The sequence below is a fragment of the Bacillus sp. 2175 genome, assembly GCF_057812155.1.
In genome coordinates this window covers 1,833,601-2,064,286 of record NZ_CM173819.1, presented here as the reverse complement: position 1 = coordinate 2,064,286, position 230,686 = coordinate 1,833,601, and the positions used below count along the sequence as shown (strand labels likewise).

221 protein-coding genes, 8 pseudogenes and 4 other annotated features (1 of these 233 cut by a window edge) are annotated in these 230,686 nt (G+C 33.5%); of the genes and pseudogenes, 60 read left to right on the top strand and 169 right to left on the bottom strand.

Features of this window, described 5'->3' with window-relative positions; genetic code table 11:
- The 5 genes from ACXKY9_RS11030 to ACXKY9_RS11010 all read right to left on the bottom strand — a co-directional run.
- Positions 1-123, bottom strand: partial view of a YqaE/Pmp3 family membrane protein gene (locus ACXKY9_RS11030; protein WP_000990215.1) — the 5' portion only. 90 nt of this gene lie to the left of the window's left edge; the window shows 123 of its 213 coding nt (coding positions 1-123); its start codon is at positions 121-123; the stop codon falls past the left edge of the window.
- Positions 124-237: 114 nt separating this feature from the next.
- Positions 238-912: a DUF6944 family repetitive protein gene (locus ACXKY9_RS11025; RefSeq protein ID WP_001070034.1), complete on the bottom strand. Its 675-nt coding sequence runs from the start codon at positions 910-912 to the stop codon at positions 238-240.
- A 139-nt stretch (positions 913-1,051) separates the two neighbouring features.
- Positions 1,052-1,759, bottom strand: a complete 708-nt coding sequence (locus ACXKY9_RS11020; RefSeq protein WP_000823066.1) for an SDR family oxidoreductase — start codon at positions 1,757-1,759, stop codon at positions 1,052-1,054.
- Positions 1,760-1,900: 141 nt separating this feature from the next.
- Positions 1,901-2,101, bottom strand: coding sequence for a hypothetical protein (locus tag ACXKY9_RS11015; RefSeq protein ID WP_000915150.1), 201 nt, complete (start codon positions 2,099-2,101; stop codon positions 1,901-1,903).
- Positions 2,102-2,145: 44 nt separating this feature from the next.
- On the bottom strand, positions 2,146-2,481 hold the full coding sequence (locus ACXKY9_RS11010) for a hypothetical protein (protein WP_000651907.1): 336 nt from the start codon (positions 2,479-2,481) through the stop codon (positions 2,146-2,148).
- 207 nt (positions 2,482-2,688) lie between these two features.
- Between ACXKY9_RS11010 and gerPF the strand changes: the two genes are divergently transcribed.
- Positions 2,689-2,904, top strand: a complete 216-nt coding sequence (gene gerPF / locus ACXKY9_RS11005; RefSeq protein ID WP_001141569.1) for a spore germination protein GerPF — start codon at positions 2,689-2,691, stop codon at positions 2,902-2,904.
- Between the two features lie 208 nt (positions 2,905-3,112).
- Here gerPF and ACXKY9_RS11000 read toward each other — a convergent pair whose 3' ends face one another.
- The 8 genes from ACXKY9_RS11000 to ACXKY9_RS10965 all read right to left on the bottom strand — a co-directional run bounded on the left by ACXKY9_RS11000 (position 3,113) and on the right by ACXKY9_RS10965 (position 10,348).
- Positions 3,113-3,448, bottom strand: a complete 336-nt coding sequence (locus ACXKY9_RS11000) for a YolD-like family protein (RefSeq protein ID WP_002100962.1) — start codon at positions 3,446-3,448, stop codon at positions 3,113-3,115.
- A gap of 448 nt (positions 3,449-3,896) precedes the next feature.
- Positions 3,897-4,649, bottom strand: coding sequence for an IS21-like element IS232 family helper ATPase IstB (gene istB, locus ACXKY9_RS10995; RefSeq protein WP_000798699.1), 753 nt, complete (start codon positions 4,647-4,649; stop codon positions 3,897-3,899).
- Complete coding sequence (gene istA / locus ACXKY9_RS10990) at positions 4,639-5,934, bottom strand: IS21-like element IS232 family transposase (protein WP_000275580.1); 1,296 nt, start codon at positions 5,932-5,934, stop codon at positions 4,639-4,641. The genes istB (ACXKY9_RS10995) and istA (ACXKY9_RS10990) overlap by 11 nt, the downstream gene beginning before the upstream one ends.
- A gap of 192 nt (positions 5,935-6,126) precedes the next feature.
- A complete protein-coding gene (locus ACXKY9_RS10985; protein ID WP_000050516.1) occupies positions 6,127-6,357 on the bottom strand; it encodes a KH domain-containing protein in 231 nt (76 codons plus the stop codon).
- 249 nt (positions 6,358-6,606) lie between these two features.
- Complete coding sequence (locus tag ACXKY9_RS10980; RefSeq protein ID WP_000864279.1) at positions 6,607-6,825, bottom strand: hypothetical protein; 219 nt, start codon at positions 6,823-6,825, stop codon at positions 6,607-6,609.
- 404 nt (positions 6,826-7,229) lie between these two features.
- Positions 7,230-8,081, bottom strand: a complete 852-nt coding sequence (locus ACXKY9_RS10975) for a peptidylprolyl isomerase PrsA (RefSeq protein WP_000727342.1) — start codon at positions 8,079-8,081, stop codon at positions 7,230-7,232.
- Positions 8,082-8,273: 192 nt separating this feature from the next.
- Entirely contained in the window at positions 8,274-9,278 is a 1,005-nt protein-coding gene (locus tag ACXKY9_RS10970; RefSeq protein ID WP_000540658.1) for a glycoside hydrolase family 25 protein, read from the bottom strand.
- A 479-nt stretch (positions 9,279-9,757) separates the two neighbouring features.
- Positions 9,758-10,348 (bottom strand): hypothetical protein, encoded by a 591-nt coding sequence (locus tag ACXKY9_RS10965; RefSeq protein ID WP_000398986.1) that lies wholly within the window; start codon positions 10,346-10,348, stop codon positions 9,758-9,760.
- Positions 10,349-10,585: 237 nt separating this feature from the next.
- Between ACXKY9_RS10965 and ACXKY9_RS10960 the strand changes: the two genes are divergently transcribed.
- Positions 10,586-10,780, top strand: a complete 195-nt coding sequence (locus tag ACXKY9_RS10960; RefSeq protein ID WP_000412556.1) for a hypothetical protein — start codon at positions 10,586-10,588, stop codon at positions 10,778-10,780.
- A 686-nt stretch (positions 10,781-11,466) separates the two neighbouring features.
- Here ACXKY9_RS10960 and ACXKY9_RS10955 read toward each other — a convergent pair.
- The 3 genes from ACXKY9_RS10955 to ACXKY9_RS10945 form a co-directional block, all read right to left on the bottom strand.
- Positions 11,467-12,003 (bottom strand): C1q-like domain-containing protein, encoded by a 537-nt coding sequence (locus ACXKY9_RS10955; RefSeq protein WP_002100961.1) that lies wholly within the window; start codon positions 12,001-12,003, stop codon positions 11,467-11,469.
- Positions 12,004-12,140: 137 nt separating this feature from the next.
- Positions 12,141-12,386 carry a DUF3947 family protein gene (locus ACXKY9_RS10950; RefSeq protein WP_000500112.1) on the bottom strand — a complete coding sequence of 82 codons (246 nt, stop codon included), beginning with the start codon at positions 12,384-12,386 and terminating at the stop codon, positions 12,141-12,143.
- A gap of 143 nt (positions 12,387-12,529) precedes the next feature.
- Entirely contained in the window at positions 12,530-12,805 is a 276-nt protein-coding gene (locus ACXKY9_RS10945) for a hypothetical protein (protein WP_000355687.1), read from the bottom strand.
- Between the two features lie 208 nt (positions 12,806-13,013).
- Here ACXKY9_RS10945 and ACXKY9_RS10940 point away from each other — a divergent pair.
- The 3 genes and pseudogenes from ACXKY9_RS10940 to ACXKY9_RS10930 form a co-directional block, all read left to right on the top strand.
- Positions 13,014-13,163: pseudogene (locus ACXKY9_RS10940) on the top strand (GNAT family N-acetyltransferase); the annotation flags it as partial.
- Positions 13,164-13,428: 265 nt separating this feature from the next.
- Positions 13,429-13,743 carry a thioredoxin family protein gene (locus tag ACXKY9_RS10935; protein ID WP_000658787.1) on the top strand — a complete coding sequence of 105 codons (315 nt, stop codon included), beginning with the start codon at positions 13,429-13,431 and terminating at the stop codon, positions 13,741-13,743.
- Positions 13,744-14,096: 353 nt separating this feature from the next.
- On the top strand, positions 14,097-14,978 hold the full coding sequence (locus tag ACXKY9_RS10930) for a cation diffusion facilitator family transporter (protein WP_000380380.1): 882 nt from the start codon (positions 14,097-14,099) through the stop codon (positions 14,976-14,978).
- Here ACXKY9_RS10930 and ACXKY9_RS10925 read toward each other — a convergent pair.
- The 5 genes from ACXKY9_RS10925 to ACXKY9_RS10905 all read right to left on the bottom strand — a co-directional run bounded on the left by ACXKY9_RS10925 (position 14,968) and on the right by ACXKY9_RS10905 (position 17,712).
- On the bottom strand, positions 14,968-15,603 hold the full coding sequence (locus tag ACXKY9_RS10925; RefSeq protein ID WP_000833370.1) for a phosphatase PAP2 family protein: 636 nt from the start codon (positions 15,601-15,603) through the stop codon (positions 14,968-14,970). The two genes, ACXKY9_RS10930 and ACXKY9_RS10925, sit on opposite strands and share 11 nt — an antisense overlap.
- 78 nt (positions 15,604-15,681) lie before the next feature.
- Positions 15,682-16,437 (bottom strand): sporulation protein, encoded by a 756-nt coding sequence (locus ACXKY9_RS10920; protein WP_000486631.1) that lies wholly within the window; start codon positions 16,435-16,437, stop codon positions 15,682-15,684.
- Entirely contained in the window at positions 16,419-17,240 is an 822-nt protein-coding gene (locus ACXKY9_RS10915) for a serine/threonine protein kinase (protein WP_000872051.1), read from the bottom strand. Before ACXKY9_RS10915 ends, ACXKY9_RS10920 begins: the two co-directional genes overlap by 19 nt.
- Complete coding sequence (locus ACXKY9_RS10910; RefSeq protein WP_000473371.1) at positions 17,240-17,422, bottom strand: hypothetical protein; 183 nt, start codon at positions 17,420-17,422, stop codon at positions 17,240-17,242. The genes ACXKY9_RS10915 and ACXKY9_RS10910 overlap by 1 nt, the downstream gene beginning before the upstream one ends.
- A gap of 110 nt (positions 17,423-17,532) precedes the next feature.
- Entirely contained in the window at positions 17,533-17,712 is a 180-nt protein-coding gene (locus ACXKY9_RS10905; protein WP_000658451.1) for a YozD family protein, read from the bottom strand.
- Between the two features lie 149 nt (positions 17,713-17,861).
- Between ACXKY9_RS10905 and ACXKY9_RS10900 the strand changes: the two genes are divergently transcribed.
- Entirely contained in the window at positions 17,862-18,017 is a 156-nt protein-coding gene (locus tag ACXKY9_RS10900) for a DUF3930 family protein (protein ID WP_000431487.1), read from the top strand.
- Positions 18,018-18,021: 4 nt separating this feature from the next.
- On the opposite strand, the gene ACXKY9_RS10895 is transcribed toward ACXKY9_RS10900, so the two are convergent.
- The 10 genes from ACXKY9_RS10895 to ACXKY9_RS10850 form a co-directional block, all read right to left on the bottom strand.
- Positions 18,022-18,684 carry a hypothetical protein gene (locus ACXKY9_RS10895; protein ID WP_000101499.1) on the bottom strand — a complete coding sequence of 221 codons (663 nt, stop codon included), beginning with the start codon at positions 18,682-18,684 and terminating at the stop codon, positions 18,022-18,024.
- A 250-nt stretch (positions 18,685-18,934) separates the two neighbouring features.
- Entirely contained in the window at positions 18,935-19,150 is a 216-nt protein-coding gene (locus ACXKY9_RS10890) for a YozE family protein (protein WP_000750717.1), read from the bottom strand.
- 72 nt (positions 19,151-19,222) lie between these two features.
- On the bottom strand, positions 19,223-19,495 hold the full coding sequence (locus ACXKY9_RS10885; RefSeq protein ID WP_000995763.1) for a YokU family protein: 273 nt from the start codon (positions 19,493-19,495) through the stop codon (positions 19,223-19,225).
- Entirely contained in the window at positions 19,492-20,913 is a 1,422-nt protein-coding gene (gene kamA / locus ACXKY9_RS10880) for a lysine 2,3-aminomutase (RefSeq protein ID WP_000902143.1), read from the bottom strand. The genes ACXKY9_RS10885 and kamA overlap by 4 nt, the downstream gene beginning before the upstream one ends.
- 210 nt (positions 20,914-21,123) lie before the next feature.
- The gene (rocR, locus tag ACXKY9_RS10875) at positions 21,124-22,509 is read right to left on the bottom strand and encodes an arginine utilization transcriptional regulator RocR (RefSeq protein WP_021727614.1); all 1,386 of its coding nucleotides are present in this window, start codon (positions 22,507-22,509) and stop codon (positions 21,124-21,126) included.
- 164 nt (positions 22,510-22,673) lie between these two features.
- Positions 22,674-23,573, bottom strand: a complete 900-nt coding sequence (ablB, locus tag ACXKY9_RS10870) for a putative beta-lysine N-acetyltransferase (RefSeq protein WP_000878608.1) — start codon at positions 23,571-23,573, stop codon at positions 22,674-22,676.
- A complete protein-coding gene (locus ACXKY9_RS10865) occupies positions 23,570-24,838 on the bottom strand; it encodes a peptidase (RefSeq protein WP_000436691.1) in 1,269 nt (422 codons plus the stop codon). The genes ablB and ACXKY9_RS10865 overlap by 4 nt, the downstream gene beginning before the upstream one ends.
- A gap of 15 nt (positions 24,839-24,853) precedes the next feature.
- Positions 24,854-25,516: a CoA transferase subunit B gene (locus tag ACXKY9_RS10860; RefSeq protein ID WP_000525278.1), complete on the bottom strand. Its 663-nt coding sequence runs from the start codon at positions 25,514-25,516 to the stop codon at positions 24,854-24,856.
- Positions 25,501-26,199 (bottom strand): acetate CoA-transferase subunit alpha, encoded by a 699-nt coding sequence (gene atoD / locus ACXKY9_RS10855; RefSeq protein WP_000208102.1) that lies wholly within the window; start codon positions 26,197-26,199, stop codon positions 25,501-25,503. Before atoD ends, ACXKY9_RS10860 begins: the two co-directional genes overlap by 16 nt.
- Positions 26,196-27,506: an aspartate aminotransferase family protein gene (locus ACXKY9_RS10850; protein WP_001205882.1), complete on the bottom strand. Its 1,311-nt coding sequence runs from the start codon at positions 27,504-27,506 to the stop codon at positions 26,196-26,198. The genes atoD and ACXKY9_RS10850 overlap by 4 nt, the downstream gene beginning before the upstream one ends.
- Positions 27,507-28,455: 949 nt before the next feature.
- On the opposite strand from ACXKY9_RS10850, the gene ACXKY9_RS10845 reads away from it, so the two are divergent.
- Positions 28,456-29,205, top strand: a complete 750-nt coding sequence (locus ACXKY9_RS10845) for a DUF4397 domain-containing protein (protein ID WP_000083283.1) — start codon at positions 28,456-28,458, stop codon at positions 29,203-29,205.
- A 33-nt stretch (positions 29,206-29,238) separates the two neighbouring features.
- On the opposite strand, the gene ACXKY9_RS10840 is transcribed toward ACXKY9_RS10845, so the two are convergent.
- Positions 29,239-30,372: a BA2291 family sporulation histidine kinase gene (locus ACXKY9_RS10840; RefSeq protein WP_000425086.1), complete on the bottom strand. Its 1,134-nt coding sequence runs from the start codon at positions 30,370-30,372 to the stop codon at positions 29,239-29,241.
- A gap of 235 nt (positions 30,373-30,607) precedes the next feature.
- Between ACXKY9_RS10840 and ACXKY9_RS10835 the strand changes: the two genes are divergently transcribed.
- A complete protein-coding gene (locus ACXKY9_RS10835) occupies positions 30,608-31,000 on the top strand; it encodes a YueI family protein (protein ID WP_000247557.1) in 393 nt (130 codons plus the stop codon).
- Positions 31,001-31,102: 102 nt separating this feature from the next.
- On the opposite strand, the gene ACXKY9_RS10830 is transcribed toward ACXKY9_RS10835, so the two are convergent.
- Together ACXKY9_RS10830 and ACXKY9_RS10825 are read right to left on the bottom strand one after the other, a co-directional pair.
- A complete protein-coding gene (locus ACXKY9_RS10830) occupies positions 31,103-32,527 on the bottom strand; it encodes an aldehyde dehydrogenase family protein (RefSeq protein ID WP_000716458.1) in 1,425 nt (474 codons plus the stop codon).
- A 132-nt stretch (positions 32,528-32,659) separates the two neighbouring features.
- Entirely contained in the window at positions 32,660-34,015 is a 1,356-nt protein-coding gene (locus ACXKY9_RS10825; RefSeq protein ID WP_001987328.1) for a hemolysin family protein, read from the bottom strand.
- Between the two features lie 354 nt (positions 34,016-34,369).
- Between ACXKY9_RS10825 and racA the strand changes: the two genes are divergently transcribed.
- A complete protein-coding gene (gene racA / locus ACXKY9_RS10820; protein WP_000456021.1) occupies positions 34,370-34,912 on the top strand; it encodes a chromosome-anchoring protein RacA in 543 nt (180 codons plus the stop codon).
- Positions 34,913-35,008: 96 nt separating this feature from the next.
- On the opposite strand, the gene ACXKY9_RS10815 is transcribed toward racA, so the two are convergent.
- The 12 genes from ACXKY9_RS10815 to ACXKY9_RS10760 form a co-directional block, all read right to left on the bottom strand.
- Positions 35,009-35,605, bottom strand: a complete 597-nt coding sequence (locus ACXKY9_RS10815) for a hypothetical protein (RefSeq protein WP_000487794.1) — start codon at positions 35,603-35,605, stop codon at positions 35,009-35,011.
- A 276-nt stretch (positions 35,606-35,881) separates the two neighbouring features.
- A complete protein-coding gene (locus ACXKY9_RS10810) occupies positions 35,882-37,732 on the bottom strand; it encodes a hypothetical protein (protein ID WP_001178736.1) in 1,851 nt (616 codons plus the stop codon).
- Positions 37,722-39,539, bottom strand: a complete 1,818-nt coding sequence (locus tag ACXKY9_RS10805; RefSeq protein ID WP_000766196.1) for a DUF8727 domain-containing protein — start codon at positions 39,537-39,539, stop codon at positions 37,722-37,724. The genes ACXKY9_RS10810 and ACXKY9_RS10805 overlap by 11 nt, the downstream gene beginning before the upstream one ends.
- A 105-nt stretch (positions 39,540-39,644) precedes the next feature.
- Positions 39,645-39,905, bottom strand: a complete 261-nt coding sequence (locus tag ACXKY9_RS10800; protein ID WP_000391445.1) for a hypothetical protein — start codon at positions 39,903-39,905, stop codon at positions 39,645-39,647.
- A 77-nt stretch (positions 39,906-39,982) separates the two neighbouring features.
- Entirely contained in the window at positions 39,983-41,410 is a 1,428-nt protein-coding gene (locus ACXKY9_RS10795) for a basic amino acid/polyamine antiporter (RefSeq protein WP_000129449.1), read from the bottom strand.
- A 213-nt stretch (positions 41,411-41,623) separates the two neighbouring features.
- Complete coding sequence (locus tag ACXKY9_RS10790) at positions 41,624-43,135, bottom strand: ABC transporter permease/substrate-binding protein (protein WP_000181014.1); 1,512 nt, start codon at positions 43,133-43,135, stop codon at positions 41,624-41,626.
- Positions 43,136-43,138: 3 nt separating this feature from the next.
- Positions 43,139-44,086, bottom strand: coding sequence for an ABC transporter ATP-binding protein (locus ACXKY9_RS10785; RefSeq protein ID WP_000614077.1), 948 nt, complete (start codon positions 44,084-44,086; stop codon positions 43,139-43,141).
- A gap of 100 nt (positions 44,087-44,186) precedes the next feature.
- The gene (locus ACXKY9_RS10780; RefSeq protein WP_001045713.1) at positions 44,187-44,744 is read right to left on the bottom strand and encodes a YdcF family protein; all 558 of its coding nucleotides are present in this window, start codon (positions 44,742-44,744) and stop codon (positions 44,187-44,189) included.
- 63 nt (positions 44,745-44,807) lie between these two features.
- Positions 44,808-46,037: an MFS transporter gene (locus ACXKY9_RS10775; RefSeq protein ID WP_000097164.1), complete on the bottom strand. Its 1,230-nt coding sequence runs from the start codon at positions 46,035-46,037 to the stop codon at positions 44,808-44,810.
- 1 nt (position 46,038) lies between these two features.
- Positions 46,039-46,575, bottom strand: coding sequence for an NADPH-dependent FMN reductase (locus tag ACXKY9_RS10770; protein ID WP_000780355.1), 537 nt, complete (start codon positions 46,573-46,575; stop codon positions 46,039-46,041).
- Positions 46,576-46,719: 144 nt separating this feature from the next.
- Positions 46,720-47,874, bottom strand: a complete 1,155-nt coding sequence (locus tag ACXKY9_RS10765) for a CgeB family protein (protein ID WP_000422324.1) — start codon at positions 47,872-47,874, stop codon at positions 46,720-46,722.
- A 34-nt stretch (positions 47,875-47,908) separates the two neighbouring features.
- A complete protein-coding gene (locus ACXKY9_RS10760) occupies positions 47,909-49,129 on the bottom strand; it encodes a glycosyltransferase (protein WP_000526236.1) in 1,221 nt (406 codons plus the stop codon).
- Between the two features lie 139 nt (positions 49,130-49,268).
- Here ACXKY9_RS10760 and ACXKY9_RS10755 point away from each other — a divergent pair, with 139 nt between their 5' ends.
- Positions 49,269-50,033 carry a DUF2711 family protein gene (locus ACXKY9_RS10755; RefSeq protein WP_002100954.1) on the top strand — a complete coding sequence of 255 codons (765 nt, stop codon included), beginning with the start codon at positions 49,269-49,271 and terminating at the stop codon, positions 50,031-50,033.
- Positions 50,034-50,101: 68 nt separating this feature from the next.
- Here ACXKY9_RS10755 and gnd read toward each other — a convergent pair whose 3' ends face one another.
- Genes gnd through gntK form a run of 3 tightly spaced genes read right to left on the bottom strand, consistent with a single transcriptional unit; the run spans position 50,102 to position 53,919 of the window.
- Complete coding sequence (gene gnd, locus ACXKY9_RS10750; RefSeq protein ID WP_000765995.1) at positions 50,102-50,998, bottom strand: phosphogluconate dehydrogenase (NAD(+)-dependent, decarboxylating); 897 nt, start codon at positions 50,996-50,998, stop codon at positions 50,102-50,104.
- An 18-nt stretch (positions 50,999-51,016) separates the two neighbouring features.
- On the bottom strand, positions 51,017-52,366 hold the full coding sequence (locus tag ACXKY9_RS10745) for a GntP family permease (protein ID WP_000260202.1): 1,350 nt from the start codon (positions 52,364-52,366) through the stop codon (positions 51,017-51,019).
- A 14-nt stretch (positions 52,367-52,380) separates the two neighbouring features.
- Complete coding sequence (gene gntK, locus ACXKY9_RS10740; protein WP_000450004.1) at positions 52,381-53,919, bottom strand: gluconokinase; 1,539 nt, start codon at positions 53,917-53,919, stop codon at positions 52,381-52,383.
- Positions 53,920-54,481: 562 nt separating this feature from the next.
- Between gntK and ACXKY9_RS10735 the strand changes: the two genes are divergently transcribed.
- Both ACXKY9_RS10735 and ACXKY9_RS10730 read left to right on the top strand, forming a co-directional pair.
- Entirely contained in the window at positions 54,482-55,384 is a 903-nt protein-coding gene (locus tag ACXKY9_RS10735) for an ABC transporter permease subunit (RefSeq protein ID WP_000932682.1), read from the top strand.
- Positions 55,381-56,400 carry an ABC transporter permease gene (locus tag ACXKY9_RS10730; protein ID WP_000836565.1) on the top strand — a complete coding sequence of 340 codons (1,020 nt, stop codon included), beginning with the start codon at positions 55,381-55,383 and terminating at the stop codon, positions 56,398-56,400. The genes ACXKY9_RS10735 and ACXKY9_RS10730 overlap by 4 nt, the downstream gene beginning before the upstream one ends.
- Positions 56,401-56,550: 150 nt before the next feature.
- On the opposite strand, the gene adhP is transcribed toward ACXKY9_RS10730, so the two are convergent.
- From adhP to ACXKY9_RS10695, 7 genes are all read right to left on the bottom strand, one after another.
- Positions 56,551-57,588 carry an alcohol dehydrogenase AdhP gene (gene adhP / locus ACXKY9_RS10725; RefSeq protein WP_000649109.1) on the bottom strand — a complete coding sequence of 346 codons (1,038 nt, stop codon included), beginning with the start codon at positions 57,586-57,588 and terminating at the stop codon, positions 56,551-56,553.
- Positions 57,589-57,881: 293 nt separating this feature from the next.
- Positions 57,882-58,739 (bottom strand): PhzF family phenazine biosynthesis protein, encoded by an 858-nt coding sequence (locus ACXKY9_RS10720; protein ID WP_000704316.1) that lies wholly within the window; start codon positions 58,737-58,739, stop codon positions 57,882-57,884.
- Between the two features lie 164 nt (positions 58,740-58,903).
- Positions 58,904-59,758, bottom strand: coding sequence for a MurR/RpiR family transcriptional regulator (locus ACXKY9_RS10715; RefSeq protein ID WP_001119646.1), 855 nt, complete (start codon positions 59,756-59,758; stop codon positions 58,904-58,906).
- A gap of 204 nt (positions 59,759-59,962) precedes the next feature.
- On the bottom strand, positions 59,963-60,604 hold the full coding sequence (gene casR, locus ACXKY9_RS10710) for a two-component system response regulator CasR (RefSeq protein ID WP_000694629.1): 642 nt from the start codon (positions 60,602-60,604) through the stop codon (positions 59,963-59,965).
- A 14-nt stretch (positions 60,605-60,618) separates the two neighbouring features.
- Complete coding sequence (casK, locus tag ACXKY9_RS10705; RefSeq protein ID WP_001008466.1) at positions 60,619-61,737, bottom strand: two-component system sensor histidine kinase CasK; 1,119 nt, start codon at positions 61,735-61,737, stop codon at positions 60,619-60,621.
- A 157-nt stretch (positions 61,738-61,894) separates the two neighbouring features.
- Positions 61,895-62,788 carry a mechanosensitive ion channel family protein gene (locus ACXKY9_RS10700; protein ID WP_000055415.1) on the bottom strand — a complete coding sequence of 298 codons (894 nt, stop codon included), beginning with the start codon at positions 62,786-62,788 and terminating at the stop codon, positions 61,895-61,897.
- Positions 62,789-63,088: 300 nt separating this feature from the next.
- Complete coding sequence (locus tag ACXKY9_RS10695; protein WP_001245065.1) at positions 63,089-63,526, bottom strand: Hsp20/alpha crystallin family protein; 438 nt, start codon at positions 63,524-63,526, stop codon at positions 63,089-63,091.
- Positions 63,527-63,752: 226 nt separating this feature from the next.
- On the opposite strand from ACXKY9_RS10695, the pseudogene ACXKY9_RS10690 reads away from it, so the two are divergent.
- Positions 63,753-63,848 (top strand): annotated as a pseudogene (locus ACXKY9_RS10690) (DNA mismatch repair protein MutT); the annotation flags it as partial.
- A 29-nt stretch (positions 63,849-63,877) separates the two neighbouring features.
- Here ACXKY9_RS10690 and ACXKY9_RS10685 read toward each other — a convergent pair.
- The 10 genes and pseudogenes from ACXKY9_RS10685 to asnB all read right to left on the bottom strand — a co-directional run bounded on the left by ACXKY9_RS10685 (position 63,878) and on the right by asnB (position 72,540).
- Complete coding sequence (locus tag ACXKY9_RS10685) at positions 63,878-64,426, bottom strand: cysteine hydrolase family protein (protein WP_000816762.1); 549 nt, start codon at positions 64,424-64,426, stop codon at positions 63,878-63,880.
- A gap of 250 nt (positions 64,427-64,676) precedes the next feature.
- A complete protein-coding gene (locus tag ACXKY9_RS10680; protein WP_000136533.1) occupies positions 64,677-64,883 on the bottom strand; it encodes a hypothetical protein in 207 nt (68 codons plus the stop codon).
- Positions 64,884-65,008: 125 nt separating this feature from the next.
- Complete coding sequence (locus tag ACXKY9_RS10675; protein ID WP_000713496.1) at positions 65,009-65,497, bottom strand: putative periplasmic lipoprotein; 489 nt, start codon at positions 65,495-65,497, stop codon at positions 65,009-65,011.
- Positions 65,498-65,755: 258 nt separating this feature from the next.
- Positions 65,756-66,403: a nitroreductase family protein gene (locus tag ACXKY9_RS10670; RefSeq protein ID WP_001105310.1), complete on the bottom strand. Its 648-nt coding sequence runs from the start codon at positions 66,401-66,403 to the stop codon at positions 65,756-65,758.
- Positions 66,404-66,501: 98 nt separating this feature from the next.
- On the bottom strand, positions 66,502-67,377 hold the full coding sequence (gene dat / locus ACXKY9_RS10665; protein WP_000648368.1) for a D-amino-acid transaminase: 876 nt from the start codon (positions 67,375-67,377) through the stop codon (positions 66,502-66,504).
- A gap of 131 nt (positions 67,378-67,508) precedes the next feature.
- Positions 67,509-68,471, bottom strand: a complete 963-nt coding sequence (locus ACXKY9_RS10660; RefSeq protein WP_176887164.1) for an ABC transporter substrate-binding protein — start codon at positions 68,469-68,471, stop codon at positions 67,509-67,511.
- Positions 68,472-68,710: 239 nt separating this feature from the next.
- Positions 68,711-69,702: pseudogene (locus ACXKY9_RS10655) on the bottom strand (N-acetylmuramoyl-L-alanine amidase).
- A gap of 102 nt (positions 69,703-69,804) precedes the next feature.
- Complete coding sequence (locus ACXKY9_RS10650) at positions 69,805-70,134, bottom strand: hypothetical protein (RefSeq protein WP_000200461.1); 330 nt, start codon at positions 70,132-70,134, stop codon at positions 69,805-69,807.
- A 51-nt stretch (positions 70,135-70,185) separates the two neighbouring features.
- Positions 70,186-70,545 (bottom strand): GNAT family N-acetyltransferase, encoded by a 360-nt coding sequence (locus tag ACXKY9_RS10645; protein ID WP_000627522.1) that lies wholly within the window; start codon positions 70,543-70,545, stop codon positions 70,186-70,188.
- A 93-nt stretch (positions 70,546-70,638) separates the two neighbouring features.
- Positions 70,639-72,540 carry an asparagine synthase (glutamine-hydrolyzing) gene (gene asnB / locus ACXKY9_RS10640; protein ID WP_000333816.1) on the bottom strand — a complete coding sequence of 634 codons (1,902 nt, stop codon included), beginning with the start codon at positions 72,538-72,540 and terminating at the stop codon, positions 70,639-70,641.
- A 217-nt stretch (positions 72,541-72,757) separates the two neighbouring features.
- On the opposite strand from asnB, the gene ACXKY9_RS10635 reads away from it, so the two are divergent.
- A complete protein-coding gene (locus ACXKY9_RS10635) occupies positions 72,758-73,222 on the top strand; it encodes an Hsp20/alpha crystallin family protein (protein WP_001288085.1) in 465 nt (154 codons plus the stop codon).
- Between the two features lie 34 nt (positions 73,223-73,256).
- Here the strand turns inward: ACXKY9_RS10635 and ACXKY9_RS10630 are convergent, their stop codons facing one another.
- The gene (locus ACXKY9_RS10630; protein WP_000833335.1) at positions 73,257-73,844 is read right to left on the bottom strand and encodes an SCO family protein; all 588 of its coding nucleotides are present in this window, start codon (positions 73,842-73,844) and stop codon (positions 73,257-73,259) included.
- Between the two features lie 335 nt (positions 73,845-74,179).
- On the opposite strand from ACXKY9_RS10630, the gene ACXKY9_RS10625 reads away from it, so the two are divergent.
- Positions 74,180-75,154, top strand: coding sequence for an MBL fold metallo-hydrolase (locus tag ACXKY9_RS10625; RefSeq protein WP_001129627.1), 975 nt, complete (start codon positions 74,180-74,182; stop codon positions 75,152-75,154).
- A 329-nt stretch (positions 75,155-75,483) separates the two neighbouring features.
- Here ACXKY9_RS10625 and ACXKY9_RS10620 read toward each other — a convergent pair whose 3' ends face one another.
- The 4 genes from ACXKY9_RS10620 to ACXKY9_RS10605 form a co-directional block, all read right to left on the bottom strand.
- Positions 75,484-76,326: a DegV family protein gene (locus ACXKY9_RS10620; protein ID WP_001169470.1), complete on the bottom strand. Its 843-nt coding sequence runs from the start codon at positions 76,324-76,326 to the stop codon at positions 75,484-75,486.
- 154 nt (positions 76,327-76,480) lie between these two features.
- A complete protein-coding gene (locus ACXKY9_RS10615; protein WP_000629013.1) occupies positions 76,481-76,732 on the bottom strand; it encodes a DUF2535 family protein in 252 nt (83 codons plus the stop codon).
- A 329-nt stretch (positions 76,733-77,061) separates the two neighbouring features.
- Positions 77,062-77,802, bottom strand: a complete 741-nt coding sequence (gene tatC / locus ACXKY9_RS10610) for a twin-arginine translocase subunit TatC (protein WP_000390120.1) — start codon at positions 77,800-77,802, stop codon at positions 77,062-77,064.
- 42 nt (positions 77,803-77,844) lie between these two features.
- Positions 77,845-78,030 (bottom strand): twin-arginine translocase TatA/TatE family subunit, encoded by a 186-nt coding sequence (locus ACXKY9_RS10605; protein ID WP_000492443.1) that lies wholly within the window; start codon positions 78,028-78,030, stop codon positions 77,845-77,847.
- 213 nt (positions 78,031-78,243) lie between these two features.
- On the opposite strand from ACXKY9_RS10605, the gene trhA reads away from it, so the two are divergent.
- Entirely contained in the window at positions 78,244-78,900 is a 657-nt protein-coding gene (trhA, locus tag ACXKY9_RS10600; RefSeq protein WP_000136889.1) for a PAQR family membrane homeostasis protein TrhA, read from the top strand.
- Between the two features lie 41 nt (positions 78,901-78,941).
- Here the strand turns inward: trhA and ACXKY9_RS10595 are convergent, their stop codons facing one another.
- From ACXKY9_RS10595 to ACXKY9_RS10575, 5 genes are all read right to left on the bottom strand, one after another.
- Positions 78,942-79,661 (bottom strand): lysophospholipid acyltransferase family protein, encoded by a 720-nt coding sequence (locus tag ACXKY9_RS10595; protein ID WP_000616577.1) that lies wholly within the window; start codon positions 79,659-79,661, stop codon positions 78,942-78,944.
- Positions 79,662-79,771: 110 nt separating this feature from the next.
- Positions 79,772-80,407: an FMN-dependent NADH-azoreductase gene (locus ACXKY9_RS10590; protein ID WP_000170025.1), complete on the bottom strand. Its 636-nt coding sequence runs from the start codon at positions 80,405-80,407 to the stop codon at positions 79,772-79,774.
- A 241-nt stretch (positions 80,408-80,648) separates the two neighbouring features.
- The gene (gene pbpC, locus ACXKY9_RS10585) at positions 80,649-82,634 is read right to left on the bottom strand and encodes a penicillin-binding protein 3 (protein WP_001227250.1); all 1,986 of its coding nucleotides are present in this window, start codon (positions 82,632-82,634) and stop codon (positions 80,649-80,651) included.
- Between the two features lie 155 nt (positions 82,635-82,789).
- Positions 82,790-83,278 (bottom strand): dihydrofolate reductase, encoded by a 489-nt coding sequence (locus ACXKY9_RS10580; protein WP_000637207.1) that lies wholly within the window; start codon positions 83,276-83,278, stop codon positions 82,790-82,792.
- A 19-nt stretch (positions 83,279-83,297) separates the two neighbouring features.
- The gene (locus ACXKY9_RS10575; protein ID WP_000679609.1) at positions 83,298-84,254 is read right to left on the bottom strand and encodes a thymidylate synthase; all 957 of its coding nucleotides are present in this window, start codon (positions 84,252-84,254) and stop codon (positions 83,298-83,300) included.
- Positions 84,255-84,452: 198 nt separating this feature from the next.
- Here ACXKY9_RS10575 and ACXKY9_RS10570 point away from each other — a divergent pair, with 198 nt between their 5' ends.
- A complete protein-coding gene (locus ACXKY9_RS10570; protein ID WP_000034353.1) occupies positions 84,453-85,910 on the top strand; it encodes a serine hydrolase in 1,458 nt (485 codons plus the stop codon).
- Between the two features lie 50 nt (positions 85,911-85,960).
- Here the strand turns inward: ACXKY9_RS10570 and ACXKY9_RS10565 are convergent, their stop codons facing one another.
- The 6 genes from ACXKY9_RS10565 to ACXKY9_RS10540 all read right to left on the bottom strand — a co-directional run bounded on the left by ACXKY9_RS10565 (position 85,961) and on the right by ACXKY9_RS10540 (position 90,807).
- Complete coding sequence (locus tag ACXKY9_RS10565; RefSeq protein ID WP_000692082.1) at positions 85,961-86,893, bottom strand: aminoglycoside phosphotransferase family protein; 933 nt, start codon at positions 86,891-86,893, stop codon at positions 85,961-85,963.
- A gap of 11 nt (positions 86,894-86,904) precedes the next feature.
- Positions 86,905-87,291 carry a VOC family protein gene (locus ACXKY9_RS10560; protein WP_001094662.1) on the bottom strand — a complete coding sequence of 129 codons (387 nt, stop codon included), beginning with the start codon at positions 87,289-87,291 and terminating at the stop codon, positions 86,905-86,907.
- Position 87,292: 1 nt separating this feature from the next.
- The gene (locus ACXKY9_RS10555; RefSeq protein ID WP_015382298.1) at positions 87,293-87,928 is read right to left on the bottom strand and encodes an HAD family hydrolase; all 636 of its coding nucleotides are present in this window, start codon (positions 87,926-87,928) and stop codon (positions 87,293-87,295) included.
- Between the two features lie 106 nt (positions 87,929-88,034).
- Positions 88,035-88,622 (bottom strand): YpjP family protein, encoded by a 588-nt coding sequence (locus ACXKY9_RS10550; protein WP_001134420.1) that lies wholly within the window; start codon positions 88,620-88,622, stop codon positions 88,035-88,037.
- A gap of 267 nt (positions 88,623-88,889) precedes the next feature.
- Positions 88,890-90,104, bottom strand: coding sequence for an ABC transporter permease (locus ACXKY9_RS10545; protein WP_000595447.1), 1,215 nt, complete (start codon positions 90,102-90,104; stop codon positions 88,890-88,892).
- On the bottom strand, positions 90,097-90,807 hold the full coding sequence (locus tag ACXKY9_RS10540) for an ABC transporter ATP-binding protein (protein WP_000921902.1): 711 nt from the start codon (positions 90,805-90,807) through the stop codon (positions 90,097-90,099). The genes ACXKY9_RS10545 and ACXKY9_RS10540 overlap by 8 nt, the downstream gene beginning before the upstream one ends.
- A 153-nt stretch (positions 90,808-90,960) precedes the next feature.
- On the opposite strand from ACXKY9_RS10540, the gene ACXKY9_RS10535 reads away from it, so the two are divergent.
- On the top strand, positions 90,961-91,392 hold the full coding sequence (locus tag ACXKY9_RS10535; RefSeq protein WP_000009776.1) for a GNAT family N-acetyltransferase: 432 nt from the start codon (positions 90,961-90,963) through the stop codon (positions 91,390-91,392).
- A gap of 29 nt (positions 91,393-91,421) precedes the next feature.
- Positions 91,422-91,949, top strand: coding sequence for an HAD-IIIA family hydrolase (locus ACXKY9_RS10530; RefSeq protein ID WP_000181777.1), 528 nt, complete (start codon positions 91,422-91,424; stop codon positions 91,947-91,949).
- 241 nt (positions 91,950-92,190) lie between these two features.
- Here the strand turns inward: ACXKY9_RS10530 and ACXKY9_RS10525 are convergent, their stop codons facing one another.
- The 8 genes and pseudogenes from ACXKY9_RS10525 to ACXKY9_RS10490 form a co-directional block, all read right to left on the bottom strand.
- The gene (locus ACXKY9_RS10525) at positions 92,191-92,409 is read right to left on the bottom strand and encodes a helix-turn-helix domain-containing protein (RefSeq protein WP_000152534.1); all 219 of its coding nucleotides are present in this window, start codon (positions 92,407-92,409) and stop codon (positions 92,191-92,193) included.
- 10 nt (positions 92,410-92,419) lie between these two features.
- Complete coding sequence (locus ACXKY9_RS10520) at positions 92,420-92,905, bottom strand: DUF2975 domain-containing protein (protein ID WP_001050143.1); 486 nt, start codon at positions 92,903-92,905, stop codon at positions 92,420-92,422.
- Between the two features lie 175 nt (positions 92,906-93,080).
- On the bottom strand, positions 93,081-93,521 hold the full coding sequence (locus ACXKY9_RS10515; RefSeq protein WP_001223866.1) for a GNAT family N-acetyltransferase: 441 nt from the start codon (positions 93,519-93,521) through the stop codon (positions 93,081-93,083).
- Positions 93,518-93,991, bottom strand: coding sequence for an SAM-dependent methyltransferase (locus ACXKY9_RS10510; RefSeq protein ID WP_000493254.1), 474 nt, complete (start codon positions 93,989-93,991; stop codon positions 93,518-93,520). The genes ACXKY9_RS10515 and ACXKY9_RS10510 overlap by 4 nt, the downstream gene beginning before the upstream one ends.
- Before the next feature lie 88 nt (positions 93,992-94,079).
- A complete protein-coding gene (locus tag ACXKY9_RS10505; protein ID WP_000848570.1) occupies positions 94,080-94,775 on the bottom strand; it encodes an aspartate/glutamate racemase family protein in 696 nt (231 codons plus the stop codon).
- Between the two features lie 170 nt (positions 94,776-94,945).
- Complete coding sequence (locus tag ACXKY9_RS10500; RefSeq protein ID WP_001158668.1) at positions 94,946-96,148, bottom strand: iron-containing alcohol dehydrogenase; 1,203 nt, start codon at positions 96,146-96,148, stop codon at positions 94,946-94,948.
- Between the two features lie 79 nt (positions 96,149-96,227).
- Positions 96,228-97,628: a GntP family permease gene (locus ACXKY9_RS10495; RefSeq protein ID WP_000496034.1), complete on the bottom strand. Its 1,401-nt coding sequence runs from the start codon at positions 97,626-97,628 to the stop codon at positions 96,228-96,230.
- A 243-nt stretch (positions 97,629-97,871) separates the two neighbouring features.
- Positions 97,872-98,537 (bottom strand): annotated as a pseudogene (locus ACXKY9_RS10490) (HAD family hydrolase).
- Positions 98,538-98,727: 190 nt separating this feature from the next.
- On the opposite strand from ACXKY9_RS10490, the gene ACXKY9_RS10485 reads away from it, so the two are divergent.
- On the top strand, positions 98,728-99,525 hold the full coding sequence (locus ACXKY9_RS10485; RefSeq protein ID WP_000028915.1) for a lipid II flippase Amj family protein: 798 nt from the start codon (positions 98,728-98,730) through the stop codon (positions 99,523-99,525).
- 24 nt (positions 99,526-99,549) lie between these two features.
- Positions 99,550-100,125 (top strand): nucleotidyltransferase family protein, encoded by a 576-nt coding sequence (locus tag ACXKY9_RS10480; RefSeq protein WP_000695354.1) that lies wholly within the window; start codon positions 99,550-99,552, stop codon positions 100,123-100,125.
- A 36-nt stretch (positions 100,126-100,161) separates the two neighbouring features.
- On the opposite strand, the gene ACXKY9_RS10475 is transcribed toward ACXKY9_RS10480, so the two are convergent.
- The 3 genes from ACXKY9_RS10475 to aspS all read right to left on the bottom strand — a co-directional run bounded on the left by ACXKY9_RS10475 (position 100,162) and on the right by aspS (position 104,326).
- Complete coding sequence (locus ACXKY9_RS10475; RefSeq protein ID WP_002100944.1) at positions 100,162-101,037, bottom strand: alpha/beta fold hydrolase; 876 nt, start codon at positions 101,035-101,037, stop codon at positions 100,162-100,164.
- A gap of 77 nt (positions 101,038-101,114) precedes the next feature.
- A complete protein-coding gene (locus ACXKY9_RS10470; protein WP_000814539.1) occupies positions 101,115-102,455 on the bottom strand; it encodes a sodium-dependent transporter in 1,341 nt (446 codons plus the stop codon).
- A gap of 116 nt (positions 102,456-102,571) precedes the next feature.
- Positions 102,572-102,820, bottom strand: a binding site (T-box leader).
- 207 nt (positions 102,821-103,027) lie between these two features.
- Complete coding sequence (gene aspS, locus ACXKY9_RS10465) at positions 103,028-104,326, bottom strand: aspartate--tRNA(Asn) ligase (protein WP_000377332.1); 1,299 nt, start codon at positions 104,324-104,326, stop codon at positions 103,028-103,030.
- A 105-nt stretch (positions 104,327-104,431) separates the two neighbouring features.
- Positions 104,432-104,645: a binding site (T-box leader), on the bottom strand.
- Positions 104,646-104,867: 222 nt separating this feature from the next.
- On the opposite strand from aspS, the gene ACXKY9_RS10460 reads away from it, so the two are divergent.
- On the top strand, positions 104,868-105,347 hold the full coding sequence (locus ACXKY9_RS10460) for a hypothetical protein (RefSeq protein WP_001167912.1): 480 nt from the start codon (positions 104,868-104,870) through the stop codon (positions 105,345-105,347).
- Between the two features lie 142 nt (positions 105,348-105,489).
- Positions 105,490-106,835 (top strand): IS3-like element ISBth10 family transposase gene (locus ACXKY9_RS10455; protein WP_087942842.1). Its coding sequence is split into 2 segments (ribosomal slippage): positions 105,490-105,931 and positions 105,931-106,835, totalling 1,347 coding nucleotides; the frame shifts between segments, so codons are not numbered across the junction.
- Positions 106,836-106,891: 56 nt separating this feature from the next.
- Here the strand turns inward: ACXKY9_RS10455 and ACXKY9_RS10450 are convergent.
- The gene (locus ACXKY9_RS10450; RefSeq protein WP_000482274.1) at positions 106,892-108,403 is read right to left on the bottom strand and encodes a M36 family metallopeptidase; all 1,512 of its coding nucleotides are present in this window, start codon (positions 108,401-108,403) and stop codon (positions 106,892-106,894) included.
- Between the two features lie 330 nt (positions 108,404-108,733).
- Between ACXKY9_RS10450 and ACXKY9_RS10445 the strand changes: the two genes are divergently transcribed.
- Together ACXKY9_RS10445 and ACXKY9_RS10440 are read left to right on the top strand one after the other, a co-directional pair.
- Entirely contained in the window at positions 108,734-109,318 is a 585-nt protein-coding gene (locus ACXKY9_RS10445; protein WP_000045222.1) for a TetR/AcrR family transcriptional regulator, read from the top strand.
- Between the two features lies 1 nt (position 109,319).
- Positions 109,320-110,405, top strand: coding sequence for a DUF418 domain-containing protein (locus ACXKY9_RS10440; protein ID WP_001093123.1), 1,086 nt, complete (start codon positions 109,320-109,322; stop codon positions 110,403-110,405).
- Between the two features lie 50 nt (positions 110,406-110,455).
- On the opposite strand, the gene ileS is transcribed toward ACXKY9_RS10440, so the two are convergent.
- The 10 genes and pseudogenes from ileS to ACXKY9_RS10390 form a co-directional block, all read right to left on the bottom strand.
- On the bottom strand, positions 110,456-113,557 hold the full coding sequence (gene ileS, locus ACXKY9_RS10435; RefSeq protein ID WP_000754899.1) for an isoleucine--tRNA ligase: 3,102 nt from the start codon (positions 113,555-113,557) through the stop codon (positions 110,456-110,458).
- 54 nt (positions 113,558-113,611) lie between these two features.
- Positions 113,612-113,852, bottom strand: a binding site (T-box leader).
- Positions 113,853-113,944: 92 nt separating this feature from the next.
- On the bottom strand, positions 113,945-118,147 hold the full coding sequence (locus ACXKY9_RS10430) for a bacteriocin-processing peptidase family protein (RefSeq protein ID WP_000883846.1): 4,203 nt from the start codon (positions 118,145-118,147) through the stop codon (positions 113,945-113,947).
- A gap of 337 nt (positions 118,148-118,484) precedes the next feature.
- Positions 118,485-118,970, bottom strand: a pseudogene (locus ACXKY9_RS10425) (class I SAM-dependent methyltransferase); the annotation flags it as partial.
- A 117-nt stretch (positions 118,971-119,087) separates the two neighbouring features.
- Complete coding sequence (locus ACXKY9_RS10420) at positions 119,088-119,306, bottom strand: hypothetical protein (RefSeq protein ID WP_000498601.1); 219 nt, start codon at positions 119,304-119,306, stop codon at positions 119,088-119,090.
- Positions 119,307-119,335: 29 nt separating this feature from the next.
- The gene (locus tag ACXKY9_RS10415; protein WP_000621475.1) at positions 119,336-119,665 is read right to left on the bottom strand and encodes a DUF2085 domain-containing protein; all 330 of its coding nucleotides are present in this window, start codon (positions 119,663-119,665) and stop codon (positions 119,336-119,338) included.
- 112 nt (positions 119,666-119,777) lie between these two features.
- Positions 119,778-121,466, bottom strand: coding sequence for an arginine--tRNA ligase (gene argS / locus ACXKY9_RS10410; protein ID WP_000384921.1), 1,689 nt, complete (start codon positions 121,464-121,466; stop codon positions 119,778-119,780).
- A gap of 45 nt (positions 121,467-121,511) precedes the next feature.
- Positions 121,512-121,726, bottom strand: a binding site (T-box leader).
- 40 nt (positions 121,727-121,766) lie between these two features.
- Positions 121,767-122,543 (bottom strand): class I SAM-dependent methyltransferase, encoded by a 777-nt coding sequence (locus ACXKY9_RS10405; protein WP_000637451.1) that lies wholly within the window; start codon positions 122,541-122,543, stop codon positions 121,767-121,769.
- A 49-nt stretch (positions 122,544-122,592) separates the two neighbouring features.
- Positions 122,593-123,027 carry a BrxA/BrxB family bacilliredoxin gene (locus tag ACXKY9_RS10400; protein WP_000063706.1) on the bottom strand — a complete coding sequence of 145 codons (435 nt, stop codon included), beginning with the start codon at positions 123,025-123,027 and terminating at the stop codon, positions 122,593-122,595.
- A gap of 83 nt (positions 123,028-123,110) precedes the next feature.
- Positions 123,111-123,494, bottom strand: a complete 384-nt coding sequence (locus tag ACXKY9_RS10395; protein WP_000634884.1) for a thiol-disulfide oxidoreductase DCC family protein — start codon at positions 123,492-123,494, stop codon at positions 123,111-123,113.
- 3 nt (positions 123,495-123,497) lie between these two features.
- Positions 123,498-124,625, bottom strand: coding sequence for a conserved virulence factor C family protein (locus ACXKY9_RS10390; RefSeq protein WP_000692580.1), 1,128 nt, complete (start codon positions 124,623-124,625; stop codon positions 123,498-123,500).
- A gap of 417 nt (positions 124,626-125,042) precedes the next feature.
- Here ACXKY9_RS10390 and ACXKY9_RS10385 point away from each other — a divergent pair, with 417 nt between their 5' ends.
- Complete coding sequence (locus ACXKY9_RS10385; protein ID WP_000714949.1) at positions 125,043-125,603, top strand: AAA family ATPase; 561 nt, start codon at positions 125,043-125,045, stop codon at positions 125,601-125,603.
- A 336-nt stretch (positions 125,604-125,939) separates the two neighbouring features.
- Here ACXKY9_RS10385 and ACXKY9_RS10380 read toward each other — a convergent pair whose 3' ends face one another.
- Together ACXKY9_RS10380 and ACXKY9_RS10375 are read right to left on the bottom strand one after the other, a co-directional pair.
- Entirely contained in the window at positions 125,940-126,272 is a 333-nt protein-coding gene (locus ACXKY9_RS10380) for a single-stranded DNA-binding protein (RefSeq protein WP_001082769.1), read from the bottom strand.
- A gap of 340 nt (positions 126,273-126,612) precedes the next feature.
- Complete coding sequence (locus ACXKY9_RS10375) at positions 126,613-127,704, bottom strand: hypothetical protein (RefSeq protein ID WP_001259000.1); 1,092 nt, start codon at positions 127,702-127,704, stop codon at positions 126,613-126,615.
- Positions 127,705-128,360: 656 nt separating this feature from the next.
- On the opposite strand from ACXKY9_RS10375, the pseudogene ACXKY9_RS10370 reads away from it, so the two are divergent.
- Positions 128,361-128,816 (top strand): annotated as a pseudogene (locus ACXKY9_RS10370) (transposase); the annotation flags it as partial.
- A gap of 163 nt (positions 128,817-128,979) precedes the next feature.
- On the opposite strand, the gene ACXKY9_RS10365 reads toward ACXKY9_RS10370, so the two are convergent.
- On the bottom strand, positions 128,980-129,489 hold the full coding sequence (locus ACXKY9_RS10365; protein WP_001089284.1) for a hypothetical protein: 510 nt from the start codon (positions 129,487-129,489) through the stop codon (positions 128,980-128,982).
- 313 nt (positions 129,490-129,802) lie between these two features.
- Here ACXKY9_RS10365 and ACXKY9_RS10360 point away from each other — a divergent pair, with 313 nt between their 5' ends.
- On the top strand, positions 129,803-130,039 hold the full coding sequence (locus ACXKY9_RS10360; RefSeq protein WP_000021280.1) for a helix-turn-helix domain-containing protein: 237 nt from the start codon (positions 129,803-129,805) through the stop codon (positions 130,037-130,039).
- Between the two features lie 158 nt (positions 130,040-130,197).
- Here ACXKY9_RS10360 and ACXKY9_RS10355 read toward each other — a convergent pair whose 3' ends face one another.
- From ACXKY9_RS10355 to ACXKY9_RS10315, 9 genes are all read right to left on the bottom strand, one after another.
- On the bottom strand, positions 130,198-134,259 hold the full coding sequence (locus ACXKY9_RS10355) for an AAA family ATPase (protein ID WP_000734833.1): 4,062 nt from the start codon (positions 134,257-134,259) through the stop codon (positions 130,198-130,200).
- A gap of 222 nt (positions 134,260-134,481) precedes the next feature.
- Entirely contained in the window at positions 134,482-135,435 is a 954-nt protein-coding gene (locus ACXKY9_RS10350) for a DUF4238 domain-containing protein (protein WP_000239530.1), read from the bottom strand.
- A gap of 291 nt (positions 135,436-135,726) precedes the next feature.
- Positions 135,727-136,824 (bottom strand): hypothetical protein, encoded by a 1,098-nt coding sequence (locus ACXKY9_RS10345; protein ID WP_000829601.1) that lies wholly within the window; start codon positions 136,822-136,824, stop codon positions 135,727-135,729.
- 823 nt (positions 136,825-137,647) lie between these two features.
- Positions 137,648-138,385, bottom strand: coding sequence for a hypothetical protein (locus ACXKY9_RS10340; RefSeq protein WP_000451337.1), 738 nt, complete (start codon positions 138,383-138,385; stop codon positions 137,648-137,650).
- Positions 138,386-138,908: 523 nt separating this feature from the next.
- Positions 138,909-142,388 carry an HD domain-containing protein gene (locus ACXKY9_RS10335; protein ID WP_001009203.1) on the bottom strand — a complete coding sequence of 1,160 codons (3,480 nt, stop codon included), beginning with the start codon at positions 142,386-142,388 and terminating at the stop codon, positions 138,909-138,911.
- Between the two features lie 377 nt (positions 142,389-142,765).
- Positions 142,766-143,494 (bottom strand): coiled-coil domain-containing protein, encoded by a 729-nt coding sequence (locus tag ACXKY9_RS10330; protein ID WP_000520934.1) that lies wholly within the window; start codon positions 143,492-143,494, stop codon positions 142,766-142,768.
- A gap of 1 nt (position 143,495) precedes the next feature.
- Positions 143,496-145,205: a tyrosine-type recombinase/integrase gene (locus ACXKY9_RS10325; protein WP_001289510.1), complete on the bottom strand. Its 1,710-nt coding sequence runs from the start codon at positions 145,203-145,205 to the stop codon at positions 143,496-143,498.
- Positions 145,198-147,942, bottom strand: a complete 2,745-nt coding sequence (locus tag ACXKY9_RS10320; protein WP_000249670.1) for a hypothetical protein — start codon at positions 147,940-147,942, stop codon at positions 145,198-145,200. The genes ACXKY9_RS10325 and ACXKY9_RS10320 overlap by 8 nt, the downstream gene beginning before the upstream one ends.
- The gene (locus ACXKY9_RS10315) at positions 147,923-148,546 is read right to left on the bottom strand and encodes a hypothetical protein (protein ID WP_000266759.1); all 624 of its coding nucleotides are present in this window, start codon (positions 148,544-148,546) and stop codon (positions 147,923-147,925) included. The genes ACXKY9_RS10320 and ACXKY9_RS10315 overlap by 20 nt, the downstream gene beginning before the upstream one ends.
- Before the next feature lie 141 nt (positions 148,547-148,687).
- On the opposite strand from ACXKY9_RS10315, the gene istA (ACXKY9_RS10310) reads away from it, so the two are divergent.
- Positions 148,688-149,983, top strand: coding sequence for an IS21-like element IS232 family transposase (istA, locus tag ACXKY9_RS10310; RefSeq protein ID WP_000275580.1), 1,296 nt, complete (start codon positions 148,688-148,690; stop codon positions 149,981-149,983).
- Positions 149,973-150,725 (top strand): IS21-like element IS232 family helper ATPase IstB, encoded by a 753-nt coding sequence (gene istB / locus ACXKY9_RS10305; protein WP_000798699.1) that lies wholly within the window; start codon positions 149,973-149,975, stop codon positions 150,723-150,725. The genes istA (ACXKY9_RS10310) and istB (ACXKY9_RS10305) overlap by 11 nt, the downstream gene beginning before the upstream one ends.
- Positions 150,726-150,773: 48 nt before the next feature.
- Here the strand turns inward: istB (ACXKY9_RS10305) and ACXKY9_RS10300 are convergent, their stop codons facing one another.
- Positions 150,774-151,469 carry a hypothetical protein gene (locus ACXKY9_RS10300; protein ID WP_001259440.1) on the bottom strand — a complete coding sequence of 232 codons (696 nt, stop codon included), beginning with the start codon at positions 151,467-151,469 and terminating at the stop codon, positions 150,774-150,776.
- A 254-nt stretch (positions 151,470-151,723) separates the two neighbouring features.
- Between ACXKY9_RS10300 and ACXKY9_RS10295 the strand changes: the two genes are divergently transcribed.
- The 3 genes from ACXKY9_RS10295 (at position 151,724) to ACXKY9_RS10285 (ending at position 155,469) form a co-directional block, all read left to right on the top strand.
- A complete protein-coding gene (locus tag ACXKY9_RS10295; RefSeq protein ID WP_001053969.1) occupies positions 151,724-153,160 on the top strand; it encodes an IS4-like element IS231C family transposase in 1,437 nt (478 codons plus the stop codon).
- A 319-nt stretch (positions 153,161-153,479) separates the two neighbouring features.
- On the top strand, positions 153,480-153,890 hold the full coding sequence (locus tag ACXKY9_RS10290; RefSeq protein WP_000364215.1) for a DUF1878 family protein: 411 nt from the start codon (positions 153,480-153,482) through the stop codon (positions 153,888-153,890).
- Positions 153,891-154,038: 148 nt separating this feature from the next.
- A complete protein-coding gene (locus ACXKY9_RS10285) occupies positions 154,039-155,469 on the top strand; it encodes an IS4 family transposase (RefSeq protein WP_000116992.1) in 1,431 nt (476 codons plus the stop codon).
- A 356-nt stretch (positions 155,470-155,825) separates the two neighbouring features.
- Here ACXKY9_RS10285 and ACXKY9_RS10280 read toward each other — a convergent pair whose 3' ends face one another.
- From ACXKY9_RS10280 to ACXKY9_RS10265, 4 genes are all read right to left on the bottom strand, one after another.
- Positions 155,826-156,080, bottom strand: a complete 255-nt coding sequence (locus ACXKY9_RS10280; protein WP_000975140.1) for a DUF4318 domain-containing protein — start codon at positions 156,078-156,080, stop codon at positions 155,826-155,828.
- A 105-nt stretch (positions 156,081-156,185) separates the two neighbouring features.
- The gene (locus ACXKY9_RS10275; protein ID WP_001260655.1) at positions 156,186-156,917 is read right to left on the bottom strand and encodes a Bax inhibitor-1/YccA family protein; all 732 of its coding nucleotides are present in this window, start codon (positions 156,915-156,917) and stop codon (positions 156,186-156,188) included.
- Between the two features lie 75 nt (positions 156,918-156,992).
- Complete coding sequence (locus ACXKY9_RS10270; protein WP_000783186.1) at positions 156,993-158,888, bottom strand: ABC-F family ATP-binding cassette domain-containing protein; 1,896 nt, start codon at positions 158,886-158,888, stop codon at positions 156,993-156,995.
- Positions 158,885-159,532 carry an HD domain-containing protein gene (locus ACXKY9_RS10265; RefSeq protein WP_000165969.1) on the bottom strand — a complete coding sequence of 216 codons (648 nt, stop codon included), beginning with the start codon at positions 159,530-159,532 and terminating at the stop codon, positions 158,885-158,887. The genes ACXKY9_RS10270 and ACXKY9_RS10265 overlap by 4 nt, the downstream gene beginning before the upstream one ends.
- Before the next feature lie 109 nt (positions 159,533-159,641).
- On the opposite strand from ACXKY9_RS10265, the gene ACXKY9_RS10260 reads away from it, so the two are divergent.
- Complete coding sequence (locus tag ACXKY9_RS10260; RefSeq protein ID WP_000499723.1) at positions 159,642-160,406, top strand: hypothetical protein; 765 nt, start codon at positions 159,642-159,644, stop codon at positions 160,404-160,406.
- A gap of 296 nt (positions 160,407-160,702) precedes the next feature.
- Here the strand turns inward: ACXKY9_RS10260 and ACXKY9_RS10255 are convergent, their stop codons facing one another.
- Together ACXKY9_RS10255 and ACXKY9_RS10250 are read right to left on the bottom strand one after the other, a co-directional pair.
- Positions 160,703-160,828 carry a hypothetical protein gene (locus ACXKY9_RS10255; RefSeq protein ID WP_000709202.1) on the bottom strand — a complete coding sequence of 42 codons (126 nt, stop codon included), beginning with the start codon at positions 160,826-160,828 and terminating at the stop codon, positions 160,703-160,705.
- Positions 160,825-161,898: a response regulator aspartate phosphatase gene (locus tag ACXKY9_RS10250; RefSeq protein WP_000109863.1), complete on the bottom strand. Its 1,074-nt coding sequence runs from the start codon at positions 161,896-161,898 to the stop codon at positions 160,825-160,827. Before ACXKY9_RS10250 ends, ACXKY9_RS10255 begins: the two co-directional genes overlap by 4 nt.
- Positions 161,899-162,278: 380 nt before the next feature.
- Here ACXKY9_RS10250 and ACXKY9_RS10245 point away from each other — a divergent pair, with 380 nt between their 5' ends.
- Genes ACXKY9_RS10245 through ACXKY9_RS10235 form a run of 3 tightly spaced genes read left to right on the top strand, consistent with a single transcriptional unit; the run spans position 162,279 to position 165,779 of the window.
- Positions 162,279-163,376, top strand: a complete 1,098-nt coding sequence (locus ACXKY9_RS10245) for a phage lytic cycle repressor MrpR family protein (protein ID WP_000477499.1) — start codon at positions 162,279-162,281, stop codon at positions 163,374-163,376.
- Positions 163,373-165,382, top strand: coding sequence for a tyrosine-type recombinase/integrase (locus tag ACXKY9_RS10240; protein WP_001028065.1), 2,010 nt, complete (start codon positions 163,373-163,375; stop codon positions 165,380-165,382). Before ACXKY9_RS10245 ends, ACXKY9_RS10240 begins: the two co-directional genes overlap by 4 nt.
- Positions 165,375-165,779, top strand: a complete 405-nt coding sequence (locus tag ACXKY9_RS10235; RefSeq protein ID WP_000247457.1) for a DUF6262 family protein — start codon at positions 165,375-165,377, stop codon at positions 165,777-165,779. The genes ACXKY9_RS10240 and ACXKY9_RS10235 overlap by 8 nt, the downstream gene beginning before the upstream one ends.
- 68 nt (positions 165,780-165,847) lie before the next feature.
- On the opposite strand, the gene ACXKY9_RS10230 is transcribed toward ACXKY9_RS10235, so the two are convergent.
- The 3 genes from ACXKY9_RS10230 to ACXKY9_RS10220 form a co-directional block, all read right to left on the bottom strand.
- Positions 165,848-166,639 carry a sulfotransferase family 2 domain-containing protein gene (locus tag ACXKY9_RS10230; RefSeq protein ID WP_000349585.1) on the bottom strand — a complete coding sequence of 264 codons (792 nt, stop codon included), beginning with the start codon at positions 166,637-166,639 and terminating at the stop codon, positions 165,848-165,850.
- A gap of 40 nt (positions 166,640-166,679) precedes the next feature.
- Complete coding sequence (locus tag ACXKY9_RS10225) at positions 166,680-167,453, bottom strand: sulfite exporter TauE/SafE family protein (RefSeq protein ID WP_000027993.1); 774 nt, start codon at positions 167,451-167,453, stop codon at positions 166,680-166,682.
- 88 nt (positions 167,454-167,541) lie between these two features.
- On the bottom strand, positions 167,542-168,330 hold the full coding sequence (locus ACXKY9_RS10220) for a sulfotransferase family 2 domain-containing protein (RefSeq protein WP_000794364.1): 789 nt from the start codon (positions 168,328-168,330) through the stop codon (positions 167,542-167,544).
- A 296-nt stretch (positions 168,331-168,626) separates the two neighbouring features.
- Between ACXKY9_RS10220 and ACXKY9_RS10215 the strand changes: the two genes are divergently transcribed.
- Positions 168,627-168,935 (top strand): YolD-like family protein, encoded by a 309-nt coding sequence (locus tag ACXKY9_RS10215; RefSeq protein WP_003284113.1) that lies wholly within the window; start codon positions 168,627-168,629, stop codon positions 168,933-168,935.
- Positions 168,936-169,196: 261 nt separating this feature from the next.
- Here ACXKY9_RS10215 and ACXKY9_RS10210 read toward each other — a convergent pair whose 3' ends face one another.
- Positions 169,197-169,697: an HNH endonuclease gene (locus ACXKY9_RS10210; RefSeq protein ID WP_002196434.1), complete on the bottom strand. Its 501-nt coding sequence runs from the start codon at positions 169,695-169,697 to the stop codon at positions 169,197-169,199.
- A 122-nt stretch (positions 169,698-169,819) separates the two neighbouring features.
- On the opposite strand from ACXKY9_RS10210, the gene ACXKY9_RS10205 reads away from it, so the two are divergent.
- Entirely contained in the window at positions 169,820-170,059 is a 240-nt protein-coding gene (locus ACXKY9_RS10205; protein WP_000071989.1) for a hypothetical protein, read from the top strand.
- A 220-nt stretch (positions 170,060-170,279) separates the two neighbouring features.
- Here the strand turns inward: ACXKY9_RS10205 and ACXKY9_RS10200 are convergent, their stop codons facing one another.
- On the bottom strand, positions 170,280-170,555 hold the full coding sequence (locus tag ACXKY9_RS10200; protein ID WP_000427801.1) for a stage V sporulation protein S: 276 nt from the start codon (positions 170,553-170,555) through the stop codon (positions 170,280-170,282).
- A 610-nt stretch (positions 170,556-171,165) separates the two neighbouring features.
- Here ACXKY9_RS10200 and ACXKY9_RS10195 point away from each other — a divergent pair.
- On the top strand, positions 171,166-171,714 hold the full coding sequence (locus ACXKY9_RS10195; RefSeq protein WP_000536153.1) for a hypothetical protein: 549 nt from the start codon (positions 171,166-171,168) through the stop codon (positions 171,712-171,714).
- Positions 171,715-171,866: 152 nt separating this feature from the next.
- Here the strand turns inward: ACXKY9_RS10195 and ACXKY9_RS10190 are convergent, their stop codons facing one another.
- On the bottom strand, positions 171,867-173,468 hold the full coding sequence (locus ACXKY9_RS10190; RefSeq protein WP_001238710.1) for a lipase family alpha/beta hydrolase: 1,602 nt from the start codon (positions 173,466-173,468) through the stop codon (positions 171,867-171,869).
- A 531-nt stretch (positions 173,469-173,999) separates the two neighbouring features.
- Between ACXKY9_RS10190 and ACXKY9_RS10185 the strand changes: the two genes are divergently transcribed.
- Positions 174,000-174,839 carry an arylamine N-acetyltransferase family protein gene (locus tag ACXKY9_RS10185; protein ID WP_000988430.1) on the top strand — a complete coding sequence of 280 codons (840 nt, stop codon included), beginning with the start codon at positions 174,000-174,002 and terminating at the stop codon, positions 174,837-174,839.
- A 96-nt stretch (positions 174,840-174,935) separates the two neighbouring features.
- On the opposite strand, the gene ACXKY9_RS10180 is transcribed toward ACXKY9_RS10185, so the two are convergent.
- Complete coding sequence (locus ACXKY9_RS10180) at positions 174,936-175,145, bottom strand: hypothetical protein (RefSeq protein ID WP_000824207.1); 210 nt, start codon at positions 175,143-175,145, stop codon at positions 174,936-174,938.
- Positions 175,146-175,361: 216 nt separating this feature from the next.
- The gene (gene exsG / locus ACXKY9_RS10175) at positions 175,362-175,514 is read right to left on the bottom strand and encodes an exosporium protein ExsG (protein WP_000395679.1); all 153 of its coding nucleotides are present in this window, start codon (positions 175,512-175,514) and stop codon (positions 175,362-175,364) included.
- Between the two features lie 208 nt (positions 175,515-175,722).
- On the opposite strand from exsG, the gene ACXKY9_RS10170 reads away from it, so the two are divergent.
- The 7 genes from ACXKY9_RS10170 to ACXKY9_RS10140 all read left to right on the top strand — a co-directional run bounded on the left by ACXKY9_RS10170 (position 175,723) and on the right by ACXKY9_RS10140 (position 183,054).
- The gene (locus ACXKY9_RS10170) at positions 175,723-176,541 is read left to right on the top strand and encodes an excalibur calcium-binding domain-containing protein (RefSeq protein WP_000025813.1); all 819 of its coding nucleotides are present in this window, start codon (positions 175,723-175,725) and stop codon (positions 176,539-176,541) included.
- A 202-nt stretch (positions 176,542-176,743) separates the two neighbouring features.
- Positions 176,744-177,451 carry an iron-sulfur cluster repair di-iron protein gene (ric, locus tag ACXKY9_RS10165; protein WP_000401358.1) on the top strand — a complete coding sequence of 236 codons (708 nt, stop codon included), beginning with the start codon at positions 176,744-176,746 and terminating at the stop codon, positions 177,449-177,451.
- 208 nt (positions 177,452-177,659) lie between these two features.
- Complete coding sequence (gene nirB / locus ACXKY9_RS10160; protein WP_000746917.1) at positions 177,660-180,065, top strand: NADPH-nitrite reductase large subunit; 2,406 nt, start codon at positions 177,660-177,662, stop codon at positions 180,063-180,065.
- 15 nt (positions 180,066-180,080) lie between these two features.
- Positions 180,081-180,398 carry a nitrite reductase small subunit NirD gene (nirD, locus tag ACXKY9_RS10155; protein ID WP_000616694.1) on the top strand — a complete coding sequence of 106 codons (318 nt, stop codon included), beginning with the start codon at positions 180,081-180,083 and terminating at the stop codon, positions 180,396-180,398.
- Between the two features lie 58 nt (positions 180,399-180,456).
- Positions 180,457-181,881: a uroporphyrin-III C-methyltransferase gene (locus tag ACXKY9_RS10150; protein WP_001014978.1), complete on the top strand. Its 1,425-nt coding sequence runs from the start codon at positions 180,457-180,459 to the stop codon at positions 181,879-181,881.
- Positions 181,878-182,588, top strand: coding sequence for a sirohydrochlorin chelatase (locus ACXKY9_RS10145; RefSeq protein WP_000676479.1), 711 nt, complete (start codon positions 181,878-181,880; stop codon positions 182,586-182,588). Before ACXKY9_RS10150 ends, ACXKY9_RS10145 begins: the two co-directional genes overlap by 4 nt.
- On the top strand, positions 182,581-183,054 hold the full coding sequence (locus ACXKY9_RS10140; RefSeq protein ID WP_000282595.1) for a precorrin-2 dehydrogenase: 474 nt from the start codon (positions 182,581-182,583) through the stop codon (positions 183,052-183,054). The genes ACXKY9_RS10145 and ACXKY9_RS10140 overlap by 8 nt, the downstream gene beginning before the upstream one ends.
- Before the next feature lie 190 nt (positions 183,055-183,244).
- Here ACXKY9_RS10140 and ACXKY9_RS10135 read toward each other — a convergent pair whose 3' ends face one another.
- The 7 genes from ACXKY9_RS10135 to moaA form a co-directional block, all read right to left on the bottom strand.
- Positions 183,245-183,622 (bottom strand): STAS/SEC14 domain-containing protein, encoded by a 378-nt coding sequence (locus tag ACXKY9_RS10135; protein ID WP_000043362.1) that lies wholly within the window; start codon positions 183,620-183,622, stop codon positions 183,245-183,247.
- Between the two features lie 312 nt (positions 183,623-183,934).
- Positions 183,935-185,104: a nitrate transporter NarK gene (gene narK / locus ACXKY9_RS10130; RefSeq protein WP_000841857.1), complete on the bottom strand. Its 1,170-nt coding sequence runs from the start codon at positions 185,102-185,104 to the stop codon at positions 183,935-183,937.
- Positions 185,105-185,184: 80 nt separating this feature from the next.
- The gene (moaD, locus tag ACXKY9_RS10125) at positions 185,185-185,418 is read right to left on the bottom strand and encodes a molybdopterin converting factor subunit 1 (RefSeq protein ID WP_000573683.1); all 234 of its coding nucleotides are present in this window, start codon (positions 185,416-185,418) and stop codon (positions 185,185-185,187) included.
- Positions 185,415-185,837: a molybdenum cofactor biosynthesis protein MoaE gene (locus ACXKY9_RS10120; protein WP_000616827.1), complete on the bottom strand. Its 423-nt coding sequence runs from the start codon at positions 185,835-185,837 to the stop codon at positions 185,415-185,417. The genes moaD and ACXKY9_RS10120 overlap by 4 nt, the downstream gene beginning before the upstream one ends.
- 44 nt (positions 185,838-185,881) lie before the next feature.
- Entirely contained in the window at positions 185,882-187,171 is a 1,290-nt protein-coding gene (locus ACXKY9_RS10115) for a molybdopterin molybdotransferase MoeA (protein WP_000884821.1), read from the bottom strand.
- 43 nt (positions 187,172-187,214) lie between these two features.
- On the bottom strand, positions 187,215-188,228 hold the full coding sequence (locus ACXKY9_RS10110) for a molybdopterin-synthase adenylyltransferase MoeB (protein ID WP_001158130.1): 1,014 nt from the start codon (positions 188,226-188,228) through the stop codon (positions 187,215-187,217).
- Between the two features lie 17 nt (positions 188,229-188,245).
- Positions 188,246-189,259, bottom strand: a complete 1,014-nt coding sequence (moaA, locus tag ACXKY9_RS10105; RefSeq protein WP_000545028.1) for a GTP 3',8-cyclase MoaA — start codon at positions 189,257-189,259, stop codon at positions 188,246-188,248.
- 277 nt (positions 189,260-189,536) lie between these two features.
- On the opposite strand from moaA, the gene ACXKY9_RS10100 reads away from it, so the two are divergent.
- Positions 189,537-190,229: a Crp/Fnr family transcriptional regulator gene (locus ACXKY9_RS10100; protein ID WP_000013866.1), complete on the top strand. Its 693-nt coding sequence runs from the start codon at positions 189,537-189,539 to the stop codon at positions 190,227-190,229.
- Between the two features lie 136 nt (positions 190,230-190,365).
- Here ACXKY9_RS10100 and narI read toward each other — a convergent pair whose 3' ends face one another.
- From narI to ACXKY9_RS10080, 4 genes are read right to left on the bottom strand one after another with little or no spacing between them, the layout of a single operon-like run.
- Positions 190,366-191,055, bottom strand: a complete 690-nt coding sequence (gene narI / locus ACXKY9_RS10095) for a respiratory nitrate reductase subunit gamma (RefSeq protein ID WP_000969223.1) — start codon at positions 191,053-191,055, stop codon at positions 190,366-190,368.
- Positions 191,056-191,072: 17 nt separating this feature from the next.
- Complete coding sequence (gene narJ, locus ACXKY9_RS10090) at positions 191,073-191,603, bottom strand: nitrate reductase molybdenum cofactor assembly chaperone (RefSeq protein WP_001249921.1); 531 nt, start codon at positions 191,601-191,603, stop codon at positions 191,073-191,075.
- A gap of 19 nt (positions 191,604-191,622) precedes the next feature.
- Positions 191,623-193,098: a nitrate reductase subunit beta gene (gene narH, locus ACXKY9_RS10085; RefSeq protein ID WP_000692704.1), complete on the bottom strand. Its 1,476-nt coding sequence runs from the start codon at positions 193,096-193,098 to the stop codon at positions 191,623-191,625.
- A complete protein-coding gene (locus ACXKY9_RS10080; RefSeq protein ID WP_000730783.1) occupies positions 193,088-196,771 on the bottom strand; it encodes a nitrate reductase subunit alpha in 3,684 nt (1,227 codons plus the stop codon). The genes narH and ACXKY9_RS10080 overlap by 11 nt, the downstream gene beginning before the upstream one ends.
- Before the next feature lie 355 nt (positions 196,772-197,126).
- Between ACXKY9_RS10080 and ACXKY9_RS10075 the strand changes: the two genes are divergently transcribed.
- The 4 genes from ACXKY9_RS10075 (at position 197,127) to ACXKY9_RS10060 (ending at position 203,397) form a co-directional block, all read left to right on the top strand.
- Entirely contained in the window at positions 197,127-198,356 is a 1,230-nt protein-coding gene (locus tag ACXKY9_RS10075) for an IS110-like element ISBth166 family transposase (protein ID WP_001236345.1), read from the top strand.
- A 639-nt stretch (positions 198,357-198,995) separates the two neighbouring features.
- Positions 198,996-199,958, top strand: a complete 963-nt coding sequence (locus ACXKY9_RS10070) for an AAA family ATPase (protein ID WP_001135816.1) — start codon at positions 198,996-198,998, stop codon at positions 199,956-199,958.
- Positions 199,958-201,172 (top strand): DUF58 domain-containing protein, encoded by a 1,215-nt coding sequence (locus tag ACXKY9_RS10065; RefSeq protein WP_000827540.1) that lies wholly within the window; start codon positions 199,958-199,960, stop codon positions 201,170-201,172. The genes ACXKY9_RS10070 and ACXKY9_RS10065 overlap by 1 nt, the downstream gene beginning before the upstream one ends.
- Positions 201,169-203,397: a transglutaminase TgpA family protein gene (locus tag ACXKY9_RS10060; protein ID WP_002134082.1), complete on the top strand. Its 2,229-nt coding sequence runs from the start codon at positions 201,169-201,171 to the stop codon at positions 203,395-203,397. The genes ACXKY9_RS10065 and ACXKY9_RS10060 overlap by 4 nt, the downstream gene beginning before the upstream one ends.
- An 83-nt stretch (positions 203,398-203,480) precedes the next feature.
- On the opposite strand, the gene bsaA is transcribed toward ACXKY9_RS10060, so the two are convergent.
- Positions 203,481-203,963: a glutathione peroxidase gene (gene bsaA / locus ACXKY9_RS10055; RefSeq protein ID WP_000219434.1), complete on the bottom strand. Its 483-nt coding sequence runs from the start codon at positions 203,961-203,963 to the stop codon at positions 203,481-203,483.
- A 223-nt stretch (positions 203,964-204,186) separates the two neighbouring features.
- Between bsaA and ACXKY9_RS10050 the strand changes: the two genes are divergently transcribed.
- Positions 204,187-204,396 (top strand): DUF3925 domain-containing protein, encoded by a 210-nt coding sequence (locus ACXKY9_RS10050; RefSeq protein ID WP_000844984.1) that lies wholly within the window; start codon positions 204,187-204,189, stop codon positions 204,394-204,396.
- 229 nt (positions 204,397-204,625) lie between these two features.
- Here the strand turns inward: ACXKY9_RS10050 and ACXKY9_RS10045 are convergent, their stop codons facing one another.
- Positions 204,626-205,855 carry an IS110-like element ISBth166 family transposase gene (locus ACXKY9_RS10045; protein WP_001236345.1) on the bottom strand — a complete coding sequence of 410 codons (1,230 nt, stop codon included), beginning with the start codon at positions 205,853-205,855 and terminating at the stop codon, positions 204,626-204,628.
- A gap of 355 nt (positions 205,856-206,210) precedes the next feature.
- Here ACXKY9_RS10045 and ACXKY9_RS10040 point away from each other — a divergent pair, with 355 nt between their 5' ends.
- Positions 206,211-207,182, top strand: a complete 972-nt coding sequence (locus ACXKY9_RS10040; RefSeq protein WP_000754973.1) for an MBL fold metallo-hydrolase — start codon at positions 206,211-206,213, stop codon at positions 207,180-207,182.
- Positions 207,183-207,268: 86 nt separating this feature from the next.
- A complete protein-coding gene (locus tag ACXKY9_RS10035; RefSeq protein WP_001174543.1) occupies positions 207,269-207,703 on the top strand; it encodes a hypothetical protein in 435 nt (144 codons plus the stop codon).
- A gap of 59 nt (positions 207,704-207,762) precedes the next feature.
- Here the strand turns inward: ACXKY9_RS10035 and ACXKY9_RS10030 are convergent.
- Together ACXKY9_RS10030 and ACXKY9_RS10025 are read right to left on the bottom strand one after the other, a co-directional pair.
- Positions 207,763-208,442, bottom strand: a pseudogene (locus ACXKY9_RS10030) (DUF3600 domain-containing protein).
- Entirely contained in the window at positions 208,439-209,017 is a 579-nt protein-coding gene (locus ACXKY9_RS10025; RefSeq protein ID WP_000675562.1) for a sigma-70 family RNA polymerase sigma factor, read from the bottom strand. Before ACXKY9_RS10025 ends, ACXKY9_RS10030 begins: the two are co-directional and overlap by 4 nt.
- A 205-nt stretch (positions 209,018-209,222) precedes the next feature.
- Between ACXKY9_RS10025 and ACXKY9_RS10020 the strand changes: the two genes are divergently transcribed.
- Together ACXKY9_RS10020 and ACXKY9_RS10015 are read left to right on the top strand one after the other, a co-directional pair.
- The gene (locus ACXKY9_RS10020; protein WP_000644626.1) at positions 209,223-210,140 is read left to right on the top strand and encodes a quinone oxidoreductase family protein; all 918 of its coding nucleotides are present in this window, start codon (positions 209,223-209,225) and stop codon (positions 210,138-210,140) included.
- 41 nt (positions 210,141-210,181) lie between these two features.
- Positions 210,182-210,820 carry a zinc dependent phospholipase C family protein gene (locus tag ACXKY9_RS10015; protein WP_000535632.1) on the top strand — a complete coding sequence of 213 codons (639 nt, stop codon included), beginning with the start codon at positions 210,182-210,184 and terminating at the stop codon, positions 210,818-210,820.
- Positions 210,821-210,865: 45 nt separating this feature from the next.
- Here the strand turns inward: ACXKY9_RS10015 and ACXKY9_RS10010 are convergent, their stop codons facing one another.
- The 6 genes from ACXKY9_RS10010 to ACXKY9_RS09985 all read right to left on the bottom strand — a co-directional run bounded on the left by ACXKY9_RS10010 (position 210,866) and on the right by ACXKY9_RS09985 (position 216,602).
- On the bottom strand, positions 210,866-211,249 hold the full coding sequence (locus ACXKY9_RS10010; protein ID WP_000581468.1) for a VOC family protein: 384 nt from the start codon (positions 211,247-211,249) through the stop codon (positions 210,866-210,868).
- 55 nt (positions 211,250-211,304) lie between these two features.
- A complete protein-coding gene (locus ACXKY9_RS10005) occupies positions 211,305-212,114 on the bottom strand; it encodes a sugar phosphate isomerase/epimerase family protein (RefSeq protein ID WP_000375221.1) in 810 nt (269 codons plus the stop codon).
- A gap of 217 nt (positions 212,115-212,331) precedes the next feature.
- Positions 212,332-213,501 (bottom strand): DEAD/DEAH box helicase, encoded by a 1,170-nt coding sequence (locus ACXKY9_RS10000; protein ID WP_000588613.1) that lies wholly within the window; start codon positions 213,499-213,501, stop codon positions 212,332-212,334.
- Between the two features lie 19 nt (positions 213,502-213,520).
- Complete coding sequence (locus ACXKY9_RS09995; protein WP_000460206.1) at positions 213,521-214,048, bottom strand: hypothetical protein; 528 nt, start codon at positions 214,046-214,048, stop codon at positions 213,521-213,523.
- 90 nt (positions 214,049-214,138) lie between these two features.
- The gene (locus tag ACXKY9_RS09990) at positions 214,139-215,827 is read right to left on the bottom strand and encodes a formate--tetrahydrofolate ligase (protein ID WP_002194954.1); all 1,689 of its coding nucleotides are present in this window, start codon (positions 215,825-215,827) and stop codon (positions 214,139-214,141) included.
- A gap of 94 nt (positions 215,828-215,921) precedes the next feature.
- Positions 215,922-216,602 carry a class I SAM-dependent methyltransferase gene (locus ACXKY9_RS09985; RefSeq protein WP_000160044.1) on the bottom strand — a complete coding sequence of 227 codons (681 nt, stop codon included), beginning with the start codon at positions 216,600-216,602 and terminating at the stop codon, positions 215,922-215,924.
- Positions 216,603-216,938: 336 nt separating this feature from the next.
- Between ACXKY9_RS09985 and ACXKY9_RS09980 the strand changes: the two genes are divergently transcribed.
- Positions 216,939-217,277, top strand: a complete 339-nt coding sequence (locus ACXKY9_RS09980; protein ID WP_001253202.1) for a hypothetical protein — start codon at positions 216,939-216,941, stop codon at positions 217,275-217,277.
- Between the two features lie 29 nt (positions 217,278-217,306).
- Here ACXKY9_RS09980 and ACXKY9_RS09975 read toward each other — a convergent pair whose 3' ends face one another.
- From ACXKY9_RS09975 to ytfJ, 4 genes are all read right to left on the bottom strand, one after another.
- A complete protein-coding gene (locus ACXKY9_RS09975; RefSeq protein WP_000798747.1) occupies positions 217,307-217,519 on the bottom strand; it encodes a hypothetical protein in 213 nt (70 codons plus the stop codon).
- A gap of 69 nt (positions 217,520-217,588) precedes the next feature.
- Entirely contained in the window at positions 217,589-217,909 is a 321-nt protein-coding gene (locus ACXKY9_RS09970) for a hypothetical protein (protein WP_000761171.1), read from the bottom strand.
- Positions 217,910-217,960: 51 nt separating this feature from the next.
- A complete protein-coding gene (locus ACXKY9_RS09965) occupies positions 217,961-218,737 on the bottom strand; it encodes an oxalate:formate antiporter (protein WP_000014087.1) in 777 nt (258 codons plus the stop codon).
- 160 nt (positions 218,738-218,897) lie between these two features.
- Entirely contained in the window at positions 218,898-219,323 is a 426-nt protein-coding gene (gene ytfJ / locus ACXKY9_RS09960) for a GerW family sporulation protein (protein ID WP_000349986.1), read from the bottom strand.
- A gap of 131 nt (positions 219,324-219,454) precedes the next feature.
- On the opposite strand from ytfJ, the gene ACXKY9_RS09955 reads away from it, so the two are divergent.
- Entirely contained in the window at positions 219,455-220,240 is a 786-nt protein-coding gene (locus ACXKY9_RS09955; protein ID WP_000984771.1) for a GNAT family N-acetyltransferase, read from the top strand.
- A 283-nt stretch (positions 220,241-220,523) separates the two neighbouring features.
- Here ACXKY9_RS09955 and ACXKY9_RS09950 read toward each other — a convergent pair whose 3' ends face one another.
- The 13 genes and pseudogenes from ACXKY9_RS09950 to ACXKY9_RS09890 all read right to left on the bottom strand — a co-directional run bounded on the left by ACXKY9_RS09950 (position 220,524) and on the right by ACXKY9_RS09890 (position 230,459).
- A complete protein-coding gene (locus ACXKY9_RS09950) occupies positions 220,524-221,321 on the bottom strand; it encodes a DUF3952 domain-containing protein (RefSeq protein ID WP_003286219.1) in 798 nt (265 codons plus the stop codon).
- A 152-nt stretch (positions 221,322-221,473) separates the two neighbouring features.
- Positions 221,474-222,250 carry a hypothetical protein gene (locus ACXKY9_RS09945; protein ID WP_000267121.1) on the bottom strand — a complete coding sequence of 259 codons (777 nt, stop codon included), beginning with the start codon at positions 222,248-222,250 and terminating at the stop codon, positions 221,474-221,476.
- A gap of 62 nt (positions 222,251-222,312) precedes the next feature.
- Positions 222,313-223,083 carry a hypothetical protein gene (locus tag ACXKY9_RS09940; protein WP_000267119.1) on the bottom strand — a complete coding sequence of 257 codons (771 nt, stop codon included), beginning with the start codon at positions 223,081-223,083 and terminating at the stop codon, positions 222,313-222,315.
- 98 nt (positions 223,084-223,181) lie between these two features.
- Positions 223,182-223,907, bottom strand: a complete 726-nt coding sequence (locus tag ACXKY9_RS09935) for a hypothetical protein (RefSeq protein WP_000267141.1) — start codon at positions 223,905-223,907, stop codon at positions 223,182-223,184.
- A 217-nt stretch (positions 223,908-224,124) separates the two neighbouring features.
- Positions 224,125-224,172: a hypothetical protein gene (locus tag ACXKY9_RS09930; RefSeq protein WP_229163603.1), complete on the bottom strand. Its 48-nt coding sequence runs from the start codon at positions 224,170-224,172 to the stop codon at positions 224,125-224,127.
- A gap of 141 nt (positions 224,173-224,313) precedes the next feature.
- Positions 224,314-225,135, bottom strand: coding sequence for a DUF3952 domain-containing protein (locus tag ACXKY9_RS09925; RefSeq protein WP_000044421.1), 822 nt, complete (start codon positions 225,133-225,135; stop codon positions 224,314-224,316).
- Positions 225,136-225,168: 33 nt separating this feature from the next.
- A complete protein-coding gene (locus ACXKY9_RS09920; RefSeq protein WP_000768461.1) occupies positions 225,169-225,972 on the bottom strand; it encodes a DUF3952 domain-containing protein in 804 nt (267 codons plus the stop codon).
- 199 nt (positions 225,973-226,171) lie between these two features.
- Positions 226,172-226,966: a hypothetical protein gene (locus ACXKY9_RS09915; protein ID WP_000267162.1), complete on the bottom strand. Its 795-nt coding sequence runs from the start codon at positions 226,964-226,966 to the stop codon at positions 226,172-226,174.
- 92 nt (positions 226,967-227,058) lie between these two features.
- Positions 227,059-227,337, bottom strand: a complete 279-nt coding sequence (locus ACXKY9_RS09910) for a hypothetical protein (protein WP_001030796.1) — start codon at positions 227,335-227,337, stop codon at positions 227,059-227,061.
- A gap of 94 nt (positions 227,338-227,431) precedes the next feature.
- On the bottom strand, positions 227,432-228,229 hold the full coding sequence (locus tag ACXKY9_RS09905; RefSeq protein WP_000267191.1) for a hypothetical protein: 798 nt from the start codon (positions 228,227-228,229) through the stop codon (positions 227,432-227,434).
- 62 nt (positions 228,230-228,291) lie between these two features.
- Positions 228,292-229,074: a polysaccharide biosynthesis protein gene (locus ACXKY9_RS09900; protein WP_000267104.1), complete on the bottom strand. Its 783-nt coding sequence runs from the start codon at positions 229,072-229,074 to the stop codon at positions 228,292-228,294.
- A 474-nt stretch (positions 229,075-229,548) separates the two neighbouring features.
- On the bottom strand, positions 229,549-230,187 hold the full coding sequence (locus tag ACXKY9_RS09895) for a hypothetical protein (protein WP_000473574.1): 639 nt from the start codon (positions 230,185-230,187) through the stop codon (positions 229,549-229,551).
- Positions 230,188-230,199: 12 nt separating this feature from the next.
- A pseudogene (locus tag ACXKY9_RS09890) lies at positions 230,200-230,459 on the bottom strand (hypothetical protein).
- Between the last annotated feature and the right edge of the window lie 227 nt (positions 230,460-230,686).

The window sequence follows — 230,686 nt, the reverse complement described above, 5'->3', positions numbered from 1 at the left end:
TGCATGTATAACTCCTGGAACCCAAAATATTAATGTTAATATGAAATTTATTATTGCCTGAAATGGTTTTCCACAAAACAATACAGCAACAGGTGGAAGAAAAATTGCTAATAAATACATCATCCCTTGAAAACTCCTTATTTTGTATTTTATATATCACTTTTCAAAATATACGCAAAAAAACCTACTACCATTTTAATCTTAACCTGCCTCTAAAATCAATGTATCTCCTTCTATTTATATAAGTATTTCAGACTTTTCATTGTTTTCTAGCCTATTTTCTTCCTCTATTGCAGTTATTCCAATTGCGGAAATTAACGTTCCTATCGCTTGTATCCAAATACCAATGAGTGCAATGATTCTCTCATCCTTCTTATCAAAAATATTATCTTTATTTTCTTTCTCATCTTTCAATACATTTAAAACACCTTGATACGCTTGTAATCCAGCCCCTAAACTTTGCATGGAGTTACCCAGTATAATAATTTTCTGTAATACATTTATATCCACCAAAGCTGCTTCTACTCCTAAAAAAGCACCGATCGATTGTAAACTGTTCCCTGTAATGATAAGATAATCATTTTCTTTCAATTGTTCATTTATATTAAAATATGTTCCTATTACATTTGATATATTGCCTAATGCTAATAACTCAATTCCTATCTGATCAAGTAATTTACTTTGATTCTCTAAGCCTATATTTTGATTTTCTCTTTTTTCTTCCCCATCATCATACTTGCTCGCAATGATTTGTAATATATATCCGAGGGCTTGTAATGAGCTTCCTACAATAACAAGATCCGATTCAACTTTCTCTTCTCCAATAAATCCTCTTGTCGTTCCAATAGCAGCTGTAAGATTCCCTCCCACTTGAAACCATGCCCCTGTCACTTTTAAACTGCTTGGATTCATTTTTATCACCTATTCAAATATTTTCTAAAGCTTTCAAAACAAACAAATCTCACCCTTAATCTTTTATTTTATTTTTCAGATGTAATTTTGTGAATGATATAATGTGCTACTAATATAAAAAGCACCTTAAAGGTGCTTTTTATACGCATGCTGGGCATGTCAATGAATCTCCATTTTTATCTATTGTTATATTCAATATATATTCAATCGCTTTATGTGACCAAGTTTCAGGTGTAGGCGATTCATTTATATATTGTGGCGCACATGACTTCAGCATTGGAGTATTAATACTCCCTCCAGGATCTAAAGCAACTACAGCCATGCCATGGGGTAATTCCAGGGCCATAGATTTAGTGATACCTTCAATTGCAAATTTCGAGGCACAATATGGCGCAAGCTCAGCTTCACCTTCTCTCCCCCAACTAGAACTCATATTAATGATAATTCCTTCTTTCCTAGCTACCATTGCGGGAACAAATGCTCTTATTACATTTACTACACCATTCACGTTTACATTCATTACATTTTCAAATTCTTGAGCCGTAATTTTCCAAAGTTGTGCATTTTGATTTACAATTGATGCATTATTTATTATCAGATTGGGAGCCGTATGTCTATTAAGTATATAATTTGCCCAATTGTTAACTTGCTGAGAATCTGAAACATCAGTTACTTGGAAATCATGTATTTTACTGTACTGTTTTTTTAGTTCTTCAATTTTATCTTTTGAACGTCCACAACCATATATGTTCCACCCTAATTCATGAAATCGATCAACCATCGCACGTCCTAACCCTTGTGTCACGCCTGTAATAATTACAGATTTACTAATTTCTTTTCGCTTCATTTCCCTCATCCTCCTTCCCTATATCTTACTCTCTTCATTTTTATTCAGCGATTTACTATAGTATCAACTCAACTCATACTTTAGTAATAGTTTTGATATTGCATACATAAACAAAAAAGTAACCATCATGGTTACTTTTTGCTATATATCTAAAAATTCATTGTTTATTTCATTATTATTTTTATATTTCAACTTCTCTTTTCCACATTTCTCACACTGGTAAATATAAACTACACCTAATGTACCTTTTTTAAAATCCTCATTATCCTGCATCTTAATAAAAATATATTTATGTTTACAATGCGATTCACCCAAATAATTTCTAAACCACTTTTTCAACACAACACATTCCACCTTTATGATAGAACCTTTATTTAGCTGCTTTATTACATACTCTTATTTAAATGTTCAATCTCATCTTGCAATTTTTTAAATTGCTCAAAATGCATGGTAATAGATTGGCTACTACCATAATCAACATTTTGTTTCACTAATATAACACCCGTATCATGAAAAAGCGCTTCAAGTTCTTTCCTAATAGACACTTTCGCAATATGAGCTGTTTTAATTGCAGATAAAATTGCAATTTCATTAAACTTTAATTTTATTTCATTTGGACAAAATGCGTCTTCAACTAATATAACTTCATTACTATAAATTAGTGCAACAAGATTACTTGATTTGGCATCTGTTAAATCAACTTTTTTCATAATATCTTTCATTACATTTTGCCTCCTTTATTTTCATATATATCAATTATACAAATTTTTTTAAAAAATTACTCAACTTTATTATATTAATTTTAACACACTTTTATTGAAATCCACGCTCCAAACGTTTTACTATTCCACAATTTTTATTGTATGAACCATCTGAACTATAACTCCATATAGTAATGTTAACAACTTATTATAAAGCAGGTGAAAATTATGCCATCAGTTGTAGGAAATTTAGTTGTACAAAATAGCAATGGATCATTTAACTTAGGTGATTTCTACAACGTATCTCCGAAAGAAAATACGAAAGCTTATAATGGTTCCGGCGCATCAAACGTTGGTTTTGTTGTTAATACTTTTAGCGGTGTTAGCGCGACCAATACATTTGATTCTGACCTTGCAGATCAAAACCAAGTGGGTACAGCCTAATCTTATGTTCAACTTTCTGTATAGAAAATTTTAATTTGTCTATACTATAATCAGGCTGTTTGACAGCTCTTGTCGATTTTGGAGTACCCTATCTTTTTCTCCCTTTCCCTGGGGCTCAGCAGCTAGCACGAAGCTAGCTGCTTTTTCTTGTATTATTTGTCTCATAAATCAGAAATAAAAGAAGCTGCCATTTAATACTCAGCTTCTTTTACGTTATTTCAATAATATCCATAGCGTTAAATACGTAAGTTTTATAAAAAGCGTCTGTACAAATTACAATTTGTTTTACCGGATTGATATGTACAACAGTCATGTAGCTTGTTAGTATGTAACCATCTTCAAAATATGTTACCAATATTTCTTTCTCAGACAGTAATGACGTTAATAATTTATCAGAAATTCTCTCTTTTGCTTCATTTGTTAAAAGCGGTTTTTGTACTTTTAATTTCTCTCCAATAATCTTTCTCATATTTAAAAGTCGTTCGGACATTACTGTAAACGGAACCCACTCTCTTTCTTCTTTTTGTATCTTTACATCGTTCATTTTTTATCTCCTTGATCATTTATACATTTATTTAGCCATACTATCCCTTAGTTATTTTTAATACTTACTAAACTCGAATTTACTTCTAAACTATAATTAGGTTACTTCTTAAAAGAACATTCGTTCCTATTATACACGAACTTACGTTCTTTTGAGAAGAGCCATACTTATTATTTCTTAACAAAAAACATAATTTTATTTATCTCCATACTTTTTTCCTTTATCAAATAAACTTCTCATTTCTTATATAACATGCATATAACAACTAAAAGGCGACTTCACCCAAAGTGAAATCGCCTTTTTCTAAAAAATATTTCAAAGCTTATTTTTCTATCCTAACTAATGTTCTTTCTGGAATACATAATTCATCTATATTAAAATGATTTATTTTTAAGTGTAAATGTCAAGATAAACATGTACATTTTCGCTTGTTTAAGCATGTACAAAATCAATCATTTTCTTTGCTAAAATGATCTTTAATTCGATAGGATTGTCCTACAATACTGACCACCGTGGCATGATGTAAGACACGATCTAGTATGGCATTGGCGAGTTTAGGGTCCTGGAATACTTCGTCCCAAGACTTGAAGTTGATATTGGTCGTTAGGATGGTACTACGCTTTTCATAACGCATATCGATTAATTGAAAGAATAATTTTGCATCCTCCGGATCAATAGGCAAGTACCCAATTTCATCAATAATAAGTAATTTGTATTTTGTATAGTGCTTTAAACGAGATTCTAGGCGATTCTCAATCTTGGCACGTTTTAAATTTTGAAGTAAATCATGACATTTAATAAAATAAGTACTTGTTCGCTTTTTAGCTGCTGCTATACCAATAGACGTGGCCAAATGGGTCTTACCAACACCACTAGGTCCTAAAAATACTATGTTTTCTTGTTGCTCTAAGAAACGTAGAGAAATAAAATCTAAGATTTGTTGTTTATTAATACTCGGCTGGAATTCGAAATCAAACTCATCAACCTCCTTTCTATGAGGAAATGCGCCCATTTTCACCATAGAATGAATCATATTTTGTTCTCGTACATCAATCTCATAGTTTGTCAGTTTAACAAGTGTCTCTACGAAGGATAATTCATTATTAATGCTAAAATCGACTACGTCACCTAAATGTTGTGCCATTTGTTTTAATTTTAAATACTCTAGGTTTGTTGTTAATTGTTGATAGCTATTCTTCATTTCTATATACCTCACCAATTACTGATAAATTTTGTTTCGCCAAATTGTCAATGTTCGGATATTTAGGTAGTGACTTAGCCAATGCTTTTTTATAATGTTCTTCTTTATAATTGAGCTTAGATTGGCTGATTTTATGTTGTACAATTAACTTCATGTTATGATAAACATATATTTGATTATCATATACTTGTAAACCGACGGTTTTACCTTGATATTCAGCTGGAACTGAGTATTGATTCGATTTGTAAGATATCATGCCTGATGTATTAACTTTTACAAGTTTATGCTTAATCATATAGGAATCTCTTATCGCGCTCTTCGGGAGTGGTTGTAGGAGATTCTTTTCCTGTTTTAGGGCAAACACTGGAATCTTACCAGTCCCTTGATGAAATGTTTGATTAATTCTTGCACATAATTTTTGCACAAATTCATGTAATTCTTCAAAAGTGAATCTTCCTTGATAAGCATGAATTTCGTCTAGAAGTTTCATTGGCGCTTCTACTTTCCCTTTGGTATTTGGTCGCCCTGCGATACAAGGTTGTACCTTAAATCCAAAATCTTGAGCGAATTGGGCAAACTTATTGTTAATCGTTCCTGTAAAGTGTTCTGTTCGAGCTTCATCCATTACCGTCTTCATATTATCCGTGACAATTACCTTCGGTACACCACCAAACATTTCAAATGCCTCTGTCATAAATGACATTAAAACACTTTGTGATTTTGAAATATTCAAATGAAAAACTTTAAATCTCGAGTAGGACAATAAAAGTACAGCTACATTCACATATACGATTTCGCCACTTTTGGTTTCAAATCGTATGCTTTCTTTCCAATCTAATTGAGCTTGTTCTCCTGGAGGTGTCTCATAACGGACACCCACTGAATGACCTGATAAAATACGCTTCCCCTCATCAAAATATGTTCTAAATTCAGGCTTTCTATTAATATAAGCACGAAATGCAGACTGTGAACATTTTAAACCGTGATTGTCTGTTAGATACTGCCATAACACTCGTTTGTAGTAGAAGATTTGTTTAGAATCACTAGATAAAAGAGCTGCAATCACTTCATAATATGTATCGATTTTCGATGTTTTATTTTTTGTCCCTTTTGGTGTAAAACCATTCAAATACTTATCTATGGTACGCCGATCCACATTCAATTCTCTGGCTAATTGACTTTTATTTATCTTCATTTTTAAGTTCCCCATTAGTTTTTTAAAATTTGGTAAGTCTGAAAGACTTTTAACCTCAAATTCTGTTTGAATATCTAGCTTAATATACATACTAACCACCTCAGAGTCAGTATGGAGAATCCAATTGAAAATGTACATATTTATTCAAGCGTTAATGTACATATTTAAGTTAGCATTTATATTTTTAAGTTCAATTCCCCTACTCGTTCCTTATCTTCATCACCAACCCAACAACTAAATAATTCGAAATAGTCTCTATCTTCCAAATAACCTTCCATAAAGTTAAAAGTTTTTCTTTCGCTTCTTTTTTTCCTTTACATTTTGCCACTCGACAAGTTCAATTCCCCAACTAGTTGAAACCTCATATGTGTAATTTGTTTGGAAATGATAATCTTGTACAATTTCAAGCATACTTTCATCTGAAAAACACGGTCCAAAAACAATTAGATTATTAGAATCCGGATCCGTTAACGGAATTTCTACATTACAGCCTATGTAACTTGCTAAACTCATTTTATACTCCTCCAGTATTCGTATAAAAAATACTTCATAGTATATTTATTTACTTAAATATAAAATCCCTGCCTAAACGAAAAAGTTTTAAATTTTTATCGTTTATTAACCATCTATAACTGAAAACATATACTATGATGAACGAACTCACAAAGCATAAGAAAAGAGAGCATTTACAACACTCTCTTTTCTTACATACTCTATGGAACTTTACAAAACTGAATCAATGATTTTTATTATTATATTTTATTACATATACTTAGGTTGTACTATTATATGTAACTCTCTCTCTGTATCCGCTTTTTTCGGATGACGAAAATAATTAAGTTCGTACTTTAACACTTTATACTCAACCATCCCGATTTTAATCCCTTTCGTTTCTTTTAATATAGCTAATAAATCACTTACATTTTCATCATATGACTCAAAAATTTTCGCGCCGCCCTCTCCTTGAAAGATTACTTTCATATATTCTCCACCACCTTAATTTATTGATGTGGTAAATGACGCGTTTAAAACGATTCATTCTTTATCCTAAAATTTTCATATGAAAAAGAACATCCTTTCCAATCGAATGCTCAGCTTTTTACTAATTATCCATGTTAAATATTTATTCAAAAACATTATATGTATTATTTTTTAAATTATGTTCGATATCCATTATTAAAGAGTAAATATATGTAATAAACTTGCATAATGAAAACCGTAGAATATCCACTTTCGTTGAAATAATTATAATCCATAATTTTCCATTGTAATTCTTAATATTTAAATGTAATATTGTATTGTCTTACTATCTATTTATAACTCACACACTAATTAGAAAAAGGGAACTCTATATGAGTTCCCTTTTCTAATTATGATTACAGTCATTATTTCTTTTCTAGAAATTTAAATGTATCTTTAAATTCTTTATTATTCACTTTAATATCAGCATCTTTCAATAAATCATTGACTACTTGTTGTTTCCATTTACCTGTCGTATCTTGTAGTCTTTGTTGTTCTATATCTTTACGAATTTTATCCTTTACTTCATCAAATGGCTTCAATTCTTTTTTATCCGTCACTTTAATAATATGGTAACCGTAAGTTGTTTTAACCGGCTCACTTACTTGGCCTGCATCTAATTTATACGCAGCTTCCTCAAATTCTTTCACTGTTTGTCCAGGGGCAAAACCAGATATTTCCCCGCCCTGTTCCTTTGAACCAGTATCTTCTGAATACTGTTTTGCTAAGGCAGCAAAATCTTCACCATTATTTACTTTCTCCTTTATTTCTTTAGCCGTTTTTTCATCTTTCACTAAAATGTGACTTACTTTCATTTCTGGTTTATAGTTATCTTTCACATCTTTATCTGTAACTGTTGCTTTAATTGCTTTCTCAAATGCAATTTCTGGCTTCATTTTTTCTTTTAATTCATCTTCATTTTTCAACCCAAGTTGTTCTAAAGTCGATTTAAAGTTTTCACCCATTTTATCTTTTGCTTCTTCTACTTTCTTTTTTGCTTCCTCATCTGAAACTTTATATTTATCTAGCAATGCCTTACTTAACATCATTTGATATAAAGTACTTTCTCCATATTGTTGTCGTAATTCTTTACTTAATTCTTTCTCTGTAACATTTCCTACTTTTGATGTTACTACGTTGTCTGAGGAACCACATGCAGATAATGCTAGCATCATGCATGAAATAATTGTTCCAATAAATATTTTCTTCTTTTTCAATTCAAATACCTCACTTTTATCATTATGCAAATTAACTATACACAGTCATTGTGAAAACAGTGTGTTTTCTACATGTAATTCATTTCATATGAGTTGACTATGTATCATGTATTTTCATTTTTAAATATAAAGAGCCTTCTTACTATGCATAGTAAGAAGGCTCTTTATATAATTCTCAAAAAAATATAGCTTCTATAGTTGCTTAATAATTACATGTTTTTCAGGTATCCAACTATTCTGTCCGATATCTACCGCATTTCCCACTCTACCCCACACTCGAAAAGATGTCGATCCATCTATGTTTCCTTTATAATTCATACATTCAGGCTCTTCATAATAATTTACTCCGTAACCGACAGGATATTTTGAAGTTGCATAAAACCATTTCACATTAAAATGTTTTAAATATACCCACTGCTTATCGTTCCCTAAACAAATCATATCTTGCTCACCGCCTCCCCAATAACCTGCTAAGATTAAATATGGAATTTTTTGAGTGAGTGTACCTGTAAATTGAGGATTCATGAGGTTTTCATATAAATTTATTCCATATCCATCAGGATATTTCGAAACTGCAATACCAATGCCATTTGGTTGCTGTGTATACACTATGTTAGATTGATTTGCTTTGTTCGAATTTATAAACCAAGAAAGTGACTTATTTCCTACTAATCGATTCAGATCACATTTCCCAATCCCAGGAACATTCCCTGAATCCGTATATTGCCACATATCGCATGGATATGCTGGCTTATTCCCTCCATAACGAGGGATCCATACGAAATCAGCTTCAATATTACGTGCTCCAAATGATAGATACGTGTGATGCCCTACATATAATCCTACTTTTTCCGCACCTAAACGGCGTAATTCATCAATAAATGCCTGTGTCCCGCCTTGCATATCTACCATCGTTTGAACTTCTACGTCCGCTACCCAAAACTTAGCAGATTGATCACCACGATTCCAAAAATCTTGTGCCTCTTTCTTTGCATCAGCAATAGATATAAAACGGCAAAAAGCATAATTACCGAATGGGATACTATGCTTTTTCATTTCACTAACATAATTTTGATACATAAAATCCACCGTATTAGAGCCATCTTGAACTCTAGCAATCACTAAATCTAGCTGAGATGCTGCAATATCCCAATTGATAGTTCCATTCCATTTTGAAATGTCTACAATATACCCCATACATTCCAGCTCCTTTTGAATGTCCTATTCATAGCTAGTTTTATTGTAAGCCTCAGCTCTCTAAAACTAGCTATCTATAATATAAGTAAAAAGAATCTTTACTGTTTTTCAAAATATATTCTCTTTCAGAAATATTTCTATAAACTTTAACATGTATGCCACATAAAACATTCGAAATATACCCTACTATTCATTTATTATGTAATCTCGTCCTATTAATCATTTTTACAGATATTAGAAAAAAATCCCTGTTTTATTAAATTATAACTTTCAGTATCGATTTCCTTTCAACTAAAAAATTTCATCCCTCATTTTCTATATATTCTTAAGTCAAAATTACTACCTCTACATGAAATTTGAGATTTAGAAAAATTTAAATTAATTGAAGTTTACTCCTTTTAAATCACAATTTTCCAACCTGAACACTATTGGTGCATAAAAAAAGACATTTTCTATTAATGAAAATGTCTTTTTACAGTTTAATAAAACAACTTTGGTGCTAAATCTGTATTTTGTAATTCTTTATTTTCACTGCTCATAACACAACTTGTGGAAAATAGAATTGGGATACCACAAATCTCATCTTTCATTACATCACGAAATACATTGGCAGCAACACCTGTAAACGTTTGACATAAGTTAGAAATATCGTCATTGAAAAACTGAATGACTTCCGCAGCGAAAACCGGAAAGACAACATTCGGTCCGCCAGGGAACTGAGGCTGTACCACAACTTGTTCAAAATAAGGATTATTTTCTAGTGCTACTTGAAATAAATGAGCTATTTCAAATGCATCTAGTGGACAAGGAAATGGATTTACAATTTCATTCTCATTATTCGTTACAATAACTGTCACACTTACATTCCCAAATTGTACAAAAGATTTTAAAAGAGTTACTAATGCTCTCGCTTTTTCGTTGCTTAACGCATGCACTAAAATAATATAATTACCACCAACAGGAATAAGTGGCCCAACTGTAACAGTTGGATCAGCACCTATTGAATTTTTCAATTCATTAAAATATGTGATCCAAGGTGGCGAAAGCTGAACTTGTACATTCCCTTCCAATATTTTACACTACCTCCTTATACAATTCTTACTAGCATAATATGTAAAAAACTAAAAAATGCATCAGTTATATTAATTAAACATCTTATTTCACATTCTCAATTTTCCCTTTACATCTTTAAGCACTTTTACTACTATGAAATTCTTTATTATAAGCAAATCCACTGAAATTTCATATTATACTAATACGACTCTATATCCTTTAAATTATAATACTCAATATTAGGAGCTGATTTCATGGAAAAAAAACCTATCGTGTTCAAAATCCCACCAAATTCAAAACTAAAAGTTACATTTTTCGGTCCTTGTAACGAAGTAATTACAAATGTGTCTATAATTAATCAACTATGCGCCCCTAAATGTCAAACTATCACGCAATATCCAGACTTTAAGAAATATGTAACTGAAGTACGATCGTTATCCCGTTGTTAGTCCGCATAATGCACGATTTTCACAACTTTGTTACCTAAAATAACTGAGAAAGAAAATAACTGCATTCCTAGACTAAAATTACTCATTTTATGATATTCCATTGATAATTCATTGATTTTTTACACGTTTTTATTAAAAGAACATATATTATCGTATGGAGATTATCCACTCATAAAACCTATCTTTCTTTGGAGCGTACTTATTATGTATGCTCTTTTTTTATATAACCGTCCCCCTTCTAAATTGACCAACAATATATTAAAATTCTTTATATACTCAAGGAGGTCAAATATGTTCAAGCTGCATCCGATACTACTCATCTTAGGATTGATTTTGTTTTTATATAGTGTAATCGCCTTTATGTTATTCTTTTCAGTGTATTAGCATTACCTATACAAAGCTGTGTTCAATATGTAATTTCTATATAGTAAAGAAAAAACGTAATGATACGATCTTTTATGTATTCCGTCTTTCTGTTCAATAAGAAAACTAGTAAACTTACTAACAATGAGTTTTCACAAGCATGTTACTTATTATTCTGTTTATTATCTGAAGAAGATTGAAACCTCTACAAATTAAACTACACTTTACCTATTTACTTATATATTTTAGAAAAACAATAATATTCCCCCACCATTTGGTAAGGGGATTAACTAAACCTACTAAAAAACATTTAATGATCTGTTTTATTTAATTGGAGAAGGAAATCTTGCTGCTTCAAAATGTGCCCCATCTTCTAAAGGACTTAAAACCCCATCTATACTACTTTGTGCATAAATCTCAACTTCATCCCCTGCATTCAATTGAACAATCGTCGAAACACTTACGACATTTCCAAAACTTATTGGACCAAAAAAGTCATTATCGATAGCTATCGCTGCGTTTCCATTCACACGAATTTCTACACGCGCTCTATAATTTAAAGTTGGATCGTTTGGAAAGAAACCAATCGTTCCAATAATAGAATATACTCCTTTAGTCTTCGGCGTAAAAATAGATGTTGCTGGATTATACTCATTCGCTAAATCAAATTGTTCATTTTGAAATAACACTTTCACAAAAGTATTAGCAGGAACATTTTGATTCACAGTATTTCTAGCTCTAAATGCCGATGCTCTAACAAGATTGTCCTTATTATCATGACACTTACTAGTGTTCTTACAACAATCATGATGCTTCTTTTTATACTCCTTACAATACTTACAGTAGTAATAACAAGACATACTAATTCCCCTTTCAAACTTATTACTACATATTATGTAAGATTGATTTATAAGGTTTGGACTAGCTATTTTTCTTATTCATAAGGGCGCTATTAATCTGCACCCTTATTTATATAAACCACTTCATTCCTTACTAGTTATAAGTTGTATATAGTTCCATATGGAATAGTAAGAAAAGAACTTCCGTACGGTGTAACATGATGTACTGGATAAAAATACTCTACGGATGAGTAATATGGTTGTACTCCTTGCTGCTGCATTTGTTGTTGCATTTGTAATGCTTGCTGAATAGCTTGGACTGTACTTTGTGCTCCACTATACGTTATAGACGTACCATACGCTGGTCGCATGCCAGCTTCAGAATTAATATATGAATAAAACATAATTTTCAACTCACTTCCGTATAATTTGTTACACATTATATTATGATTCTTTATTTCATTGGGTACTATAATGCTAGTCCGCTCGCTTATATTCAAATGACAAAATAAAACAGTAGCTGCTAGACTACTTTGAATTCTTCTTATTACCAAATGAAATGATATACATATTCTCCTGTTACACGCTCATCGATTCCAGCAACCCTAACGAACCTAAGTAAATCCGCCCCTTGAAGAAAATATATCGACATCGTAACCGGTACTTGTGACCACATGAATTGAAAAAGCTCATTCACCCTCTGATTCGTCGTAATGATTAAATCATTTACAGGTCCATGATTCCATGCAGAGGTTTGAACTGAAGTGAAAGAAAGGTCTTTCCCATTAATCACTATTCTTGCCACGCTTTGAGTTATGTCCACAATAATCCCCTCCAACATTACAAAAATTGGACCTTTTTTAGTTCATATTATTATAAATATTCTTGACTGTAATAAATGTTTAAGGCAAATCCCTAATAAAGTGAAACTTTAATCAGTGGGGGTCTTACTGCCCGTTAATGCGGGATACAATTTTTTTATTCATATCCCTCAATTCCCATTACAACCATATAATTTCTAACCTGATTCAATTTTTGTAAAAGTTGAACCAGCAAATGTAAATTCCATAAAAGTATTAGAAAAATTAAACTTTACTTTTGAAGGTACTCTGAGAAAAAGCGAAAAATCAGCTGGAAAGCTTATCGATTTAAATATTTATTCGAAATTAATAAGCGATTAATTTTAGTCACTCTGCCCATACTTAATCAAAGTGTCGGCTTCTTTAATTTCTGTATAAAATTCAAAAATTTGACACAATCCTGGAAAAAGCTTATAAAGAAAAGTGAGGTTCCGTTATTTTCACACTTAGTAGCGCAGCCATGTTACATACAATTTTATAAGTGTGAACGAACTACAAAACTAAAAAACAAATAATAAGTTTGCAACATGTTTGCAAATGCGAATTTTGCATATAAATTCGTGTGATATTGAAAGGAGTTTTACTTATGAAAGAAATTAAAACAGAACAAGAATTCAAAGACATCATCGCAAGCGAGGAGCCAGTAGTTGTTAAGTTCTTTACTACATGGTGCCCAGATTGCGTACGTATGGACAACTTTATCGGAGATGTAATGGAAGAGTTCAATAAATTTGAATGGTATTCTATTAATAAAGATGAGTTTCCAAGTATCGCTGAAGAGTATCAAGTAATGGGTATTCCAAGTTTACTTGTATACCAAAACGGTGAGAAGCTAGGCCACTTACATAGTGCTAACGCAAAAACAGAAGAGCAAGTTACTGAGTTTTTAGAAGCATACTAAGATGAAAGCCCTCTGGAAAATATTTTCCAGAGGGCTTTCATCTGTTTTCATAATTATCTTTTGACGTTTTTCCTCGTTTAATGAATTACACCTTGTCATGATAAGAATAATATGTAGTAAGAAAAGTATTCGTTTCTTGATCCATCTCCCCTCCTATCTCTTTAGTAAATAGACTCTAATTAGGTTTACACCCTGACTTTGTACTTTTCAACATATTTTTCCTTCACGAAACTTTGTTATCCCCTTCTTAAAAAGCTATAAAACGTCAACAATGTTTGTATAGACCCACACGACTTTCGTTTGATACTCTATTTATAGAAAGAAATTCCTTTAAAGAAAGGTGAGTGATTAAAATGGATACTCTTTCTCATAAAGAAGCTGATAAAGGCGCTATTGTCAGCATTATGGCCTACATATTTTTATCCTCTATGAAAATCATCATCAGTTATATTACCCTCTCTAGCGCATTACGTGCTGACGGTTTAAATAACTTAACGGATATCGGTGCTTCTTTAGCGATATTAATTGGTCTAAAAATATCTCGTAAACCTCGTGACCCAGATCATCCGTATGGGCATTCGCGGGCCGAACAAATCGCATCACTTGTTGCGTCCTTCATTATGGCAACAGTCGGATTAGAAGTTGTTATTAGTGCCATTCAATCTTTCTTAAATCCGAAACAAGCAGCGCCTAATATACTCGCTGCATGGGTTGCTTTATTTTCTGCTGTCGTTATGTACTGCGTGTATTTGTATACGAAAAAAATTGCAGCACGAACAAAAAGTAAATCATTAGAAGCCGCTGCAAAGGATAATTTATCAGATGCACTCGTAAGTATTGGTACCGTAGTAGGTATTGTCGGTTCTCAGTTCCAAATGCCTATTTTAGACCCTATTGCCGCTTTAATTGTCGGTCTTATTATTTGTAAAACTGCATGGGAGATTTTCGTAGAATCTTCTCATATGCTTACAGATGGAATTGATCCTGATAAAATGGAAGAATACGCTGATGCTATTGAGCATATTGGCGGTGTGGAAAACATTGTAGATATTAGAGCACGTATGTATGGGAATCAAACGTACGTTGATATTACAATTGAAGTAGATGCTCGCATGGATGTTGGAGAAAGTCACTGTATTACCGACAACATCGAAGCTATGCTTCGCAAAAAGTTTGGAATTTACCATGCACACATTCATGTTGAGCCAATGAAAAAAGAACCTATTATGACATAGGTTCTTTTTTTATGAACGTTTTATGGAATATAACACATAAAACGAGCCAGCTACCACCAGCTGCCCATCCTGCTAATATGTCAGATGGATAGTGCACGCCAAGATATATTCGGCTAACTGAAATAGATAATACAACAAAGCTTGCTATAAGAATAATTAACAATTTTTTATGCAACGAAATACGTTCTTCAGTAATTGTGACGTATGCAATAAATCCTAAAAAAGCAGTAGCATTCATCGTATGACCGCTCGGAAAACTATATCCAGTTGCAGTAACAAGCTGCGTGACATCAGGTCTTGCTCGTTCGTACCATAGTTTAAGCATACTGTTTAAATAACGAGATCCGTAGTAATTAATTGTTAGAAGTAACGCACTAAGCAACTTTTTTCTAACGAGAAAATACATTACAAGAATAATGAGTAATGGAAAATATATTCTTTTGGAACCGATAAAAGACACCCAAGTAAAATAGGTCGTCAAATAATCGTTTCGAAAGCTTTGAATAAAATGTGCGACTATATTGTCAAAGTTCTCAATACAAGCGGTATGATACGAAAGTGATAATACGACAAAACAAATGAGTAACGTAAAACTTAGCAAGTATAAATGTCGATATCGTTTCACATACATAACCTCACTATGCAAAAAAAATGGAGCGGTTGTTTTAGTTTTCCTCTCCATTTCTTTTTTATGCATAGTTTATTAAAAAATATAATTATTAATTTTTTGCTTCATCTCAGGGATATCTTCTCTTGTTACAGTGAAGCGAATAACCTTCTCATCAAGATCAAGTGCCTCAGCGAATAAACCAGCTAATCCACGTGATTTTCTATCTACTTCCATAATTATTTCTAATCGGTCGTATGCACGTGGCAAAATTAATAATTCTAATTCATCTAATCTGCCGTAGTACTCTCCAGAAACCGGAATAAACTCAAATTCTTGTGCGAATGGAACTTGTTTACGTAATCGATGCGGTAATTCTTCACATTCTATATGACGTGCTTTAAACCCTAATTCATTTACACTATCTAAAACACTACTTAATAATGCATTAGGTAACACTTGAACGTAGTCGCGGTCACTTGGGTCTATACTACGTTTAATATCAAGACCTGTATGAATCCAAACCGTTTTCATACCAAGTGTAAGTGGTGCTTCAATTGGCATTGGAAAAGAAAATGGAATGTCAACTGTTTCATTTGGTTCTACAGAAAAAGGTTCGGTTAAGCGTACTCGCTCTAAATCATATGTTGCTGTTACTTTTTTATCATCCACTTCTCGTACATACGACGTCGATAATGTTAAGTAAATGCTTTCAATTTGTTGGCTAACTGAACCTCCAGTTATATGAACCTTTCCAACTATTTCTTCCCCAACAATATACTCATCTTTTTCAAGAACAGTATCTACCTTTGCACTTCCAATACCAACGCTTGCTAAAAACTTTTGAAACATGGAGTCTCCATCCTTTCTAAAGCAGAAGCTACATCTTGTTTTAAATCTTGTACATTCTCATAGTACGGCGTTTTTATTTGTAACATTCGCATAAGCATTTCACGATTATAATTTTCCAAAGTTAATTCTTCGTACCATGGTTTTTCCTGTTTTTCATTAGATTCATATCCTGCATATAATAAAAATAATGAGAAATGACCGAGCGCATAAAAGTCGCTACGAAATTGAACTTCTCGCATCAAAGCTTGTTCACCTTCGTAAGTTGTAGCTCGCTCATCATCCTCACCTTTCCATTTAGCTAATCCAAAATCAATAATACTAATTTGATTTTCTTTCATTAATATGTTTGGAATGCGTAAATCTCGGTGAATAATGCCTTCACTATGAAACACCGATACAATTTCTAATATTTCATATAAAATTTCAAAAACTTCACGTTCTGTATATACATACCCATCTATGAAAATATAATCTTCAAAATTTTTACCAGACATGTACTCCATCACAAAGAAGCTCTTTTTCTCCCATATGAAATGATCATATAGACTAGGAATTGCATGATGATTTAATGTTTGTAAAATCATTTTCTCTTGTTCAAATGATTTTCTACCAGACTCATATCTTTGTTTACTTTGTCTTAATTGTTTTAAGACTTTATATCTATTTATCTGCAAATCATTAACGACATATGTAACCCCATAACTGCCCATTCCAATTACTGATTCAATTTTATAATGCTCTGCAACAATTGTATTTTTTCGCAGTGGTCTATCAAATAATGCTAGTACACGACGCCATTTCATCAGCTACTTGAAAAGAAGCTACGGCTTTTACGTTTTCTTTTATAATGTTGATGTCCATAACCAGATGAACGTCGTTTATAATCGCTACTTGAATACGAGCGCCCTCTACGACGATAATCACTACTTGAATACGAACGATATTTTTTCTTTCCTAATAAAGAATCAATAATTTTTTTGAACATTCCTTCACCTCTTGAGTAAAATTTCCTTTTCATTATATCAATAATTATTGACTATACTTGTGACAGGTTTGTAAAGAGTAAAAAACGACGAGTTATGCCCGTCGTTACTTTCATTCATCCTCTTCATCAAAAACTTCATCAATCATGCATTTCTCTAATAAATACTCAAATGTAATATCTGCGAGATCTTCAATTTCTTCTCGTTTTGGGACGTACCCTCTTTCAATTAGTTGCTCATAAAAAAACTCCGCAATCTCTTCCGTATCAATCACGACTTCAATTTCCTTCATGAGCATCACTCCTTTATTTCTGTTTTATGAAAAAATCTCAAAATTATGTATATGAGATTAGAAAAATAGATTTTATTTTTTTATAGGTCATAAGCTTTGGACGAGATGCATACGATTGTAGTACAAGCTATTCAAAGGGGGAAATAATAATGGAAAATCAATATGAAGTAAGACAAACAAAAGAAGAGTTCATGCATGAAGATCAATGGGCAGACTCTCTTATAAAGTGGCTTTTTATTTTTTTAATAGTTGTAGGCATACCTTATACTGCATATGTTGTTGTTCAATTTATTCTCTCTTTCTAGTTAACTATTTTTTCTCTGTCAATTTAACTAAATAATTATGAACAACATCCATTACAATTTTATATTCTTCATCTTTAAATGTATCGAACAATAATTGATAATCGTTATAAATGTCAAGTAATCCATCAATGATTTCTTGACGATTCGTCTTAACACTCACTTTTTTCGAGTTGTTAATTGACTTTAACTTTCCTAAATCTAATTTATTCATACCTGCTTTATCTTGTTTCATTTTCTTCAAAATTGCATTTGCCGTTTGAGCATTGGCGAGTAACGTTAAATCTGATTCATCCGCTTCTAACCATTCACCATCCGTAATCCGTGACAATTCATAAATTGTATCTTCCCATGCGTCATTCTTATATCTCCATACTTCTGTACGAAAACCAACAATACGGAAAACATCTTTATCATATCCAGTTACTTGCACAAGATCACCAAACGTGAAATTATAATTTAATTCAATCCACTCCGTATCGCCCTTTTTCATATCTTGCTCTGTAACGTGCTGCAATGTTTGCTCTACGTAAAATCCATCGTGATTATTGACTTCGTATACATAAACTCCATCTAAAACCTTCATATTTGTGATTTTCCCAACGGTTCCATATAGCGTAATCACGACTATGTCCCCTACGTTGTATTTAGGTTGTTTTTTTCTTGCCATCTCTATCTCTCCTTTTTTTGACGTCGTGATTTTGATATCAGTATATGCAACCTACATAAAAACGCTTATCACAGAAGCTTATATTCATAAATTTTTTCAATAAAAAATATAATCTTATAAAATTTACATTACACTTAAACAAAAGCTAGTAACTAGACTAGCTTCAAATCAACAAATTTCATAATAAAAAAACATACAGAATACTTCACTTTAAATAAAGTAATGTATTCTGTATGTTTTCAAATAGTTTTTATCTATCTTGTATGTATAAATCCCAGGCTTCATCAAATATAGACATACTTTCTAGCATTCCGCTCAACTCTAAGTATGAACTAATTTCATCATAGTCTTCAGATTGCTTCGGAAAACTTAAATCATCATACATCGCCTCTGCTAAATCTGAAATTTCATTTCTAAATAAAGCTGCACGATGCTTCATCATATAATGGTAAAATGTCTTTTTCAAAAATATTCCCTACCTTTCTAACTTGGGTACATTATACAAGGCAAAAAAGAAAAAAACCAGCATAAAAGCTGGTTAAAAGTCGAAATAATTTCTTTTTAATAGACGCGGTCTTCCCATTAATTCTTCATATGTTAGTTGTTTTGGTAAATCTTTCGTGTAAATTAAGAATAATTGATCTTCAATTTCTTTTACTGTATGGTCTGATTGATAGTCCATCCCACACGAGGAACAAGAAATACATGGTGTCTCTTGGATTTCAATGGCTTTCGTACCATCTGGTAATTCCCAATATACAGTATTCAAGCTTTCTTTCGCTTCTGTACTGTCACACCACATACAATTCATACTGCATCACCCTCAGTTTTTTTGTCGTTTTCTTCTAACTTAGCCATTTGTGCTTGATATTTTTTATCTTTTAATTGATCGCGCTTATCACGTTTATCTTTTAAAGATGCATGAGTATCATTATCTTCGTAGTCTTTACGACGGTTCATACGCTGTAAGTCGTCTGGAACGAGGTTAAATTTCTTATCGCTCATAAGACCTGCGATACCAACATCTGAACGTTTTTCTTCGTAGTTCGGATAAATCTCTTTAAAGTATCCTTCCGCTCTTCCTGGAATATAGCTCTCTGGCTCTGGATACGTCGTAATAACACCTTCAAAGTTACGAAGTACAACTTTATCTGCACTTTGTGAGATTAAATAGTTTGGTTGAAGTGCAATTTTACCGCCTCCGCCTGGCGCATCAACAACGAATGTCGGAACAGCATAACCAGATGTGTGTCCACGTAAACCTTCAATAATTTCAAGACCTTTAGATACTGGTGCACGGAAGTGACCGATACCTTCAGATAAGTCACATTGATAAATGTAGTATGGACGTACACGGATTTTTACTAAGTCATGCATAAGTTTTTTCATAATTGGAACGCTGTCGTTAATACCAGCTAAAATTACTGCTTGGTTTCCGACTGGAACACCAGCATTCGCTAACATTTCACATGCCTTTTTCGATTCTTCAGTAATTTCAATAGATGTATTGAAATGTGTATTTAACCATACTGGATGGTATTTTTTAATAATGTTACATAAGTTTTCTGTAATACGTTGTGGGAATACTACTGGTGCTCTCGTTCCGATACGAATAATCTCAACATGCGGAACCTCTCGTAAATTTTTTAATACATATTCTAAAATTTTATCATTAATTAGAAGTCCGTCACCACCGGAGATTAATACATCTCGTACTTGTGGCGTTTCACGAATATAAGCAATTGCATCATCTAATTGTTTCTTTGGTACACCCATTCCAATTTGTCCACTAAAACGACGACGTGTACAGTAACGACAATACATAGAACATTGATTTGTTACTAAGAATAGTACACGGTCCGGATAACGATGTGTTAGCCCTGGAACTGGTGAATCTTCGTCTTCGTGAAGTGGGTCTTCTAAATCATATTTTGTTTTATATAACTCTTCCGAAATCGGTACTGATTGCATCCGAATCGGACAGCGTGGATCATCAGGATTCATTAGCCAAGCATAGTACGGTGTAATGTTTAACGGGATCGTTTTCGTTGAAATTTTAACGCCTTCTTCTTCTTCAGGTGTTAAGTTAATCACTTTTCTTAAGTCATCTAACGTTTTGATCGTATTCGTTAATTGCCAAACCCAATCATTCCATTGCTCTTCAGTAACATCTTTCCATAATTCGATATCCTTCCAGTGACGATTTGGTTTGTATACATCATGTAACATTGCTATTCCCCCTTTTTATACGCTCATCCTTTATATAAGCAATAGTTATGCCAACTTTACATTGTTGATAAGTAAATGTGCGGAGAACCCTATTACATAAGCGAAAAAATATTTTTAAGCGTTGTATGAAATCAATACTTAACATCATATTCATTACTTTTTATATATGTAAACGCTCTTTTATTGGTGCAAACACACAAAAACCGCCGATTATTCGGCGGTTTTGTCGTACTTGCTCAGTTTATATTGAAGCGTTTGACGAGGGATACCCAACATTTTTGCGGCTTGTAATATATTCCCTTCCGTTTCAATCAACGCTTGATCTATTAATTCTTTTTCTGTTTGATGAAGTGCTTCTCTAAGTGGCATTATACCCTTCTTCTTCGAAAACTTCTCTTTCCGAAATGTACGTGGTAAACAATTGGCTGTCAATGTATTCCCTTCTGCAATAATAACAGCATGTTCAATCGTATGTTTTAACTCCCGGACATTTCCAGGCCACTGATAAGCTTGCAGTCTATCTTTCGCTTCCTCATCAATTTGAAGTACAACTTTTTTATAACTTTTATTATATTCTTTCAAAAAATAAGATGCTAATAATAGTACATCCTCAGTTCTTTCACGAAGCGGTGGGATATATAATGAAAATACGTTTAAGCGATAATATAAATCAGTGCGAATTTTATTCTCTCGTAAACATATTTCTGGAGGCTGGTTCATTGCGGTAATAACACGAACATCTACTTTTCTCGTCTTATTATCACCAATTCTTCTAATGACTCCATCTTCTAACACTCGTAACATTTTTGCCTGCAAATCAAGAGGCATTGAATTCAGTTCATCTAAAAATAATGTACCACCATCAACAAGTTCAAATAGCCCAGCTCTTTCAATCGCTCCCGTATAGCTTCCTTTTGTCGTTCCAAACAATAAACTTTCTAATAGCGACTCTGGTAAAGCTGCACAGTTTTGTGCAATAAATGGCTTGTTTTTTCTTTTAGAAGCTTCATGAATTGCTTGTACGAACAGTTCTTTTCCTGTTCCTGTTTCACCATATATTAAAACATTCGCGTCTGTTGGTGCTACTTTTTGTGCTAACTCTTTCGTCTGTTTAAACCGCGTATCATTTGTCACTATCGTCTCAAATGCAGCGTGCTTTTTAATCACTTTTTTTCTAGATGATCGCTTTATTTTCGACTGTAAGTCAACAATTGTGTCAGTAAGTTTTTGAATTGTAGAGTAATCCTTTGCAATTTCAACAGCCCCAGCAATATTCCCATCTATAAAAATAGGTAACGTCGTATTTACTGTACAAACATCTTCACCATTTAAATTTTGATAATGTTGTACCTGATGTACGATAGGTTTTTTTGTATCTAGTACTTTCATCAATGTACTCGTTTCCCTTGATAAAGACGGGAACGCTTCTAACAGATGTTTCCCTAACACTTTTTCAATCTTGGATCCATCGTGTTTTGCAGCTACAGAATTATAAAATATTGTAATTCCATTTTCATCTACAGCGTGTATAGCCTCATCAATACTGCCCAAAATCGCTTCAATGACTTCTTGTGTCGAAACTGCTAGCAATGTCATCCCCCCTCTTGCCGAAAATCCAGCAATTATATGCCGAATTTTCGGCACACCTATGTGCGATTGTAAGCATGACGATTCCGTTCTATAATTTTGACCAATTTTATATTTTCATTAGATAACTCGAAACTCTAATTAGTACAACTTTTTCGAACACCCAGCTCCACCTAACTGTTTTGCTTTACAGCCAAATTTTGAGACGGAAGTTTTACTGCTTTCGAATAACTAGATAGATCTTTCACCCATATATTCATATCTTCCAACTTATCGAAAATGTAGCAATTATTCGCCAGTCTTCCTGTATACGTATAGCCTAATTGATGAAAGGCAGCATTCATTCCGAAAGAAAGCGATCGAGCAATTGTATAGGAGCAGAAAATAGATCTTTCTCGAAGCTCTTCCTCTAATTTAATTAGTAAACTTTTCATAAATCCATGTTTACGATATTCAGGTAAAGTAGCACAATTCGTTAATTCTGCATTTCCTTCCTTTATGTTCATTTCTGCAGATGCTGTACTAATAATTTCCCCCTCAAATTCATACACGTAGTAAATTGTATCGTCTTCTTTCATCGTCTGTAATACATAACTTGCTTCATTTAAAGGTGTCGGATACACTTCAAATACTTTTCCGAAGACAGTTGCTAATTCTTCTGCATCTTCTTCAGTCGCTTTTCTCAGCAAAAATTTCTCTGGAACTACTTTTTCTTTTATTTCTTTTCCTTTTACACCGCTTAATATAGTATCTTCCTCAGTCCAATGCATACTATTTCGTCTTTCATCATTATTATATTTCACAAAAAAGTATGCATCGTGTCCTTGAAAATAATGAGGTATCGTTGCTTCCAACACAAAACCGAAAGAGAGCCATGTTGAAACATGCTCTCCCTTTCCTTTAATAATACATTTAGTGAAAGAATGTTTCTCTGCTAGTTCGTCAATTGTCTGTATAATACTTTCAACATTTCCTGTATAGTGATCTACCCGGATACGTTTATTAAAATAATCTAAAACGCCTTCTACTGTATAACAATTCGTCTGTTCTCTAAAAGATTCATAGTATTTCATTTTTTCACCTCACACCAATCTAGTAATGTACATGCAATAATTTTTGCGGCAGCTATCATTTTATCAACTTCTATATATTCGTTTGGATAGTGTGCTACTTTCGTCTCTCCTGGACCAAATACTATTGTTGGTACGTTTGCAATTTGTGTAAATAAACCTCCATCAGTCCCCCACGGAGATGCTTCAATAATTGGTTCGTTCCCTTCGATTTCAACAAAGTTATGATGAAGTGTTGTAATGAGTTCATGATTTTCTTCTAATTCACCAGGAACCCATCTCGCTCCAAACCATTCTACTTCTACCGGATTTTCAACAAACCAATTGTCCACATCATTTAATTCAACAATCCAATTCTCAAACTCTTCTTTTGCCGCCTCTATAGTCTCATTCGGCGCAACACCGCATCTTCCTTCTAAAATTAATTCATCGGGAACAGAACTTGGCCAACTCCCTCCTTCAATTTTGCCAATGTTAATTGGAATTGGAATTGGAATTCCTTTAAATAACGGATCTGTAATTCGACTATTTCTTTTCTCCTCTAGCTTTCTTACATGTTCTATAACAAACATGCTTTTTTCAATTGCACTAACCCCTTCATAGCGCGTTCCACCGTGTGCAGCTTTCCCTTTTACACGTAGACGAAACCACATGGAACCTTGTTGTTTCGGGAAAAACTTCATATTAGTAGGCTCTGGAATAATGACACCATCTGCTTTATATCCTCGTAATATAGTTGCTAATGTCCCTGCTCCACCACTTTCCTCTTCTATTACACTTTGAAAATAGATGTCTCCTTTTAATTCAATACTAGATTCAATGATCGCTTCCATCGCAAGCATAAGTGCGACATTTCCGCCCTTCATATCCGTCGTTCCACGGCCATATATACGATTTCCTATTTTCTCACCGCTATAAGGGTGATGTTCCCACTGATTCACATCCCCTTCTGGAACTACATCAATATGCCCATTTAATATCATAGATTTCCCGTCGCCACTTCCTTTTAAAGTTGCTACAATATTTGGGCTATCTGAAAAACTTGTACGGGGTGATACAAAATAAGGATGATCTTTCATTTTAGAAAAGGAGGGCTCCCATATATCGAGATCTAAACCTAATTCACGTAATTTTTCAATCACAATTGCCTGCGCACCGCTTTCATCACCAGATACGCTCTTTTCTTGAATTAATCGTTTTAAAAATTTCACACTTTCCTCTTCATGGCTCTCAATATAATCACAAACTTGCTTTTTTAATTGCTCCATATATTACATCTCCCTTCATTCAATTACTAGTAAGTTAGAACTAATTTGAAAATCAGCTTCTGTATGTCGTTTTACATCTTCTACTGTGTATGGGCTCATTAATTCTTGTAATATAAGTCCACTCGGAGTTACCTCCATGACTGCCATATCAGTAATAATTAAATCTACACATTTCTTTGAAGTTAATGGCAATGTACACTCTGAAACAATTTTTGCATTTCCGTACTTATCAACATGATTCATCACAACAACGACCCGCTTCGCTTTTTGTGCTAAATCCATTGCTCCACCAATACCTGGAACACGTTTTCCAGGTACAATCCAGTTTGCTAAATCGCCATTTTCACTTACTTGTAATGAACCAAGAATCGTTATGTCTAGCAAACCTTTTCGAATCATCCCAAACGCTGTGCAGCTATCGAAATAACTCGCTCCTGTTATAAGAGAAGTTGGTAAACCTGCTGCATTACACAAATTTTCGTCTTCATTCCCTTTACTTGGCGTTGGTCCCATGCCCACGATTCCATTTTCCGCATGAAACATAACATTTATATCGTCAGGCAAATGATTTGGTACAAGCGATGGTATGCCAATACCTAAATTTACAATCATACCATTTTGTATTTCTTTCGCCGCACGCCTAGCAATCTTATCCCTCACTTCTACGCCCATACCCATTTCCAGTTCACTCCTTCCGACGGTACAATATAATTTACGAAAACACCTGGAACGACAATTTCCTCTGGATCTAAACTTCCAAGCGGGACTATTTCTTCCGCTTCTACAATTGTTATATCCCCAGCCATCGCTACGTGAGGATTCATATTTCGTGCACTTTTGTCAAATACAAGGTTACCAAACGGATCTGCCTTTTTTGCATATACAATTGAAACTTCAGCAGTTAATGCTGTTTCAACTAAGTAGGTCTTACCATTCATTTCAACTGTTCGTTTTCCCTCTTCCACAATCGTATCAACACCAACATCAACTAAAACACCACCAAGACCAACGCCACCAGCGCGAATGCGCTCTGCTAATGTTCCCTGCGGAGAAAACTCAATTTGTAATCTTCCCTCGTTTAGTTGCCTTCCTGCATTTGGATTGGAGCCAATGTGAGAAGTAATTATTGATTTAACTCTTTCATTTGTAACAAGACGACCGATACCTACATCAGGAAATCCAGTGTCATTTCCAATTAAATTTAAATTTGTAACGCCTTTTTCTAAAATTGCCTGTATTAAAGATGGAGGGGATCCAATCCCTCCAAATCCCCCAAACATCAATGTCATATCATCATGGAACAAAGAAATTACTTCCTCAATTTCTTTTAATTTACCGAATGTATTTGTAATAGTTGTCATGCGATACTATGCCCTCCTTTTTGCATCATCTCTTCCACACTTTTAGAGAAAATTGAAAGTAATTCATCTAACTCGGAATATGTAGTTGTCATTGGCGGTGCTACAAGCAGTGCACTATCTTCTTTTCCTGCTTGCCCTGAAACTGCTTGGTATAAAAGCAGACCATTTTTAGCTGCAACTGAAATAAGCTCTGACGCTTTTGTAAACGGTTGCAATTCTACTCCGATTAGCAACCCTTTTCCGCGCACATCAGCAATGATTGTCGATTGTTGCTGAACTTTCTGTAAGCCTTTTATTAAATACTCTCCCTTTTCTGCTGTTTTTTCAGGAAGATTATGTTTCTCCATATATTCAATAACAGCTAAAGCCGTTGCTGCAGACAATGGATTTGCACTTAACGTATGACCGCTCATTACTGAACGTGATCCACGTAATATTGGTTCCATAACACGATCACTTACAACTGTCGCTGCCATCGGTGTATATCCCGCTCCTAACCCTTTACCAAGTGTCATAATATCCGGCTCTACGCCCCAATGCTCCATCGCAAACCATGCTCCAGTACGACCAAGCCCAGTCATTACTTCATCCGCAATAAATAAAATATCGTAATGGTCGCAAATCTCTTTAATGACTTTATAATAGTCTTTCGGCGGAACAACCGCGCCTCCAGCTGCTCCGATAATCGGCTCAGCAATAAAAGCAGCAATATGCTCTGCACCAATTCTTTCAATTGATCTTTCTAGTTCAGTCGCACATGCCAGCTGACAAGTTGGATATACCTTTTGAACAGGACATCTGAAACAATATGGAGCTGGTATAGTCGGATAATCTTCCAAAATAGATACGAAACGTTGTCTACGTAGTGGATGCCCAGACATTGATAAAGCACCCATCGTAATACCGTGATAACTCATCCATCTTGATAAAATTTTATGTTTCCCTTGAATACCTCGCTCTTGAAAATGCTGAATTGCAATTTTCATAGCTGTTTCATTCGCTTCCGTACCACTATTTACAAAAAAACTCCAGTTCAAATCTCCTACACTTAAATCACTTAACTTCTTCGCTAATTTTTCAGCTGGTTCACTCGTAAACTGTGATCTATAAACGAAAGCAATCTCCTCAGCTTGCTTTTTAATAACGTCTGCAATCTCCTTTACGCCATGCCCAATACCTGCCGTAATTGCTCCTGACGAACCATCAAAATATTTATTGCCATTTTGATCATACAAATAAACACCTTTTCCATGTGAAATCATTGGATACGGCTGACCAACAAGTGGTTTAATTAAGTAATCGCGCATAGCGCTCCCCCATTTCTCCAATTTGTATATATATATGAAGAAAATTGACGTTTCTTTCATAAAAAAGAATCCTCTGCAAAAGCAGTGAATTTATCAAAAAACTATTATAAAATATACAAATGAGTGCTTAAAAAATTTTATAAAACAGAAAATTCAGAACTAAAAAACCGAAGACCAACCCTTTTCTATACGCCCAAATGACCCTCCTTTTTATATGAAATGACTGCATCACCAAATGTTTTTATAGCATAATGCCAGCTGTCCTTAAATACCGACATTCTGTACACTTCGACGGAACTCCCGTTAAACTCCTTCCTATTATCCTACTTTAAATTGCATATTTTAAAACAAATTTCGACACCCACCTTACTAATCAATTCAGATTCCTATTCATTATGTAAACTTTTCATTTTTAAACTATAAAAAAAGAACCGATTAACCACACTAATCAGTTCGTCATGACGCTCTCTTATGGGTTAATACTGTCAATTGCTAAAATAAATAGAAAAATGAAGTTTACAAATTCATCCTACAGTCTATAACACAAAACCTTTTCATAACTTCATTCACAATTACTATCGGGATATCCCTATCCCGAAGTGGCACTCCTTTCCTCAGATTCAAAGTATCTTTCCTTTATAATTTATGTAGGACAATTATCACTTTGTATGTGTATTTGCCTATAATTAAAAAAATCCCTAGTTTTCTAGCGATTTTTGGACATGTATTCAATATGTTAATTGAAATGCACTTTCAATTTGGCATTTATTTTACTTTCGTACAGTCATATGTACTGCTTTACTCTGTGAAATTCTCGTAAGCACCAGCACCTCTTTATGAAAACATATTTGTTGTCACTTTTTAATTTTCCCTTTATAAAATCATTTTTTTTGCATAACCGCTTTCTTGCTTCGCATATAGTTTTAATGATGACAAAGGAGGAATGTTCATGTCTCAATCTGAAATCGAAAAATATGGACAAGAAGTTACGCAATACGAACAGCTCGCACGTTACTATCAGTTTCGTAACCCTAAAAAATATATAGAATTATATATGAAATATTACGATGCACTATCAAAACTTGTACAGGCGTATGAAACAAGAGACTCACAAGAAGCTGCTTTACCATCACATATAAGAATTTTTCATGCCGATCCAAATATACCGGCGGTTGACATTTTAGTAAACGGACAAAAGGTTATTAAAAATATTTCATTTAAGCAATTCAGCCCTTATTTATCATTAGTGCAAGGTAAATACCGTATAGATATTGTTCCTGTCGGAAATGAAACTCCAATCTTTTCAGCGTTGGTACCAATAATGGGAAATCATACTTATACTCTTGCTGCAATAAATAGTGATAATCACCTACAATTACAACCTATACTTGATAATACACATTTACCAGCTGGTCAAGCAAAAATACGCTTTGCACATTTCTCTCCAGATACCCCTGTTGTAAATGTAGATTTAAAAGATGGAGATCATTTATTTGAAAATGCACTCTTTAAACAAATAACCGATTTTTTGCAAGTTAGCCCTGGTACAGCAGATATTGAAATTTCACTCGCAGATAATAAAAACGTTTTATTGACTATACCGAAATTCAATGTTGAACCAAATGTTATTTATACAATTTCAATAGTAGGTTATTCAACTAAAGATCCTAAATTAGAAGCCGTTATACTCACAAATTAAAACAGTCTACACCATTCATTTGGTGTAGACTGTTTATTTTTGAAATGCAATTTGAAATTCTGTCCAATCGTTATCTGATCGACACATAATGGATCCATTATGTTTTTCCACAATTTGTTTACATACAAACAATCCAATACCAGTTCCTAACTTTTTAGTAGTTACAAATGGTTCAAAAATCGTTTCTACATTTTCAGCTGGAATCATTGGTCCATTATTTTTTATCACAATTCGAATAGCTTGATCTTCTTCAAATACATCAATGATAATTTTTCGTTCTTCTTTCATTGATTCAAGAGCATCAATTGAATTCATTAATATGTTTAAAAATACTTGTCTCACTTCACTCCGATAACCAACAAGCGGAATTGGATACGGTAAATTCTTTTCAATCAAAACATTCGCATTGACCAAACTCGGATATAAGAATTGTATAATGTCTTGAAACAAGTCATTAAGCCAAAACCGTTCCGATTCATTCCACATTTCTTTTTTTGATACGAGTAAAAATTGCGAAATACGAAAATTTAATTGATCTAATTCATGCGAAATAATATCTAAATACGATAAACTCGGATGATCTGCCTTTAATAATTTGACAAACCCCATAATGGAAGTAAGCGGATTACGAAATTCATGTACAAAACTAGCTGACATTTGTCCTAAAATCGTCAGTCTTTCTTTATGTGTTTCGTTAATATATTGCTGTTTTTCCTCTAAATTCTTCGATATAATTTCCGAGTATTTTAAAACGGTATAATAAATTAATTTGTCAAAACAAGTATGTATTTTTGCCATAATTGGTTTCAATTCACGAGCGCTAACATCTAATTCACACATCGCTTCGAAAAGTTCATTTCTTCCCACGTTTGCGTTATAAACAAAATCTCCAATATTCGCATCTGCTCCAGCACGTTCAATAGCAATTTTCTCACATAACGGTTGAAGATAATTTATATCTTTATCTTCCATAGTAAGTTCGATAATTAACTCTAGTAAATCCTCTCCATTTTGAACTACTTCTAGTTTAAATGGATCTTTTTCGGAAATTATCATTTTGTTTTTCCAGTTCTCTACGAATTGGTGCCTATTGTTTTTCAAGTGTGAACAAAATATTTCTTTAATATCCTTATCGATTGGAAAAACCTCCATTCCCTCCATTTCCATACGACGAATACCCTTTATATTTTGAATATTAACACAAAAAATACGATTCGTTAATAGATTTTTGTCACATTTTGTTAATTTCTGTTGATAAAATTATTTTTTCTTTCTTATTTAACTAATTGTATGCAAATCCCCTTTTTCCTTCACATATTTTCATTATTTCCGTAGTCAAAACGACTTTTTTTGCATCATTTTTAATTCTTGCGTACAATAGAAAATGAAAGGTGTGAAAAATATGGTAAATAAAAATGTGGAAGATTATCTCCAAGAAGGCATTTACGGCCAAAAGCAAAACAAACCAGAAGAACGTAATATGTATTTAACTACATTACGTGAGCGTGTGGAAATCGCTTTAACGATCGGTCAAGTAATGCAAAGTAATGTATACTCTGAAGTGGCGGGTAGCATGCGCCCTTCTCAATCATTACAACTCCTCCTAAATGGTGGCATTGCTTACCCACATTTATCAAAATACATTAAATTAGCAAACGAAAAAAATGTTCCTTTTACAATTGTTCAAAATAAAGATACAAAAACACCAATCGGTTTAGTATTAACTCATGCTACTGCTGTAGATAAAGAACAAATTTATGTAGAAGATACTATTTTCAAACAAGAAATGAAGTAAAAGTTACACTTAATTAAATAGTTACTAGAAGCGTAAAAAACGAGTATGGAATCGTAAACATTTCCTACTCGTTTTTTAGTGCAAGTTTTAAGTTTTTCTACTTTATTTTTTAATACATACTAATTTCATTTCTGTCATTTCTTCTATTGCATATTTAATTCCTTCACGCCCCGTGCCACTTTCTTTCACGCCACCATAAGGCATATGATCTACTCTGAACGTTGGAATATCATTAATCATGACACCACCAACCTCTAGCTCATCAATTGCACGCATTGCTTTAAATAAATTATTTGTAAATACTCCTGCCTGTAAGCCGTAACGCGAATTATTTACTTGCTCAATCGCTTCATCAAATTCTTTAAATGTATTTACTGTCATGAGTGGACCGAATACTTCTTGGCACTGCACAGATACATGATTTGGAACATTTTTTAATACAGTCGGTTCAAAAATTCGTGCATCCCGCTTCTTACCACCGCATAAAACAGTTGCTCCTTCCTTAATTGCTTCTTGAACCCACATATCAATTCGCTCTACATCTCTTTTTGAAATTAAAGCTGATACATCCGTTTCCTCAAGCAGTGGATCACCAACAACAACTGATTCCATCGCTTTCTTTAGCTTCGAAAGAAATTCATGCATTTTCGTTTCATGTACAAAAACACGTTGTACTGAAATACAAACTTGTCCATTATTAACAAATGCTCCCCATTTTACACGTTCAATTATTTCATCTGTTAACTCTACATCTTCATCAATGATAACAGCAGCATTTGAGCCTAGTTCTAACGTAACTCGTTTTAGCCCAGCCTTTTGTTTTATTCCGATTCCAACTTTTGGACTTCCGGTAAAAGTAATAGAAGCAACGTAATCATTTTTGACGATTGCCTCACCAACCGTGGAGCCAGGACCAGAAATGATATTTAAAGCTCCATTTGGCAATCCTGCCTCTTCAAATAACTCAACTAATGCATAAGATGATAATGGCGTTTGATCAGCTGGCTTTAATACAACTGTATTTCCGGCAGCGATTGCTGGTCCAACTTTATGCGCTACTAAATTTAATGGGAAATTAAATGGTGTAATAGCCCCTATAACCCCAATCGGCTTTCGGATTGTATATGCAATACGCCCATCTGCACCAGGTGCGGCGTCTAATGGCAATGTCTCACCATATATACGCTTCGCTTCTTCAGCTGCAAATTTGTATGTTTGAACAGTACGATCTACTTCTCCCCTTGCAGCACGTATTGGTTTTGCAGCTTCTTTTGCAATAATCTCTGCAAATTCTTCTCTTCTTTCATCCATTTTTTGTGCAACTTTCTCTAAAATAGTCGCACGATCATATGCAGATAATGTATTCATTTTTGTCATTGCATTTTTTGCAGCGGTAACAGCCTCTTTTACATCTTCTTCCGTGCCTTGTGCAATTTCCGCTAATGTTTCTTCAGAATATGGTGCATATAATGGTTTATACGTGTTTACAGATTTCCAATCTCCATTTATATATAAATGCTTTTTCATACTTCTTCTCCTTCCAAATATATGTATACAACAATACTTCACCTAGTGAAAGGTTTGACTTATGTCATTGTATCATAGCCCTTATCCCTCAAAAAACATTATGCTCAAAAAAACTCTGCTATATAGCAGAGTTTACGAGCTAATTTGCTCTTGTAACGAAATTTGTTTTTCATCTTCTAAAATAACAATCGATTCTACTATCTTTGTAACTTCTAATCTTTTTATATAATGTCCATCTAATTCTTTCACACAAAACTTATAATTTTCAATTTCAATGGAATCCTCTTCAGCAATCTCTATATTCTTCGTTAAAATCCAACCACCGATTGTATCAACACCATCATCATCAATCCCTAAACCAAATAACATATTCACTTCACTAACAAGTACTTTTCCCTCTAGTATCGTCTTCGTTTCACTAACCTTTTGAATTTCTGGCTGCTCATCCGTATCAAACTCATCCTGAATATCTCCAACAATTTCTTCCAGAATATCTTCAACAGTAACAAGTCCAGATGTTCCACCATATTCATCTATCAATATAGCAATATGTGTTCTTTCTTTTTGCATTTTTAAAAACAAATCATGAATTGGAATAGAATCGATAACTAAAATAATTGGTCTCATATATTGCTCTACTGTCTTCTTATTAACAGCTTTATGTTGTACAAATTCAGTAAAAATATCTTTAAAATTCACAAAACCTATTACGTGGTCTTTGTCGCCATCAACAACTGGATACCTTGTATATTTTTCACGAGACATTTTTTGCAAAGCTTCTTCAGCAGGCATCTCTTTACTTATAATATTCATTTCAGTTCGAGGTACCATTATTTCTTTTGCAATGCGATCATCAAATTCAAAAATTTTATTCACATATTTATATTCAGATTGATTAATCTCACCATTTTTATAACTTTCTGAAACTAACAACCGTAATTCTTCTTCTGAATGAACCTCATCATGTCCCTTCGGCGGTTTCAGCCCTAGCAGCTTCGTAATGATTCGAGCTGAACCATTTAATAGCCAAATGAATGGGAATGCAATACGATAAAAGAAAATTAACGGCTTAGAAACAAGTAAACTCACTTGTTCAGATTTTTGAATTGCAAATGTTTTTGGGGCCAATTCACCTATTACAACATGTAAAAAAGTAATTAACAAAAACACTAAAATTACAGCAAAAATGTCTGCTAGTTGAGTAGAGATATTCCAATTTGCAAAAAGCGTATCAAACATTTGCTTTAACGCAGGTTTACCAAACCACCCAATTCCTAAAGCTGTAACAGTAATTCCCAGCTGACAAGCAGATAAATATTCGTCTAAGTTTGTAATGACTGTTTTGACCGATGTTGCACGATTATTTCCTTCTGCAATTAAATAGTCAATTCGTGAACTTCTCACTTTAACAATTGCAAATTCTGCTGCAACGAAAAATGCCGTTAAAGCAATTAAAACAATCACTATACTTATACTATATATGTCCAAATACTTTTCCTTACTTACTTTGTAAGCAAGGAAGCCACCTCCTACTTAATTTTATTCAAGTGAAGTAAGCATTCTAATACTCTAACAAAATTCTACATTAGCAACCACCTTTTTATATATTATATGCATACATAAAAAAGATATTTATCATTATGATAATCTAATTCATTTACAATCGTCAAATTATTCTAAATGTTACGATAAAACATTTTTATTTAAACGAACTATTCTTCTCAACTCAATTTCGTGAAAAAACACTTTCTTTGCCGATTCCACACTTCTTTTGTCGCACTAGAAGGGAACTTACTTCATAGCTCGAAATCATTCAACAGGATATATATAGGAGGGATTATTTTGGAATATAAAACACCATTTATCGCAAAGAAATTAGGTGTTAGCCCAAAGGCTGTTGTCCGGATCGCACAACAATTAAATCTTACGATAGAGAAAAACAAATATGGCCACTTTATTTTCACACAAGAGGATGTCGATCAAATGTTAGAACACCATCGATTTCAAATAGAGCAATCTCAAAATTCTCAATCTACTCAAAAGGCTTCCTCAAATGAAGTTGAGGAATTAAAAACTCAAGTTAATACAATTGTTCAAAACATATTACCCAATGATTTTGAGCAATTAGCTGATCAATTAAACACTATTACGAGAAGACTTGATCGAATGGAAGAACAAATGCAAGATAAGGCAAATGATGTCGTCACGTACCAACTTTTACAACACCGTCGTGAAATGGAGGAAATGTTAGAGCGAATTCAAAAATTAGAAGCTGCCCTAACGAAAGAAGAACCCATTTATATTACTCCTGATTCAAAACCAACATATGAACGAGAAAAGAAACCGAAGCGCCGCAAAATGATTTTTAGTATATTTGGATTATAATTTTTAGACCCTTATTAAAATAATAAGGGTCTTTTTTAATGAAGAGTTATATCCTATACAAATATTATTCTCTTTATTATACATATTCACTTCGCTTTATTTCGTTAACATAATATTTTTACTGTATTCTGCAATTAATGCCTGTGCATGAGCATTCCCTTGAATCACATCACGAAATTCTTTTAAAGAATACAAATGCGTAACCCCTTTTCGAGCATGAATTCTTACTGGTACACCTTGTAAAGTATCATGAAACTGAAATGGATTATCTATTGGCTCAATTGGAAAACCAAGTGTAAGTAAATACATATACATTCTTTTTGTTACTGCTGCAATGTACCATTCAGCTTTTGTTTCTAACGCATGTATAAATAAAATAGCTGTTAGCCTTTTGAAATGTCCTCTCCCACGAGACGTTTTCGAAATACTTAACTTGCCTATTTCATATACATTCTTCAAATCTTTTACTAAATCATTTTTAGAAAACGGATAGAAAAACTCAGAATTTGATTGTTCAGGTATCGTATACTTAATACATTCTACTGTACCAATAGGATGTTCATCTTCTATTAATAAAAATCGTGATGGATTTAAATTACGTTCTACGAACATTAAGTTTCTTTCTTCACAAAAATCTCCCCATAGTTGCTCGAACCCAAAATGTTCTTCCTTTGTTTGAACACGCTGGAACATATTTAACCGCCTTTCCCATCGTCGCTCTGTTTTTGATAACGCTTTCACTATCTATCATATAAGAACAAATCTTCGTATGCAACTAAAAATATTTATGACTTATTATATTCTGCAAAATGAATTAGATTCCAATTTAATCGACTTTTATCCCGCGCTCACATTCCTTTTAATAACACATTTGTAGCACTTTTCAAATCTAAATTACATTATGTTTCTTTCCATACAGCATATAATTCTTCTTAATCTAAAGAAATCCTTTATGAAAAAGGATTTCTTTTACTTCTTAATGCTTTTTAACCATTTTTCAAAAATTTGTATCATCCCATGTTTTCCAGCTAATTTCTCTTCCCCTTGTTTCGTCTTATATGGATATAACTGCAAGAAAACACCGCATCCAGACTCAATTTTTTTACTATGCATATGGCTTCCTGGATATACACAAATGACTTCATAAATTGACCTTCGATAATAGACTCGCTTTCCATCCTGTTCTTCTACATACTTTATAGACCAGTACTTATACATTTGCTCAGTTGCTTTCGTATTTCCGACGTGCTGAAAAATATTGTACATTGGACTATACTTCACTTCAATAATAATAGAAGATTTATATACGTATTTCCCATCTTCTTTTACATAACAGTCTAAGCGAATATCTGGCTTCTTCGTATCCTCACCATTGTAAAAATTACTACCTTTACTTAATGCAATAAGAGGATGTGTTTCAATTAAGTCATTAAATGCAACATGCACCTTTATATCATCTCGTTCTAAAACTACTGTCGTTCCATCTTGTAATCCATCTACATAAAAATGTTCTTGTATTTGTTCACGGATAGAGTTTCTAGCTTCAAAACCAATTTGCTCTAAAATTGAAATAACGATAAAAAAAGCGTAATATTCATACACTAAAAACGTTGGCTTATAAACAAATAATAACGATGGAGATTGATCCGTATATTGCGGGAGTACTTCTAAATGATGTAGTAATTGTTGATGTGGTATCGGTAAATCATGTAAGTTCATGTTACTTGTTTCAGTAACTTCCCTCCAAAACGAAGAATGCATTAACATTTGAAAGTATTGTACATTTTCATGCACAATATGCGCCAATATTTTATATTCTTGTATTTTCATTGAGCTCTTTCGTAAATCGGCTTCTTTTAGTAAATGTATATTTTTATATTTTTGCTTCTCTCTATCAGTTACCGATCCATTACGCTCAATTGTTTGTATAATCGTTTTTACGGCTTGAAACTCTTCTGATTTTTTCTTTTTTTCTCTTTCTAAGATTTCAATTGTTTGACGTAAAAAACTTTTTGCTTCAATTAAATAATGATAAAATTGCATCGCTTTATATTTAAGAAATGCATTTTCCTTACTATTTTTTTGTTCCATAAACTTACGATTATAATATTTGGCATAAGGTTTTCGTTCTGCTACTATAGTTCCTTTTCTTGTTGGCCTTCGCTCTTTTCCTTCCCATTTATATTCATTTATAAATTTTGAGCTTGATTCTATTTTCTTAAAGATTTGCTTTATCATTTTCATTTTTTGGGGTAACTTTCTAAGTAACACTAAATAAGAAGAATCCTCAATATCGCTAAGTGCAGAGAAGGTCTTTTTATAGTAACCTCTATCCAAAATCAACTCATTTAAAATTGACTTCACATAGTCTTGAATCATTTCAAATTGATCATCAAAAAAGTTTTTCGGTACGATTTGAAATGCGCCATAATACGTTGTATCTTCTATACGCACTTCAAAATGGTATAAACCACAGCGCCATGGATAAAAGAATTCTGTTTTCCCATGTTCATATATTAATACTCTTTGTTTTTTTTCATTTATTTCATATTGAGCCTCTTTTATATTTTTCTGTCCCTCATATACTTTATTCCATATAAAAGTAATATTCATTGGAATTTCATAATTGTACTGCAATCTTATTGGTTTTAATTCTTGTACTTTATAAATACATTGAACTAATGCTGTAGTAGATGTACAAAGACGATTTAATAAAATATAATCTCCTTTCCCCTCATTTCCAATGATTAACTTTAATACAAAAGGGAGCGTTTCATTCGTATCAACGATTTTTGTTTCGTAACGCCCTTCATTTTGCATATCCATACAGCTCCAGTTCTCTACGTTTTTCTCGTATATATGCTAAAGAGTGTTCAAATGTAGATACTCTGTTTGCAAGTGCAGATTGCAAAAGAGGTACTAAGGTCGCCCCCCTTTTTGCTTCTTCAGAAAGTAAAGGCCCAACCATCATTTCGGTCCCTCTGATTTTCGTCAATACACGCTGCTTTATTTGTAAATCAAACCCCTCTTCTCTACTGATCATATAGGTATGGTTATTTTGGAACGGTATGTTTTGCAAATAAGTCGCAATTGCATTTGCACATCGGAAAGAAATTCCCTTAGACGCGTCATGTGATGACAATACGACATGCAACTTATCTAATAGCTCTAATTCTTCTTCAGAAAACACTTCAATCATCGCTTTATTTCTCATCCAATTTATCCGAAATTCTCCCGCTGTTACTTTCAAAGGTGGATGTAATACGACTTTCCCCTGTTCCATGTCCATCTCACAAAACGGAATTTTCTGTAACGTTATTAGGTTCGTTCGATCTAATAATCGATCAGAGAGCTCTTTTGTTGTTTCATCAAAATTCACAGTACCTACAAATATAATATTTTCTCCAATTTCAATTGTTGATGGAATTGAATTCTCTATGTCCTGTACACCCTCATACAAGTTTAAAATACGATTTTTTGTTTCAAGTTCAAGAACAGATAGAAACGGAGTAAACCAATGCTCAATATGAGACATGTTCATTTCATCAAAAACGATTATATACAGTTGATTTGGATTTTCTTTCGCCTTCATTAACGTCCTAACTAACTTCGTTTCACTTTCAATAAAAGTACCATTTGGATGAAGGTAACCAAGTAAATCATGTGGTTCTTGATACGATGGCGAAATCGGAATCCAAACCAACTCTTCCCCATACTGTAACCCTAATGCTTCTGCATAAGTTTGCACAAAACGTGATTTCCCAATGCCCGGTATACCACCAAGAATCGTTAACATATTTGTTTTTACACTTATATGAAAATTATAAATATCCGTTTCATCCAAATATAACCCTTTATTATGCACCATACTTTGTACATACTGTAAAAAAGACGATTCACGCTCATCCCATTCCCATTCATCTTTTTGTACTTTTATATCCTCTACTTCAACTAGCTTACCTTCTTCATGCATTCGTTTTTTTAATTGCTCATACACATAATCACTTACAAAATATAATTGATCTTCTACCGCTATTTCTACATACTTCGGCCAGTCACTGCAGTTTATATATTTACATTCACGTTTCTGTTCAAAATAGGCGATTGAGCTAATTGATGACTTTAGGGATATGTTTCCGTAAAGTCTTCCATCGTGCCACAATAATTCGGGAGGCTCAAAGTCTTTCGGAAATTTTGGCATAAGAAATGATAAATAACCGTTGCTAAGTTTTCGTTCTAAAGATTCTCTTTTTTTATTATTTGTAACTTTAGGTGCCGGAATCATTTTATAGCTGCTTGCTATTTCTTTCGGTTCTTCTGTACATATTAACTCCACGTATACATTTCCTCTTTCATAATAAAGACGAAACATTACTAGTTGCTTTTCTAATTTCCTCTTCTTTAATTCCGAAAAGATTTTTTCATTCTTTTTATTGCTACATAACCCTTCAAATACATATGGTTCATTTGTAAATTGTTCCTGTAAAGTGAATGGTATTGGCGATAAGCATTGTACAAAGAAATTCTCTCCACTCTTCTCTTTCTCAGCTTTTGTAAATTTCCCTAAAAATCTCATATAGTACATTCGTTTTATAAAACTTGGCTGAAGAGCTTTATGTAATTTCACCTTAGTCACCTTCTTTTTTCATACTATTCTTAGTGTATGAAAGAAACGAAAAACTAGAAATAAAAAACCTGACGTTATCCGCCAGGTTCAAAATAAAAACTTATATTAATGAGAAGGAAATGCTTTTTTCTCCTGTAAAATTGCATTATGAGCAATTTTCATTTTCGCAAGTACGTAACGTAATCGATCTTCAGCGTTTTCATCTTTACTTATTTGTAATTCCGCCAAATTTTCAACAGAACTTGCTAAATTTTCAATGACTCCTCTTAGTTCAGGATGATGATTAAAAAAAGATTCTTGCACTAATACTTTCCTTAACTCACTAGCTAAATCAATTATTCTAGACAACTGTTCTTTTTCTTCCATTCTCATCCCTCCTGAATATCTTATGTAGTAAATATTCTCTAAACAAAGAAAAAAGCCCTTTAAATGAAAAGGACTTTTTACATTTTTATATTTCCAGTTAATAACATATATATTGATGTGATAGCCGCAACAATAATTGCCCACATCACATACTTCTCTACACCTACAAAGCAACGGTTCCCTTGTTCTTTTCTTGCAAATGTGTAAACAATAATTCCAATTCCATACACAATTGAAACGAGTAGTAAATTCTTTAAACCAGCTGCATAAAGAAGCCATACAGAGTAAATAGAAGCAATTAAAGCTAACGCTCCGTTTTTTAATTTAGCGTCTTTTAGCTCGTTTGTAATGACTAATTTAAATTGGAATAACGCTGATAATAAATATGGTAATAAAATTGATGTTGAGGCAATGAAATACATAATTTGATATGTTGATTCCGAAAACAAAACGATGATAAATATAGTTTGGGCAACACCATTTGAAATCCATAATGCCATGTGCGGTGTTTGCTTTTTATTTGTTTTCGTAAAGACTTTCGGAAATACGCCATCTTTTCCTGCCACATGAGAAATTTCAGAAACAAGTAAAAACCAACCAATTAATGTACCGACAAGTGAAGCAACTAATCCGATGTTAATCGCAACTGCACCCCATGGACCAACAACGTGCTCTAATACATGCCCCATTGAAGGGGTTTCTAACACAGAAAGTTCGCCTCTTGTCATAGCTCCCATTGACAGGACAGAAATTAAAATATAAATGGACATTACTAAAATAAGTCCCAATACTGTTGCCTTTCCAACATCTCGACTATTCTTCGCTCTTCCAGATAATACAACTGCTCCTTCAACTCCAATGAAAACCCAAAGTGTTACAAGCATTGTATTTTTCACTTGACCAAGTATAGCGGAAAGTGAGATCGTTCCTTCCCCCCAAAAATCATGTGTAAATGTGTCCCAGCGAAAGGCTGTTACCATTACAACAATAAATAAAACGATTGGAACTAACTTCCCTATTGTTGCGATCACATTCATAATAGAAGCTTCACGAATTCCAAATAAAATTAAAAAATGAAGTGTCCATAATAAAAGTGATGCCCCAACGATAGACGCAACATTATTTCCTCCTTTGAAAATTGGAAAGAAATAACCTAATGTACTAAACAGTAACATAATTGTTGCGACATTACCTAAGATTCCTGCTAGCCAATATCCCCAAGCACTATTAAATCCAATATATTCACCGAAACCAGCACGTGCATAACTATAAATTCCACCTTCAAGTTCCGGTTTTTGTCTTGCTAACGTTTGATATACGAGCGCAAGTGGAATCATTCCCATCGCTGTAATACACCAGCCAATTATTATTGCACCACTGTTTGCTCCTACTGCTAAATCATGCGGTAAACTAAAAACACCGCCACCAACCATTGTTCCAACTACTAATGCGATTAATGGAAAAAATCCTAACTTCTTTTCTATTTGTACCACCCCATCTGTCATTCTAGGTGTTATGTTCGTTCAACTATTAAAGTCACCTTTTTCTCTAATAGACGTTTCTCTTATATTTTTTCAGGAAAACATTACTTATTCTAAAAGAAAATGAGCAAAAATGGAATACTTTTTTGAAAAAATGTATAAGTATGCACAAAAAAACCGCTCATTTTGTAATGAACGGCCATTTCAAACATATAAATTTGTATATTTCTTGTAAATTTAACGAAGTAACTTCTCTTTTTGTAAAAATTGTTTTGCGACTTCTTCACTACTTTTACCATTTACGTTAACTTCATAATTCATTTTTCGCATTTCTTCATCTGTAATCTTTCCAGATAATTTATTTAATACCTTTTCAAGTTCAGGATATTTCTGTAACGTTTCTTTTCTTAATAATGGTGCTCCTTGATAAGGTGGGAATAACCCTTTATCATCTTTTAGCACTTTCAGTCCGTATTGCTCCAATTCACTATCTGTTGAATATGCATCAATTACGTTAACATCTCCAGATTCAATTGCGCTATAACGCAGCTTCGGCTCCATCGTTTTAACATTCGAGAACTTATAGTTATATAATTTTTGCATTCCTTTATAACCATCTTCACGATCAGCAAATTCCAATGTAAATCCTACTTTGGCTTCCTGCGCAACATTCCCTAAATCAGAAATTGTATTTATATTCTTTTGATCTGCTATTTTTTTCGGCATAGCTAGTGCATATGTATTGTTATACTCCATTGGCTTCAACATAATCATATTATATTTCTTTTCCATTCCAATGCGAGCCTGCTCATATACTTCATCACGATTTGTACTCTTTGGTTCTTCTTTCACGAAAGTAGATAAAGCTGTTCCTGAAAATTCTGGGTATATATCTACTTCTCCTGATTTCAACGCTTCAAATACAAATGCTGTTTTCCCAAGACCTGGTTTTAATTGTACGTGTAAATCTGTATCTTGTTCAATAAGCTGCTTATACATTTGAATTAAAATTTCAGGTTCTGATCCAAGTTTGCCCGCAATAACAATATCTTTCTTTTCTGTACTCCAAAGAAATGGAGAAGCAATCATTATACAAACAATACATATCGTCAATATAACACGCTTAGAAGAGCGTTTCGGTCGTTCAAGTATGCGAAGTACTATATCAAAGAATAAAGCGAGTAACGCGGCTGGTACGGCCCCTAAAATGATAAGCGCATGATCATTTCGATCTATACCTAATAGTATAAGCTTACCGAGCCCACCTGCACCAATGAGAGCTGCTAATGTAGCCGTTCCAACAATTAATACCATCGCTGTACGAATACCAGCCATAATGATAGGCAATGCAAGAGGAAGTTCTACCTTCCACAATCTTCTCCAACTATTCATCCCCATAGCTTTCGCGGCTTCTATTAAAGATTCATCTAATTCCCTTATTCCTGTATATGTATTTCGTAAAATAGGTAATAGTGCATACACAACTAATGCGATAATCGCTGGAAGTTTTCCGATTCCTACTAATGGAATTAATAGTCCGAGTAATGCAAGTGATGGCACTGTCTGCATTACTGCAGAAGTTCCTATTATAAATTCAGCCATTCGTTCTTTTCTTGTTAATAAGATGCCAAGTGGCACCGCTATAATTACTGCAAAAAATAATGAAATAAGCGATATTTGTAAATGCTCACTTAATGCAGTTAGTAATTCTATTTTTCGTTCTTGGAACGTTTGTATAAAATTAGTCACTGTTTAGCCTCTTTCCTTCATTTGTTCAACAATGTAATTGACAATGTGACGACTTGTTAACGCTCCAATATATTGACCGTTTTTTTCAACTGGAACGACCTCCTCATCACGCACACGAACTAACGCTTCTTGTAAAGAAGAATGTAATGATAGCGCCTGCCCTTCTAATTGCACACTTTGATCAAGTGGCAATACATCTGCTATACTTTTCCCCTCATACCAAGTTCGCCCACGATTTCCAATGAATTCCTCTACAAATTCATTTTTCGGATTATGTATAATTCCTTCTGGTGTATCTAGTTGAACAACTTTTCCTTCTTTCATAATACAAATGCGATCTCCAAGTGATAATGCTTCTTGCATATCATGTGTTACGAATACGATTGTTTTTTGAATCTTTTTTTGCAACTGTACAATATCCTTCTGAAGCTGTTCCCTACTTAATGGATCTAACGCACTAAATGGTTCATCCATAAGAATGATTTTCGGGTTTGCAGCTAATGCTCGCACGACACCGACACGTTGTTTTTGTCCTCCTGACAATTCATCAGGCATACGATTTCGATAAATATCCGGATCTAATCCAACCATATGTAACAAGTCATCGACGCGTGCTTTAATTTCTTTTTTGCTCCATTGCCTCATTTCAGGAACAACTGCAATATTTTCAGCAATTGTCATATGAGGAAACAAAGCAATCTGTTGCAACACGTATCCTATATCCCAACGTAATTCGTTTATATTATATTGTTGAATATCTTTTCCATCGATTAAAATCGATCCTTCAGTCGTTTCGATTAAACGATTAATCATCTTCATTGTCGTTGTTTTCCCGCAACCACTCGGACCGATGAGAACAAAAAATTCTCCCTTTTTAATTTCTAAATGCAATGAATCCACTGCTTTCGTGCCATCTTCATACGATTTTGACACATGATTAAATTGAATCACAAATACAACTCCTTTACTGTTGTTTCCTTTATTTTGATGGAATATGGCATTCATTTCAAATGATACGCTTTTAAATTAAAAAAGAGCTCACATTTGAGCTCTAACGGTCGAACAATATTGTTTTCATTATAGCAGCATATTCGCGAACATACATTTTTCTCTTAGAACGAATTGGTGTTTCAGCAGCTAGTGCCTCCATCTTCATGCCTAAACGCTTTGCAATTATTTTCGTTCGATATAAATGATACGTATTACTTACAACTACCGCATGTTTCACATTATATAAATCCATACTAAACTTTAAGTTTTCATACGTATTTGTAGATTGATCTTCTATTAAAATACGACTCTCATCTATACCGTGTACCATTAAATAGTTTCTCATGCTGTGAGCTTCCGGTATATCTTCATCTTCTCCTTGACCACCTGAAACAATTACTTTCGCTTCAGGATGGGAAAATAAATACTCCAACGCTACATCCAAACGATTTTGAAGAGATAAAGACGGTCTATCTCCAAATAACTTTGCACCCAGTATAAGAACGTACGGAGAGTGATAGCTCAACTTTTCACGAGCAACTTTGTTCATTCTAAACGTCATATAAATGATATATAGTGGCGGTAATAATAAAATGATAAGAAAGATCCATTTGTTCATAAATAAGTTTGCACTCCCTTTCTTTTTATTATACAGAAAAAGAAAGGGCGGCAGAAGTGTTTTTTAAACGATTGATTTATTAGAAACATTCGCCGCTACTTTACGTTGTGATAGTACATAATAAATAGCGATTCCTAATGAGAAGATCAATATGCAGCTTAATACGTAAAATGGAAGCATTACTCCGGCTTTAGATACACCCGCTGTAAACAGCATTAATAATACAATTCGTATTCCAGTACCAATTAGGCGAAATAAGCTGTCTACACGTCCCATTACTTCGTTTGGAATTTCCTCCATCATCAATACATTTCTCGCCACTCTTGTACCCGCATTTCCAACTGCTTGAAAAATTGCAAGTCCATATAAGAAAATTACGGAAGGTTCAATAATCATTGCGGTAATTGAAATTACATAAATGGACATCGTCATAACGATTGAAACTTCTGTTTTTACATATTTCATTATGAGTGGAATACAGATTCCTGCAACAACCGCTCCGACACCGTACATCATCCCCTCTATTGCGTATACAGAGGCATTGGCTTTAAGTATATCCGAAATATAAACTGGTATTAAATAATTTGCCATCATAACACCTATAAACGGCATATAAGTGGCCAGTAAGAACCAAAAGAGCTTAGGACGTTTTTTCATAAAGTGAATTCCTTCAAACAATTGCTTCTTAAATGTTATTTTTCTTTTCACTTCTTTTTTCTTTACGTATGGTATACATAAGAAAAGAAAAAATGCTCCAGCAAAAGTTAACATGTCTACTAACAAAATCCACTTCAAAGATACAATTTCAATTAAGAAGCTCGCGGCCGCTCCAGAAATAACTTGTGTTAACTGTCCTTGTATTTCCATCGTTCCACTTAAACTTTTATAATGTTCTGCTTGAAATATCTCTTGGTTGAACGCAAATATTGTAGGATAAAATAATAAATAGTAGAATGATCCGGCTATATAAATAAGAATATAGTGAATAGAATGATAAGGTTGCCCAGCAAATCCCCATATAACCATTATTCCGATTACGGCTATTCCGATTCCTTCGTTACATAGCAATAAAGATTTTCTTGAAAAACGATCAATACTTTGCCCAATGAATGGTGTTAATAAAAACATAATGAGGGTTGCAATGATAGAAACATAACCAAATGTTGTCTCTCCTCCACTCTCTTTAATTAACAGCCAAGGAATCGTTATCATAACAATCCCGGAACCAATAGCAGATAGACTATTGGCTCCTAGAATGTAATACAAGCGAGAATCATGATAAAGTGAGGACATATCATTCCACTCCTAGTTGTTTTTTCACCTCTTTATATACGCTCATATATGCTTTCAATTCTTTAACTACATCATGAATTAATGGTTTTGCATCTTCCCCAAGTTCACCATCTTGCACATGTAATCCATCAAGCACAACTTGTTTTGGAATTGCATTTGCATAAACACCTCTAGCGACCGTTCGCATGCTGTTTAATGCATTTATTCCACCTTTACCGCCACCAGCAACCGCTAACAACGCAACTGGTTTATGAATAAATTCACTACTACTTAAGTAATCTAAAGAGTTTTTCAGCGCACCGCTCATCGCATTATGATATTCTGGTGTACATAATACAACCCCATCCGCAGCTTTCACTAACGTTTTTAATTTTTTTACTGCCTCTAAATCACGTTGCGACTCTTCTCCATTGTATAAAGGTAACTCCTCAATTGCTAAATCATATAATTCCCCTTCAAATTGATCCGCAATATATTTTGCCACCACGCGAGTTCTACCAAATTTTCTTGGTGTACCGTTAATAACGACTAGTTTCATGATTATTTCTCCCCTTTGTTTTCAAGTTCTACTTATATATTATCAGAAATTTCTATACAAAACACAATATAAAGAGTTAACTTGTTTCATAAAATAGTATGATAAACAAAAAAGAACTCATACTTTCGTATGAGTTTCGTACAATTACTTTGATTCATCTCTCATGCTCAATGTACCTAAACTTTCATTTGCTTCAAAATGATTATATGCTTTTTCCGCTAATCTTTTCCGTTCTTCTGGTAATTCTATATATTTCATTACGTTTTCAATTATTTTTTCGTACGGAGTAAATACAATTCCTGGCCACTCTACCTCATCTTCTGGATTACTATTTTCGGAAATAATAAATTTCTTATTCGCAACTGCATAAGACACGCGAGGTGTTTCAAGAATTCCTGATAAGTAAAAATGAATATTTAATATAATTTTAGCTCTAGCAATCAATTCATTTCTAACAATTCCCCACGCATTATTTTTAAAAACTATATTTAAATTCGGGGCAATCGCTTTTAGATGATCAAAAATAGCTTGTCGCCTCGGATTAAGAGCACCTATAAACAGAATATCAATATCTTCAATAATCTCATCTTCAAACGCATCTTTTTTTATTTCCAAAGTTGGAGCATAGTTCATTTCTACATGTTTTATTTCTTTTCCTACCCCTTTTTGTTGAAGCCATTCTATATTTTGTTTACTATAATCCCAAATCACTCTATCTTTTAATAATATTAAATAAAGGGGATGCGCATATGGACTTCCTTCGTATAGCTGTTCTAAATTATAAATAATTGCATCTTTCGGAAGAAGATTCGGGTTATATGCGTATGTATGTGCTCCAAAAACAACTGTATTCTTTGCATTTTCCAGTATTGTTTCTGATATAATTACTGTATTTCCCTCCTGCTCCAACCGCCACTTTAAAGCTCGCGCAACATCTATGAAACTACCGTATGTCTTTGGGCATATAAAAAGACAATAATCATATTCTTTATTCAAATAAACTTCCATTAATCTTAAATTATTTTTATATAAATCTACATCTGGATGTTTAAGTACCAACTCATTTGCATGTTTTCTTGCTACTTTATATAATCCAGCATAATAAGCAGCGATGCATCTTCTTAATTCGATTCTTTCCCGGTCCTCATCTAATACATCCATATTTAAAAGAAGATTTGCGATACAATACGCTTTTAAATGATCACGATCATAATAATAGTCTAGTAGTGGCATCAATTCTTCATACGTATTTCCATGCACCGATTCTCCTAGTTCAATCGCCCATCTCATTAATTCCATGATTACTCCACTACTCCTTTAACCGAAAATGTATTTAATAAAATTTCGCATTATTCTCTACTATATTTGCTATATGAAATGGAATCTTTTCTTTTATCGATTCCAAATACTTTTGCGACACCGCCCCTAAATGTTTTTTATGAGGTATATAGAAAGCACTAATAGAAATTTCATAGTCAAATAAGTAATCATACACATGATAATCTACAAATAGTAGATCATCCTTTGGAAAAGGAATTTCCTTCCCTTGCAGAGCATACATCAAAGCAATATTGTTTTGAGATCGTAATCGATACAACCTTGCAAGTTGGTATAATGGTTCAGCCCGGGTTGGTCTATATTCCCAAGCTTTTTGAAAATAAAAAACAGCTAATGCTAAATATTGCTCTTCTTGCCCTTTAACAGTTTCTTTTTCATCAGCATCTGTCACTTCATTTTGTTTATTTGCTGAACGATTTGCTAACTGCTCATAACAAAATCCTATTCGCAATAACGAATAGAATACCTCTTCAACCCATCCTCCTGCTTCCACTCGTTTTTTATACCATTTAATTGAATTCTCAAATTGACTTAAATGAAAATAAGTCTGAGCTAAATAAAATAAATATCTTATATGCAAATCTGGCGTTGTTTCTGGGTCGTTTATTCCTTGTAACAACAACCTCTCATCTCTTTCAAATTTATCAGCTTTGCTCCCGCCATCTCCGGGATCATTCACGACAAGAGTCTCTAACCGAGCTACCCTCGTATTGTAATTCGCTCCAACTTTTGAACGATCTATATCCCAATACTCATGAGTAACACCGACAGATTTCCATGGTAAAGAAGCTTTCAAAAGACGTGTAAGCCAATATTTAATATGAACATCATATTGTAATGTAAGATAATGATCTTCCGTTAAGCTCGTTTTATCGAAATTCGGATCAACCTCTAAAATCATATCCGCATCTAATATTAATAAATAATCTGCTTCTGGGTATGTTTTTTGCGCTAACGAAACAGCTAAGCTTCTGTTATAACCAAAGTTTTTAAACGGCTCATGATGAACCGTCCCAGGTATCTCATTTTCCTTACACCAATTTTCAATAATTTCAGGCGTATTATCCGTCGATCCAGTATCACAAATAGAAACAAAGTCTACAATTGATTTTGTTGCATTTAAACATCTTTCCATAATTCTAGACTCATTTTTGACGATCATACAAAGACATAACTTTTTTTCTTTCTTTACAGACTTCACTTGCTCATTTCCCATTTAACCACCTCATATTTTATTAACACGCTCTTCTCATATGTAACAACATTTCTTAGCTATACTGATGACATAAGCACCCTTTTACTATTTATGAAAACTTCATTTTATTTATTCTTACTTTTATGTTGAGATATATTTCATGCAGCGCTTTATATTTGATACAATCAATACAAAAAAACATAATGCGGGAATCCGTACATTTCAAAGTCTAAGAGGAGGTTATATTTTGTTGGATTACATTTGGCTAGATGACAAATCACCAATTTTAGAACAACTACCAAGCACCTTTAAATCTGCAGCTATATTGCTACACCCTTTTGTCCAAATGCCTTTAGGATGGGAAAAGTCTGTGAGAAAAAGACCATATGAGCACATCTATCCTAGCGCTGAAGAAATCATTCATAATGGGAAATCCGTTTCTTGGAAGGAAATGATGTCTTATAGTGGATTACATTCATACGCAGAATTAGCAATGGCCCTGTTGACTTCCATTGGTGCTTATACAGAAGAATATAAAAGAGAGGATTTAGCCGAAAAGCTATATTCAAACTTAAAAAAAGATCTTTATTATCCAACAGAAGATTATACGTCTATATTTTTATTACATAAATTACTTAAACTCCTCGGTTCTAAAGGTGCAAAAAATTTATATTTCTCTGAACCAATTCTTGATACAAACGGATTATTAGAGGTAAATAATACTACTCCATTAGATATTTGGGACATTAGCAATAATGAGTTAATTATTACTGGCGAAGATAATGAGTATGCGTTTATGAGTATATTCGATTCCTTTACAACCTTATTATTAGCTAAAGAAGAAAATATAGAATATATTGTTCATTCAATGAACGTTGAAGCTGTCATTTGTGACAAAAAAACGATGATTGATTGGTATTTTTAAATTAGTAATTTCTTAAACTATAAAAAAGAAACTTGCGCTTATGCACAAGTTTCTTTTCAAAAACATCCTTATTTTTTCACAACTTCATGTCCACCGAACTGATTACGTAGTGCTGAAACTACTTTTCCATGGAATGTATCATCTTCCTGAGAACGATAGCGCATAAATAATGACATAGCGATTACTGGTGCTGCAGCTTGAAGTTCAAGTGCAGTTTCAACAGTCCATTTTCCTTCTCCTGAAGAGTTCATTACACCTTTAATGCCATCTAGTTTCGGATCTTCTGCAAATGCTTTTTCAGTTAAGTCCATTAACCAACCACGGATAACTGATCCATTCGCCCATACTTTTGCAACATCTTCATAATTGAAATCAAAGTCACTCTTATCTAGTACTTCAAATCCTTCAGCGATTGCTTGCATCATGCCGTACTCAATACCGTTATGAACCATTTTTAAGAAATGACCACTACCAACACGGCCAGCATAAGAATAGCCATTTTCTACTGCTAAATCTTTAAATAAAGGTTCTAATTGGTCGTAAATTTCTTTTTCTCCACCAACCATTAAGCAAGCACCGTATCTAGCTCCTTCTACACCGCCTGATGTACCGATATCTACATAATGTAATCCGAAGCTTTTTGCTTCTTCAGCACGGCGTAACGTATCTTTATAGAATGAATTTCCGCCTTCAATAACGATATCACCTTCATCTAATAACGGATAAACATCTTTTAGTACTGACTCTACAACTTCTCCTGCAGGCACCATTACCCAAATTGTACGAGGAGCTTCTAGTTCAGCGATCATTTCTTTTAATGTATGACGTGCAGTAATTCCTAGTTTTCCTGCCTTTTCAACAAGCTCTTTATTTACATCGTATACAACTACTTCATGCTTGTCTTCATATAAGTGTTCAGCTAATGGGAATCCCATTTTTCCTAATCCAATTAAACCTAGTTTCATATTAATCAATCTCCTATTCTATACAAATATATTTAATATCGAAATTAGCCCAAGTGCTACTACAGATAATATAGTCTCCATTGCAGTCCATGTTAATAATGTTTCTTTCACAGTCATTCCGAAATACTCTTTAATCATCCAAAATCCTGAATCATTCACGTGTGATAAAATTAATGACCCTGCACCAGTTGCAAGTGCTAATAATTCAACATTTACACCTGGTGTGCTTGCTGCAATCGGCGCAACAATACCAGCTGCTGTCATCATAGAAACAGTTGCCGATCCAGTTGCAATTCGAATAAGTGCCGCAATTCCCCACCCTAATAATATCGGTGAAATATGTGATTCTTTCGCCATATCTGCAATTGTCGTTCCAATTCCAGAATCTAATAATACTTTATTAAATGCACCGCCTGCACCAATCACTAACAATATGTTTGCAATAGGTCCAAGGCAATCATTTGTAAATTGTAACACTTTATCTTTTGAGAAACCTTTTGCATATCCAAGACTAAAGAAAGAGTAAATGGTTGCAATTAATAAAGCCACAATCGGATCTCCAATAAAGTGTAATACTTGTGCTAGTTGACTCGTTTTATTTAATGCAACTTCTGCTATTGATGCACCAAGCATAAGAAATACTGGAAGTAAAATTGTAAACAATGTATTCCCAAAGCTTGGAAGCTCTTTTTTATTATCTTTTTCAATAAATTGCTCCGCTATATCTAATGGTACTTCCTTATGTATACGAGCACCAATCCATTTCCCGTAAAGTGGACCTGAAATAATTGCAGTTGGAAGTCCGACAATTAATGCATATAAAATTGTCTTCCCTACATCTGCTTTAAAAATACCAACTGCCGCCATTGCCGCTGGATGCGGCGGCACTAGTCCGTGCACAACGGATAGTCCTGCTACTAGCGGGATACCGATTGTAATAAGTGATACCCCTGTTTCTAATGCAATTGTAAATACTAACGGAATTAATAGTACAAATCCAACTTGGAAAAATACCGGAATCCCTACTAAAAATGCAACGAACATCATCGCCCAGTGAACTCGTTTCTTCCCAAAACGATTAATTAATGTGTTAGCGATACGTTCAGCACCACCAGATTCGGCCATCATTTTTCCAAGCATCGTTCCTAGTGCTAAAACTATTGCTAAAAATCCTAACGTATTACCAAGTCCTAGTTTAATAGAATCAATAATTCCTGGATCTTTTGGTGAAGTTCCAATTAAAGGCATTCCCATTGCTAATCCTACACCAATTGCTGTTAAAATTAATGCGACAAATGGATGCCATTTTACTACCGTAATAAGTAAAAGTAGTATGACAACTGCCGCTAGTACGATCCCAACTACCATTTCTCCCAATCCCCCTATTTTTTACGTTGGAAAGCAGCTATACAATCAAATTCTTCTTTCAAGCGATTGTAAAGTCGTTCATACATATAAAACATTTCTAAATATATAGCCGTATTTTCTTTATTCGGTACATGATGATGGACAATATCAATCCAATCCTTTACCTCTTCAAGAGAATCAATTTTTCCTACAGCATACAAAGCAACTGCCGCTGCCCCAAGCGCAGATGCTTCATGACTTTCAGGTACAAGCAATTCTTTTCCCATCATATCGGACAACATTTGTCTCCAAAATGCAGATTTTGCAAACCCTCCTGAAACTCGTATTTCAGTAAGTGGCCCTGTACAATCCCTGATTGCGAGTGCTACTGAATATACACTCATACAAACACCTTCCATCACTGCACGTATAAAATGTTCTCGCTTATGTTGAAGATTGATTCCAAAGAATGTACCACGAGCATTTGCATTCCAGTAAGGTGCGCGTTCTCCAGATAAGAAAGGTAAGAACAATAGCCCATCCGCTCCAGCTGGTACGCTTTCTGCATATTTAATTAATAAATCATAAGGATCAATGCCGAGCTTTCTTGCTACTTCTTGCTCTGGACTACCAAATTCATCACGTAACCATCTCAGTAATATTCCGCCGTTATTCGTTGGACCACCGATTACCCAGTGCTCATCTGTTAATGCGTAACAAAACGTTCTCCCTTTCTCATCTGTATTTATATTTGATGAGATTGTTCGAACCGCACCACTCGTTCCAATCGTAATTGCAGCCGCACCCGGTGATATCGCACCAACTCCTACATTTGCAAGAACCCCATCACTTGCTCCGATGACAATTGGTGTTTCTGCACTTATCCCCATCTTCTGTGCTAATTCTGGCTTCATACCTGATAAAATATATGTAGTTGGTACAGGGGTTGATAATTTTTCTGGTGACATATGTAACATAGTTAAAACATCTTTATCCCAGTTTAATGTTTCTAAATTAAATAACCCCGTAGCAGAAGCAATCGAATAATCAACTACGTAGCGTGAAAATAATTGGTAAATCACATACTCTTTAATGGAAATGAATTTATAGGCACTTGTATATAACTCTGGTTCCTCTTCTTTCATCCATAACAATTTAGAAAGTGGTGACATCGGATGAATCGGTGTACCTGTACGTCTATAAATTTCATGCCCATTCATTTGTTGTAATAATTTTTCTGATTGCTTCGTACTTCGATTATCTGCCCAAATGATAGAACGCGTTAATGGCGCACCATTTTCATCTACTGCAATTAATGCGTGCATAGCTGTACTAATACCGATTGAAGAAATATCTTCTGGTAATACATTACCTTTTTCAATGGCAACGCTTACACTTTTGTATACAGCGGCACATATTACATCAGGATCTTGCTCAGCCCATCCTACATTCGGTTGAATAATTGGGTAATCGATTGCATGTGATGCAATGACTTTTCCTTTTTCTGTGAACACAACCGTTTTTGTACTTGTGGTACCGATATCAATCCCGATTACTCTCCCCCTTGTTTCCATGCGAATCTTCCCTTCATTTCTAGCAAAATACGATTTAGTAAACCGTTTACATGAATTAGTATATAAAATATTTTTTCATTTATCAAGTTGTAAAAAGAAATTTTTTTTCATATCAAAAAATAAATCCCCTCATTCCATTTCACTTATATACTACATTTAGCTTTTCCATGGGGTAAAATTACGTTATATTCGTTACGCAATACACTCTTTCCTCTCATTAACAACACATACATAGTCCTCCATACGTTCTACTTATTTGCTTGAAGAAAGAGTTGAAAAGCAATATTCATTTTTAGCGGTCACGTAACATCACCATCCAGCCAAGAAAAGTAACTAACCGCAGAATGAGAATTCTGTGCATTTTGCTCTTATTTATTGTTTTAGGTTCACTAGTCTTTTATCTTGATAAACATAGAGCGTGGCCCCCCTACTATCACTTTTTTACCTTGTAAATATATCTTGCATACTATAAAACCGAAAAGTATTTTTATTTTTCAGAAAAATAAAAACAATAACACGAAATTTATTGTATAATGTTGTAAAAAGATGTCGGAGGGATTTAATGTTAAATAAAATATCTCAATTCACAATTAAGCTTTCGTCAATTCTTTTATCACTCTTACTATTATTAAATTTACCTTATTTATTTATCACTCAACAAGGATTTACCTTTCAACCAATTTATTTTTTTAATCAGACCGTTACTATGTTAAAACAGGTTTTTCCCCCTGAATCATTAGTGATTATAGGATCAGACCCGAAGCTTGGCCATTTCAAAAAAACACCATTATTTCCAACTGTTTTAGAACCTTACCTATATTCATTTACTATATTATTTTTAGCCTTTTTTCTTGCTCTCTTTTTATCATCTAGCATGGCATTTTTTTATTTTTTAGCAAAAGATTATATAAAAAAATGGATAAACCGAATTGTGTTCATATTAGAAGCTGTCCCTGATATGATGATGATGATTTGTTTGCAAATATTTTTCATATGGGTACTTCAGAAATTTGGGGAATCTCCTGTCACTATTATTTCTTTTAATGAAAATCGAGCTTATTTACTCCCTATTTTATCATTAGCTGTCTTACCTACATTACAAATGTTTCGGATGATGGTGTTATACATAAAAGAAGAGCAAGGAAAACATTACGTAGAGGTTGCATATGGAAAAGGCCTTTCATCAAGTTATATACTATGCATTCATTTATTCAAAAATATATCTATCCACTTCTTCCACCATTTAAAAACGATTTTTGTTTTCTTACTTTCTAATTTATTCATTTTAGAATTTGTTTTTAATATGGAAGGCATTATTCAATTTTTATTTAATAAGGCGTTTGTTTCACCTCCAGCTGCATTTATCACACTTGTTATGATTGTTTTACCATTTTACGCCATTTTCCAAATAGTCTCATTCATGATGAATAGATGGAAAAAGCAATTGAAAGGAGTATCATTATGAAATCTATTTGGAAATCAAAACGCTTTTTAATCGGCTTTACTTATCTATTCATACTTATTTCAGCTAGTTTTATTTATAGTTGGTTCTTTAAAGATAACATCCCAAAACCTCCTCAGTTACTTTACAATGACAATAACGAATTACTTGGAAAGGCCCCCTTTCCGCCATCGTTAATTCCACCTTTTGGATCTGATCGTTTTGGAGAGTCTGTTTTCTTACAAATTGTAGAAGGAGCAAAATTCACTATTTTATTGGCCATGGCAATTAGCTTCTTTCGAATTTTATGCGGAACATGTATAGGAATCCTCTTAAGTTTATTTGCTCCAAAACTCAAGAGATTTTTCCAGTCATGCTCAGAAGTTTTTTATTATATTCCAACTCTATTTATCGCATTCATACTCATCACGCCCGTTAATATTATAATCACATCAAATGCTGATGGGGTAGATCCAAATATTTCATTTACGTTTTATCAAGTACTCGTACTTATTTTCGTCGCTCTGCCTACACTTTCTTTATACATATCCTCAGAAGTTGATGAATTTATGAAACAAGATTACATCTTAAGTTCACAATTACTGGGGGCTAGTCGTTTTCATATTATAAAAAAACACTTACGAGTCTTATTACTTGACCGCTTATTTGTATTATTTATGGAACATATCGTCCAAACACTCATACTCGTTATCCATTTAGCGTTGCTTAACATTGTAATTGGCGGCATACAAATGCGTGAACTCTATGACGGAGTGCTCAAACCTGTTTCTCTATCTAATGATTGGGCAGGTCTTATTGGATTAAATCGTAATGAAATGAATCTTTCATGGTGGATTATTTTTTATACTCTCGCTTCATTCTTTATTACGATTCTATTTATTAAGCTTATGACCATCGGGATTCAAGATGCACTGAAAGCAAGAGATTCGCAAATTGTAGCAATTCAAAACGTTCCAGATCATAAAAAATTTGTTAAACATAAAGATTCCTTTTCGTTTGCAAATAAAGTAAACCTTTAATCATTTCTCATTAATCAAGTATTAATTGGCATCGATATTAGTAGAAAATAAAGAAGATGATCCCTATTAAATACAGGGATCATCTTCTTATACTGTCTAACTTTTTTACATGTCCTTTGCTAGACTCATGCTTTTTATATTTAAAGTGAATTATTTGCAATCACAATTATGTTTTTTAAAATCAATTACCATACGCCCTTGAATTCTACCTTGTTCCATTTCTTCGAATACATTTTGTACTTTATCTAGAGAACAAGTTTGAACAACCGGCACTACTTTTCCTTCTGCCCCGAACATAAACGCCTCTTCCAAATCTTTACGAGTACCAACTAGAGAACCAACTACTTCAATTCCATCCAGTACAAGTCGTGGGATGTTTAAGTCCATTGTTTCTACTGGTAGCCCTACTGCAACTACTTTACCGCAAGCACGTACTGCATCAACTGCTGAGTTAAAGGCTACTTTAGAGACTGCTGTTACTACCGCAGCATAAGCGCCACCAAACTCCTCTTGCACAATTTTATCAGCAGGACCTTGAGAAATTGGATTGATAGTCATATCAGCACCAACTTCTTTCGCTAAGGCTAATTTGTCGTCATTAATATCTACTGCGATTACCTTTGCACCAAATACATTTTTAGCATATTGGATAGCTAAGTTACCTAATCCACCGCAGCCATAGATTACAATAGGTTGACTAGGTTTAATATCTGATACTTTAATAGCTTTATATGTAGTTACACCAGCACAAGTAATTGATGATGCTTGAGCAGGATCTAATCCTTCTGGTACTTTTACCGCATAATCAGCTGTAACGATACATTGTTCAGCCATACCACCATCCACTGAATAACCAGCGTTTTTAACTTCACGGCAAAATGTTTCTCTACCAGTTACGCAATATTCACAACGTCCACAAGATTGGAACATCCATGCAATACTTACACGGTCACCTATCTTTAGTGAAGTAACATCATCAGCTATTTTCGTAACAATACCTACACCCTCATGACCAAGAATACGGCCATCAGTGTTACCAAAATCATGATTCGCAACGTGTAAATCAGTGTGGCAAACTCCACAATACTCTACATCTACTAACGCTTCACCTGAGTGTAACGGACGTAATTCTTTGTCAATCACTTCGATGTTTGCTTTGCTGTTTTTATTAACCACTACTGCTTTCATATGTGATCTCCCCTTTAGTGTTTTAGCATTTTAATGAGTTTATCTCACAACTACTTTCTTCACTACTTTGGCTAGTTATTCTACCAAATTTAAGTGTTCAATCATCATTACATCTTCATCATAACATGACACTTCATAAACAACTTGTGAAATTATGAACAATATTTGAATTATTACACAAATCGGTCTTTATTTTAAATTTTTAAAAATGAGAGTTTATCATTGACTATAAGTAAGTCACATATTTCTAAAACAAAATAAATTAACAAACTTCTCACCGATAAAAAAGCTCTTCACTCAATATTTTCTACATGTAAACACTTAGTTTCACAGTAATATCCTTTGCCACCAACATAAACTTTTTCTATTTTATTTTTGCTATTGGTTGCTAATTTAACTAATATTTCAGAAGGCGAGTGTAAAGAATAACCTTGTTCAAATACATAGACTTCTTTTTTCAAGTAGTCCTGTTCATAAAGGTAGCAAGCTAATGCACCGTTCGAAGTTCCAGTCGCTGCTTCTTCATTGATGTCGTATAGCGGAGCAAAATTTCTGCATATAATTCGATTGTCATTAAAAGTATATAGATGCATCCCGACAACATTATAATACTTGCTGATTTCTTTAATTTTTTCAAAATTAGGTTGCAGTGCATGTAATTGTGTTTCGCTTTTTATAGGAATTAAAATATCTTTTAAGCCCGTGGAGACAATTTGAATTGGGTATTTATTTTCTATATCTTTACTATCAAAACAGTCGATGAACTCGTTTGGAGATACAACATCATAGAATATCGGTTTATTTTGTTCCATGAATATGATGTCATCTTTTATAGTAATAGTAAGAACACCGCTGTTCGTTTCAATCGTATAGCGATTCCTGAAAAGTTTATTTAAATGCATCAGTATCGCGAAAGAGCCAATTGTGGCATGACCACATAAATCAACTTCTTCTTTTGGTGTAAAATACTCAAATTTATAATCAGCAATTTCAGATTCTGATATAAATGCGGTTTCCGCATAGCCCAGTTGTTTGGCTATTTCCATTTTTTGAGTAGTGGTCAATGTATTCTCAATAAATACCACTCCTGCTTTATTTCCGCCTTTATGATCCTTGCTAAATGCACTTGCAACATAAACAGATATTTTCATAAGACACCTTCCTCACTTATAGTAAATTATAGTATAGAAAGCACTACATATAAATTCCATTGGATAAATTATCCCTAAAATAAGAAACAAACTATTTTTAGCATTTGAACTCTCCAAAAATAGTTTGTCTACAGTCTGAAAGCTCTTCATTTGAAGAGCTTTTTTTATATTCGCTTCATCGAAATCGTTTCACGTATACTTTGTAAATTTTTTAGAGTTTCCTCTTGTCGCTGCAACGACAACCCTACATACAAAGTATCTAATAAGCTTAACTGTGCTAATCGTGATGAACTTGCTTCTGTGCGGAATTCAGTCTCACGTGTTGATGTATATAACGTTATATCAGCAAGTTGACTTAATGCTGATTTCTTATAGCTCGTAATCGCAATAATTTTGGCTCCTCTTGCTTTCGCTACTTCTAACGCTTCAAGTAATCCTTTATTGCTACCAGAATGAGAAATACCAATAACAACTGAATTTTCCGAGAGTAAACCTGCCCCCATAATTTGAAAATGCGAATCAGTATGAGCGATACAAGAAATACCCGTTCTCATAAACTTATGATACGCATCCATTGCAATAATACCAGAGCCACCATTTCCATAAAACTCAATTCGACTTGCTTCTTGTAAGGCTCGTACAGCCTGCTCAAGTGCCGTTTCATTAAGCAAATGTAAAGTATCTTGCAGTCCTGTAATATGCGAATGAAAAACTTTTTTAGCAACAGTTACCATACTATCTTCTGCTGATACCTCTTCATGGATATTTTGCATCGGTGTATGTACAATTTCACGAGCTAATGTAATCTTTAAATCTTGAAAACCTTGCAAACCAAGGTTTTTACATAAGCGGAATATCGTAGCTTCGGAACTATTCGTAACTTCAGCTAATTCTGTAATAGATTTATGTACAACATCTTGTGGATGTTTCAAAATATGTTCGGCAATACTTCGCAATTTCGGTGATAAACCATTTAACGAAGCCTGAATCTTTCCAATCCCACTTCTTGTACCAGGCATAGCATATCCTCCCCTTCCATCGTAGCTTTATCCTGTAAAAACCGATTAGTTGAACTAATCATCAGTGGGGATGGTCCTCCACTGATTAGAGTTTCACTTTATTGTACCTAATTATCGAAAGAAGAAAAACCTATATTAGGGATTACTATAATTTTTAATTGCTCCTATGTATTCTGTCATACGATATAACAGAATTATTCATGCTTATGAATAATTCTCTCCATGTTTCACTGCGTATAATGCGGCTTGCGTACGATCATCCACTTCCAATTTAGCTAAAACGTTTGAAACGTGTGTTTTCACAGTTTGTTCTGTAATATGAAGTTCTGCTGCAATCTCCTTGTTGCTTCTTCCTTTCGCAATTTCGCGAAGTACCTCTTGCTCTCTTTTCGTTAACATTGAAAAAGGATTTTCTACTTCCTTCTTTACTGCAGAACGCCCCATTAATGCAGGTGTTACTTTCGGGTGAAAATTCGCATTTCCTTGATGTACTGCAATAATAGAAGCGACAAGTTGCTCAGGTTGTACTTCTTTTAATTGATAACCATCTGCTCCAGCTTCAAGTGCTGGTATAACATAATCTTGCTCTGAAAAACTACTTAATATAAGTACCTTTATTGTCTCATCATATTGCTTTAGACGTTTTGTTGCCTCAATTCCATCCATTTTCGGCATCGATACATCCATTAGTACGACATCTGGTCTTTCTTTTTGCACGAAATGTAATGCCTCTTCGCCATTTTCCGCTTCCCCAATAATTTCAAATTCTTCTCTCGTTTTCAAAAAGAATACAAGTCCTCTTCGAACGATATGATGATCCTCAACTAGTAGCAGTTTAATCTTCAACCTTATTCTCCCCTTCAAATCGGCAATTGAATTTCTATTTTTGTACCCTTTTTCAGCTCTGTTATAATTTGAAACGATCCCTTCATTAACTGAATACGTTCCTCCATACTTTTCAGGCCAAGTGCTGATTCCCTTACCTGTTCTTGTATAAATCCTATTCCATTGTCTTCTATGTAAAAATGTAACTGGTTATTTTCTATTTTCAAAAGAATATGTACCTTTTCACACGAAGCATGCTTTTTACAATTATGTAGCGCCTCTTGGCTAATACGCCATAAAACTTCTTCTATTTCATCCCCCATTGAAACCATCCCATCAATTCGAACTTCCACTTGAACTCCTAATAACTTCCCGTAATTTTGAATTGCTTCTGCTAATCCTTTCTCCAATCCTTCAGGTCTTAATTGCCAAATTAATAGCGTCATCTCTTGTAATGCTTCTTGTGATAATTCCCCAATATAACTTAACATCTCTTGCAATTCTCTATCTTGCGTCATATTCAGAGTACCTTTCGCTGTTAGCATAATAGAAAATAACAATTGTTTTACTGAATCATGTAAATCACGTGCAAGTCGATTTCTTTCCGCTACCACTACATATTTACGTTCTTTCTCAACTAATTGAATACGTTGTATTGTCGTTCCAATTTGAAATGCAATTGATTCTAATAATGCTAACTCTTCCTCAGAAAAATGAGTCTTATGAGGTGCAGCCACATTTAGTAGACCAAATTTTTCTGATCCAGACCTAAGCGGAATTGTCGCATGATGTGTAACATCTTCTGTCTCTCCCCAATTACATTCAATTGCATCTTCTATTCGCTTACATTCAATAATATTAGTCGCTTTTTCCAATCTCCCATTTACAAAACGTTCTACACACCAACAGTTTCCTTCACACATCGGCTTCTTCTTTTGCCACGTAAGAGCCTCTGGTAAATTTTCGTCTACAAGCATACTGTGCTTTCCACTTTCATCAATAAAGAATATCCACCCTGTTTGTAAATTCATTACTTGTAACAATGTATGCAACACTTTTTCTAACATATCCTGTAAGTTTGTTGCTTCATTTAATAATTCAGCAATTTCTTTTAATGCTTCTAAACGACGCATCTCTTTTTCTTCAAAGTTCATTCTCATCACCAACTACAATTATAACATTAAGAAATTTCTAAATTCTATAAATAAAAAAAGAACCGAATTCCTTCAGCCTTTCTTTATATCAATCATTTTATTATTGTTATTCTATCCAATGTTGGAAGCAGAATTTTTGTTAACAAACGATTCTACTTTAGCTGTCCGATAAAGATTGTCCACCATGGATATGCTGTAAACCTTCAGTAGTAACAACCATATTCGCTGCTGGCATTTGCACTTGATTTTTATGGAACATAGACATTAATTCAAATCTTACTTGTCTAGAAGTTTCAAAATAATCTTCTGGCTTTATTAAACCTGTAATACAAAATTCATAGCCAACATATTTCAAGTTAGGATTTAAGTCTGTAACACCGACGTATTTAAATGGTTCAACAGCCTCATCCTCTACTCTATAAAGAGTTTGATTCAATTTTTCATTGCATATAACACATACTTCTTCTAACAATTCCTTCACTCTTGTTGGATCTTCCTGATAACTTACCGTGATGCGTTCAATTACACGCATCCATCCTTTATTAAAATTTTGTATCGTTCTAATCTCTCCGTGCGGGATGGTAAGTAGTTTTCCTGACCATTCACGAATTTGCATAAAACGAATACTAATCTCTTCAATAGTTCCTGAATTTGTTCCGTTAAAAGTTACAAAATCACCAACCCGAAACTCTTTGTCCGCTAATCTTGCAAAGCCTAATATAACATCTTTTAGCATCTGTTGTGCAGCAAAACCGATGACAACTCCAGCTATCCCTGCACCTGCAATAATACTTTTTATATCTACAAATTGGCTAATTAAATATATGATAAGACTGATGATAATGATATATCTAAAAATAGATCGAATTACACTTTGAATCGTTTGCTCTATCTCTTCATCAAAAAAGCTCGATTTCCTAAAAAACCAATCAATAATGCGGTTTATTACAAATGAAATAATGATTAGAACGAAAGCAAATAGTAAAAATCTTAAAAGTAAAAACTCTCTTACATAATTAAAAAATTCTTCCGTATACGTTAATAAGCTCATTTAACCACTTCCTTACTAATTAAAAAATTCATAATCGCCTAAGTTTGTTCCAGAAAAATCTATTATCCTAATCTAAAATGCCGCTACCCTTACTATGTATTTTGACTCTATTACTAATTCACTTTAAACAGTATGTCTAGCTGTTCTTTTTCCTTTCCCTTTAAATATACCCTTTTTAATAACCTAAGGGGGAGCAAATCGTGAAATTTTTTTATACGTTAAAACTTTATTCATCTCATTACGATTTCAACTCATTTATTCATTAACTACGTAAAAAAAGAGCTGAATTTATCAGCTCTTTTATTCGATATTAATTGTTGTCTTACTACTTTTTTCTTCTTTCAATTTTGGCAATTCAATTGTCAGTACGCCATCTTTATAATTTGCTCTAACATTTTCTTCCTCAACTTGTTTAAAACTAAAGCGTCGAGTTACAGAACCTATAGAACGTTCTTTACGAATATATGTGCCATTCTCATTTTTTTCTTCTACTTCATTATGATTAGTTGCTTGAATCGTTAATACATCTTGTTCAAAATCAACTTGAATGTTTTCTTTTTGAAAACCTGGTAAATCTGCTTTCACAGTATATTTATCAGATTGCTCATGAACATCTACTTTAAAAGTATCCATGTTCAGTGGCTTCAAGAAAGCATCTGTCATCCCTTCTAATAAAGAAGGCCCAAAATCAAAAATACCATTTTGACGTTTTGTTATCTCTGGAAATAAATTACGCATATTTTTTCCTCCTTATTATTTATGAATGAAAGATTATCTCTTTCTGCCTTTATTATAACATTTGGTCAAAAAAGGTCAAAGTTTTTGTTTGACCTTTTTTGATGTATATTTTACCAAATAAAACACATGAGATATTTGACACCTCTTACATTTATAAAGAGGAATATATTTATATAATAACGAATAGTTTATATGCTCTTATTTTTCCTTAATGAGGTTACCTACAATGGGGTATATCGAAGAAATTAGAGAAGTTGTCGGATCAAGACCACTCAATTTATTAGGCGTTGCGGTAGCTGTTTTCAATGAACAAGGACAAATAAAAGAGACCTTTTTTAAAGGCCTCTTTTTTCACTTCACTTCTGCATGTAGGCATGACTTAAAATGTCCAAGTGCATATTCATGCCCTTGTGCATTAAAAGATGCAACCGCCTTTTCATAAACAACAATTTTAAACCCTTTATTATAAGCATCTACTGCTGTATGAAGAACACAAATATCAGTACAAACACCTACAAGATGAACTTCTGCTATTCCTCTTTCTCTTAACTTCATCTCTAAGTCTGTTCCTGCAAATGCACTATACCGTGTTTTATCCATGTAATATACATTCTCTGCATTTTTATATGTTTCGTACACATCTTGTAATTCACCAAACAAATCTCTTCCACTTGTACCAGCTATATTATGAGGCGGGAATAACTTTGATTCTGGATGATATACATCATTTTCTTCATGTTTATCAATAGCAAAGACAACGTAATCTCCATTTTCAATATATTGCTTCGTTATATGTACAATTTCCTTCTCAATTTCCTGTCCTGGTTTCCCGCATGTTAAAGCGCCTTTCTCAGCTACAAAATCATATGTATAATCAATATTTATAAGAGCTCGTTTCATTACTATCTCTCCTTCTCCTGTTTCACAGTAAACAATAGAAAATTTGTTATTACGACATCGTATGTACTATTCGACATTTCAAATGAAATACCTACATTTTTCTTGCAAAACTCACCTTAATCCGAGTTTATCATAAAGTGAAACTTTAATCATTGGAGAGTTTGTTCATCTCCAATGATTATCAGCCCTCATCAATCGTGCATTTACAGGCAGTTGATCTCCCACCTAATCTCCTCACCTATACCGAGTTTTAAGGTAAGGTCTTACTGCCCGTTAGTGCGGGATATAATAGATAAACAATGGTAAAATAAATAGCTCCTATTAATAAGTCATGAATTTGATAATTGAGCGTAGCTTGAATCATCTCTTGTATCGTAAACCAAAATACTGCCATCATCATACTAATCAAGACGATACGAATACACCGATTCACATCTTCAACCTCTTTCTCTGTCATAGTAGTAACAAGTGATTACTTCCTATTTAATCGTATTAGAAAATGAAATAAGTTATTCACTCTTGCACACTCTAGTCCAAACAAAAAAGCACACTACTTTTTGAGTAATGTACTTTTTATTCTTGTTAAGACGCAGGTTTTGTCTCAAATGTTGCTTGATTAAAACTAATAACCTTTCCTTTCGGGTCATTGTTTTCATACTGAACTGCAGTAATTGTATGACTACCTGTTTCCAGCGTTTTTTCTTTTAACTGCACTGTTGTCTGCGTTGTACTAGTTACTTGATGTTTATCTGTATACATTTGATCTACAAATACGAATGTTTCTTTATCACTTTGAAAATTAGAAAGTTCTAATTCAACTTGCTGAATTAACGTATCCTTTTTGATGAATACAGTCGGTATATTGCCGTTTTCAGAAGTACCATCTGGAGTAATAACTTTTACTTTCCCTTCTCCAATTGACATTGCTCCTTCAGGAAATACAACCATATTCTCATCACTTGCGTTTACAACTTGTTCTTCCTGTTTTGATTGCGCGTCCTCTTTTTCCTGTGGAGCACCGCAACCAACTAATAACAATACAGACAATCCAGTGATTATGAATTTTTTCAAAATTCATCCCCCCTGTAACTTCATTATAATTTATTATACAAAAATAACTTTTAAATTTTGAGACTACTTTCAACACTTTCATGAACAAATAGAATCTTGCTCACGATTAATGTATCATACTTTCCTTAATAGAACATTAATTTTTTTTATGAAATAAATAGTAATTCCCTCTTATCTATCATTTTAGCCCAACATATGAATTACATACCCTCAAAAATAAAAAGACATTGTTAGTTCAATGTCTTTTCTATGCAGCAATTAAAAAACAAACGTTGTAATCTCATCTACTTCTTTTCTTGGAAGTTTCTTCGGTTTATCTTTCGGAAATCCGAGTGAAATAACCATATTTATTTGTTTTTCAGGCTCAATTTGTAAATATTGGCGCAGTTCATCTTGAGCTAGCAATACTGGCCCTGTCATTGGACAAGTACCAAGTCCCTTTGCATGTGCAGCTAACATTAAGTTTTGTGCCGCTAAACAGCTACTCTTAATGCCTTCTTCTTCCCAAACGGAATCTGGAACAAAAGCAATTGGATCAAATATCTTTTCACGGAACTTTGATTCATATGGTGTTGCCAAACATACAATTAATACTGGTGCCTCCGAGAAAGCTGTTGCATATGGTCCGAAAGAACGTGTAAGTAATTTCCCTGCTTTCTCTTCTCCATTTTCTGCTGCTTTTGCCGCAAGTTTATGTAATGCATCCCATGTCATTTGTTCAATTTCTTTAATCTTCTCTCGATTCATGATAACTAAGAATTCCCACGTTTGTGAATTCGTATCACTCGGTGCGTAACGAGCACAATCAATTATTTCTTTTATATCATTAGTAGATACTTCTTGATTTGTAAACTTTCTAACACTTCGTCTTCCGTGAATTACTTCTTTAAAATCTTCATAATTCATATATTAAATCCCCTTTTTACAGCGTTTTCAAAACTTGTCCTATGCTTGAATTATATCATGAAAAAAAGCCGGAAGAATACCAGCTTTTTTCTTCATGATTAATTTGTCACTTTAAACAAACGAATACTCTCTTCGTATGCAGCTTGTAGTTTTTTCGTAATTGGTCCTCTTTCACCAGCCCCGAACTGTTCATCACCAATTTGAACGACTGGGAATATTTCAAGTGGCGTCGCTGTAAAAAAGCACTCCTCAGCGTCATATACTTCTTGTAATGAAAACTCTCGTTCCTCTACATCGATATGTAACTCTTTCGCTAATGTAATTACGTAGTGACGTGTAATACCATGTAAAATGAAATGATCCGCTGGATGTGTAATCAACTTATTATTCTTCACGATAAAGAAATTGGAATGACACCCTTCAGTCACAATACCATCTCGTACTAATATTGCTTCTTGATACCCTTGTTCATTTATTTTGTTTTTGATCATGATATTAGGAAGCAAATTTAAAGATTTTATATGGCAAAACTTCCACCTGATGTCCTCTTCTACTGTCACCTTAATCCCTGCCTCCATTGAAGCAACTGGTCTTGGGAACGAAACAAGATTTGCAAAATATGTCGGTTGTAAATCTGATTCATATACATGATTGCGCGGTTGTGTACCTCTTGATATTTGTAAATATACATTCCCATCTTCTTGAAACTGATTTTTTTCAATCATTTGATATAACTCTTCTACTAATTCTTCCTTCGTAAATGGTGGAATTAGTTTTATTTCTGCCATAGAGTTAAAGAATCGTTCTAAATGTAAATCTAATAAATGTGGCTTCCCGTCATATAGTCTGAATACCTCGTATATACCATCACCAAATTGAAAGCCTCTCTCCTCTAATGGAATCATCGGCTGTTCTTCCTTCGTATTTACAATTCTTCCGTTAAATAAAATCCAATCTTTATGAGTAGCTTTCATTCTTCCCCACTCCTTTATCACATGATTGTTTTAATTGTACAACTTATCTACACTCAAAAGAAGGAATTTTCTGTATTTTAACAAACAAAAAAGTGCATCTCTTATTTAAAGGGATGCACTCGACTATTCATTTACTTCAGAAAATATTTTTCAATATCATCTAACATAAGATTTGCAGCTACAATACCACCTGCTGTATTCCAAATCACTTCATCTACTTGGAATACTTTATTATTTTTAGAAGCCTGTAGTTGCTTAAAGAGTGGATCTTCTGTCCATTCCTTCGCTAACGAATTTCCTTCATTATTCTTATCTGCATCTTTATCAGACGTGAAATAGAATAAGTAGTCTCCGTCCATATTTGGAATCTGCTCTTTTGTAATTCCTTTTATCGCAAAATCATCTTTATCTTGTAATGGTGGTCGTTTAAATCCAATATCATTTAAAACAACACCCGAGAATGAGTTTTTTTGATAAATACGAACATCACCTGGCACGAAACGAATAATAGAAACTTTAGAATTCAATTTATCGCCTAACTTCTCTTTCATTCCTTCAATGCGTTTTTTATAATCATCAAGAGCTTTTTGCCCTTCTTTTTCTTTATTTACAGCTTTTGTATAAAGTGTAAAGTTTTCTTTCCAATCACCGCGTAATGTTTCTGCATAAACAGTTGGTACGATTTCTTTTAGCTGATCATATATTTTTTCATGACGCATTTTATTTCCGATAATTAAATCTGGCTTAAGCTTCATTACAGCCTCTAAATTAATATCACGTTCAGTTCCTACAACTTCCGTGTTTTTTAACTCTTTCGCTAAATGAGGATACCATTCATCACCAGCACGTGGTTTCGTAGTCCCCACTGGCGTTACGCCCACAGCTAGGAGAGCCTCTGCGCCTTCATTTGTTAAAACAACAACTTTTTTAGGTGTACCATTTACTGTCGTTTCACCCATTGCATGCTTTACCGTATATGAATCTTTTGCTTTCGCTGATATATTATTTTCTTTTTTCTCTTCTTTACTACATCCTGCAATTACAACCATGAGTATCATAATGCAGAACATAATTAGTTTTTTAGTATGTATCATATGTCCTCCCTAGATGAAATCGATTATCATTAACATTTAAAGATTAATGTATCTTATATACATTGTCAATGTATATAAGAAAACTTTTTTAATACATACTATTTAGATTCTATCCGCTTTTCTAAGGTTTCTTTTTAAAACATAGTGCATAAGTATGAAAATAAATGTTGTTATTAAAATGCGTATCCTTGTTATACATAACAAGGATACGCATCCATATTGCATTATCATTTTAATTCCTAATATTGAGTATATTTAATATACGCTGGGTCATTATATACCCACTGATTTCCACCAAGGTTTAACCAACCATTTTCATTTATATATACTAAATAAGATTCTGGAGAATTTAATTGGCGGATAACTGCAGATGTAGTTGATGGACCACTTCTTAAATTTACATTCATCCCTTGTATATATGCAACCCCAATCGGGCTTCCATCACTATTGCTTGTCTTTACAAAATTAATGTACGAAGGATCATTATACACCCATTGCCCATTCCCCAAATCTAGCCATCCGTTACTTTCCTGATATACAACGTAAGATTCTGGAGAATTTAATTGACGAATAACTGAGGAAGAAGTTGATGGACCATTTCTTAAATTTACATTTTTCCCAAGAATATAAGCGATTCCCTTCGTTTGAGGTGTCGGTTGTGGGTTAGGGGGTTGTGGATTTGGAGCTACTCCAAAAATAGCTGCTATTCCATTTGCATACGATTGACTTAGATCTTCAATAAATTGTGGATTTTTTAATAAATTTGCATCAAACGCTGTATCAATAAAAGCAGTCTCAGTTAAAATTGCATCCATTGTGGTTTCTCTTAATACCGCATAATTTTCTTTTTTTGCTCCTCGATCACGAAGACCATATTTTGTTAATACAGGATTGACAGCTGTATGCATTTTTTGTTGCTTTGCATATGCAGTGCTGCTATTGGATAACGCATTATAAATATAACTTTCAAAACCTGTACCCCCGCCGCTATTAATATGAAATGAAATGAAATAAAATAATCCGCACTGAAAGCATTAGCAATATTAGCACGTTCAGATAAAGAAATAAACACATCACTATCACGTGTCATTTTAATTGTAATTGGGTAATTTACCGTTAAAATGTCTCGAACGCGTCTAGCAATTTGAAGTGTTAAGTTTTTTTCTACTAAACCATTACCAACAGCACCAGAATCATATCCACCGTGCCCTGCGTCTATAACAAGTTTCATTTTATTGCCCCGCCCCTTTCTTGTAATATGTTTGCATTTCTACTCGTCCTATTTTATGTGAAATGTACAGGTTCTGTTACAATTGCAAATAAAAAAACCGCCTTATGTAAGGCGGTTTCTATCATCTTGCTTTAACCAATTTAAAATAAATATATACGATTGATAGTGAACATAACGTATGCAAAATAAAATAAATAAAAGTGCTATTCCAACACCACTATAAAGTAAACCAAACTTTAAAAAAACATTTACAAGTGGTGGAAAGTTCATTAAATTTTGTAATGTACTAAGCATACAAAACATAATGAAAAAGACAGAGATGTATTGTAATTCATACGGCTTTTTTTTCTTACTCATTCTTTTCCGAATGATTATATGACATAATTCTGCTACTATAAAGCACCCTCCAATTAATACAAGACCAGAAGTCATCGTCATACATCCACCTGCCTTATATTTATTGTATCGCATAAATAATCATCGTTATATTTTCTTTACATACTCTTCATCTTCTGAAGCAAAACCAAAACTCTCTATGAAAGACTTCGCCTTTTCTGTTAATTTCTCTTGTAGCACTTTGATTTCTTTCACATTTCTTTGTTTCATCATTTCTTCAAATGTAAAATACGTATTTGTACCATAACCGTAACCTTGGTAATCAAAATGAATAATTAGCTGTGATAAAACAGCCCGTTCCTCTTGTACACTATAATCTATTACACCAATATATGTATCATCAACTTTCACACAGTACTGTACCTTTTTCTCACCTAAACTATGCGATTTAAACATTTCTTTAACAACGCTTTCATTTTCTACAGTAACTTTCTCAAACGTAATCATATGTTGTCCATCCTTTTACTATTATTGTATCAATAATACTTCCTATTTATGAAAAAAACCTTAAGACCGTATGCGATCTTAAGGTTTTTCTAATTAAACTAAGCTATACGCACGTTTTGTTTCTTCATGGAACTTATTCGTATCGTATTTATGCTCAACATAAATTTGGTGCCATACCATAAACGCAAGTACAGTCCAAATTTTACGGCTATAATCGCCTTTATCTGCACAATGTGCTTCCAGTAAGTTTAATACATACTGTTTGTCGATTAAATGCTCTGTCTTACTTTCGTTTATAATATTTATAGCCCAATCATGCATTTCGTCTTTTAACCAGTGACGAATTGGTACTGGGAATCCAAGTTTTTTACGATCTAATACGTGATCTGGAACGATTCCGCGTGCTGCTTCACGTAAAATAGCTTTCGTAGTTCCGTTAGCAATCTTAAATTCAGTTGGAATTTTAGATGCAACATCGAATACTTCTTTATCTAAGAACGGTACACGAAGTTCTAATGAGTTTGCCATTGTCATTTTATCAGCTTTTAATAAAATGTCACCGCGTAGCCATGTGAACATGTCAATGTACTGCATTTTACTTACATCATCATAATCTTTAATCTCGTTATACAATGGTTTCGTGATATCCATATAGTTAACACTTTCATTGTAATACTTCATTAATTCAGCTTTTTCTTCTTCACGGAAGATTTTAGCATTTCCATAGTAACGCTCTTCAATTGGTGTACATCCACGCTCTAGGAAGCTCTTACCTTTAAATCCTTCTTTAAGAGCACCACTTAATGCTTTTAGAACGCTCTTACCTGGGCTAGGAATGTAAGAGAACATTTTTAGTGAGTTTGGCTCACGGTAAATGTTATAACCACCAAATAGCTCGTCTGCGCCTTCACCAGAAAGAACAACTGTTACATGTTTACGTGCTTCTTTCGCAACGAAGTACAATGGTACAGCTGCTGGATCAGCTAAAGGATCATCCATATGCCAAATGATTTTTGGGAACTCATCCATAAATTCTTTCGCTGAAATGAATACGTTATGGTTTTTAACGCCTAATTTCTCAGCAGTTTCTTTCGCAACATCAACTTCACTGAAACCACGTTGCTCAAAACCAACAGAGAATGTTAAAAGATTTGGATTCATTTCTCTTGCGATAGAAGCGATGATAGATGAATCGATACCACCAGATAAGAATGAACCTACTGGTACATCACTACGCATATGCACTTTTACTGAATCATATAACACATCACGAATTGCTTGGATATGCTCCTCTTTCGTTGCACTTGAAGCATTGAAATAAGGTTTCCAGTAGCGATGGATTTCCATCTCTTTACCGATTTCTTTTACGAAATAATGACCAGGCTCGATTTTATTAACATCAATTGTTAAAGTTTCTGGCTCTGGACCATATTGGTACGTAAAGTAATGTTGTAGTGACGTTGGATTAACGCCTTTATCTTCCATCACATGCATAATACTTTTCTTCTCAGATGCGAAGAATGTAGTATCACCTTGTTGTGCGATGTATAAAGGTTTAATACCGAAGTGGTCACGTGCACCGAAAAGTTTCTTTTCTTCACGATCCCAAATCATAAATGCAAACATACCACGAAGGTAGTCTACACATTTTTCTTTCATATGTGCATACAATGCAATGATAACTTCTGTATCAGATTGCGTTGCAAACGTTGCACCTTTTTCAAGTAACATTTCACGTAATTCTACATAGTTGTAAATTTCACCATTAAAAATAATTACATATCGATCATTTTCATAAGTTAGCGGCTGATGTCCTGCCTCTAAGTCAATGATGCTTAAACGGCGGAAGCCAAATTGTACATGTTCATCACGAAAATATCCTTCGTCATCTGGACCACGGTGGAAAATCATCGTGTTCATATTTTCAAATTGATGTTTTTCTGTTTCTGAAAACTCTCTAGGGTTTTCACATAAACATCCTACAAAACCACACATACTTCTTACCCTCTTTCAGTTTTCATTCTGTCTCTATACTACTATATCAACCCTATTTATACTAGCATAATCAACTGAATATGGCGACCAAAAACTATAAAAAAATCACTCCATTTCACATTTTTAACAATTTTTTATGAAAACATGAAAACTAGGCACTCACCTTTCTCCGCTTTTGTCATATGATATTGCAAATTGATTTCTAGGAGGGAATACCATGAGTGAAGAAAAAAAAGATTCTTCTCGCCCACCGGTTCGTAATTACTTAAAGCAAATTGATGATTTCTTCGAGCAAACACCTCTTCGCAATGTAATCGCTGATTTAAATCATTTTTTCCAAAAAGGAAACCGTTTATTAACATTCCCTGTAGATTTATATGAAGTTGGTGAAGAACTCGTTGTTACAGCTGAACTACCAGGTATACAAAAAGAACAAATCCAAATTGAAATACAAAGTGAATACTTAAAAGTCTCTGTAAAAGAAGAGATACTTGAAGAGGAAGAAGAACAAACATCCCATAACTATTATCGCCGAGAACGTTCCATTTCAGAAGCATCAAGATTGATTAAATTGCCGTATTCAATTAATAAAAAAGCGGCAAAAGCTTCTTATCAAAATGGCGTATTAGAAATTCGGGCGCCGAAACTTCCCCAGCAACATGACATTTTATCGATAGACTAATGCAAAAAAATAAGGGTGCTATGCACCCTTATTTTTAACCCACTAATCGCTTCATATCACGTATAATGTCTTCGTATGGCGTATTACTAATGCCACTATACTTTTTCATTACTTTTCCGTTTTGATCAATTAAATAAAATGATGTACCATGCATGACCTGACCGTTCTCCGGCTTATCTACAAGTGATTGGAAATTATCTTTTGAAAACTTTGTAATATCTTCTAACGAATACCCCGTTAATAAATTCCAGTTACTAGTATCCTCTGTAAACTTTTGAATAAAAGCTTTCAGATTTTCTGGCTTATCAAGGTCTGGATCTACACTAAATGAAACAAACTGAACGTCTAATTTCTCTTCTTTTGCCATCTTTTGAAGCTTGGCCATATTTGCAGTCATTGGTGGACAAACTGTCTGACAATTTGTGAACATAAAATCTGCAACCCAAACTTTCCCTTTTAAATCTTTTGTACCAAATTGCTTTCCATCTTGATTTGTAAATTGGAAGGTTTCTAAATCCCAATTTAATGGTTTACGAAGCTTTGAACCTGATTCACTACATCCAGCAAGTACAAAGAGACAAAATACAACCATAAGACCAATTATTTTTTGATAACGCTTCATTTATAAACCTCTTTTCTCTATCCTAAATTTAAATAGGTTATGTTTATAATAACAAAAGTTAACACTACGAGAAAATTGTTTACTACATTTGTTCACGAAATCGTACGAATTTACGTATGTTACTTCTTTATTTCAAGCGAATTACTAGACAAAATATATTTTTTTACTATTATTTCTCTAAATAAAAGTGATAAAACTAATTTTATTGTTACTTTTGTAAATACCTCTCCCTATTTTTTAACAATTCCTTAAACATTAATCCATGTTTTACACTGTATTCCTTAACAACATTTCGGTACAATACAAATACAACGATTTTAAATGAGGTGATGTTCATGGCAAAGCGCTATGAAAATATGGATAATGTTAGTACAAAAAAATCAATTCGCTCTTTTTTACGCTGGCGTAAAGAACGAAAGCAAAACAAAAAAGATTTTTCTTTCTTAGTAGAACAATCACCCGTTAAACAAAGTGCATTTTTACAAAGTAATGTTGAAAAAACGACTATCACATGGATTGGGCATTCCACTTTTCTTATCCAAACGAATGGACTTAATATATTAACAGATCCAGTATGGGCTAATAAATTAAAGCTAGTTCCAAGACTTACAGAACCTGGACTCTCTATAGAAGCACTACCTAAAATTGATATTGTCCTTATTTCACATGGTCATTATGATCATTTAGATTTTTCAACTCTTCGTCAGTTGAATGATGATGTTCTATATCTTGTACCTATTGGATTAAAAAAATTATTTACTCGTAAGAAATTTAAACATGTAGAAGAGTATAAATGGTGGGAAAGTACGATAATTAACGAAGTTTCTTTTCACTTCGTACCTGCTCAGCACTGGACGAGAAGATTCTTATTTGATATGAATACGTCTCACTGGGGTGGATGGATTATTGATAATGAAACGACTATGGAAACCATATATTTTTGTGGCGACAGTGGCTATTTCCAAGGTTTCAAAGAAATTGGTGAACGCTTTTTAATTGATATTGCTCTTATGCCCATTGGCGCTTATGAACCAGAATGGTTTATGAAAGTATCTCATGTTTCACCTGAAGAGGCCGTGCAAGCTTATTTAGATTTAAACGCTACACATTTTATACCAATGCATTACGGAGCTTTTGCACTCGCCGATGAAGCACCTCGTGAAGCAATAACTAGACTTCGAAATAATTGGAATTTGCGCATGTTACCGTGGGAACAACTGCATGTACTCTTTTTAGGTCAAACTTTTATTTATAGTAACGCAACAAATGATAAGCAAATAAACGAAAAAATTGAAACTTTACATGTGTAACGTAATGACTGATTTTCTATATCCAACATATAATATAGAAAATCCTATAGTGAAACTTTAATTAGTGGGATTTCTTCATCCCCACTGATTATTTGCCTTCACCGATCAAGCTTTTACGGGCAGCCCGCTACCTAACCTCTTTGCTCCAGCTAAATTTGAGGTAGAGAGTTTTACTGTCCGCAAATAGCAGGATAAAGGGTGTTTTCTATGAATGAATATTTACAGACTCGCTATATCATTAGCGGTAGTGCCTGTGTAGCTCTTCTTATTTCTTACTTTCTATTTACATAAAAAAGCTACTTGAAATATATTTTCAAGTAGCTTTTTTATTACTCTGCTAAATACATAAATCCGATTGCGCCCGGACCTGTATGAGTACTAATAATAGGCGTTGTATAGAAAATTTCTGATTGAGCAAATCCACTCACTTTTTCAACCGCCGCTTTCATACTTTCAGCTAAAGGAATTGCTTTCGCATGCGGAATTGCAACAGCTTTTACGACTTTTCCAGCCGTATCTTGCTCAAATAACTTAGCTAATGTTTTTACAATTTGGCCTTGGCTACGAACTTTCGTTACAGGATTATAAACACCGTCTTCAAGACTAGCAATTGGCTTTATATTAAGTAGCGAACCGATAAACGCTTTTCCTTTACCGATACGTCCACCCTTCACTAAGTTTTCTAATGTATCCACTACTACATATAAACGAGTATTCTTTCTTACTTCATCTACACGTTTTAAAATTTCTTCTAGTGAGCGTCCGTCATTTGCCATTTTTGCAGCTTCAATTACTTGATATGCTAAAGCATGTGTAATAAATTGAGAATCAACAACTGTTACTTTTGTATCAGTCATTGATGCAGCGCTATTTGCAGTTGCTACAGTACCGCTCATTCCACTTGTCATATGGATAGAAAGGACTTCGCTTCCATCTTCCCCTAGCTTGTCATACATTTCTACAAATGTACCCATAGCTGGTTGTGATGTTTTTGGTAATTCCTCTGATTTAATCATTTCTTCAATAAATTCGTCAGGTTGTAAATCAACGCGATCTAAATATGTTTGTCCATTTACAGAGATTGATAATGGTAAAACATGAATGTCATACTTTTCGATTACGTCTTGTGATAAATCTGCCGTTGAATCTGTTACAATTTTAATTTTTTGCATACTATACTTCTTCCCTTTCCAATACGCTCTCCTTGTTATTATACTAGTATTCCCATTGCTTTCAACAATTTGGAACGAAATTTCATCAAATTAATTATATTTTCATATCTAAAATGAAAAAGACAGAGTTTACTAACCCTGTCCGTACTTCGTATCATGCATTTTTTTCAAGGGTATTTGTTTTATATACATTTAAATAATCATTCCACTTCAAACAATTTTGTAAATATTCACGGAAAGAATACGAAAATCTTGGGTGTTTTTGTCTTTGAATTTTTGCAATAAATAATTGAAGACGAGACTGAATTAGAAACGATAATGGATGCTGTGCCTGTAGGACAGGGATTTCGAATATTTTAATGCAATCCCCTGTTGAATGAGTGAAATAAAAACTTTTCGTAATCACAATATCAATCCTCTTTTTCATTGGATTTTTGAACTTCCTCTACTTTGCGCTGTAACACGTTGTTTAAAGTGGAGTAAAATCAGACTTATATGATTTCTGTAGTCCTTATGGCTAGAAGATTTATACTCTATTCATCTCCACCTAATTCACCTTCCCGTCCTAAATATCTCTGAGACGGGAATCTCATTATCCATCAATTGTTTAATACATTTAGTATAAGCTTATAAAAGCGCAAAGTTTGTCTAAATTTTGGAGATTCTATAATTTTTTTCTTCTATATATTGTATACGTTTATAGCTATAGTATAACAAATAAATAAAAAAGTGCCTTTATAACGAGGCACTTTTCGACTGCATTTCTTCTCTTTTCTTTTTCCTCTTACTAACAACCTTTGATAACGCAATACTTACTTCATAAATACAAATAAGCGGCACTGCAACTAAACTATGAGATAAAAAGTCTGGCGGTGATATACAAGATGCAATGATAATTAATGCTACGTAAGCATACCTTCTTATTTTTATTAAAAATTCCGCCGTAAGTATTCCAATGCTAGTTAAAAACATTACAACGACTGGCAATTCAAAAATCACAGCAAATGGAACTGTTAAATTAAGTACAAAATGAAAATACTTTTCTGTCGTAAACATCGTATTAAACATTTCATTACCTATCGTAGTTAAAAAGTGAAATAGAAACGGCATTACAATGAAATATCCAAAACATAAACCTGCGAGAAATAATATAGACAATACCGGTATATACATTATTGTCATCTTTTGTTCATTTGGATGTAAACCCGGTTTTACAAATAACCAAATTTGTATAGCAGCAAAAGGAATTGTACAAACGATAGCAAATACTGTAGCAATCGAGAAAAAAATCCACAATACATCACTTGGACCGAGAACAGTTAATTTCATTGGTAAATCTTTTACAAGCCAAAAATAAATATCCTTTGTAAAAGTAAATCCAATAATTAAAAATAGTACAAAGGATAACACCGTATATATTACTCTTTTTCGAAGCTCAACAATATGTTCTACTACGCTCATTTCCCGATCTTCCATCTCGTTCACCACACTTTATTTATCCATTACAAGGAAAATACACTACATTTTTTCTTTCTTTTCCTTTTCTTGAAATGCGTCATCTGTCAATTCTTTCGTTGATTTTTTAAACTCTTTTAACGTTTCCCCTAAAGCCTTCCCGATTTCCGGCAATTTTTTAGGTCCAAATAAAATGAGTACTGCTACTAAAATTAAAATTAACCCTGGAAAGCCAATATTTGAAAACATTTCCCCATCCCCTTTATTAGTAGTTTCCTTGTCCTACTATTACATAATTTTATTTTGTCAAAAAAGTTTGAAAACGTCAACAAATCCATTGTCTTTTGTCAAAAAAATTCAAAAATATAATCAATTATACAAATTTCATTTTCTATTGCTCTTGTGTATGATATGGTAAGGGAAATGACATATTATTTTATGATAGTAGAAAGGATTTGCATTATGACTGAAAAAATGACACGAATGACCCAATTTGTAAAAGAAGAAATTGCAAATGCAATTACACATGGTATCGGTGCCATTTTAAGCATCCCTGCCTTAATCATATTGATTATTCATGCTTCTAAGCACGGTACCGCATCAGCTGTAGTTGCATTTACTGTTTATGGTGTAAGCATGTTCTTACTGTACTTGTTTTCAACATTGCTACATAGCATTCATCATCCTAAAGTAGAAAAAATATTTACTATTTTAGATCATTCAGCCATTTACTTATTGATTGCTGGCACGTATACTCCTTTTCTACTTATTACACTTCGTGGCCCATTAGGATGGACGTTGCTTGCTATAATATGGACACTAGCAATCGGAGGTATCGTCTTCAAAATTTTCTTTGTACGTCGCTTTATAAAGGCTTCAACTTTATGTTACATCATTATGGGTTGGCTCATAATCGTTGCCATTAAACCACTTTATGAAAATCTAACTGGACATGGTTTTTCACTACTTTTAGCAGGTGGAATTTTATATTCTGTCGGAGCTATATTCTTCCTTTGGGAAAAGCTACCTTTCAACCATGCCATATGGCACCTGTTCGTTTTAGGTGGTAGTGCGATGATGTTCTTCTGTGTACTCTTTTATGTCTTACCTACAGCATAATAAAAAAGGATTCAGCTTACTATAAGCTGAATCCTTTTTTATTACTTATGTAATTGTGATGCGATAACTTCCTGTGTATGCTTCGTTAATTCTTTAATATCCATATTCGCATAATCTTCAGGTGTAATCGGCTTAGAAATTGTTACTGTTGCATGAGCTGGCTTCATACGATTTCCATTCGCTTCAAACATCTTATATGTACCATCTAACGTTACAGGTAAAATTGCTACACCTGACTTTACTGCCAGATGAAAACTACCAGCCTTAAACTCTCCAACTTCGCCACCCTTACTTCTCGTTCCTTCAGGGAAAATTACGATAGAATGTCCATTTTTTAATAGTTCAATTCCATCTTTAATCGCTTGAAGAGATTGACGACGATCGCTACGATCCATAAATACACAATTCATAAGTTCCATCCAAGTTGGTACAACTGGGAACTTTTTAATCTCTGCTTTTGAAACGAATCCAATTGGTTTATTTAAGTAACCTAGTAAAACAGGGATATCCATATTACTTTGGTGATTACTTACAACTAGTACTGGCTTGTCTTTCGGAACATTTTCAAGTCCTTTCACTTCTACTGCCCCTCCAGCTACACGTACCATTTTCTTACCAAACCAATTTGTCGTTTTATACACAGCATTATCTTTTTCTTTTGGCGCCATCGTATTTACTTGTCTTTTAAGACGCCACATTCTCGGTGTAATCGCAATTACGATTAAAATTAAATAAAAGATTTTAAAAAACGTTTGAATCATACAGAACCCCCACCTATTATCATTCCGACCTTCATTATACTAGACAAACGAAGGAAAAAGAAGAAAAAAAGTCCAAACAGCAAGTGTTTGGACTTTTTAAGCATTCTATATTAGAAACGTTTTGCTAATTCACGAGCATTAGCAATTGCTGCTTCTTTAATTTCTTGTGCTTTTTCAGGGTTTGCATTCATACCTTCAACTGCGATATATTCAGTATCATTTACACCGACAAATCCTAATACAGTCTTTAAGTGATTGCGACCGAAGTCTACAGCTGCGTATGCTCCTTCAGAATATACGCCACCTGTTGCCTGAATGTGAAGTGCTTTTTTACCTTCTAATAAGCCGACTGGACCATTTTCAGTATATTTGAATGTTTTACCTGCGATTGCTACGTTATCTAAGTATGCTTTTACTACTGGTGGATAGCTAAAGTTCCACATTGGAGTTACGAATACATAACGATCTGCATTCATAAATGTTTCTAAGTTTGTGTTCATTGCTGCTACTTTTTGTTGTTGAACTTCAGTTAAAGCTTCAAAGCCTTCACCTGCTGCAAATTTACCCCAAGCAGCAAATACATCTGCATCAATTGCTGGTACTGTAGTGTTGAATAAATCAATTGTTACAACTTCGTCTTGTGGATGTTCGTTTTTATAAGCTTCGATGAAAGCCTCCCCTACTGCCATTCCGAAAGAACCTTCTGCTGAATTTGGATTTGCTGTGATAAATAGTACTTTTGTCATTGTATTCTCTCCCTTTTTTCTCTTTATCTTTAATTCAAGATTTGTTTTTTAAAAGTTAATAACTTACCTTATGTAAGTATAATACAAAAAGTTTTAATCAATGTCAATAAAAAATAGCTACTTTTTTTTCGTAAGTTAATGATTTACTTTGTTTCCTTAAAATTTAGTATACAGATATTAAGAATTCTTTCGTATAAAAAGGCTACCTCTACAACTTATAGAGATAGCCTTCTATTACATATTATTTTTGAAATACATGTTTTACTTTTTCAGCTGGAATATTACTCCCGCCTCTACCTTTTACATCTTCAATCATCATTGTAATGACCATATCTGGTGAATTTAAATCAAATGCAGCGAACCAACCTAGTTCTTTTCCTTCGGCCTCTTTTGATACTTTTAATTCCGCTGTACCTGTTTTTCCAGCAAGAGTCATACCATCAATTTTAGCAATTTTCCCTGTACCATCTGGATCATTAATTACTTTCGTCATTGCAGTTTTTAATATATCCTGATTTCCTTTAGAAATTACATTTTCTTTCCAAGCTTTTGGTTGTTTATCTGTTTTAATAATATACGGTGACGGAATAGTTCCATCATTTACAATCGGCGCATACGTTAAAGCTAAATGAAGAGGAGTCATTAATACTTGTCCTTGTCCATATCCCGTATCTGCCATTTGAATATCATTTTTAATGCCGTCATTTGCAATTTTAGAAGCAGGGAATCCATATTCAATTGGTAGTTTCTCATCGAATCCGAATTTTTTCGCTTCACTCATAAACTTGTCTTTTCCGATTTTTAAAGCTTCTTGTGCGAAGTAAATATTATCCGAGTATTTCATCGCCTTATCAAAATCAATCGGATTTGCATCTTTCACACGCGTTACATAGTAATTACCCCAAGAAGAATCTTTTGTCCATTTTAATCCTTCAATTTTCAACTCTTCTTTTGGATCAATCGTTTTCGTTTCAAGACCAATTGCAGCTGTAATAGGTTTAAATACAGAACCTGGTACCGACAATTGTGTAAAACGATTTGTCATTGGTTTTTTCGGATCATTATTCCAAGCTTCGCGTTGTGCCTTCGATGTCCCTCGTGCAATTATATTAGGATCATATGCTGGACTACTTACTAGTGCAATTGTTTCTCCACTTTTCGGATTAATTGCTGCACTTGAACCAGCTTCGCCCTTCATTTCATTATACGTTTTTTCTTGAACAACACTATCAATAGTTAAAGTTACATTTTCTCCATCAACAGCATCTGTTTTTGCTAAATTTTTAATTTCTTTTCCTTGCGCATCTTCTACAAAGACACGGCCACCTTTCTTACCGCGTAGCTTTTCCTCTAATACTTGCTCTAAGCCAGCTTTACCAACTGGGTCATCAGCTTGATAGCCTTTCTTTTGTAGCGTTTTTAAATCTTCAGCATTTACCTTTCCAATATAACCAGTCAGATGAGCTGCCGCTTCCCCTAGCGGATATGTACGAACATTTACAGGTTTTGTTGAAACACCTGGTAAATCAATGTACGTATTTTGTGTTGCCCCTTCAGGCAAAATTCCAATTGGTACGAGATACCCTGGTTTTACCCATTTAGCAGCTAATTTTTGATCAATTTCTTCTACAGACGTATTTAATAACTTCGCTACTGTTTCTTTCGTTTGCGGAGCAGTATCGCCTAACTTTTCAGGAATCAATCCGATTTCAGAAGCTTTCCCATTCGTTGCAAGACCTTTTCCATTACGATCGTATATTTCACCACGTTTTGGCTGTGTTGTCTGCATACGCACTTTACTATCTTTCGTCATGCCAGGGAAAATAAAATCAGGAGTCCAATCTATTTTCCAAGATTCTTTATCTCCATCTTTTTCTTTTACCATTTTTGCTTCATGACCAAATGTGATTTTACCACCAACTGTATCCATGCTTACTTTAAAAGGAACAGGACCTTCATCTTTTTTATCTTCTTTTACTTCCCCTGTTTCTACCTTTAAGTCTTTCACTTCGATACCAGAATAAATTTTTTCATATTTCTCAGTAAACTCTTTCTTTGAAATATCTTTTTTTGCATTTTTTGATAGTTGATCATACATATCTGCAAATTTTTGTTTATTCCACGCTTTTACATATGTATCAAACGCTTCTTGTGGTTTTTCTTCTTTACCACATCCAACTAACATGAATGTTAAGCAAAGAAAAAGAATCCCCCATATCTTTCTCAATCGATTCTCCTCCTCTTTCTATATTAGTACTTTTGAAAATTTTAGCATTTTTACATGCTACCTATCATTATAGCACTATCGAATCTCATCTATAAACTTATATTGGTGAATATAAATAAAAAGATTGATGTGAATTCTCACATCAATCTTTTTTATTATTGTTGCTTCTCATATACATGGTAATAATACGTATACGGGTTTTTTTCATCCGTTAAACCTTTTTCTACAAAAATCTCTTTCCAATTTGTCATATCCATTTCTGGGAAGAATGTATCTCCTTCAAATGCATAATGGATTTTTGTTATATATAACTTGTCTACATAAGGTAAAAAGAGATCGTAAATTTGCGCTCCGCCAAAAATAAAAATCTCTTCTTCATTTTTACATAGTTCAAATACTTCTTCTACAGAATGAACAACTTCACACCCTTCAACATGATACCCTTCATTACGAGTTACAATAATATTACGTCTTCCAGGCAGTGGTCTACCAATCGCTTCATAGTTCTTTCTTCCCATAATAAGCGGGTGGCCCATCGTTGTTTTCTTCACGTATTGTAATTCACTCGGTAAACGCCAAGGTAAATTATTATCTTTACCAATTACTCTATTTTCGTCCATCGCGACCATAAATGAAACAATCATTTTTTCATCTCCTCTACAATTATACTGCAACCGGTGCTTTAATTGCTGGATGCGGATCGTATCCTTCAATCGTTAAATCTTCCATTTCAAAATCAAACACAGATTTCACATCTGGATTTAATGTAAGTTTCGGGAATGGACGTGGTTCACGTGCCAATTGCTTTTCTACTTGTTCAAAATGATTTGTATAAATGTGTGCATCTCCAATTGTATGAACAAATTCTCCTACTTCAAGACCACATTCATGTGCAATTAAATGTGTTAGTAGTGAATAACTTGCGATGTTAAATGGAATTCCAAGGAATATGTCACCACTTCTTTGATATAGCTGACAAGAAAGTTTTCCGTCCGCTACATAAAATTGGAATAATGTATGACAAGGCGGTAATGCCATACTCGGTACGTCTTCAGGATTCCAAGCAGAAACGATTAAACGACGTGAGTCTGGTGTTTTTTTAATCATTTCAATTACATCTTTTAATTGATCAAGTGTCTCACCAGCTGTCGTTTTCCAAGCACGCCATTGTTTACCGTAAACGTCTCCTAAATAACCATATTTATTTGAGAACTCATCATCTTCTAAAACGTTCTTTTTAAACAATTCCATTTGCTCATCGTACTGTACTTTAAATTCTTCATCTTGTTGTGAGCGAAGACCAAAATCAGTCATGTCAGGACCAGTATACTCATCACTTTCTACCCAGCTCTTAAACGCCCATTCATTCCAAATGTTATTATTATGCTGCAATAAATAGCGAATATTTGTATCACCTTTCATAAACCAAAGTAGTTCACTTGCTACAAGGCGAAATGGTACTCTTTTTGTCGTTAATAAAGGAAATCCTTTGCTCAAATCAAAACGCATTTGATATCCAAATACAGATACAGTTCCTGTCCCTGTACGATCTTCTTTCTTCGTACCATGTTCCATTACATGGCGGCATAAATTTAAGTATTCATTTTCAGCATGTTTCATATGTAGGAAAACCTTCTTTCAATCGTATATGGAATTTATCATAACATGAAAAATGGTAAATTTAATAATCTTAATTAATAAAATTTCTTGCGCTAATTCTTACAAAATTATTAACTTTCCATATTTTAAAAGGTTTTCATTTTCTATTACCGAAAGTATAGTGCGGTAGATCAAAATTTATATTTGGAGGTTAGAAATATGTCTAAAATTGAAACACCTGTTATGACTTCTTTACAAACCACGGTTGAAAAAATGATGAAGGATTTAAATGTTCCTGGTGTTGCTGTCGCTGTTATAAAAGACGGTGAAGTTATTCTTTCAGAAGGTTTCGGCTATCGTAATATGGAAACAAAAGAGGCTGTTACACCGAATACTCGATTCGCAATCGGTTCCTCAACGAAAGCGTTTGGTACACTTTCATTAAGCTTGTTAGCACAGCAAAAAAAGTTTAATTGGGATGCTCCTGTCCCGTCTTATATACCTAACTTTACTTTATCTGAACTACTTGCTAGCTCACAAGTTACAGGACGGGATTTAGCTTCTCATCGAACTGGAGTGAGTCGTCATGAGGCTCTTTGGTACAGTTCTTCCTTATCTCGAAAAGATCTCGTTGAAAAAATAAAACATTTACCACTTGATGCACCGTTCCGGACTGCATTTCTATATAACAACTTAATGTATGCAACAATTAGCTACATTGTTGAAAACATTACAAATCAAACGTGGGAGCAATACACTACAGAACATATTTTAGAACCTTTAAATATGAGACATACAAACTTCTCTGTTAACGATTCACAAACTACAGATGATTACGCTTTACCTTACATTGAAAATGACGGTGAAATAAAAGCAGTTCCATTCCGTAACATCGATACAGTTGGCGCTGCTGGGTGTATTAATTCCACAATTGAAGATATGGCAAATTGGGTACTTCTCCACTTAAATGAAGGAAAATTTGGAGATCATGAATTAATCTCCTCTGAATTATTACAACCAATGTATACACCACACAATTCAATTCCAGACCAACCGGTTTTATCACTCCCTGAATCTCCATTAAATAGTTACGGTCTTGGTTGGTTTATTAGCGCTTATCGTGGTAAAAAAGTGATTCATCATGGCGGTAATATCGATGGATTTTCAGCGCTTGTTTCATTCATACCAACAGAAAACATAGGCCTTGTTATTTTAACGAATGCTGGAGGAACATTACTTCCTACTTATCTCGCTAATCAAATTTATGACGAACTACTTGAATTAGAATCCATTGATTGGCATAAACGTGCTGTAGAAGATACTAAAAAAATGAAGGAAATGATGAAAGAAGCAACTGAATCCCTCCCTGAACAAATTAAAGGGACTACACCTTCGCACAAGTTAGAGGATTATACTGGTACTTTTGAACATCCTGCATACGGAACATTACAAGTATACAAACGAGATGATTCGTTATATGTACAATTTATGGAAATGGATATTCAATTAGGGCATCATCATTACGACATCTTCTCCACAAAAGTTGACTTATTCCAAATGAAAATGAGCTTATTATTCGCTTATGAAATGAATGTAAGTGGTGAATTCCCATCCCTTCAGTTACATGTACCAGCTACATTAAGTACTCAGCCGCTTACATTTAAGAAAATTAAATAAGTATCTTGATGTTAAAAAATAAAGGTAGGTGCGAATCACACCTACCTTTTCTATTTCATATCAATCTTATCTGGTTGAAACCAAATTGGCTTCGATAACTCAAAGTTATTATGATCCTCTAAAACTATAGTAAGACGCTCTAACATATCATCTAACATATGCGGCGCTGCTCGTAATGTCCAGACAACTGAGGAGAAAACTGTCATGCCAACGTACACCGTGTATAATTTCCAGAACTCCTCTGGTATTTTCCTATTAAAGTATCCTTCTATTTGTCCGATTGAATACGGAATACTAATATCCCTTGCAAACAGTGCAATTTTTACGAAATCATGAATTGGGTCGCCCCAGTCATAGCCATTAAAATCAACAACACCTACATATTTTCCATCCCGTACAATTATATTTTCTAAATGAAAATCATCGTGTTGAAATCGATTCGGGCGGCTCTTTAAATATATTTCATTTTCTTCTATAAACTTTATGATTTTATCATCATTTTTTATTTTTATTCCGCATGTTTTGTATACCTCTACATATTTACTATGTTTTTTCATAGCTCTTTCATACCATGGAAGTATATCCTTAGGAGCTTCAAATGTATGCATTTTTGCTAAATCTTTTCCTGCCTCTATACCAATATCATATTGTTCTTTTGGTGAATACGTAGGCAATAGCTTCTTCGCATCTTCCCCTTCTAAATATGAAAAAATACTATAGCATACACCTTCTTCTTCCAATATACCTATTTCAATTGGCCTTTGTGCCTGTACGTTACGTTTTACCATTTCATTTAAAATTTGAAACTCTATTTTCTTTCTTTCATACTCTTTTATATCGCCTGTCCGAAATAAATATTTTTCATTATTTGCATTCGTAATTACATATTTCTTATCTGGAGAGAAACCTTTAGAAATTTCTTCAATATTCGCTGCATCTTTTACTATTTGTATATTGCTTTGCCGTGCTGTAATTATCTTCATATCTATTCCCCTTACATTTCTGCATTTGGTGTATAGGCAACTTCTACAATAAATCCATTCGGATCGTAAAAATCAATCGTATAGTAACCTTCCGAATAATGATTCATTTCAATTGGACCACGTATTACCTTCACTTTCGTACTAGAAAGAAAATCTGCTACTTCATCAACTACTTCTCTATGAATAGCTTGATAACAAATATGTCTAGGCCCTAACGTCCTTACAATTTCCTCATCTACTTCTTTAAAGTATATTTCACTTTCTCCTGTGCTATATGCTATTTCATTTAACTTTCTCCACCCAATTATGGAAAACAACTTATTATAAAAAGAAATGGACTCCTCTAAATTTGCTACCCAAAATTCAATATGATGAATGCCTGCTCGCAGTGTATTCATATTAAGAATACGCTCCTTGTACTACTTGCACAATTTCCATCGGCTTATGAACCATGTAATCTGGTGCATCTTTTTTCACTGTTTCAATAACATCATATCCCCAAGATACCCAAATTACGTTCACTCCAGCCTTTTTACACGCTGCTACGTCTCGCTGTTCATCACCGACATATAACATATCTTTCTCTGTTATTTTTTTTGATTTCAAAAATCTTTTTATCATTTTATCTTTACCGAACAAATTTTTAGAACAATACACTTCTTGTATATTTTCTATATCATTCTTTTGTAAAAACGCCCGAATATGCTCTTCTGAGTTCGATGATATGACTGCAATTCCGTAGCCTTTTTTATGTAGTTCATCTAATACTTCTTTCATCCCATGGAACAAAACGAGATTTTTTATAGCCGGCTGATATAATTTATAAAATTCCAACGCTAATATCGGTAATTTATACAGTGGTACATTAAGTTGTTTACATCTCTCTGGCATCGTTAATTTACGTAAATGTTCAATTTCGTCTTCCTTTACTGCTTTATACCCATGTTTTTCAGCAAGTTGATTATAAATCGGTACAAATATATTTTGTGAGTCTACTAATGTGCCATCAAAGTCAAAAACAATATATTTTTGCATTCCCATACTCCCTTTGCTTCTTTTTTCTAAACCTATGTTATTCAACAACATAGTTGTCTGTCCCTTCTATAAAAATAAAAAAGAACAAGATTTTCTCTTGTTCTTTTTAAGAAAGCCATTTCGGCGGTACATTCGTATTCCAATAAATATTTCCTAACTCATGATGTCCAGAGTATCCATCATCAAAACGGTGGTAATGGAAATTAAAATAATAACCATCTTGCGGTGGATGATCTCTTCTTACATGGAAACGCAATAAATCATTTCCTGATTTCGTATCGTAGACATGAAAAATCTTTTCATTATTCCCACCAGCTGGTTTTTGAGAAATCGCTAATGATTGTAGTGAATCTTCTGGTACATCACTAGCAAGCTCAGCAATTGCCTCTTCAATTTTCGGTAATATTACATCTTTAAACTCATCTTCAATTACTGGACCAATTTTAGTACCAAACTTTTGCATCGACTGCTTCTCTGCTTCTTGCATTGCATAAGTAATAAAAGTATCGGTGGTTAACCTGTCATTCGCTTCTTCATATGTGTAGGACGTGCTCTCCAAACTTTGTTGCCCAGCTGTGCTCGTAGGCTTGTCCGCAGCTTTGGCATTATCAAGTAATATGGAAGGAGGCGTCACTAAACCAAATGTAAACACGGTAATTAGTGCGACTAAGGTTTTTCTAAACCAATTTGGCATTTATGTTCCCTCCCCTTTCACTCATTATTTTTTATATAACGGTGGTTTCTTCTATTATACAAAATGATTGTAATTATTGCACTTTACAATTTTGTTAACGTTCACATATTTTTCACTTGAATATGAAATTGTAAGATTTCATACAATAAAAATACAACAAAAATAAGGAGGCGATCAGATGACTTTAGATGTCATGTATTCCGCCGCAAGTATACTCGTTTTAGTATATTTTATTTATCAATGTGTTACAGACTAGAAAAAGAGCCATCAATGGCTCTTTTTTAATGGTAGAAATACAATCCATACAATCAATAAAATAAAAACAATGCCACCAATCACAGCTGGCAATAAATAAAACCGGGAAAGTATAACTATTCCATATAAAAGTATTGCTGGTAGTAGTAAATAACGATCTGCCTTCCATCTTAACAATAGTAATTTCCCTTCATCACAATATACACGAAGAAACATCTTATTCGTAAATTCAGTCCAATAATCACGTGCATAGCGAGAAATTGCAACTACAGCAAATACGAGAACAATAGCCGCAATCCACCTTGGAGTCATAATTATACTTACAGTACTGATACATACAATTTGAATATAAAATATTCGTGCAGTACTTGTACGGAAAAATTCTTTCAAAAAAGATTCGACAATACGAGAATCAGCTTTTTTCCCTAAAAGTCTTTTAGAGCGAGGAAATATCCACGGTTTTTTATTCGAACTACTCGGTTTAGCCGCATGACCACCAACTTGCATAATTCCGCTCGTCCAGCGCATGCTTTCCTCCTTTTCTTTCTCGATTTCTTTAAAAAAGAACTTTTTATAATTCATTTTCTCTTTTACTAATACACTACTTAAGAAAATTACTAGACCGATAAATAAAATTGAATACAATGGATTTTTATAAATAAAAAATAAACTAATTCCAAAAAAGGACACGCTCATAGAAAATACTACATTTTTTACAATCCATAAAACCCATCGTTTCCCCACATGTACATGAATAAATCTCGTTAACAACGACAACATAAATCGAAATATAGTAAAGAATACCCAAAATAATAGGACTTGTATCCCTGTTACTTCGATACTTTCCATCAACACCGGTAACATAATAACGACTACAATTATATTCGTTATCGCTATTCGAACAAATGTGTACATCATGCCATACTGGACTAATTTTCGCATATGTGTTGCATACGAAATTAAAAATAAACTATCCGCTTGCTCAAAAAATGAACGAACTCCTCTTCCATATGTAATCACATAAAATGCGAGTAATCCTAATCCGAAATAAATCGTCTCTTCCGTTGATAATTCATTTATCCATAGCGATCGATAATAGATTCCCATAAATATAAGTGCTGGAATAATAATATATAATGCGACTGTCCAATCTGTTACCGAACGTATAGACTTCCATTTCCGCTCAAGTTCATGGCGTAATCTCTTATAAAATTGTTGTTTAATCATGTTGTTCACGCCTTACAATTACATCAAAGCAGTCTAATAATGAACTACCCGGCATTTCCGCTAATATTTGAATAGATTCTAAATGTCCATCTGCGACTAATGTACCTTGTGAAATGAGTAAAAATCTTTCACAAATTTTTTCAGCAGTATCTAATACGTGCGTACAAAATAAAATTCCTGCCCCGCGCTCTTTTTCTTTATATAAATAATTTAAAAACTCTTTCGTAGCTACCGGATCTAAACCGATAAAAGGTTCGTCAATGATATAAAAATCTGGCTCAGTTAAAAACGCCAATATTAGCATCGATTTTTGTTTCATGCCTTTTGAAAATTTTGATAAATACTCATGTTTATGCTTATTCATTCGAAAAGTATGTAATAATTGTTCCGCTCGTTCTTCCCAACTTCCCATTTCACTTCCACGAGCTGCCATTAATAATTCAATATGTTCCCAGAGCGTCAAGTAATCATAGTATGTTGGATGTTCTGGTACGTATGCATACGGATTTTTCTTTTCACCGAATGATATTTCACCGTCCATATTTACAAGTAATCCGAGTATCGTTTTAATCGTCGTACTCTTCCCAGCACCATTTGCTCCAATAAGAGCAACTAGTTCACCTTTTTCGATAGAAAAAGCTATATCATGAATTATTTTTTCGCCTATTTCATATCCAGCTGAGCGGATATTTACTTTTAACATGCATTCCCCTTCTTTCCATTTCTAATACAATCAAGGAAAAGAATAACATATAACTATCTATATATCATTATAAAATATTTATTTTCATAGCAGGAAAAAACATTTTTTAACAGAATATTAAATGTTTGATTACATTTTATTGGAGTGGATAATATGTCTTTTCAAATTCGTGAAGCAACGATAGATGATATAGACGCACTTTGTTCTTTAACGAAAGAATTAAAAGGTTCCTCTATTTCCTATGAAGATATGAACAACCGATTACAATTCGTACAAATGAGTCCGTTTGATTTTTTATATGTTTACGAGGAAGAAGAAGCTATATTTGGGTTACTTGGATTTCGTATACGTGAAAATTTAGAAGATGTAACACGTTATGGAGAGATTTCAATTATTAGCGTTGATTCTAACATACGACGGAAAGGCATTGGACAAGTGTTGATGGATTATGCCGAGCAATTAGCAAAGAAACATAATTGCATTGGCACATGGCTAGTTAGTGGAACAAAAAGAGTAGAAGCTCATCCTTTTTACAAAAAATTAGGATATGAAGTAAATGGCTACAGATTTGTAAAACATTTTTAAACTACTTATAAATTGAAGGGACTATAACTATGACAAACATTAAAGCAATTTTCATTGATCGTGACGGTACAATTGGTGGTGACACTACAATACATTATCCGGGATCTTTTACATTATTTCCGTTTACAAAAGCAGCTTTGCAAAAACTAAAAGCTCAAAATATAAAAATTTTCTCTTTCACAAATCAACCTGGTATCGCAGATGGAATTGCAACTGTAGCCGATTTTGTACAAGAATTAGAAGGCTTCGGTTTTGATGATATTTATGTATGTCCTCACAAACACGGTGATGGTTGTGAATGTCGTAAACCAAGTACAGGTATGCTGCTACAAGCAGCTGAAAAACACGGGCTTGATTTAACAAAATGCGCTGTAATTGGTGATCGCTGGACCGATATCGTTGCAGGAGCAACAGTGCATGCGATAACGATATTGGTGCGCACAGGCGCTGGATACGATGCTTTACATACGTACCGAGACAAATGGGCACATATTGAACCAAACTACATTGCAGATAACTTTGAAGATGCAACAAACTGGGTTTTAAATCAACTATAATACAAATGAAAATTTTGATTCACCCGAAATAATTTAAAACATAGTTAAAATAGCCTTTTTGGCAAATAATTGTATTCCACAAAACGGATCACCTCAAAAGGTAGCAAGTTCCCTTTTGATACGCAAACATTGCAATTCAAATTATATTTTTTATTAGTAACAGCAATTAACGTAAAGAAGGAATAGCTTAGTGGCTATCCCTTCTTTATTGACTTCTATTATTTACATTTGTTATCTGTTTTTATTGAGTATTCTCATCGTTTTTATACTCCAAAATATCCCCTGGCTGACACTCCAAAGCTTTACATATCGCTTCTAATGTTGAAAAACGAACCGCTTTTGCTTTCCCATTTTTCAAAATAGAAAGATTCGCCATCGTAATTCCAACCTTCTCCGAAAGCTCCGTTACACTCATTTTTCGTTTTGCTAACATGACGTCAATATTAATAATGATTGTCATATCCGCCACCTCAGACCGTCAAATCATTTTCTGATTTTATGTTAATTGCCTCTTGTAGAAGTCGTTGGAGGATAGCAGCAAAAACGGCGATAACGAGCGAAGCAAAAACGATAATGAGTCCCACTAACCCAATAGGAGGGTCCATTTTTTTCGCTATAAAATGAAAAAGTGGCAAACTTAATACATACAAACCACTGATTGTAATTGCACAGCGCTTTATATTCTTTAACGCCTTTACTGATAATTCCGAGAACGCTGTGTTCTCATCAATGTACTGTAAAAGATTGAAAGCCTGATAAAGAGCAACGTAAAAAGGCACAGCTGCTACATACAGTACAATTAAAACAAGATATTTTATCGGAGCAATGTTAGGATACAAATTCGCTGTGAAATCCGCCATTTCCGGCACTAAAAATATGCATAAAGCAAGCACTGAAATTCCAGCAAGAAAAATAATTACTTTTAAGAACATTGTTGAACTTCGTTTAAGATTCATTTACAATACCTCACTTATTTAATGGCAACATAATTTTATCACAACATTTATTGTTTAACAATAAATAAATATCGTTTTATTTTCGTCATGTTTTTTAATTTAGGCAAAAATAAAAAAGAATTTCTCATTACAAAGAAATTCTTTTTCTTGAAAATGTCTCTTTCAACTTAATTTTTTAAAACGTTAATTCGTAATGGAAATAACGATTATCTCTCAAATAACCATTTTCAGCGTATAATCGTTGTGCTGATAAATTATCAATCTCCGTTTGCAGCTTTACACCTTTTGCTCCATTTTCTAATGCGTATTCTTTAGCAGCTTCTAATAATTTTTTACCTGTTCCGGCTCCACGCTTCGCCGCTTGTACAAATAAATCATTTAAAATCCATAATTCTTTCATTGAAATAGAAGAAAATGATGGATATAGTTGCGTGAACCCAATATATTCGCCGTCTTCAACTGCTACGAAAATAACAGACTCTTTTTTCTCAATTCTATTTCGTAAAAATACTTTTGCCCCTTCTAAATCAGAATCTTGCCTATAAAACATGCGATAGTTATTAAAAACTGATGCTAGTCCATCTAAATCTGCAATTGTTGCCTCATATATTCTCATTTTACTCCATTCCCCTTCCAATACTGTCTCATTATATCCGTTGCCCATTTAGGCTGGTGTATTTCTTCTGTCGGCATAAACTCTTTCATTATTGGTTTTATATCCAATATAGGAGTGCCATCAATAGCATCTAATCCCTCAACAATAATTGATTTACCTTCTCTTTTGATCATCTTTACAATTGTTACACCTATGCGATTTGGGCGATTTTTCCCGCGCTGTGCAAAAATACCTACTTCAGGATAATCCTTATTATTTCTAGGATGTCTAGCAAAATACTGAATTTGCTCGTCAGTTACTTTATGAAAATAAAAAACAACTTCAATATGAGAAAAATCTTCAACCCCTTGTATACTCTCTTCTGCATACATTTCAGTTAAAGTTATACGAGATCTTACTTCTCCCCACTCATCATCTTTTATTTCCTTTCTTTCATTATGTACAAATGCGATTGGTTGAACTGAAAACATACGCATTCCCCCTTAAATGTAACCACTTACATTATAAAATATTTTCTGAATGTTTTCCAGATATACGAATAAAGTTTACATAATATAATTATACTCTATCTAGAGCTACCTTGACTGCTTCAATTGCATGTATATGAGTTGTATCAAATATCGGGACAGATACGTTTTCTTGCTTTATTAATAACCCTATTTCTGTACAACCTAATATGATTCCCTGTGCTCCTTTTTGCACTAACTCTTCGATGCCTCTTTTATAATATTCTCTAGATTGAGATACTATTTTTCCTAAACATAATTCTGTATATATTACTTTATTTATTTCTTTTCTATTTTTTTCTGATGGTACTATTACTTTTATATTATTTTCTTCTATACGTGACTTATAGAAATCTTGCTCCATTGTATATTTAGTTCCAAGCAGACCAACCTTTTGAATGTCTTTTCTTTTAATTTCTTTTGCAGTTGCATCAGCAATATGTAAGACTGGAATATCAATTTTGGCCTTTATTTTTCCAACTACCTTATGCATTGTATTTGTACAAATGATTATAAAGTCTGCTCCTCCCTTTTGTAATGAATATGCCGCATTCCCTAGAATTTCTCCAGCACCATCCCAATCTCCGCTAGACTGACATCGTTCAATCTCTTCAAAATCCACACTATTAATCAAACATTTTGCTGAATGTAGCCCTCCTAATCTCTCTTTTATTTCTTCATTAATAATTCGATAATATTCAGAAGTTGATTCCCAACTCATACCACCTATAAGACCTATCGTTTTCATATAAACACCTACCTAAACTTTTTTATAAAACTAATAACAACGTTTTATTATGTATATTATACACAATAAAACAAGACTTTAAGTTTGGGATATAAAGTCTTGTTTTAACGTAATAATATAGAATAATTGTACTTTCATTTCCAAGGAAATTTTTATAGAATATTCTGAAATTAATAATCTGATATTTTTATAAATTCTTTATACTTATAATTAAAACACTCTCGATACAACTCTTTGATTTCATCATATGATGGAACACGTGGGTTATTAGCTGGGCTACCACTTTCAATTGCATCTGATGCCATTTTAGAGATAGCATTTTCAAATTCAATTTCATCGATACCGTATTCTTTTAAATTTGGAATACGAAGATCATAGCAAAGCTTTTTTATTTCCCCAATCGTGTAGTCTGCTACTTCCTCATCAGAATTCGAATACAAATCCTTATTTAAGTTACGTCCAATTTTTGCTAACCTTTTCACTGCACTTGTTTTTGTAAACTCTAACACTGTAGGTAATAGTATGGCATTTGATATTCCATGCGGTACATGAAATAATGCTCCCACTGGCCTTGACATTCCATGAACTAATGTAACTGATGCATTCGAAAATGCAATTCCAGCTTGTAAGGAAGCAATCATCATCGCTTCTCTTGCCTCCATATTATGTCCATCTTCATATGCTATACGTAAATATTTCATAATACTTTCAATAGCTGAAAGAGCAAGTACATCTGTAAGTGGTTGTGAAAATTTAGAAATATAAGCTTCAATCGCATGACATAACGCATCTATTCCTGTTGCTGCCGTAATTTGTGGTGGTAACGAACTTGTCAAAACTGGATCTATAATTGCTACTTTCGGTATAAAACTAGGATGCTTCATCATCATTTTTACATCTGTTTTTTTATTCGTAATTACTGCTACACTTGTAACTTCCGAACCAGTACCAGAAGTTGTTGGAATTGCAATAAGTGGTAGTGGATTGTTTTCTATTTCAATATCCTTTTGGACATAATCCTCAACTTCTCCACCATTTGTATATAAAACCGCTACCGCTTTCGCAGCATCAATACAACTTCCACCACCAATACCGATAATAAAATCGCACTTTTCCTCTTTACAAAGAGATAACGCTTCTAATACGTGTATATTTGTAGGCTCAGCATCCACTTTATTATATGTACTAACAATAATACCTTTCTTATTTAGTTGTTGCATACACTTTTCAACATATCCTAATTTCTCCATAATTGTATCAGTAACTATAAAAGCTCTTTTCCCTAACTTTTTTGATTGTTCTCCCAGTTTTTCAAGCGAATTCCTTCCATATAATACCGACTTTGGCATACGAAACTCAGAAACCTCTTGCAAGTCCCCCACCCCTTCTTATCCTAATTAATATTTTATAATATAAATTATCGATTTGATGAATCTTTACGATTCAAATTTTTTAATAGAGTCCTGTTAAAGTATAGAATGCGATAACTAAAAATACAGCAACCGTTTTCAAAATAGTAATAGCAAATATATCTTTATATGACTGTTTATGTGTTAATCCCGTTACTGTAAGAATAGTAATAATAGCCCCGTTATGTGGTAGTGTATCCATTCCTCCTGATGCCATTGATACGATACGGTGCATAACTTCTAATGGAATATCAAATTGATTGGCCGCTGCAATAAATTTATCTCCCATTGCGCTTAATACTATTCCCATTCCTCCTGATGCCGAGCCTGTAATTCCAGCTAAAATATTCGTCGTTACTGCACCATTCACTAACGGATTTGTGAAAGTAGCAGAGATGCCATCTCTCATAATTGCGAAGCCTGGAAGTGCTGCAATGACACCACCGAATCCAAACTCAGCTCCTGTATTCATCGTTGCAAGTAGCGCTCCACCAATACTTGTATTCAATCCAGCTTGGAAACCTGTTACTACTCGCTTCCAATATAATAATAACGTTGTTAAGATCCCTATAATAAGTGCCAATTCTACAGACCAAATTCCTACTACTGCACTTAATTCTACTTTTCCAAATGCTTTCATACCAATTGCAGAAAAATCAAAACCGCTTGGATACCACTTCGGTATCATAATAGTAAACACTTTATTCATTACACCTACTAAAATAAGTGGTATAAATGCAATAAGTTGTTGCGCTCTTGTGATTTCAATGTTATTAATTAATGGCATATTTTTTTGTTCTACTTGCAAAGATGCTGCCATTTCAGTATTTCCATCATTAAAACCAAAATATCCTTCACCTGCTGCTTTTGCCTTCTTACGTCTACTCTCTAAATATAGTAAACCTAATGTAAGAACAAAAATTGCTCCTACAATCCCAAGTATCGGTGCAGCATAAATATCCGTTTTAAAAAATGTTGTAGGTATTACATTTTGAATTTGTGGTGATCCAGGTAGCGCATCCATTGTAAACGTTACTGCTCCAAGAACAATCGTTCCAGGGATTAAACGCTTTGGAATATTAGCTTGTCGAAACAACTTAGCTGCGAACGGATAAACAGCAAACACTACTACATACACACTAACACCACTATACGTTAAAATAGCCCCCATTAATACAATCGCTAATATAGTACGTTTTTCACCAACTAACTCAATAATTGTTTTTGCGATAGAATCTGCAATTCCTGACATTTCCACTACTTTTCCAAATATTGCTCCTAATAAAAACACAGGAAAATATAATTTTATAAATCCAACCATTTTCTCCATAAAGATATTAGAAAAGAAAGGTAATACATAACTAGGTTCTGTCAAAAATACTGCAAATAATGCAAATATCGGCGCGAATAAAATAACAGAAAAACCTCTGTATGCTACGAACATAAGTAAACTTAGTGCTAATAATATAATAACTAACTCTAATTTTACCCCTCCATTAAACAGAATATTCTAAATTTTATTGATAAATTTCTACTAACCTTTTAATTCTGACATCCCTCCTCTTATTCATACAAATTTTTATGCTAAAAATGTCTAATTATAATTATTCGATTACATATGAAAAATCCCTTTAAACAGAAACGAATTCATCGTCATACGTTATAAAGGGATTGCTAGAATCTATATTTACTGCTGTATTAAATTTTTCTCTATACAAAAATGATACAGTTCTTCAACATCTTTCACTATGTAGGTCGCACTAACTTCAGTCAGTTCTTTTTCACAGCCATAGCCATATAAAACACCAATTGAAGCAATTCCATTCTGATTTGCACCTATTATATCGTGCTTTCTATCACCAATCATTATCATTTCTTCTTTATTTAGTTCTTCATGTGTTTGTAAAATATGAGCAATTATTTCTTCTTTTTTTATTCTCGTACCATCTAAATTACTTCCAATGATGTCTTCGAAATAATTCGTTAATTGAAAATGCTCTATAACTTGTTTCGCAAATACAGTGGGCTTTGAAGTTGCTACGAATATGCGATTCCCTGAACTTTTTAATTGTTGCAAGAGCTTCAGAATCCCCTCTTATACATTATTTTCAAACAATCCACGCTGCTTTAAATACTCACGGAAGTAAAAAACAGCACGTTCAACCTCTCCTTCACTCATATTATATCTCTCTATGAATGATTGCTGAATAGGAGGACCTATAAATGAATCTAACTCACTTATATGTACTTCTTCAATTCCTACTTTTTTTAATGCATATAAAACCGAGTTTACAATCCCTTCTTTCGGATCAGTTAAAGTTCCATCTAAATCAAATAGAAATATTTTATACATGCTTCATTCCTCCACTTAATTTGCTGTATAAATAAGTGCTAACATCTCTTCCACTTCTCCCTATTATACTATTATTATCTATTTTTTCGAAAAATCAATTTCCCTATGTCACATACTTTCAGTTACAAAATACGATAGATATGATACAGTAAAAAAGTTACAATTATTTTAATAGAAACTGGTGAAACAAATGTCAATTACGTTAATTTTTATAATGGCTTTCACAATTGTGATCCACGCAGTTGAAACAAGCTCTTATAGTATTCGATTAGCTGGAGTACGTTTAAAGAAGATTGCGGTTGCCTTGTCTGTTGTAGGAATGGTGTTACTTATTTCAAGAACATCAAACTTACTACAAGCCTTTTTAATCGGTGGTATTGTCGATGAAGCAAAACTAGATTCTTCTATTAATTTAGAGCATATTATACGACTCGTACTATTATCGGCTTCTATCGGTACTTTAATCGCGATCATTCTTTATCCAACTTTGACAAAATTATTTGGATATGTCATTCAAAACTTTGAAACAGACGGTTCTTTCATTCGAATGATGAAAACGAATAACATTCAAAAATTAAAGTACACAAAAAAATATGTCCGTTTTCCAAAGTTAGAAATGATTCATAGACTGCGTATCGGTGGTATTCCAAAGCGTATTATGCTTATTAACATGTTTGCTACTGCTATTTATACAGCAGGGGTACTTTCAGCCCTTTACGCTTCTTTTTTAAATCCAGATTATGCAACAAATGCAAGTACAGCTTCTGGCCTTGTAAATGGTTTCGCCACTATTTTATTAACTGTATTACTCGATCCACGCATTGCTCTTTTAACAGAACGTGCTCTACAATCAGAAAGCGGTGCTGAATCTATGAGTAAAATGTATGGTTGGCTAATGATTTCTAGACTTCTCGGCACATTATTAGCACAACTGCTATTTGTACCAGGTGCTTACTGGATTTTATGGATTATTGAACTGATGCATTAATTTACTAGAAAGGTGAATTTATCAATGAAGATCAAAACAGAGAAAGATATAATTCGCTTAATAGAAAACGACGAATGGATGATGAATGTATTACAAATGGCAAAATTACTAGAGCTACCTGATTGGTGGATTTGTGCCGGATTTGTTCGTTCTAAAATTTGGGATACTTTACATGACTATGAAGCTAAAACGGCTATGCCTGATGTTGATGTGATTTATTATGATAGTCTACATCAAGATGAGATATACGAACAATCATTAGAAACGAAATTAATGAATATTGATGCTACTATCCCTTGGTCTGTAAAAAATCAAGCTCGTATGCATGTAGTGAATAATATGCCACCATATTCTTCTTCTGTTAATGCTATTTCTAAATTCCCTGAAACAGCAACGGCTTTAGGAGTTACACTTGATGAACTAAACAACGTTATCTTAACAGCCCCATGTGGTATTGAAGATGTCCTTTCCTTACAAGTGAAACCAACAGCTCATTTTCTTGAATCGAAAGAACGATTACATATGTACAAAAACAGAGTTATAAAAAAGAATTGGCAAAGTAAGTGGCCTAACATCACAATCACATATCCAGAAATTTAGAAAGGGTGCCTCTCATTTATAGAAGCACCCTTTTCTTCATTTCAAAAAATGTATGACTGTTTCTGCAAATCTATCTGCTTCCTCATAATGAGGTGAATGACCGCTCTCTTCAAATACGATATACTTGCCGTTTCGGGCATCTTTATTAAATGTTTTAATTTGTTCTTCACACGTTACTACATCATGTTTTCCTACTATTAATAACATTAGATTTTGTACATCTTTTATTTTTGATAATAATGATGTATGACATGCTCCCTCTAATTTTAATCTATCAAAGTGAATTTTGGAGCGATTTGAAAATATTTCCCACTCTTCATCACTGTATAAACTCTCATCTGTCCTATTTTCCTTATTATTGTAAATCTCCATTCTTTTTTCTTCTAATTCAGCGCTTAGTCTTATATAAGCTTCTAACAACTCTTCTGAACTAGCATCGCTAGATGAATAAGCAAAGCATTCTTTTGCTATTTCTTCTTTTCCATACTTTTTTAATAAATGTCCTGTCTTTTGTAACAAAGCCCTACTTGTTAATGCAAAATTAAAAGTTGGTCCTTCAAATATTATTTTCTCTATTGAACTTGGATATATCGACGCATAAAGCAATGCTACATATCCACCGAAAGAGTGTCCAATTATAGACCACTTCTCAATTTGTAATACTTTTTTTAATTCCTCACAGTCTTCAATCAAATCATTTAATCCAAAAGCTTCGTCTTCAGTTATTTCTTCTGAGCGACAAACACCTCTTTGATCTATTATAATTACATATAGAGAATCTTTTAAACGTTCCGCTTGATGAAATGAAAAATCATAACAACTTTCTCCTGGTCCACCATGCAAGTATAAGACTGGCTTATTTTTAGGATTTCCATGTGTTTCAACGTATAGCTTTTTCCCTCTAATATTCATGTATTTCCCTGCTTCTATCAAATTTTCCTTTATAATCACCACCCCCCTTTTTTTACTGAATATTATAACATTTAATATTAAATAATTCCTATTACATTTAAGAAGACGATAATTATTGCAAGTGGTGCTACAAATCGAAGTAAAAATGCCCAACAAGTAAATACTTTCTTTCCATAATTTCCACCTACAAAAAACTCTGCTTCTAGTACCTTCTTCTCCATTTTGAATGAAACGAAAATACTAATAAATAGTGCTCCAAGTGGCATTAATATATTACTAGATAAAAAGTCTACTGCATCAAAAATATTCTTTCCGAAAATCGTAATATCACTCCATACTCCAAATGATAACGCTGATGGTATACCTACCAAGAAAATGCCGAAACCGATCATCCATGATAATTTCGTTCTCTTTTCTTGTTCACCATTTGCTAATGCTGAAACAACAGTTTCTAGTAGAGAAAATGCTGATGTTAATGTCGCAAATGTAAATAGTGCAAGAAATACTGTTAAGAAAAATCCACCGAATGGGATTTGACTAAATACAGATGGTAATACGATAAATAGTAATCCAGGTCCTTCTGTTGGCTCCATTCCTAATGAAAATACGGCTGGAAAAATAGCAAGACCTGCAAATAATGAAACAAATAAATTTAATCCAACAATTGTTATTGCTGATTTTGGTAAACTTTCTTTTTTATTTAAATAGGAACTATACGTAACCATAATTGAAATCCCGATACTAATTGCAAAGAATGATTGCCCCATTGCGAACAAAATACTTTCCGAAGTAATCTTTGAGAAATCTGGTTGTAAGAAAAACTTCACACCTTTCATTGCATCATCAAGTGTTAACGAACGAATAATAAGAGCGACAAATAAAACGAACAATGCTGGCAACATATATTTACTTGCTTTTTCAATTCCGTTTTGTACACCCTTTGATACAACCCATATCGTAATGAACATAAAAGCGAAATGTCCCATAATAGCCCAAGCAGGATTCCCAATTGTTTCAGTAAATAATGTACCGTAATTTTGTCCTGGAGTAATCAGTTGTCCAGTTATTCCTCTGAATAAATAAATTAATACCCATCCACCTACAACACTATAAAACGAAAGTAGTATAAAACAAGTTCCAACACCAAGGCGTCCAATCCAATGCCATCCCGTATTTGGTGCGATGCTTTTAAATGCTCCAACTGCTTGTTTCTGCGTACTGCGTCCAATCATAAATTCAGCTATAAGTAGCGGTAGTCCAATTAAAACAGTAAATAATATAAATATTAAAAAGAACGCTCCTCCCCCACTCTTCCCAGCGATATAAGGGAACTTCCATATCGCACCAAGTCCAATTGCTGATCCGGCTGCCGCCATTATAAAACCTAATTTCGAAGTCCATTGCTCCGTCTGTTTCATCTCATTTTCCTCCTAATTAAATCTTTTTATATAAATAAATAAATTTTATAAACCTATTCAAATAAACCCTCCATTTCTTCTTCCATATAATAAAAAAATGGCCTAGCATCTCTATATAAAGAGACGCTAAGCCATTTACTTAACGCGGTACCACCCTTATTGATTCCATTATGAATCCACCTTAGTAGTAATCGTTTGATTACAAACCTAATATCGAAGGTTAACCGTTAAGATTTACTAAGAATGTAATTCCGTTCCACCTTACTGCTCCTAGGCGAGTTCAGGATGTTATTTGACTATGTCACACCAACCCATAGCTCTCTGTACAAATACATGACCTTACTACTCCTATTCAACACATTTTAATATTTAGAATATATTTTCTTTTGAAATTAATATGAAGTATATCTGTTATATTTGTAACTGTCAAGGGTATATTGATTTTTTTGTCGAAATGGTTCATATTTCAACTGACTTTTACTAAGCTTATTAGAAAAAGAAAGAGTCTATATTTTCACCTTTTCAAACGAACTATAAAAAAAGAATCTTCGCGATAATCGCGAAGATTCTTTTTACGGTATGAGACGAGTACAATCTCTCGGAAAAGCACTCGCCTCTCGTACATTTGTTAATTCTAAAAGTTTATATACAACCCTTTCTAACCCAATTCCGAAACCTCCATGTGGTGGACAACCATATCGAAATGTATTTAAATAAGATTGAAATTTATCTGGGTGTAATCCTTTTTCTTTAAACGAAGCGAGTAACATTTCATAATTATGAATTCGCTGTGCCCCTGACGTTATTTCTAATCCTTTATATAATAAGTCGAATGAATCAGTAATAGCTGGATTCTCTTTATTCGGCATCGTATACATCGGTCTCGCTTTTTTCGGATAATGCGTAATGAAAACAAATTCACTATTATATATTTCCTTCACATATTTCCCTAGTAACTTTTCACCTTCTGTATCTAAATCCCCTACAGGAGATTCTTTACGATACTTACTTTTCAAAATTTCTTGTGCTTCTAACAATGTAATTTTAGGTATTTCAGTAATAACAGGTACTTCTATTTGTAATAGTTGTAGTTCTATTTCACATTTTTTCGCTACTTGTTGAAACATATATCGTAAAACATCCGTTTCTAGTTGCATCACTTCATAAAAATCATGAATAAAACCAAGCTCTACGTCTAACGATATATATTCATTCAAATGACGGGAAGAATTATGATGTTCCGCTCTATATACAGGTGCAATTTCAAAAACTCGTTCTAACCCACCTGCCACCATCATTTGCTTATAGAACTGTGGTGATTGTGCTAAATAAGCTTCTTTTTGGAAGTATGGAAGCTTAAAAACATTTGCTCCTCCTTCTGCCCCTTGCGAAACAATTTTCGGCGTAAAGATCCGTGTGAAATCGTTCTCTATAAGAAATTCACTAAAGCTTTGAACGAGTGTAGATTTCACTTTAAAAATCGCTGCGGTTCGCTCATGCCTTAATGATATTACTCGCTCATTAAGTAGTTGATCTAAGCCAACTTGTAACTTCTTTTTATTTATTTCAAATGGAAGTGGCTCTGCACTGTTTATTACTTTCACTTCATGAGCAAGTACTTCAACACCCAATTCTGTTTTCGATGTCTCGACTATTTCACCAATTACGTGGACGACACTTTCTACATCAACTTTATATCCAGCCAATTCATTTTCTAATACACATTGAATTACTCCTGTTCTGTCCCGTAATAATAAAAAACTAACATTTCCAAGATGTCGAATCTTTTTTACCCATCCTTGAAGTAATACAACCTTTCCACTTTGCTTTTTACATTCTTTTGTGAGTGAACGCTTCATTATTGAATCCATTATTTTTCCCTCCAGTAATTTTATATTTATTTACGTTATTGTTGTCATCGTCATCATCCACGGTCACTCACCCCCTTTCAAAGAATACAAAAATCCGCCCCTATAAATAGGGACGGATTTTTTTCCGCGGTACCACCCAAATTGTCATACTGACCATCTTAGCCCTGATAACGGTAGGTACCGTTTGCTTTTACTAATAATCACGTTCAAAGCAACACTCACAGGTGTCTTTCCATCATGCGGTATCGCAACCTTTCCAGCAACTGGCTGCTCTCTGTAGACCTTTGCACCATGTACTTTTCCTGATCATCACTTTTTATATTTACAGAGTATTCTAACTCCTTATCTTATAAAACGCAAGCTTTTTTTGAAACATTCTGGTTTTATAACTCCTAACTTCTTCTAAAGTGTGAAAAGTTAATTTTGTAATACATATTCTTATGTATTACATCCAAAATTACACCTTTAATATTTTCCAATTTTTACATAAAAACTAATTCATTTACGCATATTAATAAAAATTTTAAAGCGAGGTGTGTATATGCAAAAAGCAATTAGTTTCTTTCTCCTTTTGTTTTGCTTAATTGTAGTAAACGAAACGTATGCCTATTCACCAAAATCTTTACCAATCTCTCAAAACTCTGATCAATGGCAAGTGAATATTGATAAACCGAAAAAAACAAACAAGAATATGCTTCAAGCTAAAAAAGATGAATTTCAAACATATCATTTTTCAGTAAAGAATGTCGGGAATAGTGAAGTATATAATGTAAACGTCGAAGTATTCCGCAACGAACCAAATAAGAAAACGAAATATGAACTCTTTTCCCTAAAGGAAAGTCGTTTGGCAAGTGGAAAAACTGGATTTGAACACGCTAATTTACCCGTTGCTACAAAAGCAGATGAAGTTGATGTTATTATTACATGGCAAGAACACCCATTCCGATCGATGCGAAATGGTCAAAAAGTTGAATCTAGAAAATTTAAAGAGCATTTTGTTTTTAAAGAAGCTAAAAAGTAAATGGGATACGGATATATTCACACTATCATTGATATAGCTTTATTTACTAGTACCAGTTCTTAAGCAAATTAAAAAGTCGTGGCTTATAATGAAGTGCACCCCAATTGTTAGACACAGTCTAACAATTGGAGGTGCATTTTTTATGGCTAAATTTTCTTCAAAAGAAAAAATCCAAGCGGTGAAACGATATTTAGATGGTACAGAAAGTGGAAAAACAATTGCTAAATCTATAGGAGTTAACCCTAGCGTACTTCGTGAGTGGATTAGACGATATGAGTCTTCAGGTGAAAAGGCCTTTGAAAAGTGCTATACATTCTACCCAGCCCAGTATAAACTAGATGTACTTTATTATATGAATGAACACGGGACATCTATCAGAGAAACAGCGGCACTTTTCAATATACCGTCTTATGAAACACTTCGGAAATGGAAAATAGCTTATGAAACAGGAGGATTGGATGCCCTACAATCAAAGAAAAAGGGGCGTCCAACCATGAAAGATAAAAAAATAAAGCCAGTAGATGAAGGATCAATCGAAGCCTTACAAGCGGAAAATGAGCGTTTACGTATGGAAAATGCATATTTAAAAAAGTTGAATGCCTTAGTTCAAAACAAAGAAAAATCACCAAACAAGACAAAGCGCAAGTAATCTACGAGTTAAGGCATGAATTTCCTATCAAGGAGTTACTTCAACTCGCAAACATTCCACGTAGTACGTACTATTACTGGATGAAACGTTTTAATCGTCCTGATCCAAATGCGGAGGTAAAAGAACTGATTCAAGCTATTTATAATGAACACGATGGGTGTTATGGTTATCGTCGTATTCGTGATGAACTTATGAATCGTGGACACAAAGTAAATCATAAAAAAGTGTATCGCCTTATGAAAGAATTAGGGTTAAAATGTCTGGTTCGTATGAAAAAATACCGCTCTTACAAAGGGACAGTTGGGAAAATTGCGCCAAATATTTTAAATCGCAACTTCCAAGCTGAAAAACCAAATGAAAAGTGGGTTACAGATATTACGGAGTTTAAGTTATTTGGGGAGAAGTTATACCTATCACCAATGTTGGATTTATTTAATGGTGAAATTATCACGTATACAATTGGTTCAAGACCGACCTATTCCCTTGTTTCAACGATGTTGGACCAAGCCCTTTATTGTGTAACCAATCCGGATAAACTCCTCATTCACTCTGATCAAGGTTGGCACTATCAAATGAAACAATACCGTCATTCTCTTAAGAATTGTGGCATAACTCAAAGTATGTCTCGCAAAGGAAACTGTTATGACAATGCCGTTATTGAAAATTTCTTCGGTATCATGAAATCGGAATTTCTGTATCGAAAAGAATTTGAAAGTATAACACATTTCAAACAAGAATTAGCAAAGTATATAGAATACTATAATCATAAAAGAATTAAGGCAAAATTAAAGGGTATGAGCCCAGTACAATACCGGGCTCATACCCTAGAGGCTGCCTAATGAAACGACCTGTCTAACTTTCGGGGGTCACTTCATAAATGCCACGACTTTTTATATTAATTCGTACTAATGCCTCTCGCTGCCCAAATGCGATCGATATCAGCAGCATGTTGTCCGCCATATAAAAGAGCATCCGCTTGCTTAATCGCTTTCGCTCCATCACTGAATTTAGAGTTTGGTGTTAATGACCAGTGTGATTGTAAAATGATTTTTGTTGCTACATCACGGCCAAAAGCTTGTGCCATTTCGTATTGGCCTTGAGCCCAAATTTCACCATCATCATGCACTTCATTCGTTATATCTTTCGGATATACTTTATTCGTATCTAATCGGCGTAAGCATGTTGGATCTGAACTAGAATAAGCTGTCGCATCCCATTCTCCAACACATGCTTTACCATATCCAGTAGTCGATACTGCATCTTCATATGTAGCACCTAAGAAGTCGCCAAATCCTTCTCCCATCGCTCCACCTTCTGCTGAACTACCAAAGCCAGGAACTTGGTTATCTTGAATCGAATGCCCATACTCATGTGCGATAATACCAGCATCTTCTGCATCATCAACACCGCCAGTACCGAAAGTTAAAGCTTTTGTTGATGGAGAATAGAATGAGTTATCATCAGTTGTACCATTAACATTCACTTTTATCGAACGGTTATTAATATTTTTAAAACCTAGACTTTGAATGTAACGTTGCAATGTGTCGATATGATAGTACGACATAACATCTTCAAAGCTATCATTTGCGCGTGTATAGTTAAATTGTAAATTCGTAGATTTTGTTTTCGCTTTTGAAGAAATCGTTACATATTCTCCAATTAAAAATCCTGTTCCATCTAAACCTTTTAACGTAACAGTTTTCAGTTGGTTCGTTAGAGCTGTTGAATCTGCATCGTTATTATCTTTTAAGCCTACTTTACTACCGCTAGATACGACTGGGTTAGGTAAAAATACTTTTCCTGACCCTTCAGCTTTTCGGTTTATATCAACCTTTTTAATTAACTTTCCATTTTCTGCATCAATAAATGTTTCCCATGCACCAAATGGATTATTAGAATGGACTACAACTTTATATACTGGACGAGCAATTCCTTCTTCAACAATATATCCGAACTCTTTATCTGTAGGAGCCCATAAATTTTGCTCACTTGCTTCTCCAACATACGCCATTGATTTTTGTATTGCATCTTTTTCACTAATTTTTGTCGTTACTTCCTTCACACCTGTAACAGGCTGATAATCAGAAACAGCGAGTACTCCCTTTCCCTCTCCGTTAAGCGTAACTGTTATTTGTTTTGAAAATACAGGTGCACCATTAACAACTTGTTGGAACCTAACATATGAAGCTACTGATGTTTCTGTTGTAGAAATATATTGCAAGTCTGAAAGATCTGTTTTCAATCCATACTGCGCAGCATTTTCTTTTAAATATTCAGTTGCTTTTTTCTGTGGCGAATAAGCTTCTAACTTTACTTGCTGTTGTTTTTCCAATGCCGAAACCGTAGAAATCGTCCCCATTACTAACGGCACGGTCATTGCCATTGCCACCATTTTTTTATTAAACATAGAACCACTCCCCCTAATAAAGTAGCTCAACCTTATCCCATTACCACTAGGCAATCATTCCCCGCAAAACGGATGGATAAAAATTGAATCTACGAGTAATTCTCTATGAACACTTCTATTACCTTTCCATTTAGGGTAAGTGAAATTTTCTCAATATTTATGTGTAAAGTGAACACAATACTTTAGAAAGAAATTTCTAAATCCATTCCTTATCCCTAAAGCTTTTCATATTACTGTTTAAAAAAATAGACTATTTTTTACCTAACGGTAGGTTGAAAAAATCACTTGTAAGTGATACGATTTAAATAACCTTTTTTTAGGAGGATCTATATGAGTAAAAGTGAAGAAACACTCTCTTCAATAATGGAAGCAAGTTATCGCCTTTTTGCTACGTACGGTATTGTTAAAACAACTTATACGATGATTGGTGAGGAGGTTGGTATCGCAAAACCATCTATATATTACTACTTTAAGTCTAAAGATGCTTTAATTGAATGTATTTTTACTGAATTATGTAAAGCTATGCAGTTCTCTTCTTATTTCCATACAGAAGAGTTTACAAAATCAAATTTTATTGAAAAATGTATTGCAATTGGCCTTAAAATAATTGATGAACAGCGAAACGACCCTTATTTTAACCGAGTGTTACAAGAATATGTATTACTATCTTCAAGAAACAAGATGTACAAAGATCGATTACTAACTGTGCAAACAGAATACTTACATGGATTTGAAGTACTCCTTATAAAAGCAAATGAACTTCAATTAATTGAAAATAAAAATCTAGTTTCAAAAGCTCATATGTTAGCATTAGTGCTTGATAATATCGGAAATTTTATGATGATTGATGCAAAGATAGATTATAAACAAATTTGGATTGAAGCTGTAAATAACATTTTTGAAAGAAGGGGTTGAAGTGAATACAAAAAAACGCATTATCGGCTTAGATTTTGCTAGAGCTTGGGCGATGTTTGGTATGCTACTTGTTAATTTCATGGTGATAACAGGTGCAGAAGGAAATGGTCCCCCTTTTTTAATAACCTTCATGTCACTATTTGAAGGTAGAGCCTCTGCTTTGTTTGTTATACTTGCTGGCATCGGTATAACTTTAATGACTAGGTCAGCCGTTGCTAGCAATGAACAAATAAAAATTTCTAATAGCCGAAAGACCATATGGAAACGATCACTTTTCTTATTTATTTTAGGATTACTACTATATGTAATGGAGTGGACTGGGGATATATTACACTACTATGGTGTTTACCTTTTCGTTGCTGCATTACTCATGACAGTACGCAAAAAACTATTACTTTTTCTTTCTATCATTATTTTATTGTTCGCACAATCTCTTCAGCTTACTTTCAATACTTTCGAGGGTTGGGTAGGTCCAACTCCATTTATAAATTATGTAGACTTCTGGACAATAAAGGGTTTTCTTCGCAACTTATTCTTTAATGGCTATCACCCTATTTTCCCTTGGTTCTCGTTCTTCTTAATCGGTATGTTAATTGGCAGGTTAGATCTTCATAATAAAAAAATAAAAAAAAGATTACTCTTACTCGGTATTACAATCACAATATTGACAGAACTTTTATCAAAAGGACTTACACACTTTTTTATTCCATACATCGGCAGAGAGACCGCCACATTTTTATTTAATACAGGACCCATCTTACCAAATGTATTATATATTTTATCTGCTACAGGATCCTCTATTGCTATATTAATCATTTGCCTCTATATCGCTGAAAAATATAGAAATAATTGGTTTGTCACTTCCATTGTGCAAACAGGACAATTAACATTAACTCATTATGTCAGTCATGTATTTATCGGTATTGGGACATTAATTCTATTAAATAGAATGGAAAATCAATCACTACTATTCGTTTTATTATTTGCTACTGCATTTTTCATTTTCAGCATTTTAATTAGTGTGTTATGGAGAAAGAAATTTTCTAGAGGTCCTATCGAATGGATTATGAGGAAATTAGCCGGATAAATTTCCATCATACAAAAAGGAAGTTGGAATTATTCCAACTTCCTTTTCCTTTAATGAGCCGCGCTTAATTTAATTCGAACTTTCGTTTCACCTAAAGAAAGTTCATCGTCTTCGTTCGTTAAGTGACCAAATGTAAATTGTTTAACGAGTAAGTTTTCTTCCAATAAATCTTTATGGTTCGTTAACGTTCGCTGTAGCTCTACTTCTGTATCAAGAATAACATCGACTCGTAAATTAACTGGTAAATTCAACTGTTTACGATATTCTTGAACCGCACGAATGAATTCACGCGCTACTCCTTCTTGCAACAATTCTTCCGTTACATTCGTATCTAACATAACTGTATATTGTCCGTTAGTCGTATTAGAGAATCCTGATTTTGCAACTTTCTCAACTAACACATCTTCAGCAGTTACAACTACTTCTTCTCCTGGTGTTGCTTCGTAAACTGCTCTTCCTGTTGATACAAAGTTTTGTACTTCTTCTTGTGATAATTGTTTTAGCCAACCATTCACTGCATTCACATTTTTACCGAATTTCGGCCCCGCTGTTTTAAAATTAAGCTTCAATTGATATGATGTGTATTTTGTTTCATCGAGTTCAACATGGAATGCTTTTACATTTAACTCATCCATAACGATATCACGATAAGATTCCCAATCCATATCATTCTCGTTATGCTCAAGTAATACAAGTTCTGCTAGCGGCTGTTTTACTTTTAAAGAATGCTGATTACGGTTACTTCTTCCAAGTTCAACAACTTGTAAAACAGCATCCATTTCCGCTTCTAATTTCGGTTGAAGTAGTGATTCATTTACAACTGGATAATCAGCTAAATGAACGCTGCTTCCTTCTAAATTTAGATGAATGTCTTCCGCGACAAACGGTGTAAATGGTGCAATTAATTTACTAATTGTTACAAGCACTTCATGAAGTGTCTCATACGCAGCTGCTTTCTCAGCGTTCATACCAGATTCCCAGAAACGATTACGTGAGCGTCTTACATACCAGTTACTCACTTCATCTACAAGTGCTGCAATTTCACGAGCTGCATTCGTAAATTGATAATCATCAAGTGCAGTTCTCACTTTTTTCGTTGTACTATGCAATCTTGATAATACCCATTCGTCTAATTTCGTAAGCTTTACATCATACGTTTCTTTCGGATTATACTCATCTAAATTTGCATATAAAACGTAGAAGCTATACACATTGACTAATGTATCTACAAATTTAGATTTCGCTTCCAGTACTGTTCTTTCAGAAAAACGCTTCGCATTCCACGGGGCACTATCAACAAGTAAAGCCCATCTTAGCGCATCTGCACCAAATTTATCTACTAAATCAACTGGATCTAGTGCATTTCCTTTGCTTTTAGACATTTTCTGCCCTTCTTCATCTAAAACATGCCCTAGTGATAACACTCGTTTATACGGTACTTTTCCTGTATATAGTGCTGATACTGCTAATAAACTATAAAACCAGCCGCGTGTTTGATCAATTCCTTCTGCAATAACATCCGCTGGAAACTGCTCTTCAAATAACTCTTTATTTTCAAATGGGTAATGATATTGTGCAAATGGCATAGAACCACTATCAAACCAAACATCAATCACTTCTGGTGTACGATTCATTGTGCCTCCGCATTTCCCGCAGCACACTTGTACTTCATCTACATACGGCTTATGCAATTCCAAATCTTCTGGTGTTTCTTTCGTACTATACTTTCTTAATTCGGCAATGCTCTTCGGTGCGAACTGATGATTGCAACTTTCACATTCCCACACGTTTAATGGTGTTCCCCAATATCTATTTCGGCTAATATTCCAATCCACCATATTTTCTAAAAACTTACCAAAACGTCCATGTTTCATATGATCCGGATACCAAGTAACAGAATCATTATTTTGTAAAAATGTATCTTTAATTGCAGTTGTTCGGATTAACCAACTTTCTCCTGCATAATAAAGTAGTGGTGAATCACAACGCCAGCAATGCGGATAGCTATGTTCATATTTTTCTTTATGATACAGTAAACCTTCCTTCGCTAAATAACGAACGATATCCACGTCACAATCTTTTACAAATTTCCCTTTCAAAAATGGTACTGCTTCTGTATACTCACCTTTTTCATCTACAACGTGCAAAAATGACAATCCTTCACTTTGAACAACTCTATAATCGTCCTCTCCATATGCTGGAGCAATATGAACAAGTCCTGTACCACTATCTCCCGTTACAAAATCTGCTGCAATAACGCGGTAACCATTTGTAACTTCTTTCATCGGAAATGGCGCTGTATAAGATGTGTTTAATAATTCTTCGCCTTTATGAACAGATAATACTTCATAGTTCTCTTTTAATACTTCTTGTACACGTTCTTTCGCAACAATGTATACATGACTTTCTTGTTTTGCTTTAACGTATTCCATATTTGGATGGACAGCAAGCGCAACGTTTGCTGGAAGTGTCCAAGGTGTTGTGGTCCAACCTAAAAAATACTCATTTTCACTATCTTTCACTTTAAACTTCACAGTTGCACTTAAATCTTTTACTGTTTTATACCCTTGTGCAACCTCATGTGAGCTCAATGAGGTTTGGCAGCTTGGGCAGTATGGTGAAACTCTATGTCCTTTATATAACAATCCCTTTTCATGGATTGTCCCCAAAATATTCCATACACTTTCGATATATGGATTCCTTAAAGTTACATATGGATCATCCATATCTACCCAATAACCGATGCTTTCAGTGAATTCACGCCACTGCTTTTCATATGTGAAAACACTCTCTTTACACTTTTGAATAAATGGTTCAATGCCATATTCTTCGATCTCATGTTTACCAGAAATACCAAGTTGCTTCTCAACACCTAGTTCTACAGGTAAACCGTGTGTATCCCATCCTGCTTTTCTTACTACTTTATAACCAGCCATCGTTTTATATCTTGCTACTAAATCTTTAATTGCCCGACCAAGTGCATGGCCGACGTGTGGTAAACCGTTCGCCGTTGGTGGTCCTTCATAAAACACAAACGATTGCGCGCCTTCTCGATTCTGAATTGATTGTTCAAAAATGCTTTGTTCGTTCCACTGCTTACGAATACGTGTTTCTCTCCCTACAGCTGACTCTTTTACATCTACTTTCTTCATCTACAATCACTCCTTTGAATGTTTTAAAAGCACACAAAAAACCCGCCCCTATGAAGTAGGGACGGGTTTACCCGCGTTACTACCCTAATTCTATTAGCTTTTTCACTAATAGCGCTTAGCAACGTACTATCATACGTGTTCTTTGTAACGGTAGACATCCGTCCGGGCTTACTCACTTTCAGCCTCGTCTCCTCGGAGATGATTTTCAAATAACTTCTGCCCACCGGCTTTCAGCAATATACCGGCTCTCTGGAGAACAGTTCACTATTTTACTCTTTCTCGTCTTCAGATTTGTATACTTTGTTAAAAGTTATTTTATGCCATTTAGCAACTAATTGTCAACTAATTCAAAATATATTCTTATCCTTATCTCCTATTCTTATACAATTACTTTTCAAATTCTCGCAATGCTGCTAAATTTTCATCATCCTCAATAAGTTCAACAAAGAATCCCGAGTCATCCTCACGAAGGACAATTTCAAGCTCTTCCTTCGCCTCTTCATTTCTATTTAACTGTGCTAAATAACAAGCACGATCATATCTTGCTAACAAATCACTTGCATCCATTGTTAATACTTCATTTGTTATTTTTTCTGCCTTTAGTGTTTGGCCGGCACCATGATATGAAGACGCTAAAGAAAGAAGAATTACTGTTTCATTTGGATGATGTATAGAAGCATTTTCTAATACTTGAATTGCCTCTTCAAACCTTTCTTGACTTTGATATATTTCTCCTAAAGCAAGAAATGCTCTGCTTACAAACGGTGTTTGCTCTGTTAATTGTAAGATAATCTTTTCTGCTTTTCTTTCTTCCCCTGCTTTAAAGAATACTTGTGCTTGCAGAAGAAGAGTATCATAATCATCTGGTAGTTCTCGAACCATTTGCTTCGTTAATTCCAAAGCATCTCTTAACATATCTTCTTCCTCGCACTCAACGAAAAGATTTACAAGTTGCTTCGCTACTTCATAATCCCATTTATTTTCTAGTGACGTGTGCAGAATCTCTATTGCTTCTTTATTCATCTCTACATTCTCATAAAATAGCGCAAATCGCTGTGCTGCCATACTATTTTTCGGATTTAACTTTAAAGAGATTTCATATAAATCAATTATCATAGTAACCATTGAAATTTCTTTCGCACGATTTTTCATACGATAAAAAGCTCTCGTAATGATAGATCGTTTCGGCTGTTCATGCAGCTGGCGTTCAATCCATATTTCCGTAACCGCAGCTGCAGCATACATGAATGCTGTACTTCTTTCTGCTTTTTTCACCTTTAACGTATGAAGAAAATCTCGTATGTTAGACAATTTTTTATGTTGCTCTACTGCTTTTACATAAACATCAAATATACGTTCATTATCAAAATCTTTTTGTATTACTTTCATTGCAACTTCAATTGCTTTTACATTTCTTTTTTTCACTAATACTTTTGCATAATGATATAGAACTTCTATATGCTCACCATCTAATTGTAGCGCGTATTCAATCTGTGCTTGTTCTTTATCTATTTCATTCATCGCTCCGTACACATATGCAATCGCATCTAAACGCCATATTTCAGGTACTTCGTCTGCTAATTGCTCTAGTTCAGTCAGCAATTCTTCCTGAAGATTCATATCTACTGAAAGCTGTGCTAAATATTCCATATTAATATGCAACGGCTCTTCTTTCATCGCCTGAACCATATGACTTTGTTCTTTAGAACGGTTTTCTTCTTTTTCGTATATTTCCGCAAGCTGTAAATGTACACCTACGAAATTCCCATCAAGCTCTAAACATGTTTCATACGCTTGTTTTGCTTCCGTCAATTGCCCTAATGCCATAAGTGTTTCACCAATTCGGTAATACGGTAATGCCGTTTCCATTTGTTCTATCGCCTTATTATATCTTTTCATCGCTTGGCCGTACTGTCCAATAGATTCATATAAAATACCTGCATAACAACCGTACTCACTTACTTCATTTCTTTCTTTGTGTAACGTTCTTAAAAATGCTATACCTCGTTGTACAAATTCCGTTCCTTTAATTCGATTCACATATTCATCTAACGCACTTGCTACATTATAATCCCTTTTCTTTATACCATTTTCTAACTTAGATAGTGCTACTTTAAACCCTTCTTCATTTCCACCAAGTTCAATTTCAGCATCCCATAAAACCATTCCTGCATTCATGAGGAAATCTTGACTCTTTTCAATTTGCTTCTCAAGACCAAGAATATATTCTTTTGCTTCCTTATATTGTTCTCTTGCCATATAAACTTGTGTAAGTCCGAAGTGAGAATAAACATCCTCATCATTTTCTTCTAAAGCACGCTTATACAATACTTCTGCTTCTTCCAAGCTATCATTTTGAAAATGATAATCACCTAATTTTACGTAAAGAGGTGCTTTATCATCACAATTCTCAATACCGTTTAATAAAATTTCTTTCGCACTTTCCTCATCCTTCAAATCAGATTCGTATATTTCCGAAAGTTTCGTATAAATGTAAGGTGCATTACTATCCAAATGAATCGCTACTTTAAGCCCTTTTATTGCTAAATATAATTTCCCTAGTTGATGTGCACATCTCGCTCGTTCATACCATACATGCGCTTCATATTTGTACTCTTTTAACAAGTCATTAAAGATTTCATATGCTTCTTCATATCTTTCTAAATCTATTAATATTAAACCGTGATTTGTTAAAGTGAACCTTTCAGGACTACGCTCTAACGCAACTTGAGAGTATTGCAATGCTTTTTCAGATTGATCAATATACATATAGGATAAAGCTAGAAAACTCCAAGCAATAGGCTGATCTGCGTCTAATTGTAACGATAAACGAAAGCTTGAAATCGCTTCTAGATAACTTTCCTGTTCAAACGCATATCTTCCGTTTATTAAATGATATAAAGCACGATTATTTTTCTTCTCAACGCTTGTCAGCATTTGCTCCGCTTTCTCTACTTCCTGAAGACGAATAAAACACTGTGCACCATGCAATTTAACAAAGTCCGAGTTCGGAAACTTTTCCATTAACTTATCGATACAATATAAAATAAATTCTTTATCTACTTCAACATCTAAGTGCTTTATCGTATATAACCACGTATTTGGATTATCACTCGTTTCTTTTAAAAATTGTACTAGGTTACTAATTCCCTCTTTGTCATGTTCATCTAAATGATCAGTAAGAGAAAAAATAGATTTAAAATAACGATTTTCTTCTTCACTTAGAAACTCTAGTTGCTCCTTCTTTTCTTTCGGAACAAACGTGATTGCTAAACAGCCTGTATAACGATATTTTTCTTGTACTTTACTATATTCCACAAGAACTGGCTCTATAAAGTTTGGATCTTGAACATAGAAAGCTTGCAATGTATCATCATATCCAGATAGAACTTGTACGTGTGAAGCATGCTCAATATCTATACTTAATAAAACAGGAATTCCTTCGTCAATCAGTCTCTTATAATTCTCTTCATTCCCTTTAAAATAACGATATTCATAACCTAATTCTTCTAAATAAGAAACAGTATCTGAAAACTTCGAACCTGTCATATCAAAAATAAACTCTGCTATTTCATCTTGTGTACGTTTCTCTCCCCATATACGCAACGTCATCTCTAAACTTGTCGGAACACAATAATTATCCTTTTGTACAATAGGAACTATCGGCAAGTGAACCTTTTTTCCATCCGGATTTTTTTCTAAATTATGATATAAAGATTCTTTTAAACTCTTTTCTTCTTTTAATAGTTTTTGTAAATCTGCAAATTTATTCATTTTGTACAGCGCTTCTGCACGTAAATGTACAAAGTAAGTATTATAGGCATGATATGGCAGCTGAGTATTTATATTATCTATTACCGCTAACATCTCTTCATATTGCTCTAAATCTAATAAATACTTTATCTTCTCAAAATGAAAATATGGTACTTGTGGGAATTTTACAATCGCATCATTGATTAACTGTATCGCGCGTTTTTGTTCTCCTTTATTCGCATACAATTGTGATAATAAATAGGTAGATAACTCTTCACAATCTTCATGCTGCATGCCAGCAATAAATTGTTCTTCCGCTTTCTCCCATTCACCTGTATGCATATAAACGTAGCCCCATTTATCAAACACTGCGCGCGCACTGTACTCCTCTGCTTTTTGCATATACATTAACGCTTCTTCGTTTCGTTTCATTTCTAAAAGACATCGTACTAACGTAAAATATGTTTTCGCTAAAAAATCTGCATCTATTTCTTCTTTACTTAACTCTTCTAAAGAAGATTTTAACAACTGCTCCGCTTCAAGAATTTTCCGCTCATCAATTAACTCATCACAATATAAAGAGAGCGTTCTCATATTTGGGAATTTTTTATAAGCGTAACGAATGAGGAATGAACTGTATTGGTGCATAAGCCCTTCATCAGTAAGGCGAATCAATATATCGAACTCCTTATGCGAAGGAATATTGGCAAGCCAATTCTTCACATAGGATAAAGTATTCGTTTCTTTTATATATGCAATTTCATTATTTATTTCCTGTAATCCATCTACAAATCTCTTGTCTTTTAAACAAGTTTCTAACTGCTTAAAATCTAGCATGCATTCACCTCGAATTTATATTTAAACTGCTACTTGCTTAGATTTTACACACCATATAGTATGTATTCAACTAAAATCTCTTATAATAGATGTTATTAATTAATATTATTCAAATTTATAACAAAATATAGTAAAAATGATTGTTTTTCTCCGTATTTTGTTTAATTATATGGAATAACGTAACATGCGGTTTTAATCTTGTAGAAGCTGAAATTAGTACATAAAATTATATCGGCGATTTTCAAATTATATCGACCGATTCTTAACATATATCAGCGATTATATGTCGAATATCGACTTATCGACATTAAACGACAAGCCTTATACATCATACCTTTTAACAAACTATGTCACCAAATGTAATTTTCATATTGGGAGCGTATACAAAAGAAGAATACACATGAAATATTTTAAAAAATCGTAGTTCAGCTTCATATTGAGCTAGCGCATTATCATATGTTAATCCTCTGGCTATTAAACGTTCTACAAATTGTTGCTTATCACCCGGATCACCTGCAATCCCCTCTTCTTTTAATGATTGATACAAATCGTTTTTATCATTGTGATGCATATTTGAATCTAAAAAGTTCACTTTATCGCTTACTCTACATTCAATATTTTTCACACCTAATTCACTTAAATATATCGGTATTTTCATGCCTATATTGCCATCTTTACCATTTCTTTGCGTATCACTTTCAAATAATTTCTGCAAAACACCTAGCTGAATAAATTCCGATTGTTTCTCCCCATCTAGTAAATAAGAAGCCATATTAGAAATCCAATGTGGTTCAAAACAGATTATTTTTCCGCCTCCTTTTATATACAAAACTAAAGTTCTCTATATAATAGCCGTATTCCTACACTTTTCTTAAAATTTCAAAGCAAAAAAGCTAGTGTATTTTTAATAATACACTAGCTTTTTATTTGGAAGAAAAATTTAACAAGTACAATCACAATCAAAACAATCCGTACAGTCTAAATCGTCACAATCTGCTTTTCTCTTTCTTTTGTTTCTTTTAAGATAATAATACAGTAGCCCAAACAATAGTATACAAATAACAAAAGCTATTATTGCTTCTGTATACTTATTTTGAATCATAAAACCAATTCCACTTCCGCCTGAAATAAAAATTAGAATTAAATAAATCCAGAACATCTATGTAAATACCTCCATTACTATATATCTTAAGATAATATCCATATAACACTAGAGGAAATGAATAATCCCATACCATTACCGCTTAATACACCAGTAGTTATTCTTAGCAAATTTGAGCTACTTCTCCATTTCCACTTTTGGGTGAACCCATCGATAAGTAACGGAATTTGAGCGAAAAATGATAGTATGATTGCCAAAAGAAATGAAGGTGTCATATAAAAATAAATTGGAAACATTAAAATACCAATAAGCATGCCTGTACAACGCGCACATAAAGGTATGTACTTTTGTAGTTTAAAAAAACTCCTATCTAATCTTCTATGACAAGGAATTTGTAAAATAAAAGTTCGAATCAATATGAATCACCCTCTCTAAAAAGATTTTAATTGATTTTGCCAAAAAAATATATATTCAATAAAAAAACAAACCAGGTTTATACTAGACCCAGTTTGTCAGTTTACTACTATGTTACATCTCCTCAGGTGCCTCCACCCCAAGTAAACGTAATCCTTCTTTTAATACAACCGTCACAGCATAAACCAATGCGAGTCTGCTGTCTTTTTCTTCGCTCTCTTCTAATATACGAACATTACCGTAATATTTATTGAATGATTGTGCTACATCTAATATATATTTCGAAATAATCGATGGCTCATTTTTATTGAAAGCTGCTTCAATTATTTGCGGGAATTTATTTAGTAATTTTACGACACTCCAGCTATGATCGTCTTTTAAAGCAAATGTACATGTTTCAAATTCTACACTTTCTTTTCTTAAAATAGAACAAGCACGTGCATGTGTGTACTGTACGTAAGGTCCTGTTTCTCCTTCAAATTTCAGCATATTTTCTAATGAGAATTCGATATTATGCATACGCTCATTTTTTAAATCGTGGAAGATGACTGCACCAACACCGACTTGCTTTGCTACTTCTTCTTTCTGTTTTAAGTTTGGATTTTTCTCTTCAATATTTTGTTTTGCAAGTTCGATTGCTTCTTCGAGTACTTCTTCAAGTAAAATAACTCTTCCTTTACGTGTCGACATTTTCTTACCATCTTTTAAAATGAAGCCAAACGGTACGTGTTCCATACCATCAACCCAAGTATAGCCAAGTTTTTTTAATACGGTGAAAAATTGATTGAAATGTAAGCTTTGTTCTGGACCAACAACATATAGCGCTTTATCAAACCCATAAGTGTTTTGACGATATAAAGCTGCCGTTAAGTCACGCGTTGCATAAATCGTCGCACCATCTGATTTTCTAATTAAGCAAGGCGGCATTCCTTCTTCTTCTAAATTAACGACTAATGCACCTTCTGATTCTTCAAGCAACTCATGTTCTTCTAAAATCCCAATAAAATCTTCCATTAAATTATTATAAAATGCTTCTCCCTGAAAATTAGTAAATTCTACGCCGAGAAGTTCATAGATGCGAGAAAATTCTTTAAGGGACTCATGACGGAACCAATTCCAAAGCTCTACCGCTTCTTCATCACCTTCTTCTAATTTCTTAAACCAAGCACGTCCTTCTTCTTCTAGTTCTTCGTCGTCTTTTACCTCTTCATGGAATTGGACATATAACTTAAATAGCTCACGTATTGGATCTTCTTTAACTACTGCTTCATTTCCCCATTTTTTATAAGCCGTAATTAACTTTCCAAACTGTGTTCCCCAATCTCCTATATAATTAATCCCTACAACTTCATAGCCACATTTTTCAGCGATATGTTTCAGCGAATTTCCTATCATTGTAGAACGTAAATGCCCCATCGAAAAAGGTTTCGCGATATTAGGAGAGGAATAATCAATTACTACTGTTTTTTCACAGCCAAAGTGGTTTTGACCGAACTCTTCTTTCTCCGCTAAAACTGTTTTTAATACTGCATCACTTACAGTTTCACGATTGAAAAATACATTTACATAAGGACCAACGGCTTCTACTTTCGTAAAAAACGGATTATTTAATTTCTCAGCAACTTCCTTTGCGATAAGAGCTGGTGCTTTTTTATATTGCTTCGCTAATGAAAAGCATGGGAACGCTGCATCTCCAAATTCATCTTGTTTCGGTGTTTCAATTAAATCTAAAATTTGTTTTTGCGTTAATTCATTCGTGAAAATATTAGATAAACTTTCCGCAAACTGCATTTTATAATCCATGATACAACCTCCTTATTTTTTAAAACACAAAAAACTCGTCTCTAAAAAAGAGACGAGTTTTAACCCGTGGTACCACCCTTGTTGTTCGTTACGAACCACTTTCCCGTTTATAACGAGGACAGGGGGCCTCGGCTTTCTCTACTATTCGTTCAAGAAGCATCTCCGAAGTGCGCTTCATCTTTTTCTTCCGTACTAGGCTCACACCATCCCTAGCTCGCTTTCCTTCTAAAAAAGACTACTCTCTTCATCACAGACAGTATATTTAATTAATTATTGCTTATTATACATCTTTTCAAACAATTAGCAAGGGTGAATTACACCAAAGTGAAACTTAGCACTTTTTCTTTTGTATACATAAAAATTGTGTTTTTCAAATCTAGAACTACGAAAATAATCTTTTAAAACGACACGTTTTCTCGCCACTCGTTTTGCCTCCGCAATTGTTTCATCAGTAATATCATGATACAAAGCGAAGTGTTTTAATCCTTTAATTCCGTCGGATTCTATGACAGTTTCTTCAAACATCGGATCAAGGTAAACGACATCGTAACTATTGTCTTCACATTGCGCTAAAAATGAAAAATGCTCCGTTTGCTTTACTTGAATTCTTTGCATTGCTTCATCAATTTCAGAAACGGATGAAGACCATGTTTTCAAACCATTTTCCATAATATAAGCCATATACTCATTGCCTTCAAGTCCTGTTACTTTTCCGCTTTCACCAACAACATAACTAGCTACAATACTATCTGATGCCATCCCGAGCGTACAATCTAACACTGTCATTCCTCTCTCTAATTGCGTGGCTTGTACAAACGGATCGTGTTCTCCACGCATTAACCTTTTCACACGAAACATCGCTGAGTTCGGATGAAAGAAAAACGATTCTTCCGTACCTTTCGGATAAATAGCTAATCGGTTCTTCCCTACGACAAGCACATCTTGTTCATACTGCTCATGCAGCTTATGTACTGGTATGTCATTACGTTTAACGAATGAACGATTTAATTCTGCGGCTACCTGCTTTGCATAATCTGTCATTTCTTTATTCGTTCTTCCTGCTGTTGTTACGATCATTGTTTCACCTCTATATAAAGAAAAGAGGGAGATTTACTCTCCCCCTTCTTTAGCAATTCTTTTCGAAAGCTTGTTCTAAGTTCGTAATAATTTCGTCCATAGTTGCACCTTCAATTTCATGACGGTGAATGAAGTGAACAACTTCTTTTCCTTTTAATAATGCCATAGATGGTGAAGATGGAGGAATTTCTCCGAAGTATTCACGCATTTTTGCAGTAGCATCTTTATCTTGACCTGCGAATACAGTTACAAGATGATCAGGTTGTTTTTCAGCACGAACAACCGCTTGACCTGCTGATGGACGTGCTAAACCAGCTGCACAACCACAAACAGAGTTTACAACTACTAAAGTTGTACCTGATGTATTTTCCATAAATTCTGTTACAGCTTCTTCTGTAGTTAACTCTTCAAACCCAGAACGCACTAACTCTTGGCGCATTGGGATTACCATTTGGCGCATGTATTCTTCATAAGCATTTGACATCTTGTAATCTCTCCTTCAACTTTCATTCCAAATTCATCATATCACGCTCTATTAATAGGTGCAAAAGAAAGATAACGATGATTTCATTTTTTTGTAGGGATTTCACAAACCCCACCGCGGCAATGCCCCACTGGAACAAGTTTTCTATTGTTAGCGATATAATCGTATACTTTACTTCCAAAACCAAGTACGATAGATAGCTTTATAAAAGGAACTGCAAACCAATAAGATGGAACGGCCTTTGCTAATACATCTATGCTCTGAATACCGTCATACCACTTATTATTTTTAAAAATATACAGTCTTTGTTCCATCTTACTTTGTAGTTCTTGAGAAAGCTCATACTTCTCAACTACATCTTCATTTCGAAATGAAACAAATTTCATCTTACCCTTTTTATCTAATTTTTTCGTACGTTCTGCAACAGCCGTACACATCGGACACCAACTATCATAGAAAACAATCATACATTATTCCCCTTTACGTGACTCCGTCATTTGTTTCCATACAGAACCTTTTGCTTCTTCTCCGCCTTCAATACGCTCTAATGCTAGACGTGCTTGCATCGCTACTTCAAACTCTGGATCATCTTGCGCTGCTTTTAATGCTGGAATCGCGCTTTCATCTCCAAGTTCAAATAAGAACATCGCTGCACGCCAGCGTACTAATTTACTTGGATCTTTCAGAGATTTAATCATAACGAACATCGCTGCCGGATCACCTACATCTGATAAACAATCTCCTGCAGTACGGCGAACACTTACAGAGCGATCTAACAACGCTTTATATAATAACGGTAATACTTCATCACCTTTTACCATACCTAAATACGCTGTTGCTAAACGGCGTATTGAAACTTTTTCATCATCTAACGCCATCTTCAACACTGGAATATCTTCTTCAGTAGGATCCATTTGTTCTAATGCTGCAAAACGGTTTTTCCAGTCAGAATCTTTCATCATCTCTTCTGTTACTTTATATGGCTCACGCTTTTGGATCGTTACTTCAACAGCACCTGCTTGATTTAATAATTCTTTAACCGTTTCATTTACACGTTCTTCTGAATAAGCAGCAACAATCTCTTCTACTACTTCTTTCCCGATTTCTTCAAAGTTACCGTAACGTGTACTTTGTTCCACCCATTTACGCTCTTTTACAACATTTGGTGCAGACATTTGCACTTTCATAATTGATTCTTTAAAACGATCAGGTAAACCAACACGTTCTTCCGTCGTTCCATCTGTTAACTTTACTTGCATTGGAATTGTAAAGAACATTTGAACAAACACTTTCACTTCTCCAAAATGAGCAAGTTGTTGTTCTTCACTTTCTTCCACTACTTCTTCGCCGAAAACAGCACGAACTTGTTGTAATAAAACTTTCCAGTCATACTTCGCATTTCGCTCCACTGCTAAAAAGTCGGCTACATGATATACACCTTTAATGCCTTCAATTTTCAAAATTTCTTGCACTTGCATTGGTGCTTGTTCTTTATTTTCATTTGTATAATTATTACGTGCTCCTGATGGTAATACTTCATTCAAAATAACTTTCATTGTGTTTGGACTTGGCGTCGGTTCAATTGCTTTAATCTTCACGTAAAAAACTCTCCTTTATTGCATGTTCTTAGCTGTATTGTAACATGTTATCACTCTATACTCCTACTCGGATGCTTAATTTTACTACTTTCTTCCCACTACCATACTATTTCATTCTTTTTACATTTTAAATTAGGAACGGGATTTTAAAAGCTTTCGTTTCCGATAATTTTTATTTTTTATCCATTTCTTGAGGCATCGCCATTATTTTTGAAAAAAACACGCTAAACAAAAAAATATAATAAGCTATCCATATGGATAGCTTATTTACATAATTTTCGTTATTGGAAGACAACTATTTTTATAAATACAAAAGGCAGAAAAGTATATAGATTCTACAAAATATTTTGATTGTGATACATTTACAGAATCTCTTATTTTATAATTAATGTCTTATTATTTTTTGGAGGGAATTCGATGAAAAAGTTTGTTTTGATATTTGGGCCACAAGCAGTTGGGAAAATGACAGTTGGACAAGAACTAGCAAAGATGACTGATTTAAAATTATTTCATAACCATATGACAATTGATTTATTGGAGCCATTGTATGGATTCTCTTCGGAAATGTGGCGATTAACCCATCTTTTCCGAAAGGAAATATTTCAATCATTTTCAAAGAGTGAACATTATGGAATGATTTTTACATACGTATGGGCGTTTAATGAAAAGAAAGATTGGGATGATGTTGAAAGTATATGTAATATTTTTCGTTCCCAAGGGGTTGATATTTATTTTGTTGAATTAGAAGCTGATGTAGAAGAAAGACTTCAACGAAATAAAACACCTCATCGACTTGAACATAAGCCAACGAAAAGAAAGATTGAACAATCTGAACAAAATTTATTAAGCACATTTGAAAATTTTAGATTAAATTCAAAAGAAGGAGAAATTACAGAGAAAAATTATATAAGGATCAATAATACGAATTTAAATGCTACAGAAGTAGCTGAAATTATAAAGAAAGAATTTCAACTATAGTTTTTTTTAACAAATTGAACAGTTCGGATTTTATGAATATCATATACATTTCTAATTAACATAACGTCCTATTATCGGTTGCAACAAAAAGGGATTCCTTACTCTCAGAAGGAATCCCTTTTTTTATTTTCTATCACTCGATTCATCTTTTTATACATTCCTATCCTGTGATGGGTTTTATGGTTCTCGTTTGTTACTGGATTAGCCAAAAAACGTTCTAAAATTTTGTATACTCTTTACTTATTTTTTCAAAAAAGCTGGCGGTATCCCCTCTTTAAGTTTATTAAAATACTTTCCACAATTTTTTCCGAAGCTATTACTTAAAATCACCTTTTATTACGATGCCCCCTCCCGCCTTCTCTCCAAAAAGGTAATACTCTCAATCACAACTTCAGTTCTATATATTCTCTTGCCTTGTTCATCATCGTAATTACTAGTCTGAATACGCCCTGTAATCCCAACGAGCGACCCCTTCTTACAATATTCAGCTACATTCTCAGCCGATTTGCGCCAAACGACACAATTAATAAAATCGACTTGTTGTTCACCTAAACTATTTCGAAATCCTCTATTCACCGCAACACATATTCGTGCATAAGCGACGCCTTGTTTTGTGTAGTATAATTCTGGCTCCTTTGTCAATCTACCGATTAATACAACTCGATTCAATCTCTGTACTTAATTATGTGTGTAATAACTTATTTTTGTTAGTATTAAAACGTTCTCTTTATTTCTACACATTGCTTTTATGTAGAAATAGATTAGAAATATATAAACCTGTCTAAATTAATTACTTTTTAAACATAAAAGGTAATTAATCTATATTATTATAAGGATAAAACATATAACACCATCCATATACATAGATGGTGTTATATGTTTTTATAAATAGGTACAAAATGCTCTAGACTGGAGAAAATCATTCTATTCTTTATTTATATAATTCTTTACAGTATACTAGTTTCTTGTAATTCAAAATCTAAAATTTTCTTAAATTCACCTTAATTGCTTACATTCCAACAATTAGTTCTCCTTCATTTGTAACTAAAATTTTCATTTCTTTTAGATTTATATAAGCCTGTTTTTCTAATAATTTATATTTTTCTTTAGGTAGAAATTTTGGCCCTTTGATAAAACTCGCAGGACTTGCTTTTAAATTTTTTAACCCCTTTACTACTTCAGGTACTATTTTTAATAAATAAGGAGAATCTAATGGTGCTGCATACCTATATTCTAAAATACGATACACAGATTTCTCCATCTCCTCAAGACTTCTAGACCATTTCCCTTCACAAATAGCATCACAAGATGCATATATGACAGCATAAAACATAGCAGAAATATTATTTTTCCTTTGTAAATCAGGCAATAAAGCCCCTTCCTTTATCGGGTCTACATGTTTGGATATTTCTATTAATAAATCTCTGTAATCTCCGGTATATACTCCGGCCTCAATAAAATCTTCCATTCCTGAAATATATTCATAGGTACTAGATGGGAAATATGTTTGCCCCATAAAAAGTTTATTTGTACTAGAGAATCTCTCAATTATCTTATCCCATCCCTCCCAGTGAATATTGAAAAAGTCTAAAGTGGGGATGTACGCCATAGTACCATCATGTTCGTATGGTACTATTATAGAAATTTCAGTGTCACTAGTTGTAAAATGATCCCATCCAGTAATCCAAACAACCCTTTCATATTCTTCATGTTTACGCTCATTAACTACACCTATATCTAAATCCTTAATTTCAGATAAGACCAGCCTTACGTCGGTTAATATCCTTATAGCCTCCATAATTGTTATGTGAGTTCCTGGGTTATGCTTTGCTTTATTATAGGATGTCCGAAGTTGGTGAAGTGTATGTATAGACTTAGAAGAAACACCTAACTCCTCTAACCCATCAATTAACTCAAAGAAATTTTCCCTATTTCTTCTACTTTTGTATACTGCTTCTTTAAGAAACAATTCTATTGTTGATCCAATCTCTTTCAAAAAACTTTTAACGTCATGTTCTGTATGATGAGTACTAGAAATACCTAGAGCATTTGAATATGATTCATTTACAATATTTACCATTATTTCGATATGTGTTCTCATACTTTCACTCCTTAATAATTCCTTTATGTATATGCTACTTTATTATTAAAGTCTATATTTACTATACAGACTACAATCTAACAAACTATAGTACCTCGAAACTATTCTATCTATACCTCTTCATGTATTTGATGTCACTTTTTCATTTACATCAATTCCCCAATACGAAGCGTAGAAGTCATTACTAGAATCTGCATTAATCATAATTATAAAAATATGGTTATAAGCTTTAAACAAATTCAGTGTGAACTTAATGATGAATTAGGTTTTAATTATCAGGACTATTCATTAAGCCTTTAATTTTTAAATACAATTGTATCCATAAAACAAAAAAAACGCTATTCTTTTTGTAGAAATTTACAGAAAGGATGGCGTTTTTGTATGAATCTTTCGATTCAGGATGAGTTTCATTTATTTGCTGAGGAGCTACAGCGATATCTATATCCACATATTCTTTAACAACTCGCACAGGAAACAAGTTTTGTAAAACGGAAAAGTAAGTATGGCGCACGAGATTTGGCTGCTTTATGTATCTGGATTAATCAACAGGTAGCAAGCAATTCTCTTACTCGATTATGTAGCCAATTTTATGCAAATGCAAATACAGCTACATTTAAGAGTCCACAAGGACTTAATTAACGTTTATATTACCAATAAATATCCCATGGGAAATTGTTCCGATGGAACAGGTTCATGCTATCTACTCAATACGTTGGCAAATAGAGATTGTATTTAAAACATGGAAATCTCTTTTGGGTATCAATCATTGTCACAATATTAAGCAAGAGCGTCTAGAATGTCATCTTTATGGACAGTTAATCGCTATTTTTCTTTGTTCTTCCACTATGTTCAAAATGCGACAGCTGTTACTACAGAAAAAACCAAAAGAATTAAGTGAATATAAAGCAATTTATATGATTCAAGATCATCTGTACTTAGTATATGGAGCTATACAGAAAGACACCCAAGAAATATCAAAAATTCCCTTCATCTGTTTGACCTCTACAGAAAAACGAAAAAAATCCCATAGATTCGAGAAAAAGACAGTCTTCTATATTTTAGGTGTCGTTTATCAGTGTACTGTATCCAATCTAAAGCAGAAAACTGCATAATCTTTAAAAAGACATCATATCAAGGCTTATTTGGTATGTGTATTTTTAAAAACAAATAAACAAATTATCAAGCATGTAGGCAACAAGAACGGAATTTCATGAAAAACTCACCCTCAGCTTGATGGGCATGTATGGTGACCCCTTATAACAAACAGTCCATATATTACTTTATTTTCTCTTCATAGCCCCTTAACATTTCATACCCCGAGAACAGTAAATCCTTTAAATATTCATCTTCTAAAAGGTTATTTAACATCTCTAAATTCCCTATATTTTTATATACATGTTTCAAATCTATAAGGGTTTCTTCACAGTACATTTGGTTAATTGAATTAATATAATCTTTAGTAACCGTCTTAAATTGTTCTTCAATTAAATTTTGTGATATTACAATGCTATTCATATTACCCTTAGACTTCTTTTCCAACTCCCTATCCAATACTTTCTTTAAGTAAAAATAAAATCCAGTTCTGTCTCTACACATATTAATTGATTTAATCACATTTAAACTAAAATCCGATTCATCAAATGCATACAGCGATTTATAAAGAATATAAATTTCCTCAATATCCAATAGAATTTCTTCACTTAATAAAGATTCCATTCTATTGCTTGTTAAAAAATAATCTTTTAATGTTGCAGGTAACTTTATTTTATTTATGGTGCTATTCATACTTAATTTATCATCCTTCTATAATATTAGAATCCATTCTAATATTATAGACTACACGACTCGCCGTGACTATAGTCTACATGTTTAAAGATTAAAAAATGTACTTATGACACTATCTTAATTTATATCTTTACTCTGAATCATGACTAAAAACATTTATTCATTTTCATACTAACTAATTTAATACTGACATCTATCCTATAATTCTTTTATTAGTAAAATATAGTTTTATTCTTTTTTGCAGACTATAGTCTGTAGAGTTAAAGAAATACCTCTTCCAAAATTATCTTATAAATATTGGGAGAGTGGTTTCTTGAGTATTGAACAAACTTTTGGTAATGTCTTGCAGGAGTATCGTCTTAATTCAAAAATGAGCCAAGAAGAATTAGCGTTTAACTCTGGATTAGACAGAACTTATATCAGTCTTTTAGAAAGAGGAAAAAGAAAACCAACAATAAACACTTTATTTGCATTAGCTAGAGCCTTAAAAGTTAATCCGTCACAGTTAATTAAAGAACTAGAAGAAAAATTATCAAATCCAAAAATATAAAAAGAAACAAAAGAAAATACTTTAAGTGTTTTCTTTTGTTTGCCTATAACATTTAAAGAATAATAAAATAGTTTGATTTCAGAAGGACGAATTATTAAAATAACTCCTATTCTACCTAAATAAACGTAGTAAGAACTATGAAAGAATAGTTAAATTAATTAAAACAAATCTTTCATTTTTTCATCTTTATATTCGTCTAATACTTTATACTTTATTTCAGTTTTTTCATTTATCCAGCCCACGAACCATTCTTCTTTCCGACTACGTTCAGATATCTTTTCCATATAGAAATCCCATACAATTGCTAGTTTATTTAATTCTAAATACTCTTCTAAATAATCTGCTCTAAATAACAAGTTTCTTTCATACCCTAAATACTGTGCATCAAAGACAACCATATTTTCAGTCTTGTCTTTCCATACCCCCTCAGAAACTTGAACTAGTTCAAAAAACTTCACTAAATCAACATTTGGTAAAAGATAACTGCATGAAGTTTTTTCTCCAGAAACAGAATTTATATTTGCCTCCCAGGAATATTCCCAAACTGAATCTTCACACTTTATATTTTCAAATTCATTTTCATAATACATATTCGAAAAAGCTGGGTGCCAATAATGTTCAAATGCAAATATATCATACGTATTTTTCCAGGAAACACTTATATCTTCTTTATTCATAGACTTTAAAGCGATGTAATTTTCTTTATCTTTAAGCGGCAAGAAAACTGCCTTTGTCTTTATAAAAAACTCATCCCTATCAATGAAGTTTTTTCCGTTATCCCTTTCTTGATTAATCAATTGTGCTAAAGATATATATCTATGTCCCTTATACTCAATAAATATGAAATTACCGAGACATTTAAACTCCTCTCTATTTTGGGCCCAAATTTTATTTGGCTTATACGGTAAATAAGATTTTATTAAATTACGCGTATTTTTTTCTGGTGGGTGATCTAATAAACTGGGATCAATATTCCTTAAAGACGACTCCCATGGTTCATTTATTTCCTTATTAACAGGATAGTTATCTTTTAATTTCGCTAGTATTTCATATAACGCAATCCACTGGTACTTTTTACCGATACGTTCTACTAGATTTTCGTGCCTATTATAGTATCTTAGATTTTTATCATAATTACCATGCACCTTTTCGTCATATCCATATTCAATAATTCTCATTATAGCGATATTACTTAAATCTTGATCATCAAATTGATCCTTCCAGTTATACACTTCACGTCCAAAAACATATCTTCCAAAATCTCCATAAGCCCCAATACCTCTTCCATATTCCGTTGTCATAGATTTAATTATTGAATCAAATCCACAATACCCTTTTCCTGATATTTGTTGCATTTCTTTTAACTTGATATCTATTTCTTGTAATGAATATGTTTTTTTATACCAGCTACTCGAATATGGAGGATTTATTTTTTCGTATTTTTCAAGGTTAATAACTCCTTTATTTACAGCAAATAAAATAATGCTTCTTGCATAATCTCTAATTAATACGTTCGGATAAACTTCATCTTGTAAAAAGATATTAGTATAAATAACGTCAACTATTTCAACTAATTGCGGTACTTTATTTATTCTTAAAATCGCTCCATATAAGCTGATCAATAACCTTTCCAGAACATATGGATCATTTACATCAAAAAACCTTTTAAGATCCTTTAAAATAATTGAAGGTTCTTTCATATATATTCTTATTAATGCAGTAGTAGAAATATCTCGCAGTTTTTTGTCAGTACATGTAAACAACCAAATAAAAGTTGTAGATAACAATTCAAAATTTCCATACTCGAAATGTTGAAAACTTAAATTTTGTTTTAAAAGAATCTCTGCAAGTCGCGTAGGTACTTCTGAATTACCATTTATAGATATTGTCCAACTTCCATCTCTTGTAGGCATAGACATCTTGTAAAGATTCTCATGTAAAAATTCTGCGTTTAACGGTGATTCTATAATATAAGACTGTTTTAACAACCTTTCGTATACTAAGCTTTGTAAATCTATATCTTTTTGTCTTAAACATAGATTTACCCATTCAAAGGTTTTGTCATTTATATTTTGTACGTCTCTCCATGAAATCCCTCGAACGAACGCTTCTGCTATATTAAAAGTTATACGCTCAAAGTCAATTAAATCTAGCCATTCTACTTTTAATTTTTCTGGAATAATTATTGATAGACTCTCATAAACTCCATAATAAAATGAGTTATCAGATGACAATATATTTTCAAATAAGTTTTTGTCTTGTTGATATCTTTCTAATAAAACTAGGGATATATATATATCTGCAAATCTCTCATAAGTAAAATAAACTAGGCTTTCACCATAACTCCTTTCATTAATTGATAAAATGTTTTCTTCTGCTAAACCTAAAAGTATTTCTCGATACCCAATAGTATATGGCTTTGCTACATTCTCTATTACTTCATAAAGCCGCTCTAATTCAATGTCATACCTCTCACTCTCAATAAATTCCGAGGCGATTTCTTTCAAAATTTTATCTACTAAATTTAGTGAATTTACATATGAAAATCTTTTATCAAGTGATAGCCTACCATTAACCTTATTAATATATTTTTCTAATACTTGAACTATACTCCAACCTCGGAATCCAACATACTCTTCTTGAATTGCTTCACAATAAATTTGTAAGAATAGGGGATTATAACACTCGTTTTCTAAAGAAGGGAATATTACCGGATTTATCTTATAAAAATTAAAAAATGGGTCCAACGCTTCCAAACTTAGATTATTAAATCCCTTATGCTCTAATTTATACAACGGAAAATCTTCTTCAATATTTTCAGGTAATATGCTTCTCAGATAATTACTCCTAACTGATAACACGACAGCAATATTTTCAAATTCTTTAATAAAATTTAAAAAATTCATCAAATAGCTTTTCCAAAAATGTTTACCTTCTCCTTCATTTAAAGCATCTATTATAATTACAGTTTGTTTATTTTTCTTCTGTGCTCTGTCATTAAATTCTTTAAAAAAGGACTCTTTAGAACCTTTGTAATCAATCAAATCAAATAGTTGTTTATAAGGATGATCATGTGTATTTAAATGTTGACCTAAAAATAAGAAAACACTATGCCCAACTTCTTGCAATCTTTTAGCATTGTCTGCCAATAAATGTGATTTCCCAATTCCTGCATCTCCATAAATCAATAGATACGGATTGTTAATTAATTGAGGTTTTATCAAATACATATAATCATTCATTGCTCTTTCATGTTTGGTTATTTGATTGATTAAATTAATGACTTCATTTCTAATGTTTTTTTTAGTTTCTTCATTAATCTTATATCTTAATTCCTCAACTTCTTCCATAAAGCTATTGATTTCTTCTTTAAAGCTCTTCAAATTATTTTCTAAATAAAACCCTTTATCATTATAATTAATATTCTTTAAATAGTTTAAAATCTCTTCAATAAAAGAAAGATTCTTAAATTCTATATCTTCCTTATACGTATCTAAAACCACATTTAAATTCATAATACTATCTTGAAACTTATTAATTAACACAGTGAACTTTTCAAAAATTAGCTTGTCACTTACTAATGAATCAAATACAACATTTAGATCCGTTTCTACATTCGCTTCTGAATTATACCTTTTACCTAAATCTAATATATTTCGATCAAGTATTTGTTCTAAATACTCATCCGTATATTTTTCTAGGTAAGCCCTTTGTTGAATTTCATATAAATTTTTTTCAAAGTATTCTTTTAGACTGTTATTACTTTCAACAATACTATTTTGAACATTTGCCAAAATACTCATTTCATTTACTTTAAAACTTTTGTCCCTATATCCTTCAAGATATACAATCAACTCATTAAGATATTGTGTTACAATCGGATGAGTTTCTATCTCTTCTAGCTTCACAGATTTTCTATAATTATTTATTTCATTCATTGCTATTTGGGATAATTGCTCTACAAAAGCATCTTTAGTAACCGTTCTATATGTAGCTCCAAATACATAATTAAATATCAAAAGCCCATTCTTTTCTTCATTCAAAAACTTTTGAAATGTATTTGAATCAACAAATGTGTTTTCAAATTGCTTTTGAAATGATTTTATCTTTTTTAGTTTGTATTTAATCTTCCATTTTTCGATGAAAGAAGTAGTCAGCAACCCTATTATTTTACTTATTATAGGTTTTAGAATAAATGTAAACTTAAGCAATTTTTTCACTCACACCTTTTTAAATTATATTTTTATGTACCTTTAAAGCGGTTGCCACCCATACTTAACGACAAAAAGACGAATTCGTTTTGAAAAAGTTTAATCAAAATGAATTCGTTTCTTTTTGGATGGACTCCCCTTTTATAAAAAAGTTAAATCAAAACACACTTAGAATTCTTTAATTGAAAGAGGCAAACTGTCAAAACTTATTTTAAGGCCACACTACTCACATTATTTTTCATATTCATTCACACCAATAGAGCCACTATTATGTGAAAGTTCTCTTGGAAGAGTTTTAAAAAAACTTTTTACTTTCTTAGCATTTGTCTTATTACAATAAATTACTTTTCTTGTTGAAAAACGCATCTGATATTCATTATAGAATCTTAAGTCATTCCTACTAAGTTTAAAAATAGAATTATCAGGATTTTCATACGGGAAGTTTTTCTCTCTAAGAATCAATAGATGTTTAGGTGAAATTGGCAAACAAAATTCATTGAACGATTGCATTGTTTTTCCGCTGGCGTGTTTAATATTTACCACTGGATTATCTGAAATAACCAATTCATCCATCACCACAACTTTGGATTCCATTTCCTCAAATTCCTCTACAACTCCAAGAAACCAATCAAATCTATCACTTAGAAGATAATATCCTACCCTATTTAAAATCCCAGAGGCTAAGTGCATCAATAGTTTTTCATTATCATCCATCTTAACTTCAGCAAAATCAGGTATATTTTCCGCAAGCATATCGCTAAAGTTTTCACTTAATTCTCTGAAAGCAGGAACTCTAATGCTTTGTAAAGCTATGAAGAATACTAAATCTATCCTATCCTCTTCATCTAATATTTCTCTTAGACTACAATTTAACAAATTTGTTTGATCGTTTAATTTTTCATTAATTTCCCTAAAGCATCTAGCAAATTGAGACTCTAATACAGAAAAATGCTCTTCTAAAAATTGCTTGTCAAAAAAACGAGAATCAACAGATCCGTTAGCAACTTTCTGTTGACTTTCCAAAAACTCCTCAGAAAAATCATAAAAATATTTTTGTTGTGCAACATTATCAACATGCATATTAGATAAGTTTTTTTCCAAAACTTTATCATAATAATCTACCTTATCTTCATTTGCAAAATACTTAAGATAAAACCTTGGTACATAATGCTGTTTTTTAACCATTCCCTCACCTGTTTTCTAAGAAATTTTAATAATCTTTATATATTCATTATATCATGTTAGAATTTTTTAGTGATTCTTATAAACAATGCAACGATTATTAAATACTACATATGAATAAAGAATAGCAGTATAACATCATGCTACCATTTGTATAATTAATTATTTGAATTCGCATGATTATTAATCATTTTTACATTTGATCTTAACTAATAGCACCCTTTAACGAAAAAAAATTCCAATTAATTTTTCGTTGTTTTGAATGTGAATTAGAAATTTTAATCGTTTGCCTTACTATACCCCAATTCCTATCCAACCGTATTTTTTTTGTTTACTTTCAATATGATAACGTGAATAGGCCCCCCCCACAGTTACCACGTTTGAAATTATAGGTATAAACATGGTAGGAACAGCTAAATAGTAAAACCAATTATCTACTTTTTCCCACTTATCCAACTTAGAGATCTCCTTATTTGCTTTCAATATATCTGATCTGATTTTTTCTGCTAACTTAATATCTCCATTGTTCATTAAATTTTTCCATTCAATTAATACCTCTCTAAACCTTTTAATCTCCTTTTTTTCTCTTAACCTTAACAAATCATCAATTGATTCTATTCTAGGAATATATTGTATTTCATCCTTCATTTGAACTAAACATAGTTTATATACTTCATGCATATTATCACCTTCTGTTTCGTTCGATGTACATGATACTCTTTTTGAAATAAATGGTACCTTAAATTCTTCAGACATTTTCATAAGAGAGATTATTGATGATAATTCAAACTCCATATCAAGCATGTCAACCACAAAACCAGGATAGCTTTCTTCTCTTTTTAATAGGCTATATATATAATCAACAGGATTACCTGTATCCAAAAGTCTTTCTAATGGTAAATGTGTGTAATTAACAGCTTCTTCATGAAGCCCTATCCTCCATAAATTGATAAAATCAAATAGTCCATCTACATATTTTTTGGCTAATCCCCTTTGCTCCTTTAAATGTGGCTGTCTTTTTTGAAAGTGTTTAACTAAATGATTTATTAATAAAGGTTTTATGTTTTCTCCTAACTGAATGTCGTTATAATCCACAGTATTTTCCACATCGTTCAAATACCTAGATTGCCTAACAATCCCCTCGAATTTTAATTTTTCTAGTACAGCAAATTCACATGGATCATTCAAATATACTTTATCAAATAATAGTATTAACTCTAAACACTTCTTTTCTAACAATCCATACTCTCTATTACTTTTAAACTTATTTATTAAATCTCTGTCTAATTCACCATTTTCTTCAAATTCTACATATCCATTTTTATAAGCGTTTTTAATCAAGGCATTTGAAAAATGTCTGTCTAAGATAATTCCATTATGATTTTCGGCCATATTTTTCCATCCTCTTCGTAAATATGCTTTAATTTGTTTGGAGTAATTCATTTCATAATAAACTCGATTTTAGTATAAAACTTTTTATTAAATGTTATTTTTAGATAGCAGCCTGCTTAATTTAGAATGCCAAAACTTTAATACCTCCATCATTTTAACATATATATCCATATCAAAAAGGGGGCAACGGTGTATTTTTTTATAAGCAGTCAAATTTTTTTCAAATGGTTAAATTTTATTTTAAATCCATATATTAAACAACTATTATATTCTAAAAGGAATTCGTGATTCGTAAACATTTGTATATACAGACTCTTCACGCCGAACATAAATCTCTCTAAACAACTCTATCGATATGCAAAAAATCCCCCTTGTTAAGGATTCTTCATTCTCTGATATATATCGGTGCTGCAAAGTTTTTAGAGTTACTGTCTATAGAAACACCAGCACTATATTAAGAGGTGCACTAGTGTACTGATATTATTTCCTAACTCATCCGTTTGTCTAAATAACAATTTCTTTATCTATGTATGAAAATATCAAGGGACTGATACTTATCAATAGTATCGCCTTTTTCAAAAGATACTCCCTAATTTGAACAAGTTTTAAACTAATCTTAGTTTCATATTCTTTCAATTCTTCTTCAATTTTGGCCGTGTCCAATTCAAACAACCTACTAATCTACACATTAGAATACATATTAGCCATTTTAATTTCACTAAAATGTTTCCGTTTTTATAACAGTACTGTTCAATATCTCACACTAAAACACAACAAACCAACAAATAGTTTTAAACACTGACCAAACGAAAATTATATCTCATTAATTATTTATACTTAATAAATGTTCTTTAAATATTTTGAAGCTCTTCCACTGTAATAATTCACTTACGATTATGCCGGCAAAATTTTTTGGGTTTTTCTCCCCATTTTGAATCTCCGTTACTAATATACAATCATACTTTGCAGGTTCCATTATTTTTAATTGTTTAAAGACATTAATATTATGCTTTTGTCTGTTAGTTAATTCTGTGCCTACTCCACGTATAATATCATCAAGACCCGATTCATAATGTTCATATTGATTTCTAGCAGCCACAATTAAATCAAGTATACGTAATTCTTCCACTCCTCGAGCTGGATTATTCCACATGATGTAATTATCATTATGCATTATAATCGTGCCCCTTTTATTTTTATCCCTTTGAAAAGATATGTCATAAGGATTACCATGAACAGTAGATATAGCTTGTTTAGCAATGTGTAGCAAAGCACCAGAAAGAACATTGATTGAATTCTCTTTAGCCTTAAATTCTAACTTAAGTTTTGCTAGTCTACCTAGCATTTTTTCTTTTTCAATGGATGCCGATGTAGACTTATCTTTAGCTTCATATATCTCGTAATCCTCTGTTAATCCTGCAATTTCTCCCCATGTTAATTGTGCTTCTTTTTCCTTCTCTTTTATTTTCTTTTCCAAAAGTTCAATATTGTTTTTGTCTTTCGTAATAATATTTATGAGTTCTGAAACCGCAAATTCAATAGATTTTAAATATGTTTCCAATTTAAACTTCTCCTTCACTAATTGAGCTTAACCTAACATTTCCAGCATCCATAGATGTCTGTAAATACATTTAATCACTATGGTTATAAGTGTATCCATACCAAGCAACATCTTCTTGCTGAAAAACACATATTTCATCTGGGTCTAAATAATGATTATAGCTTCTTAGATTCATAGATCTGTACTCTTGACCTTCATTATTTAAGTTAAAAGCTGGCGCATTTTCTTGTTGCTATTTTTCATCAGCCCTTCTTTTATACGTATAATAACCAGCATAAGCTCCTATGCAAACACCGATAAGTCCCGTCATAGTAAGCTCCGAATAAAAAAGATTTTATATTATTTATATAGCCTTTTTATCTTTTAAATTCTGTATACATCCTATTGAATTATATCAAAATCAGGAAATTAATTGTATATTTGAAATAAAGTTTGATCAAAAACACCTCTCAAACCAGCATTTCACAATAGATAAAAAGCATTCATTTCGAAAAAAGATTAATCAAAATGAATGCTTTTTAAATCACTTCCTAATTTTCTTTATTATTTTATTTCCATTTGGAAAGTAGTAATTTATTTTTGAATTCTCTTCAAAAAACCTTTCTTTAATTTGCGCCAACATATTATCTTTAGAAACTTTTCCAGGACTTAAAATAAATTCACCTGAATTCCCCATTAAAAGTATACTCCACCCATCTTTTACCCCCTCATAATATTCAGGGTGCTCGCTCTTAATTTCTTCTAGTTTTTCTTCCTCTTCCATAGTTAACTCATCTGGATTTACATATGCATGAATGAAATAATCCTTTTGTTCTTCCCTAACTAATCTTCCATAGTCATTTATTTCAAAGAGCCAAAATTTAGATCTAGATGTTTCAAAATTTAGTATCCGGTTTACCTCTTTAGTACCAAATGGTGGTTTTCTAACTGAATTAAACAGTCCTAAAGTGGAATGAACTTGAGTCGCCTCTTGAGCACCTAAACCAGAAAATCCATTTCCTGCACTACCTATCCATTTAGTTCTTTGATTTAGCTCTTTTCCTTCGACTCTTTCTCTCGTAATTTCAAATAAATCTTGTTTTACTAGAGGCCAGAGGCTACTAACTATATCATAGTCTTCATATTCTTGTGGCCATTTGTCAACATAAATCATTATCGGAATTGAATCGTGTCGCAATAAATCATGCACATCAAATGTATTACATAACTTAAAACTTTTACTTTCAATAATAATTGATTCATGTGTTACCTCAATATGATCAGCTGACATTAGTTTACTTAAATAAAGAATTCTTTCTTTAGAACTTAATCTCTTAAAACTAATATTGTTTCTAATTTTTAATGTGTTAGAATTTACAAAATCAAAGAGTTGCGTTGGTTCCCCCAGATATTCAGACAAATTAGGTAACATAAAATTATTGTTTTCATTTTCCGATAAAATGGAATAATCAACAAAGTCAAGAATAAACGTGGACAATTTAGAAAAAGCATAATTTAAAATATTATCCTTTTGAGTATTTTCCATTTTATGAGTATCAAAATATTCATCAATTTTATCTAACAAATCTTTTGCAACTCTTCCTTCAAGGCTTTGAATATCCTTCACTAACTCATCTGAAATTGTGGTAATTGCATTTCTGTCTACAGATAATAAAGGACGTTTATCCCCAAAAAAGTCTATATAAATCGAACTCGAATTATTATATTCCCTACTATAACGATAATTACTTATATTCTCTATTATTTTGGTATCACTAACTACTATTCCATCAACCATTATACCTGTACTTCTACTTAAAACAGGATAAACATTTAACAAATCAGATATATTTTCTTGGATATTTTGCGAAGGCAACGCCAGCGGAATTTCAAATTTTATATACTTTGACTCCACTTCTACATTAATAAAATTAACATTTTCGTATATTTGTTGAAGTTTAACCAATTTTTCAAGATAACCTTTATTATATCTGCCATCGTAAATAGCTTTACTTACCTTTTCAAAATCTATTTTTCTTAAATCAACAGGATGATTATTTCCCATTAATTTTTCAGTTGCATTATTATCAAATTTAATATATATAGGAATTAACTTGTTAGGACTAGCTACCATCTCATATATCTTATAATAAAGATTATCAGAAATATCCTTTCTATATTTCTCTTTGTCTAACTGAGCCAGAAACATAGTTTCTTCAATATTTTCAATATACTTGTTATTTAATACAAGATCATCTTGAAGATAAATTTTTATTAACGTTCCATTACTTCCTATAACTTCTCTATCCGCATCTTCCATATATCTATAATAGAATAATTCATGGGGACCGTTTATCATAAAACTTATATACTCATCCTGTTTAGAATATGATGATTTTGTACAAACCTCAATCTCATTTCCTAACATAAAGCAAGATAAAATACCGATTCCAAATTGAGAAGTAGGCTTAAAATCAGTATTCCATAAAGCCTGTTTTTGTTGAAATTCATTTGACTTGTAAAAAGAATTTCCTATTTTTAAAAAGTACCTCTCAATAATGTCTTTTGTCATTCCAATACCGTTATCCATGCAATATAAGTACTTACGTCCATCTCTACCTTCATTAATTCCAAATTCGATTCTACCTTCAGTAATATCCTTATTTGCCAATGCACAGCGGCATGCATCTAATGCATTTTGATATAGTTCTCTTAAACATAAGTATTGGTCCTTATATAGACCCACCCCCATTAACAACTCGATTATTTTAACTTGATCCAATGTAAATTTCATATTAGGGACAGGCTGAAATTTTTCTGAATTATAATCAATCCCGCTTCTATTTACATTATGCGCAAGTTGCAAGTCATAAATTTGACTATCGGCTTTCTGATTAATATCTGACGACATACTACCTAAGAATAGATAGTAATTCGCAATCTCTTTATCTATCCAATTTAAATAATCTTGAAGAAAATAATAGAGTTTTGGATTTTCAAAATAACCGGAAAATGATATCTCTCTTTGACCTTTTGCATTAAAATCCGTTAACCAATAATCTACCCCTTCTTGCTTAACCTTCCAATGTAATAAACTAATTTGATTATCAATCATTTTAGATGCCTGAAGAGACTTAGGCGCCCTCTCATAGCTAAAATGTATTACATCCGCCAATCTCAACATTACTGTTAAGAATTTGATATTAGCATAATTTCCATTTACGTATCTGCTTTTCACTTCATAATTATTGACTTCTGAATAATCTAATCCATGCCCTAAGCAAATTTTTGCTAAATCCTCTGCGAGCTTCCCGCCCCATGTTCCTCCTAAAGAATCTTGAAATTTCGAAGTTAGATTCTTGCAATTCTTTTCCGAAAAAATATGATGGTTAATTCGAATAAATTCATATCTTAAGTTGAGGCTCTCTCTTTTATATTCTTTGAGATCTCTTATTTCTCTAAGTGAACTTTTGTACCCAGACCTAAAAACCTGATAATTGCGCACCTTTTTAGCCAAGTTCGATATAAAATCTTCTTCGTTATTCTCAATAAATATATAATTTTTTATTTTTGCAAAATCACCGTAAATAGTTTGAGTATTCTCTAAAATAAAATCTTTAGCTTCAATGATAGAAAAAGGTTTCTTTAAATCACTATTCAAATTCATATCCAAGTCTTCATCATATAAAGGAAATTCATGACTCCCTTCAATCATTTTAAATAATTTCACTTCCCATTCAGGCATTGCCATACCAGTATCATGCATATATGCCGATAATCCTAACAAAAAGAATTCATATCCAGTAAACTGGTTTGCTTTATTTTGAGCATCTATTAAAACAAGCATATTTTGCAAGATTTTTTCTGAATGTGAACCATCATGAATATCAAAATCAGGCAATGTACTAGTAATATTTTTCAAATGATTAACTATATCTGGTTTCAGCTTTTCATATAGAACAGCTAATTTTTCATTATCGTTTCCATTATCTTTTCCATCTTTTAAAATATCAATAAAATTCATCTTGTCCTCCACTTTATAATTAGTTTACTAAATTGAAAATTCTTGAAATCTTTCTAATATATTTTTATTGAGTATAACCACGATTTTAGGAAAAATTTGTTTCCTTATCTTTATTTTAGAAAACATCCTCTTTCATGTCCATTTATTGAAAAAAAAGATGGTACAAAATGTATTATATATAAGTACCGTCAATCATTACCTTATGCTATTTATTCAAATTTATTTTTCTTACCTTTGTTTAAATATCTTCCTAAAATATACAAAATGTATATTCAAATTAACTGCTTTATTAAAAAAGTGACACGTTTATTAATCAAAAAGAGATATGAATTCCTTATTTAGTTTACTCGATAAAATGTAAGCACTTTAAATACTATTTACAGGCTACGGAAATCATCTAAAAGTGATTCTTTAAGTTGGCGTTTATTAATCTCCACAATCTTTTCCGATTTAGTATTAACAACAGAGCTGTTCAAATCCAAAAATTCATCTGCTTTCAAATTGAATATGTTCTGTAGAGCTTCCTTAACTACAGAATCAGCTTCTTCTCCCACTTTCATTAAATTTCTAAGCTTTGGATTTGTAACAGAACCATTTATAAACATCTGATAAATTGTTTCTTGTTGTAACTTTATTTTCTTTTCAAGAATTGCAATAAGTGCATTTTTTTTAATTAATTTGTCCTTTAACTCACTTAATTCTTTCTGTAATACACTATAGTTCTGTTGACTTATCTTTAATTCTCTTTGGTAAGGAAGAAGTTGTTTCAATAGTTGTTTTGAATCCTTAACATTCTGTTGTACAATATCCTCTATCCTTGGTAAATTTACTTGAATCTGATTATTTTGCGCTAATGTTTTATGAACAACAGTATTATATTCCTCAATTAATTGAAATCCCCTTCTTTCTGATCGAACCCAATAATTATCAGATATCTCTTCATTTAGCCAAGGAAGCCCCCCTTCCATATAAAGGATTTTCGCATATTTACTTAAAGCAATCTTGGGAACTTCAGATTTAATTCCTTTCTGTTTTACAAAACTCAATATAATTTTTCTTATTTCATCCTCTGGATATTCTTTTTTCTTTCTTCCTACCTTTCCCATGTTACAACCAACCTTCATAAGTTTTATAAAATTTATCGATATTCTGTAATAAATCCCTCAATTGTTTTGAATTTATTGCTAATTCCCTTGTTAGATTGGGATTTATTTTATTATAAGTATCGCTAACTAATTTCAGATGTAGATTAAGCAATGTTTTATATAAGGTGAGCACTTCCTCTTGACTCTCTTTCATCCATCTTTCGATAAATTCCCTTTTTTCTAAAAATTCATCATACTCAATTCTCCAATATTCGAAGCACCGGAAACACTGTGTTTTACAATCCTTTATTAGTGCTGTACAATAGCCAATCTCAAGCTTGTCCCACTCCTGTTTCGAAGTTTTTGCTGGTGAAAATATAAATCTTTCTCTAAATAATTTTCCAATATGCCCTGCCTTGCGTGAACTCCCATTAAAAAAAACTGAATTTTTTAACGGTTGACCTGTAAGACTAAACATTTTAATAAGTTTAGATATCCCTGAATCTGTAAGAAAAAACTCATGTTGTTGATAGTGACGTTGTGAGTATATTGTATCGTGTCCCCCTAAGCGAGCTATCTCAATAGGATGGAACCCTTGTATCATTAAGGATAAAAATGCAAGATGTCTAGTATCATTAGGTCTTACTCGGCGTTCAAAATCAAAGTTTACCCCATTAATTCTGCCCTGCCTTATTTCTTTTTCCGAGTCTTCTCCAATGCTTCTAACTGTAAAATTATATGGTGGTGCAGTAATTACCTTATCATAAAACTCATGAAGAAGATCCCTGAAAATATTACATCTGAATATATCAGGATTTCTACGTAATATCGGTTCATTTAATATCCCCTTATGTGCTCTATAAGATAAGAGAGTTTCAGAATAGCCGAATTCCTCTGTCATTTCTACATATTCTTTAACCATGGAATAAATCTTTTTCGAAATTTCCAATTCATCAATTACTTTTTTTCCACCTTGCCCCCTATTTTTTATTCTAGGTAATTTGAGATAGTATCTATCATCTTTTATATATATACAATTCCTCTTTAAAAGAAGAAACTCTCCAATTCTTATTGGAATTACTGATGTCAAATGCCACCAAATACGTATTGGATAATAATATATATATCTCTGACTATCACTATTTGTTTTTATAAAAAAATCATTTAAAACCCATGCAAATTTAAGGAAATCCTTAACAGTAGGAATAACTCTTGTTCTTGGCTTAACAGACGGAATAGTTGACAAAAAATTCAGATACCCTTCTTTTCCTTCAAAATTATCATAGTAATTATAAAAGTTAAAAATAGCTGAAGCTATAGTAGCTCTTACTGTTTCTCCTTTGGACAATATTCTTTGAGTAAAATCTTCTAATAATGCTATTCTAAATATATTTGTTTTTATCACTTCATCTAGTACATACTTGAAAATAGCACTTACAGTACTGAATTGATACTTAACTAATAAATTAGCTGCCCAACATTTCATTACTATTGTTAATTTTTCTACTTCTGATACAGAACATCCACTCAATTCTTCTATTAATCTACTGAAACGAAGATAAAACATATTATCTCTTTCTTCATCATATAATTTCCATACATTTTCGTAAAAATTAATTTCTGTAAACTTATTTTTTTCTATAGTTTCTAAGTTTTCGATAGAAAGTTCCATGCTAAGTTCTAATTCAAATGCTTCATCACTTAATTCTTCAATCTCAATTATTTCACTCATGTTTTCTCACCTCACCTCTTTGTGGAATATATCGTGTAATAGAAGGTAATTGTATTAAGAGAGACTCAAATTCCTTTTTACTCATATAAAAAAACTCATATATAACGGATCCAAACTTTATTTCAGCTTCTTTAAACAACTTTAAATCCTTTAAAAAAAGAATTGCATTTCTTTCAAAATCTCCTTTGTATCCATTCTTTTCAGTATCTCTAATGAAAAAGCTGATATGTTTGAGAATGCGTTCAGTAATCCCGGATAACGCATAAAAATTATAAATAGCAAAAGGACAACTTATACAATTCTCTCGTTCTGTATACAAACAATTGTCTGATGACAATAAACACTGTACATGTCTTGTTTTAGAATGCAACATTCCCATGTCAAGTTCATTAATAATACGACGAATTTCCTCTCCATCAAGGTCTTTAATAAGGCTTTCCACAGCGCGTTCTTGCTTTGTAAGATATAATAAAGCATCTGCTATCCCTTCTAATTTTAAATCTTTTCCAAACTTATCATAAATAATGTTAATTTGATGGGTTCTTTCATCAATATTTTGTGTGGATCCAAACAAAATGTTAGCAAATCCATCTGCTATAAATCCAAAATAATCTCTAGTAAAAATTTGAGTACTCAGAAAATTTATATCTTGTTGATTTATATGAATGTATATATTTGTGGTTTCAATCGACTTATGATTACGAAGGAATTTTAAAAGTTCTAATTCATGCGCAGGACCTTTTTGACTTTTAATTAAATTATAGGCAAGTGTTATAAAAGTTCTATTCATTTTTAATGATGAAAATTTAAGGTTTTCATCTGGAAATGTATCAAAAAAAGCCTTATAAGGATAACTAGTGAGCTGCCGATTTTTAGATTGAAAATCAATTAACGAATCACTTAAAGGATTAAGAATTCTTGCTCTTATTTCACATAAAACTGCTGCATATGCAATAGGAAGGATTAATTGCTCCGAACAATAAAAATAACGATTTGCACCAGTTTTAGAATGCTTTAAATTCTTAATTTGAATCTTCCTTATTATTTTCTTGGCATCTTCAATACTTAACTCATGATTCTGAATCCACTCTATACTGTCAACAATACCTGTTCCCTCAAAATTTATTCTAGGAATTTGCATACAGTCCCAATGTCTCCAAGCATTATTTAAATGTACCAATGTATACAACCAAACTGATTCATAGCGATTATAAAAGGCATTTCTTGAATTATTTTGTAAAGACTTTAATAACACTTCTTTTACGCTACTTACAGCTTTTTCTTTATGAATATCTAGATTAGAAATATATTTAAAAAACTCCATAAATTCTTCTACCGTATAAATTTGCGGCGCTTTCTTCTTCTTACTCCTTCTCTTATACGGACTATTTATGTTACTAATTGTAAACATTTTCTTTTGTAAAGCATATCCCTCCATTTGATCAATTTCCCTTAAAAATATATAAAGTATTTTTTTCACTTTTTCTTTGGTATTATTATTAAAAAACATCAAATTAAGCTCTTTAGAGGAGTACATAAATAACTCCTTATCAATAATCCTCTCAGTTAAGACCCTCGTAACAGAAAGATACTCTAACAACCTTGCATTTTTCGAAACAAAATTCGACCCTGAGTAAGATTCTGATTTAAGCCTTATAAATTTAAACCACAATCTCTCTGTTTCTTTACAAAAACCAGAAAATTCCACATCTTCCGCATTTAATCTGTACATAAAATTATCATATATAGACCCCCTATCAAGATAAAGGTTTAAATTTTTATTCCGTCGCTCATATTCTTTAATAATGTCCTCTTTTAAATATAAATATCTACCATTAAAATATCTAGGAATTCCCCTCATTAATAAAGGTATCTCCATTGTCTGTATACTTATCCGAATAACATCCACGTTTATATTAAATTCATTCAAAATTTCCTGTCTAGTATAGTACTTTAACCTTAGCTCCTTATCCATTTCCTCTTTTTCCTTTTTTAATGAAAAAATTTCTTCTTTTCTAAAAAAAACATGTCTCCCTATTTTCTGACTGATTTTTAACAATCCTTCTTCTAGAAGTTTTTTATAGGTATACACGTTTAAATCCAATAATTTAAGAACATCATTCAATATTATTAAATCCTTGTTCGATATATTTAATCTTATTTTCTCTCCTAATGTTTTACTTCTATACTTCAAAAAATTTCTAATATCCTTCTTATTGCAAAATGTGAACTCCCTTTTTCTTATAAATTGTATCTTTCTTATATTAAAACTATTGATTACAAATATCGCTTGAGTATACCCAATACCTGCCATCTTCATAAATTCATTTATCGTCACATATTTTTCCAAAACATCAATTACTTCACGCTTTCTCACATAGCGTTTCGCATACCTATATTCCTCTTGATTATTCAAGGTGAATAATGGGTATTTCAGTGTTCTTAAGTATATTTGACCTTCTTTAGAAAGAGAAACAAGGTTTTTATAATATGCATTTAATAAAGATCTGTTGTCAAGGTTTTTTAGTCCTACGTACGCCCAAAATTGCTTTGTAGTAAAATATTCTTTGCTAAATTTTCTTTCCCATTGCATATGTTTGTTTAAATCTTCTCTATGAATAAAAACCTTTTCATTCTTATATTCAACTCTAATAATATTTTTTTCTACAAGAAACCTTAGACTGTTTTCTGTTAGCTTGTATTTCAAATGATTCAACTCAATATATTCTTGAACCACTATTTAATCCCCCCCAATTACTAATATACCGATCATATACCTGTCTCTTATTAAAAGAGTCCTCATAAAAACCAATATCATCCATACCCTCACCATATACACTAGAAAGAACATTTACGTGTTCTTGTACCTTACTATAAGAAGTTCTCTTCTCGATATATTCCAATGTTGCAGTTAACGTTCTATCCCCCCTTAGATTAGCAATCTCCTCAATACTCAGACCTAAATCAATAAGAAAATTGGTAAAAACACCTCTACCTATATGCGTGGACCAAGGAAGACCTGTTAAAAATTCCAAATCCTCGTAACGGCGATTTATTCTCAGTTTTTCCAAAAAACGTTCCTTGATTCTTAAAAATCGCTTAGCATATCCAGTACCACTTAAAGCTAGTCCCGTACTTTTAGAAATAAATAACGCCTTACTTTCATTACTTTTAAATTGTTTTTTCAGCTTTTCTAATCGTTCTATATGAATGTGATAAGCCTGCCATAGTTTCTCATCATCTAAAACAAATACTTCTCTAGGTCTCTTGACTTGCACATCATACCTAGATGATAAGTGCTTGAATAAATGTTCTTGATTATCTTCTATTACTAACCACATCCCATCATTTCCCCTAAATCCTTTTTCGTAGATAGATTCTCTTGTCAAATTATAAATGCTAACTTAAATATGTACATTAACGCTTGAATAAATATGTACATTTTCAATTGGATTCTCCATACTGACTCTGAGGTGGTTAGTATGTATATTAAGCTAGATATTCAAACAGAATTTGAGGTTAAAAGTCTTTCAGACTTACCAAATTTTAAAAAACTAATGGGGAACTTAAAAATGAAGATAAATAAAAGTCAATTAGCCAGAGAATTGAATGTGGATCGGCGTACCATAGATAAGTATTTGAATGGTTTTACACCAAAAGGGACAAAAAATAAAACATCGAAAATCGATACATATTATGAAGTGATTGCAGCTCTTTTATCTAGTGATTCTAAACAAATCTTCTACTACAAACGAGTGTTATGGCAGTATCTAACAGACAATCACGGTTTAAAATGTTCACAGTCTGCATTTCGTGCTTATATTAATAGAAAGCCTGAATTTAGAACATATTTTGATGAGGGGAAGCGTATTTTATCAGGTCATTCAGTGGGTGTCCGTTATGAGACACCTCCAGGAGAACAAGCTCAATTAGATTGGAAAGAAAGCATACGATTTGAAACCAAAAGTGGCGAAATCGTATATGTGAATGTAGCTGTACTTTTATTGTCCTACTCGAGATTTAAAGTTTTTCATTTGAATATTTCAAAATCACAAAGTGTTTTAATGTCATTTATGACAGAGGCATTTGAAATGTTTGGTGGTGTACCGAAGGTAATTGTCACGGATAATATGAAGACGGTAATGGATGAAGCTCGAACAGAACACTTTACAGGAACGATTAACAATAAGTTTGCCCAATTCGCTCAAGATTTTGGATTTAAGGTACAACCTTGTATCGCAGGGCGACCAAATACCAAAGGGAAAGTAGAAGCGCCAATGAAACTTCTAGACGAAATTCATGCTTATCAAGGAAGATTCACTTTTGAAGAATTACATGAATTTGTGCAAAAATTATGTGCAAGAATTAATCAAACATTTCATCAAGGGACTGGTAAGATTCCAGTGTTTGCCCTAAAACAGGAAAAGAATCTCCTACAACCACTCCCGAAGAGCGCGATAAGAGATTCCTATATGATTAAGCATAAACTTGTAAAAGTTAATACATCAGGCATGATATCTTACAAATCGAATCAATACTCAGTTCCAGCTGAATATCAAGGTAAAACCGTCGGTTTACAAGTATATGATAATCAAATATATGTTTATCATAACATGAAGTTAATTGTACAACATAAAATCAGCCAATCTAAGCTCAATTATAAAGAAGAACATTATAAAAAAGCATTGGCTAAGTCACTACCTAAATATCCGAACATTGACAATTTGGCGAAACAAAATTTATCAGTAATTGGTGAGGTATATAGAAATGAAGAATAGCTATCAACAATTAACAACAAACCTAGAGTATTTAAAATTAAAACAAATGGCACAACATTTAGGTGACGTAGTCGATTTTAGCATTAATAATGAATTATCCTTCGTAGAGACACTTGTTAAACTGACAAACTATGAGATTGATGTACGAGAACAAAATATGATTCATTCTATGGTGAAAATGGGCGCATTTCCTCATAGAAAGGAGGTTGATGAGTTTGATTTCGAATTCCAGCCGAGTATTAATAAACAACAAATCTTAGATTTTATTTCTCTACGTTTCTTAGAGCAACAAGAAAACATAGTATTTTTAGGACCTAGTGGTGTTGGTAAGACCCATTTGGCCACGTCTATTGGTATAGCAGCAGCTAAAAAGCGAACAAGTACTTATTTTATTAAATGTCATGATTTACTTCAAAATTTAAAACGTGCCAAGATTGAGAATCGCCTAGAATCTCGTTTAAAGCACTATACAAAATACAAATTACTTATTATTGATGAAATTGGGTACTTGCCTATTGATCCGGAGGATGCAAAATTATTCTTTCAATTAATCGATATGCGTTATGAAAAGCGTAGTACCATCCTAACGACCAATATCAACTTCAAGTCTTGGGACGAAGTATTCCAGGACCCTAAACTCGCCAATGCCATACTAGATCGTGTCTTACATCATGCCACGGTGGTCAGTATTGTAGGACAATCCTATCGAATTAAAGATCATTTTAGCAAAGAAAATGATTGATTTTGTACATGCTTAAACAAGCGAAAATGTACATGTTTATCTTGACATTTACATCAAATTAACAACTTCTCCTACCCGTAATCCTGCTAAAAATTGAAAACATACTCCTAACGCTATATCACTGGCTTCTGCTTCTTCAATAAACTCATAAACAAGTCTATAACGATTAGGACCAAAATCTTTTAATTTTTGTTTCTCATTTCTCTGATTTCTATTTGGTCGCTCAATGTCAAAAAACGACTTACTAAATAAAGACAAAGGCTGTCCTATTCTTAAATAATCTTTTTTGTAATTCACTTGAAAATCTTCGTCTATTAATTCGTTTTCCTTTAAATATATATATAATTTTGTAAGAACATTTTCACAATAATTAGAGTGATTAAAACTAACACCTTCGTATGTCAAATGTGTAATAAAATCTCCACCATGTATTAACTTTAATCCTTCTAACCCTTTATTTTGCAATGCTTTATATCCTGCAACCTCATCTTCAATGTTACTATAGATAAAATTAAGAAATTTGCATATGACCCTAGCAGCTTTAAGTTGAGTGTGATAACTTACTCCTCTATTCCTATAAGTTTTTCTAATAAAATCTGTAATAGGGTGTGGAATAATTAAATCTTTCACAGTATTTTTTAGGCATATCAGAACTACTTCTTCACATTGAATCTCCTTCCCCACCCTCTTTTGTATAATCACGCCTCTTGGTATCCAATGGAATTTCTGATCTAATGTTCTCAAACTATTCTCCCTCCTTAACATCCATCATTTTTTATTTTTTAAAATATTCTTACTTTTGACCACCTTAATTCTATACTCAAAATAAAAAAGAAGCTACACACTTTTAAAAAAGTGTGTAGCTTCTTTTTTATTTTGAATTGTGTTGTTATTGATGTTAGTACCCCATGCCCATCAACTTAAGAATTTGCACTACCCCCAAGTGTCAAAAAACGTTATTCTTTCTAAAAAGCTAGCTAGAAAGGATGACATTTTTTATGAATCTTTCAATTCAAGATGAATTACAACTATTTTCTGAAGAGCTGTATCGTCATTTAACCCCTTCTCTTTTGGAAGAACTCGCTAAAGAATTAGGTTTTGTAAAAAGAAAACGAAAGTTTTCAGGAAATGAATTAGCTACCATATGTATCTGGGTCAGTCAACGTACAGCGAGTGATTCTCTCGTTCGACTATGCAGTCAATTACACGCCGCCACAGGCACTCTTATGAGTCCAGAAGGACTCAATAAACGCTTTGATAAAAAAGCGGTTGAATTTTTGAAATATATTTTTTCTGCATTATGGAAAAGTAAACTTTGTAAAACATCAGCCATTTCAAGTGCAGCACTCACGTATTTTCAACGAATCCGTATTTTAGATGCGACGATTTTCCAAGTACCGAAACATTTAGCACATGTATATCCTGGGTCAGGTGGTTGTGCACAAACTGCAGGTATCAAGATTCAATTAGAATATGACTTACACAGCGGACAGTTTTTAAACTTCCAGGTAGGTCCTGGAAAAAATAATGATAAAACATTTGGAACAGATTGCTTAGATACCTTACGGCCGGGTGATCTGTGTATTCGTGATTTAGGATATTTTTCATTGGAAGACTTAGATCAAATGGATCAACGTGGCGTGTGCTATATATCAAGACTTAAGTTAAACCATACCGTCTATACGAAAAATCCATTTCCAGAATACTTTCGAAATGGGACAATCAAAAAACAGTCACAGTATATCCAAGTTGATTTAGAGAACATTATGCACACGTTAAAACCAGGACAAACGTATGAAATAAAAGAGTCGTATATTGGCAAGAATCAAAGATTATTTACAAGAGTAATTATCTACCGATTAACAGAGGAACAAATACTGGAACGTAGAAAAAAACAAAGCTATACCGAAAGTAAAAAGGGGATTACATTTTCAGAAAAGAGTAAACGATTAACGGGTATCAACATATATGTTACGAATACGCCTTGGGAAGTGGTTCCGATGGAACAAATCCATGATTTTTACTCCCTCCGCTGGCAGATCGAAATCATATTTAAAACGTGGAAATCTCTATTTCAAATTCATCATTGGCAAACTATCAAACAAGAGCGATTAGAATGCCATGTGTATGGAAAACTCATTGCCATTTTTATATGTTCTTCCACGATGTTTAAGATGCGCCAACTTCTGTTGCAAAAGCACAAAAGAGAACTAAGCGAATATAAAGCAATTGGGATGATTCAAGATCATCTATCCCTGTTATATCAAGCGATACAGAGAAACACCCGTATAATAACAAAGGTTTTAATCCGCCTGTTTACCCTACTAAAGAAAAATGGCCGGAAATCCCATCGATATGAGAAGAAAACTATCTTTGATATTATGGGTGTTGTCTATGAGTATAATGGATTGAGAAAACAAAAGAAAGCTGCATAAGAAAAAAATGAAACCCGTTAGGGTTTATTTCGTATGCTCATTTTTAAGAGGATTATACTGTTTAAAAGTTTGTTCATTTCAATTAATGGAAAACCGTAGAGTTTCTATCCTTAAGTTGATGGGCATGTGTTAGTACCCCATCCCTATCAAGCTAATAGTTTTAATTACCCCATAACGAAATTTTTAGCATCGTTAACTATTGATAATGATAGGTTATGTTAATAAAAATTGTATGGGTGATATATCATAAGTATTTGTATTTCAAGTTATAAATTGTTATGATAAACTGGTTAATTTAGGGAAATAAAGGAGGGGAAATATGGATTTAATCAAAGAAGTGACTTTATTAAGATATCAATTTAGACTTATGCAAAGTATGATTCAGTCAGATGAATTCCCATTTTATAGATTTGTTATAGATCATGAATTTGAAGAAGAACAAGTAAATGCCTTAAGAAACATTTCAATTGCATTTCATGATCGATTAACTAGAGAAGAAGTTTCGATTTTTGCACAAAACGATCATTTGTTTTCTAAATTTAAACTTCCTTTAGATATGCTATATAGCCCAGAAAAGCCTAATTTAGATGAGTTTAAACTATATATCACTAAGATTTTTTATCAAGAATTTGAATTGAAATACTTATTATTAAGTTTAAAAAAACAATGTATTTTTGTGAATGTCTGTGATTATCTTTTAGAGCAATTAAAAATGAATAATAACGTTTGATTATACAGATATATAAAGTTAGCATAAATAATTATTAAACGGATATTTGGTACCGCTACATCGCTATAAAATTAAGGTTTTGGACTATCCATAAAGTAAAAAAGGCGTTATCCTTTCTGTAGAATTATAGGAAAGGATGGCGTTTTTTATGTCTGTTTCTGTGTCTGATGAATTACAACTATTTGCTCAAGAGATTCAAAGTTTTTTATCTCCAAATACCTTACGGGATCTTGCTAGAGATGTTGGTTTTGTACAACGAACTAGTAAATACCAAGCAAAAGATTTAGTCGCTTTATGTATATGGATGAGTCAAAATATCGCTACAACCTCTTTAGCTCAGTTATCTAGCTGTTTAGAATCATCCACAGAAGTACTCATCAGTCCAGAAGGACTGAATCAACGGTTTAATACATCAGCAGTTCAGTTTTTACAACATATATTGACTAACCTTCTAAATAAAAAATTAACTTCATCTATGCCACTTTCTTCTCCATACACCTCTGTTTTCAAGCGTATTCGCATTTTAGATTCCACTGCATTTCAGCTTCCAGATATATTTTCAACCATTTATCCTGGGGCTGGAGGATGTAGCCATACTGCTGGGATGAAAATTCAACTTGAATATGACCTATTAAGCGGACAATTCCTACATATCCATACAGGTCCAGGGAAACAACATGATCGAACCTATGGTTCTCTGTGTGTTCCAACTGTAACACCAAATGATTTATGTATCCGTGATTTAGGGTATTTTCATTTGAAAGATCTTCAACATATACAAGATAAAAAGGCTTACTATATCTCTCGTATTAAATCCAATACACGTATTTATCAAAAAAATCTCACACCTGATTATTTTCAAGATGGAAGAATCAAGAAAGGTACAGAGTATATACAGATAGATATGGAGGTATTAATGAACTCTCTCCAACCAGGACAAACCTATGAAATATCCGATGCTTATGTAGGAATGACTGATAAAGTACCAACTCGTGTGATTGTTCATCGACTTACAGATGAACAACAACAAAAACGATTGCAAGATCAAGCTGTAAGAGAGAAAAAGAAAGGAATAAAGTATTCCCCTCGTAGTAAACGTCTCAGTGGTATCAATGTATATATGACAAACACCTCTACAGATACTGTCCCGATGGGACAAGTACATGATTGGTACTCTTTACGTTGGCAAATCGAGATTTTATTTAAAACATGGAAATCATTCTTTCATATTCACCATTGTAAAAAAATAAAACGAGAAAGATTAGAATGCCATTTGTATGGGCAACTGATCGCCATTCTCCTCTGTTCTTCTACTATGTTTCAAATGCGTCAACTACTTCTTATGAAAAAGAAACGAGAGCTGAGTGAATATAAGGCCATATATATGATTAGAGATTATTTTTTTCTTATTTATCAAGCCATACAGAAAGACACCCAAGAATTATCAAAGATTCTCATTCGCCTGTTCAACCTCCTACAGCAAAATGGGCGAAAATCTCACAGATATGAGAAGAAAACAGTCTTTGATATATTAGGTGTCGTTTACAATTCTACCATTTCTGAAGATCAAGCGGCCTAATTCAAAAAATGAAACCCGATAGGGTTTATTTCGCATGCAAACCTTTAAATTTTCTAAGCCTGGCTTTTAGAAAAAAGAAATAATCTCTACTATACTTGATATTGTATAATCTTAGCTTGATAGTGATGTGTTAGTACCCCATACTGTACATTTTTTTAAAATTCAGCACTATTATGTACAGAGAAGATTCATCATAAGTTATACCACCTCACATGTTTTTCTTCATTGTAAGGAGAAATGTTTGAATGGTAAAAAGCACAAAATGATATATCCGTAAGTAGAAAGTATTATTTTGGACCTTACAAAACAAAAAAAGAAACCATACATAGTTCAAACATGTATAGTTTCAAAATTTATTACACTTCAGTACAAGATATGTAATATCCTCCGCGAGCCATCTTTATTTCAGCACGGTACATTACATTTTCTAAGTAGAAAGTAATCGGTTTAACTTTACTCTCAAATTTTAGTCTTTCATTGCATTCAGTTGCATATCCTTCAATCGCTGAAGTAATAACTTTTGATGATGGATACGTTAAAGCTTCATCTAGTTCTATGAAAAAACTTTTAGAAAATAATTTTTTCATAATCCCCTTCTTCTCTTTCATCATATTCCATCTCCTTCACTTCAAGTTGCTATCATCCATATTATACCATACATTCAATATATCTTTGAAAATAAAAAAATCCTGCATTTTTCATGCAGGATTTTTTTATTAGTCATTTTTCGTAAAGTAAGAAACGAAACGAAGAATTTCTAAGTATAACCATACTAATGTAAGCATTAGTCCCATCGCAGTATACCACTCCATATATTTCGGAGCTTGACTACGTACACCATTTTCGATTAAATCGAAATCTAGTAATAAGTTTAATGCAGCAACTACAATAACAACTGCACTAATAATAATACCGATTGTACCACCTTGGTGAATGTATGGAACAGTTACACCAAACATATTTAGTAGGAATACGACTAAATACATAACCATAATTCCAAGTGTTGCTGCCATAACGCCTGTACGGAATTTATCCGTTACTTTTACTACGCGTGTTGCATATAACACTAACATTGCAAATAGAATTGAGATTGTTAGTAATACAGCATTTAAAACGATAGAATCGCCAAATTTCATTGTATAAACTGCTGAAATACTTCCTAACACAACCCCTTCTACCGCTGCATAGATTGGTGCACCAAAAGGTGAAATGCGCGGGAAGAACATAGACGCGAATGCGATGATTGCCGCAACGATTAAAGCACCAATTAATACTGGCATCTTCATCGTCCCCTGCATCATCTGTATGTATGAATAGACAGACGTTGCAAGTAGCAAGATAAGCATAATGAACGTTTTGCCTACTGTTCCGCCAATCGTCATCGCAGAAGCGCTTGCTCCCTCTTTACGGAATGCCTCTTTTTTCAACATTGGATTAGATGTTCTCATTTTTTCCCTCCTAAAATAGGTTCTACCAATAGTGTAAAGTTTTTCTCTTTACTTTTCAATATATGCAGCTTGTTTTTATTTTAATCCTTCAACGATGTCTGATAGTTCACTCCATCTTTCCATCTGTTTTTCTAGCTCTTCTTCTGTTTTCTGCTGTGCTTCAGATAATTCTTGTGCCTTTGTGAAGTCAGATCCAACTTTCGCAAGTTCTTCTCCAATTGACTCAATTTTTTCTTCAAGTTCGGCAATTGTATCTTCAATCGTTTCCCATTCACGCTGCTCATTATATGAAAGTTTACGTTTACGTTGTTGTTTTGGAGCTTCTTCTACTACTTTTTTCTCTTTTTGAACTTCCGCTTTCTCCATAAGTTCTCTCGTTTTTTCCATTTCTAAATAATCTGTATAACTACCTAGGAATTCACGCACTTCGCCTCCGCCAGTAAAGATGAACAGTTCATCTACTACTTTATCTAAGAAGTAACGGTCATGCGATACAGTTAAAACGACACCTGGGAAATCTTCTAAATAATCTTCTAGTACTGTTAATGTTTGTGTATCTAGATCATTCGTAGGTTCATCAAGTAAAAGTACGTTTGGTTCTCCCATTAAAATACGTAATAAATATAAACGTCTTCTTTCACCACCAGATAGTTTACCAAGCGGTGTACCATGTGAATGCGTCGGGAATAAGAAACGTTCTAACATTTGAGATGCACCAATTACTTTTCCATCTGTCGTATGAATAACTTCTGCAATCTCTTTAATGTATTCAATCATACGCTGATTTAAATTCATCTCTTCATTTTCTTGCGTATAATAAGCAACTTTTACAGTTTGCCCAACTTCAATTTCACCAATATCAGGAGATAACTTACCTGCAAGCATATTTAATAGCGAAGATTTCCCGCTTCCATTCGCTCCAATAATTCCGATGCGATCGCCTGGTTTCACAATATGATTAAAGTTGTTTAATACCGTTTTATCACCAAATTTTTTCGTTACATCTTTTAACTCAAGTACTTTTTTCCCAAGACGGCTACCGCTAAGTGCAATATCAACTGACTGTTTTGCAGCTGGTCCTTCTAGTTCCTTTAGCTCATCAAAACGCTGAATACGCGCCTTTTGTTTCGTAGAACGGGCTTTTGCACCACGACGAATCCAAGCAAGTTCACGACGATATAAATTTTGGCGTTTCGATTCTTGTGCCAATTCTTGCTCTTCACGAAGTGCTTTCGCTTCTAAAAATGTACTATAGTTTCCTTCGTAGCTATATAATTTACCATTATCTAATTCAAAAATACGGTTCGTCACACGATCTAAGAAATAACGATCATGGGTTACAAGTAATACCGCACCTGTATATCTTGCTAAATATTCTTCTAACCATTCAACTGTCTCATGGTCAAGATGGTTCGTAGGCTCGTCTAAAATTAATAAATCAGGTGTTTCAATAAAACATTGTGCCATTGCGATACGTTTTTTCTGTCCACCAGATAAATTCCCAACAATTGCAGTGAAATCTGTAATTCCTAATTTCGTTAAAAGAGATTTCGCACTTGCATTTGCTTCCCATGCACTCATTGCATCCATACGTTGCTGCACTGCAAATAATTGTTCCTGTACTTTTTCATTACTTGGATCTTTTTCAATATTTAATAGTGCTTTTTCATAATCACGAAGAAGACGAATTAAAGGTGTATCACCATGGAACACTTGCTCTAATACTGTTAGTTTTTCATCAAACTCTGGTTGCTGTGATAAATAACTAATTGTATACCCACGTGAATACGTCATATCACCTGTATCAGGAGTTTCTAATCCTGCAATTATTTTTAATAATGTCGATTTACCAGTTCCGTTTACACCGATAATTCCGACACGTTGTCCTTCTGTAATACTACATGATAATCCATCAAATAACGGCTTTTCTCCATATGATTTTGATAAGTTCTCCACAGTTAACATTTTCATATTTGTGCATTCCACTCTTTCATAAATTGTTCAATAAACTGTTCCATATAACGATGACGAATTTCAGCCTCTTGTTTTGCTGCATTCGTATTCATTAAATCTTTTAATTTCAAAAGTTTTTCATAAAAATGATTTAAAGATGGATCATTATTTTTTCTATACTCTTCTTTCGTCATTTCTTCACGCGGCGGAATAGTTGGGTCATACATTAATCTCCCTTTCGCCCCGCCATATGCAAAGGTACGAGCTATTCCAATTGCTCCAAGGGCGTCTAAGCGATCCGCATCTTGAACAAGCTTCCCTTCAAGTGAATCCACTTTACCGCCATGGCCACCTTTATAAGACATATTGGCGATGATATGAAGAATATGTTTACTTTCCTTTTCTTCAACACGTAGCTCTTCTAACCAATCAGAAACTTTTTTCATTCCTGCTTCTTCACTTTCATTTAGCTTTTCATCTGCCACATCGTGAAGTAATGCTGCCATTTCAATTATAAAACGATTTCCACCTTCTTGCTCAGATAAAGAAATCGCCATTTTATGTACACGTTCAATATGATACCAATCATGCCCACTCGCATCTTTTTCTAAAATATGTTTTACAAAAGTAATTGTTTTTTGAATTTTTTCTTGTTTTGTCATTTTATCTTCACCCAGTTACTTATTGTAACACGCCCGCATTTTTTCATCACATATTTTCTTGTCCGCCCATACACTAGGTGGTAGGCATCATCATGAAGGAGGAATAAACATGTTCTATAATAATCAACCGCCTTATCCAAGGCAACCATTGTATCCTCAACAACAAGAACAGAGATACACAGAACAATACGAAGAACAAGAGTTACAACAGCAAGAACCACAATATGACGAAAACCCATATGCAACAACGCAAAATCAAGAAACTGAATTTCAACAAAATCCATATGAAACACGTCCAAATTATGAATATCCTCAAAATCCATATGTAATACCACAAAACCAAGAACAACAATATCAACAAAATCCATATGCAGCACCACAAAATCAAGAACAACAATATCAACAAAATCCATATGTAGCACCACAAAACCAAGAACAACAATATCAACAAAATCCATATGTAGCACCACAAAACCAAGAACAACAATATCAACAAAATCCATACACAACTCAACCACAACAACCGCAATACCAACAACAAATGTATCAACCAAACTACGACGTACGTGTCTCACCACCTAAACCACCAACAATAGATCCAACTCAACCACAAATCTTACCACCTGGACCAATTACTGAACCAACACAACAACAAATTCAACAAGTTGTCGGTACACAGTTTTTACCTTTCAAGAAACCCGTACTAGATTTCGTAAAACCATGGGTAGATTACGGTTTAAATGAAGCAAAACATACATCACATGAACACGCATTAACAGAAGTTGCTGCGATTATGTTTTTAGTTGGTAAAGGCTTCAATCCGACGATCGCACATTATATCGTTGAATCTTGGGAGAAGAATGAACAGTTTTAGAATTGTTTATTTGATAAAATATAAAAAACACAAAAGTGCCAAACCCCTTATACCACAAGGGTTTTGGCACTTTTTAATATCTAAAACAAATTTTATTGAAATAATTATTTTTATAGATTTTCATACTTTTTTATATAGTACGTGAACATATACAGTACAAAATTACACCTTTGTATACACATTTTTAGAAACATCTTACGTTTATCAAACAATAACCAAAAGACGTACCTGCAACCTCATCATATAAATAATAGATATTAAAAAGAGGACACTATAAGCGCCCTCTTCCTTAGGTTTTAAATATGTTCTCCATGATCCATAAACACTTCAATTGCTTCGTTTTGTGGTATGTCTTTTACATTAGTAAGACCAAAAGTAAAAACAGCGGATAACATCATCATTAATAAGATTGCTTTTTTCATTTTAGCGCCCTTCTTTCTATGCTCTTTTTGTCTGCATCTAAAGCGATGTGCAAATACTTGCTTGCTTTTCTGTGATTTTCTGAACCATAGAATCTTTCACCTAAAAGAGAAGCATATTCTTTTACCCAATCATATAATTCTTCTTTTTCAAAATACGAAATACCTTCTATAACCACATTTTCTAATTCTTCTTGCGGTACATAGTTATGTACTGCTTTTAAAATTCGGAAATGATGACGATAACATAAGTCGCTAATCTTATAGCCATTCTCAATATATTCATTAGCGATATGACTATAACCTAACTTAAAATGCTCTCTTGCTAAAAGAAACATAGTTTTAGCGTTATTTTCTAATGAATCCTCTAAGTGTTTAATTGCTAACTCTGGCATGTTTTGACTTGCGTATAAAAGTCCTAAATTATGCTTAACTCGTTTAATAAGAAGTTCATCATTAGATTTTTGGAAGGTACCTAGTGCTGAAAGTAAATATTCCTCTGCACTTTCGAATTCATTTAGTCGAATGTGTGCCATTCCTAAAGTATTTAAGCATGCTGCAGTTTTTAATTCATACCCTGGACTAATTGAAAATACTTCATTCGCCTTTGTAGCAAATTGAACTGCTAGGATCGGTTTTAATACGTGATAGTAATGGACTGCAAGCCAATAATTAAATTCTGCTTTTTCAATTTCATCATGCATGTATTCTAAAAACGTTTCAGCTTTTTCAAATTGCATTCTTGCTTCACTATGGTTTGCTTTATTAATAGCGTAAATTGCTTTAAATAAATGATGATAGTACTCTAAAAATGTTTCTGTAGACTCTGATAAAGGCTCGATTTTGTCCAGAATATCTTTTGTACTATCCATATCCCGAATTAGCAGTTTATATCGTGCATTCAATAAAGCGTAGTAGACTAATATTGTTTGGTCTTCCTTAATATTATTGATTTTATTTGCAATATCTTCTTTTATTTTCTGAGACTGTAATACACGTTGTGAAATCATAGCTTGATACCATTCGTTTAATAATTTTGTGATTTCTTCTTTAGAAATAATGTCAACACTCATCTACTTCTACCCCCTTTTGTTAAATGTTATCATGACATGCTTGTTTGCATAAATAAGTTTTTGAATATTCTAACTTGAAAAAATTATTTTTGAATATTCATGTTAACAAAATGGTCCCTTTTCAAACCTTAAAAAAGAACACATGTTTGTTTGTAGTGGAGTTAAAAAAACAAAAGTGAGGTATTACATCATGGGATATAACAGCTTTCCTGTAGTACGTGGAAGAGGTATGGTGTTAACAATAGTATAATATATGAGTAGAGATAACGTATACAACGATAGGTAGTTCTCTTTTTTTGTCTCTTTGTAGAAGCTATAATAATAGTATAAAAGAGATAGTATTTATAGTATAGATAGATTGAACAGTTGGAGGTGGAAAAATGTTTAAAGTACAAAGTATTATTACATCGTTTGGGGAAGAACGTTGGATGGTTTTACATAACAAGGGTGAACCAGTTATCCCAATCATGAAATTTATAAAACATAAGGATTCTTTAGGAAAAGCACCTAATACACTTAAAACATACTGTTATCATTTGAAAATATTCTGGTGTTTTCTAAACGAAAAGAATAAAGATTACAGAGAAGTGGATATAAGTTTATTAACAGAATTTATTCATTGGTTAAGAAAATCAACAGATGATATAAATACTATCTATTTAAATGACACAAAGAAGTTAGTGTACGCTAAAAGAACTGAATCTTCCGTTAACTTAATCACTAATTGTGTTATCGAATTTTTGGACTACCAATGGCGTAGTGGTCAAATCTTATTTAATGTAAAATCCAAAGTTACAAAAGAAGTCCATAATACAAGGCGGAAGTATCGTAAATTTTTAGATCATATAACACATACCCCAACAACCAAAATTAATATTTTAAAACTTAAGGAACCTAAAAGAAAAATAAAAACCATTACTACTAAGCAGGCGGAATTGATTCATATAGCATGTAATAACATAAGAGATGAGTTAATAATTCGTATTTTATATGAAGGAGGATTAAGAGCTTCTGAGTTATTAAGTTTATGGATAGAGGACTTCAATATCAATGATGGTAGTATCACTGTTAGAGAATCTAAAACACAAGCTGGAGAAAAAAGAAAAGTATATGTATCAAATGAAACAATGAATTTATTCCAAGATTATATTATCGATTACCATACTAATGATGTAGATTCTAACCATGTGTTTATTAATTTAAAAGGGAAAAATAAAGGGCAGCCAATGCAATATTGGGCTTTGCAAGCTGTTATACGTATATTGTCTAAAAAAACGAAAATAAACTTTACCGCTCATACACTTAGACATACATGTGCAACACAACTTTATGATCTAGGCATGGACGCTGGTATCATTCAAAAATTATTAGGACATGCCCAGGTACAAACTACTTTAAATATGTATATTCATCCTTCAGAAGAAACTATAAGAAAGCACTGGGATGAAGCCCAGCAGCATAGGAGAATGAGAAAATGAATATCGTAGCTATTAATTCTAATAAAATACAACGTAAAGTTATGAACGACCTTAAAGGGTATTGGGCTTTAGATGAATGGAAAATCGAAGAGTTTCCCCTGCCAGATAGAAGAGGAAAAATTAAAGAAACAAAAAAAATTGTTGATTTCAATAAAATTAGTAATGAATATATTAAACTGGAGATAAAGTACTATTCTTTTTATTCTTTAACCAATGAAATTTGGCTTTTATCCAGCTTTATGGAGAAGCATTTTTATAAAATGTACTTTCTTTCAAAATTTTTAGCCGAGAAATTCCCTCAAGTCACATCAATAATTGATATTCCTTACACTACATTATTAGATGAATACAAATTATATCTAACTGAAAATAATAAGCCGTTAAAATACCCCCATCATCGTGGAGGAGAATTTATTTCACCTTATCTTGGAGTATGTAAAAGTTTATATGATTTTTTCTCTAATTATTATGACGAACGACCTGAACATCAAAAAGATAAATGGAATATAAAAAGACTAGGGATTCCATATAATATGTCTCGAAGAGACAGATTTCTTAATTTCACCAGTATAAAATTTCCCTTTCGGGAATTAGTTAAAAAATATGTAAATCAAACATTACTTATACACCAACAAATTACCTTTGCGACCGCCCAAAATATTTTAAAGAAAATGTATTTGTTTTTTGATTTCATTGTAGAAACGTATCCAAAGTGGATAGATTTACAGAATCTACAAAGACAGGACATTGAAGATTTTTTATTTTATGTTAGAAATCGTGAAATGGGAGGAAAGAGTTATACGAAAAATCGTGTTCCTAGTAATCGTCATGTAATAGAGTGCCTTTCAAATGTCAGAAGAATAATTGAATATATGCAAGGTTTTGAATGGAAAGAAGCACCTAAAACCCCTGTTAACAGATTAATATTTCCCGAAGACTTTCCTCGAAGAGAAAAGAAAAACTATCACGAACATGTTAAACATGTGCCAGATTTTATATGGGAGCAAGTGTTGGAAAATCTACATAATTTAGATTCGGAAATTGCACGATTAATAGTCATTATGGAAGCAACAGGATTTAGAGTCTCAGATGTATGTCAGTTACAATTAAATTGTCTAGCATATAAGCAAGATGGTTGGTGGTTGGTAGGAGATCAACGAAAAGTAAATGTAAAAGAACATATTGTTCCTATTTCAGAAGAAATTGTGAAAATCGTTAAAATACAACAAGAATATATTAACAATCATGAAAAGAAGCATAACAACTTAAATCAATTTTTGTTCCCTGTTCTTACTGGAAAAAATAGAGGGATGGCCTTTTCACAAAAATCGGTTACCTATGCATTAAATCAACTAGCCGAAAAATATAAAATCCTTGATAAAAATGGAGAAATATTTCTATTTAAGAACCATGCTTTTCGACATAGATATGGGGTCAATCTAATTAATAATGGTATGAATATTCTTCATGTACAAAAGTTAATGGCACATACTAGTCCTGAAATGACATTAACTTATGCAAAAATTTCAGATAACACTCTTCGTAGGGAATGGGAAAAAGTTCAAAACTCAGTGCGTATTGACACAACTGGAGAATTAATACAAGCCAGTCTCCCTGAGCAGGCAGAAGAAAACGGTTTGGAACTAGAATGGATTCGCCATAACATGGACTCTATTCGTTTGGATCATGGATTATGCATAAAGAGTCCTAAGGTTAGCTGTGAATTCTTAGATTATTCGTTAGAAACCCCTTGTATTAAAAATAATTGTAGGAGTTTTCATGTAGATACAACATTTTTAGATTACTATAATGCGCAGATATTAAAGATGGAAGAAGATATTATAAAGTATCAAACTAGCGGTCGTATTCGTTCTATTGAATTGATTCAACCAAAACTTAATAAGTATAAGGAAATTAGGGATTCATTGAAAAATGAAATTGGAATTTTCGGTATGCCGAAACATAAACGAGAATATATAGGAGAGGAAAGAAAAATTGATGGTTAACAAACATCCGAATACAACGGGGTTATTGAATCATGCCTCTAAAAAAAAGAGGGAAACACAATATAGAGTGAATGAAGTAATACAGTTAATGGTTAAAGAAGGACAAAAAATTAATTTTAATTCAGTTTCAGAAAAAGCACAGGTTTCAAAAGCATATTTATATAGAGAACCCTTAATCAGAAAAACGATTGAAGACTTACGTCAACAGCAAGAAGGCATACATGATTTTAAGAATATAAAAAGAAGGACATCGGATGCCTCCAAGGATGTAATCATAGAAACTTTAAAGAATAAGCTCAATCTTTTAAAATATAAGAACAAGCTATTAGAAAGTGAAAATGAGCACTTAAAAACACAACTGAAAAAAGATTTAGGAAAGGTTTATGAAAATTTATAAATATGTGATATCGTCCTATCAGTTGTAAAATAACACCCTTAATAAAGCAGGATTTGAACATTTTTATTTTAAGAAATAGAATTTAAATCATAATGATACATATTAAAATCTTTTGAAAATACCTCTTGAACCAACTGAATTGTTTCTGCGTCATAAAAACTATCATAAGTAGGTAATCGTGGAAAAACAGGGGTTGTAATATCAGCGTCTGCATAAACTCCTTTGTAAATCATCTTACTCCCTTGATAATGCCAAGATTTTGATAATAGATCTAATGGTGATTTTTTTAATTTATATACCTCTTCTAGCTTCGAAATACCTGTGTTAAAATTTTCTAGATGGATATAGTTTGTAACAAATTCTTCTTCTCCTTGTATATATTGTTGTGTAAAGTGAGGATCTACTTGATCTAATTTTGTCATGTGTGCTTTTAAGTAATACAAAAATAGTTTAAAGGAAATGGGTTTATTGCAAGTTTCATCACCATACAGAAATTGCCGAATGGGTTTCCATACGGGATTTTCAATATTTGGTGGTGGAACCAGAGCAACAAAAGAACTTACTGCCCTTCTATAAGGATTTCTTACTAGTTTGTACGTCTTCTTCTCTTTAGTTTGTAATCCATTAGCTAATTGTGCTAAATAATGTGTAGAGTTCTTATATACTTCATACTCATAGTTGTGAATGAACGGATTGTACTTTATCGCTTCTTTAAATAAATTAATTTGATAAAAAAACCAGTGGGCTAGCGAAGTACATCCGCTTTTTTGGCTCCAAAACAAGATGAGGGGAAAATCTTTATGAAAATGAGGGACACGCCCTTGCTTGTATATAAAATTATATAGTTCTATATGATCCATTTTGAACCTCCATTCTTATATAGCAAAACATGAAATATTTTTAATAAGCGATAACTAACTTTAGTCCACTAACACCAATAATGATAGCTAAAAATATTTGAAGAGGTTTAACGGGAATCTTAGTGGAGAATTTACTACCAAGTATGACACCTGGGATAGAACCAATGAGTAAGTGAATTAATAAAAGATAATCTACGTTTCCTAAATTCATATTTAGTATGCTTGCAACCGTCACTAATAAAAACGCATGTGTAATATCTGTGCCTACTAATTCGGATGGTTTCAGTCGATATAAATATATCATTGCAATAGCAAATAAAGAGCCTGATCCAACGGAAGTAAGTCCCACGATAAAACCGAGTATTGCACCGATAAGAATTGTTAGGTTCTTTTTTTGGACCATAGTCTGTTTTTGAAAAAAACTTTGTGTAGATTCATTATAGAAAAATGTTTTTATAAAAATAGAAATTGCCGCAAGGATTAAAACATATCCTAATATATATTTTATAATTCCCTCTCGATTATCATGAAAAATTGGCAAGAAATGAATTATTATTACTGCGATAATTGCACTAGGTAAACTCCCAATAGCTAGATATTTTACTAGTTTAAAATTGATGGTTTTCTGTTTCCAGTGTTGGGATATTCCAAACATTTTAGTGATAGAATTATATACTAGATCCGTTCCAACAGCTACAGAAGGACTTATGCCTAATGTTAGAAGAAATGGAGTCAGTAATGCGGCCCCGCCTATCCCTGTTACTCCAACCAATCCCCCTATGATGAAACCCATCATTATAATAGAAATGCTCATTATAATTCCCCTTCCATACCGCTGGCTTTTCATAGTGGTTATAGTTTTTAAAGAGACTCTATACATAGTCGGGTGATAGGTATATTAGTTAAAAATTAATTTCATTCTTCTTATATCCATATGCTTCAAAATCGTCAGTAAATATTTCTGAAACAAGGTTTAGAGCTTCTTCATCATAAAAACTTCGATAGGTTGGTAATGAAGGGAAGTGTGGATTTGTAATATCATCATCTGCATAATTTCCTTTATGAATCATTTGATGTGCCCTATGGTGATTGGAGTTTGTAAGGAGTGATATATCAGAAGAAAGTAATCCATATTCTTTCTCCAGCTGCGGAATTATTGTATTAAAATTCTCTAGTTTTATATTTTGTTTGATGACCTTTTCTTCTCCCTCAATATATTGTTGTGAAAAATGTTGATCTAACAGAATGGATTTAGCCCCTATTTCTTTTACATAATATAAAAATTGTTTAAATGAAATTCCTTTCGATTCATTTTTATCATTATAAAAATACTCTCTAATCTGTTCCCATTGTTTCGAGGCGTAAGGGTTGTCATAAAGTATTAAAAATGAGCTTACAGCTCTTTTATAAGGGTTGCGCACAAGTTTTATGGTATCCTTACTTAGTTCCAAGAGTTGCATTTCTAAATTTGTGTAGTAATCAACTTTATTTTTGTATATTTCAGATTCATAGTAATGAATGAACGGTGCATATTTCATTGCTTCCTCATATAACCCAATTTGGAAGAAAAACCAATTCGCCAGAGAAGTACAACCACTTCTGTGACTCCAAAATAAAATTATGGGGAAATCTTTATGAAAATGTGGAATACGTTCGCCATATTCAATTAATCCTTTAATATTGTTCTTCATCAGCCAAACCCCTTCGTTATTCTGATATTTATTGAACACTTAAATACAATGGTAACTACTCATACCATTGTATTTAAACACCACTGTAAAGGTACTTAAGTTGGCATATAAAATCCCAGTGTATTAAAAACAGCTTACATAGGTGTCTTAATTTTCCAGGTTTATCAAAATGTAATAATTGCTTAACAAACTTTAAAATATAGAAATCTATTATAAAGAGAATTATGTATGAAGATATGTATACAACGATAGAGGCATTAATATCGCTACAATAATCGAAAAAAAGTCTTGATAAAATGGTGAAATGGAATCCGTTTGCTTCAATACCGAAGCAATACGAGGAAATACATAGAATGTTTGAGGAACAATATAAAGTACCTAAACCTTTTTTAACACAAGATACTATGGAACGAATAGAAAGAGCGTTAATGCAATCTTTTCACGAGGAAGAAGAAATACATATCTCATACTATCGTGATGGAATGGTGCAAGACATGTACATAAATGTATTACATATTGAACCGATGACGAAAACTATATATTGTACAGATGCCTTTGGTTTGAATACTAAGTTTAAGTTTGATGAATTGGTGAATATAAATTAAAAGAAGCCGCCCGACAGGACTGAAGTGCACCCCAATTGTTAGACACAGCCTAACAATTGGGGTGCACTTCACATATATAGGTGGCTTTTGTACGACAAAAAAAAGAGCTCTGCTATACAGCAGAGCAAAAGAAAAATATATAACCCTATAAAAATAATACAAATTATTGATACTTTCAAAAGACGAAATTTAAATTTCCATCACAATAATAGCTATGTTTAAGTATGAAACATTCTACCTTCACTATAGCTATGAATATTCTTATTTTAGAATTCCATAGTATCCAAATAGCTCTTTGAGAGATACCTCAATACCGAACTTCTTCAAAGAATCTTTTCTTTGTTCAAAGAGAAGTTCTAAAACTTTTTTCTTATCTTTGTCTCTTCCATAATGAATCAACCTATGACAGTTCGGACATATACTAACTATATTTCCAACAACATCTAAACTATTTTCAAAATCATGTTGCATTCTTAACGGTATTAGATGATGGGCCTCCATATAATTTTTTCGGCTGGCTTCCGATACAAATGTTTCATGTGTGTCATCTATTTCACATTTAAATTCTGCCTGTTTAATAGCTTGTTTAGCTTTTTTCGGATCACGAGGCCATACTTCCCTACCAGATTCCATTTTAGTTTTTTTTCGATTTTCCGGTTTCTCTTCTTCTGCAATCTTTACTTTACTAAAATCCGAATCAATATTAGCCTGATACATATCTTCCTCTTGCTCATCCTCAGAAAGAATAAAGCTCTCATTCAACGCTTTAATAATATTATCAATAGATTTATATTTTGCTAATTTTATTGAATCAATATATGAATATATAAATTTAAAAGATTAAAATAAAAATAAGTACACATGTTTTATTAGGAGGTATATGTATGTCCAACAGCACTTCATGGCTAGATGAAATTATAGCAATATTAACCGAACTAGATGGAGCAGGAACACTGAATCAAATTAAAACAAAGGTTATGGAGCGTAATAAAATTGACTTGAATAGATACCAACACGAACAGTCTATAGCTGCAAGAATTAGAAAGACCATTTATCAGGTAAACTATTATAAAAACGTTCAATGGCCGCTACTAAAACTAAATCTTCTAAATGAGCAGTTTTAAGGTTGTTTATTTTTAAAAACATCAAAAATGCCAAATCCCTTATATCACAAAGGATTTGGCATTTTTAAGTATCTAGAACACGCGCTAAATTTAAGGAGAAATTAACAGACATGAGTCCGGTATAATGCCGTGTCCACACCCAAGGATCGGTTACATAAAATAGCGTATCTAACCTGGGAAGTCTATTGGCCTTTTTCCCTTATAGTAACGCTCTCTTCTACTAAGACCTTTTCTTTCTAGGGCCTACAATTAATTTAATCGCTGTTCTTTCTTCATTATTGATAGAAATCTCTTGAAACGCTGGAACAAAAGCTAAGTCAATACCACTTGGAGCGACGAACCCTCTTGCAATCGCAATTGCTTTAATCGCTTGATTTATAGCTCCAGCCCCAATCGCTTGAATTTCCACATTACCACTTGTTCTTAGTACTCCTGCTATTGCACCTGCGACTGAATTTGGGCTTGATTTTGAAGATACCTTTAATATATTTTCCATGTAAGTTGCTCCCTCTATTATTTAATCTCTCTTTCGTTACAATTTTAAATATTTTAGCGTATCTTTAATTACTATTCACACCAAAAACAAACGATGCTTCATATGTATATTATTCTATATTTTCTGACTTTTTCCTGCTCAGCTACGCAAATAAAAAATAAACTGAATAACCTAATATAAATATAGCTAAATATTATAACTTCACCAAATGATAACATCCATACAGCTAAAGGTAATATTTCTGTTTTGTCAGACTAAATAAATATAGTAAAGTGAAATTTTAATGAGTGGGGGTTTAATTCATCCCCCACCTAACTTCTTTGCTTTCGCTGAATTTTGAGATGGGAGTCTTACTGCTCGGAAAATAGCGGGATAAACGTTTCCTCGTTACTTCAATCTATTTAGAAATTCCATTTATTTTTCTATCAAATTATAAACCTTATCATCTTCAAAAGGTGTTACAGGTAATACCCAAATACTACACTTCATCATTTGACCACTTTATATTCCAAATCTATTTCCTTTTATAGTACAAGCATACACGCCAATTGTGATTCATCTTCATAAACTACTATGTGGTTTAAATTTATTAAGAATAGGAGGTAATATTTTGGGTTCATACTATCATTCTTCAAACTCGTATAAAAAATGCTCATGCAAATCTTCTTCCAGTTCAAATAAAAAATGTTCATGTGACCATTCACATAAACGAAGCTGTCCTGCATACGGAACTTTTTGGCAAACTGAATTTATAACTGTTCCTTTTGGCGATCCTTTTCCATTTAATCACGTTGGACCTTTAGCAGGAGGTGTTTCCTTACTAAATCCTACTACTATACACTTTAGACAAGCTGGTGATTATAGAGTTTCGTTCATTTCCAGTATTAATACTACTTTAAATCCTGTATTTCCACATATCCCAGTCATAACTATATTTTTAAATAACAATCCACTTGCTAATAGTCAAGGTGACTTCGCTATTCAAATGAATACTTCATCAAATAACGAATGTCTTCAACTCGTTGGCGAAACAATTGTTACAGTGCCTGCTAATTCAACTCTTCAACTTAGAAATAATAGTGGTTTTAATCGTCAAAGTATTGTAACTTGTGACAATGGTATAAATTCAGTTGAATTAACAGTTACAAAACTAAGTTAAAATTATTTCTTCACATTCAGATGCTATTTCAGCATCTTTTTTTATTGAATAACAGTTTTTTCAACTTTTATTATCTCTCCCCACATAAAAAAGTGCAGAATTCTTTCTAACACAAGATTTCTGCACTTTTTATTATACTTATTTATTCTTCCTTATTTCTCTACATAAACCGACTTAACAATCGTACGATTATATGGTTTTCCTTCTTTATTCATCCCTTTTATATCCATCGTAACGTTGTATACTCCCGGTTGTTTTATATCTTTCAAAGCACCTGTAAATGTATTCGTATTAACATTTTGTAATTCATTAAATTCAGAGACTAACTTACCTTCTTTATTAACGACTCTTACTGTTATGGAAAGATCCCCTTTCATTTCAGGTGCTACAGGTGATTTTTTCAGTTTATACTCAGGTTTATTTATTTTAACTTTTGTAGGCATTCGAAGAACAAATGGTGCGTCATCCTTGTAATCGCTTACAACTAAATATGCATCTTTCGACTGCTTCGCCATCATTTTGATTTTCCATTCGCCTACTTCCAATTTATCAAACTTAAATGTTCTAATTGTCGCCCTATTAAAGAAAGATTCGCCTTCACCAGTAGTTATAGCGCTATCTTTATTTGCATAGATTTTTCCTTTTGGAGATACCATTTGTACTTCTACATCAGAAGAAGCAGTTAGTACAGAAACGATTCCTTCAGCCTTTTTATCAACAGAAATACTTTGCTCTATCCACTGATTTTGTGGTAATTCGCCTCCTAAAATATTTTGATTTGAAGTTGTATTTAATTGTTCTAGATCTTCATTTGAACTAGTGCTGGATGCTACTAAAGCTGGTAATCCCACATTTGTCGTACGTAAATATGGTTCAATTCGTGCAAAAACAGCTGATCCTTTTCTTATATTGTCATGATCAAATCTGGAATCTGTAAATAAATGTGTACCGTACGATAGCTTCGCACTCCATTCATTTACTAGTCCATCATTTGAACCGTACGATGATAAATATAACCCGCCCATAGATAATGCAGAAAATGTTGGCCCCCAGCTAGTTCCAGTAGCCGTATAGTAACGGTTTAATTTAGCTGCTGGGTTGTTATCTATTATTGAACGAAACTTTGCCATTTCACCTATTTGTAACGAATACGTACCATCATCTTTTTGACCTAATATAGAAGCAAGCCAACCTGCCCACCAACTATATGACAAATCTGCTAAATTTGAGCCGTGATGCGGTGTAGCAAGTGTAATAACATTTCCAACAAATCGATTCGCACCATATTCAACTAATGCGGCTTGTGTATCAATACCACCTTTACTATGCGCTACAATATTAACTTTTTTACCGAAATAATTATATATTTCTTCAAGTTTTTGTGCTAACAATTTTCCGTTATCCCACTGACTAGCCGAACCTTTCCCTGCAGCATCATACAATTGTATAAACACTGTTTGATAACCTGCTTTTAAAGCATAATCATACATATCATTTATATCATGATATACTGTCTTTCCATACCAACTATCAGCATTACCATTTCTTCCTTGTACAAAGAGAATTGGCGGTTTATTCTCATCATAATTAGCAGGTTTTTGGCCTAAAAACCATTCTCCAGGTGTGAATACTTCTGTATCAGGAAACCCCTTTCCAAGCTCTTTTACAACTTCTGCCTGTACATTTGTGCTAATCGTTGGAGCCATGATAAAAAATACAATTAGTAAGGCCACACATCTTCTCATCAGTCGCATATTACTCCCCCTATTTTTTTGAAAGAAGGTGTTCTTTATAATATTTTATATTTTCCCTTCCTTAATAATAGCTAATCTTTTATTTTTAGAAGGTTACTAGTTGTATACCCTCTTCCTTAACTCTCGTTATTCTCTTTGTTTCTACCTCTTCCTTTTGATAGAATACGACAAAAAAGTTTCTCAATAATTGTTAACTTCGCTACACCCAGATATTTTTTAAATCATTATTGTTTATATAAAGCATACAAATCTTGAAAAAATTTTAGTGAAAAAACATTTTATTACTAGTTAGTTATTTAAAAATATAATAAAGATATGTACTTTCTTTTCATTAAATACAAACTAATTTTAAAGGAGCTTGTATTATAAGACTTTCCTACGATTAAAAATTAAACTGAAATTTCCGAATAGAAAATCATATTTCCAGAAACATATATTATGATAATTTCCGCACACTTGAATTAACTTTTTAGAAGTACTAACCTATCGGTGAGCAGAAGAAAATTCTGTAAAAAGAAAGGAGAATACTTTATGATGACCAAATTACAAAAGGAGTTTTTTAAACGCTTAGAAATTCCTGCAAAAGAAATAACACTTGATGATTTAGATGAAATTCTCTTAAAAATGGGAATGATCCTCCCCTATGAAAATCTTGATATTATGGCTGGTACTATTAAAAATATCTCAAAAGATAACTTAATAGAAAAGTTACTTATTCAAAAACGAGGTGGACTTTGTTATGAATTAAACTCCCTATTGTATTATTTTTTAATTGATTGTGGGTTTCAAGTATACAAAGTAGCCGGTACTGTTTATGACCTTTACGATAATAAATGGAAACCCGATGATGGTCATGTCATTATCATATTAAGTCATGAGGATAAAGATTATGTTGTGGATGCAGGTTATGCATCTCATCTCCCTTTACATCCAGTCCCTTTTAACGGAGAAGTCATCTCCTCTCAAACAGGAGAATATCGAATTCGTAAGCGAAATACTCGAAAAGGTACGCATATTTTAGAAATGAGAAAAGGAGCTAACGGGGAATCTACAAGTTTCTTACAATCTGAACCTTCAAACGAATGGAAAATAGGCTATGCTTTCACTGTAGATCCAATAGATGAGAAAAAAGTGAATAAGATTCAAAAAGTGATTGTAGAGCATAAAGAATCTCCTTTTAATAAAGGAGCTATCACTTGTAAATTAACTACTTATGGTCACATATCATTAACAAATAAAAATTATACAGAAACCTTTAAAGGCACCAAAAATAAACGACCAATAGAATCTAAAGATTATGCTCGCATTCTTCGTGACTCTTTTGGAATAACGCAAGAGAAATATGTAGGAAAAACACTAGAAAGAGGCTAGTTGACTACAAGTATTTCATAATAAAGCAGATTCTATATTTAGAATCTGCTTTATTTTATATTTTGTTATAAATTAATTTAATTTTGTTGTTACCCTTTAATTTTCAATTATATACTCATCATCATATTTATCGTATTGTAGCCCTTTCCCTATCTTTGACTCCGTAACTTGATCTCTTAAAAACGGTGCAGCATCCATTTTACTAGTTGCAATTTCAATTCCATATTTTTTCGTTAAATGAGCTAACTCTATTAAAAACCACTCTCTTCGCAATGTAACTGGAATATCCAATGTTTTTCTTTTCATATATAATAGCACCTCTTTTATTTTCATAGCTTAAAAATATCACTGGATGCACTTATTAAAACTACCTTTCACCGCTAACATCCAATGAAACATTATAGTATATGCATGTCCATTTCAAACGTGCTATCACAAATATGACATTTAAGTTTACATAATTATATTATGTAATAGTAGGAAAGGAAGGCATGTCCCTTCCTCTTCTACTATAGATTTAAATTAAGAACATCTTGGTACACCTAAAGCTAAAAATAAACCTGCTACTCCCGCAGTAATCGGTACTTTTAACGTAATAACATCATCTACCTTCGTTACTAAAAAGTAAGCATTACCTTCTTGTAATATACAAGTTACCAACAATTGAAATTCCATTCAAATCTCCTCCTTTCAATTGATATACTATAATTTATGAAATCTCTTTCAAAAAGTAATAGGAAATATATCCATTTTTCCTTATATATAAAATAAATGTTTATGAGTCTATTAAAAATATTAATTTTCTAAATTTATACAAAACGTGTAATATCCAATAAATTCCTATATAATCAATAAGAAGAATCTTACAAATAGAGGTATGAAAATGTCGATTTTAAGTAATATTGGTGCAGCTTTATTTTTTATTGCTTTTATTCTTTTAATCTTATGTATCATTTCATTCTTTAAGAAAAATGGAAAAGCAAAACAATATGGACGTCCTACCGTTATTCTTTTTATGATTTCTATTATATTAATAACGGCCGGTACAACAAAATCGGAACACCCCGTCGTCGAGTTTTTTTCTACTTTAAGTTTCATTCTATTTATATTCTTCCTTGTTCTAGCAATCTTATCTGTTATTAAGAAAACAGGTGTAGCGAAAAAACAATTTATTATTACAGCTGTATTATTTGTCATTTTTGTTGTGTTATTAGGTATTTCAGCTCCTTCTTCTGAAAAAACGACAGCAACTAGTACAAAAGTTGCCTCTAATAATGAAGAGCCAAAAGATAGCGAACAGAAAAAAGAGCTAGAAAAGAAAGAGGCGGACGAAAAAACTCAAAAGCAAGAAGATGAGAAGCGTCTAGCCGAAGAACAAGCTCGTAAGCAAGAGGATGAAAAACGTCAGGCTGATGAACAAGCTCGTAAACAACAAGAAGAACAAAAACGTCAGGCTGATGAACAAGCTCGTAAACAACAAGAAGAACAAAAACGTCAGGCTGATGAACAAGCTCGTAAACAACAAGAAGAACAAAAAGCACAGCAAGCTCAAACACAACCAGCTAATGGTAATACTGATAGTGCATACTACAAAAATTGTGCTGCAGTTAGAGCAGCTGGGAAAGCTCCTTTACATAAAGGGCAACCAGGTTATAGCTCTCATCTTGATCGTGATGGCGATGGAATTGCATGTGAAAAATAGTAATAAAAAAGAAGCTTTTACTAAGCTTCTTTTTTATTAACGTAAAATATTACCACTTATTACTTTCCCCCTTATTTTAATAACATTCTTCTTATTATTCTCAAAAACGACACAGAATAAGTGATTTCAATCACTACATAGATTTTAATTTATCGCTATTCTTAATTCAGATATTACATTAAAATTTTATGGAGGCATTCATATGGAACATACATTTACTGAAACTTCAATTGTTGGTGAGATTGTTACACAATTTCCGAAAGCTAGTGATCTTTTTAAATCATATAGAATAGATTTTTGTTGTGGCGGTAATAAGCCACTTATTGATGCAATTCATGAAAGAAATTTATCAGCTACTGAAGTGCTTACAGAGTTAAATACGCTTTATCATAATACGAAACGATTAAATGAATCGGAAATTGATTGGAAAAATGCTTCTTATCGTGAATTGATTGATTATGTCATAAATAAGCATCACCGCTATTTAAATGAAGAATTACCACAGTTAAGTCCATATGTGACAAAAGTATTACGTGTTCATGGGGCAAGTCAGCCTCATTTTGCTCAAATTCATGAGCTATTTCATGAACTTAGAATGGAATTAGAACAGCATTTAATTAAAGAAGAAATGGAAGATTTTCCATTAATTTTAGAATTTGAACAAAATCCAACTAATGAAAACTATGCTAAGTTACGTAAAGTAGTAAATGAACTAGAAAATGAGCACAATCATGCTGGAAATATTATAAAAGAACTTCGTAAAGTGACAAATGACTTTACTCCTCCAGAAGGTGCTTGCGGTACTTATCGACTTGTTTACCAACGCCTCGAAGCGCTAGAGTCTGATTTATTTGAGCATATTCATTTAGAAAATAATATTTTATTTCCGCGTGCCATTACGAAAGCATAAATCAAGTGCAGGACATGAGTGTAAATACTTATGGCCTGCTTTTTCGTTTCGCGAAAAATATTCACATCCCCTTCACATAAAACCGAATTTTAACAATTTGTGAATCATTATAAAGATGTGATAAATATCACATCTCCCCCTTATTTGATTTTCTATAATAAAAATATAATCCTTTGTTCAATATTTCACATAAAAAGGGGAAACGAAAATGAAAAAACGTTTAGTTATGATCGGAAATGGTATGGCTGGCATTCGCTGTATGGAAGAAATCTTAAAACATGATAGTGATTCATATGAGATTACTATTTTTGGAGATGAACCGCATCCAAACTACAACCGCATTATGCTCTCTCATGTTTTACAAGGCAAAACAAATATACAAGATATCATTATGAATGAATACAGTTGGTATGAAGAAAACGAAATAACTTTGTATACGAATGAAAGAGTTCAAAGTATTAACCGAGAAGAAAAAATTATTATTACAGAAAAGAAGCATACTCTTACATACGACAAGCTCATTATCGCAACAGGTTCTAGTGCTTTTATTTTACCTGTTGAAGGTTCCGCACTTTCTGGTGTAACAGGGTTTCGAACTATTGAAGATACACAATTTATGATAGATACCGCTAAAGAAAAGAAAAAGGCCGTTGTCATTGGTGGCGGGTTACTCGGTTTAGAAGCCGCAAGAGGTCTAATTGATTTAGGAATGGACGTACATGTTGTTCATTTAATGCCTAGCTTAATGGAGCAACAACTAGATACGAAAGCAGCTGCTCTTCTGCGTGAAGATTTAGAAGCACAAGGCATGAAGTTTTTAATGGAAAAGAAAACTGTAAAAATTCTTGGTACAGACCATGTTGAGGGCATTCAATTTGAAGACGGTGAAGTTGTAGATTGTGATTTAATCGTAATGGCTGTCGGAATACGGCCAAATACGCAAATAGCAAAAGATGCTGGTCTAATTGTAAATCGCGGTATTGTAGTCAATGACTATATGCTAACAAATGATGAGTCCATTTATGCAGTTGGAGAATGTGCAGAGCATGACGGTATCGCATATGGACTTGTTGCTCCTCTTTATGAACAAGGTGCGATATTAGCAAAACATATAACAAATTTACAAACTGATGGATATTCGGGCAGTATCGTCGGTACACACTTAAAAGTTGCTGGTTGTGATTTATTCTCTGCTGGCCAAATTTATGAAGATGATCAAACGAAAGCAATATCCATCTTTAATGAATGTAAACGTTCCTATAAAAAAATATTAATTCGTGATAATAAAGTCGTCGGTATCGTTTTATACGGTGATACAGCTGACGGTACCCGCCTCTTTAGCATGTTAAAGAAAGAAGAAGATATACAAGAATATACACCAGCTTCCATTCTTCACAAAGCTGGTGAAGAATGTGAACTTGACGTTGCTACTATGAGTGCGGATGACACAATTTGCGGATGTAATGGTGTTACGAAAGGCACAATCGTTCACGCCATTTTAGAACAGGAGTTAAAGACTTTTGAAGAAGTTAAAGCCTGTACGAAAGCCGCAGGGTCTTGTGGTAAATGTCGTCCGCTTGTAGAACAAGTTTTATCTCATACACTTGGAGATGCTTTTGATGCTTCTGCACAGTCTACCGGTATGTGCGGATGTACACCTTTATCACGTGATGAAGTCGTAGCGGCCATTCATGAGAAAGGTTTAAAATCTCCAAAAGAAGTACGAAACGTTCTTGGTTTTGTACATGAAGATGGATGTTCGAAATGTCGTCCTGCTTTAAACTACTATTTACGTATGGCGATTCCAGAAGAATATGAAGATGATAAATCATCCCGTTTCGTGAATGAAAGAATGAATGGTAACATCCAGCACGATGGTACCTTCTCTGTTATTCCACGTATGTACGGAGGCGTTACAACAGCAGATGATTTAATGAAAATTGCTGAAGTTGCGAAAAAGTACGATGTTCCACTTGTGAAAATTACAGGTGCGAGCCGAATTGGCTTATACGGTGTTAAGAAACAAGATTTACCTAACGTATGGGCTGAATTAAATATGGCTTCTGGATATGCGTATTCAAAATCTCTTCGTAATGTAAAATCATGTGTTGGCTCTCGTTTCTGCCGTTTCGGTACGAAAGATTCATTAGGACTTGGTATGTTGCTTGAACAATCATTAGAAATGGTAGATACACCTCATAAAATAAAGATGGGTGTAACGGGCTGTCCGCGTAACTGTGCGGAAGTACTGACGAAAGATTTTGGCGTTGTTTGTGTCGAAAATGGATACCAACTTTATATTGGCGGAAATGGTGGTACGGAAGTACGCGAAGCTGATTTTGTAATGATTGTCCCTACTGAAGATGATGTCCTTCGCATCGCTACAGCTTACATGCAATATTATCGTGAAACTGGTATTTATGGAGAGCGTACTGCCTACTGGACAGAACGATTAGGCTTCGATCACATAAAGGAAATACTGCAAGATGCAAATATGGTCACTAAGTTAAATGAACGTTTCCAAAAAGCTCGTGGCACATATAAAGAAGCATGGGGACAAGCACTAGAAACGAAATCATTAAAAGCGATGTATGAAGTAGAAACTGTGAAATAAGGAGCTGTGATCTATATGATACAAACGAAAGAAAAAATAAAAGTTATGCGTGCAGAAGACCTTCCTATTCAAATCGGTAAAGAGGTACAAATGAAAGGTATGTCTATCGCCCTATTCCGCCTTTCAAATGGCGATATTCGAGCTGTAGAAAATCGTTGTTCTCATAAAAACGGGCCATTAGCGGAAGGTATTGTATCTGGAGAATTCGTCTTTTGTCCACTACATAATTGGAAAATTTCACTACTAACAGGTGAAGTTCAAAAACCTGATGATGGTTGTATTCAAACGTATGAAGTAGAAGTTATTGACGGGGATATTTATATATACATGTAATTTACAAAAGGAAGCCTCCCCTGGCTTCCTTTTAAATAAAAATAGACGAGGTGCGAATATGAACGGATATGTATATTTAGTTGGTGCAGGACCAGGTGATGAAGGGCTTATTACAAAAAAAGCGATGGAGTGCTTAAATCGTGCAGATATCGTCTTATATGACCGCTTATTAAACCCTTCCTTTCTTAATTATACAAAAGAAACATGTGAACTTATTTATTGCGGAAAAATGCCAAAGAATCATACTATGCGTCAAGAAATGATTAACGCACACCTCCTTCAATTTGCGAAAGAAGGAAAAATCGTAGTCCGCTTAAAAGGCGGAGATCCATCTATTTTTGGCCGTGTTGGTGAAGAAGCAGAAACTTTAGCATCAGCAAATATTCCATATGAAATTGTACCAGGTATTACATCTAGCATCGCCGCTAGTATCTATGCAGGTATTCCCCTCACCCACCGTGACTACAGTAATAGCGTCACTTTATTAACCGGACATGCAAAAGGTCCTTTAACCGACCATGGAAAATATAATTCATCTCACAATAGCGACACAATTGCCTACTACATGGGTATAGAAAACTTACCTACAATTTGTGAAAACTTACTACAAGCAGAAAAAAAAGAAGATACGCCAGTAGCAGTCATTGAATGGGGTACAACTGGTAAACAGCGCGTTGTCACAGGGACACTGTCTACCATTGTTTCTATTGTCAAAAACGAAAATATTTCTAATCCTTCTATGACAATTATTGGTGATGTCGTTTCCTTACGGGATCAGATCGCTTGGAAAGAACGTAAACCATTACACGAGAAAAAAGTTTTATTTGCATCTGCAACGAATAAAACAAGTTCAATGAAGCAAAAGTTACAAGAAGCCGGTGCAGAAATATATCAAATTCCTACTTTCAAAAAGGTAGAATACACATTAACACTTGAACAAATCAATGAAATTTTTAACGTTAATCGTCTTGTTTTTTGTTCAGCTGAAAGTGTAGAAATATTGATGCAATCATGTAGTAAACACCAAAAAGATATTCGTTCTTTACAAGCGCAACTACAACATATGAACGTTGCCACTCAAGAAAAACTTATGCAATATGGGCTACTAAGTAAACAAGCAGAGTTCTCTTCCAATACAACAGTTTATTTAGGACGAAACATTAACCGAATTGCTGTTATTCAAGAAAAAATTGGTGCTGGTTCCTATATGATGACTCATGAGTACACAATTGATCATCGCTTCGATGAAATTCATTCACGTATGCTTTCTGAATTCTCATGGGATAGCATTGTATTTGAAGGTCGTGCTTCTATTGATACGTTTCTAGCAGAAATAAAACGCCTTGGCTTTATCAATATTCTTACTCTCCCATTCTCGTATACCGACGTTCCAACTTTATACTATGCAAATAAAGTTGGGTTTCATAACGTAGATCATCAATTACAAGAAACTCTTATGAAGAAAGACATGGTGAGACAATGAAAGGAATTGTATATGTTGGACATGGGAGCCGGCTACAAGAAGGTAATGAACAATTCATTCAATTTATTCAATCTGTTATGAAAGAGCGAAACGAAAGAATTCAAAAAATAGCTTTTCTAGAACTAACGACACCTACTATTTCGGATGCAGTTACAGAAACGATAATAGAGGGAGTAACTGAAATAATGATTGTACCTGTTTTATTATTTGCAGCAGCTCACTACAAACGTGATGTTCCTTTTGAAATAGAACAACTACAAAAGAAATATCCACAAATAACATTTTCAGTTGTACCTCCTTTTAGTACACATCCACATATGGTGGAACTTGTAGTGAAAAGAATACGTGAAGCTATGCCAATGCAAAATAGTAGTATTTTACTCGTAGGACGAGGCAGTAGTGATACACAACCGATACATGAGTTACAACAAATCGGAGCAGCCATCGAACGAAAACTTGGTATGCCAGTATCCTGTTCCTTTTTAACGAAAGGAACTCCCTCTTTTGCTGTTGAGCTCAAGGATATAACATCGACTGCGTCCCATGTATATGTCATGCCATACCTTCTCTTTACCGGATTATTACTTCAAAAAATTGAATTGCATACAAAAAAATACAATCATGTTACGACTTGTAACTGTCTTCAGTTTGATACATATATGAAACTAACATTGTTAGAACGAATGGAGGAATGCATATATGTATAACATGTACCCTCTTATGTTTAATCTACAAAATAAAGTGGTTGTTATCATTGGTGGAGGTAAAATTGCATATCGAAAAGCGTCTGGATTAAAAGATACAGGCGCTTTCGTCACTGTTGTCAGCCCAGAAATTTGCGAGGAAATGAAGGAACTTTCTTATATTACTTGGAAGCAAAAAGCTTTTAGTAATGATGATATTAAAGATGCTCACCTTATTTATGCAGCTACAAATCAACACGCTGTAAATATGATGGTCAAACAGGCCGCTCATGATTTCCAGTGGGTTAACGTTGTAAGTGATGGTACAGAATCATCTTTTCACACACCTGGCGTTATAAGAAATAATGAATATGTTGTCACTATTTCAACTTCTGGTAAAGATCCATCATTTACGAAGCGTTTGAAGCAAGAACTAACATCTATATTGCCTAAACTTATAAAAAAGATTTCTCGTACACATAAATTGTAATCTATTTCTTAGTTAAAATAGTAATTACCTTTGGACAAACGTTTTTTAGGGGACGTTTGTTCTTTTTGTTGTAGTTCCGTTCTTTTATTTCACAAGCAATCTATGAAGAAAATAAATGGTGTTTGCAACTTGTAAACAAATAAATTTCATGACAAGTGTAACATTACGAGCAACTCTTTCTATTCAGTTTTTATATTGGATATTCATTCAACCAAATTAGCGCTTGTTCATAATCATCAAAAAACTCCACGGATTCTTTTGTATTGGATTGTTGCAAATACTTCAGTATCTCTCCTTCTTCAAGAAGAAATGCAATTGCCTTACTATGATTCAAAATGGTTTCATTGAAGAACTTATCTTTCCATACTTTTTGAACAGAAAAATGATTTGGGGTATACCCTTTTCTATCCACCAACAATTTGTATTTCCGACCCTCAGAAATAAATTGCTGACAAACCTGCTCAAAATCATTAAACCATTCATACACATCCTCTGTATTAATCTGGCCAATTAGATGGGTAACAATCAAATCTCCTGAAACTATTGTGCTGATATTCTGTTTACTCAACTTTTAATCATCTCCCTTAGTGGCAATTATGCATAAAATTCTTACTTGACACTCCCACCCCATCGCTATCACCCTAAGCTCATATAACTTTAATTATAAGCGAGATTGTGTCTTTTTTCGCAAGTCTATATGTAAATACTTTAAAGATTTCCTTAACTAATCTGCCCTTTAATTGAATAACTTTTGACATCTTCATTTTAAAAGCACATTCTTATAGAAAATAAGCGTTTATTGAGAGATCAATAAAAACATGTTGAAGCCTATTACTAAAAGAACCATCCCAAAATACTTTGGGATGGTTCTTTTTCCTTATTAATGATTCTTTAACATCACTAACAGCTTTTCTTGACTATACATCCACACTGTAATGATTAAACAAGCAAGTGCGACTTCTGATAATGCCATAAATCCAATTGCATAATGGCCTGTTAGTTGGAATAGTAATGTTAAAATTAGGGGCGGGAAGAACCCTCCTAGTCCACCTAAAGCTGAAACGAGTCCATTTACAATACCTGCTTGTTCTGAGAAGTACATTGGAACGAGTTTAAAGATTGTACCATTACCAATGCCTGCACAAAATGCGACTAGTAAGCAACCAAATGTATACACGTTCATACTAGGCATGAATGATAAAATAATACCTGAAAGTGTTAAACCGATAAATACGAAGATTAATATTTTAAATGGATTAAACTTATCGCCGAGCCAACCACCAATCGGACGCATAATTGTTGCGAGTACGATGAATCCTGCAGTTCGCATACCAGCATCTACTTTCTCTAATCCGAAGTGAGATACTAAAAAGTTTGGTAAGTATACTGTAAATGCGACAAATGATCCGAATGTTAAAAAGTAAAAGATACATAAAAACCAAAGTTTCTCATTTTTATATACACCTTTTATTTGTTCCATTAATGGTGTATTCACCTTTTTCTCCTTACGATCACCTAATAAAAAGTTCATAAGTGCAAATGCTGCAAGTAAAACTAAATAACATTGTACTGTCGTTCTCCAGCCAACTGAAGTTGCGATAACAGGCGCTAAAAATGAAGTAATTGCTGTTCCGGCGTTACCGACACCGTAAATACCATTTACAAAACCATGACTCTCTTTCGGAAAGTATTTTGGTAAAGAAGTTACTCCTACAGAGAATACAGCACCACCGATTCCTACAAATAATCCACCAATAATTAAATCCATCATAGAATTGGCAACACTAATATAAAAGACAGGAAGTAATAATAGAATAAAACTAATAAAGAATAATTTTCTTGCTCCGAAACGATTTGTCCAATAACCAATTGGAATGCGAAGAACAGAACCTAAAATAACGGGTACTGCTGTGACCATAGAAATTTGCCCCGCAGTTAATGGGATATCCACTTTAATATAAGGCATTAATGATGATAAAATGACCCATACCATAAAACCTATAATTAGATTAGAAGTTTGTAAACTTAATTGAAAATTAGGACTTTTCATCCTGTTCCCTCCTATGTATGCATAGTTATATTCATTCTCTCCAGCCTAATCACGTCGTAACATGATTAGGTCGAAAAGAATCAACCACCACTTACTGGCGGAATCATCGCCACAGTATCACCAGTTTGAATGACGTCATTCTCATTTGCATACTCTTCATTTATAGCTACCATGATTTCATTTGAAATCGCTACGTTGTATTTCTTAATGAGTACCTTCTTTAGTTCAGCAACTGTAATATTTTCACAATCGATTTGTAATGCTGGCTTACTTACTTCTTCTTGTAAATGTGCAAATAATAGTACTTCAATCATATTCTCATCTCCTCTTCAGGTTCACCATCTTCCCAAAATTCTTTCTTCCAAATTGGAACGATTTGTTTTATACGCTCCATAATATATTCGTTCGCCTCATATGCAGCTTTCCGGTGTGGTGTAGAAACAGCGACGACAACAGCAAGATCAGAAATTTGTAATGTACCAATGCGATGTGTAATGGCGACAAATGTCCCAGGCCACCTCTCTCCTAATTCAGTACCAATTCTCTCAAGTTGTTTTTCTGCCATTGTTTTATATGCTACATACTCTAAATGTAGCGTACGACGCCCTTTCGTAAATTCTCTAACAGTACCAACGAAAGTAGTAACTGCGCCACACTCACGACGAATTACTTTGTTTGTAACTTCCTCAATTGAAATAGGTGTATCAATTACTTCATAATACGTTTGTATCATTTTGCACCTCTTATCTTTGTATAAGTTAGTAATCTATTTTTCTATTATTTGTATGATCGAAGTGGTTCTTCCCACGGCCACTCACTTCCAGCGTTTGATTCTAATAACAGTACGGAAACAGTTATTCCTGCTTCAAATCCTCTCGTTCCTCCTGGCAGGACGATAAATGCGTTCGCCTCTGCAAGTGAAGAAATTGCACTAGATTTATCTAAACCAACTGGTATAGCTTGCAATTGACTATCTACAAATTCCACTCTCCCTCTTACAAAACGAGTAAACGGATTTGCTTTCGAAAAGTCTTTTTGTAAAATTGCTTCTGCACGATAAATGTGTGGATCTTTCCTATGCAAATATGTTCCAATGACTGGTCGAACATATAACTCACATCCGACATAACAAGCAGAAGGATTACCAGATAAACCAAATAGTAGTTTTCCTTCTACCTCAGCTACAGTTGTCACACTTCCTGGTCGCATCGCTATTTTGTTAAAAAGTACATTAGCTTGTAACCTCTTATGAATAGCAGGTAAATAGTCATAATCTCCTACCGAAACGCCACCAGTTGTAATTAAAATATCGACTTCTTTCATCGCTTTTTTTACAGTGTTATAACACGTCTCTAAATCGTCAGCGAATTGCCCATAATACTGTACAACTCCGCCGGCTCGTTCAATTTGAGCAGCAATCATATAAGAGTTACTATTTCGAATCTTCCCTAGCTTTAATTGTTCATGTACTTCAAGCAGTTCGCTTCCTGTTGTTACAATTCCAATAACCGGCTGTTTTATAACATGTACGGAACTATAACCAAACGTAGCAAGAAGCGCTGCTACTCCAGGATTAATAACAGTCCCTTTTTTCACAAGGATGCTATTTTGGTTTACATCTTCTCCTTTAAAAGAAATGTTATCGCTAGAAGAGAAAGAGCGTTTTAATACCATATAAATCTTTTCATTTTCTTCAAATCCTTCCGTTAGCTCTAACATAACAACCACATTACACCCTTCCGGAATTGCGGCACCTGTCATAATACGGACAGCTTGAAATTCTTTCACTTCTTCTGTAAAAACAAAGCCTGCTCCAATTTCGCCAATTACTTCAAATTGAATGGGGTTACTACTACTCGCTTCTTTTGTATCTTCCGCTCGAATCGCAAACCCGTCGTACGGAGAGCGATCAAAATGCGGAACATCATGATCTGCAATAACATCTTCTCCAAGTGTTCTACCGTAGCTTTCTATAAGAGAAACCTTTTCCATTTCACCTTGGTAGGCATATTTCATTACACGAGCAACTGCTTCTGCTACTGGAATTGGTATACGTTTATCTAACATTCTTTTTCACCTCATTTTAATAAGGAAAAAACGATTTTTCTGTTCATCCTATATATTTGGCGTATAATCGTTTTGCTATTTTCACATCATTTGTCCCATGAATAAATGCCCTACCGTCTATAAATAAAACAAAACGATATTCATCAACTAGAAATGATAGTAAGTAAGGCGTTTTTTTGACATGTACACTTTTTTGTAATCGTTTTTGAATTTCGGTTAAATTAAGATTTCTCTTTATTCCTGAACGGATTTGAACTGTATTCCGTCCGCATAACACTTCCGTTTTCATTTGCGCTTCAAATATTAAGCTTGGATACGTTCGTGATTTCCCACAAGAAGGACATGTACTTTTCTTCTGTCTATTTACTTTTAATGAGAGATATTGATTGTTCCAAATATCAAATGACAACATCGTCCCTCTTAATGATTCATAATCACCCACCAATATTTTCATCGCCTCTGTAACTTGGTGAGCAACGACCATTTGTACAGCTGGCTGAATGATTCCGGCTGTATCGCATGTTGCACCGCCCATAGGATGATCCATTAGACAGCGAAAACATGGTGTTTTCCCAGGAAGAATTGTATACGTTACACCGTAACTCCCAATACATCCGCCATATATCCAAGGTATATTTTCTTTTTGTGAAATGTCATTTATAAGTAGACGCGTATCGAAATTGTCAGTCGCATCTAATATGAGATCCACATCTTTTGTTAACTCTTCTATTTCTCGCATTGTGACATCTGTTACAACTGGTACAATTTCCACTTCAGAATTAATCTTTCTTACATGTTCTGCTGCTGCAATTGCTTTTGGTTTACACTGCTGCGCATCTTCTTCTGTATATAACTGCTGCCGCTGTAAATTACTCCATTCGACGTAGTCACGATCAGCAATTGTCAATTTCCCAATTCCCATCCTAGCAAGTGCTTCTGCATTCGCAGCTCCTAGCGCACCCGCACCGATTAGGAGCACATGCTTTTCTCTTATTTTTCTTTGTCCCATTTCACCAATTCCAGAAAACAACACTTGTCTTGAATAACGCTCTTGCATAAGAAATCCTCCTTTCACTATCCACCAATGTAAGACATTTCAACTTTTGGACGTTTACTTGTATTCTCAACTGTTCTTTCATCTGAATATCGATCTGTTCTATATCGCCATGTATCATTTAAAATTTTTAATAGTGATGCATCAGAAATATTTTCTCGAAGAAGCGTTCGCAAATCCGTTCCTTTCGCTCCAAATAGGCATGTGAAAAACTTGCCGTCTGCCGAAATACGAGCTCTCGTACAAGAAAAACAAAATGACTCAGAAACAGAAGTAATAAATCCAACTTCTGCATTACTCCCTACATATCGATACAATTTCGCAACCTCTCCAAAATAACGAGGCTGAGCGGGCTCAATTGGATATACACGATTAATTTTCTCTATTAATTGTTCCTTCGTAATGACTTCTTCAAAATTCCATCCGTTTGTACTGCCTACATCCATAAACTCAATGAAACGGAGCTGAATTTCTTTTTCTTTAAAATAACGAGCCATATGAAGAATTTGACTATCATTCATCCCTTTTTTTACGACCATATTTACCTTTACTTCTAATCCAGCAGCATTTGCTGCTTCTATTCCTTTCAGTACAGGTTTTGTACTTACATTTCTTCCGTTAATTTTTTTGAAGACATGGTCCTCTATCGCATCTAAACTAATATTTACACGTTTTAATCCCGCGTCTTTTAGCGCCTTAGCTTGTTTTGCTAAATGAATTCCGTTTGTTGTGAGTCCAATATCTTTTAAGCCTTCTAGATTTGTAAGTCTTGCAATTAACTTCGGTAAGTCTTTACGCAATAAAGGTTCACCGCCAGTAAGCCTAATTTTATTAACTCCCATACTTATAAATAATCTCGCTAACCTTTCTATTTCATTAAATGTTAATAAACACTCTTCCTGTAAAAAAGCATAATCAGGTCCGAACACTTCAGCAGGCATACAATATGTGCACCTAAAATTACAACGATCAATAACTGAAATGCGTAAATCTTGAAGTGGCCGCTTTAAAGAATCTTTCATATTCTCGTGCATCTCTATCCCTTCTTTTCTGCTGCAATCCTTAGTAAGCTTTCATTTTTTTATTTGCCTTCATTATAAAAAAGAAGCTACATATTCAATGTGACTTTTCTCACATCACTTTCCCCATTCAAAAAATTTTCACAAATCCGTTCGCATTTTGTTCACATCTTTAGCCACTCCTCCTTACGGTCATTGAAATTTCAATTTATTTTTAAATAGCTCTTGCATTTTCATCATACTTACACTCAAAATAGGAAATGTATTGCTTATAAGAAGAAAGGTGATCACTGTGGCAAACAGTATGACATTATCTCAAGATTTAAAAGAATTACTTGCATCTGTTGAATATAAAATGCAGATAAAAAAAGGTAGTTTTATTTTTCAAGAAGGTATGGAGGCAACAGAACTCTATATCATTCACTCAGGGAAAGTACAAATTAGTAAACTTAGTGCTGACGGACAAGAATTAACACTTCGAATTTGTTCGGAATATGACATTATTGGAGAATTAACATTGTTCACGGATAATGCAAAATATTTATTAAACTCAAAATGTCTTGAAGATGTTGAAGTAGGTGTAATAAAACGTGAAGCGTTAGAAAAAGCATTACTCCAAAAACCCGCTCTTGTATTTGAATTTATGAAATGGATTAGTGAACATTTAAGAAGAATGCAAACGAAGTTCCGAGATTTAGTATTACACGGCAAAAAAGGTGCCCTGTACTCTACTCTTATACGAATGACAAATAGTTACGGTGTATTAAAAGAAAATGGTATTCTCATCGATTTACCATTAACGAATCAAGAACTCGCTAATTTCTGTGCAACTTCACGTGAAAGTGTAAATCGAATGTTAAATGAATTAAAAAAGCAAGGTACAATTTCAATTCATAAAGGAAAGATTACAATCCACGATTTACAATTTTTAAAATGTGAAATTGCTTGTGAAGATTGCTCTGCTTCTGTTTGTAGCATTGATTAGCATCTTATTTAGATGCTAATCTTTTTTCAATTTAAACTACTTATTAACGTTTATTGCCTATGTAAACAAAAACGAGGCCTTCCATATTAGACCTCGTTTCGTTTTAACCATTAGCTCCTATCCGTTTACAGCAGTATTATTTTTTCAACTCATTAGGAATACGTCTTCTGTAAATCACATAACTACGGCTTACATATTTAATTGGGGCACTAAATACATGTACAAGTCTTGTAAATGGCCACACTGCGAAAAGCCCCATCCCTGCGAGAATGTGAATTTTAAACCATATTGGTACTTCCATCATATATTCAACTTTCGGTTGGAAAATAAAGAGACTTCGGAACCAAGGGCCAATCGTTGTACGATAATCAAATCCTTTTGAATCGATATTTAAAAATGTTGAAGAAAGTCCTGCTAGCATTACGATAAGTAATAAAATAAGCGCAATATAATCTCCCTTTGTACTCGTTGCAATGATACGTTTTACAGTTACGCGGCGGTACGTTAATATAATTAAACCGATAATAGAAGCAACACCTGCCGGAAGCCCGAAACTAATTGCTACTACATGGTACACATGCTCAGAAATACCTACTGAACGGTATACAGCTTCTGGAATTAAAATCCCCATAACATGACCGCCAATTACGAACATGATCCCAAAGTGAAATAATAGACTTCCGAGTCGGAGCATTTTCTTTTCTAATAGTTCACTAGATTTTGATGTCCATCCAAATTGATCATAGTTGTATCTAAAAATATGTCCACCGATAAAGATTGCAAAAATGATATAGGGAAACAATACCCAAAGAAATTGATCCATCATTTTGACAACGCTCCTTTCTAATTTGTCTGTACACCCCATGTTTCGATAGCGAGTAGCACAGACGCAAGAATTGGTTCATACATACTACCCGCTTCTTTTAATTGAACGTGTAATGCTTGTATATTTTCCGTGTATTTACTCATAATTGGTTCACTGTCTTGCTCATTTGCATTTGCAAAAAACTCAAGTAAAAGTGGTAAATAGTCAGGTAGTTCTTTATCTGTTACGCTAAAACCTGATTTTTTATAATGTTGTTTTAACTCTAGTAATTCAATACCTCTTTCTCTTTGTTCACCAGTGTTCATATAAGTAAGATACATATTTGTTTTCTTACCAAAATCAAATGTATATACGTAACTATCAATGAGTTGATCATTCGTTTTATCTAGCACTTGCTTTATAAAGGCTGTAAGTGAAGCTTTAACGTCTTCCTGTTCTATTGTTTTAACCTCTTCTTGCAATTCAGTTAAAGCTTCTCTCCACCCTAGTTCAGGATAGGAGAGAAGAAAAGAAGAACAAGAAAAAGCTGTTTGTAAACTTTGTCTCATAATTTTCTGCCCCCTTTATTTAAGAAATTGTCATACAAGAGCCTGGACCACCTGTGAATGATAAACCACAGCTTCCTTGTTCGCTATATAAATCTGCCACTTGTTCACGGTGAGATGTCGGGATAACGAAGCGATCTTTATATTTCGCGATGGCAAGAAGACGATACATATCTTCTACATCCTGTTTCGTTAAACCAAGTTCTTTTAATACAGCTTCATTTGGCTCTTTATTAATTTGCAGTGCTCTCATATGTGTTCGCATAACAGCCATTTTTTTCAATGTAAGACGAATGTGTGATTCATCCCCTGCAGTGAGTAAATTCGCTAAATATTGAATTGGAATACGCATATTATCAATTGCAGGGAAAACCTCTTCTGCTTGCCAGTTACTACCTTTCCCTTCCACCATGTTCATAATTGGGCTAAGCGGAGGGATATACCAAACCATCGGCATTGTACGATACTCCGGGTGAAGAGGCAGAGCAATTTTCCAATCGATAATCATTTTATAGATAGGTGACTGTTGTGCTGCTTTAATCCATTCTTCAGGAATGCCTTGTTTTTTCGCTTCAGCTGCTATTTCTGGATCATTTGGATCTAGGAAAACAGTAAGCTGAGATTCATATAAATCTTTTTCGTCTTCAACAGAAGCTGCTTCTTTTACTTTGTCAGCGTCATATAGCATTACTCCAATATATCTGATACGTCCTACACATGTTTCTGAACAAATTGTTGGCATACCAGCTTCAATACGTGGGAAGCACATTGTACATTTTTCAGCTTTATTCGTTTGCCAGTTAAAATACACTTTTTTATATGGACAAGATGATACGCAGAATCTCCATGCGCGACATGCATTTTGATCTACAAGAACAATTCCATCTTCTTCACGCTTATACATCGCACCAGATGGACAAGATGATACGCAAGATGGATTCATACAATGTTCACATATGCGTGGTAAATACATCATAAAGACGTTTTCAAAATCTGTTTTAATTTCTTCTTCCATTTTCTTTACGTTTGGATCTTGCAATCCAGTTATATGTCCGCCTGCTAAGTCATCTTCCCAGTTTGGACCCCATTCAATTTTGTCGATAAATTCGCCTGTAATTGCTGATTTCGGACGAGCAACTGGCTGATGCTTACGCTGCGGACTATTTGTTAACGTTTCATAATCATAGTTCCAAGGTTCAAAGTAATCATCAATCGTTGGTTGATCTGGATTGTAGAAAATATTCATAAGACGTTTCATTTTCGAACCGGATTTTAGCTGAATTTCACCATTTTTCAATTCCCAGCCGCCTTTATATTTCTCCTGATCTTCCCATTGTTTCGGATAACCAATACCTGGTTTCGTTTCTACGTTATTGAAATACATATATTCAGCACCTGGACGATTTGTCCAGGTGTTTTTGCATGTTACGCTACAAGTATGACAGCCGATGCATTTATCTAGGTTCATTACCATTCCGACTTGTGCTTTAATCTTCAAGCCAATCTACCTCCTTCAGTTTGCGAATTACAACGTTTAAGTCGCGCTGGTTCCCAGTTGGACCATAATAGTTAAATCCATAACTTAATTGACCATATCCACCAATCATATGTGTCGGTTTTACGTGAATTCGAGTTGGACTATTATGCGTTCCCCCGCGATTACTTGTTAATTTCGTACCAGGTACGTTAATGTGACGATCTTGCGCATGATGCATAAATGCCATTCCTCTCGGTATACGGTGCGTTACAACAGCACGCGCTACAACAACACCGTTACGATTAAAGCACTCAATCCAATCATTATCTGCAACACCCGCTTCAGCAGCGTCCTCTTTATTCATCCAAACAGTTGGACCACCTCTAAATAGCGTTAACATCGGTAATGAATCGAAGTACATACTATGAATCGACCACTTATTATGCGGTGTTAAATAGTTTAATGTAATTTCTTTCCCTTCTACTTCAGGTCGTGATTTACGGAACGGTTTATGTTGCAGAATTGGTTTAAATGTTGCCATCGTTTCACCAAATTCTTTCATCATGTCATGGTCTAAGTAGAAAGATTGTCGACCAGTTATCGTTCTCCAAGGAATGAGACGTTCCACATTTGTTGTAAACGGTGAGTAACGTCGTCCACCTTTTTCTGAACCTGTAAAGGCCGGAGAAGTAATTACTGTTTTCGGTTGTGCTGTAATTTGTTCGAATGTAAAGCATTCTTCTTCACGTTCTTCTGCTAAATCACGTAGTTTTAAATCTGTTTGTTTTTCAAGTGCTTCCCATGCTTTTACTGCCATATGACCGTTTGTTGTAGAAGATAGTGTTAATACCGCTTCAGCAGCATTGATTGCTTCTTTGATGTCTGGACAACCTTTCGCGATAGAATCCGTTCGAACGACTCCTAATTTGCTCTTTAATTGCTCATACTCTTTTTCTGCTGACCAAGAGATCCCTTTCGTACCAATCGGTTGTTTTCCGGCATTTGGTCCAAGCGCAGTCATTTTGTCATAAATCGTTTTATAATCCCTTTCAACAACGTGAATTTGTGGCATCGTCTTACCCGGGATTGGTTCACATTCACCTTTACTCCAATCTTTAATCTTGCCAAGTGGTTGCGCTAATTCTTGCGGTGTATCATGAAGAAGTGGTGTTGCAACAACTTCTTTCATTGGTTCAAGATCAATTTTCTTCGCTAAATCTGACACAGCTTTAGAAAGTGAAGTGAAAATATCCCAGTCAGAGCGCGCTTCCCACGGTGAACCGATTGCCGGATTAAATGGATGTACAAATGGATGCATATCTGTACTGCTTAAATCGTGTTTTTCGTACCAAGTTGAAGCAGGTAAGACGATATCAGAATACAGTGCTGTTCCAGCCATACGGAAATCTAAATTAATGAGTAAATCAAGCTTTCCTTCTGGCGCTTCTTCATGCCACTTTATTTCTTCTGGTCGTAATGAATCACTGTCGTCATTCATTAACCCGTTTGTTGTACCTAATAAATGTTTTAAGAAATATTCATGTCCTTTACCAGAACTCGAAATTAAATTCGCACGCCATACGAATAAGTTTCGCGGGAAGTTGTTTGTGTTATCTGGATCTTCAATCGCAAACTTCAGTTCTTTTTCTTTTAATTTTTGTGCAACATATTTTCCGATTTCTTCTTGCGTTGTTGCACCAGCAGCAACAGCCTCTTTATATAATTCAATTCCATTTTTCTCGAATGTTGGATAAGAAGGTAACCAGCCAAGTCGTGCAGCTAATACGTTGTAATCACCGTGATGTTGATAACGAGAGTTACCTTCAACTGGTGACGCTAAATGTCCAACAGGTGTATCTTCATAACGCCATTGATCTGTTACGAAATAGAAGAAGGATGTACCGTTTTGTAATTTCGGTGGACCTTGCCAATCTTTTGCCATCGCGATTGTTTGCCATCCTTCTGCTGGTCTTAATTTTTCTTGACCAACATAATGAGCCCAACCACCGCCGTTTACACCTTGTGCTCCAACGAGAAGAACAAGATTTAAAACGGCGCGATAAATCGTATCAGAGTTAAACCAATGGTTAATACCCGCTCCGACAATTATCATTGAGCGACCATTCGTATCAACAGCATTTTGTGCGAACTCACGAGCAATTTGAATAATAAGCTCACGTTTTACTCCTGTCATTTTCTCTTGCCATGCAGGTGTAAACGGTATATCATCATTGAAGTCTTTCGGTTCTTGTCCGCCAAGCCCTCGGTTCACACCGTAATTTGCTAACGTTAAGTCGTATACAGTTGTAACGAACATTTCGCCCTCTTCTGTCATAACCTTTTTCACTGGAATCGTACGTTCTAATACTTTGTTTCCATCATCAGAGAAGTACGGAATTTGTACAGTTCCAATCGCTTCTTCCATTCCAAGTAAAGAAAGACGTGGATCAATCTTTTCACCTGTTTCTTCATCTTCTAAACGCAAGTTCCATTTCTTTTCATTATCCCAACGTGACCCCATTGTGCCGTGAGGTGTTGCAAAATCATTCGTATTCTCGTTCCAAAGAACAGGTTTCCATTCCCCTAACTTCGTTTCTCGTCCAATATCAGAAGCATTTAAGAACCGATCAGCAACGAATTGATCTCCTTTTTGTTTCAATGTGACAAAGAAAGGAAAATCAGTATATTGCTTCGCATACTTTGTGAAATATTCCACTTGATTATCTACGTAAAATTCTTGTAAGATTACGTGCCCCATTGCCATCGCAAGTGCACCGTCTGTACCTTGTTTCACACTAATCCAATCATCCGCAAACTTTGTTGATTCAGCGAAATCAGGACTGACAGAAACAACTTTCGTTCCTTTATATCGAACCTCTGCTAAAAAGTGTGCATCTGGTGTTCTCGTCATTGGTACATTTGAACCCCATGTCATAATGTAACCAGAGTTATACCAGTCACTACTTTCTGGTACATCTGTTTGATCACCCCAAATTTGAGGAGAAGCTGGTGGTAAATCCGCATACCAATCATAGAAGCTAAGCATCGGTCCACCCATAAGTTGCATAAAGCGACTACCAGCAGCATGACTTAGCATCGACATAGCTGGAATTGGTGAAAAGCCAACATTTCGGTCTGGACCGTATTTCATTACTGTGTACAGTAATGAAGCTGAAACGAGTTGTAATACTTCATCCCAATTCGCACGAATGAATCCCCCTTTACCACGCGCCTGCTTATACGTACGTGCCTTTTCACGGTTTTCCACAATGCTTTTCCAAGCCTCTAATGGTGACTCGTTATTTTGCAATTCTTCTTGCCACATATTCCAAAGAACACCACGTACATACGGGTATTTCACACGAAGTGGACTATAAATGTACCAAGAAAAACTTGCTCCACGTGGGCATCCTCGCGGTTCAAAATCTGGCATATCAGGACCTGTAGTCGGATAGTTAAGCTCCTGCCCTTCCCAAGTTACAATTCCATCTTTCACATATATATTCCAGCTACATGAACCAGTACAGTTCACGCCGTGTGTAGAACGAATTACTTTATCATGCTGCCAACGCTTTCTGTACACATTTTCCCATTCGCGATCTTCATATGTTTCTTGTGTATGATTATCGTTATAACGATCTATTGGTGAAAAATATTTTAAACGTCTCATTAGTGCTGAAGTTTTTTTCTTCATACTGTTCACTCCTCGTATAGTATGTTTAAACTTAATTTTTTTACTTTCATGAGAGACCTGTAAAATAACTCTTGGACGTCTCAAGATATTTCTAGATAATGGTCTTAGGATCATTTGGGACAATTCTTACCGCTCCTGTGGACTTACCACATAATTAAGAGTGTTTCTCAGTGAACGTGCGGGACTCCCTACTCGCAGGCTGAGCAGCCTGACCCTCGAACCTAGATGTTAGTAGCTCTAGGGCGGCTTTCGATTCAGGACTAGCTCTCATACACGAGGTTGTTGGTCGGCGTGCACACTAGAGATATCTCGAGACGTCCGAGGAATGATTCTAAATAGAAGGGAGGTCTCTTACATGAGATTATTTGTTGGTTTAGATGTAAGTTCGTTTGATATAAAAGCTTGTATTTTAAATGGTGAAGGGAAAAAGCTAGATTCCTTTTCGGTCAACAACGACTTGCCAGGTGCCACAGCGCTCAAAGAGCGAGTGTTACAGTGTATAGCCAACCAAGAAATTGAAACTTTTAAAATCGGTCTAGAATCCACATCTGTTTATAGTTTTCATCCATCTATGTTTCTTCATTATGATGAAGACTTACAACGGTTTGGGGCAAAGGTATTTCTGATGAATCCAAAACAAATTGCAAATTTCAAGAAAAGCTATTCTGACATGGATAAAACAGATGAGATTGATGCCTTTGTCATCGCTGATTACTTACGATTTGGACGGAATCAAATGTCCATCGTAAAAGAAAGTCAGTATGTGGCACTCCAGCAATTAACAAGATCTCGTTATCAGCTCGTTAGAATGTTGACAAAGGAAAAACAACATTTTCTCCAACACCTAAGTTATAAATGTAATACGTTCTCACAAGAAGTGGATTCTTCTATCTTTGGCAACGCCATGATGGAACTGTTTCTTGAAAAATTCAGTCTAGAAGAATTAGCTGACATGCCTTTAGAGGAACTCGCTGAGTTCCTACAAAAGAAAGGGAAAAACCGATTCGGTGACCCAAAATGTATCGCATCGACCATTCAAAAGGCTGTTCGCTCTTCCTATCGTTTGGATAAGGTCGTAGAAGACTCAATCGATGTTCTTCTAGGAACATCAATTGCGGTGATTCGTACCTATCAACAGCAAATCAAAGAACTAGAAAAATCCATTAAGCGAATCATGGCTGGATTAACGCAAACACTTGAGTCCATTCCTGGAATTGGTCCTGTATTCGCCGCCGGTATTATCGCTGAGATTGGTCAAATCGAAAGATTTGATGATGAAACCAAGGTAGCAAAATATGCCGGATTATATTGGCGTACGCACCAGTCTGGTCGATTCACCGCAGAAAACACTTCGTTATCCCGTAATGGAAATCATTACTTGCGGTATTACTTAGTTGAAGCCGCCAACTCAGTAAGAAGGCACGTATCTGATTATCAAGAATATTACGTAAAAAAATATAATGAAGTACCAAAACATCAACACAAACGTGCACTCGTTCTAACCGCAAGAAAACTTGTGCGATTGGTGGATGCGCTACTACGTAGTCACCAACTCTTTACGCCAGAAAGGTGCGTGAAAGTGTGACATAAAACTTGTCATCGCTACCTTTCAATTAATTTCCAGTAAATTACATACGTTACTGGTTTAGTTTCGTGATGTCTTTTTTTAGTAAATAGGCCTTTGATAACTAAAAATTCTTTTGTTTTTCAGTTGACATACTACCGCAGGTCTTTAATACGTCTCTCTTACATACCCTTACTATAAGAGAGGTTGTAAAATACAGATGTGACATTTCGCACAGTTCAAGAGATTGTCAAAAATTTATTAGAGAATAAGTTTGTGAGAAAACCTTTTGTTCCGTTGTGAAGGTTATGGTTAATCGTGATTATTAGGAGAATGGTATTTTGAGGTATCGACTATTTTGCAAAAGAAAAAGAGTTTTGATATTATTTCAAAACTGCTATAAGGAAAAGAGTATAAATTGTATGTAAAAAAATTTTTCCCAATGTTATTATTTTATATCGAGTCTGATTTTACATAAAACTACAAATCATTATTTACTGTATTGCCCTTAGTTACGGAAACAATTATACTAGATATAATCAAAATAAATAATCTGAATATTCTCAGAATTAAAGGTGGAAGTTTTACTATCTACAAATAGAATTAGAAATATGTCCACTAAATAGATTAGAAAACGATAATAACATTAGGAGGATTACGATGCCCCAGCTTGATTCATTACATCCCACTGTAGAAAAAATAATCAATAATATTGAAAAAATAATGGTCGGAAAACGAAAAGAAACCATCTTAGTTTTGACAGCTCTCTTAGCTGAAGGTCATGTCCTATTAGAAGATGTTCCTGGTGTCGGGAAAACAATGCTAGTACGTGCTCTTTCTAAATCCATTGATGCTGATTATAAGCGAATTCAATTTACACCTGATTTATTGCCGTCAGATGTAACAGGAGTTTCTATTTATAATCCGAAAGAGCTCCAATTTGAGTTCAAGCCTGGACCAATTATGGGTAATTTTGTACTTGCTGATGAAATTAATCGTACATCTCCAAAGACACAATCTGCTTTACTTGAATGTATGGAAGAAGGCAATATTACAATAGATGGCATTACAAGGCCTTTACCAAAGCCGTTCTTTGTCATGGCTACACAAAATCCGGTCGAATATGAAGGAACATATTCTCTACCAGAAGCTCAACTCGATCGTTTCTTATTGAAACTAAAAATGGGATATCCTACACCAGAGGAAGAATTTGAAATTTTAAACCGGATGGAAAAAACAAATCCACTCTCTCAATTACAGACCATTACTACAATAGAAGAATTACTTTATTTACAACAAAGCGTACGGGTAGTAAGTATGGACAAAGCAATTAAGCATTACATTGTAAAGCTTGTTAATCAGACTCGTACGTACAGTTCTATACAGCTAGGTGCAAGTCCACGTGGCTCAATTGCTTTAATGAAAGCTTCACAAGCTTATGCATTTATCCATGGCAGGAATTATGTTATTCCAGACGATGTTAAACTTTTAGCCCCTTACGTTTTAGCACATAGACTCATTATAAAAATGGAAGCAAAATTTGAAGGAATAACTGGCGAACAAGTTATCGCAAAAATCGTTGCACGAACTACCGTGCCTACTCAAAGGGCGATGAACCCTTGATGAAACGAATGCTGCGAGCACTATATCACGTTATGAAGTTATTGCTACTCCCTTTATGCCTAGTCTTAACATTTGTGTACGCTATGTTTCAAGGAGGGTTTGTCAGTTGGTTTTTATTTTACAGCATAATTCCCATTGCTCTTTATTCGCTACTACTCCCCTTCTACGCTTTACGGGACGCTGAAGTAAAGCGAATAACAAACCAGAATGGATATGTAGTAGGAGAACAATTTGTAAGCACGATTACAATAAAAAGAAAATTTCCTTTTCCCTTACTTTATTTAGTTATAGAAGATGAACTGCCACCACAATTTATAAGTTGTAAACAAATAAAGATGAATAAGGTAGTACTCTTCCCAGGATTGGAACGAAATATTTCGTTTCAATATGTTATTGACACAATCCCTAGAGGCGAGCACACTTTTTCAAGCGTACGTGTCAAAACCGGCGATTTATTCGGCATGATAGAGAAAGAAGCAACTTTTTCAGTTCCAGATACATTTTTAGTCTATCCCCAGTATGTAGATATAGCGTATCGACAATTGGAAAATCATTTCGAACAAGGAGCGCTTTCAGCAAATATAAATTCAGCAAAAGACTCTACAATCTCTGTCGGTGTCAGAGACTATAAACCTGGTGATCGCTTTTCATGGATTGATTGGAAAGCAACTGCACGAACAAACAATATTATGACAAAAGAGTTTGAACAACAGCGCAGCCATAATATCATGATATTCATAGACAGAAACGAGTCTCCTCTATTCGAATCAGTCGTCACATTTACTGCCTCTATTGTAAGGGCTGTCTTGAAACAAAATTCACCAGCATCATTCGTGTCTATCGGAAAAGAACAAACTATTTTCCCTTTAGACAATGGAGATACGCAGTTACAACAAATCCTTTGTCATTTAGCAAAAGTACAAGCAGACAGTGTATTTCCGCTCTCCCAGAGTGTAGACATGGAACTAAGAAAAATTTATGAGCCCGTCACGGTTATACTCGTGACCAGTAATCTTTCTCCCGATATTCAAAAGGCGGCTGATTGTGCTGCTATAAGAAATAGAAAATGTATGGTTTTTGTCGTGAAAGAAAAAGCGAATCAACTTTCACACCGAGAACTCAGTATACTAGAAACTCTAAAAAAACGACAAATATTTGTAAACACGGTTTATGAAAACCGGTATACAAACGTGTTTTTTGAGGTGAGCAAATGATGATATTACAAGCAAAATACAAGTGGGATACGAACAGATTCTTCATGCATGCATGTGTATTTCTTCTTTTACTAGAATGGCTAAGACCTCTTATAGGCATTACAAATGTAGGTAGATTAGATATTTTCGTAACATTTATAGGAATTTGCTTCGCTCTCTCTTTTTTTCAAACGAGGTGGCAGATTCCTATAAAAATTGTCACAGTCTTATTTATCATTCATTCCCTATATTATAAAAATGCTTTTATAAATCCATCTTGGCTAACAACATTCTTTTCTAATATGTTTCGAAATTCCTCCCTGTTTTTCCAAGGGAATTTACTAGATATTTCTCCAGTTTTTCCGACGGTTTTATTTTTTCTCTCATTTTGGTTTTTGAGTTCTTTCACTTCATTTTGGATTATTCATAAAAAACGTGGGTTTCTATTCCTTGTATTGACTATTATTTATATCGCAACTTTTCATAACTTACATTTATACAATGCAAACTACGCTATTATTCGTACTGTTGTCATCGGCTTTTTTATGCTTAGTCTTCTTCAAGTAGAACGAATAAAAGAACGTGAACACTTACAAAATTATGCTAGAGAAATCTCAAAATTACTTAGACCACTTACAATATTTATCGTATTATTAGCAACCATTGCATACTTTGCTCCAAAATTTGGCCCTCAATGGCCAAACCCAATGGATTTTTTAAAATTCAACACATCTGAAGCAAGTAAAGAGCAAAAAGTTTCTACAATTGGGTATGGTTTAGATGACTCGCGATTAGGCGGTCCTTTTAAGGCGGATCCTACAATTGTTTTCACAGCACGAACGCAAAACAAACAATATTGGAGAGTAGAAACAAAAGATTTTTATACAGGAAAAGGCTGGGAAATTTCTGAAAATCCGAAAAAGATTTCTTTTAAAAATAAAAACGACGTCGTAAGCTGGTACGAACAAAATACAAAAATGAAAACGACTGAGGCAACAATTACCATGCAAAAAAGTTACCCTCATCTTACCTATCCAGCAGGATTAGTATCAGTTGAGGCTGCTTCTGATGTATCATACAGTGTTGACCCGTTTTCAGAAAAAATTTATACAATGAATGGAGACTCTTCTACTACTTTACATTCGTATAAAGTAACATATGAGATCCCTGAGTTTTCCATAGAAAACTTGAAAGCTGTAAAAACAAATGAAGGTCAAGAAACAAATCCTTATTTTATGACAAAGTACACACAACTTCCCAAGTCATTACCACAGCGCGTAAAAGACTTGGCTGTCAATCTTACAAATGATAAAGACAACCGATATGATAAAGTATTAGCTATTGAAAATTACTTTACAGACAACTCTTTTACATACGAATCAACGAATGTCTTATTCCCTGCCAAAAGCCAAGATTATGTAGATCAATTCCTTTTCGATACAAAAAGCGGCTACTGTAATAATTTTTCGACGTCTATGATTGTACTACTTCGTTCTGCCGGGATTCCTGCTCGCTGGGTAAAAGGCTATACAGAAGGAACTCTTGACAATACACTTGCCTCTGCAGAAGGTGAGAATGTTTATACAATCACGAACGATAACGCACACTCTTGGGCCGAAGTATATTTCCCAGGATACGGATGGATTCCATTCGAACCAACAAAAGGATTTACTAATCCCTATAATTTTATAAATAATACGCCTGCTCCTATTTCACAAAATAGCGAAGCAAATAATTCTAATAACACGCAAATACAACAACGAAATAATGAAGCAAAACTTAAAAGTTTAATAGAAAATACAGAAGAAGCTTCTACTAAAAAGGTCACAAATTCTCAAACTAGTTTTTCTTGGTGGTACGTATTCCTCTCTACGATACTAATTAGTATTATGGGATACATTCTCTTCACCACTAGAATGATATGGAGGACATTTCTTATTATTCATTTCTATAAATACCGAAAAGATGATGCTGTTTATCAAAAAGCTTACGGTGCACTTTTAAAACAATTTGCGAGAATTGGCATGCCACGGGGTGAAAGTCAAACATTCCGAGAATACGCTCTCCATATCGATACACTTTACAACTCGGCCGATATGCAACAACTTACTGCCAGTTATGAGAATGCTATGTATAAACAGGGGCAGGTTGCAGCAGAATGGAAGAAAACCGTACACTTATGGGAAGTGCTTATGAAAAAAGCAGCTTCTCTACCTAAATCAGATGACTTTGATACAGTAATTTAATCTTGAAAATGTGAGTTTAAAGAAAACGTCTCAAAGAACTACATTGTTCTTTGAGACGTTTTTTAATAAAGTGAAACTCCTAATTATTCTCCAAGTACCTTCTCAATCTCAACCTCTAAATCTACCGGCTTCGTCTGCGGCGCAAAACGCCCTACTACTTTCCCGTCTTTTCCGATTAAAAACTTCGTAAAATTCCATTTCACTGCTTTCATACCGAGTAAACCTGGTGCTTGTTCTGTCATGTATGTATATAAAGGATGAGCCTTATCACCTTTCACATCAACCTTTGCAAACATTGGGAAGTTTACACCGTAGTTTAATTCACAAAAACTAGTAATATCCGCTTCTGTACCTGGTTCTTGTCCTCCGAATTGGTTACAAGGGAATCCGAGTATTTCAAGTCCTTGGTCTTTATATTTATCATACACCTCTTGTAATCCTTTATATTGCGGTGTGAAACCACATTTACTAGCTACATTTACAATAAGAAGTGCTTTTCCTTCGTAATCTTTTAACGATTTTTCTTCACCGGTAATTGTTTTAGCTGAAAAATCATAAACTGTCATTGTCTTTGCCCCTCTCTTCACTATCATTCTATGTTTATACTATACTACATTCGTGAATATACATCTCTTATTACGTACTTATAAGATATAATGATAACGCTTTATTTCCGTTCAAAATTCGACACATACTACTAGACTTTTATGATGGAAAGTTTTACAATTGAAATGTGAACAAAATGTGACAGTTTATATTCCATTATAAAAGAAAAGGATGGTGTCCATTATGAAAACTGCACAACATGAAACGATTTCAAATCGCGAGTTTTATTTCGTACTATATATGATGTTATTGTATGTTACTGGCTGGGTAATCGATGTAAATGGTTTATTCTTAAGCTCCTACTTTAATTTAGCAGGAGAGATTATGCTTCCATTAGTAGGCGGGATTGTTGGACTGTTCATTATGTCTATTAATAAACAACAAACGAAATAATAATATTACAAAAAGGCAGAAGACGAGCTTCGTTTTCTGCCTTTTTTCTATTTTATCGTATAATAGAAACATGCAGTATATAAGACCTGCGGTAGTATGTCAACTGAAAAACAAAAGAATTTTTAGTTATCAAAGGCCTATTTACTAAAAAAAGACATCACGAAACTAAACCAGTAACGTATGTAATTTACTGGAAATTAATTGAAAGGTAGCGATGACAAGTTTTATGTCACACTTTCACGCACCTTTCTGGCGTAAAGAGTTGGTGACTACGTAGTAGCGCATCCACCAATCGCACAAGTTTTCTTGCGGTTAGAACGAGTGCACGTTTGTGTTGATGTTTTGGTACTTCATTATATTTTTTTACGTAATATTCTTGATAATCAGATACGTGCCTTCTTACTGAGTTGGCGGCTTCAACTAAGTAATACCGCAAGTAATGATTTCCATTACGGGATAACGAAGTGTTTTCTGCGGTGAATCGACCAGACTGGTGCGTACGCCAATATAATCCGGCATATTTTGCTACCTTGGTTTCATCATCAAATCTTTCGATTTGACCAATCTCAGCGATAATACCGGCGGCGAATACAGGACCAATTCCAGGAATGGACTCAAGTGTTTGCGTTAATCCAGCCATGATTCGCTTAATGGATTTTTCTAGTTCTTTGATTTGCTGTTGATAGGTACGAATCACCGCAATTGATGTTCCTAGAAGAACATCGATTGAGTCTTCTACGACCTTATCCAAACGATAGGAAGAGCGAACAGCCTTTTGAATGGTCGATGCGATACATTTTGGGTCACCGAATCGGTTTTTCCCTTTCTTTTGTAGGAACTCAGCGAGTTCCTCTAAAGGCATGTCAGCTAATTCTTCTAGACTGAATTTTTCAAGAAACAGTTCCATCATGGCGTTGCCAAAGATAGAAGAATCCACTTCTTGTGAGAACGTATTACATTTATAACTTAGGTGTTGGAGAAAATGTTGTTTTTCCTTTGTCAACATTCTAACGAGCTGATAACGAGATCTTGTTAATTGCTGGAGTGCCACATACTGACTTTCTTTTACGATGGACATTTGATTCCGTCCAAATCGTAAGTAATCAGCGATGACAAAGGCATCAATCTCATCTGTTTTATCCATGTCAGAATAGCTTTTCTTGAAATTTGCAATTTGTTTTGGATTCATCAGAAATACCTTTGCCCCAAACCGTTGTAAGTCTTCATCATAATGAAGAAACATAGATGGATGAAAACTATAAACAGATGTGGATTCTAGACCGATTTTAAAAGTTTCAATTTCTTGGTTGGCTATACACTGTAACACTCGCTCTTTGAGCGCTGTGGCACCTGGCAAGTCGTTGTTGACCGAAAAGGAATCTAGCTTTTTCCCTTCACCATTTAAAATACAAGCTTTTATATCAAACGAACTTACATCTAAACCAACAAATAATCTCATGTAAGAGACCTCCCTTCTATTTAGAATCATTCCTCGGACGTCTCGAGATATCTCTAGTGTGCACGCCGACCAACAACCTCGTGTATGAGAGCTAGTCCTGAATCGAAAGCCGCCCTAGAGCTACTAACATCTAGGTTCGAGGGTCAGGCTGCTCAGCCTGCGAGTAGGGAGTCCCGCACGTTCACTGAGAAACACTCTTAATTATGTGGTAAGTCCACAGGAGCGGTAAGAATTGTCCCAAATGATCCTAAGACCATTATCTAGAAATATCTTGAGACGTCCAAGAGTTATTTTACAGGTCTCTCATGAAAGTAAAAAAATTAAGTTTAAACATACTATACGAGGAGTGGTAAATATGAAAAAAGTAGAGCAATTATCTTCTCACCTATATCTTATTGATGATTTCGATTTACAGCATAATGAACGAACAGGTACGTACGTTTTATTAGGTGACGATATTACTTTAATTGAAACTTGTGCAGCCCCTTCTCTTCCGTATATTTTAGACGGCTTACAACAATTACATATTGATTTAAACGATGTTAAAAACATTATCGTTACACATGTGCATTTAGATCACGCTGGCGCAGCTGGTTTAATGATGGAGAAGTGCCCAAATACTACGTTATATGTGCATTCTCGTGGTGCTCGTCATATGATTGATCCAACAAAACTCATTTTAGGTGCAAAAGCTGTATACAAAGAAGATTTTGATAAACTATTTGATCCAATTCTTCCTATAGAAGAAGAACGTGTTCGTATTGTACAACATGGTGATACGTTAAAAATTGCCGAAGAACGTATCCTTACATTTTATGATACACCGGGGCATGCTAAGCACCATATTAGCATTCACGATTCATTAACAAACGGGATTTTCACTGGTGATACAATTGGAATTTATTATAGAGAACTCGCAAACGTTGGTGTAGAACTGTATCTACCATCAACGTCCCCTTCACAATTTCAACCAGATGCGATGATTGCTTCTAAAAATCATATTCAAAGTATGGATGTAGATACTATTTATTTCGGTCATTACGGCGCATCCTCTCATGTTACAGAAGTATACAATCAACTGGAACATTGGCTACCTATTTTCGTTCAGACTGGTAAGGAAGTCTTTGAAAAGTATAATGATTTCGATGAAGCGACTAAAGCTTTACAAACTTTGTTAATGGATAAAATATCTTCTCATCTTACAAAGTTAAACGTTCCATCAGATCATTCCGTTTATAATATTTTACATCTAGATATAGAAATTAGTGCAATGGGCATTATTGATTATTTCACGAAGCAAGAAAAAGCAAACTCCACTATTAACTAACAGTAAAAGAAGAGATATACAACAGTAGTTATTGTATATCTCTTCTTTTTTTTGAATATATTTTGAGTAAAGGATGGTGGAATATAATGCAAAAAGTGATGCTATACCTCTGCTTTACATTATTTATCGTCTTATTATTATTTGTAGGAGTAAAAATTCAATTTTATTTAGATACAGACACGCAAGTGAACTTTAACGTTTATCCAAGATTATTCTACTTTACACTCTTCCCTCTTATAGTTGGCATTTTATTACGATTCCTTCAATCTATTAATCGCGAAACAAGTAAACAAAACTGGAGCTTTCAACCGGATAAATTTATTGCTATTACAGTGCCTACACTATTCATTTCCTTTTCCCCAGCACTACTCTTTTCACCACTTGCAGAATACCTACCTTATTTAGTTAATATTATTCTAATAAATACAACTTTTGTTACGATAATTAGTTTAATAGCTGGTTATTCCCTTTTAGATTGTTTTATACAAAAAGATAATGCAAATATGAAAAAGTATAATTGAACACTCTTTTTTGTTTCAATAAAAAAGCTCAAAGCTAAGAAGGCTATGAGCTTTTCTAATTATTGCACCTTTTCATTTGCATATTCCATAAACTGCTCTGCTTTAATAAATCTTTCTTTGTACGCTTCAGGTACTTCTTCTATTGTTATCCCCCCACTCGATTTCGTTTTTACTAAAACGGTTTGATATGACATTAATGCTTCCATATATTGTTCATACTCTTCAGGAGTTAATACCTCTTTACTAGACTTATGGCCATTTAATTTATCAAAATACGGATGAAGCTCCATTACCACCTTTTTCAATTCCTCTTTTTTAGCCGGTAATAATTGATCATAATCAATATTACCGTTCGAATCTCCGTACGCAAACTTTGCATTAGTTAATTTTTTCAGTTCTTTTGTAAACTCTTCATATTCCTTCGAACCCATTTCATCTTTCGCTTCTGATAATTTTGCATTAAAACGCATATACGTTTCTAATGTCATTGCTCCGGCATGTTTTTTAAATTCTCAAAAGATCCATATATACCATCCGCCATAATAGATTGGTACGCAAAACCTGTCGTCGGGATTAAAAGAGCTGCTGCAAGTACTCCTGCGATAAGGCGTTTCTTCCTCTTACTCCGCCCGTGCTTCATTTTTATTTGTACAATTACTTTTTCTTTTAAATCCGGCGGGGCAACAATACCCTTTGCTTCTTCTTGTATAGATTCCCTAACTCTACAATCTAAACTCATTTCACATTCCCTACCTCTCCTAAAAAGATTTCTTCTACTTGCTCTTTTTGACGTAGTTTCTTTAATGCCGCATGAATTCTAGATTTCACAGTACCAATTGGAATATGTAATATTTGTGCTACTTCTTCTTGTGAATAATCATGTAAGTATCTTAAGATAATAACTTGTTTCAATTTATACGGTAATTTATGAATGAGTTCAATTAGTTTTTGGTTTGATATTTTACTTACAACATCGTTAGAAAAATCAATTTGCACTGACTTTCTTTGCTCTTCTGCTTTTTTTATAATTCGTAGTCGCATCCACCTCTTTCTTCTATAAGAGTGAATTTGTTTAATCGCAAGTCCAATTAGCCAAGGACGAAATGGCTTCTCGCTACCATACTTACGAAGCGATTCATATAGTTGTATGTATATTTCTTGAACGACATCATCTACATCCGTTTTATCCTCTATTAAAAAATGTGCTGTTTTATATATTTCTTGAATCGTTTTATCATACAACTTGCTATATGCTTCTTTATTTCCTGATAAAGTTAATTGGATTAAATGTGCGTAATCTATTTCACCCTTCATATTCCAGCCCTCCTTTGTCTTACACTATATATTGGCAGGTAATTCATATTTCTTTCGATTTTTTAAAGTTTTTTTATATAAATTAATATTATGATTCATTGAGTTCATAAGCTTCACTTATAACCACACATAACTATTATATATTTTTCCAATTTCTGATAAAGATTTAAAATAATTTATATAGTCAAATTTAGGAGGATATATGATGAAAGCTATCGTTGTAACGTCGTTCGGTGGTCCTGAAGTGATGAAATATACAGATTTGGATATACCGGCTATTTCAGAAGATCAAGTTTTAATTCGCGTTGTTGCTACTAGTGTAAATTTCGCTGATATTAAATTACGTTATGGTAAAAAAGGAAATAAAGCACTACCTTTTATTCCAGGTATAGATGCCACTGGTATTGTAGAACGTGTCGGTTCTCATGTGAAAAATATTCACCCTGGACAACGTGTCATTGCTTTTCCTCAAAATGGATCTTACGCAGAATACGTTGTTGCAAATGAAAATCTTACTTTCGTATTACCCCATGAAGTTGACTTTCAAACTGCAGCCGCTTGTCCAATCGTATCTTTTACAAGCTATAATTTACTCGCAAATGTTGCAAGGCTTCAACAAGGTGAATCTGTACTCATTCATGCGGCTGCTGGCGGAATTGGCACTACTGCTATTCAACTTGCTAAACTATTAGAGGCTGGAGCTGATTATGTTATTTGTCATCAAGATGAAGATTTTGTAGAGAAAGTCAATGAACTGACAAATGGTGAAGGGGTTGATGTAATTTTAGACTCTATTTCTGGAACGGTTTCTGAAAGAAGTTTAAACTGCCTTGCTTATTACGGTCGCCTCGTTCATTTCGGTAATGCTAGCGGTGAAATTGGTAACTTTCAAACGAAAGATTTACATGCAAGTTGCCGCTCTATACTCGGTTTTAGCTTTGGAAACACACGAAAAAAGCGTCCTGAACTGCTCCAAGAAACTGCAAATGAAGTTTTCCGTTATTTGCGTGACGGACGTTTACAAATTAAGGCTACGAAATCTTTTCCACTTCAAAATGCAGGGAAAGCACATGAATGGGTCGAAAGTAGAAAAAGTACAGGGAAAGTAATACTAACCGTTTAGTCCTCTTCCTGAAATGAATACTGGAAACAGAGGTGGCATTCATGGGATCACGAATTATGCATGTTATTATCGCTAGTGGTATTGCTGAGAAACTATCAATTCACGATAAGACTTCTTTCTTACTTGGAGCTGTAGCCCCTGATGCTGTTCATTCAAAAAAAGAAAAAGGAACCTCACATTTTTATGCCGGTACAACGAAGAACTATACGAGAAGAATAGATTATGATTCATTTTTTCATAAATATGAATCACATATAGATTCCCCATTTATTTTAGGCTATTATACCCACCTCATTGCCGATGATAATTGGCTAAGTGGATTTTTTCTACCTTGGCTAAAAAATAGAATAGAGAATGACGAAACTATCGCACCCCTGTACTATAACGATTTTAAATTGTTAAATGCAAAGTTGCTTCATCATTACGATCAAGAACAACAGCTTTTCTCTCTTCTCAATCAAGAGGCTCACATTGTGGATATTGAAGAGGTTTCTAGAGAAAACGTTTTAGCTTTTCGAAAGTATCTTTTTGAAGATATGTTGTATCCAAAGCAACATTTGCATGAAGACTTACAAGTATTTACGTTTGACCAAATCGTTGGCTATATTGAGACAGCTATTGAAAAAGGAGTATTTTTTATTAAACAACTCTCTAATGAAAAATCCACTTCAAAAATTTAATCCCCCTCAAATATATTTGAGGGGGATTTTCACATAGCAATATTATTATTGGTTCTTCTCCATAACCGCAAAATAATTCCCTTCGCTATCAGCAAAGTTAAACACTTTACCAGAAGACATAGTTACCATTTCTCCAACAGTAACATTTTTATTTGTTAAATCTGTATATAGTTGATCAAGATTTTCTGAGAAGAACATTAAAGACGGTGTACCAAGATTCAATTCTGGGCTCATTTTCGAAATAACTTCTTTATTATGTAATATAATGCTCGTTTCCGCACCGCTTTTCGGAGCGATTTCAATCCATCTCATTCCTTGCTTATTATCTTCCTCTGCAACTACATGAAACCCTACCTTCTCCGTCCAAAAATTTACTGCCTCATCTTGATTATTTACATATAACATAATTTGTCCTACTTTATGGATCATTACATTTCCCCCTAATGGTTTTTATATTCTATGTAGCTTTCTACAAATACTATCGTTATTCCTTTTGAGTTGGTATGTACTTCTTTGCAAAATTTATCGACTGACTCATCCCATCCAGTTCATCAAAATAATCATTTCTTTCAATCATGTTATATCCGTCGAATCCAATTTTATCTAATACTTTGAAGAATATATCGAAATCTACTTCACCATTCCCTGCTGCGACTTCTATATACTTAGTTGAACGATCACTTTTCACTTCTTTACAATCTTTAATATGAGTTTGTACTATATAATCTTTTAATAGTAATAAACCTTCTCCCGGATTTTCATTTACATCACTTATTAAATTTGCTGGGTCAAAGTTAACAGCTAGTCCTTTCGAGTTTGCAGTTTCTAAAAATCGTTTTAATACTATTGCTTTTTCAGATCCCGTCTCAATGGCGAAGAATCCTCCAAATCTGAACGCTAAGTCCCCTATTTCATTACAAACACGTAGCATTTTATCATAGTACTCACTATTTTCATCATCAGGGATTTTCCCAATATGGGCTGTTACTATGTTAGCTCCTAACCTTAACCCTTTATCAGTAATATATTTAAAACTCTCTATTACACATTCAGCTTCAGTTCCTATTATTCCATTTTCTCCGAAGCTAATTGCTAATGACGGGACTTGAATCTCATTAAAAGATAAGTTTTCTTTTAATGTATTCCATTGTATCTTTGAGATGTTAGCTAAGTTGAAAGTCGGATTCATAGCATATAATTGAATATATTCTAAATCCCATTCCCTTGCTTTTTGTATTCCTTCGTTTACTTCAATATATTTTGTATTCAAAAACATTCCTAATTTCCTATCCATATGTGTACCTTCTTTTTATTATTTCGCATCATTTTAATATTCGACTTTTTTATATTATTTCCTCGTATAAACCAAATAAATAAACTACCCTTTTTTCGATACTCCCAGTAGAAGCATATATATGATAGGCACATTAAAAACACTAATACAATTCCCATTATCACTTGTTTACAAACAAAAAAGACGTAACTACAAATAGTTACGCCTTCTCCATCATTTATCTAGGCTTTTTCTTCCCAGTAAATGCTGGTTTCTTTTTCTTTGGTGCTTTCGGTTTCGTTTCTACGAATGATCCTTTGAACATTTCTTGCTTCGTAAATACGATGCCTAGTTTTTTCGCAAATTGCAGTAATTTGCGCTCTTCTTGTGGAGTTACAAGAGATACGACAGTTCCTTCTTTACCCATACGTCCAGTACGTCCTGAGCGGTGAATGTATTGGTCTACTGTGTCTGGTAATTCTAAGTGAATTACATGTGTTAAATCGTCAATGTCGATACCGCGCGCTGCAATATCAGTAGCAAGTAGAATTTCTAATTTCCCTCCGCGGAAAGCACGCATTGTCGCTTCACGCTCTTGTTTACTTGCTTCTGCATGAAGAGCCGCCGCTTTCATTTTACGGAATTTCAATTTCTCAGTAATTTCATCTAAACGGAATGGATCGTTTAAGAAAGCAACTGCTTTTACATCGCCCATATGCATAATTCTTCTTACGTAATCATTTTTTTCGCGTCGCTCACAAATGATATACGTATGCTCAACTAAGCTTTTTGATTCTGCACGTGTTACACGTACTAATTGTGGTTCCACTGCTAAATCACGTGCCGCATCTTCTGCCGCTTTTGTCATTGTCGCCGAGAAGAATACTAATTGACGATCGCGCATCGTTGATTTAATTACATCTTGCACTGCGCCCATCATTTTTTGCTTTACAATTTGATCAAACTCATCAAATACAATTGTTTTTACTTCATGCATTTTTAGCTTTTTCATACGAATTAATTCTAAAATACGGCCTGGTGAACCGACAATTACTCTTGGGTGTTTCTTTAATTTTTCAACTTGGCGCTTAATATCTGCACCACCAATTAAAGATGCACCTGAAATTTCAGTTCCTGCTGTAAACTTTTGAACCTCTTCATGAATTTGCATTACAAGTTCACGTGTTGGCGCTAAAACAACAACTTGTGGCTGTTTTACTTCAGGATTAATTTTATGTAAAAGTGGTAATAAGTACGCTAATGTTTTTCCTGTTCCAGTTGGAGATTCAGCTATAACGTCTTGTCCTTCTAAAATAGTTGGAATCGCTTGTTTTTGAATTTCAGTTAACTCTTTAAAACCAGCCTTCTCCCAAGCTTGTTGTAAAAATGGTTGCATATCTTTTATCATTTGTTTTTCTCCTTTATCTCTATTTTTGAAGAAAATGCTGTATTGTTCGCACCGTTTCTATCATGTGTGAAATAACAGCTATTAAATCATCAACATGGTCTTCTGTAATCGCTTTTTGAAATAGAACCTCTACCTTATTATGATATGAAATCGCTTGCTTATTATATTCGTATGAAACTTTCTGCATAATCATTCTTTCTTTTCCCCATATAGAACGCATTAATGTTTCAATTCCTTCGCATTTTACTTCTGGTTGTTCTAACGGGAATAAAAATGCTAGCTTCATTTCACAACCTGGTGTAAACTGAGGCACTTCTAGTATTTCACCAGACAAGTTCTTTGCATCCACAGATAATGAAAATGTTGCTTCTACTAATGGTTCAAACGGTTCTGTTAATTGAAATGAGATATGATATATACGACTTAATGAAGCAAGATCCATCATATCTTTTCGATCTGTTACAAGAATATCTCCATGTAGATCAAAATCATACACAGCACCTTCTACGATTACTTTTAAATTGTCAAAAGCAGTTGGATCAAACATAATTTCCTCCAAAAAACAGGCGCCTTTCGATGGAAAGGCGCCACTTGATGTATATATAGTTTACAGATAAACGAGATGAATTACAACCTTTTAGAATAAACCTACTGCTTTTCCATCTTCATTTACATCCATTTGAAGTGCTGCTGGTTGTTTTGGAAGACCTGGCATTGTTAACATTGTACCTGTTAACGCAACGATAAAGCCTGCGCCGATAGATGGTTTTAACTCACGAATTGTAACGATAAAGTCAGATGGACGACCTAATTTTGTTGCATCGTCAGAAAGAGAGTATTGTGTTTTCGCCATACAAACTGGTAGGTTACTCCAACCTTCTCCTTCATATTGAGCTAATTGCTTACGTGCTTTCGGAGCAAATTCAATATCTTTTGCGCCATATACCTTTTGAGCAATTGTACGAATTTTTTCTTCTAAGGGTAATTCTAATTCATAAAGTGGTGCGTAGTTGTTTTCACCTTTTTCGATTTCTTTTAGTACTTTTTCAGCAAGGTCAACTCCGCCTTGGCCACCCTTCTCCCAAACTTCTGTTAAGGATACTGCATAGCCACGCTCATTACACCACTCTTGTAAGTATGTAACTTCTGCATCTGTATCTGTAATGAATTTATTAATTGCAATTACGAAAGGCACACCGAAGCTTTGAATTGTTTCAACATGCTTCTGTAAGTTTTCCATACCTTTTGCTAATGCATCTACATTTTCTTCTTTTAATTGATCTTTTGCAACGCCACCATGCATTTTAAGCGCACGAATCGTCGCAACAATAACAACTGCTTCTGGTTTAATGCCAGCTGCACGAGCTTTAATATCTAAAAACTTCTCAGCGCCTAAATCAGCACCGAATCCAGCTTCTGTAATAACATAATCACCTAATTTTGCTGCCATTGTTGTAGCGATAACACTGTTACAACCGTGAGCGATATTCGCAAATGGTCCGCCATGAATGATAGCTGGTGTATTTTCTAACGTTTGTACTAAGTTCGGCTTTAATGCGTCTTTTAATAATAGTGTTAACGCACCTTCTACACCTAAATCTTTAACCGTTACAGGTTGATTTGCAAAGTTATAGGCAACTACGATGCGAGATAAACGTGCTTTTAAGTCTTGAATATCTGTTGCAAGGCAGAACACGGCCATAATTTCAGATGCTACTGTAATGTCAAAACCGTCTTCACGTGGTACACCTTGTACAGGTCCACCAAGACCAATTACTACGTTACGAAGGGCACGATCATTTAAGTCAACGCAGCGTTTCCAAACGATTTTACGCGTATCAATTCCAAGTGTGTTTCCTTGTTGGATATGATTATCAATAAACGCTGCTAATGCGTTATTGGCAGTTGTGATCGCATGGATATCTCCAGTAAAGTGAAGGTTAATGTCTTCCATTGGTACGACTTGTGAAAAACCGCCACCCGCTGCTCCACCTTTTAATCCCATCGTCGGTCCAAGAGATGGTTCACGAAGTGCAATTACTGTTTTCTTACCAATTTTGTTAAAAGCTTGACCTAAACCAACTGTTACTGTTGATTTACCTTCTCCAGCTGGAGTTGGGTTAATTGCTGTTACTAAAACAACTTTACCGTCTTTCCCATCTTGTAAGCGCTTAAAAATATCAAGAGATAACTTACCTTTATAATGCCCGTATGGCTCTAATTCATCTTCTAAAATATTTAAATCAGCTGCAATTTCTTGAATCTTCTTCATACTCGCTTCTTGTGCGATTTCAATATCGGATTTCACTGTTGTAGTAGTTGTCATATACCCTAGTCCCCCTTTAATTGGTTCTGATGATATTGTATCAGTTTTTTGTATTTTCTGCACTTATTTACCTCCTAAAAATTCTTTCATTTCTTTATACGTTTTTTAACATAAATACCCATAAGAATGTTAACGATTGTTGTAACTCTGTAGGTAGTTGACCTAACATCTTCTCATTTACTCCGCGCTTATATACGCCGATGCCATCTACAACTTTAAAACCTTGTTCTTTCGCTAACTGTTCAAATTCCCAAGGCATCATCGTATTACAAACAACGTCTTTTCCGTACAAGCGAGGATAACTGTTCTCTCGTGGCTTTGCTGTCGGTCCTAAAATTGCAATACATGCATATCCATCTTTCTTTAACACACGCTTTATTTCATTTAACGCTCGTAATGGCTCTTCCGTCCATTCTAAAGAATTAATTGCCATAATTGATTCAAATTGCTCATTTTCAAATGGTAATGCAGAAAGATCTCCTTTTATAAAAGATAAATTCGGTCCTTCTCCGCGTTCCTTACCTTTTTGAATCATCACTTCCGATAAATCTACTCCCACTGCTTTATAGCCTGCGCGACTTAATTTATATGTACCGTAGCCATCACCACAACCAACATCGAGCACTTGTGCTTCTTTCTTCACGTATTGTTCAAAAAACGGAATAATTGTACTTCTGCTACCACTGTCCCACATCTCTTGACTATTTTGATTCCAAAACTCTGCGCTACTATCCCATTTCTTCTCCGCTGACTCGTGCCAATTAAATTTCGTCATACATTCCCCTACCTTCACGTATTATCATTCATTTCATTCTACATCATTTTCCAAAATTCCTGTTTTATCCCGCTTGCAGTAAGACACCTACCTCAAAATTCAATGGATGCGGATTAGTTAATGGGAGAGAACTGCTCATAAAAATCCAATTGTTGCTGGCTGATAATCAGTCCTAGTGGAAAAAATCCCACACTTTATCTTCAATAGGAGATGGATATGTTAACGATGGAATGCGTATTCTCCAATTTTTGCTTTACTTGGGTTTAACTCATACTCATGCTCCTTCTCATTTTGAAAGATACTATAGATACACCCAATTGAAAGAGAGGGATGTACATGCGAAGAAAGAGAAATCATCATTTTAAAAGTGGTGAAAAAAACGAAGAGTATGCTGCTGAAATATCACCAGCTGGCATTCCAATTAGACATAAGCGGAAAGAAATTGCAAATGAGATAGAAGGTACAAATACCGGCACAATGGTAGGCTATGTCGCTTTATTTCTTTCGTTATTCTCCATTGCTTTTTATCCAGTTACGCTCGGCTCCCTAGCAATTTTAGTTGGCCTATTAGCTGTCAATTTCGGAGCAAGAACACTTGGATATACAGCAATTGGTTTTGGTAGTTTTTCTGTTTTATTTACTTTACTTTATCCGCTTGCTTTGTCAGCGTTTTAAAAAAACACACCAAGTTATACTTGGTGTGTTCATTCATGATACAACATAATATGACCGCATCCACAACAATGTTTCGCTGTAATTTCTTGAAACACTGGATAATTTTCTTCATCTCGATGCTCAATAAATACTTTTTCAAATCGATACATGTTTGGTGCATATGCCCAATCTTGTTTCGTACGTGCATATAACGTTGAGGAAAAAAACTCCTCACCACCGCAAACGATACATGTGTTCTTCATCGCTATCCCTCCTATGCTTGTCTTACTTCATCTATATGAACATAAGCATAAAAAAAAGACCTTCTATTACTAGAAAGTCTTCTCTGAAACAAAAAGAAATGTACCAAACATTCCTACTCCGCTATATTCTTTTGAAACACCAGCTTCTGTTTTAAATGTTTGCTTTACAGTCATAAAGAATACACCATTTCGTGCATCTGTACTTTCAAATTGTAGTTTTTCTTTTTTACCATCTACATTTTGCGTGCATTCAAAACTACTCTCATTACAATTCAACGCATACTTATCCTCTACATACACTTTAAAATCTGATTCTTTCGGACAAGTTATAAGTAATATTGCCACGAGAATAATACTTATAATACCCACAATTGTATAATATTTCTTCATTTGTACTCCTTTCAAATGACAAGAAAACTTGACTTCATACGCCAAGTTTTCTTAGTCAACAACCCATTGCCACTCTTGTTCTTTCTTATCAAAAATGAGCCAACCTGTTTCTGTTGCTTCCTCTTTCAATTCATCGATATTATCTAACACCTCATCCGTACTTTCATACGAACCAACTACATATACCGGAATTTCAAGACCTCTTCTTGACTCAATCTTCCCTGCTAGATCTATGTAAAGACCATCTTCCATTAGTGGAATCAGTCCCATGATCAATTCTTTTGAAATTGCTGGAAAAATTTTTGATTTTTGGAAGAAAGAAAAACGTTTCTTACCGAAAGCACCGAGTTTATACGGAATGACTTTACTTAACATTCCTACAAAATCAGCAATTCTACGATAATACACTTTGTTGTACCATCCGTCATCATGTGAAAAATAAACAAATCGATTTTTCAACAGCGGAAAGAATGTTCTTGCAAGTGGTTCTTTTTTGTGAGCCAAATATAATAATTCTGCAATTTCTTTCGGCTCTAATTCATCTAAATCGCTTGCATCATCAAAATCTACCCAACAAAATTCATCAAATTCATCAATCTCTGCTTGAATTAACTTATGTATATTTTCTTCCTCAACATATTCAAATAAAGTATGATAATGAAAATCCGTCCATTCAAAGTTGTGCTTCAAAAGCAACACTTGATGAAGCGGTGAAGGGATGTTACTCGCAAACTCTTTAAACGTAATTCCTGATGTAATAAAACAATGACCTCGACGATTACCATTAATATATATCATATTCTTTACTTGGTCAGATCCTCCAGACAAAGCACCTAGCCACCTTCGTTTTATATGTTTCAATTCTATAGCATATTTTAACATGAAAAATTTTAGAAACATAGAAAAAACTTCAAAAACTATTTACAATTTCATGTGTTTTATTACATAGTGATTACAAGAAAAAACGCCTGCTCATAAGCAGGCGTTTTTAAAGGATTTCATCAGGGTTTTGAGGATGATGATTTCCCTCTTTCTTTTCTTCTTTTTGGAACATCGATTGAATTTTATCAATTGTTTGTGGAGCTAATTCAATCATTTTTTCTGCTAAATGTGTCGCATTTTGTAAATGAAGAATATTTACTCCATCTTTATTCACCACAAGAAATGCTACTGGTGTAATAGAAACACCACCCGCGCTACCGCCACCAAATGCAGCGTTACCGTTTGCTCTTTGTCCATCATTCGTTTGGAAATCAGAACCTCCTGCTCCAAAACCGAACGCTACTTTAGAAACCGTTAACACCACACCACCGTCAGCCGTTTGAACAGGCTCTCCAACAATCGTATTTACATCAACCATTTCTTTTAAATTTTCCATTGCTGCTTTCATTAACCCTTGAATTGGATGATCCACCGTTCATAACCTCCTTTGTCATATCTTTCCTAGTTTTTCCGAAAGTTTGTGAACTAAACATAAAATTTAATATTGATTTCAAAAAACTTAAGTTGTAATATTTAGAAAAATAAAAAAGAGGTCGATTCGTTATGATGCGAAAATTAACAAAGAAAGATCATGAACAAGTATTCGCTTACCTAAAAGAAGAAGCAGCCCTTAACTTGTTTATTATTGGAGATATTGAAGCTTTCAGTTATGACACAGATTTTCAAGAACTATGGGGAGTATTTAAAGAGAATGGAACATTAAAATCAATTTTACTCCGATTCCACGATTCATTTATACCATATAGTAAAGAAGACTTTGTTACCACTGATTTTGAGGCACTTCTTTCCGCATATAAGCCACTTAAACTCTCTGGTAAGTCAACTATTGTAGAAAAGTTTGAAACTGCTCCAAGTCTACAATTAGGCGTCAAAAATGAAATGTATTTTTGTGAATGTCTAAATGACAACAACTTACCTGACACGCCTATTCATGAAACGATTAAACTTGCGTCACTCGATGATATAGAACGAATTATGAAATTACGAAGTGACATTGCTGAATTTCCGACTACTAATGAATCAGAGAAAATATTAAGGCAGGCTATCGAAACGAATACAGGACGCACATACTATATTGAAAAAGACGGCGTGATCATCGCATCCACCTCTACTTCCGCTGAAAATTCATTATCCGCTATGGTAGTTGGTGTATGTACACACCCGAATTATCGTGGAAATGGCTACGCTTCACTCATATTACAAAAAATGATTCAAGACTTTACGAAAGAAGGCCGAACACTTTGTTTATTTTATAACAATCCAGCTGCTGGACGAATTTATAAACGACTAGGATTTAAAGACATTGGGATGTGGACGATGTATCGATAATAAGGGGTACTTTATAAGCAGAAATAGTTATAACTTAACAATAAAAGCAGATTATACACAATTTCATACTGTTATTATGAAGATAAAGAAGCTACTTGCGGAGCAATGACTCTAACTAAAACATGTTATGTATTCAAGCTAAATTTAGATAGATAAACGCCCCAATTGTTGCATCTACTCCAACAATTGGGGCGTTTATCCTCAAATTCTTCCCACTATATTTATGAAACATTTATTCCACTTATGTCGCTATTATCTTTCCGTACAAATGCCCTTCTAAATATTACTGCGTCTTATTATACTTTGCTTTAAAATCAATATATTCCTGTTTCGCATCTTGGTTATTACCTTGGTGACTATCAAAAGATGTATGTATTTGTGATATGTATTTTACTAACTTGCCTTCATCATTTCTTTTCTTATAATTTATTACAATACTTACTTCCAATATCTGCTTTGAACCATTTTTAGAATCAATATGCAATGCGATTGATCCACCATCATATTCATCATATTGTATTTTCAACTTATCATTAATGATACTCTGAAACTCTAATTCAGTTAGTTTGTATCCAACAGTACTAGGCTGATCAAACTTTTTTATATCATCCCCGGGCTTCATCTTTAGTTTCCCTATCCCTTTTAAACGATCTACAATTAAGTTCACATATGAAACATCCAGATTTGATTCCGGACTTTGTACCTGTCCATTTTTATACATAATATTGGTACGATAAACAACTTCTTCTTTATTATCTTTGCTGTCTACTGCTGAAGTAACCTCTTGTGTTGTATTTCCATATAAACTTTTATCTTTCGTATTATATATCCCTTCCGAAGTTTGATAGATTGTTTTTCTATGCTCTCCATCTTCCTTTTGCTCATATGTACTATATATACCTCTTTGTTCCACATACGCATATCCATCATCACTCGCAGACATAACCTTTTTCATGTCACCTTCATCCAAATCTTTGACAAATGGCTCATATTCTATCTTTTTTTCAAAAAAACTACATGCTTGTAGTAGGCTGATTGTTATTATGATAGTAATCATTTTAGAAACCTTTTTTGTGTTCATTTCATCATCACACTACCCACTCTACATTTTCGATCAGATAACCTTCTAATCACTTTAATCACCTTACATAATTAAATTTTCTTTTAGAAGTTAAAATACTCTCCTGTAAATAATTACTTTTCTATCATCAAAACGTACAATACGCACTTTCTTTATGCCTTACGTTTCGATTTACCTTTTTTATTTTTCTTTCGATATCTTGGAGTCTCTCTTTTATGTTGCTCCCACGTTTTATTAAATGATGGAAATTTAAATCTGCAATATGCTAATAGCTGAAATTCAGCTGCACCGATTGCTATCGTATACATTAAAAAGGTCCCTACTACATACATAAATAAATCATCAAACCCATAATCGTTATGAAAATATATCAAAATAAGAATAGTTACTGCGTATAGTGTAGCCCACTTCATCATCTTTCCTTTTGTTTTACTAAAGAAAGAAGCAGACCTCTCATCCATACTAAACGCACCTTCACTTGCCAATTTAAATGTATCTATTGTTGTTACGATATGAAAAATTACTGCTCCTAAAAGCAATAAACCCGCATACAGTATTGTAATCCAATCAATTGAATTATTAGCCATTTTAGTAACAGTCAAAGCAATAGGAGCTATTGTTGCCAATTGGAATGAACATAATAATACGACAAGGGTTTGTAGTTTTTGAAATTTAAATTGAGCTATCGGAAATGAATAAATGACGAAAAGAATTATTTGTATAATATATAAGAATACTTCTAACTTAACAATTCCTATATTAAAGAGAAGCATGCAGTAATCCCACCCGGCTGATAAAACAATAGAAAAAATGGTTATTGAACTAAATAGTATTCCTCCAAACATAAATCCTGTAGCCCCCTCAGGACTTAAACGATCATTACATGTCATCCTAAACTTATCTAAATCTTCTTCTTTTATATTCCACACCTTGACATTTCACCTTCTATACAGTTTAAATAATTTCCATTTACTTCAATTCTATTTCACTCTTATTTACTTTTCGATTTGGATTTTGTATTTCGCTTTCGAATTCTCCCTCGCATTCTCTCATTCTCTTCCCATGACATATTAAATGACTTGAATTTAAATCTACAGTACACCAATAGTTGGAATTCTGCCGCTCCAATGGCTACTGTATACAGTAAAACAATACCTACCGCATAAAGAACTAAAACATCAATTCCATAACCATTATGAAAATATATCAAAATAAACAGGATTAGCGCATATATTGTAGCCCACTTCATCACATCTCCTTTTCTTTTACTAAAAAATGAGATGGATCTTTCATCCTTACTAAACGCACCTTCACTCGCTTGTTTAAATGTATCAATTGTTGTCACAATATGAACGATAGCTGCTCCTACAAATAATAACCCTACACAAATTAAAGTCATTCGGTCAATTGAATAATCAGATATCCCAGGAAGAACTAACGCTGTAAATGTTATTGTACCTAATTGAAATGCATATAATAATACAACGAGCGTTTGGAACTTTTGAAATTTATAACGTGCTTTTGGAAATGAATATAGAATTAAAAAGATGAATTGTAAGCTATATAAAACAATTTCAGTTTTAACAATTGTTTTATCAAAATAAGTATGATAATAATCCACCCCCCCCATAAAAATAAAAAACATAAATACTGAAGTATAAACTATCCCTCCAATAAAGAAAACCATAGCACCCTCAGGACTTAAACGATCATTACATGTCATCCTAAACTTATCTAAATCTTCTTCTTTTATATTCCACATCCTGGCTCTTCACCTTCTATACGTTTCAATTATTTTTCAAACACTAAAATTCTATTAATATATTATTTATTTTTCATTTTGAATTTCTTATTTTGTTTTCAAATTCTCCCACGCATTCTCTCATTCTCTGCCCATGACATATTAAATGACTTGAATTTAAATCTACAGTACGCCAATAGTTGGAATTCTGCCACTCCAATTGCAACCGCATACATTAAAACAGTTCCTACTCCATACATAACAAAAAAATCAATTGAATAATCATTTTGAAAATACATCAAAATAAGTAGTATTAATACATATATTATAGCCCCCTTAATCATAGCTCCTTTTGTCTTACTAAAAAAAGAGGTGGATCTTTCACCACTACTAAACGCACCTTCACTTGCTTGTTTAAATGTATCTAGCGTTGCTACAATATGAATAATAACTGCCCCTACAAATAGTAGCCAAGTATACATCCTACCAGTTGAATTGTCAGCCATTTCAGAGACAATCGAAACTACAAATAATATCGTTCCAAGCTGAAACGCATATAATAATATAACGAGCGTTTGTAACTTTTGAAATTTAAAACATGCTTTCGGAAATAGATATATAATTAAAAATATAATTTGAATACTAAATAACACAATTTCAGTTTTAACAATAGTTCTGTCAAAAAAAATATTGTAGTAATTCAAATCCCCTACAAAAATAATAAACATACATATTGAAATATAAAATATTGTTCCAAACATAAAACCCGCAGCACCTTCAGAACTTAAACGACCTTGACATGTCATTCGAAACTTGTCTAAATCTTCTTCTTTTATGTTCCACATTCAGTTTTTCACCTTCTATACAGTTTAAATAATTTTCATTCACTAAAATCCCATTACATTCTTAACATTTTTAAGTACATAAATCTTTGTACAACTAAATTCACATAATCTTTTAGGTATATTATTACCATATTACTTACCATAATCATCTAATCAGAATGCCTTTTGATGGTTCAAGTAGTGTTCTTTTTCCTCAAAAGTTCCAAATATTCTTCTTTCAATTAAGTATAACCGTCTTCTTGTCACCTTCATCCAATGCCTTTATTAGACTCTCATACTCTATTTTGATTTACCAAAACTATACGCGCTCAGTAAAACATAACTGTTATCACAATAACTATTTTTTACTACCCTTTTACTCATATCTTCACAACATTTATCGTTCTCAAAATTCAATTAAAATATATTATTTTTGATTTATATACTCTTTTTCATAATTTACATATTCTTTTTTGGAACTTTGATTATTATCTTCCCTGGTATGATAATATGTTGAAATCTCTTGATTGCGTTTTATAAGCTTATCTTCTTTTTTTTCTTCATAATTTACCGATATTGTTATTTGTGTTATTCTCATTTGATTTTCTTTTGTATTATTAGGCGTATTAAATTCAATCATCAATATTGCAGAATCAAATTTATCATATTTTAAATTTAACTTATCATTCATGATGTTTTTAAACTGTAATTCAGTTAAATCATAGCTTATTATGCTCGGTTCACTAGATCTTTTTGTATCTTCACTCGGTTTCAATTTACTAAGTTCATTTAATCCTCTAAACATTAATTTTACATATGAAACATTCATAGCTTGATCCTGGGCTACTGAACGGGATTTTTCATTTTTTAAATTTGTACTATAGACCGTTTCTTTTTTGTAATTTTGATTACTACCAACGTTTTTATCATTTTTTATATCAGTAACAACCTTTTGAGTTGTTTTCCCATATAAGTCGTCTTCTTTCACATTATATACTCCATGGGTTGTTTGATATATTATCCTGCTATGTTCACCATCTTCTTTTTCTTCATAAGTACTGTCGCTAGTCTCTTCTTTCACATATGCATACCCATCATCACTCGCAGACATAACCGTCTTCATATCACCTTCATCCAATGCCTTTACTAATCTCTCATACTCTATTTTTGTTTCCCCGAAACTGCACGCGCTTAGTAAAAACGTTACAGTCATTACAATAACTATTTTTTCAACTAACCTTTTACTCATACCATAACTACACCTTTCCCCTTATTTTATACATTACTTGCTATTCGAATATTGTTTTTCATACTTCTCATATCGGGTTTTAGAAGCTTTATCGTTATCTTCTTTACTATTTAAATAGATTGCTATTTTTTGATCATGCCTTATTAATCGGCCTTCTTTATTCTTTTTTTCATATCCCATTGTGATGCTTATTGTAGTGAATTCCATTGGATTTTCTTTTGAATCTTTCGCCGAACTAAATTCCATTAATAATATTGCTTCATCAAATTTATCGTAGTCCACCTTTAACTTATCATTAATTATTTCTTGAAATTCCGATTCGGTTAAGTAATATGTTACCTTGGATGACTCACTAAATCTTTTTTTATCTTTTTTGGGTCTTAAACTATCTATTCCCTTTAATCTATTAAATATAAATCGAACATTCGAAACATCCAAATTTTGATCTGGACTTTTTGATTGATTATCTTCATATTTAATACTAGTTCTATATACAATCTCTTCTTTTTTTTGCTCACTATTTAATGAACTAGCAATTTCTTGCAAAGTTGTTCCATAGAACTTTTTTTCTTTAATATTGTATACTCCTCCTGTTGTTTGATATACAACGCTAATGCGATTATCATTTTCCGCCCAAAACGTGCTATCCCTAACCTCTTCTTTCACATAAGCATACCCATCATCACTCGCAGACATAACCGTCTTCATATCACCTTCATCCAATGCCTTTACTAATCTCTCATACTCTATATTCGTCTCCCCAAAACCACATCCACTTAATAAATTTGCTATTATTGACAGAACTATCATCATCTTGGCTTTCTTCTTTAACTTCATACTGACACCCCGTTGATTTCTCTAGGCATTTTTAAGTTCATTATGTTCCTTTTTGGAAAGTAATACATCTCACCTTTACTTACTGATATTTACTTACTCGTACAGATTATATTGAAGATGCTTTAATTTTTAATAGCATTGATTTATATACAATCCTCAATTGCTTATATATTCTATTCGAATTTTCAGAAACCAAAACTTATTTTATTTCTTTCGCTTTCTTTTCCTCCCTCTCTTTATAACGCTTTAAGAATTCCTGACGTTCCCTTTCATGCTCCTCCCACGAAATATAAAATGATGGAAATTTAAATCTACAATAGGCTAATAATTGGAACTCTGCTGCACCTATGGCTACTGTGTACATTATTAAAGTTCCTCCCGCATACAATCCAAAAATCTTCAGTGTATAATCATTATGCACATAAATTAAAATGAGAAGAGTTAACACATAAATTAGAGCACACTTAATTGCAATCCTCTTTGTTTTACTAAAAAATGATGAGGATTCTTCTCCCGTATTAAATGCCCCTTTACTTGCCTGTCTAAAAGTATCAATAGTCGCTAAAATATGTAATATGACTGCACCTAAAAATAATAACCCAACATACATTAATGTAATTTGATCAATTGAATAATTTGACATTCCCGGGATTATCAACATTGTAAATGTAATAGTACCTAGCTGAAACGCATATAACAGTACCACAAGTGTTTGTAGTTTCTGAAATTTAAATGGCATCTTAGGAAACAGATAAATAATTAAAAAAATTACTTGAAGACTATAAAGCACTAACTCAAGGCTAACAATTATTTTATCAAAGAGAGTCGGGTAATAACTCCAACCAAACCTTATTAACCCTACAATAAGAAAAAACATTATTAATGAAATAAAAAACATCGTTCCAAACATAAACCCTGTAGCCCAGTCGGGACTTAAGCGGTTCTTACAAGTACTTTTAAATTCATTTAAATCTTCTTCTTTTATATTCCACATATAATTACACCATCTTTTCTAAAATCATGTAATAACTCTATTTTTGTAGACAAACTGAAAGTAAATAAATGTTTTTAGTATTTCATATTAAACTAGCCTTTTTTACTTTTTTTAACAAACACAAAATACAGCGATAGCATTAGTATTAAGCCTATTCCACAAACCAATACACCTCCATATTCTTTCTGGTATAAAAAAATAAACATAGTAACAATATAGCTCGGTATTGACAAAATAATGAGCCACTTCCCCAGAAACTCTGCTATTTTATATAGAATTAAAAAGATAAACATAATCCCAACAATAATAGGTGCTATTACACCTTCAAAAAAACCTTTTTCTTTTTTTACGGCTTTAGAATCTTTATTCAAGATCTTACATTCCTCCCTTTACTAGTTAATTTATGAATAATGTATTCATTCTATCTTCAATATAAGTTTACGAGTATCATTTACAACTTTCATTTCAGTTTTTGTTTCGCTTTTGTTCTTTCTCTCTTATTCTTTTTCTATTTGCTATAAATTCTTGGCGTTCCTTTTCATGTTGTTCCCATGTAATATTAAATGATGGAAATTTAAAGCGACAATATACCAATAGGACGAATTCTGCTGATACTACAGCAAATGTATATAATATTATTGTTTGTGTCACATAAATTGCCATTTCATCAAATGCATAATTAAGGTTTAGGAAAATTAATATAAGCAAAACTATTACACAACTTATCATCCCAATTAATAAATATAATTTCATGTTAGTAAAAAACGAGACAGCCGGTCCTTTCAATTTATATCCTCCATGCTTTGCTTTTCTAAAAACATCGATCGTTGCTACAATGTGAGTACACATTGCACCTAAAAGTATTAAACCAACATAAACCAGTGTTTTATTATCACATGGAAAATCAAAGATTTCTTCAACCACCATAGCCATAAATGGTAATGTTGCTAACTGAAAAGAATAAAATACGGTCACAATGGTTTGGAGTTTCTGTAATTTAAAAGCGAGCTTTTTAGGCATGAATAACATTAAAAAAATGAACTCCAAAACATACAATTCCACTTCAGTTTGTACAACTATCTTCTCAAAAGGAGTTAAAGAAATCTTATCACCATTTAGCAAAAGAATTAAAAACATAATAAGTATGGGTATAGAAGTATATGCAAAAACTCCCCCATAAAAGATTCTTATATAATCCGGACTTAATCGATTTCTATTTTCAATTTCAAAAAGACCCATATCTTCTTCTCTTATATTCCACATTCAGTTTTTTCACCTTCTATATAGTTTAAATAATTCTCATACACTTAAATTCTATTTCACCCTTATTTACTTTTCGTTTTGAATTTTTTATTTTGTTTTCGAGTTCTCCCACGCATTCTCTCATTTTCTTCCCAAGTCATATTAAATGATTTAAATTTGAATCTACAGTACACCAATAGCTGGAATTCTGCTGCACCAACGGCTACTGTATATAGTAAAACAGTACCTATTACATATCCAATAAAAGTATCAAACGTATAATCATTATGAAAATAAATCAAAATAAGTAGGATTAATGCGTATATTGAAGCCACTTTCATCATAGTCTCTTTTGTTTTACTAAAAAAGGAAGAGGATCTTTCATTCATACTAAATGCACCTTCACTTGCCTGTTTAAACGTATCAATCGTTGTCACAATATGAACAATCACTGCTCCTAAAAATAAGAAACCTACATATACTAATGTAATTCCGTCGATTGTATAATCAGACATTCCAGGAAGAATCAGAGCTGTGAATAATATTGTACCTAATTGAAATGCATATAATAATACGACAATCGTTTGGAACTCTTGAAATTTAAATCGAGCTTTTGGAAATGAATATAGAATTAAAAAAATTATTTGCAAGCTATATAGCACAAGTTCAATTTTAACAATTGTTTTCTCAAATAAACTAGTATAGTAGTCCCAACCAAAGGTTACTAAAGTACCAATAAGAAAAAACATCATAACTGAAACGTACACTATTGTTCCTATCATAAAACCTAAAGCACCCTCAGGACTTAAACGGCTGCTACATGTTACTCGAAATCCATCTAAATCTTCTTCTTTTATGTTCCACATTCAGTTTTTCACCTTCTATACAGTTTAAATAATTTTCATTCACTAAAATCCCATTACATTCCTAATTTTTCAAGTACATTCATCTTTGTGTAACTAAATTTAGATAATCTTTTATGTATATCATCACTACATTAATTACCGTACATAATCAGAATGCTTTTGATAGTTCAAATAGCCTTCTTTCTCCTCAAAAGCTCTAAATATTCTTCTCTCTTTCACTTAAGCATATTCCTCATACTCTATTTTTGTTTCCCCCGAAACTGCACTCACTTAGTAAAAACGTTACTGTCATCACAATTGTATCGAGATAATATAGCTTTAATTTTATCTTCAGAAAGGTGATAACCTCCCATCAACAATATGCTAGGAGGTTATTACAGTTATTTAAAATTTGTTTTTTATTTTAATGGATTCGATTTTTGCAAATAATAATGTTATTTAATTTGAGAGAAGCGAATACTAAAAACATACTGCTTAATAACTCGTAATTAAGTCTTCACCCTCATATCTAGGGTCTTTCTCAACTTTACCATCTTTTGTTTTGATGACTTTTAGTCTACCTAACCACTCTGCTCCGTTATATGTCTCTTCACTTACCCATACATTATGCTTTTTACCATCTACCTCAACTACTAGTGTGGGGTGTGTAAATATAAATTCCTCCTCTACGTGCCTACCTACAATTTCTGCATTTAACGATGTACCTTCTTCAACTAGTTTACTATTTTGATACCCTTCGATAATAGGTAATCCAATAAATACAAAGAATATGAGTCCAAATACGATTACTTTCTTCTTTGTACTCCATTTATTCTTTTCTTTCAATTCCTTCTGTCTCGCTTCTCTTTCTTCGCGTTCATCCAAACTCTCATTTAAAGCATCTTCCCATGCCTTAATTTCCGCTTCGATTTCTGCTTCAGCTCTTGCTAGTTTTTCTAATTGTTCATCGGTTGCTACCATCTCATATGACTTATCTCCAACCAAACGAATTTCAGCACCATTTTCTTTTACTTTTCGCAAGTCTTTTTCTGTACAATTAAACTCTCGAATGATTTCCCCTTGTGTGTTTACCAGTCTAACGTAAATGCTTTTTTTCTCCTTCTTCTTAAACATCTGAACTCCCCCTTATTTGTTTCCTATCATAGATAACCCTATTGCAATTAAGATAAAGAAAACGATAATAAGGAAAGTCTTCCCTTTGCTTACTTGTGTTGTAGAACCTTCCAAGACAGCCCATATAAAATTTGGAAAAGAAGAATACCTAGGAGAATATAAACCAACTTGTTGCTACTCTTCTTTAGTGGTTATTCTTCTACTATCGGTTTTATCTGAACTGCTTCTTTTCTTATTTGTTTCGGTTTCTTTTTCTTGCGTCTATGATTCATTCAACTGACTCCTTTTAGAATAACTTTTTCCTAACTATAAAAATACCGAAATATCCCATTTTCATCATATAGGATAAAATGATTTATTTCTTCACAAATAGATTTCCACCATAAAAAACAGTCTATGACTATTATTTACAAATGTTATTTCAACTTTTATTTTATTCTTTTTCTATTCGCTATAAATTCTTGACGTTCTTTTTCATGTTGTTCCCACGTAATACTAG

What these genes read in the sequence shown, in the direction of transcription:
- istA (WP_000275580.1), top strand. Translation starts at nt 148,688, where the DNA reads ATGTATATTAAGCTAGATATTCAAACAGAATTTGAGGTTAAAAGTCTT.
- ACXKY9_RS10795 (WP_000129449.1), bottom strand. Translation starts at nt 41,410, where the DNA reads ATGACAGATGGGGTGGTACAAATAGAAAAGAAGTTAGGATTTTTTCCA.
- ACXKY9_RS10865 (WP_000436691.1), bottom strand. Translation starts at nt 24,838, where the DNA reads ATGGAGCAATTAAAAAAGCAAGTTTGTGATTATATTGAGAGCCATGAA.
- casK (WP_001008466.1), bottom strand. Translation starts at nt 61,737, where the DNA reads ATGAACTTTGAAGAAAAAGAGATGCGTCGTTTAGAAGCATTAAAAGAA.
- ACXKY9_RS10950 (WP_000500112.1), bottom strand. Translation starts at nt 12,386, where the DNA reads ATGTTTTATTCATATATTAATTCTGAAGCTGGCATGCGACCAGCGTAT.
- tatC (WP_000390120.1), bottom strand. Translation starts at nt 77,802, where the DNA reads ATGGAAGATCGGGAAATGAGCGTAGTAGAACATATTGTTGAGCTTCGA.
- ACXKY9_RS10480 (WP_000695354.1), top strand. Translation starts at nt 99,550, where the DNA reads ATGAAGATCAAAACAGAGAAAGATATAATTCGCTTAATAGAAAACGAC.
- ACXKY9_RS09985 (WP_000160044.1), bottom strand. Translation starts at nt 216,602, where the DNA reads ATGACGAAATTTAATTGGCACGAGTCAGCGGAGAAGAAATGGGATAGT.
- ACXKY9_RS10910 (WP_000473371.1), bottom strand. Translation starts at nt 17,422, where the DNA reads ATGTTCAAAAAAATTATTGATTCTTTATTAGGAAAGAAAAAATATCGT.
- ACXKY9_RS10530 (WP_000181777.1), top strand. Translation starts at nt 91,422, where the DNA reads ATGACAAACATTAAAGCAATTTTCATTGATCGTGACGGTACAATTGGT.
- ACXKY9_RS09970 (WP_000761171.1), bottom strand. Translation starts at nt 217,909, where the DNA reads ATGAAGAAATATTATACAATTGTGGGTATTATAAGTATTATTCTCGTG.
- ACXKY9_RS09975 (WP_000798747.1), bottom strand. Translation starts at nt 217,519, where the DNA reads ATGAAGAACACATGTATCGTTTGCGGTGGTGAGGAGTTTTTTTCCTCA.
- ACXKY9_RS10700 (WP_000055415.1), bottom strand. Translation starts at nt 62,788, where the DNA reads ATGAGCTTATTAACGTATACGGAAGAATTTTTTAATTATGTAAGAGAG.
- ACXKY9_RS10800 (WP_000391445.1), bottom strand. Translation starts at nt 39,905, where the DNA reads ATGGAAGAAAAAGAACAGTTGTCTAGAATAATTGATTTAGCTAGTGAG.
- ACXKY9_RS10330 (WP_000520934.1), bottom strand. Translation starts at nt 143,494, where the DNA reads ATGGGAAAGGTAGGAAGAAAGAAAAAAGAATATCCAGAGGATGAAATA.
- aspS (WP_000377332.1), bottom strand. Translation starts at nt 104,326, where the DNA reads ATGGATTCAATAATGAAGCGTTCACTCACAAAAGAATGTAAAAAGCAA.
- ACXKY9_RS10525 (WP_000152534.1), bottom strand. Translation starts at nt 92,409, where the DNA reads ATGACAATCATTATTAATATTGACGTCATGTTAGCAAAACGAAAAATG.
- ACXKY9_RS10810 (WP_001178736.1), bottom strand. Translation starts at nt 37,732, where the DNA reads ATGCAAAATGAAGGGCGTTACGAAACAAAAATCGTTGATACGAATGAA.
- ACXKY9_RS10385 (WP_000714949.1), top strand. Translation starts at nt 125,043, where the DNA reads ATGAAAAAGTTTGTTTTGATATTTGGGCCACAAGCAGTTGGGAAAATG.
- ACXKY9_RS10635 (WP_001288085.1), top strand. Translation starts at nt 72,758, where the DNA reads ATGAGTGAAGAAAAAAAAGATTCTTCTCGCCCACCGGTTCGTAATTAC.
- ACXKY9_RS09900 (WP_000267104.1), bottom strand. Translation starts at nt 229,074, where the DNA reads ATGTGGAACATAAAAGAAGAAGATTTAGATGGATTTCGAGTAACATGT.
- ACXKY9_RS10190 (WP_001238710.1), bottom strand. Translation starts at nt 173,468, where the DNA reads ATGCGACTGATGAGAAGATGTGTGGCCTTACTAATTGTATTTTTTATC.
- ACXKY9_RS10980 (WP_000864279.1), bottom strand. Translation starts at nt 6,825, where the DNA reads ATGAAAGTAATCTTTCAAGGAGAGGGCGGCGCGAAAATTTTTGAGTCA.
- ACXKY9_RS10605 (WP_000492443.1), bottom strand. Translation starts at nt 78,030, where the DNA reads ATGTTTTCAAATATTGGCTTTCCAGGGTTAATTTTAATTTTAGTAGCA.
- ACXKY9_RS10645 (WP_000627522.1), bottom strand. Translation starts at nt 70,545, where the DNA reads ATGATTACGTTTGAGAAAGTTACTGTAGAAAATGAAAGCGTTGTTAAA.
- ACXKY9_RS10365 (WP_001089284.1), bottom strand. Translation starts at nt 129,489, where the DNA reads ATGAATAGCACCATAAATAAAATAAAGTTACCTGCAACATTAAAAGAT.
- ACXKY9_RS10495 (WP_000496034.1), bottom strand. Translation starts at nt 97,628, where the DNA reads ATGTTCGTAGCATACAGAGGTTTTTCTGTTATTTTATTCGCGCCGATA.
- ACXKY9_RS10265 (WP_000165969.1), bottom strand. Translation starts at nt 159,532, where the DNA reads ATGACAAAACAAGAAAAAATTCAAAAAACAATTACTTTTGTAAAACAT.
- ACXKY9_RS10570 (WP_000034353.1), top strand. Translation starts at nt 84,453, where the DNA reads ATGTCTAAAATTGAAACACCTGTTATGACTTCTTTACAAACCACGGTT.
- ACXKY9_RS10595 (WP_000616577.1), bottom strand. Translation starts at nt 79,661, where the DNA reads ATGATTCAAACGTTTTTTAAAATCTTTTATTTAATTTTAATCGTAATT.
- ACXKY9_RS10755 (WP_002100954.1), top strand. Translation starts at nt 49,269, where the DNA reads ATGCAGCGCTTTATATTTGATACAATCAATACAAAAAAACATAATGCG.
- ACXKY9_RS10205 (WP_000071989.1), top strand. Translation starts at nt 169,820, where the DNA reads ATGTCCAACAGCACTTCATGGCTAGATGAAATTATAGCAATATTAACC.
- gntK (WP_000450004.1), bottom strand. Translation starts at nt 53,919, where the DNA reads ATGGAAACAAGGGGGAGAGTAATCGGGATTGATATCGGTACCACAAGT.
- ACXKY9_RS10220 (WP_000794364.1), bottom strand. Translation starts at nt 168,330, where the DNA reads ATGAAGAACAATATTAAAGGATTAATTGAATATGGCGAACGTATTCCA.
- ACXKY9_RS10240 (WP_001028065.1), top strand. Translation starts at nt 163,373, where the DNA reads ATGAATATCGTAGCTATTAATTCTAATAAAATACAACGTAAAGTTATG.
- ACXKY9_RS10350 (WP_000239530.1), bottom strand. Translation starts at nt 135,435, where the DNA reads ATGGTTAAAAAACAGCATTATGTACCAAGGTTTTATCTTAAGTATTTT.
- ACXKY9_RS10545 (WP_000595447.1), bottom strand. Translation starts at nt 90,104, where the DNA reads ATGATTAAACAACAATTTTATAAGAGATTACGCCATGAACTTGAGCGG.
- ACXKY9_RS10150 (WP_001014978.1), top strand. Translation starts at nt 180,457, where the DNA reads ATGAACGGATATGTATATTTAGTTGGTGCAGGACCAGGTGATGAAGGG.
- ACXKY9_RS10250 (WP_000109863.1), bottom strand. Translation starts at nt 161,898, where the DNA reads ATGAGTGTTGACATTATTTCTAAAGAAGAAATCACAAAATTATTAAAC.
- ACXKY9_RS10475 (WP_002100944.1), bottom strand. Translation starts at nt 101,037, where the DNA reads ATGAATATTAGAGGGAAAAAGCTATACGTTGAAACACATGGAAATCCT.
- ACXKY9_RS09915 (WP_000267162.1), bottom strand. Translation starts at nt 226,966, where the DNA reads ATGTGGAATATAAAAGAAGAAGATTTAAATGAATTTAAAAGTACTTGT.
- ACXKY9_RS10770 (WP_000780355.1), bottom strand. Translation starts at nt 46,575, where the DNA reads ATGAAACTAGTCGTTATTAACGGTACACCAAGAAAATTTGGTAGAACT.
- ACXKY9_RS10290 (WP_000364215.1), top strand. Translation starts at nt 153,480, where the DNA reads ATGGATTTAATCAAAGAAGTGACTTTATTAAGATATCAATTTAGACTT.
- ACXKY9_RS10115 (WP_000884821.1), bottom strand. Translation starts at nt 187,171, where the DNA reads ATGTTAGATAAACGTATACCAATTCCAGTAGCAGAAGCAGTTGCTCGT.
- ACXKY9_RS10180 (WP_000824207.1), bottom strand. Translation starts at nt 175,145, where the DNA reads ATGAAAAGAAAAACATTGGATATTCCAGTTACATTGCGAAGAGAGTGG.
- asnB (WP_000333816.1), bottom strand. Translation starts at nt 72,540, where the DNA reads ATGTGTGGTTTTGTAGGATGTTTATGTGAAAACCCTAGAGAGTTTTCA.
- ACXKY9_RS11020 (WP_000823066.1), bottom strand. Translation starts at nt 1,759, where the DNA reads ATGAAGCGAAAAGAAATTAGTAAATCTGTAATTATTACAGGCGTGACA.
- ACXKY9_RS10200 (WP_000427801.1), bottom strand. Translation starts at nt 170,555, where the DNA reads ATGGAAAATATATTAAAGGTATCTTCAAAATCAAGCCCAAATTCAGTC.
- ACXKY9_RS10715 (WP_001119646.1), bottom strand. Translation starts at nt 59,758, where the DNA reads ATGCCTGGTACAAGAAGTGGGATTGGAAAGATTCAGGCTTCGTTAAAT.
- ACXKY9_RS10905 (WP_000658451.1), bottom strand. Translation starts at nt 17,712, where the DNA reads ATGAAGGAAATTGAAGTCGTGATTGATACGGAAGAGATTGCGGAGTTT.
- ACXKY9_RS09925 (WP_000044421.1), bottom strand. Translation starts at nt 225,135, where the DNA reads ATGAGTAAAAGGTTAGTTGAAAAAATAGTTATTGTAATGACTGTAACG.
- moaD (WP_000573683.1), bottom strand. Translation starts at nt 185,418, where the DNA reads ATGATTGAAGTACTATTATTTGCACATTTACAAGAAGAAGTAAGTAAG.
- ACXKY9_RS10670 (WP_001105310.1), bottom strand. Translation starts at nt 66,403, where the DNA reads ATGAATTATGAAGATTTTAAAGAAGTAATTCACGGAAGACGAAGTGTT.
- trhA (WP_000136889.1), top strand. Translation starts at nt 78,244, where the DNA reads ATGACTGAAAAAATGACACGAATGACCCAATTTGTAAAAGAAGAAATT.
- ACXKY9_RS09940 (WP_000267119.1), bottom strand. Translation starts at nt 223,083, where the DNA reads ATGTGGAATATAAAAGAAGAAGATTTAGATAAGTTTAGGATGACATGT.
- ACXKY9_RS10590 (WP_000170025.1), bottom strand. Translation starts at nt 80,407, where the DNA reads ATGACAAAAGTACTATTTATCACAGCAAATCCAAATTCAGCAGAAGGT.
- ACXKY9_RS10960 (WP_000412556.1), top strand. Translation starts at nt 10,586, where the DNA reads ATGGAAAAAAAACCTATCGTGTTCAAAATCCCACCAAATTCAAAACTA.
- ACXKY9_RS10395 (WP_000634884.1), bottom strand. Translation starts at nt 123,494, where the DNA reads ATGATTGTTTTCTATGATAGTTGGTGTCCGATGTGTACGGCTGTTGCA.
- ACXKY9_RS09935 (WP_000267141.1), bottom strand. Translation starts at nt 223,907, where the DNA reads ATGTGGAACATAAAAGAAGAAGATTTAGACAAGTTTCGAATGACATGT.
- ACXKY9_RS10400 (WP_000063706.1), bottom strand. Translation starts at nt 123,027, where the DNA reads ATGTCAAATGCTTATGAAGAATACATGCGCCAAATGGTAATCCCAATG.
- ACXKY9_RS09955 (WP_000984771.1), top strand. Translation starts at nt 219,455, where the DNA reads ATGATGCGAAAATTAACAAAGAAAGATCATGAACAAGTATTCGCTTAC.
- ACXKY9_RS10830 (WP_000716458.1), bottom strand. Translation starts at nt 32,527, where the DNA reads ATGAAAAAGCATTTATATATAAATGGAGATTGGAAATCTGTAAACACG.
- ACXKY9_RS10860 (WP_000525278.1), bottom strand. Translation starts at nt 25,516, where the DNA reads ATGGGTATGGGCGTAGAAGTGAGGGATAAGATTGCTAGGCGTGCGGCG.
- ACXKY9_RS10630 (WP_000833335.1), bottom strand. Translation starts at nt 73,844, where the DNA reads ATGAAGCGTTATCAAAAAATAATTGGTCTTATGGTTGTATTTTGTCTC.
- ACXKY9_RS09895 (WP_000473574.1), bottom strand. Translation starts at nt 230,187, where the DNA reads ATGTTTAAGAAGAAGGAGAAAAAAAGCATTTACGTTAGACTGGTAAAC.
- ACXKY9_RS10445 (WP_000045222.1), top strand. Translation starts at nt 108,734, where the DNA reads ATGAGTAAAAGTGAAGAAACACTCTCTTCAATAATGGAAGCAAGTTAT.
- ACXKY9_RS10335 (WP_001009203.1), bottom strand. Translation starts at nt 142,388, where the DNA reads ATGAATTTTATTGATATTTTAAAAGATGGAAAAGATAATGGAAACGAT.
- ACXKY9_RS10245 (WP_000477499.1), top strand. Translation starts at nt 162,279, where the DNA reads ATGTTTAAAGTACAAAGTATTATTACATCGTTTGGGGAAGAACGTTGG.
- ACXKY9_RS10070 (WP_001135816.1), top strand. Translation starts at nt 198,996, where the DNA reads ATGCCCCAGCTTGATTCATTACATCCCACTGTAGAAAAAATAATCAAT.
- ACXKY9_RS11010 (WP_000651907.1), bottom strand. Translation starts at nt 2,481, where the DNA reads ATGAAAGATATTATGAAAAAAGTTGATTTAACAGATGCCAAATCAAGT.
- ACXKY9_RS10650 (WP_000200461.1), bottom strand. Translation starts at nt 70,134, where the DNA reads ATGACTTCTGGTCTTGTATTAATTGGAGGGTGCTTTATAGTAGCAGAA.
- ACXKY9_RS10535 (WP_000009776.1), top strand. Translation starts at nt 90,961, where the DNA reads ATGTCTTTTCAAATTCGTGAAGCAACGATAGATGATATAGACGCACTT.
- ACXKY9_RS10215 (WP_003284113.1), top strand. Translation starts at nt 168,627, where the DNA reads ATGGTGAAATGGAATCCGTTTGCTTCAATACCGAAGCAATACGAGGAA.
- ACXKY9_RS09920 (WP_000768461.1), bottom strand. Translation starts at nt 225,972, where the DNA reads ATGAAGTTAAAGAAGAAAGCCAAGATGATGATAGTTCTGTCAATAATA.
- ACXKY9_RS10920 (WP_000486631.1), bottom strand. Translation starts at nt 16,437, where the DNA reads ATGTTTCAAAAGTTTTTAGCAAGCGTTGGTATTGGAAGTGCAAAGGTA.
- ACXKY9_RS09950 (WP_003286219.1), bottom strand. Translation starts at nt 221,321, where the DNA reads ATGAACACAAAAAAGGTTTCTAAAATGATTACTATCATAATAACAATC.
- ACXKY9_RS10730 (WP_000836565.1), top strand. Translation starts at nt 55,381, where the DNA reads ATGAAATCTATTTGGAAATCAAAACGCTTTTTAATCGGCTTTACTTAT.
- rocR (WP_021727614.1), bottom strand. Translation starts at nt 22,509, where the DNA reads ATGACATTGCTAGCAGTTTCGACACAAGAAGTCATTGAAGCGATTTTG.
- ACXKY9_RS11025 (WP_001070034.1), bottom strand. Translation starts at nt 912, where the DNA reads ATGAATCCAAGCAGTTTAAAAGTGACAGGGGCATGGTTTCAAGTGGGA.
- istA (WP_000275580.1), bottom strand. Translation starts at nt 5,934, where the DNA reads ATGTATATTAAGCTAGATATTCAAACAGAATTTGAGGTTAAAAGTCTT.
- ACXKY9_RS10060 (WP_002134082.1), top strand. Translation starts at nt 201,169, where the DNA reads ATGATGATATTACAAGCAAAATACAAGTGGGATACGAACAGATTCTTC.
- ACXKY9_RS10745 (WP_000260202.1), bottom strand. Translation starts at nt 52,366, where the DNA reads ATGGTAGTTGGGATCGTACTAGCGGCAGTTGTCATACTACTTTTACTT.
- ACXKY9_RS10230 (WP_000349585.1), bottom strand. Translation starts at nt 166,639, where the DNA reads ATGGATCATATAGAACTATATAATTTTATATACAAGCAAGGGCGTGTC.
- ACXKY9_RS10255 (WP_000709202.1), bottom strand. Translation starts at nt 160,828, where the DNA reads ATGAAAAAAGCAATCTTATTAATGATGATGTTATCCGCTGTTTTTACT.
- ACXKY9_RS10170 (WP_000025813.1), top strand. Translation starts at nt 175,723, where the DNA reads ATGTCGATTTTAAGTAATATTGGTGCAGCTTTATTTTTTATTGCTTTT.
- gerPF (WP_001141569.1), top strand. Translation starts at nt 2,689, where the DNA reads ATGCCATCAGTTGTAGGAAATTTAGTTGTACAAAATAGCAATGGATCA.
- ACXKY9_RS10235 (WP_000247457.1), top strand. Translation starts at nt 165,375, where the DNA reads ATGGTTAACAAACATCCGAATACAACGGGGTTATTGAATCATGCCTCT.
- ric (WP_000401358.1), top strand. Translation starts at nt 176,744, where the DNA reads ATGGAACATACATTTACTGAAACTTCAATTGTTGGTGAGATTGTTACA.
- ACXKY9_RS10005 (WP_000375221.1), bottom strand. Translation starts at nt 212,114, where the DNA reads ATGGATAGGAAATTAGGAATGTTTTTGAATACAAAATATATTGAAGTA.
- nirD (WP_000616694.1), top strand. Translation starts at nt 180,081, where the DNA reads ATGATACAAACGAAAGAAAAAATAAAAGTTATGCGTGCAGAAGACCTT.
- narK (WP_000841857.1), bottom strand. Translation starts at nt 185,104, where the DNA reads ATGAAAAGTCCTAATTTTCAATTAAGTTTACAAACTTCTAATCTAATT.
- dat (WP_000648368.1), bottom strand. Translation starts at nt 67,377, where the DNA reads ATGAAAGCTACTCATAAAGATTGGATTTTATTTAACGGAAGAATTGTA.
- ACXKY9_RS10185 (WP_000988430.1), top strand. Translation starts at nt 174,000, where the DNA reads ATGATGACCAAATTACAAAAGGAGTTTTTTAAACGCTTAGAAATTCCT.
- ACXKY9_RS10765 (WP_000422324.1), bottom strand. Translation starts at nt 47,874, where the DNA reads ATGGAATTAATGAGATGGGCGATTGAACTAGGAGAATCGGTGCATGGA.
- ACXKY9_RS10760 (WP_000526236.1), bottom strand. Translation starts at nt 49,129, where the DNA reads ATGGGAAATGAGCAAGTGAAGTCTGTAAAGAAAGAAAAAAAGTTATGT.
- ACXKY9_RS10295 (WP_001053969.1), top strand. Translation starts at nt 151,724, where the DNA reads ATGAATCTTTCAATTCAAGATGAATTACAACTATTTTCTGAAGAGCTG.
- ACXKY9_RS10140 (WP_000282595.1), top strand. Translation starts at nt 182,581, where the DNA reads ATGTATAACATGTACCCTCTTATGTTTAATCTACAAAATAAAGTGGTT.
- istB (WP_000798699.1), bottom strand. Translation starts at nt 4,649, where the DNA reads ATGAAGAATAGCTATCAACAATTAACAACAAACCTAGAGTATTTAAAA.
- ACXKY9_RS10145 (WP_000676479.1), top strand. Translation starts at nt 181,878, where the DNA reads ATGAAAGGAATTGTATATGTTGGACATGGGAGCCGGCTACAAGAAGGT.
- ACXKY9_RS10575 (WP_000679609.1), bottom strand. Translation starts at nt 84,254, where the DNA reads ATGAAACATGCTGAAAATGAATACTTAAATTTATGCCGCCATGTAATG.
- ACXKY9_RS10120 (WP_000616827.1), bottom strand. Translation starts at nt 185,837, where the DNA reads ATGATACAAACGTATTATGAAGTAATTGATACACCTATTTCAATTGAG.
- ACXKY9_RS10485 (WP_000028915.1), top strand. Translation starts at nt 98,728, where the DNA reads ATGTCAATTACGTTAATTTTTATAATGGCTTTCACAATTGTGATCCAC.
- ACXKY9_RS10035 (WP_001174543.1), top strand. Translation starts at nt 207,269, where the DNA reads ATGCAAAAAGTGATGCTATACCTCTGCTTTACATTATTTATCGTCTTA.
- ACXKY9_RS10540 (WP_000921902.1), bottom strand. Translation starts at nt 90,807, where the DNA reads ATGTTAAAAGTAAATATCCGCTCAGCTGGATATGAAATAGGCGAAAAA.
- ACXKY9_RS10885 (WP_000995763.1), bottom strand. Translation starts at nt 19,495, where the DNA reads ATGAATTGTATGTGGTGTGACAGTACAGAAGCGAAAGAAAGCTTGAAT.
- ACXKY9_RS10075 (WP_001236345.1), top strand. Translation starts at nt 197,127, where the DNA reads ATGAGATTATTTGTTGGTTTAGATGTAAGTTCGTTTGATATAAAAGCT.
- gnd (WP_000765995.1), bottom strand. Translation starts at nt 50,998, where the DNA reads ATGAAACTAGGTTTAATTGGATTAGGAAAAATGGGATTCCCATTAGCT.
- moaA (WP_000545028.1), bottom strand. Translation starts at nt 189,259, where the DNA reads ATGCACGAGAATATGAAAGATTCTTTAAAGCGGCCACTTCAAGATTTA.
- ACXKY9_RS09905 (WP_000267191.1), bottom strand. Translation starts at nt 228,229, where the DNA reads ATGTGGAATATAAGAGAAGAAGATATGGGTCTTTTTGAAATTGAAAAT.
- ACXKY9_RS09980 (WP_001253202.1), top strand. Translation starts at nt 216,939, where the DNA reads ATGCGAAGAAAGAGAAATCATCATTTTAAAAGTGGTGAAAAAAACGAA.
- ACXKY9_RS10680 (WP_000136533.1), bottom strand. Translation starts at nt 64,883, where the DNA reads ATGACAGAGAAAGAGGTTGAAGATGTGAATCGGTGTATTCGTATCGTC.
- ileS (WP_000754899.1), bottom strand. Translation starts at nt 113,557, where the DNA reads ATGAAGAAAGTAGATGTAAAAGAGTCAGCTGTAGGGAGAGAAACACGT.
- narJ (WP_001249921.1), bottom strand. Translation starts at nt 191,603, where the DNA reads ATGAGACAAAGTTTACAAACAGCTTTTTCTTGTTCTTCTTTTCTTCTC.
- ACXKY9_RS10040 (WP_000754973.1), top strand. Translation starts at nt 206,211, where the DNA reads ATGAAAAAAGTAGAGCAATTATCTTCTCACCTATATCTTATTGATGAT.
- ACXKY9_RS10850 (WP_001205882.1), bottom strand. Translation starts at nt 27,506, where the DNA reads ATGCGCGATTACTTAATTAAACCACTTGTTGGTCAGCCGTATCCAATG.
- ACXKY9_RS09995 (WP_000460206.1), bottom strand. Translation starts at nt 214,048, where the DNA reads ATGTTTGATCCAACTGCTTTTGACAATTTAAAAGTAATCGTAGAAGGT.
- ACXKY9_RS10815 (WP_000487794.1), bottom strand. Translation starts at nt 35,605, where the DNA reads ATGTTCCAGCGTGTTCAAACAAAGGAAGAACATTTTGGGTTCGAGCAA.
- ACXKY9_RS10900 (WP_000431487.1), top strand. Translation starts at nt 17,862, where the DNA reads ATGGAAAATCAATATGAAGTAAGACAAACAAAAGAAGAGTTCATGCAT.
- ACXKY9_RS10515 (WP_001223866.1), bottom strand. Translation starts at nt 93,521, where the DNA reads ATGAGAATATATGAGGCAACAATTGCAGATTTAGATGGACTAGCATCA.
- ACXKY9_RS10010 (WP_000581468.1), bottom strand. Translation starts at nt 211,249, where the DNA reads ATGATCCATAAAGTAGGACAAATTATGTTATATGTAAATAATCAAGAT.
- ACXKY9_RS10000 (WP_000588613.1), bottom strand. Translation starts at nt 213,501, where the DNA reads ATGATAAAAGATATGCAACCATTTTTACAACAAGCTTGGGAGAAGGCT.
- ACXKY9_RS10275 (WP_001260655.1), bottom strand. Translation starts at nt 156,917, where the DNA reads ATGAGAACATCTAATCCAATGTTGAAAAAAGAGGCATTCCGTAAAGAG.
- ACXKY9_RS10660 (WP_176887164.1), bottom strand. Translation starts at nt 68,471, where the DNA reads ATGATACATACTAAAAAACTAATTATGTTCTGCATTATGATACTCATG.
- ACXKY9_RS10685 (WP_000816762.1), bottom strand. Translation starts at nt 64,426, where the DNA reads ATGAAACGAGCTCTTATAAATATTGATTATACATATGATTTTGTAGCT.
- ACXKY9_RS10915 (WP_000872051.1), bottom strand. Translation starts at nt 17,240, where the DNA reads ATGAAATGGCGTCGTGTACTAGCATTATTTGATAGACCACTGCGAAAA.
- adhP (WP_000649109.1), bottom strand. Translation starts at nt 57,588, where the DNA reads ATGAAAGCAGTAGTGGTTAATAAAAACAGCAAAGCAAACATCGAAGTG.
- ACXKY9_RS10955 (WP_002100961.1), bottom strand. Translation starts at nt 12,003, where the DNA reads ATGTCTTGTTATTACTACTGTAAGTATTGTAAGGAGTATAAAAAGAAG.
- ACXKY9_RS10520 (WP_001050143.1), bottom strand. Translation starts at nt 92,905, where the DNA reads ATGAATCTTAAACGAAGTTCAACAATGTTCTTAAAAGTAATTATTTTT.
- ACXKY9_RS10775 (WP_000097164.1), bottom strand. Translation starts at nt 46,037, where the DNA reads ATGTCCTCACTTTATCATGATTCTCGCTTGTATTACATTCTAGGAGCC.
- ACXKY9_RS10970 (WP_000540658.1), bottom strand. Translation starts at nt 9,278, where the DNA reads ATGGGGTATATTGTAGACATTTCAAAATGGAATGGAACTATCAATTGG.
- ACXKY9_RS10065 (WP_000827540.1), top strand. Translation starts at nt 199,958, where the DNA reads ATGAAACGAATGCTGCGAGCACTATATCACGTTATGAAGTTATTGCTA.
- ACXKY9_RS10025 (WP_000675562.1), bottom strand. Translation starts at nt 209,017, where the DNA reads ATGAAGGGTGAAATAGATTACGCACATTTAATCCAATTAACTTTATCA.
- ACXKY9_RS10695 (WP_001245065.1), bottom strand. Translation starts at nt 63,526, where the DNA reads ATGCGTAATTTATTTCCAGAGATAACAAAACGTCAAAATGGTATTTTT.
- ACXKY9_RS10050 (WP_000844984.1), top strand. Translation starts at nt 204,187, where the DNA reads ATGAAAACTGCACAACATGAAACGATTTCAAATCGCGAGTTTTATTTC.
- ACXKY9_RS10510 (WP_000493254.1), bottom strand. Translation starts at nt 93,991, where the DNA reads ATGTTTTCAGTTCAACCAATCGCATTTGTACATAATGAAAGAAAGGAA.
- ACXKY9_RS10225 (WP_000027993.1), bottom strand. Translation starts at nt 167,453, where the DNA reads ATGAGCATTTCTATTATAATGATGGGTTTCATCATAGGGGGATTGGTT.
- ACXKY9_RS10845 (WP_000083283.1), top strand. Translation starts at nt 28,456, where the DNA reads ATGTCTCAATCTGAAATCGAAAAATATGGACAAGAAGTTACGCAATAC.
- ACXKY9_RS10735 (WP_000932682.1), top strand. Translation starts at nt 54,482, where the DNA reads ATGTTAAATAAAATATCTCAATTCACAATTAAGCTTTCGTCAATTCTT.
- ACXKY9_RS10930 (WP_000380380.1), top strand. Translation starts at nt 14,097, where the DNA reads ATGGATACTCTTTCTCATAAAGAAGCTGATAAAGGCGCTATTGTCAGC.
- ACXKY9_RS10985 (WP_000050516.1), bottom strand. Translation starts at nt 6,357, where the DNA reads ATGAGTTTAGCAAGTTACATAGGCTGTAATGTAGAAATTCCGTTAACG.
- istB (WP_000798699.1), top strand. Translation starts at nt 149,973, where the DNA reads ATGAAGAATAGCTATCAACAATTAACAACAAACCTAGAGTATTTAAAA.
- ACXKY9_RS10625 (WP_001129627.1), top strand. Translation starts at nt 74,180, where the DNA reads ATGGCAAAGCGCTATGAAAATATGGATAATGTTAGTACAAAAAAATCA.
- ACXKY9_RS10620 (WP_001169470.1), bottom strand. Translation starts at nt 76,326, where the DNA reads ATGCAAAAAATTAAAATTGTAACAGATTCAACGGCAGATTTATCACAA.
- ACXKY9_RS10015 (WP_000535632.1), top strand. Translation starts at nt 210,182, where the DNA reads ATGGGATCACGAATTATGCATGTTATTATCGCTAGTGGTATTGCTGAG.
- ACXKY9_RS10285 (WP_000116992.1), top strand. Translation starts at nt 154,039, where the DNA reads ATGTCTGTTTCTGTGTCTGATGAATTACAACTATTTGCTCAAGAGATT.
- ablB (WP_000878608.1), bottom strand. Translation starts at nt 23,573, where the DNA reads ATGAAATACTATGAATCTTTTAGAGAACAGACGAATTGTTATACAGTA.
- ACXKY9_RS09990 (WP_002194954.1), bottom strand. Translation starts at nt 215,827, where the DNA reads ATGACAACTACTACAACAGTGAAATCCGATATTGAAATCGCACAAGAA.
- ACXKY9_RS10470 (WP_000814539.1), bottom strand. Translation starts at nt 102,455, where the DNA reads ATGAAACAGACGGAGCAATGGACTTCGAAATTAGGTTTTATAATGGCG.
- atoD (WP_000208102.1), bottom strand. Translation starts at nt 26,199, where the DNA reads ATGACAACTATTACAAATACATTCGGTAAATTAAAAGAAATTGAGGAA.
- argS (WP_000384921.1), bottom strand. Translation starts at nt 121,466, where the DNA reads ATGGATTATAAAATGCAGTTTGCGGAAAGTTTATCTAATATTTTCACG.
- ACXKY9_RS10565 (WP_000692082.1), bottom strand. Translation starts at nt 86,893, where the DNA reads ATGAAGATAATTACAGCACGGCAAAGCAATATACAAATAGTAAAAGAT.
- ACXKY9_RS10450 (WP_000482274.1), bottom strand. Translation starts at nt 108,403, where the DNA reads ATGTTTAATAAAAAAATGGTGGCAATGGCAATGACCGTGCCGTTAGTA.
- ACXKY9_RS10560 (WP_001094662.1), bottom strand. Translation starts at nt 87,291, where the DNA reads ATGAATACACTGCGAGCAGGCATTCATCATATTGAATTTTGGGTAGCA.
- ACXKY9_RS10460 (WP_001167912.1), top strand. Translation starts at nt 104,868, where the DNA reads ATGCAAAAAGCAATTAGTTTCTTTCTCCTTTTGTTTTGCTTAATTGTA.
- ACXKY9_RS10935 (WP_000658787.1), top strand. Translation starts at nt 13,429, where the DNA reads ATGAAAGAAATTAAAACAGAACAAGAATTCAAAGACATCATCGCAAGC.
- ACXKY9_RS10375 (WP_001259000.1), bottom strand. Translation starts at nt 127,704, where the DNA reads ATGAGAACACATATCGAAATAATGGTAAATATTGTAAATGAATCATAT.
- ACXKY9_RS10580 (WP_000637207.1), bottom strand. Translation starts at nt 83,278, where the DNA reads ATGATTGTTTCATTTATGGTCGCGATGGACGAAAATAGAGTAATTGGT.
- ACXKY9_RS10420 (WP_000498601.1), bottom strand. Translation starts at nt 119,306, where the DNA reads ATGTTCTGGATTTATTTAATTCTAATTTTTATTTCAGGCGGAAGTGGA.
- ACXKY9_RS10020 (WP_000644626.1), top strand. Translation starts at nt 209,223, where the DNA reads ATGAAAGCTATCGTTGTAACGTCGTTCGGTGGTCCTGAAGTGATGAAA.
- ACXKY9_RS10840 (WP_000425086.1), bottom strand. Translation starts at nt 30,372, where the DNA reads ATGGAAATGGAGGGAATGGAGGTTTTTCCAATCGATAAGGATATTAAA.
- ACXKY9_RS10260 (WP_000499723.1), top strand. Translation starts at nt 159,642, where the DNA reads ATGTTCTATAATAATCAACCGCCTTATCCAAGGCAACCATTGTATCCT.
- ACXKY9_RS10720 (WP_000704316.1), bottom strand. Translation starts at nt 58,739, where the DNA reads ATGAAAATATCTGTTTATGTTGCAAGTGCATTTAGCAAGGATCATAAA.
- ACXKY9_RS10550 (WP_001134420.1), bottom strand. Translation starts at nt 88,622, where the DNA reads ATGCCAAATTGGTTTAGAAAAACCTTAGTCGCACTAATTACCGTGTTT.
- nirB (WP_000746917.1), top strand. Translation starts at nt 177,660, where the DNA reads ATGAAAAAACGTTTAGTTATGATCGGAAATGGTATGGCTGGCATTCGC.
- bsaA (WP_000219434.1), bottom strand. Translation starts at nt 203,963, where the DNA reads ATGACAGTTTATGATTTTTCAGCTAAAACAATTACCGGTGAAGAAAAA.
- ACXKY9_RS10080 (WP_000730783.1), bottom strand. Translation starts at nt 196,771, where the DNA reads ATGAAGAAAAAAACTTCAGCACTAATGAGACGTTTAAAATATTTTTCA.
- narI (WP_000969223.1), bottom strand. Translation starts at nt 191,055, where the DNA reads ATGATGGATCAATTTCTTTGGGTATTGTTTCCCTATATCATTTTTGCA.
- ACXKY9_RS10345 (WP_000829601.1), bottom strand. Translation starts at nt 136,824, where the DNA reads ATGGCCGAAAATCATAATGGAATTATCTTAGACAGACATTTTTCAAAT.
- ACXKY9_RS10405 (WP_000637451.1), bottom strand. Translation starts at nt 122,543, where the DNA reads ATGATCGTAACAACAGCAGGAAGAACGAATAAAGAAATGACAGATTAT.
- exsG (WP_000395679.1), bottom strand. Translation starts at nt 175,514, where the DNA reads ATGGAATTTCAATTGTTGGTAACTTGTATATTACAAGAAGGTAATGCT.
- ACXKY9_RS10780 (WP_001045713.1), bottom strand. Translation starts at nt 44,744, where the DNA reads ATGAACAAATGGATCTTTCTTATCATTTTATTATTACCGCCACTATAT.
- ACXKY9_RS10835 (WP_000247557.1), top strand. Translation starts at nt 30,608, where the DNA reads ATGGTAAATAAAAATGTGGAAGATTATCTCCAAGAAGGCATTTACGGC.
- ACXKY9_RS11000 (WP_002100962.1), bottom strand. Translation starts at nt 3,448, where the DNA reads ATGAACGATGTAAAGATACAAAAAGAAGAAAGAGAGTGGGTTCCGTTT.
- ACXKY9_RS10895 (WP_000101499.1), bottom strand. Translation starts at nt 18,684, where the DNA reads ATGGCAAGAAAAAAACAACCTAAATACAACGTAGGGGACATAGTCGTG.
- ACXKY9_RS10045 (WP_001236345.1), bottom strand. Translation starts at nt 205,855, where the DNA reads ATGAGATTATTTGTTGGTTTAGATGTAAGTTCGTTTGATATAAAAGCT.
- ACXKY9_RS10505 (WP_000848570.1), bottom strand. Translation starts at nt 94,775, where the DNA reads ATGAAAACGATAGGTCTTATAGGTGGTATGAGTTGGGAATCAACTTCT.
- ACXKY9_RS10315 (WP_000266759.1), bottom strand. Translation starts at nt 148,546, where the DNA reads ATGTGGTTAGTAATAGAAGATAATCAAGAACATTTATTCAAGCACTTA.
- ACXKY9_RS10110 (WP_001158130.1), bottom strand. Translation starts at nt 188,228, where the DNA reads ATGCAAGAGCGTTATTCAAGACAAGTGTTGTTTTCTGGAATTGGTGAA.
- ACXKY9_RS10430 (WP_000883846.1), bottom strand. Translation starts at nt 118,147, where the DNA reads ATGCTAGATTTTAAGCAGTTAGAAACTTGTTTAAAAGACAAGAGATTT.
- ACXKY9_RS10270 (WP_000783186.1), bottom strand. Translation starts at nt 158,888, where the DNA reads ATGAAAATGTTAACTGTGGAGAACTTATCAAAATCATATGGAGAAAAG.
- ACXKY9_RS10280 (WP_000975140.1), bottom strand. Translation starts at nt 156,080, where the DNA reads ATGATGAAAGAGAAGAAGGGGATTATGAAAAAATTATTTTCTAAAAGT.
- kamA (WP_000902143.1), bottom strand. Translation starts at nt 20,913, where the DNA reads ATGTTACATGATGTATACAAACCAAATCGTCACTGGAAGGATATCGAA.
- ACXKY9_RS10555 (WP_015382298.1), bottom strand. Translation starts at nt 87,928, where the DNA reads ATGCAAAAATATATTGTTTTTGACTTTGATGGCACATTAGTAGACTCA.
- ACXKY9_RS10325 (WP_001289510.1), bottom strand. Translation starts at nt 145,205, where the DNA reads ATGAGTGAAATAATTGAGATTGAAGAATTAAGTGATGAAGCATTTGAA.